Annotated in this window: 220 protein-coding genes, 7 tRNA genes and 2 riboswitches (2 of these 229 only partly in view); of the genes, 81 read left to right on the plus strand and 146 right to left on the minus strand. The window is 56.6% G+C overall.

The features are described from left to right. The 4 genes from OQ273_RS08265 to OQ273_RS08280 all read right to left on the minus strand — a co-directional run. A protein-coding gene (locus OQ273_RS08265) for a septal ring lytic transglycosylase RlpA family protein (protein ID WP_267989975.1) crosses the window boundary here: on the minus strand, positions 1-557 show its 5' portion. The gene continues 514 nt to the left of window position 1, outside the view; 557 of the gene's 1,071 nt are visible here — the first part of the coding sequence; it begins with the start codon at positions 555-557; its stop codon lies off the left edge, out of view. Between the two features lie 275 nt (positions 558-832). After that, positions 833-1,732: a universal stress protein gene (locus OQ273_RS08270; protein ID WP_267989976.1), complete on the minus strand. Its 900-nt coding sequence runs from the start codon at positions 1,730-1,732 to the stop codon at positions 833-835. A 36-nt stretch (positions 1,733-1,768) separates the two neighbouring features. Next, a complete protein-coding gene (locus tag OQ273_RS08275; protein WP_267989977.1) occupies positions 1,769-3,487 on the minus strand; it encodes a cation:proton antiporter in 1,719 nt (572 codons plus the stop codon). Then, entirely contained in the window at positions 3,487-6,270 is a 2,784-nt protein-coding gene (locus OQ273_RS08280) for a cation-transporting P-type ATPase (RefSeq protein ID WP_267989978.1), read from the minus strand. The genes OQ273_RS08275 and OQ273_RS08280 overlap by 1 nt, the downstream gene beginning before the upstream one ends. 420 nt (positions 6,271-6,690) lie before the next feature. Here OQ273_RS08280 and OQ273_RS08285 point away from each other — a divergent pair, with 420 nt between their 5' ends. Continuing rightward, positions 6,691-7,767: an NAD(P)-dependent alcohol dehydrogenase gene (locus OQ273_RS08285; protein WP_267989979.1), complete on the plus strand. Its 1,077-nt coding sequence runs from the start codon at positions 6,691-6,693 to the stop codon at positions 7,765-7,767. Positions 7,768-8,066: 299 nt separating this feature from the next. Next, positions 8,067-8,156, plus strand: a tRNA-Ser gene (locus OQ273_RS08290). Positions 8,157-8,235: 79 nt separating this feature from the next. Here OQ273_RS08290 and OQ273_RS08295 read toward each other — a convergent pair. Continuing rightward, positions 8,236-8,733, minus strand: a complete 498-nt coding sequence (locus OQ273_RS08295) for a GNAT family N-acetyltransferase (protein ID WP_267989980.1) — start codon at positions 8,731-8,733, stop codon at positions 8,236-8,238. Between the two features lie 816 nt (positions 8,734-9,549). Here OQ273_RS08295 and OQ273_RS08300 point away from each other — a divergent pair. After that, on the plus strand, positions 9,550-10,026 hold the full coding sequence (locus tag OQ273_RS08300) for a DUF3788 domain-containing protein (protein ID WP_267989981.1): 477 nt from the start codon (positions 9,550-9,552) through the stop codon (positions 10,024-10,026). Between the two features lie 11 nt (positions 10,027-10,037). Here the strand turns inward: OQ273_RS08300 and OQ273_RS08305 are convergent, their stop codons facing one another. The 4 genes from OQ273_RS08305 to OQ273_RS08320 all read right to left on the minus strand — a co-directional run bounded on the left by OQ273_RS08305 (position 10,038) and on the right by OQ273_RS08320 (position 12,143). Further along, positions 10,038-10,532: a thioredoxin domain-containing protein gene (locus OQ273_RS08305; RefSeq protein WP_267989982.1), complete on the minus strand. Its 495-nt coding sequence runs from the start codon at positions 10,530-10,532 to the stop codon at positions 10,038-10,040. Between the two features lie 9 nt (positions 10,533-10,541). Next, positions 10,542-10,811: a hypothetical protein gene (locus OQ273_RS08310; protein WP_267989983.1), complete on the minus strand. Its 270-nt coding sequence runs from the start codon at positions 10,809-10,811 to the stop codon at positions 10,542-10,544. A gap of 23 nt (positions 10,812-10,834) precedes the next feature. Beyond that, positions 10,835-11,518 (minus strand): L,D-transpeptidase, encoded by a 684-nt coding sequence (locus tag OQ273_RS08315; protein WP_267989984.1) that lies wholly within the window; start codon positions 11,516-11,518, stop codon positions 10,835-10,837. 262 nt (positions 11,519-11,780) lie between these two features. Next, positions 11,781-12,143 carry a hypothetical protein gene (locus OQ273_RS08320; RefSeq protein WP_267989985.1) on the minus strand — a complete coding sequence of 121 codons (363 nt, stop codon included), beginning with the start codon at positions 12,141-12,143 and terminating at the stop codon, positions 11,781-11,783. Positions 12,144-12,358: 215 nt separating this feature from the next. Between OQ273_RS08320 and OQ273_RS08325 the strand changes: the two genes are divergently transcribed. After that, on the plus strand, positions 12,359-12,754 hold the full coding sequence (locus OQ273_RS08325; RefSeq protein ID WP_267989986.1) for an acyl-CoA thioesterase: 396 nt from the start codon (positions 12,359-12,361) through the stop codon (positions 12,752-12,754). Between the two features lie 85 nt (positions 12,755-12,839). Here the strand turns inward: OQ273_RS08325 and OQ273_RS08330 are convergent, their stop codons facing one another. The 5 genes from OQ273_RS08330 to OQ273_RS08350 form a co-directional block, all read right to left on the minus strand. Further along, a complete protein-coding gene (locus OQ273_RS08330; RefSeq protein ID WP_267989987.1) occupies positions 12,840-14,378 on the minus strand; it encodes a S41 family peptidase in 1,539 nt (512 codons plus the stop codon). 255 nt (positions 14,379-14,633) lie between these two features. Continuing rightward, positions 14,634-15,698 carry a BMP family ABC transporter substrate-binding protein gene (locus tag OQ273_RS08335; protein ID WP_267989988.1) on the minus strand — a complete coding sequence of 355 codons (1,065 nt, stop codon included), beginning with the start codon at positions 15,696-15,698 and terminating at the stop codon, positions 14,634-14,636. Between the two features lie 34 nt (positions 15,699-15,732). Then, a complete protein-coding gene (locus OQ273_RS08340) occupies positions 15,733-16,653 on the minus strand; it encodes an ABC transporter permease (protein ID WP_267989989.1) in 921 nt (306 codons plus the stop codon). A 1-nt stretch (position 16,654) separates the two neighbouring features. Continuing rightward, positions 16,655-17,749 (minus strand): ABC transporter permease, encoded by a 1,095-nt coding sequence (locus OQ273_RS08345; protein ID WP_267989990.1) that lies wholly within the window; start codon positions 17,747-17,749, stop codon positions 16,655-16,657. Next, positions 17,739-19,328 (minus strand): ABC transporter ATP-binding protein, encoded by a 1,590-nt coding sequence (locus OQ273_RS08350; protein WP_267989991.1) that lies wholly within the window; start codon positions 19,326-19,328, stop codon positions 17,739-17,741. Before OQ273_RS08350 ends, OQ273_RS08345 begins: the two co-directional genes overlap by 11 nt. A gap of 310 nt (positions 19,329-19,638) precedes the next feature. On the opposite strand from OQ273_RS08350, the gene OQ273_RS08355 reads away from it, so the two are divergent. Further along, positions 19,639-20,859 carry a UbiH/UbiF family hydroxylase gene (locus OQ273_RS08355; RefSeq protein WP_267989992.1) on the plus strand — a complete coding sequence of 407 codons (1,221 nt, stop codon included), beginning with the start codon at positions 19,639-19,641 and terminating at the stop codon, positions 20,857-20,859. On the opposite strand, the gene OQ273_RS08360 is transcribed toward OQ273_RS08355, so the two are convergent. Next, entirely contained in the window at positions 20,810-21,784 is a 975-nt protein-coding gene (locus tag OQ273_RS08360; protein ID WP_267989993.1) for an AEC family transporter, read from the minus strand. The genes OQ273_RS08355 and OQ273_RS08360 overlap by 50 nt on opposite strands. Before the next feature lie 191 nt (positions 21,785-21,975). On the opposite strand from OQ273_RS08360, the gene hspQ reads away from it, so the two are divergent. After that, positions 21,976-22,308, plus strand: coding sequence for a heat shock protein HspQ (gene hspQ, locus OQ273_RS08365; RefSeq protein WP_267989994.1), 333 nt, complete (start codon positions 21,976-21,978; stop codon positions 22,306-22,308). A 116-nt stretch (positions 22,309-22,424) separates the two neighbouring features. On the opposite strand, the gene OQ273_RS08370 is transcribed toward hspQ, so the two are convergent. Continuing rightward, the gene (locus OQ273_RS08370) at positions 22,425-23,045 is read right to left on the minus strand and encodes an invasion associated locus B family protein (RefSeq protein WP_425493363.1); all 621 of its coding nucleotides are present in this window, start codon (positions 23,043-23,045) and stop codon (positions 22,425-22,427) included. Positions 23,046-23,376: 331 nt separating this feature from the next. Here OQ273_RS08370 and OQ273_RS08375 point away from each other — a divergent pair, with 331 nt between their 5' ends. Beyond that, positions 23,377-25,206: an extracellular solute-binding protein gene (locus OQ273_RS08375; RefSeq protein WP_267989995.1), complete on the plus strand. Its 1,830-nt coding sequence runs from the start codon at positions 23,377-23,379 to the stop codon at positions 25,204-25,206. A 28-nt stretch (positions 25,207-25,234) separates the two neighbouring features. Next, entirely contained in the window at positions 25,235-25,924 is a 690-nt protein-coding gene (locus OQ273_RS08380; protein WP_267989996.1) for a DsbA family oxidoreductase, read from the plus strand. Here the strand turns inward: OQ273_RS08380 and mfd are convergent. Together mfd and OQ273_RS08390 are read right to left on the minus strand one after the other, a co-directional pair. Further along, the gene (gene mfd / locus OQ273_RS08385; protein WP_425493364.1) at positions 25,921-29,424 is read right to left on the minus strand and encodes a transcription-repair coupling factor; all 3,504 of its coding nucleotides are present in this window, start codon (positions 29,422-29,424) and stop codon (positions 25,921-25,923) included. The genes OQ273_RS08380 and mfd overlap by 4 nt on opposite strands. Beyond that, complete coding sequence (locus tag OQ273_RS08390; protein WP_267989997.1) at positions 29,418-29,708, minus strand: FAD assembly factor SdhE; 291 nt, start codon at positions 29,706-29,708, stop codon at positions 29,418-29,420. Before OQ273_RS08390 ends, mfd begins: the two co-directional genes overlap by 7 nt. Positions 29,709-29,911: 203 nt before the next feature. Between OQ273_RS08390 and recG the strand changes: the two genes are divergently transcribed. From recG to OQ273_RS08405, 3 genes are all read left to right on the plus strand, one after another. Continuing rightward, a complete protein-coding gene (gene recG / locus OQ273_RS08395) occupies positions 29,912-32,017 on the plus strand; it encodes an ATP-dependent DNA helicase RecG (RefSeq protein ID WP_267989998.1) in 2,106 nt (701 codons plus the stop codon). A 12-nt stretch (positions 32,018-32,029) separates the two neighbouring features. Continuing rightward, the gene (locus OQ273_RS08400) at positions 32,030-32,446 is read left to right on the plus strand and encodes a DUF1801 domain-containing protein (RefSeq protein ID WP_267989999.1); all 417 of its coding nucleotides are present in this window, start codon (positions 32,030-32,032) and stop codon (positions 32,444-32,446) included. 95 nt (positions 32,447-32,541) lie between these two features. Further along, positions 32,542-33,384, plus strand: coding sequence for a hypothetical protein (locus OQ273_RS08405; RefSeq protein WP_267990000.1), 843 nt, complete (start codon positions 32,542-32,544; stop codon positions 33,382-33,384). Positions 33,385-33,395: 11 nt separating this feature from the next. On the opposite strand, the gene OQ273_RS08410 is transcribed toward OQ273_RS08405, so the two are convergent. The 4 genes from OQ273_RS08410 to OQ273_RS08425 form a co-directional block, all read right to left on the minus strand. Beyond that, positions 33,396-34,112: a DUF502 domain-containing protein gene (locus OQ273_RS08410; protein WP_267990001.1), complete on the minus strand. Its 717-nt coding sequence runs from the start codon at positions 34,110-34,112 to the stop codon at positions 33,396-33,398. A 140-nt stretch (positions 34,113-34,252) separates the two neighbouring features. Further along, a complete protein-coding gene (gene glmS, locus OQ273_RS08415) occupies positions 34,253-36,079 on the minus strand; it encodes a glutamine--fructose-6-phosphate transaminase (isomerizing) (RefSeq protein ID WP_267990002.1) in 1,827 nt (608 codons plus the stop codon). Between the two features lie 120 nt (positions 36,080-36,199). Further along, complete coding sequence (gene glmU / locus OQ273_RS08420) at positions 36,200-37,561, minus strand: bifunctional UDP-N-acetylglucosamine diphosphorylase/glucosamine-1-phosphate N-acetyltransferase GlmU (RefSeq protein WP_267990003.1); 1,362 nt, start codon at positions 37,559-37,561, stop codon at positions 36,200-36,202. Between the two features lie 94 nt (positions 37,562-37,655). Next, on the minus strand, positions 37,656-38,399 hold the full coding sequence (locus OQ273_RS08425; RefSeq protein ID WP_267990004.1) for a cytochrome c biogenesis CcdA family protein: 744 nt from the start codon (positions 38,397-38,399) through the stop codon (positions 37,656-37,658). 184 nt (positions 38,400-38,583) lie between these two features. Between OQ273_RS08425 and OQ273_RS08430 the strand changes: the two genes are divergently transcribed. Continuing rightward, positions 38,584-38,659: transfer RNA gene (locus OQ273_RS08430), tRNA-Lys, on the plus strand. A 52-nt stretch (positions 38,660-38,711) separates the two neighbouring features. Here OQ273_RS08430 and OQ273_RS08435 read toward each other — a convergent pair. Continuing rightward, on the minus strand, positions 38,712-39,101 hold the full coding sequence (locus OQ273_RS08435) for a DUF2147 domain-containing protein (RefSeq protein WP_267990005.1): 390 nt from the start codon (positions 39,099-39,101) through the stop codon (positions 38,712-38,714). A gap of 202 nt (positions 39,102-39,303) precedes the next feature. On the opposite strand from OQ273_RS08435, the gene OQ273_RS08440 reads away from it, so the two are divergent. Next, positions 39,304-40,032: a GntR family transcriptional regulator gene (locus OQ273_RS08440; RefSeq protein ID WP_267990006.1), complete on the plus strand. Its 729-nt coding sequence runs from the start codon at positions 39,304-39,306 to the stop codon at positions 40,030-40,032. Here OQ273_RS08440 and OQ273_RS08445 read toward each other — a convergent pair. After that, positions 40,029-41,012 (minus strand): helix-turn-helix domain-containing protein, encoded by a 984-nt coding sequence (locus OQ273_RS08445; RefSeq protein WP_271292098.1) that lies wholly within the window; start codon positions 41,010-41,012, stop codon positions 40,029-40,031. The genes OQ273_RS08440 and OQ273_RS08445 overlap by 4 nt on opposite strands. A 28-nt stretch (positions 41,013-41,040) precedes the next feature. On the opposite strand from OQ273_RS08445, the gene OQ273_RS08450 reads away from it, so the two are divergent. The 3 genes from OQ273_RS08450 to OQ273_RS08460 all read left to right on the plus strand — a co-directional run bounded on the left by OQ273_RS08450 (position 41,041) and on the right by OQ273_RS08460 (position 44,086). Continuing rightward, entirely contained in the window at positions 41,041-41,943 is a 903-nt protein-coding gene (locus tag OQ273_RS08450) for a fatty acid desaturase (protein WP_267990008.1), read from the plus strand. Between the two features lie 200 nt (positions 41,944-42,143). Beyond that, positions 42,144-42,737, plus strand: a complete 594-nt coding sequence (locus OQ273_RS08455; protein WP_267990009.1) for a phosphate/phosphite/phosphonate ABC transporter substrate-binding protein — start codon at positions 42,144-42,146, stop codon at positions 42,735-42,737. A gap of 35 nt (positions 42,738-42,772) precedes the next feature. Continuing rightward, complete coding sequence (locus tag OQ273_RS08460) at positions 42,773-44,086, plus strand: NAD(P)/FAD-dependent oxidoreductase (RefSeq protein ID WP_267990010.1); 1,314 nt, start codon at positions 42,773-42,775, stop codon at positions 44,084-44,086. Here the strand turns inward: OQ273_RS08460 and OQ273_RS08465 are convergent. Beyond that, positions 44,056-44,910, minus strand: coding sequence for an FkbM family methyltransferase (locus OQ273_RS08465; protein ID WP_271292099.1), 855 nt, complete (start codon positions 44,908-44,910; stop codon positions 44,056-44,058). The two genes, OQ273_RS08460 and OQ273_RS08465, sit on opposite strands and share 31 nt — an antisense overlap. An 83-nt stretch (positions 44,911-44,993) precedes the next feature. Continuing rightward, positions 44,994-47,423, minus strand: coding sequence for a mechanosensitive ion channel family protein (locus tag OQ273_RS08470; RefSeq protein WP_267990012.1), 2,430 nt, complete (start codon positions 47,421-47,423; stop codon positions 44,994-44,996). A 379-nt stretch (positions 47,424-47,802) separates the two neighbouring features. Here OQ273_RS08470 and OQ273_RS08475 point away from each other — a divergent pair, with 379 nt between their 5' ends. The 4 genes from OQ273_RS08475 to OQ273_RS08490 are packed head-to-tail and all read left to right on the plus strand — an operon-like array spanning position 47,803 to position 52,464. After that, entirely contained in the window at positions 47,803-48,918 is a 1,116-nt protein-coding gene (locus OQ273_RS08475) for a glycosyltransferase family protein (protein WP_267990013.1), read from the plus strand. Next, complete coding sequence (locus OQ273_RS08480; protein ID WP_267990014.1) at positions 48,918-50,177, plus strand: glycosyltransferase family 4 protein; 1,260 nt, start codon at positions 48,918-48,920, stop codon at positions 50,175-50,177. Before OQ273_RS08475 ends, OQ273_RS08480 begins: the two co-directional genes overlap by 1 nt. After that, positions 50,174-51,340 (plus strand): glycosyltransferase family protein, encoded by a 1,167-nt coding sequence (locus tag OQ273_RS08485; protein WP_267990015.1) that lies wholly within the window; start codon positions 50,174-50,176, stop codon positions 51,338-51,340. The genes OQ273_RS08480 and OQ273_RS08485 overlap by 4 nt, the downstream gene beginning before the upstream one ends. After that, the gene (locus tag OQ273_RS08490) at positions 51,337-52,464 is read left to right on the plus strand and encodes a glycosyltransferase family 4 protein (protein WP_267990016.1); all 1,128 of its coding nucleotides are present in this window, start codon (positions 51,337-51,339) and stop codon (positions 52,462-52,464) included. Before OQ273_RS08485 ends, OQ273_RS08490 begins: the two co-directional genes overlap by 4 nt. Before the next feature lie 28 nt (positions 52,465-52,492). Here OQ273_RS08490 and OQ273_RS08495 read toward each other — a convergent pair whose 3' ends face one another. The 6 genes from OQ273_RS08495 to OQ273_RS08520 form a co-directional block, all read right to left on the minus strand. Then, the gene (locus OQ273_RS08495; RefSeq protein ID WP_267990017.1) at positions 52,493-53,671 is read right to left on the minus strand and encodes an ABC transporter permease; all 1,179 of its coding nucleotides are present in this window, start codon (positions 53,669-53,671) and stop codon (positions 52,493-52,495) included. Further along, positions 53,668-54,666, minus strand: coding sequence for an ABC transporter permease (locus tag OQ273_RS08500; RefSeq protein ID WP_267990018.1), 999 nt, complete (start codon positions 54,664-54,666; stop codon positions 53,668-53,670). The genes OQ273_RS08495 and OQ273_RS08500 overlap by 4 nt, the downstream gene beginning before the upstream one ends. Before the next feature lie 7 nt (positions 54,667-54,673). Further along, entirely contained in the window at positions 54,674-56,446 is a 1,773-nt protein-coding gene (locus OQ273_RS08505; RefSeq protein ID WP_267990019.1) for an ABC transporter substrate-binding protein, read from the minus strand. Positions 56,447-56,583: 137 nt separating this feature from the next. After that, positions 56,584-58,485: an ABC transporter ATP-binding protein gene (locus OQ273_RS08510; RefSeq protein ID WP_267990020.1), complete on the minus strand. Its 1,902-nt coding sequence runs from the start codon at positions 58,483-58,485 to the stop codon at positions 56,584-56,586. A gap of 84 nt (positions 58,486-58,569) precedes the next feature. Next, complete coding sequence (locus OQ273_RS08515) at positions 58,570-59,181, minus strand: histidine phosphatase family protein (protein ID WP_267990021.1); 612 nt, start codon at positions 59,179-59,181, stop codon at positions 58,570-58,572. Next, positions 59,171-60,202: an NAD-dependent epimerase/dehydratase family protein gene (locus OQ273_RS08520; RefSeq protein WP_267990022.1), complete on the minus strand. Its 1,032-nt coding sequence runs from the start codon at positions 60,200-60,202 to the stop codon at positions 59,171-59,173. The genes OQ273_RS08515 and OQ273_RS08520 overlap by 11 nt, the downstream gene beginning before the upstream one ends. A 162-nt stretch (positions 60,203-60,364) precedes the next feature. Between OQ273_RS08520 and OQ273_RS08525 the strand changes: the two genes are divergently transcribed. Then, a complete protein-coding gene (locus OQ273_RS08525; RefSeq protein ID WP_267990023.1) occupies positions 60,365-61,684 on the plus strand; it encodes a UDP-glucose dehydrogenase family protein in 1,320 nt (439 codons plus the stop codon). A 30-nt stretch (positions 61,685-61,714) separates the two neighbouring features. Here the strand turns inward: OQ273_RS08525 and OQ273_RS08530 are convergent, their stop codons facing one another. Together OQ273_RS08530 and OQ273_RS08535 are read right to left on the minus strand one after the other, a co-directional pair. Beyond that, positions 61,715-62,395 (minus strand): SDR family oxidoreductase, encoded by a 681-nt coding sequence (locus OQ273_RS08530; protein ID WP_267990024.1) that lies wholly within the window; start codon positions 62,393-62,395, stop codon positions 61,715-61,717. Positions 62,396-62,439: 44 nt separating this feature from the next. Further along, a complete protein-coding gene (locus OQ273_RS08535) occupies positions 62,440-63,474 on the minus strand; it encodes a hypothetical protein (RefSeq protein ID WP_267990025.1) in 1,035 nt (344 codons plus the stop codon). Between the two features lie 207 nt (positions 63,475-63,681). Here OQ273_RS08535 and OQ273_RS08540 point away from each other — a divergent pair, with 207 nt between their 5' ends. From OQ273_RS08540 to OQ273_RS08630, 19 genes are all read left to right on the plus strand, one after another. Then, positions 63,682-64,620, plus strand: coding sequence for a UDP-glucuronic acid decarboxylase family protein (locus OQ273_RS08540; RefSeq protein WP_267990026.1), 939 nt, complete (start codon positions 63,682-63,684; stop codon positions 64,618-64,620). Positions 64,621-64,661: 41 nt separating this feature from the next. Further along, on the plus strand, positions 64,662-65,420 hold the full coding sequence (locus tag OQ273_RS08545) for a TetR/AcrR family transcriptional regulator (RefSeq protein WP_267990027.1): 759 nt from the start codon (positions 64,662-64,664) through the stop codon (positions 65,418-65,420). After that, positions 65,413-66,651, plus strand: a complete 1,239-nt coding sequence (locus OQ273_RS08550; protein WP_267990028.1) for an acyl-CoA dehydrogenase family protein — start codon at positions 65,413-65,415, stop codon at positions 66,649-66,651. The genes OQ273_RS08545 and OQ273_RS08550 overlap by 8 nt, the downstream gene beginning before the upstream one ends. Before the next feature lie 2 nt (positions 66,652-66,653). After that, the gene (locus OQ273_RS08555; protein ID WP_267990029.1) at positions 66,654-67,631 is read left to right on the plus strand and encodes an NADPH:quinone oxidoreductase family protein; all 978 of its coding nucleotides are present in this window, start codon (positions 66,654-66,656) and stop codon (positions 67,629-67,631) included. Positions 67,632-67,633: 2 nt separating this feature from the next. Beyond that, the gene (locus OQ273_RS08560; RefSeq protein WP_267990030.1) at positions 67,634-68,671 is read left to right on the plus strand and encodes an alcohol dehydrogenase catalytic domain-containing protein; all 1,038 of its coding nucleotides are present in this window, start codon (positions 67,634-67,636) and stop codon (positions 68,669-68,671) included. Between the two features lie 78 nt (positions 68,672-68,749). Further along, positions 68,750-69,625, plus strand: coding sequence for a branched-chain amino acid ABC transporter permease (locus OQ273_RS08565; RefSeq protein ID WP_267990031.1), 876 nt, complete (start codon positions 68,750-68,752; stop codon positions 69,623-69,625). Positions 69,626-69,634: 9 nt separating this feature from the next. After that, entirely contained in the window at positions 69,635-70,735 is a 1,101-nt protein-coding gene (locus OQ273_RS08570; protein WP_267990032.1) for a branched-chain amino acid ABC transporter permease, read from the plus strand. Next, positions 70,732-71,517, plus strand: coding sequence for an ABC transporter ATP-binding protein (locus OQ273_RS08575; protein WP_267990033.1), 786 nt, complete (start codon positions 70,732-70,734; stop codon positions 71,515-71,517). Before OQ273_RS08570 ends, OQ273_RS08575 begins: the two co-directional genes overlap by 4 nt. Further along, positions 71,514-72,299 carry an ABC transporter ATP-binding protein gene (locus OQ273_RS08580; RefSeq protein WP_267990034.1) on the plus strand — a complete coding sequence of 262 codons (786 nt, stop codon included), beginning with the start codon at positions 71,514-71,516 and terminating at the stop codon, positions 72,297-72,299. The genes OQ273_RS08575 and OQ273_RS08580 overlap by 4 nt, the downstream gene beginning before the upstream one ends. Before the next feature lie 20 nt (positions 72,300-72,319). After that, on the plus strand, positions 72,320-74,209 hold the full coding sequence (locus OQ273_RS08585) for an AMP-dependent synthetase/ligase (protein ID WP_425493365.1): 1,890 nt from the start codon (positions 72,320-72,322) through the stop codon (positions 74,207-74,209). Between the two features lie 23 nt (positions 74,210-74,232). Then, on the plus strand, positions 74,233-75,393 hold the full coding sequence (locus OQ273_RS08590; RefSeq protein ID WP_267990035.1) for an ABC transporter substrate-binding protein: 1,161 nt from the start codon (positions 74,233-74,235) through the stop codon (positions 75,391-75,393). Positions 75,394-75,498: 105 nt separating this feature from the next. Further along, the gene (locus OQ273_RS08595) at positions 75,499-77,625 is read left to right on the plus strand and encodes a 3-hydroxyacyl-CoA dehydrogenase NAD-binding domain-containing protein (protein ID WP_267990036.1); all 2,127 of its coding nucleotides are present in this window, start codon (positions 75,499-75,501) and stop codon (positions 77,623-77,625) included. A gap of 10 nt (positions 77,626-77,635) precedes the next feature. Next, positions 77,636-78,817, plus strand: coding sequence for an acetyl-CoA C-acyltransferase (locus tag OQ273_RS08600; protein WP_267990037.1), 1,182 nt, complete (start codon positions 77,636-77,638; stop codon positions 78,815-78,817). A gap of 14 nt (positions 78,818-78,831) precedes the next feature. Beyond that, the gene (locus OQ273_RS08605) at positions 78,832-80,028 is read left to right on the plus strand and encodes an acyl-CoA dehydrogenase family protein (RefSeq protein ID WP_267990038.1); all 1,197 of its coding nucleotides are present in this window, start codon (positions 78,832-78,834) and stop codon (positions 80,026-80,028) included. Positions 80,029-80,034: 6 nt separating this feature from the next. Continuing rightward, the gene (locus tag OQ273_RS08610; RefSeq protein ID WP_267990039.1) at positions 80,035-81,174 is read left to right on the plus strand and encodes an acyl-CoA dehydrogenase family protein; all 1,140 of its coding nucleotides are present in this window, start codon (positions 80,035-80,037) and stop codon (positions 81,172-81,174) included. A 19-nt stretch (positions 81,175-81,193) separates the two neighbouring features. Continuing rightward, on the plus strand, positions 81,194-81,595 hold the full coding sequence (locus tag OQ273_RS08615) for a PaaI family thioesterase (RefSeq protein WP_267990040.1): 402 nt from the start codon (positions 81,194-81,196) through the stop codon (positions 81,593-81,595). A 158-nt stretch (positions 81,596-81,753) separates the two neighbouring features. Beyond that, on the plus strand, positions 81,754-82,536 hold the full coding sequence (locus OQ273_RS08620) for a 3-hydroxybutyrate dehydrogenase (protein WP_267990041.1): 783 nt from the start codon (positions 81,754-81,756) through the stop codon (positions 82,534-82,536). Between the two features lie 34 nt (positions 82,537-82,570). Next, entirely contained in the window at positions 82,571-83,614 is a 1,044-nt protein-coding gene (locus tag OQ273_RS08625) for a patatin-like phospholipase family protein (protein ID WP_267990042.1), read from the plus strand. A 170-nt stretch (positions 83,615-83,784) separates the two neighbouring features. After that, positions 83,785-84,207 carry a DUF4864 domain-containing protein gene (locus OQ273_RS08630; RefSeq protein WP_267990043.1) on the plus strand — a complete coding sequence of 141 codons (423 nt, stop codon included), beginning with the start codon at positions 83,785-83,787 and terminating at the stop codon, positions 84,205-84,207. Between the two features lie 20 nt (positions 84,208-84,227). Here the strand turns inward: OQ273_RS08630 and OQ273_RS08635 are convergent, their stop codons facing one another. From OQ273_RS08635 to rpsL, 38 genes are all read right to left on the minus strand, one after another. Then, a complete protein-coding gene (locus OQ273_RS08635) occupies positions 84,228-85,010 on the minus strand; it encodes an ATP12 family chaperone protein (protein ID WP_267990044.1) in 783 nt (260 codons plus the stop codon). Further along, positions 85,007-85,672, minus strand: a complete 666-nt coding sequence (locus OQ273_RS08640) for an HAD-IA family hydrolase (RefSeq protein ID WP_267990045.1) — start codon at positions 85,670-85,672, stop codon at positions 85,007-85,009. Before OQ273_RS08640 ends, OQ273_RS08635 begins: the two co-directional genes overlap by 4 nt. Further along, positions 85,669-86,652 (minus strand): RluA family pseudouridine synthase, encoded by a 984-nt coding sequence (locus tag OQ273_RS08645; protein WP_267990046.1) that lies wholly within the window; start codon positions 86,650-86,652, stop codon positions 85,669-85,671. Before OQ273_RS08645 ends, OQ273_RS08640 begins: the two co-directional genes overlap by 4 nt. A gap of 12 nt (positions 86,653-86,664) precedes the next feature. Continuing rightward, positions 86,665-87,042 (minus strand): fluoride efflux transporter CrcB, encoded by a 378-nt coding sequence (gene crcB, locus OQ273_RS08650; protein ID WP_267990047.1) that lies wholly within the window; start codon positions 87,040-87,042, stop codon positions 86,665-86,667. 62 nt (positions 87,043-87,104) lie between these two features. Next, a complete protein-coding gene (locus OQ273_RS08655) occupies positions 87,105-88,124 on the minus strand; it encodes a 2-dehydropantoate 2-reductase (RefSeq protein ID WP_267990048.1) in 1,020 nt (339 codons plus the stop codon). Then, positions 88,121-89,434: a replication-associated recombination protein A gene (locus tag OQ273_RS08660; RefSeq protein WP_267990049.1), complete on the minus strand. Its 1,314-nt coding sequence runs from the start codon at positions 89,432-89,434 to the stop codon at positions 88,121-88,123. Before OQ273_RS08660 ends, OQ273_RS08655 begins: the two co-directional genes overlap by 4 nt. Next, positions 89,434-90,915 carry a DegQ family serine endoprotease gene (locus OQ273_RS08665; protein WP_267990050.1) on the minus strand — a complete coding sequence of 494 codons (1,482 nt, stop codon included), beginning with the start codon at positions 90,913-90,915 and terminating at the stop codon, positions 89,434-89,436. The genes OQ273_RS08660 and OQ273_RS08665 overlap by 1 nt, the downstream gene beginning before the upstream one ends. A 141-nt stretch (positions 90,916-91,056) precedes the next feature. Then, on the minus strand, positions 91,057-91,488 hold the full coding sequence (gene rplQ / locus OQ273_RS08670) for a 50S ribosomal protein L17 (RefSeq protein WP_267990051.1): 432 nt from the start codon (positions 91,486-91,488) through the stop codon (positions 91,057-91,059). A gap of 40 nt (positions 91,489-91,528) precedes the next feature. Next, entirely contained in the window at positions 91,529-92,539 is a 1,011-nt protein-coding gene (locus OQ273_RS08675; RefSeq protein WP_267990052.1) for a DNA-directed RNA polymerase subunit alpha, read from the minus strand. Positions 92,540-92,636: 97 nt separating this feature from the next. Continuing rightward, entirely contained in the window at positions 92,637-93,026 is a 390-nt protein-coding gene (gene rpsK, locus OQ273_RS08680; RefSeq protein WP_136657421.1) for a 30S ribosomal protein S11, read from the minus strand. Between the two features lie 137 nt (positions 93,027-93,163). Then, positions 93,164-93,532 carry a 30S ribosomal protein S13 gene (rpsM, locus tag OQ273_RS08685; protein ID WP_267990053.1) on the minus strand — a complete coding sequence of 123 codons (369 nt, stop codon included), beginning with the start codon at positions 93,530-93,532 and terminating at the stop codon, positions 93,164-93,166. Positions 93,533-93,781: 249 nt separating this feature from the next. After that, positions 93,782-94,432, minus strand: a complete 651-nt coding sequence (locus tag OQ273_RS08690; RefSeq protein WP_267990054.1) for an adenylate kinase — start codon at positions 94,430-94,432, stop codon at positions 93,782-93,784. Continuing rightward, the gene (secY, locus tag OQ273_RS08695; RefSeq protein WP_267990055.1) at positions 94,429-95,769 is read right to left on the minus strand and encodes a preprotein translocase subunit SecY; all 1,341 of its coding nucleotides are present in this window, start codon (positions 95,767-95,769) and stop codon (positions 94,429-94,431) included. The genes OQ273_RS08690 and secY overlap by 4 nt, the downstream gene beginning before the upstream one ends. 206 nt (positions 95,770-95,975) lie before the next feature. Next, entirely contained in the window at positions 95,976-96,455 is a 480-nt protein-coding gene (gene rplO / locus OQ273_RS08700; RefSeq protein WP_267990056.1) for a 50S ribosomal protein L15, read from the minus strand. A 14-nt stretch (positions 96,456-96,469) separates the two neighbouring features. Then, positions 96,470-96,670 carry a 50S ribosomal protein L30 gene (rpmD, locus tag OQ273_RS08705; RefSeq protein ID WP_267990057.1) on the minus strand — a complete coding sequence of 67 codons (201 nt, stop codon included), beginning with the start codon at positions 96,668-96,670 and terminating at the stop codon, positions 96,470-96,472. A gap of 14 nt (positions 96,671-96,684) precedes the next feature. Next, positions 96,685-97,245: a 30S ribosomal protein S5 gene (rpsE, locus tag OQ273_RS08710; protein WP_267990058.1), complete on the minus strand. Its 561-nt coding sequence runs from the start codon at positions 97,243-97,245 to the stop codon at positions 96,685-96,687. Positions 97,246-97,288: 43 nt separating this feature from the next. Next, positions 97,289-97,651, minus strand: coding sequence for a 50S ribosomal protein L18 (rplR, locus tag OQ273_RS08715; RefSeq protein ID WP_267990059.1), 363 nt, complete (start codon positions 97,649-97,651; stop codon positions 97,289-97,291). A gap of 12 nt (positions 97,652-97,663) precedes the next feature. Further along, positions 97,664-98,197: a 50S ribosomal protein L6 gene (rplF, locus tag OQ273_RS08720; RefSeq protein WP_267990060.1), complete on the minus strand. Its 534-nt coding sequence runs from the start codon at positions 98,195-98,197 to the stop codon at positions 97,664-97,666. Between the two features lie 39 nt (positions 98,198-98,236). Continuing rightward, the gene (rpsH, locus tag OQ273_RS08725) at positions 98,237-98,635 is read right to left on the minus strand and encodes a 30S ribosomal protein S8 (RefSeq protein WP_267990061.1); all 399 of its coding nucleotides are present in this window, start codon (positions 98,633-98,635) and stop codon (positions 98,237-98,239) included. A gap of 12 nt (positions 98,636-98,647) precedes the next feature. Further along, entirely contained in the window at positions 98,648-98,953 is a 306-nt protein-coding gene (gene rpsN / locus OQ273_RS08730; RefSeq protein ID WP_267990062.1) for a 30S ribosomal protein S14, read from the minus strand. A 26-nt stretch (positions 98,954-98,979) separates the two neighbouring features. Then, positions 98,980-99,537, minus strand: coding sequence for a 50S ribosomal protein L5 (gene rplE, locus OQ273_RS08735; protein ID WP_267990063.1), 558 nt, complete (start codon positions 99,535-99,537; stop codon positions 98,980-98,982). Next, a complete protein-coding gene (gene rplX / locus OQ273_RS08740; RefSeq protein ID WP_267990064.1) occupies positions 99,530-99,841 on the minus strand; it encodes a 50S ribosomal protein L24 in 312 nt (103 codons plus the stop codon). The genes rplE and rplX overlap by 8 nt, the downstream gene beginning before the upstream one ends. Positions 99,842-99,851: 10 nt before the next feature. Then, positions 99,852-100,220, minus strand: a complete 369-nt coding sequence (gene rplN, locus OQ273_RS08745; RefSeq protein WP_267990065.1) for a 50S ribosomal protein L14 — start codon at positions 100,218-100,220, stop codon at positions 99,852-99,854. A 79-nt stretch (positions 100,221-100,299) separates the two neighbouring features. Continuing rightward, a complete protein-coding gene (rpsQ, locus tag OQ273_RS08750; protein ID WP_267990066.1) occupies positions 100,300-100,530 on the minus strand; it encodes a 30S ribosomal protein S17 in 231 nt (76 codons plus the stop codon). A 14-nt stretch (positions 100,531-100,544) separates the two neighbouring features. Then, positions 100,545-100,745: a 50S ribosomal protein L29 gene (gene rpmC, locus OQ273_RS08755; protein WP_267990067.1), complete on the minus strand. Its 201-nt coding sequence runs from the start codon at positions 100,743-100,745 to the stop codon at positions 100,545-100,547. Between the two features lie 9 nt (positions 100,746-100,754). Then, positions 100,755-101,168 (minus strand): 50S ribosomal protein L16, encoded by a 414-nt coding sequence (rplP, locus tag OQ273_RS08760; RefSeq protein ID WP_267990068.1) that lies wholly within the window; start codon positions 101,166-101,168, stop codon positions 100,755-100,757. A 35-nt stretch (positions 101,169-101,203) separates the two neighbouring features. Further along, complete coding sequence (gene rpsC, locus OQ273_RS08765; protein ID WP_267990069.1) at positions 101,204-101,911, minus strand: 30S ribosomal protein S3; 708 nt, start codon at positions 101,909-101,911, stop codon at positions 101,204-101,206. Beyond that, a complete protein-coding gene (rplV, locus tag OQ273_RS08770; RefSeq protein ID WP_267990070.1) occupies positions 101,911-102,300 on the minus strand; it encodes a 50S ribosomal protein L22 in 390 nt (129 codons plus the stop codon). Before rplV ends, rpsC begins: the two co-directional genes overlap by 1 nt. 2 nt (positions 102,301-102,302) lie before the next feature. Continuing rightward, positions 102,303-102,581 carry a 30S ribosomal protein S19 gene (gene rpsS / locus OQ273_RS08775; protein WP_267990071.1) on the minus strand — a complete coding sequence of 93 codons (279 nt, stop codon included), beginning with the start codon at positions 102,579-102,581 and terminating at the stop codon, positions 102,303-102,305. 15 nt (positions 102,582-102,596) lie between these two features. After that, on the minus strand, positions 102,597-103,433 hold the full coding sequence (rplB, locus tag OQ273_RS08780; RefSeq protein ID WP_267990072.1) for a 50S ribosomal protein L2: 837 nt from the start codon (positions 103,431-103,433) through the stop codon (positions 102,597-102,599). Positions 103,434-103,462: 29 nt separating this feature from the next. Beyond that, positions 103,463-103,756 (minus strand): 50S ribosomal protein L23, encoded by a 294-nt coding sequence (locus tag OQ273_RS08785; protein WP_267990073.1) that lies wholly within the window; start codon positions 103,754-103,756, stop codon positions 103,463-103,465. Next, positions 103,753-104,373 carry a 50S ribosomal protein L4 gene (gene rplD / locus OQ273_RS08790; RefSeq protein ID WP_267990074.1) on the minus strand — a complete coding sequence of 207 codons (621 nt, stop codon included), beginning with the start codon at positions 104,371-104,373 and terminating at the stop codon, positions 103,753-103,755. The genes OQ273_RS08785 and rplD overlap by 4 nt, the downstream gene beginning before the upstream one ends. Next, on the minus strand, positions 104,373-105,101 hold the full coding sequence (gene rplC / locus OQ273_RS08795) for a 50S ribosomal protein L3 (RefSeq protein ID WP_267990075.1): 729 nt from the start codon (positions 105,099-105,101) through the stop codon (positions 104,373-104,375). The genes rplD and rplC overlap by 1 nt, the downstream gene beginning before the upstream one ends. An 83-nt stretch (positions 105,102-105,184) precedes the next feature. Further along, a complete protein-coding gene (gene rpsJ, locus OQ273_RS08800) occupies positions 105,185-105,493 on the minus strand; it encodes a 30S ribosomal protein S10 (protein WP_003547547.1) in 309 nt (102 codons plus the stop codon). 118 nt (positions 105,494-105,611) lie between these two features. Further along, the gene (gene tuf / locus OQ273_RS08805; RefSeq protein ID WP_267990076.1) at positions 105,612-106,787 is read right to left on the minus strand and encodes an elongation factor Tu; all 1,176 of its coding nucleotides are present in this window, start codon (positions 106,785-106,787) and stop codon (positions 105,612-105,614) included. A gap of 65 nt (positions 106,788-106,852) precedes the next feature. Continuing rightward, positions 106,853-108,943, minus strand: coding sequence for an elongation factor G (gene fusA / locus OQ273_RS08810; RefSeq protein ID WP_267990077.1), 2,091 nt, complete (start codon positions 108,941-108,943; stop codon positions 106,853-106,855). Between the two features lie 36 nt (positions 108,944-108,979). Beyond that, positions 108,980-109,450, minus strand: coding sequence for a 30S ribosomal protein S7 (rpsG, locus tag OQ273_RS08815; RefSeq protein ID WP_267990078.1), 471 nt, complete (start codon positions 109,448-109,450; stop codon positions 108,980-108,982). Positions 109,451-109,513: 63 nt separating this feature from the next. Beyond that, positions 109,514-109,885, minus strand: a complete 372-nt coding sequence (gene rpsL, locus OQ273_RS08820; protein WP_267990079.1) for a 30S ribosomal protein S12 — start codon at positions 109,883-109,885, stop codon at positions 109,514-109,516. 466 nt (positions 109,886-110,351) lie between these two features. Here rpsL and OQ273_RS08825 point away from each other — a divergent pair, with 466 nt between their 5' ends. Next, positions 110,352-110,636, plus strand: a complete 285-nt coding sequence (locus tag OQ273_RS08825; RefSeq protein ID WP_267990080.1) for a transcriptional regulator — start codon at positions 110,352-110,354, stop codon at positions 110,634-110,636. 68 nt (positions 110,637-110,704) lie between these two features. Here the strand turns inward: OQ273_RS08825 and rpoC are convergent, their stop codons facing one another. The 12 genes from rpoC to OQ273_RS08885 form a co-directional block, all read right to left on the minus strand. After that, positions 110,705-114,919: a DNA-directed RNA polymerase subunit beta' gene (gene rpoC, locus OQ273_RS08830; RefSeq protein ID WP_267990081.1), complete on the minus strand. Its 4,215-nt coding sequence runs from the start codon at positions 114,917-114,919 to the stop codon at positions 110,705-110,707. 155 nt (positions 114,920-115,074) lie between these two features. Then, entirely contained in the window at positions 115,075-119,223 is a 4,149-nt protein-coding gene (rpoB, locus tag OQ273_RS08835) for a DNA-directed RNA polymerase subunit beta (protein ID WP_267990082.1), read from the minus strand. A gap of 189 nt (positions 119,224-119,412) precedes the next feature. Then, the gene (gene rplL, locus OQ273_RS08840; RefSeq protein ID WP_267990083.1) at positions 119,413-119,790 is read right to left on the minus strand and encodes a 50S ribosomal protein L7/L12; all 378 of its coding nucleotides are present in this window, start codon (positions 119,788-119,790) and stop codon (positions 119,413-119,415) included. Between the two features lie 53 nt (positions 119,791-119,843). Then, entirely contained in the window at positions 119,844-120,362 is a 519-nt protein-coding gene (gene rplJ / locus OQ273_RS08845) for a 50S ribosomal protein L10 (protein WP_267990084.1), read from the minus strand. 329 nt (positions 120,363-120,691) lie between these two features. Beyond that, the gene (gene rplA / locus OQ273_RS08850; protein WP_267990085.1) at positions 120,692-121,390 is read right to left on the minus strand and encodes a 50S ribosomal protein L1; all 699 of its coding nucleotides are present in this window, start codon (positions 121,388-121,390) and stop codon (positions 120,692-120,694) included. Between the two features lie 4 nt (positions 121,391-121,394). Further along, positions 121,395-121,823, minus strand: coding sequence for a 50S ribosomal protein L11 (rplK, locus tag OQ273_RS08855; RefSeq protein ID WP_267990086.1), 429 nt, complete (start codon positions 121,821-121,823; stop codon positions 121,395-121,397). Between the two features lie 189 nt (positions 121,824-122,012). Beyond that, positions 122,013-122,543 carry a transcription termination/antitermination protein NusG gene (nusG, locus tag OQ273_RS08860; RefSeq protein WP_267990087.1) on the minus strand — a complete coding sequence of 177 codons (531 nt, stop codon included), beginning with the start codon at positions 122,541-122,543 and terminating at the stop codon, positions 122,013-122,015. A gap of 18 nt (positions 122,544-122,561) precedes the next feature. Beyond that, positions 122,562-122,762 carry a preprotein translocase subunit SecE gene (secE, locus tag OQ273_RS08865; RefSeq protein ID WP_267990088.1) on the minus strand — a complete coding sequence of 67 codons (201 nt, stop codon included), beginning with the start codon at positions 122,760-122,762 and terminating at the stop codon, positions 122,562-122,564. A 177-nt stretch (positions 122,763-122,939) separates the two neighbouring features. Beyond that, a tRNA-Trp gene (locus OQ273_RS08870) sits at positions 122,940-123,015 on the minus strand. 273 nt (positions 123,016-123,288) lie between these two features. Next, complete coding sequence (gene tuf, locus OQ273_RS08875; protein ID WP_267990076.1) at positions 123,289-124,464, minus strand: elongation factor Tu; 1,176 nt, start codon at positions 124,462-124,464, stop codon at positions 123,289-123,291. A gap of 178 nt (positions 124,465-124,642) precedes the next feature. Next, a tRNA-Gly gene (locus tag OQ273_RS08880) sits at positions 124,643-124,716 on the minus strand. A gap of 16 nt (positions 124,717-124,732) precedes the next feature. After that, positions 124,733-124,817: transfer RNA gene (locus OQ273_RS08885), tRNA-Tyr, on the minus strand. Between the two features lie 209 nt (positions 124,818-125,026). Between OQ273_RS08885 and OQ273_RS08890 the strand changes: the two genes are divergently transcribed. Beyond that, positions 125,027-125,863: a TrmH family RNA methyltransferase gene (locus tag OQ273_RS08890; protein WP_267990089.1), complete on the plus strand. Its 837-nt coding sequence runs from the start codon at positions 125,027-125,029 to the stop codon at positions 125,861-125,863. 103 nt (positions 125,864-125,966) lie between these two features. Here the strand turns inward: OQ273_RS08890 and OQ273_RS08895 are convergent, their stop codons facing one another. The 4 genes from OQ273_RS08895 to OQ273_RS08910 all read right to left on the minus strand — a co-directional run bounded on the left by OQ273_RS08895 (position 125,967) and on the right by OQ273_RS08910 (position 130,081). Further along, entirely contained in the window at positions 125,967-127,319 is a 1,353-nt protein-coding gene (locus tag OQ273_RS08895) for an alpha/beta hydrolase (RefSeq protein WP_267990090.1), read from the minus strand. A 182-nt stretch (positions 127,320-127,501) separates the two neighbouring features. Beyond that, entirely contained in the window at positions 127,502-128,311 is an 810-nt protein-coding gene (locus OQ273_RS08900; protein WP_267990091.1) for a 3-hydroxybutyrate dehydrogenase, read from the minus strand. Between the two features lie 6 nt (positions 128,312-128,317). Beyond that, a complete protein-coding gene (locus OQ273_RS08905) occupies positions 128,318-129,844 on the minus strand; it encodes an AMP-binding protein (RefSeq protein ID WP_267990092.1) in 1,527 nt (508 codons plus the stop codon). Between the two features lie 161 nt (positions 129,845-130,005). Next, positions 130,006-130,081 (minus strand) — tRNA-Thr (locus tag OQ273_RS08910). A gap of 149 nt (positions 130,082-130,230) precedes the next feature. Between OQ273_RS08910 and OQ273_RS08915 the strand changes: the two genes are divergently transcribed. Together OQ273_RS08915 and OQ273_RS08920 are read left to right on the plus strand one after the other, a co-directional pair. After that, the gene (locus OQ273_RS08915) at positions 130,231-131,004 is read left to right on the plus strand and encodes an NAD kinase (protein WP_267990093.1); all 774 of its coding nucleotides are present in this window, start codon (positions 130,231-130,233) and stop codon (positions 131,002-131,004) included. Between the two features lie 39 nt (positions 131,005-131,043). Continuing rightward, a complete protein-coding gene (locus OQ273_RS08920) occupies positions 131,044-131,574 on the plus strand; it encodes a hypothetical protein (RefSeq protein WP_267990094.1) in 531 nt (176 codons plus the stop codon). Between the two features lie 15 nt (positions 131,575-131,589). Here the strand turns inward: OQ273_RS08920 and prfB are convergent. The 3 genes from prfB to OQ273_RS08935 form a co-directional block, all read right to left on the minus strand. Next, a protein-coding gene (gene prfB / locus OQ273_RS08925) for a peptide chain release factor 2 (protein ID WP_267990095.1) occupies positions 131,590-132,718 on the minus strand; the annotation gives its coding sequence in 2 pieces (ribosomal slippage) (positions 131,590-132,648 and positions 132,650-132,718; 1,128 coding nt in all). A gap of 126 nt (positions 132,719-132,844) precedes the next feature. Further along, positions 132,845-135,307, minus strand: coding sequence for a penicillin-binding protein 1A (locus OQ273_RS08930; RefSeq protein WP_267990096.1), 2,463 nt, complete (start codon positions 135,305-135,307; stop codon positions 132,845-132,847). A gap of 190 nt (positions 135,308-135,497) precedes the next feature. After that, a complete protein-coding gene (locus OQ273_RS08935; RefSeq protein WP_425602979.1) occupies positions 135,498-136,736 on the minus strand; it encodes an N-acetylmuramoyl-L-alanine amidase in 1,239 nt (412 codons plus the stop codon). 691 nt (positions 136,737-137,427) lie between these two features. Here OQ273_RS08935 and OQ273_RS08940 point away from each other — a divergent pair. After that, a complete protein-coding gene (locus tag OQ273_RS08940; RefSeq protein ID WP_267990098.1) occupies positions 137,428-140,253 on the plus strand; it encodes an Rne/Rng family ribonuclease in 2,826 nt (941 codons plus the stop codon). Between the two features lie 21 nt (positions 140,254-140,274). Here OQ273_RS08940 and OQ273_RS08945 read toward each other — a convergent pair whose 3' ends face one another. After that, positions 140,275-141,432, minus strand: coding sequence for a pyridoxal phosphate-dependent aminotransferase (locus OQ273_RS08945; RefSeq protein ID WP_267990099.1), 1,158 nt, complete (start codon positions 141,430-141,432; stop codon positions 140,275-140,277). 153 nt (positions 141,433-141,585) lie between these two features. On the opposite strand from OQ273_RS08945, the gene OQ273_RS08950 reads away from it, so the two are divergent. The 6 genes from OQ273_RS08950 (at position 141,586) to aat (ending at position 146,878) form a co-directional block, all read left to right on the plus strand. Beyond that, positions 141,586-142,989, plus strand: a complete 1,404-nt coding sequence (locus tag OQ273_RS08950; protein ID WP_271292101.1) for a M48 family metalloprotease — start codon at positions 141,586-141,588, stop codon at positions 142,987-142,989. A 35-nt stretch (positions 142,990-143,024) separates the two neighbouring features. Continuing rightward, positions 143,025-143,786, plus strand: a complete 762-nt coding sequence (locus OQ273_RS08955) for a DsbA family protein (protein ID WP_267990101.1) — start codon at positions 143,025-143,027, stop codon at positions 143,784-143,786. Between the two features lie 168 nt (positions 143,787-143,954). Next, complete coding sequence (gene aroQ, locus OQ273_RS08960) at positions 143,955-144,395, plus strand: type II 3-dehydroquinate dehydratase (RefSeq protein WP_267990102.1); 441 nt, start codon at positions 143,955-143,957, stop codon at positions 144,393-144,395. Positions 144,396-144,422: 27 nt separating this feature from the next. Beyond that, the gene (accB, locus tag OQ273_RS08965; RefSeq protein WP_267990103.1) at positions 144,423-144,908 is read left to right on the plus strand and encodes an acetyl-CoA carboxylase biotin carboxyl carrier protein; all 486 of its coding nucleotides are present in this window, start codon (positions 144,423-144,425) and stop codon (positions 144,906-144,908) included. Between the two features lie 8 nt (positions 144,909-144,916). Next, the gene (accC, locus tag OQ273_RS08970; protein WP_267990104.1) at positions 144,917-146,257 is read left to right on the plus strand and encodes an acetyl-CoA carboxylase biotin carboxylase subunit; all 1,341 of its coding nucleotides are present in this window, start codon (positions 144,917-144,919) and stop codon (positions 146,255-146,257) included. Between the two features lie 9 nt (positions 146,258-146,266). After that, positions 146,267-146,878, plus strand: coding sequence for a leucyl/phenylalanyl-tRNA--protein transferase (gene aat, locus OQ273_RS08975; RefSeq protein WP_267990105.1), 612 nt, complete (start codon positions 146,267-146,269; stop codon positions 146,876-146,878). Between the two features lie 12 nt (positions 146,879-146,890). Here the strand turns inward: aat and OQ273_RS08980 are convergent, their stop codons facing one another. From OQ273_RS08980 to gatB, 4 genes are all read right to left on the minus strand, one after another. Beyond that, the gene (locus OQ273_RS08980; RefSeq protein ID WP_425493366.1) at positions 146,891-147,355 is read right to left on the minus strand and encodes a DUF2155 domain-containing protein; all 465 of its coding nucleotides are present in this window, start codon (positions 147,353-147,355) and stop codon (positions 146,891-146,893) included. Positions 147,356-147,367: 12 nt separating this feature from the next. Next, positions 147,368-147,766, minus strand: coding sequence for an NADH:ubiquinone oxidoreductase subunit NDUFA12 (locus OQ273_RS08985; RefSeq protein ID WP_267990106.1), 399 nt, complete (start codon positions 147,764-147,766; stop codon positions 147,368-147,370). 121 nt (positions 147,767-147,887) lie between these two features. Further along, positions 147,888-148,376, minus strand: coding sequence for a GNAT family N-acetyltransferase (locus OQ273_RS08990; RefSeq protein ID WP_267990107.1), 489 nt, complete (start codon positions 148,374-148,376; stop codon positions 147,888-147,890). A gap of 12 nt (positions 148,377-148,388) precedes the next feature. Continuing rightward, complete coding sequence (gatB, locus tag OQ273_RS08995; RefSeq protein WP_267990108.1) at positions 148,389-149,888, minus strand: Asp-tRNA(Asn)/Glu-tRNA(Gln) amidotransferase subunit GatB; 1,500 nt, start codon at positions 149,886-149,888, stop codon at positions 148,389-148,391. Between the two features lie 217 nt (positions 149,889-150,105). Here gatB and OQ273_RS09000 point away from each other — a divergent pair, with 217 nt between their 5' ends. The 7 genes from OQ273_RS09000 (at position 150,106) to lipB (ending at position 155,622) form a co-directional block, all read left to right on the plus strand. Next, entirely contained in the window at positions 150,106-150,381 is a 276-nt protein-coding gene (locus OQ273_RS09000) for a DUF6455 family protein (protein WP_267990109.1), read from the plus strand. A 317-nt stretch (positions 150,382-150,698) separates the two neighbouring features. Continuing rightward, the gene (cyoA, locus tag OQ273_RS09005; RefSeq protein ID WP_267990110.1) at positions 150,699-151,586 is read left to right on the plus strand and encodes a ubiquinol oxidase subunit II; all 888 of its coding nucleotides are present in this window, start codon (positions 150,699-150,701) and stop codon (positions 151,584-151,586) included. A gap of 12 nt (positions 151,587-151,598) precedes the next feature. Next, positions 151,599-153,629: a cytochrome o ubiquinol oxidase subunit I gene (cyoB, locus tag OQ273_RS09010; protein ID WP_267990111.1), complete on the plus strand. Its 2,031-nt coding sequence runs from the start codon at positions 151,599-151,601 to the stop codon at positions 153,627-153,629. Between the two features lies 1 nt (position 153,630). Next, the gene (gene cyoC, locus OQ273_RS09015; RefSeq protein ID WP_267990112.1) at positions 153,631-154,248 is read left to right on the plus strand and encodes a cytochrome o ubiquinol oxidase subunit III; all 618 of its coding nucleotides are present in this window, start codon (positions 153,631-153,633) and stop codon (positions 154,246-154,248) included. Beyond that, complete coding sequence (cyoD, locus tag OQ273_RS09020) at positions 154,245-154,556, plus strand: cytochrome o ubiquinol oxidase subunit IV (protein ID WP_267990113.1); 312 nt, start codon at positions 154,245-154,247, stop codon at positions 154,554-154,556. Before cyoC ends, cyoD begins: the two co-directional genes overlap by 4 nt. A 144-nt stretch (positions 154,557-154,700) precedes the next feature. Next, positions 154,701-154,785: transfer RNA gene (locus OQ273_RS09025), tRNA-Leu, on the plus strand. A gap of 117 nt (positions 154,786-154,902) precedes the next feature. Beyond that, the gene (lipB, locus tag OQ273_RS09030; RefSeq protein WP_267990114.1) at positions 154,903-155,622 is read left to right on the plus strand and encodes a lipoyl(octanoyl) transferase LipB; all 720 of its coding nucleotides are present in this window, start codon (positions 154,903-154,905) and stop codon (positions 155,620-155,622) included. Between the two features lie 32 nt (positions 155,623-155,654). Here the strand turns inward: lipB and OQ273_RS09035 are convergent, their stop codons facing one another. Continuing rightward, positions 155,655-156,086: a potassium channel family protein gene (locus OQ273_RS09035; RefSeq protein WP_267990115.1), complete on the minus strand. Its 432-nt coding sequence runs from the start codon at positions 156,084-156,086 to the stop codon at positions 155,655-155,657. Between the two features lie 272 nt (positions 156,087-156,358). On the opposite strand from OQ273_RS09035, the gene OQ273_RS09040 reads away from it, so the two are divergent. The 5 genes from OQ273_RS09040 (at position 156,359) to fghA (ending at position 160,381) form a co-directional block, all read left to right on the plus strand. Next, positions 156,359-156,748 (plus strand): helix-turn-helix domain-containing protein, encoded by a 390-nt coding sequence (locus OQ273_RS09040; RefSeq protein WP_267990116.1) that lies wholly within the window; start codon positions 156,359-156,361, stop codon positions 156,746-156,748. 108 nt (positions 156,749-156,856) lie between these two features. Then, positions 156,857-157,966, plus strand: coding sequence for an S-(hydroxymethyl)glutathione dehydrogenase/class III alcohol dehydrogenase (locus OQ273_RS09045; RefSeq protein WP_267990117.1), 1,110 nt, complete (start codon positions 156,857-156,859; stop codon positions 157,964-157,966). Between the two features lie 7 nt (positions 157,967-157,973). Further along, positions 157,974-158,441 carry a YaiI/YqxD family protein gene (locus tag OQ273_RS09050; protein WP_267990118.1) on the plus strand — a complete coding sequence of 156 codons (468 nt, stop codon included), beginning with the start codon at positions 157,974-157,976 and terminating at the stop codon, positions 158,439-158,441. Next, entirely contained in the window at positions 158,438-159,520 is a 1,083-nt protein-coding gene (locus OQ273_RS09055; RefSeq protein ID WP_267990119.1) for a glutathione S-transferase family protein, read from the plus strand. Before OQ273_RS09050 ends, OQ273_RS09055 begins: the two co-directional genes overlap by 4 nt. 24 nt (positions 159,521-159,544) lie before the next feature. Then, a complete protein-coding gene (fghA, locus tag OQ273_RS09060; protein WP_267990120.1) occupies positions 159,545-160,381 on the plus strand; it encodes an S-formylglutathione hydrolase in 837 nt (278 codons plus the stop codon). Here the strand turns inward: fghA and tgt are convergent. From tgt to coaD, 5 genes are all read right to left on the minus strand, one after another. Beyond that, positions 160,378-161,511, minus strand: coding sequence for a tRNA guanosine(34) transglycosylase Tgt (tgt, locus tag OQ273_RS09065; protein WP_267990121.1), 1,134 nt, complete (start codon positions 161,509-161,511; stop codon positions 160,378-160,380). The two genes, fghA and tgt, sit on opposite strands and share 4 nt — an antisense overlap. Then, the gene (queA, locus tag OQ273_RS09070; protein ID WP_267990122.1) at positions 161,508-162,599 is read right to left on the minus strand and encodes a tRNA preQ1(34) S-adenosylmethionine ribosyltransferase-isomerase QueA; all 1,092 of its coding nucleotides are present in this window, start codon (positions 162,597-162,599) and stop codon (positions 161,508-161,510) included. Before queA ends, tgt begins: the two co-directional genes overlap by 4 nt. Before the next feature lie 74 nt (positions 162,600-162,673). Continuing rightward, positions 162,674-163,147 (minus strand): peptidylprolyl isomerase, encoded by a 474-nt coding sequence (locus OQ273_RS09075; protein ID WP_267990123.1) that lies wholly within the window; start codon positions 163,145-163,147, stop codon positions 162,674-162,676. An 18-nt stretch (positions 163,148-163,165) separates the two neighbouring features. Beyond that, the gene (locus OQ273_RS09080) at positions 163,166-163,669 is read right to left on the minus strand and encodes a peptidylprolyl isomerase (protein WP_425493411.1); all 504 of its coding nucleotides are present in this window, start codon (positions 163,667-163,669) and stop codon (positions 163,166-163,168) included. Between the two features lie 119 nt (positions 163,670-163,788). Next, on the minus strand, positions 163,789-164,280 hold the full coding sequence (coaD, locus tag OQ273_RS09085) for a pantetheine-phosphate adenylyltransferase (protein ID WP_267990125.1): 492 nt from the start codon (positions 164,278-164,280) through the stop codon (positions 163,789-163,791). 505 nt (positions 164,281-164,785) lie between these two features. Between coaD and OQ273_RS09090 the strand changes: the two genes are divergently transcribed. Further along, positions 164,786-164,920: a hypothetical protein gene (locus OQ273_RS09090; RefSeq protein ID WP_267990126.1), complete on the plus strand. Its 135-nt coding sequence runs from the start codon at positions 164,786-164,788 to the stop codon at positions 164,918-164,920. A gap of 91 nt (positions 164,921-165,011) precedes the next feature. Here the strand turns inward: OQ273_RS09090 and gyrA are convergent, their stop codons facing one another. The 3 genes from gyrA to OQ273_RS09105 all read right to left on the minus strand — a co-directional run bounded on the left by gyrA (position 165,012) and on the right by OQ273_RS09105 (position 169,030). Next, positions 165,012-167,744 carry a DNA gyrase subunit A gene (gene gyrA, locus OQ273_RS09095; protein ID WP_267993065.1) on the minus strand — a complete coding sequence of 911 codons (2,733 nt, stop codon included), beginning with the start codon at positions 167,742-167,744 and terminating at the stop codon, positions 165,012-165,014. 330 nt (positions 167,745-168,074) lie between these two features. Beyond that, a complete protein-coding gene (locus OQ273_RS09100; protein WP_267990127.1) occupies positions 168,075-168,461 on the minus strand; it encodes a hypothetical protein in 387 nt (128 codons plus the stop codon). Positions 168,462-168,553: 92 nt separating this feature from the next. Further along, positions 168,554-169,030 carry a single-stranded DNA-binding protein gene (locus OQ273_RS09105; protein ID WP_267990128.1) on the minus strand — a complete coding sequence of 159 codons (477 nt, stop codon included), beginning with the start codon at positions 169,028-169,030 and terminating at the stop codon, positions 168,554-168,556. 317 nt (positions 169,031-169,347) lie between these two features. Between OQ273_RS09105 and uvrA the strand changes: the two genes are divergently transcribed. Further along, the gene (gene uvrA / locus OQ273_RS09110) at positions 169,348-172,269 is read left to right on the plus strand and encodes an excinuclease ABC subunit UvrA (RefSeq protein WP_267990129.1); all 2,922 of its coding nucleotides are present in this window, start codon (positions 169,348-169,350) and stop codon (positions 172,267-172,269) included. A 20-nt stretch (positions 172,270-172,289) separates the two neighbouring features. Next, positions 172,290-173,102, plus strand: coding sequence for a DUF72 domain-containing protein (locus OQ273_RS09115; protein ID WP_267990130.1), 813 nt, complete (start codon positions 172,290-172,292; stop codon positions 173,100-173,102). Here the strand turns inward: OQ273_RS09115 and OQ273_RS09120 are convergent. Then, positions 173,099-173,458 (minus strand): cupin domain-containing protein, encoded by a 360-nt coding sequence (locus OQ273_RS09120; RefSeq protein WP_267990131.1) that lies wholly within the window; start codon positions 173,456-173,458, stop codon positions 173,099-173,101. The two genes, OQ273_RS09115 and OQ273_RS09120, sit on opposite strands and share 4 nt — an antisense overlap. A gap of 4 nt (positions 173,459-173,462) precedes the next feature. Continuing rightward, a complete protein-coding gene (locus OQ273_RS09125) occupies positions 173,463-174,983 on the minus strand; it encodes an NAD(P)H-hydrate dehydratase (protein ID WP_267990132.1) in 1,521 nt (506 codons plus the stop codon). 368 nt (positions 174,984-175,351) lie between these two features. Here OQ273_RS09125 and OQ273_RS09130 point away from each other — a divergent pair, with 368 nt between their 5' ends. After that, on the plus strand, positions 175,352-175,690 hold the full coding sequence (locus OQ273_RS09130; RefSeq protein ID WP_267990133.1) for a P-II family nitrogen regulator: 339 nt from the start codon (positions 175,352-175,354) through the stop codon (positions 175,688-175,690). Positions 175,691-175,746: 56 nt separating this feature from the next. Continuing rightward, positions 175,747-177,156, plus strand: a complete 1,410-nt coding sequence (gene glnA / locus OQ273_RS09135; protein ID WP_267990134.1) for a type I glutamate--ammonia ligase — start codon at positions 175,747-175,749, stop codon at positions 177,154-177,156. 47 nt (positions 177,157-177,203) lie between these two features. Here glnA and OQ273_RS09140 read toward each other — a convergent pair whose 3' ends face one another. After that, positions 177,204-178,100, minus strand: a complete 897-nt coding sequence (locus OQ273_RS09140; protein WP_267990135.1) for an alpha/beta hydrolase — start codon at positions 178,098-178,100, stop codon at positions 177,204-177,206. Positions 178,101-178,233: 133 nt separating this feature from the next. Next, a riboswitch (glycine riboswitch) is annotated at positions 178,234-178,329 on the plus strand. A 1-nt stretch (position 178,330) separates the two neighbouring features. After that, positions 178,331-178,426: riboswitch (glycine riboswitch) on the plus strand. Positions 178,427-178,463: 37 nt separating this feature from the next. On the opposite strand from OQ273_RS09140, the gene gcvT reads away from it, so the two are divergent. Genes gcvT through gcvP form a run of 3 tightly spaced genes read left to right on the plus strand, consistent with a single transcriptional unit; the run spans position 178,464 to position 182,809 of the window. Next, the gene (gcvT, locus tag OQ273_RS09145; protein ID WP_425493367.1) at positions 178,464-179,582 is read left to right on the plus strand and encodes a glycine cleavage system aminomethyltransferase GcvT; all 1,119 of its coding nucleotides are present in this window, start codon (positions 178,464-178,466) and stop codon (positions 179,580-179,582) included. Beyond that, positions 179,582-179,950 (plus strand): glycine cleavage system protein GcvH, encoded by a 369-nt coding sequence (gcvH, locus tag OQ273_RS09150; protein WP_267990137.1) that lies wholly within the window; start codon positions 179,582-179,584, stop codon positions 179,948-179,950. Before gcvT ends, gcvH begins: the two co-directional genes overlap by 1 nt. A 27-nt stretch (positions 179,951-179,977) precedes the next feature. Then, positions 179,978-182,809 (plus strand): aminomethyl-transferring glycine dehydrogenase, encoded by a 2,832-nt coding sequence (gcvP, locus tag OQ273_RS09155; RefSeq protein ID WP_267990138.1) that lies wholly within the window; start codon positions 179,978-179,980, stop codon positions 182,807-182,809. A 26-nt stretch (positions 182,810-182,835) separates the two neighbouring features. Here gcvP and lpxB read toward each other — a convergent pair whose 3' ends face one another. The 16 genes from lpxB to OQ273_RS09235 all read right to left on the minus strand — a co-directional run bounded on the left by lpxB (position 182,836) and on the right by OQ273_RS09235 (position 199,357). Then, complete coding sequence (gene lpxB, locus OQ273_RS09160; RefSeq protein ID WP_267990139.1) at positions 182,836-184,032, minus strand: lipid-A-disaccharide synthase; 1,197 nt, start codon at positions 184,030-184,032, stop codon at positions 182,836-182,838. Between the two features lie 13 nt (positions 184,033-184,045). Continuing rightward, entirely contained in the window at positions 184,046-184,930 is an 885-nt protein-coding gene (locus OQ273_RS09165) for an LpxI family protein (protein ID WP_267990140.1), read from the minus strand. Positions 184,931-184,936: 6 nt separating this feature from the next. After that, complete coding sequence (lpxA, locus tag OQ273_RS09170) at positions 184,937-185,749, minus strand: acyl-ACP--UDP-N-acetylglucosamine O-acyltransferase (RefSeq protein ID WP_267990141.1); 813 nt, start codon at positions 185,747-185,749, stop codon at positions 184,937-184,939. Beyond that, positions 185,746-186,225, minus strand: a complete 480-nt coding sequence (gene fabZ, locus OQ273_RS09175) for a 3-hydroxyacyl-ACP dehydratase FabZ (protein ID WP_267990142.1) — start codon at positions 186,223-186,225, stop codon at positions 185,746-185,748. The genes lpxA and fabZ overlap by 4 nt, the downstream gene beginning before the upstream one ends. A gap of 49 nt (positions 186,226-186,274) precedes the next feature. Then, a complete protein-coding gene (locus tag OQ273_RS09180; RefSeq protein ID WP_267990143.1) occupies positions 186,275-187,228 on the minus strand; it encodes a UDP-3-O-(3-hydroxymyristoyl)glucosamine N-acyltransferase in 954 nt (317 codons plus the stop codon). Between the two features lie 83 nt (positions 187,229-187,311). Then, on the minus strand, positions 187,312-189,636 hold the full coding sequence (bamA, locus tag OQ273_RS09185; RefSeq protein ID WP_267990144.1) for an outer membrane protein assembly factor BamA: 2,325 nt from the start codon (positions 189,634-189,636) through the stop codon (positions 187,312-187,314). A 241-nt stretch (positions 189,637-189,877) separates the two neighbouring features. Then, on the minus strand, positions 189,878-191,011 hold the full coding sequence (rseP, locus tag OQ273_RS09190) for an RIP metalloprotease RseP (RefSeq protein ID WP_267990145.1): 1,134 nt from the start codon (positions 191,009-191,011) through the stop codon (positions 189,878-189,880). Positions 191,012-191,033: 22 nt separating this feature from the next. Then, entirely contained in the window at positions 191,034-191,873 is an 840-nt protein-coding gene (locus tag OQ273_RS09195) for a phosphatidate cytidylyltransferase (protein WP_267990146.1), read from the minus strand. Then, complete coding sequence (locus tag OQ273_RS09200) at positions 191,873-192,568, minus strand: isoprenyl transferase (RefSeq protein ID WP_425493412.1); 696 nt, start codon at positions 192,566-192,568, stop codon at positions 191,873-191,875. Before OQ273_RS09200 ends, OQ273_RS09195 begins: the two co-directional genes overlap by 1 nt. Positions 192,569-192,655: 87 nt before the next feature. After that, positions 192,656-193,216, minus strand: a complete 561-nt coding sequence (gene frr / locus OQ273_RS09205) for a ribosome recycling factor (RefSeq protein WP_267990148.1) — start codon at positions 193,214-193,216, stop codon at positions 192,656-192,658. A 127-nt stretch (positions 193,217-193,343) separates the two neighbouring features. Beyond that, positions 193,344-194,066, minus strand: a complete 723-nt coding sequence (gene pyrH / locus OQ273_RS09210; protein WP_267990149.1) for a UMP kinase — start codon at positions 194,064-194,066, stop codon at positions 193,344-193,346. 94 nt (positions 194,067-194,160) lie between these two features. Continuing rightward, complete coding sequence (tsf, locus tag OQ273_RS09215) at positions 194,161-195,084, minus strand: translation elongation factor Ts (protein WP_267990150.1); 924 nt, start codon at positions 195,082-195,084, stop codon at positions 194,161-194,163. 108 nt (positions 195,085-195,192) lie between these two features. After that, the gene (gene rpsB / locus OQ273_RS09220) at positions 195,193-196,080 is read right to left on the minus strand and encodes a 30S ribosomal protein S2 (RefSeq protein ID WP_267990151.1); all 888 of its coding nucleotides are present in this window, start codon (positions 196,078-196,080) and stop codon (positions 195,193-195,195) included. 220 nt (positions 196,081-196,300) lie between these two features. Then, complete coding sequence (locus OQ273_RS09225) at positions 196,301-197,800, minus strand: inorganic phosphate transporter (protein WP_267990152.1); 1,500 nt, start codon at positions 197,798-197,800, stop codon at positions 196,301-196,303. Positions 197,801-197,916: 116 nt separating this feature from the next. Next, positions 197,917-198,381, minus strand: coding sequence for an NUDIX hydrolase (locus tag OQ273_RS09230; RefSeq protein ID WP_267990153.1), 465 nt, complete (start codon positions 198,379-198,381; stop codon positions 197,917-197,919). 160 nt (positions 198,382-198,541) lie between these two features. Continuing rightward, entirely contained in the window at positions 198,542-199,357 is an 816-nt protein-coding gene (locus OQ273_RS09235) for a cell envelope integrity EipB family protein (protein ID WP_425493368.1), read from the minus strand. Positions 199,358-199,487: 130 nt separating this feature from the next. Here OQ273_RS09235 and OQ273_RS09240 point away from each other — a divergent pair, with 130 nt between their 5' ends. Genes OQ273_RS09240 through OQ273_RS09250 form a run of 3 tightly spaced genes read left to right on the plus strand, consistent with a single transcriptional unit; the run spans position 199,488 to position 201,933 of the window. Beyond that, positions 199,488-199,961 carry a RidA family protein gene (locus tag OQ273_RS09240; protein ID WP_267990154.1) on the plus strand — a complete coding sequence of 158 codons (474 nt, stop codon included), beginning with the start codon at positions 199,488-199,490 and terminating at the stop codon, positions 199,959-199,961. Positions 199,962-199,967: 6 nt separating this feature from the next. Continuing rightward, a complete protein-coding gene (locus OQ273_RS09245) occupies positions 199,968-200,690 on the plus strand; it encodes a glycerophosphodiester phosphodiesterase family protein (RefSeq protein ID WP_267990155.1) in 723 nt (240 codons plus the stop codon). Positions 200,691-200,712: 22 nt separating this feature from the next. Further along, the gene (locus OQ273_RS09250) at positions 200,713-201,933 is read left to right on the plus strand and encodes a GNAT family N-acetyltransferase (protein ID WP_267990156.1); all 1,221 of its coding nucleotides are present in this window, start codon (positions 200,713-200,715) and stop codon (positions 201,931-201,933) included. A gap of 18 nt (positions 201,934-201,951) precedes the next feature. On the opposite strand, the gene OQ273_RS09255 is transcribed toward OQ273_RS09250, so the two are convergent. Then, on the minus strand, positions 201,952-202,308 hold the full coding sequence (locus tag OQ273_RS09255) for a MerR family transcriptional regulator (protein ID WP_267990157.1): 357 nt from the start codon (positions 202,306-202,308) through the stop codon (positions 201,952-201,954). A 123-nt stretch (positions 202,309-202,431) separates the two neighbouring features. On the opposite strand from OQ273_RS09255, the gene OQ273_RS09260 reads away from it, so the two are divergent. Both OQ273_RS09260 and OQ273_RS09265 read left to right on the plus strand, forming a co-directional pair. Beyond that, on the plus strand, positions 202,432-202,695 hold the full coding sequence (locus tag OQ273_RS09260; protein WP_267990158.1) for a zinc ribbon domain-containing protein: 264 nt from the start codon (positions 202,432-202,434) through the stop codon (positions 202,693-202,695). 116 nt (positions 202,696-202,811) lie between these two features. Continuing rightward, positions 202,812-203,579: a YHYH protein gene (locus tag OQ273_RS09265; protein WP_267990159.1), complete on the plus strand. Its 768-nt coding sequence runs from the start codon at positions 202,812-202,814 to the stop codon at positions 203,577-203,579. A 44-nt stretch (positions 203,580-203,623) separates the two neighbouring features. Here the strand turns inward: OQ273_RS09265 and OQ273_RS09270 are convergent, their stop codons facing one another. From OQ273_RS09270 to OQ273_RS09290, 5 genes are read right to left on the minus strand one after another with little or no spacing between them, the layout of a single operon-like run. Further along, positions 203,624-203,887, minus strand: coding sequence for a hypothetical protein (locus OQ273_RS09270; protein WP_267990160.1), 264 nt, complete (start codon positions 203,885-203,887; stop codon positions 203,624-203,626). After that, the gene (locus OQ273_RS09275; protein ID WP_267990161.1) at positions 203,887-204,231 is read right to left on the minus strand and encodes a hypothetical protein; all 345 of its coding nucleotides are present in this window, start codon (positions 204,229-204,231) and stop codon (positions 203,887-203,889) included. Before OQ273_RS09275 ends, OQ273_RS09270 begins: the two co-directional genes overlap by 1 nt. Further along, positions 204,228-204,623: a hypothetical protein gene (locus tag OQ273_RS09280; protein WP_267990162.1), complete on the minus strand. Its 396-nt coding sequence runs from the start codon at positions 204,621-204,623 to the stop codon at positions 204,228-204,230. The genes OQ273_RS09275 and OQ273_RS09280 overlap by 4 nt, the downstream gene beginning before the upstream one ends. Next, a complete protein-coding gene (locus OQ273_RS09285; protein ID WP_267990163.1) occupies positions 204,623-204,829 on the minus strand; it encodes a hypothetical protein in 207 nt (68 codons plus the stop codon). The genes OQ273_RS09280 and OQ273_RS09285 overlap by 1 nt, the downstream gene beginning before the upstream one ends. Continuing rightward, positions 204,826-205,611, minus strand: coding sequence for a glycoside hydrolase family 19 protein (locus tag OQ273_RS09290; RefSeq protein ID WP_267990164.1), 786 nt, complete (start codon positions 205,609-205,611; stop codon positions 204,826-204,828). Before OQ273_RS09290 ends, OQ273_RS09285 begins: the two co-directional genes overlap by 4 nt. Positions 205,612-205,898: 287 nt before the next feature. Between OQ273_RS09290 and OQ273_RS09295 the strand changes: the two genes are divergently transcribed. Together OQ273_RS09295 and OQ273_RS09300 are read left to right on the plus strand one after the other, a co-directional pair. Then, positions 205,899-206,051, plus strand: coding sequence for a hypothetical protein (locus OQ273_RS09295; protein WP_267990165.1), 153 nt, complete (start codon positions 205,899-205,901; stop codon positions 206,049-206,051). Positions 206,052-207,131: 1,080 nt separating this feature from the next. After that, positions 207,132-207,932 carry a glycosyltransferase family 2 protein gene (locus OQ273_RS09300; RefSeq protein ID WP_267990166.1) on the plus strand — a complete coding sequence of 267 codons (801 nt, stop codon included), beginning with the start codon at positions 207,132-207,134 and terminating at the stop codon, positions 207,930-207,932. Between the two features lie 40 nt (positions 207,933-207,972). On the opposite strand, the gene OQ273_RS09305 is transcribed toward OQ273_RS09300, so the two are convergent. The 13 genes from OQ273_RS09305 to OQ273_RS09365 all read right to left on the minus strand — a co-directional run bounded on the left by OQ273_RS09305 (position 207,973) and on the right by OQ273_RS09365 (position 222,848). Beyond that, positions 207,973-208,848: a hypothetical protein gene (locus OQ273_RS09305; protein WP_267990167.1), complete on the minus strand. Its 876-nt coding sequence runs from the start codon at positions 208,846-208,848 to the stop codon at positions 207,973-207,975. An 84-nt stretch (positions 208,849-208,932) separates the two neighbouring features. Then, positions 208,933-209,346 carry a hypothetical protein gene (locus tag OQ273_RS09310; RefSeq protein ID WP_267990168.1) on the minus strand — a complete coding sequence of 138 codons (414 nt, stop codon included), beginning with the start codon at positions 209,344-209,346 and terminating at the stop codon, positions 208,933-208,935. A gap of 1 nt (position 209,347) precedes the next feature. Beyond that, on the minus strand, positions 209,348-211,549 hold the full coding sequence (locus OQ273_RS09315) for a hypothetical protein (RefSeq protein ID WP_267990169.1): 2,202 nt from the start codon (positions 211,547-211,549) through the stop codon (positions 209,348-209,350). A 1,543-nt stretch (positions 211,550-213,092) separates the two neighbouring features. After that, complete coding sequence (locus OQ273_RS09320) at positions 213,093-214,052, minus strand: hypothetical protein (RefSeq protein ID WP_267990170.1); 960 nt, start codon at positions 214,050-214,052, stop codon at positions 213,093-213,095. After that, positions 214,052-215,446 carry a hypothetical protein gene (locus OQ273_RS09325; protein ID WP_267990171.1) on the minus strand — a complete coding sequence of 465 codons (1,395 nt, stop codon included), beginning with the start codon at positions 215,444-215,446 and terminating at the stop codon, positions 214,052-214,054. The genes OQ273_RS09320 and OQ273_RS09325 overlap by 1 nt, the downstream gene beginning before the upstream one ends. 2 nt (positions 215,447-215,448) lie before the next feature. Then, positions 215,449-215,883 carry a hypothetical protein gene (locus tag OQ273_RS09330; RefSeq protein ID WP_267990172.1) on the minus strand — a complete coding sequence of 145 codons (435 nt, stop codon included), beginning with the start codon at positions 215,881-215,883 and terminating at the stop codon, positions 215,449-215,451. Between the two features lies 1 nt (position 215,884). After that, positions 215,885-218,365: a phage tail protein gene (locus OQ273_RS09335; RefSeq protein WP_267990173.1), complete on the minus strand. Its 2,481-nt coding sequence runs from the start codon at positions 218,363-218,365 to the stop codon at positions 215,885-215,887. Positions 218,366-218,371: 6 nt separating this feature from the next. Continuing rightward, on the minus strand, positions 218,372-218,959 hold the full coding sequence (locus OQ273_RS09340) for a phage connector family protein (RefSeq protein WP_267990174.1): 588 nt from the start codon (positions 218,957-218,959) through the stop codon (positions 218,372-218,374). Positions 218,960-218,968: 9 nt separating this feature from the next. After that, complete coding sequence (locus OQ273_RS09345; RefSeq protein ID WP_267990175.1) at positions 218,969-219,235, minus strand: spike base protein, RCAP_Rcc01079 family; 267 nt, start codon at positions 219,233-219,235, stop codon at positions 218,969-218,971. Next, entirely contained in the window at positions 219,232-219,459 is a 228-nt protein-coding gene (locus OQ273_RS09350; RefSeq protein ID WP_267990176.1) for a hypothetical protein, read from the minus strand. The genes OQ273_RS09345 and OQ273_RS09350 overlap by 4 nt, the downstream gene beginning before the upstream one ends. 50 nt (positions 219,460-219,509) lie before the next feature. Further along, positions 219,510-220,535, minus strand: a complete 1,026-nt coding sequence (locus OQ273_RS09355) for a major capsid protein (protein WP_267990177.1) — start codon at positions 220,533-220,535, stop codon at positions 219,510-219,512. 41 nt (positions 220,536-220,576) lie between these two features. Further along, on the minus strand, positions 220,577-221,470 hold the full coding sequence (locus tag OQ273_RS09360) for a hypothetical protein (protein ID WP_271292102.1): 894 nt from the start codon (positions 221,468-221,470) through the stop codon (positions 220,577-220,579). Positions 221,471-221,807: 337 nt separating this feature from the next. Further along, on the minus strand, positions 221,808-222,848 hold the full coding sequence (locus OQ273_RS09365; protein WP_267990179.1) for a cell wall hydrolase: 1,041 nt from the start codon (positions 222,846-222,848) through the stop codon (positions 221,808-221,810). A 429-nt stretch (positions 222,849-223,277) separates the two neighbouring features. Here OQ273_RS09365 and OQ273_RS09370 point away from each other — a divergent pair, with 429 nt between their 5' ends. The 3 genes from OQ273_RS09370 to OQ273_RS09380 all read left to right on the plus strand — a co-directional run bounded on the left by OQ273_RS09370 (position 223,278) and on the right by OQ273_RS09380 (position 224,615). After that, positions 223,278-223,601, plus strand: a complete 324-nt coding sequence (locus OQ273_RS09370) for a hypothetical protein (protein ID WP_267990180.1) — start codon at positions 223,278-223,280, stop codon at positions 223,599-223,601. A gap of 51 nt (positions 223,602-223,652) precedes the next feature. Then, positions 223,653-223,955, plus strand: a complete 303-nt coding sequence (locus OQ273_RS09375) for a hypothetical protein (protein WP_267990181.1) — start codon at positions 223,653-223,655, stop codon at positions 223,953-223,955. Positions 223,956-224,081: 126 nt separating this feature from the next. Beyond that, positions 224,082-224,615: a hypothetical protein gene (locus tag OQ273_RS09380; protein ID WP_267990182.1), complete on the plus strand. Its 534-nt coding sequence runs from the start codon at positions 224,082-224,084 to the stop codon at positions 224,613-224,615. A 130-nt stretch (positions 224,616-224,745) separates the two neighbouring features. Here OQ273_RS09380 and OQ273_RS09385 read toward each other — a convergent pair whose 3' ends face one another. From OQ273_RS09385 to OQ273_RS09395, 3 genes are all read right to left on the minus strand, one after another. Further along, a complete protein-coding gene (locus OQ273_RS09385) occupies positions 224,746-225,270 on the minus strand; it encodes a hypothetical protein (protein WP_267990183.1) in 525 nt (174 codons plus the stop codon). 15 nt (positions 225,271-225,285) lie between these two features. After that, on the minus strand, positions 225,286-225,756 hold the full coding sequence (locus OQ273_RS09390; RefSeq protein ID WP_267990184.1) for a hypothetical protein: 471 nt from the start codon (positions 225,754-225,756) through the stop codon (positions 225,286-225,288). Positions 225,757-226,228: 472 nt separating this feature from the next. Next, positions 226,229-227,889: the 3' portion of an autotransporter outer membrane beta-barrel domain-containing protein gene (locus tag OQ273_RS09395; protein ID WP_267990185.1), read on the minus strand. The gene runs 313 nt beyond the window's last position; 1,661 of the gene's 1,974 nt are visible here — the last part of the coding sequence; its start codon lies off the right edge, out of view; its stop codon occupies positions 226,229-226,231.

Below are 227,889 nucleotides of genomic sequence, written 5' to 3' on the forward strand. Positions count from 1 at the left end.
TTCATATCCAGTACATCAGCGGTCTTGCTGGAGACGTCGATAATCCGCCCTTTTGCAAAGGGCCCGCGGTCATTTACGCGCACCACAACGGAATGTCCGTTTTTCAGATTTGTGACCCTTGCGTAGCTGGGCAGCGGAAACGTCGGATGTGCGGCGGACAAATGATACTGATCATAAACCTCGCCATTGGCCGTCAGACGACCGTGAAAATTCGGGCCGTACCACGAGGCGTAGCCGCGCTTGTCGTAGTCCTTCTCTTCCTTGGGATGGAACCACCGACCTTTAACCTTGTAGGGTTTCCCGATCTTGTACGTGCCGCCGCCCTTCGGAACGTTCTTTGAAACCGTCACGCGTTTGCTGGCTGAAACGCCATAGTCTTTCGACTTGAATTTGGTCTTTGTGTTGATGTCCGCTCGGTTCTCGGGGCTGCCACCGCAAGCCGAGAGCGCGATGCCTCCAGCGATCAAAATACCGATGTGAAAAAGTTTCTTCGAGATGCCGCCATGAGCGCAGCCACTCGTCTGCCCGCACCTGGTTTTTACAAAACCGTTTTGCATCGATTTTATCATTCCGATATCGCTGAACGTCGAACTGAAGGACTGGATTACGACATTTGGCTTATTTCCCAATGCCTTGATAGCAGAGAAGGCATTGTGAGCCAAGCCCGACTGCCACAATGCCAGAAATTCCCGGCGCTGGCATTAAATGCGGCGCATTTGAATCGAATTGCTCGGACTGTGGTTAACCGCACCTTAAGGATGGCGCTCCCGCCATTCAGCGTATGTATTTCCAACGCTTCCCGCTGGATTTTCAATTCAATATCCGTTGGTGCCTATTGCGAACCGCCGCTGTCATCACCAACGGCCTGTTGGACGGCGTTGCCTGGCGGCACAGCAAGAATATCGCGGTCTGCAGACCGGAGCACTTCTTCCGCAACGCTTCCCAGAAAGAACTTTGCAATACCGCCTTTGCCGCTGGTTCCGACCACGATCAGGTCGCTTTCCTGAGATTGCGCCACGGTCAGAATTTCTTGCGCCGGTTTCTGTTTCGCAAGGCGTAATATCTGATCGAAGATTTCTCCTCCCAGGGTCGACGTGAAGTCAGCCAGATCCTTTGCAGCATTCTCCTTTTCATCCGCAATGTAAGCTTCCTTCTCGTCAATTCCTATCGTGTGGCTCATCGCAAGGTGAAGTGCCGGTGCATCGAATACATAAAGCAGCTCGCAGTCTGCCTTCTGAGGTATTCCCAAGGCCAGAAAACGCTCAATTGTAGCGCGTGCGCTCTCCGACAGATCGGTTGTCAAGAGCACGCGGCGGTAATGTCCGAGCGGCGGTGCATTCACCATAAGGACGGGGCACTGGACAGCCCGGATGGTTCGCTCGGCTGTGGTGCCGACAAATACGTCATGCAATGCCTGTCGGCGGTGCGGTCCTACAACAAGCAAATCGGGACTGGCATTGTTCGTTGCCTGGGCGATCCCGTCATGAGGTGCGCCAAAGATTACCTCGGATGTACAGGTCACGCCGTCCATCTTCGTGACTGTCTTTTCCAATTGATGCAGGTAGTTCTCCGCAATCTGCTTCTCCCGTTCAACCAGGCGCTTGGGTTGATCATCATCGACGATATGAATGATCGACAAAGAGGCATTGAATTGCTCTGCCAGCAGCGTGGCGCGCCGCAAGGCGCGGTCGGAGCGTTCAGAGAAGTCTGTCGCCAACATAATCGTTTTCATCTGTAGCTCCTTAATAGATTGCTGGAGTAGGCCGGATCACGACAATTCCTTTTGATCTTGCGGTTCGATCACTTCAAATCGCGGAGGATGCCGCGATCCGGTCAGGAGATCTGCGGCTTGATCGGCAGCGTCCTGGAACGGTTCAAGGATCAGATTGGCGCCGTTTGACCGCAAATGTTCCCACTCCTCATCCCGGTGTGAGGTAACGGCGATCTTGCCCTGAAAATCCTGTTCCCGCAGGGCGTGAATGAGTGCAACTCTTGAATCATCCCCGGTTATCCCCGTTTCGCTTTCCGGCACGGCGGAGATGGCCCAGGTCACACCGGAAAGCTTTAAATTGGCGATAAATTCCGGATCTGATGCGTCGCCATAAATCACCTCGAAGTCTTCTTCCTGCCAACGCCGCACTGCGACTGGATTGAAATCGATACCGAGAACGCGGAGACCTCGAGCCCTGAGACGTTGCGCAATCGCGCCGCCATAGCGGCCAAGCCCGAACAACAGGACATCGTACTGAACCTTGTCCGGCATCTCCTGTTCGTCAGCTTCACGCGGCGTTCCGGCTCGCTCGAACGGACTGAGCAATGGATCGAGCCAACCATAAAGCCAATGGGAGTTCATGATCATGTAGGTCGACAGAGATATGGTGATGATGCCTACCAGGGTCACAAGCCCCAGCGAGTCGGTTCCGACATGACCCAGCGAGACCCCCATCGCCATGAATATCAGGGAGAATTCACTGATCTGCGCAACCGTGAGACCGGCGAGAAAACCGGTCCGCTTTCGATATCCCATGGCACCCATAATGGCGAGCACAATGAGAGGATTGCCGATCAACACGAACATAGAAAAGATGATCGCGGCCGGCGCCTGTTCGCCGACGATCGAGAGATCAAGATGCGTTCCCAGCGCGATGAAAAAGAAAAGCAGAAGAAAGTCTCTTAGCGGTGCCAGCCGGGCAGCCATGGCTTCGCGCAATCGGGTGGAAGCCAACGAAACACCCGACAACAGGCCTCCGAGTTCCATGCTGAATCCCAGAAAGTCGCCGGCAGCGGCAAACAGCGCAGCCCAGCCTATCGCAAAGCAGACGAGGAGTTCCGGCGCGCGCGCCAGACGCTCGACCAGTGGCTCCGCGATATAACGGATAAAGATACCGACAACGACCAACATGGCTATGCCTGACAGGAAGATCAGCAAGATATCGCCTGCTGCAGTGTTGCTCTGGGTCCCAACCCCGATGGCCGACAGCACGATCATCGCCAAGACGACCACCAGATCCTGTACGATCAGGAAACCGAGCGCTATGCGACCATGCAAGGAGTCGATTTCGCGTTTGTCCGAGAGCAATTTGACGATGATGATGGTGCTGGAGAATGTCAGCGCAACCGCGACATAGAGGCTTGTTGTGATGTCGAAACCAAGTGCCAGTCCGATGCCGAAACCGATAATCGAGGTGAACGCCACCTGTCCCAGGCCGGTCATCAGCGCAACCAGCCCGAGGGTGCGCACCAGTCTTATGTCGAGCTTAAGCCCCACCAGAAACAAGAGAATGGAGATGCCGAGTTCGGCAAGCAGGCCGATGTGCTCTTCCGACTGGGCAAGCCCAAACACGGACGGTCCGGCCAGGATGCCAACGGCAATGAAACTGACAATCAGCGGCTGGCGCAGCAGGACGCCGATAAGCCCCACGCCTGCGGCGAGTACGAGCAGGGCTGCCACTTCATAGAAAACCGAGGTGGAGACAATCTCCAGCATCACTGGCCCCTCTCCCTTATGGGCGTCTTCATGCCACCGGGGCTCACAGTCCGCCCATCAGAGGAACGCCGATGGCGGATTATCCGGATACGTATCCATTTTTCGATTTCGAGAATCGCGAACAAGACAACTCCAACGCCGATAATCTCGACTGCATGTATGAAGTCGACCGGGCGTGTTTCGAAGAAGGCCTCCATGAACGGGGCATAAGTGAAGACGAGTTGAAGAACCACCACAACGGCAACGGCGATAAGCACTGCACGCGTTCCGCGTATACCGATCAGGGTCAAAGACGGCGCCCGCAGATATCTCACACTGAAAAGATAAAAAACTTCCATTACCACCAGCGTGTTGACGGCATAGGTGCGGGCTTCTTCAAGGGTCGAACCGTTCGCAAGCGTCCACGAAAAGATCCCGTATATGCCAAGCACAAACAAAGCCGAAACGAAGGCAATGCGCCACAAAAGAAATGCCGACAGCATTGGTTCGTCAGCAGGCCTTGGAGGGCGTTTCATAATGTCCGCCTCGGCCGGCTCGAAAGCCAGTGCCATGGCCAGTCCCACAGAACTCACCATGTTGACCCAGAGGATTTGCAAAGGCGTGATCGGCATGGCGGAACCCATGAGGATTGCCGCGATGATGGCAAAGGCCTCGCCACCATTGACAGGTAACAGAAAGACAATCGCCTTTTTCAGATTGTCATAAACGGTCCGGCCTTCCCTGACTGCTGCATCGATCGACGCGAAATTGTCGTCCGTCAGCACCATCTCCGCTGCTTCCTTGGCTGCCTCGGTGCCGTTACGCCCCATGGCGATACCAACATTGGCCTGCTTTAGTGCCGGGGCATCGTTCACACCATCGCCGGTCATCGCGATGACGTGGCCATTGGTCTGGAAGGCCTGTACGAGGCGGAGTTTGTGTTCCGGGCTCGTGCGCGCGAAGATATCGACATCGGGAGCCCGTTCAGCCAGGATTTCGTCACTCAGCGCATCGATGTCCCTGCCCGTCAGAACGTCTGTCTTGTTGATGAGACCAAGTTGCCTGGCGATCGCCTGTGCCGTGCCGCCATGGTCGCCCGTGATCATCTTTATGCGGATGCCGGCCGACTGGCATTCGGAAACCGCGGCTATGGCCTCCTCACGTGGCGGATCAATGAGACCGAAAAGCCCGAGGATCGTCAGGTCGGTTTCGACATCAGAAAATCGAAGTTCCTGGCTTGTTGTTACCTTTGTGGCAACGGCCAATACGCGCTGTCCCTGCGCCGCCATCTCTTCCGTCCTGGCATTCCAGTATTTTCTGTCAATCGGCTGGTCGTTTTCGCCATTACGTTGGCGGGCGCACATGTCGATGACCTGCTCGGGCGCACCTTTCAAATAGATTACGCGTTCCCCTGACGGTCTCTCGTGCAGTGTCGCCATAAAGCGGTGCGCCGCGTCGAAGGGTATCACATCAATTCGCGGGACGAGCCCGGCCTCCACTGTCGGGTCGAGGCCAGCCTTCACGGCCGCAGTCAGTAGAGCCCCCTCCATGGGATCGCCTTCGACCGTCCAATGCCCTGCCTTGTTGGAAAGGGCTGAATCGTTGCACAAAGCGGCGGCCCGCGTTGCTTCCAGCAATAATGGGTTGTGCCCCGGGGTGATTGGTCTGCCTTCGACGCTGAATTTGCCTCGGGGTTCATAGCCCGTGCCGCTGACAAGGAATGAATGGTCGGCCGTTGCAACCGACCCGACCATCATTTCATTGCGCGTAAGCGTACCGGTTTTGTCTGAACAGATTATCGAGACCGATCCAAGCGTGTCGACGGCAGGCAAACGCCTGGTAATCGCATTGCGCGCCGCCATGCGTTGAACGCCGATGGCAAGCGTCACGGTGAGGATGGCTGGCAATCCCTCCGGAATTGCAGCGACGGCAAGTCCGACAACAACCATGAACATGTCCGCAGGCTCGAAGCCGCGTAAAACCAGTCCGAAAACGAATACGACACACGCCAGCAGGAGTATCGCCACGGTCAGCCAGCGGGCAAATATGTTAATCTGGTGCAGCAGCGGAGTGGCGAGTTTCTCAACCTCTGTCAACATGCTGCTAATTCGGCCGACTTCCATCGATGGACCGGTCTCGACAACGATTCCGGCCCCCTGTCCCGCAGCGACAAGAGAACCAGCGTAAGCCATGCTGGTGCGGTCTGCCAATGGTGTCGAAGCCGGAACCGGGTCGACGGTTTTGTCGACGGGAACGGATTCACCTGTTAAGGCGGCTTCCTGTATTCTCACGCCCCTGACCTGCGTGAGGCGAATATCCGCCGGGACCTTGTCACCGGGCTCCAGCAGAACCAGATCACCGGGTACCAAATCCTCGGCAGGTACAGATTTGCGCTGTGCATCGCGCAAAACCGTGGCGTGGGGTGACAGCATCTGCTTGATGGCCTGCAGCGCCTTTTCCGCTTTGCCTTCCTGCACAAAGCCGATGACCGCATTGACGACAGCAACCGCCAGGATCACAACGGTATCTGCCCAATGGGCAAGCGCCGCTGTCAGAATTGCCGCGCTCAACAACACGTAAATCAGGAGATTGTTGAACTGGACGAGGAAACGGACCAACGGGCTGCGGGCCTTGCGTTGCGGCAATTGGTTGGGTCCGAACTGTCCGAGACGTTTCCTGGCTTCCTGGTCGCTCAGGCCATGGCGCGTAGCATTGCGTGACGCGAGGACATCGTCGGCCGAGAGTGCGTGCCACGGCTGCAGGTTGGTCGGCTGACCCGGCTTTCTTGGCTGAAATATCGCCATTACTCGAGTCCTCGCTGAACCGGGAATTCGCCGGAAATCGAACATTCAAGAAGATTGGGTATCGTCAGCCTCAATCAATTTCAGAAACGATTGCCAAAGACCGGACTTACTACATGAGCGAGCGCTCTCTAGTGTCTGATTTCGATGTATAATTCACCGTTGGAAATTATCGCTTCAGTATCTCCATCATCAATTCAGGCTCAGGCAATCATGTCACTGGTCGTCAGAAGCTTCGAAATATTGCGAAGCGCCCCATACGGTTGGCGCAACAGCGATATGTCAACTGAATTTCCAGTCGGGTTTTGCAATCTACCTACAACTATAAGAACTATTTTTGACGTGGATCAAGAAGATTGAGCCGCGCTTGGTCATGATGTGTCAAATTGACCCGATGTCGCGATAAAGGAGCTACCGTCAATCATGGCCCAGAAGATGAAAGCAGCTGTATTTGTGGAGCCTGGGAGAATCGTTCTGGAAGACAAAACCATTCCGGATATTGGTTCAAACGACGCCCTGATCCGGCTGACAACCACCACAATCTGCGGAACCGACGTTCACATTCTCAAGGGTGAATATCCAGTCGCCAAAGGACTGACAATTGGCCATGAGCCGGTCGGCGTGATCGAGAAGCTCGGCAAGAATGTTCACGGCTATCACGAGGGACAGAGGATTATCGCCGGCGCTATCTGCCCCAGTGGCTATTCGAACGCATGCCTGGACGGGCTTTGTGCACAGGACGGCCAGAGCGCCGCACACGGACTGAAGCCGATGGGTGGTTGGCGTTTCGGCAATACGATTGATGGTTCCCAGGCAGAGTATCTTCGGGTGCCGGACGCCATGGCAAATCTGGCGCCGGTCCCTGACGGTCTGACCGACGAACAGGTGCTTATGTGCCCGGACATCATGTCGACGGGTTTTGCCGGAGCCGAGTCGGGCAATATCAAGATCGGCGACACCGTCGCGGTATTTGCGCAGGGTCCGATCGGACTTTGCGCAACAGCAGGTGCCAAACTTCGCGGTGCGTCAACGATCATCGCCGTGGAGACGGTTCCCGAGCGGATCGAAATGGCAAAACGTGTCGGGGCCGATGTCGTGATCGACTTCAACAAGACAGATCCGGTCGACGAAGTCTTGCGGCTCACGAACGGTCGCGGGGTTGATGTGGCAATCGAAGCACTGGGATTGCAGTCGACTTTTGAGGCCAGTCTCAAGGTCCTGAAACCGGGCGGAACGCTGTCAAGCCTTGGTGTCTACGCTGAGGACCTGTCGATCCCGCTGTCTGCTTTTCATGCGGGACTGGGAGACCACAAGATCGTCACGTCGTTGTGCCCTGGCGGAAAGGAGCGGATGCGCCGATTGATGAATGTCATCGAGTCGGACCGTATCGACCTTACGCCACTGGTGACGCACCACTACAAACTGGAGCAGATCGAGGAGGCTTACGAGCTGTTTGCGAACCAGCGCGACGGCGTGCTCAAAATCGCCATTACTCCATAGAACCGCCGCTGATCGATGAGGTGCGATAGGAATGATCCTTTTGCACCTTTTCCCTGCGTCCGGATTTCTGCGATAGTCCAAGGAACGCGTGGCTGTGTGAAGATCTCTATGATCCGCCATGCGCCCTGCAATTTGCAGCATATGTATGTGGATTTCAGGCGGATGCTGCGGAACGAGTTGACGCGGCCATAAAACACGCTAAGAAGGCACCCGGACAAGAGATTGGGTCGCAATCCGGGCTTAACCGTTACAAACGGCCGGTCCCGGAAGCAAGTAAAAGCTAATGCCCTCAATATCTTGGAGGAGTGGCCGAGTGGTTGAAGGCACCGGTCTTGAAAACCGGCAGGCGGGAGACCGTCTCGTGGGTTCGAATCCCACCTCCTCCGCCAGTCTGGAGCATAAATGCGAACATCGTTCGCCGCCGGTTCTGCGACGCTTGTTAAAGGTGGCCTTAGCAGACTGCCGAACTTATAGCTTTTTGAGCAGCCAGATGGATGGAATGCCCCGTTCAAAGCCCGCTTTATAGTAGGCTCGTCGAGCGGGTTCATGGCTTGGGTCGAGGCCTGTACTCACCGTTGCAACCGCCATGCCTTCCTTTTTCATCTTTGCCAGAACATAACTGTACATGGCGGTTCCGATACCTGCGCCAGCAAGGTCTGGATGAACGGCATTTAGACCAACCTCTCCGACTTTGCTTCCGAGGTTTGCCGTGTAACCACAAAACCCCACGACCTGACTGGCGACAGTTGCAACGTAAACCTTGTGATCGGAGCCTTGACGGCACATCTCATCAAGGTGTGCGCCCTGATCAATTTCGGCGTCGGCATAGGCAAATCGGGCAATGTCTTTGCCCATGATTGACCGGAAAGACTGAAACACGGGCGCGAAAGCCGCTTTACGCACCTCTTGCAACGTTGGTAGATCGGTTTCGGTAAAGGGGCGAATTTCAAAATCCAGTTTGCTCATGGGATCCTCATATGGGGAATTTGGCCGCTGACGGGCATTGCCGCAGCCAAAATGTTGGAGAGTTGAGCAAATGTCTCTTAACTTGCCATACCGGTTGGACAAAGCACCAAACGGCTAGTCCTTGGCTGGGAAGCATCATAAGCTGAAGTTGGACGCCTCCACACAAGTGGGGCATTCATTAGCTTTCACCTAGCTTGAGGCATGCAAATTAAAGATCAAATGCTCCAATTGATCTTTAAATCGGGCAAGCAGCTAAACCAACATTTTTGCATCCTTCAGAGGTAAGCTAAGTACCCTACAGGGGTCAGAAAAAAGATCAAATAGAAACGCGCCTGAAAGCGTGGCCTGAGTGAGGATGTTCGCCTTGCGGCGACCGACAGAACGAGTGATCCGGCGACGACAAAGCCAGACCGGTTAGGGCATGCAGTTCAGCAACGTAGAGTGTGTCAGTGTTTCGAAGCTTAAGGTTGCGCTATCGTAGGGCTATAGAGAAGATTTAGTTTGCCTTTTTGACCCGCAAGGTCCGCCACTCTCTGCCTATCATGCGGTGTTGGGCCGTGCCCTCTGATCGGTCTTGCGGTCCGAACCGCCGCTGGTGAAGCAACCGGCCAATTAAGGTGAGGATCGCCTTCGTTATAGCGCGTGCTCTTGCGCGCATCCAAAAATGAGCTTTGACCCACCGTTATTGTGTACCGGTAAGGACGTGCCGTCATTTTGATGAGGATCAAAAACTGGCGATCGGCTTTCTTCCAGAGTTTCATTCATTCGATGAGCAGACATCACATCGCCAACAGAACTCCAAGCGAGACGACCTTGATGAACAAGAGTGAAGATCAGAGAAACTCCGAGGCTGCTGTAAGGATCGTCAGTCCGGATGCCCCGCCGGACGCCCGCACCGTCAAAAGCTGGATTGGGGCATCTGCTTACGACTACTGGCGCCGGCTTGGTGAGATGATTGACGCGCTTTATCCGGGCGTCTTCGTGCCCGAATGGCTGAATGGCGGGAAGAAGCACGGCTGGTCCTTACGATACAAAAAGAGCCGGTCGTTCTGTACCTTCATACCGGAGCGGAACGCTTTCAAACTCCAGATCACCTTCGGATCCAAGGAACGTTCGAAGGTGGCGCTTGTGAGAGACCAAATCTCGCCCGGGACATTGGAAGCCTATGACAATGCTACGACATATCATGACGGCAAGTGGTTGCTTCTTACGGTCGACGATGACGTCATCTTGCACGACACCAAGGTGCTTTTGAGCATCAAGCGGAAACCCAAGGCGAATTCAAACAGCTGAGGCCGTCGTGGCTACCCGGAGACAAGCAGGCGAAACGCTGTCGCCAGTTCCCTGCTCTGGCGCTGACCTCGTAAGGTCGACTTGTGTTCGCCCTTCTCGTCAAACAGCAGAAGCGTGACATGCGGAACGCCATACTGATCGGCGAGCGCTCTGCCCTCGTTCGTTCTGATGTTTGCGACGACATAATCGATCTCGTTGTCATCGAACTGGTTCAGCGCCCGGCGGGCCTGTTTTTGCAAGGCAAGGCACATGGTGCATTGCGGATCGTGGATCTGCACGACTGTCGGCTTGCCATTGGTTATGCGCGACAGGTCATGCTCATGCATCGAACTTCTGACGTTTTGAACGAAAAACACACCAACGCCACCGACTGCGACAACACCGATGGCACCGTTACGCGCCAGGCGAAGAAAGTTGCGGCGGCCCTTGTCGGGCGTCTGGCCGGTTTTTTTCTGTTCTTTCGATTTACCTCTCGAGGAGCGGTTTGAATTTCCGTGCTTTTTCATAGGGATTGCTCATTTTACTGATGAATCGTCGCGGCCTGGATTGCTGTCCTGACGTTCATCTTGATTGTGTTTTGGGGCGATAAGATAGAGCCTCTCGATTTCGAGAACCTCGCTGCTCGAAAATCCGAGCGATCGCGCCATGCCCGCAATGTCTCGTGTGGATTCGTCGTCCCTGGAGACGTCACGTTTCCCCCAAAGTTCACCAACGTCTTTGCCCGATTGATAACCGGAATGCTTCGACGCGCGGTCTTTTCGGCGGCGTTTCGTATATGCGTTCATGCCACTGTCCCGGACAGTTTGTCTCAGATCACCACGATGGCCGAACCGGGTTTCACACGGTCGTAGAGGTGGATGACATCATGATTGACGAGGCGCACGCAGCCGCTTGAAACGGCGCGTCCGATGGACGCGATTTCGGGTGTTCCGTGAAGCCGGTAAAGCGTGTCCCGGTTGCCCTGAAAGATATAGAGCGCACGTGACCCCAGTGGATTGTTGAGCCCTGGCGGCATGCCGCCATTCTCTGCGCTCCATTTGACCAGATGCGGCTCGCGCCTGATCATTGAGGCCGGCGGGGTCCACGTTGGCCATTTGCGTTTCCAGGCAATGCGTGCACGTCCGGACCAGGCAAATCCTGCCCTGCCGAGGCCCACTCCGTAACGCATGGCCTGCCCGTTCGGCTCGACGTGATAAAGGTAGAAGTTGCGCGTGTCGACGACAACGGTTCCGGGTTTCTCAGAGGTTTTATAGTTGACGCGCTGGCGTTGATATTTGGGTTTAAGTTCTCCCGGCTTAACAGCCGGAATGGGGAACTTTTCGTTTGGCAAGGCCGGATAAAGTGCCCTGCCTGTTAGCGGACCGAACCTCGAATTGGCTGGCGCTTTATTCGGATCGGCCGTAACCGTGCATCCGGCGGCGGTCAGCAGGCCAAAGCTGCCGCAAGCGCCCAAAAAGGCCCGGCGGGTGCTGCCCGTAGGTGTTTTTTTCATCATCTTTGTTCCCGTCTGCGGCTAGTGAACTCGGCGACGCGGCTGCCGTACCACTAAAGGCAGCAACACGGCGTTGTCCGGAAACAAGAAGCGAGGCGCCATATTTGGCTTCAAGAGCCTGTGGCTGTGTCTTCGGGTGATGTTGATTGCATATGCAATCTGGTTGGAGGCGATTGCCCCAAACGTCATTAGAAATCTGTCCAGCATGAAACCGGTCCCTCAAAGCATTGATGATCACGCCGTGCGTGTTCGAAAGTCAGCTTTAGAGATGGGTTCGAGGCGGTCGCTTCAGACGATACGTCATGTCCATATTGGGGTCGGCCTGGCCGAAGACGAACCAGACCTGCTGCGTGTCGAAAAGATACGTACCGGGATCGTCACCGGAAAGGGCTAGCGTTACGCCGCACGTGAAGGTGAGCGAATCGGCGCTCTTCTTGCACGGGCACGCGTCATCCTTGTTGCCGCCTTGCGGAAAACCAGCCGTCTGCGCCTCAAAACCGGCTTGGTTGCCGTCAAGAACAATCTGCGCCTCGACCGCAGATGGTTCGGGGCTGGCCTTGGCTTTGTCATAGCCGGCGAGTGCCGAAATCGACACGAAACACAAAGCCAGCAAAATAAGAGCCATCGAACGCATCTGCCGATAATACAATGGGAGTCTATCTCGAAAAAGTTTCCGTTCGAACACGCTTTTGTGATGAGAAAGTGAGGTCGGGGAACCTCGTTGGCTGCTCGGTCGTCTTTGTCGGTCGAACTGCCCACAGGGTTCGCGGGATTTCATTGGCTTTGCAGTGCCGATAGCGGCATGCTGGCTTTTTAGTTGTTTACATGGGGAACTTGAAAATGAGCCAGGAGCGACCCCGCGGGGAACTTACCATCCGAACGATGGCCATGCCGGCAGATACCAACGCGGCCGGTGATATATTCGGCGGCTGGGTCGTGTCGCAGATGGATTTTGCCGCCGGCATTGCAGCGGGACAACGCGCCCATGGACGTGTCGTGACAATTGCCATTGATGCGATGAAGTTCATCCGGCCTGTGAAGGTCGGCGATGTGGTCTGCGTTTATACCTTTATTGAAAAGATTGGACGGACATCAATGCAGATCCATGTCGAGGCCTGGGTCCTGCGCGATCGCTACGGTGAGCACGAGAAGGTCACAGATGCCTTGTTCACCTTCGTGGCAGTGAATGCTGATGGGCATCCGGTCCCCGTTTCCAAAGACAACGGAGAAAACTAGGATGAAGTGGGGTTTTGGACAGCTATTGCCAAGAATTGTAACTGGTCGAGCTTGGGAGAAACGAAGTCGAGGAAGCAAATAGCACTCAATTTCTTTCCTTATGCCCTGTCTCATTGTCATAATGATCGAGGGCTGCACGAAAAGCAGATGCTCGGAAGTTGGCAAGTTCAACACCCAACGGATCGATTTCTATGTCGGGTGACAGACGACCCTCCTTGGCAAATTTTGCCTCCGGATTTTCAAAGCAAACGTCAGGAACCTGAAGAATAAATCCGCTATTCTTTAAGGTAAAGCCGCCGCTTGCCCGGGCGCAGAATACGGTTGCATGCGCTGCGGAAACAGCACCTACAATTTTTGCATCTCGCAATAACTTCAGCACAGTGGTTAGCCTAATCGAGGCAGAACGTGTTTTGGGATTGACCAGAATATATATCGGTCCTTTATAGTCCGGTTTGCCGAGGGATCGTTTGGGTGTGCGTTCAATGCGCACGCCGTTTTTCGGCCTTATCCTTCTGAAGTATTTGAGATTGTGCTGCCGCCAGTTCTCAGCCGTCTCATCGAGAAATTCAAAGTTCACTGGTAGTTGCCGCGAGACATCCCGCATAATCTTCCTGCTGAAAAGGCGATGAGATGTCGGGAGAAGAAACGCGGCGATCAATTGCGTCGTAGAAATTGCGCCGCCGCTGTTGTCCACCAGGTCGATAAAGAGTGCGTCCGGTTTTTTGTTTATGATGTCGCGCATAACGAGTTCGACCCCCCGCGTGGCGACTTCGGTGTCTCCAAAGGAGTTTATGTTCAAATACGCAAGGTTTCTTTTTACAGAATACCGATAATCGAGTTCCCTGGGGCGTACAGAAGGGTCATCTATCGGACGAACAAAACCTTCCTCTTGTAGGAGCTTGCCCAGACTGCGCAGCTCAGCGCTCCTAAACTTGCCCTTATCAACTCTGGATTTCCAATGGCTGTTGGCTTCCAACTTGCTCTTGGAGATGTCGTTGGCGCCGGGGGATTTGGTTAGGATATCAAATGGCCCGCGCGCACCGATAATTGCGCTGACTAACTGACCAGAGACATTCAGGTTGTCTGAAACAAAAAAATATTCGTCATTCAGACAGCCGTCATGGCCAACCTTTTTGGTCAGCGCTTTTACGATGTCTGATGCATTGATACCATTGATTGAAACGATTTCGTCTTTAGCATTCGTGTCAGGGTTTTCGGAAAAGAGTTTTTCGTGCGCAACGATCAGGTGATATCGAAACCACGGCCAGCCTTCATAGCTCGGAAGCAGATGTGGTTTATCGGGAAGCAGAAGCGTGTGCTCGTCACACACGGCGCCAACAAGCTCATAAATGGAGAGATATGCTTCATTAATCGAAACTATCCCGGATACGGAACTCATTAACTCCGCGTGGAGCTTGTCCAATTCCTCAGGAGATGTGTGTGCATAGAGGTGCGGGTGAAAACGCTTAAGGGTATTGTATGTTTCGAATAAATCGTCTTTGAACTTTTGCGCTGACATGTATTTCTTGGGTTCGGCTGCGACAGGCATGCCAAGCACCAAACAAATCAAGATTGCAAAGATGTATCGATAAAAGGTGCCGGTGCCCCATGGGAAAGGTTTCATTTGTGTCGTGCTCTCCGATGACGTCTCTTGTGACGACATTGGACTATAACACGGAGCTCCTGCCGGAGAGGAGAGGCAACACGACTACAATGAGGGTGGATTTGTCCGCTTAACTTTGAACAAAACCGCATCGGGTTAGGTTCTGTAGTCAACGCTGGTGGTTGAACGTTGTCTGTGTCCAAATGAATTGCGCACGTTGTGCCGGGACTATGAAGGGCGCCACTGGGGCGCCCTTGCTCGTCCTGACGTGACCACTTATTGCGGAAGCTGATCGTCAACACCCTTGATATAGAAGTTCATGCTTAGAAGCGATCCGTCATCAGCAACCTCGCCTTCTTTCAGCCACTCCGAACCATCCTGCTTGGTGATCGGACCGGTGAATGGTTCAAACTCGCCGTTGGTGATCTTGGCTTCAGTTTCCATCGCCATCTTCATAACGTCGTCAGGCATGTTCGTGTAAGGCGCCATGGTCAGGATGCCGTCTACGAGACCGTCCCAAGTCGACTGGCTTTCCCAGGTTCCGTCCATGACGGCCTGTGTCCGCTTGATATAGTACGGACCCCAGCTGTCGATAATGGCCGTAAGCTGCGTTTCAGGACCCGCCTCGATCATATCGAGAGCCTGGCCGAAAGCCTTGATCCCGCGTTCTGCGGCGATCTGCATGGGCGCAGTCGTGTCGGTATGCTGGGTCAGGATATCGACGCCCTGGTCAATCAGAGCCTTGGCGGCATCGGCTTCCTTACCCGCATCGGCCCATGTGTTGACCCAGACAACCTTGAGCTGGAAATCCGGATTGACCGACTGAGCGCCCAGCAGGAAGGAGTTGATACCCATGACAACTTCAGGGATCGGGAAAGATGCAATGTATCCGGCAACACCTACTTCCGACATCTTGCCGGCAATCTGGCCCTGAATGTAACGGCCCTGATAGAAACGGGAATTGTAGTTCGTTACATTCGGTGCGGTCTTGTAGCCGGTCGCGTGTTCGAACTTCACATCCGGGAACTTCTTTGCGACTTTCAATGTCGGCTCCATGAAGCCGAAGGATGTGGTGAAGATCAGGTTGCAGCCGGATCTGGCAAGGCGTTCAATGGCGCGTTCCGCGTCCGGACCCTCGGAGACATTCTCCAGAAAGACCGTCTCGACCTTATCGCCGAAATGGTTCTCAATCTCCTGGCGGCCGATATCGTGCGCCTCACTCCAGCCGCCGTCATTTTTCGGGCCGACATAGACAAAGCAGACTTTGGTCGCTGCCTGAGCAGCCGAGGCCGCAAAACTGAATGCTGCGACGGCTGCGAGAGCCAATAGTGTTTTTTTCATTGTGTTCACCTCTTTTGTTGCGATTGCTAGTGAATTAACGGTCGGGAACAAATGGCTGGCCAAGTGAGGCCGGTGTGTTCATCAGCGTCAGTCGCCGATTGCGAGAGATTATAACCAGCACAACGATCGTCGCCAGGTAAGGCAGCGCCGACAGGAACTGCGATGGAATAGCGATGCCCAGGGCCTGCGCATGCAGTTGGCCGATGGTTACCGCACCGAAGAGATACGCGCCGGCAAGGACGCGCAGCGGACGCCAGCTTGCGAACACGACCAGGGCAAGCGCAATCCATCCACGCCCGGCAGACATGTTCTCAACCCATTGCGGCGTGTAAACCAGGGACAACTGCGCTCCCGCAAGCCCGGCACACAACCCGCCAAACATAACCGCACAATACCGCGTCTTGATGACTGAGATGCCGAGCGCATGCGCCGAACCATGGCTGTCGCCTATGGCGCGGAGCTGGAGGCCGAGGCGTGATCTGAAAAGGAACCAGCTCACTCCGATCACTGCGGCAATAGACAGGTAGAAAATGATGTCCTGCGCGAACAGCAGCGGGCCGACCAGGGGAAGTTCGCTCAGGAACGGAAAGCTGATCGGCTCGAGTTGAACACCGGGTTCTCCGACATAGCTTTCGCCGATCATTCCGGACAGACCAAGCCCGAGGATTGTCAGGGCCAGACCTGTTGCAACCTGGTTCGTGACGAGCGTCAAGGTCAGGAACCCGAACAACAGAGAAAACGCGCAGCCGGCCAATGCGCCGAGTAGTGCACCAAAATACGGATTTCCGGTCATTTTTGCCGCTACGAATGCAATGGCTGCACCCATGACGATCATGCCTTCAACGCCGAGATTCAGGACACCGGACCGCTCGACGACAAGTTCGCCAAGGGCCGCAAGAAGCAACGGTGTAGCGGCCGTCGTGACTGTGAGGAGAACAGCTTCAATCAGGGTCATGTCAAGCGCCCTCCCCGGCCACATTGGCTCGCTCCGCCGTATGGATCTTGATCCGATAGTGGATCAGTGTGTCACAGGCCAGGACGAAGAAGAGAAGCAGGCCCTGGAAGACACGGGCGATCTTGTCGGGCAGACCGATTGAAATCTGAGCGGCTTCGCCTCCGAGATAGGTCAGAGCGAGGATCAGGCCGGCTGCGAAAATGCCGAGCGGGTTCAGCCTGCCAAGGAATGCAACGATGATGGCCGTAAAGCCGTAACCGGGCGAAATGACCGGCTGCAACTGCTCAATTGAGCCCGACACCTCCGAGATGCCGGCGAGCCCCGCCAAAGCCCCTGAAAATATGAAAGCGAAAAATACCATTTTGGTGGTGGAAAACCCGGCAAAGCGCCCTGCCCGGGCGGACTGACCGAGGACGGACACCTCGAAACCCTTGAGCATGTAGCGCATCATGAACCAGGTCAGAATGGTTGCGACAACAGCGAACATAATGCCCCAATCCGCGCGGCCCGATGTCGGCAGGATTTCCGGCAGAATGGCGTTTACGTGAAACTCGCGGCTTTCGGGAAAGTTGAACCCTTCCGGGTTGCGCCATGGACCGCGAACAATCCAGTCAAGGAACAGCTGCGCCACATAGACCAGCATGAGGCTGGAGAGGATTTCGTTGGTATTGAACCGGGTCTTCAGAAATGCGGGAATCGATGCATAGAGCGCGCCGCCGATCATACCCATGATCATCATGATCGGAAGGACTAGAACCGAGTTCCATTCGTGGAACATGATGGGCAGGACCGAACCGAAAACGCCACCGATAATGAACTGCCCTTCGGCGCCGATATTCCAGTTATTGGAGCGGAAACAGACCGAAAGCCCGACCGCGATAAGGATAAGCGGTGCTGCCTTGATGGCAAGCTCGTGCAGGGACCAGACTTCGGTAAGCGGTTCAATGAAGAAGCTATAGAGCGCGTGTACCGGGTTCTTGCCCATTGCCGAGAAGATGATCGCCCCGGCGATAACCGTCAGGGCCAGGGCGATGAAAGGCGACAGGACCGAAAAGAGCGCGGAGTGGGATGGTCGGCGTTCAAGCTCAATGCGCATGGGCTGGCTCCAATCCCGTTTCCGCGACCGGTGTGTCTTCTCCATGGATGCCACCCATCAGGAGGCCGATGCGTTCAAGCGTCATCTGCGAGGCGGGTTCGGCAGCAGACAACCGCCCCTCATTGATCACGGCGATGCTGGTCGCCACCTCGAATATCTCGTCGAGATCCTGGCTGATGACAACCACGGCGGATCCGGCTTCCGCCAGATCGATCAGCGCCTGTCTGATGCGGCTGGCCGCACCGGCATCGACACCCCAGGTGGGCTGGTTGACCACGATGGCAGCCGGTTTGCGGTCGAGTTCCCTGCCGACGATGTATTTTTGCAGATTGCCGCCGGACAGTGACGATGCATCCGGGTCTTCGCCCGACATGCGTACGTCCATCTCCTTGATGATGCGCTCGGACGCGTCGAGCACGGCGTTATACCGTATGATTTTCAAGGGACCGCCAGTCAGGAAGGCATCCGAATCTGACTTGTGCCGGGCGAGCACCATGTTTTCGGACAGCGTCATCGACGAGACTGCAGCGTGACCGTGGCGTTCTTCGGGAACGAAGCCCGCGCCAAGGAGCCGTCTTGCCGAGATGCCAAGGCGGCCGGCGTCCGTGCCGCAAATGCGTATATCGGCGCGGTTCTGCGCCAGTTCCTCACCGGACAAAACGTCAAACAGCTCGCTTTGCCCGTTACCCGCGACGCCGGCGATCCCGATGACCTCACCGCCTCGGACAACCAGGTTGATATCCTTGAGCGCCACGGCGAAGGGCGTGCGTGCCGGTGCGGAAAGGTTTTTGGCCTCGATGAGAATGTCATCGGACACTTTTCCGCCGGTGTTGGAGACGGTTTTCACCTCTGAGCCGACCATCATGCGCGCCAGCGAGGCCGGGGTCTCTGTGCGGGGGTCGCAGTCACCGGTCAGCTCGCCATGGCGCAGCACCGTTGCCCGGTCGCAGATCCGCTGCACCTCTTCCAGGCGGTGACTAATATAAAGAACCGACCGGCCCTCGGATTTGATTTTCTCAAGCGTCTCGAACAGCCTGTCTGCCTCCTGAGGCGTCAAAACCGACGTAGGCTCATCGAGGATAATGAGTTCGGGGTTCTGCAAAAGTGTGCGGACAATCTCGATGCGTTGCCGTTCTCCCACTGACAGGTCCGCGACATGAGCGTGCGGATCAAGCGGCAAGCCATATTCCCGCGAAAGCGTCGCCGCCTGCTCCGAAATGTTCTCAATGGAAACATTGCCGTCCATGGAGAGTGCGATGTTCTCGGCGACTGTCAGCGCTTCAAAAAGGGAGAAATGCTGAAACACCATGCCGATGCCAAGACGGCGCGCCTGACCCGGACTCGAGATCCGAACCCTATTACCCTTCCACAGAATCTGCCCGGATGTCGGCTCAAGCGAACCAAAAAGCATTTTGACGAGTGTTGATTTTCCGGCGCCGTTTTCGCCCAGCAGGGCATGTATTTCGCTCGATCTGATTTCCAGGTCGATCCCGTCATTGGCACGAAGCTCACCAAATATCTTGGTCAAGCCACGTACTTCCAGCAGGCACTCATCGCGCCCAACTTCGTTGTCAGCCAACATTTCCTCCCCCGCATTGCGCGGATCCAACCCGAATTGATCCTAGGCGCAGAGGCCGCGGAGCAAAAAGATCGAACGCCGAGAAAGAGCTTCAAAATTTTGACATATAATTGCAGCCCCGTTTCAACCTGTCATCCCCGCGCTTTCAGCGTGGTCGATTTCATCCACATGCAATTGCTGCAGTGCGGAATTTTTGTGCATGAAGCACAGGATTTGTGCTGCGTCACATCGTCCGCTGCACAGCCTTCATTCATTGGCTCAAGAGTTGTAGTAATGGCGGATCAACAATGCCCCGACTGGATCGGTTCAGATGAGTGACTCCTGTGAAATTGCTGTTGTCGGTGGCGGTCTGGCCGGCATGACGGCGGCGTTGGCGGCCGCATCGCGCGGCTATAGAACGTCTCTGATTGCCCCAGCTGTAAGGCGCGCAGACGGCCGCACTACGGCCTTGATGATGCCGTCCATCGATATGCTTGCAGAACTTGATGTCTGGCCAAAAGTCAGCGATACGGCGGCGCCTCTTCGCAGCATGCGGATTATCGACAGTACTCGACGCCTGATCAGGGCGCCGACCGTTACGTTTCATGCCAGCGAACTGGATATCGATGCGTTCGGCTACAATATCCCCAACAGTCCGTTGCTGAAGGCCCTGCTCGACCGTGCCATGTCGCATCCGGGAGTAAGGATTGTTGAGGCTTCCTTGGACGCCGCCGTGGAAACCGACCAGGGTGTTGAGCTCTTGCTGGATAGTGGAGAAACCATTCTATGCAGGCTGGCCGTTGGAGCGGATGGACGCAACTCCACAATCAGATCTGCCGCAGGGATCGGCGTGCATGACTGGCGCTATCCGCAAACCGCACTGGTTCTGAACTTTTCTCATCAGTTTCCACACGCCAATACATCGAACGAGTTTCATACGGAACAGGGTCCGTTTACGCAGGTTCCCCTGCCCGGGTTGAACTCAAGCCTGGTGTGGGCGCGAGAACCCTCCGAAGCCGATGCGATGCGTGCGCTCAGTCCGGAAGTGCTGGCTGAAAAGATTGAAATGCAGATGCAGTCAATGCTCGGTCGTGTGACAGTTGAAAGCGAAGTTCAGTGCTTTCCCTTTAGTGGAATGATTGCCCGCAGCTTTGGTCGCGGCCGGATGCCGCTCGTCGGGGAAGCCGGGCATGTCTTCCCTCCCATCGGTGCACAGGGCCTGAACCTTGGCTTGCGCGACGTTTTGGACCTGGTCTCCGCCCTTGAGCAAGCCGGTGGACCGGATAATGCCCATGACGTAGTGCAACGCTATGACAAATCGCGCCGAAACGATGTTGTTTCGCGTACAGCCAGCGTCGATATGCTCAACCGTAGCCTGCTGCACTCGTTTCTTCCGGTCCAGCTCTTGCGTTCAACCGGTCTTGCAGCCCTTTCAGCCATCCCGCCGCTGCGCAATTTTGCCATGCGTGAGGGAATGGAACCTGGAAGCGGATTTGGATTGCTTAAGGATTGGCGGCCGGAAAAATATCGGCGGGAAGCATCCCGGTCGTAATGGCGTAAAGCAGCGCCGTCACACTGAGTACCGACAAGGACGTTGTGACCAGTATGGTCGCCGAAGCTCGCTCAACCCACTCCCCGTATTGCTGCGCCAGCACGAAAACGTTCGTGGCTGTGGGCAGTGAGGCCAGAAGCACGGCAGTGAAAACCCAAACCCTGTCGAAATCTCCGACGAGACCCATCGCCAGATAAACAAGCAGTGGGTGAATGAGGAGTTTTGCCGGCACGATATAGGTCAGCTCAACGGGAACACGTTTGAGCGGGCGCAAAGCCAGCGTCACTCCCATTGCAAAGAGTGCACAGGGTGCGGCGGCCTGAGCGAGATAGTCGATCAGGCGCTCCGGTGCTGCAGGAACCGGGATATCCAGCCATGCGACCAGAATGCCGGCAGCGGTCGCCAGAATGAACGGATGGAGCAGAATGCGCCGTGCGATCAGCAGTATCAGGGACGGCCACGGCCGCTTTTCACTGCCTGAAATGGCCATCATGCAGGGCGCAATGGCAAAGTGCATGATGTTTTCAAAGCAGAAGATCAGCGCAACCGGGATAGCGGCCTTTTCACCGAATGCAAGGATTGCAAGGCTGGGGCCCATATAGCCTATGTTTCCGTATGCCGCCGCCAATCCCTGGATTGTTGCCGTAGCGATCGTTGCGCGCGCGACAACAATGGCAAGCGCAAAAATCAGAGCAAACACGGAATAGGTCGACAAAAGGCTCGCAAAAATAAAATCCATGCGCGCCAGCTCTTCAATCGGCGTACGCGACAAGAGCTTGAAAAAAAGAGCCGGCAGCGCCAGGTAGATGACGAATATATTGAGCCAGCCGAGAGCTTCGGCCGGCTGATGAACCAGCCTGGCGGTCAGGAATCCAAGGAAAATGAGCCCGAAAAGGGGCAGGATGAGCGCTGCGATATCCGACATAGGCCGTTCTTGCGGTTGCTACACAGCTTGTATTCAAAAACGCTTGGTAATCAAGAAGCTAAAGTCGTCTGATCAGAATTGAGCCCTGACCGGACCAAGCCAGCGCTAACAATTTGTTACTGAATTCGACGGAAAGTCATTGAAATTACAGGGGCCTTGCCCCTAATAGTGTCCGCAGGAGACAATAAAATATGTTCAAAGCGCGCACAGCGAAATTTCAAATCGGACAGATGGTTAAACACCGTGTTTATCCATTTCGCGGCGTTATCTTCGACGTCGATCCTGTCTTCAACAACACCGAGGAGTGGTACCAGTCCATCCCGGAAGACGTTCGCCCGCATAAAGAGCAGCCCTTCTATCATCTCTTTGCGGAAAACGAAGACACTGACTACATCGCCTACGTATCCGAACAGAATCTCCTGCCTGACGACAGTGGCCAGCCGGTTCAGCATCCCCAGATCGCAGAGATTTTTGATGGGCCCGATGACGGGCTCTATAAGCTGCGCGGCCCGGTCGGGCACTGAGCCCTATCAGGAAGGCCGCCTGAGCAGCAATGTTTCAGTACTCCGTCGGGACAACTGACTTCCTGCCGGCCAATCGATGAAAAAGGCGCGGTGTGTGCCGCGCCCTTTTAAATGAATCAGTTGGCTTCCTTGGCCTTTTGCTGGGCTTCTTCCAGCTTTTGCCTTGCGGACTGTGCCTTGCGCTGCATTTCTTCCTGCAGCAGGCGCTGGCGTTCCTGCAACTCGGACTGCGCGACCGGTTCGCCGTCAAAGGCGTCGGTGAATCCTTTGAGCGAAACCTTGATCGGGTTCGGTGCGCGCTGGAAGTTGACGGATGTGAAGACCACCTCGCCGCCACGCTTAAAAGAGTCGACTATGGCGTCGGTCAGCGGAACCTGCGCTACGCATTTGTCCGGCATGCAAACGGAATATGGAACACGTTGAGCCTTGCCGCCGTCGATCTGCATGTTGACGCCAGGCTGGATGGTGCGGGCCGAAGGCACTGAAACCTGCAGGATCTTATTGCTTGCCTTTCCTTCCACCAGAATAAGGCCGACAGCGGTCAGAAGCTGGCCGGTTGGCGCTGCGGTGATGTTTTGAACCACGCAGACATCATTGTCTTCCTGTTTCGTGCAGACTTTGTACCATCCCTGCTGCGGTGCCTGCGCACTCGCGGCCCCAGCCATCGAAAAGATCGCGGCGCCTGCCACTGCGCTTGCCAGCACGGTCCTTGTGACTATTGCGGTCATGAAGGTCATTCGTCTCATTTCTCCTGGGCTTTGATATGCTGTTCGCCGGGTGTTGTACTTTCCGTTTCGTGGAAGCGAAGCAAGCCTTGACGTCGATTCGCAGCCATCCCGACCGAATTCCGCCTTGCCAATCGCGCACTCCGTGTACCTGAAATACGGCCATTGCAAGGCTTGAGAACCAAACTTTCCCCGTTCTGTAAGCGCAAAGCGGCCCTGTGTCACCCCGTTTGCTTGTTCAATGGTTTATTTGCCCGGAAATAATAGGAAAAGCCGCAATTGGGCTGCTATTTCTAGGATTGTCGAATCAGATGAGCGGATTGCCGCCTCAAGGAATCAGCAAATGTTCTTAAAAAGCACTGCTTTTCTCATCCTGTTTGCAGCGTCGATTGGCTGTATATCCTCAGCTCTGGCCACCGCTGAAGGCCCAATGCACGCCATCGCGTCTCACGGTGAACCGGCACTGCCGGCTGACTTTGAGCATTTACCCTATGCAAATCCTGATGCACCCAAGGGTGGCAGCATTTCCTACGGTGTGGTTGGTACATTCGACAATCTCAACCCTTTCATCCTGAAGAGCATGCGCACGACCGCGCGCGGCATGTGGGACCCGGAATTCGGACATCTGACCTATGAAAGCCTGATGGTGCGGTCCAGGGACGAGGCTTTCACACTTTACGGCTTGCTCGCCGAAAGCGTCGAGTTTGACGATGACAGGACATTCATCCAGTTCAACATTAATCCGCTCGCCACATGGTCTGACGGAGAGCCCGTGACGGCTGACGATGTGGTCTTCACGTTTGAACTTTTGGAGGAAAAGGGTCGCCCGCCCTTTTCAAGGCGCCTGAACCGCGTAGAAAAAATGGAAAAGACCGGTCCTCTGTCGGTCCGCTTCTGGCTGAAGGAAGACGCCGGCAGAGAGTTTCCGCTCATCCTTGGGATCAGTCCTATCCTTCCGGCACACGCAACCGATGCCGAAACGTTCGATCGCTCGACGTTCGAGCCGCCGGTTACGTCAGGTCCCTACCGAATAAAAGCCATACAGCCCGGAGAAAAAATCACATTTGAACGGCGTGAGGATTATTGGGCACGGGATCTGCCCGTTAAACGCGGACTCGACAACTATGATGAGATTTCGGTGGAGTATTTTCTGTCCGACAGTGCTCAGTTCGAGGCTTTCAAGAAGGGCGTCTATGATATCAATCCGGAGGGCAGTCCGATCAGTTGGGAACGCGCCTATGATTTTCCCGCAATAGAGCGAGGTGAAATCGTCAAGGCTGTCTTCGAGAACAAGCTGCCTGCAGGCATGTTCGGCTTTGTCTTTAATACCCGCCGTGAGAAGTTCGAGGACAAAACGCTCCGCAAAGCCCTGGCCATGCTTTTTGATTTCGAATGGGTCAATCGCAGCCTGTTCAACAACGCCTACAAGCGCACGGAAAGCTATTTTCAACATTCCGACCTGTCCTCCATCGGACGACCGGCCAGCGATCTGGAGCGCGGCTTGCTTGCCCCCTTTCCCGATGCCGTGGACAAGGCCGTTATGGACGGTACCTATCATGCAACCCGGACCAACGGCAGCGGCCGGGACCGGAAAGTTCAAAGGGAGGCGCTCAGGCTTCTGAACGAGGCCGGTTACCGGATCGAACAGGGCAAGCTTTTGGATCAGGCGGACCAGCCACTTCTTTTTGAGGTGATGACCCAGAATGAGGGCCAGGAAAAAATCGCCCTGGCCTATCAACGCAATCTGGCGGCACTTGGTATCGATCTGAGTATACACACAGTCGATGACGCACAGTATCAGCGCCGAAGCCAGAACTACGATTACGACATGATCATCAAGGCCTACCCCGCGTCGCTGTCCCCCGGCACGGAGCAGGTGTGGCGCTGGGGAAGCCAGTCGCGCGATATTGAAGGAACTTTCAATTATGCGGGTGCAGCCGAACCGGCCATCGACGCCATGATCGACGCCATGCTGGAGGCCCGTTCGCAGGAGGCATTTGTGGCTGCCGTGCGCGCGTTCGACCGCGTGCTTGTCTCAGGCTACTATGTGGTGCCGCTTTATTATCTGCCCGGACAGCGGGTCGCGTACCGGTCGAAACTTGAACATCCTGCCGTCACGCCCATCTACGGATATGTTCTGCCGACCTGGTGGGACAAAACCGCGAGCCAATAGCAGGCAATGGAATGAAAAGGACAAGCAGATGACCGCCGTTAACATCGATATTGTATCGGACGTCATGTGTCCGTGGTGCTATGTAGGCAAGAAAAGGCTCGAAGCGGCACTCAAGGAGCTGCCTCAGAATATTGAGGTCGATGTGCGCTGGAGGCCCTATCAGCTTGACGCAACGCTTCCAAAGGAAGGCAAGGACCGCAAAGAGTATCTTTCCGAAAAATTCGGCGGTTCCGAACGGGCGAAACAGATCTACGATGCCATCCTGGATGCCGGCCGCGAGGAAAATATACCCTTTGATTTCGAGGCCATCGCGGTTTCCCCGAATACGTTAGATGCGCATCGTATCATCCGCTGGGCGGCTTCAGAGGCGCCGGGAGTGCAGGACCGGCTCGTCGACATCCTGTTTCGTGCCTATTTCCTTGAGGGCAAGAATATCGGCGACAATACGATCCTTCTGGAGGCTGCGGAAAAAGCCGGGATGGACCGGGCAATTACCGAAGGCCTGCTTTCCGGGACTGCCGACTGTCTTGAGGTGGAACAGGAGATCGAAGTTGCTCGCAAGATGGGCGTAACCGGCGTTCCCTGTTTTATCATTGATAATAAATATGCCGTCATGGGCGCCCAGACGGCCGATGTGCTTTCAAATGCGATCGCAGAGGTCGCACGCCAGAAGGAAACGGAACTGGCGTCTGAAGAGCAGGTTGCTGAAGAAACCTAGTCCGCCTCGGCAATCTCTGCCAGTTGCGTCATGATGACAGCGGCGCCGTTCAGGCGGTTTTGAGCTGTTGGCAGGTCTCGTGCAAAGACCACGCTCTGGTCCGGACGAATTTTGGCCAGTGATCCTTGTTTGCCTAGGTGCGCCACCAGGCCGGCCGGGTTGGGGAACTCGGTGTTGCGAAAATGAACGACGACCCCCTTGGGGCCTGCATCGAGCTTTTCGACATTTGCACGCCGGCAAAGCGACTTCATGAAGACGATTTTGAGCAGATGCTGTACTTCGTCCGGCAACGGACCGAAGCGGTCAATCAGTTCGGCGCCGAAGCCGTCAATCTCATCGGGTGTGTTGAGATCGCCGAGCCTTCTGTAAAGACCAAGCCGCAAATGAAGGTCCGGCACATAGGCGTCCGGAATCATGACGGACGTACCGACGGTGATCTGCGGAGACCAGCCGGTGTCGATGCGCTCTTCCTCGCCCTTCAGTTCTGCGACAGCTTCCTCCAGCATGTGCTGGTAGAGTTCAAAACCGACTTCCTTGATATGGCCGGACTGTTCTTCTCCCAGCAGATTGCCGGCACCGCGAATATCGAGGTCATGGCTGGCCAGCTGGAAGCCGGCGCCGAGCGTGTCGAGGGACTGCAGGACCTTCAGCCGGCGTTCCGCGGTTGCCGTCAGTATGCGGTTCACAGGCAGGGTGAACAATGAAAAGGCCCGCACCTTGGAGCGTCCGACACGACCGCGAAGCTGATAAAGCTGGGCCAGTCCGAACATGTCGGCGCGATGGACAATCAGCGTGTTTGCCGTTGGCACATCAAGGCCGGACTCAACGATGGTCGTCGACAACAGCACATCATATTGGCCGTCATAAAACGCGTTCATGATGTCGTCGAGCTCACCGGCGGGCATCTGCCCATGGGCGACAGCGACCTTCAACTCGGGCACATCCGATTCGAGGAAAGCATGAACCTCGCCAAGGTCGGCAATGCGGGGGCAGACATAGAAACTCTGCCCGCCGCGATAATGTTCGCGTAGCAGGGTTTCGCGAATGACAAGTGGATCAAAGGGCGAAATAAAGGTGCGCACGGCCATCCGGTCAACGGGAGGCGTGGTGATCAGAGACAGCTCCCGCACGCCGGTCATGGCGAGCTGCAGCGTACGCGGGATGGGCGTTGCGGAAAGCGTCAGCACGTGGACATCGGACTTCAGCTCTTTGAGCCTTTCCTTGTGCTTGACGCCGAAATGCTGCTCTTCATCGATAATCAGAAGGCCGAGATTGGCAAACCGGATCGATTTGCCAAGCAGCGCGTGCGTGCCGATGACGATATCGGCCTTGCCTTCGGAAAGCGCCTGCTTGGTCTGCGTCAGTTCTTTTGTACCGACGAGCCTCGATGCTTGCCTGACATTGATAGGAAAACCGCGCAGGCGATCGCTGAACGTCTTGAAGTGCTGACGGGCGAGCAGCGTTGTCGGCACAACGATAGCCACCTGCACGCCATTCATCGCGGCAATAAAGGCTGCCCGCAGGGCCACCTCCGTCTTTCCGAAACCGACATCGCCGCAAACGAGGCGGTCCATGGGCACGCCGCCCGACAGGTCATCCAGAACGGCGTCAATGGCGACCGCCTGGTCTTCCGTTTCGTCATAGGGAAAACGGGCGGCAAACTCGTCGTAAAGTCCTTCCGGCATGTTGAGCTTGGGTGCATGGCGCATCTGCCGTTCGGCCGCGATCCTGATCAGGGCGTCCGCCATTTCGAGCAGCCGCTTTTTCAGCTTTGCCTTGCGCGATTGCCATGCGACCCCGCCGAGTTTGTCCAGAACGGCATCCGAGGCGTCAGAGCCATAGCGCGACAGGAGTTCGATGTTTTCCACCGGAAGAAACAGCTTGGCCTGTTCCGCATATCGCAGTTCCAGGCAGGCATGGGGCGCGCCTGCCGCCTCGATGGTGCGAAGTCCCATAAATTTACCGATACCGTGTTCGGCGTGGACCACGATATCGCCCACCTCGAGTCCGGACACTTCGGAGATATAGTCCGCGCCTTTCTTTCGTCGTCGCCCGCGCCGAACAAGGCGGTCTCCGAGGATATCCTGCTCACCGATGACAGCCAGCTCATTGATTTCGAAGCCGCTTTCCAGATTGAGAATGGCGGCGGCGGCTTCTCCGGGTGCCAGTTTGTCAAGGTCAGAGAGGGTTTTGACAGGCCGCACACGCTCAAGCCCGTGTTCGGCCAGAACCTGCAGCAAACGGTCGAGCGACCCTTCCGTCCAGGCCGTGATCAGGACCTTGGCCCCCTCACCGCGCTTTTGGCCGATATGTTTGACAACATCGTCAAACAGGTTGACGCGCTGGCCCGCATCATCCCGTTTCTCCACGCTGGCAGCCCAGCGGGGACCGGCGTGGGCATCGATATTGACGACGCGTTGCGCGCCGCCTTCCTGCTCCATGAAAGGCGAGAGGGTTATCGCGTTTTTGTCGCCAAAGATTTTGGAAATCGCGTCAGGATCGAGATAAAGCTGTTCGACTGGCACGGCGTTGTAGGGCGTCGCTCCGGCGGAAGACGCCGCTTCTGCAAAGGTGCTGCGCGCCTCGTAGTGATCGACAATCTGCTTGTGGCGCTCCGCCGCCGCTTCCGGCACGTTCCGGTCGGTATAGATCGTGAAATCCGGCAGATAATCAAACACCGTCTCCAGTTTCTCATAAAAAAGCGGAAGCCAGTGTTCCATTCCGGCGAAGCGACGGCCTTCACTGATTGCCTGATAAAGCGCATCGTCACGGGTAGCAGCGCCAAATAGAGAAAGATAATTCTGGCGAAAGCGGCTGATCGTCTGTTTGTCGAGCGTCACTTCGCTCATCGGGTTCAACAGGAATTCGCGCACCTGCCCTGTGGTGCGTTGCGTCGCCGGATCGAATCCCCGGATGCTCTCAAGTGTGTCGCCAAAAAAATCGAGCCGGAGCGGCTCTTCGTTTCCAGGCAGGAATACATCAAGAATACCACCCCGTATCGCGTATTCGCCGACCTCCCGGACGGTTGGCACGCGTTCGAAACCATCGCTGGCGAGGCGGGCTGCGAGATCGTCCATCCGAAGCTGATTGCCGGCGCGGGCCTGGAATGCCACACGGTCCAACAGATTTTGCTCGGGAACCCTTTGCATCAGGGCGTTGATGGAGACCAGAACGATCGCGGCATGGGGGTTTTGACGATGTGCGCACAGGGCGCTGAGCGTTGAGAGGCGCTGCGCTGCCGCGTCGGCGCTCGGCGATACACGGTCATAGGGCAGACAATCCCAGCCGGGAAGCTGAAGGACGGGTATGTCCGGGGCTACGAAACCCAGGTTTTGCGCTAGGTCGGCCATGCGCTGGCCATCGGAGAGCACGTAGGCAACCGGTTTTCCCCGCCGTGCAGCCTCCGCAAGGATCAGCGCTTCCGATCCCGATGGAACATTGGCGACAATTGTGGGAACCGAAACGTCGAAGATTCCTTTCACCGACATGTCAGTCAGCATGTCGGATCGTCCTGCTTGTAATCTCGGATACGTCGAAAAAGATCCGTGTCGTATTGCGCTGGCGTTGGCACTTCCCCGGTCACCCATTGAAGCAGGTTTCGGTCGTCAATCTCGAGAAGAGTTTCGTAAAAATCGAGTTCGTCGGTTGTCATCGTGTCGACATTGCTGTCTGCAAACTGCCCCAGAATCAGATCCATTTCACGGATGCCGCGATGCCAGGAACGAAACAGTATGCGCCTGCGTCTGGGATCCAGTTCAGCGCTCGTACGGGTGGTGCCGGTCATAATCGGATTTGATTCCAGATAAAGATGCGTCTCTATAGCGAAGGCCGATTGAAAAGTCAGCTTTACCGTCACAGTCGGCAGTGCCGGATGACGGTAATGCTAGTAAGATGGATCGAAGCTATTGTGGAATGAAAGTCAGGTGACAATCTGAAGATTGATGCCATTTTCCGTTATCGCGTTTGAGGGGTTGAATACACCAAGCCATGCGTCCCACCCTGCTGGACCCGTTATTTGTCCCGGTGACCTCTTTTTCCGGCGTCGGCCCGAAGATCGCGGCACTTATTGCTCGCGCGATCGGGCGCGAAAGCGCCGATGATACCCGTGCCGTTGATCTTGTTCTTCTGCCGCCAACTCGCCTTATCGACCGTCGCAACCAGCCAGGTATCGCATACGCGTCGGAACATGCCATTGTAACCTTGAAACTGTTTGTCGACCGGCATCAGCCGGCGCCACGGGGCAAGCGGAATGTACCGTACCGTGTGTTTGCACATGACGACACGGGCGACATTGCCCTCACCTTCTTTCACGCTCGTCAGAACTGGCTCGAACATGCCCTTCCGGTAGGAGAGATGGTGCTTGTCAGCGGCAAGGTGGACTGGTTCAACGGCAAGGCGTCCATGGTGCATCCCGACCGCATGGCGCGAGAGAAGGATGCCGAAAGCTTTCCGTTTGTCGAGCCGGTGTATCCCTTAACGGCCGGCCTTTCGCCGAAACATCTGTTGCGCGCCGTAGAGGGAGCCCTTGCCTCGCTTCCTGACCTGCCCGAGTGGCAAGATGCGGCTTTCATCGGCAAAAACGGATTCGCCGACTTTGGCGGCGCGGTGCGCGCGTTGCATACTCCGCGCGATGAACACGACATGGATGCAAATGCCCCGGCGCACCGGCGGCTTGCATATGATGAACTGCTTGCCGGCCAGCTCTCTCTTGCTCTTGTCCGTCAGCGTGTTCGTAAATTGCAAGGGCAACCGGTAAATGGCGACGGTACAATTCGTGAGAGTATTCTGTCCGCACTGCCGTTTGAACTCACCGCCAGCCAGAGAGTGTCCATCTCGGACATACTGTCGGATATGCAAAGCCCGGACCGCATGTTGCGACTGCTTCAGGGCGATGTTGGCTCCGGCAAGACGGTGGTTGCTCTGCTTGCCATGGCGGCCTGCGCCGAAGTTGGCGGTCAATCCGTCTTGATGGCGCCGACCGAGATACTGGCGCAACAGCATTACGCAACAATCGAGCCGCTCGCCCGCAAAGCAGGACTGGAGGTCGAACTGCTTACCGGGAAAATCAAGGGCAAGCAGCGCAAAGAGGTTCTTGAACGCATGGAAAATGGTCAAGCCCGGCTGATCGTCGGGACCCATGCGCTTTTTCAGGAGAGTGTTGCTTATGACAATCTGCTTTTGGCCGTTGTGGACGAGCAGCACCGTTTCGGTGTGCATCAGCGGCTTCGCTTGACCGCAAAGGGCACCGCCCCGCATATGCTGGTGATGACCGCGACACCGATACCGCGGACACTCGTTCTGTCTGCGTTTGGAGATATGGACGTCTCGAAATTGAGCGAAAAGCCTGCGGGCCGCCTTCCGATCAAAACCGTTACCATCGACGGCGATCGTATTCAGGATGTCGTTGCGCGTCTGCGGGAAGCTGTATCGTCCGGACGAAAAGCCTACTGGATCTGCCCGCTCGTCGAGGACTCGGAGGTTTCAGACCTGATGTCTGCCGAGCAGCGCCACGGTTCGCTTGCCCGGGAGTTCGGCGATCTCGTCGGCGTCGTGCACGGTCGCATGAACAGCGATGAAAAGGACCGGGCCATGGCAGATTTCAAATCAGGCAGGACACGGCTGCTGGTGGCGACAACGGTGATAGAAGTCGGGGTCGATGTTCCGGACGCATCGATCATGGTGATTGAACATGCCGAACGCTTCGGCCTTGCGCAGTTGCATCAGCTAAGGGGCCGTGTCGGACGGGGCTCGGAAGCATCAAGCTGTATTCTTCTCTACAAATCTCCACTCAGCGAGACCGCTCGTTCACGATTGACCATCATGCGCGAGAGCGAGGATGGGTTTCGTATCGCGGAGGAGGATCTGAAGCTGCGTGGTGAAGGCGAATTGCTCGGAACCCGGCAATCCGGTGTGCCGGGTTTTCAGCTTGTCGATCTCGAAGCACACCGGGATCTTCTCGAAATCGCCCGCAATGATGCGCGCTACATTCTGGAAACCGATGCTGACCTTTCCTCAAAAAGAGGTCACGCGCTGCGCCTGTTGCTGTATATCTGGCGCCGGGACGAGGCCATCAGACTGTTGCGAGCAGGTTAGGAGATATCTTTGATGTCAGTTTTCCAGTCGGACGATGTTGAGGCGATCTTCACGGCCTATCCGGATCATGTACGTGACAGCCTGCTTTCCTTGCGGGAACTGGTGTTTGAGACCGCCGGCGAGACGCAAGGCGTCGGCCAGATCGAAGAGACATTGAAATGGGGCGAACCGAGCTATCTGACAAGCCGGCCCAAGAGCGGGTCGACCATCAGGATCGGTTGGCACGACGACAAGCCCGACCATTGCTCGGTGTTCTTCCACTGCCAGACGGATCTGATCGCCACCTGCCGGGAGCTTTATGGTCAGGATTTCGAGTTTGAGGGCAATCGCCGCCTTTCATACCGTGCTGATGGCCCACAGCCGACCGAGGCGCTGAAGCACTGTCTGGCTTTGGCCCTGACCTACCATTCGCGAAAGCGCAAATCTTGACATCTGCCGCGTTTGCCGATGGCGACGAGAGTGCTTGCGGCGGCCGTCGGCGAATTGTAGAATCTCAATGAGATGCTCATAATGGCTGTTATTTCGTGACTGCAAAATTCAAGGTGGCTTTTGCTGGCTTGGCCCGCGACTGTGCCCACGCCCTTCCCGGAATTCTCGCACATATTGAAGATATCGCTTCTGATCTTGACGATTGGGGCTATGTCTTTTTTGAGAACAATTCCGTCGATACCACCCTCAAATTACTTGGGAGCTTCGATGCCAAACATGGCCGGGGCCTGGTGGCTTCATACGGTGACCTGCAGTCCCGGATATCTTCCCGCACCGAGCGTCTCGCGCTTTTGCGCAACCGGTGCGTCGACGAGATTTTAACCTCGGAGCGTATGCGTCACTTCGATTTCCTGATCATGATCGATCTTGATGCGGTGAACGAAACCATTGACAAGGCGAGACTACTGGAACTGATGCAAACGGACGATCCCCGGTGGGATGCGGTTTTTGCCAACCAGAGCGATCGCTACTACGACATCTGGGCCTTGCGGCACCCGACCTGGTCGCCGGATGATTGCTGGAAACGCGTGAGGGAACGACCGCCGCATATGACAAAAAAGGAAGCCGAGGCGGAGTTTGTCTTCAAGCGACAGGAACGAGTTGATCCGGCGCGCGGCTTTATCGAGGTGGAAAGCGCGTTCGGCGGGCTTGGCATGTATCGCCTTGATGCCTTGGACGGATGTCGTTATGTGGGCCTTGCGGCCGATGGTATTGAGGTTTGTGAGCATGTCGCCTTTCATCGCGACATGAGAAAAAACGGCAGCCGGCTCTATGTCGATGCGACGTTGATCAACGGAAGTGGCGGACAGCCTCACGATTCAGGAATGTCCCGGAAGACAAGGCTGCTTCGCAAACTCAATAAGAAGCTGGGACGATAGAGCCGCACCTGTCACTGGGCGGCTGATTTGCTGTCTTCGACTTCCTGCTTTGCGAGCGCTTCCATGGCCAGTTTTTCGGTCTGCGTATGGTATTCCGGCGCGACAAGACCGGCCGAAATGACCATCTTGGCCGCTTCCTCGACGGTCATATCCAGAATGATGACGTCTTTGCTTGGAACAAACAGCAGGAAGCCTGACGTCGGGTTCGGCGTTGTCGGCAGGAACACCGAAACCGTCTCGTGGCCGGCATCGTTCAGCCTGTGATCCACTTCGCCCTTGGTGGGGGTAGCTAGAAAAACCATCGACCATATGCCACGACGCGGATATTCAATGAGCCCGGCCTTGTTGAATGAGTTGTTCTGCTCTGCCAGCACGGTCTGAAATATCTGCTTAAGCCCCTTGTACAACCCGCGGATCAGGGGCATCCGGTTCAGGATCGACTCACCGTAGGCCACAATTGTCCGGCCGATCAGGTTGGCCGTCAGGAAGCCCACGAGGGTGATGAACACCAGGGCAATGAGAAGTCCAAAACCGGGGATGGAGAACGGCAGATAATTGTCGGGATTATAGACCGCCGGCAGGTAGGGTTTTACCCATCCGTCAACCCAGTTGATGAACGACCATGTCAGATAGGCGGTGATCGCAAGCGGCGCACAGATGATAAGGCCGGTCAGGAAATAGTTCCGTATCCGCGTCGATGCTGATAAGCGCGTTTGTTTTTCCGACATTCACCGAGCCGCTTTGGAGGCAGTAATATCCAATCAATATAGGGGGATCGGCATCCGGCAACAAGCGCCCCACTTGGCCATTTGCCAGTCAATCAGGCTGTTTGGTTAAAGGCTCTCGCCGCCCGAGCGATCCGCTGTCTCTATTCGACCGTAACGGACTTTGCCAGATTGCGCGGTTGGTCCACGTCGGTCCCCATGAAGACAGCCGTATAGTAGGCTATGAGCTGTATCGGCAGGCTGAATATCAGCGGCATCAACAGCTCATCGACGTCCGGCAAAACAATCGTCGCCATGGTTTCCAGATCCGATGCCGCGGCGCCCTTTTCGTCGGTCACGAATATGATGCGACCGCCGCGCGCGGCCACTTCCTGCATGTTGGACACGGTCTTCTCAAAATGCCTGTCGGACGGCGCGATCACGATGACCGGCATGTTTTCATCGATCAACGCAATCGGGCCGTGCTTGAGTTCGCCGGCCGCATAACCTTCCGCATGAATATAGGATATTTCCTTCAGCTTCAGTGCGCCTTCCATGGCCAGGGTGTAATTTGTGCCGCGCCCCAAATATAGAACGTGATGATAACGCGCGAGGTCACGCGACAGCGTTTCCAGCGGCGGCTGAATCTGGTTCAGGACTGAGGATGCAATCCGCGGAACCTCTGACAGGGCCCTGACCATATTGGTCTCTTCATCGGCGATCAGCGTACCGCGAGCGCGTCCGGCCGCGATGGTCAAAGCGGCAAAGGTTGCGAGCTGACAAGTAAACGCCTTTGTCGACGCGACGCCGATTTCGGGGCCGGCAAGGATAGGAAACACCACGTCGGATTCCCGGGCGATCGTGGATTCGGGGACATTGACGATGGAACCGATCTTAAGGCCGTGTTCCTTGCAATATCGCAACGAGGCGAGCGTGTCGGCGGTCTCTCCGGACTGTGAAACGAAAAGGGCGGCCTGATTGCCCGGCAGAGGCATTTCACGGTAACGGAATTCCGACGCCACATCGATCTCAACCGGCAAGCGGGCATATCGCTCCAGCCAGTATTTTCCAATCTGTCCGGCATAATAGGCGGTGCCGCAGGCGGCTATCTTCAGCGCCTCAACAGAGGAAAAGTCTATCTCGCTTGCGATACCGCGAACCTTGCCGGCGGTAAAATCAAGATAATGGGCGAGTGTATGGGACACCACCTCCGGCTGTTCATAGATTTCCTTTTCCATGAAGTGGCGGTGATTGCCCTTGTCGACCTGTGCGTGAACACTGGACGCCTTGATCCGCGTGCGGTGAACGATATTGCCGTCGGTGTCATGGATTTCCACACCATCGCGATTGACCACCGCCCAATCGCCGTCCTCAAGGTAGCTGATATCGTCGGTAAAGGGCGACAGCGCAATGGCGTCTGATCCCAGGAACATTTCTCCGTCGCCAAATCCGACCGCCAGCGGCGGGCCATTGCGCGCACCGATGATCTCGCCATCCAATCCTTCAAACATGACTGCGAGCGCATAGGCGCCCCGGATCAGTTTAAGGGTTGCCGCCATCGCTTCTTTCGGTGCCTTACCGTTCCGGATGAGGCTTGCAAGGAGTTGCGCAATGACTTCCGTATCCGTCTCGGTTGAAATGACGGCTCCGCGCGCTTTCAGTTGATCGCGAATCTCGGAAAAATTCTCGATTATGCCATTGTGGACCACGGCGACGCCTTCGCAAAAATGCGGATGGGCGTTGTTTTGCGTCGGCGCCCCGTGGGTCGCCCAGCGCGTGTGCCCTATCCCCACATTTCCATCCAGCGGGTGGTGGGAGAGTTCTGTTTCAAGGTTTGAGAGTTTGCCCTCGGCACGGCGGCGGTCGAGTTTGCCGTCCATCAAGGTCGCGACACCGGCCGAATCATAACCGCGATATTCCAGACGCTTCAGCGCATCCACCAGGAGCGGCGCTACCGGCTTATTGCCGATGATTCCAACGATGCCACACATAAAAATCCCCTCAGATTAAAATCTTGATAGCCAATTGCCGGAATCGTGCAAACGTTGGCCACGTCACATTCAATTACACGGTAAAATCTGCGTTTACACTGCCGCAAATGGCATAAGGAACTATGTTTCGTCCTTTTGACGTCGTTGCTTGTCAGCCTGCAAGCGTTCCCGGAGCTTCCTCCCAAGACCCTGCTTGTTGACCTGCTGCGCGCGACCGAACGCAAGAGAATCACCTTCAACGTTCCCAGTGATGACGCTTCCGGAAGCGACATAGGCCTGTGAACCGATCTCTACCGGCGCAACAAGTGAGCTGTTGGAGCCGATAAAGGCGCCTTCGCCTATGATCGTTCGGTGTTTGTTAAACCCGTCGTAATTGCAGGTAACCGTTCCGGCTCCGATGTTGGAGCCGGCGCCGATATCCGCATCGCCGACATAGGTCAGGTGATTGACCTTTGCCCCTGTGCCGAGCACTGCGTTCTTTACTTCGCAAAAATTGCCGACCTTGGCCTTGTCCTGAAGATCCGCGCCAGGCCGCAGCCTTGCAAACGGTCCAACTGTGCAGCCCTTCGCAACGGTTGCGCCTTCAAGATGGCTGAATGACTTGATAATCGCGCCGCTTGCTATCGTAACGCCCGGACCGAACACGACATTCGGTTCAATCATCGCATCGGCCTCGATCAGCGTGTCGTGGCTGAGAAAAACGGTTTCGGGAGCCGTCATGGAAACGCCGGCCGTCATCAGGTCATGTCGTTTTGCGGCCTGCCAAAGCGCCTCGACACGGGCAAGGCCCACCCGCGTGTCGACACCGAGGACCTCTTCTGCGCTGGCTTCAATCGCGATGACCCTGCCGCCCCGTGACCGGGCAATTCCGACGATATCGGTGAGATAGTATTCACCCTTTGCATTGTCGTTTTCGACCGCATCGAGCAGCTCGAGTGCCAGGCGTCCCGAAACCGCCATCATGCCGCCGTTGCAAAAGGTGATTTTACGCTCCTCTTCGGAGGCATCGCGATGCTCCCGAATGGCTAAAAGCTCTCCGTGTTCTTCAATCAGCCGGCCGTAACCGTGTGGGTTGTCGGGCCTGAAGCCGATTACCACGACATCGGCGCCGTCCGCGAGCGATGCGCGCGCCTGTTTCAGCGTTTGCGGGGATACGAGAGGCGTATCGCCAAACAGTACAAGCAAGTCGTCGTATCCCTTGGCGATGTCATCACGGGCCGCAAGCACTGCATGGGCTGTGCCCAAGCGCTCCTTTTGCATATGCGTACTCACCGGGACAGCAGAGTTGGCCGCCTCAGCGACGGCATCCGAATCGCGGCCGACTACAACCGCGAGCGCATCCACAGCGGCAGCCTGGGCGGCCCCAACCACATGAGCGATCATCGGCAGGTTACCGACAGGGTGAAGCACCTTCGATTTGGATGACTTCATCCTTGTGCCGTCACCGGCTGCAAGCACCACTGCCAGACAGCTGCGCGTCATTGCATTCTCCATTTTTTCCGCCGTACATCATACAGGGGACGTCTAAAGAAATTGTTCTGATTGGAAAAGCCCGTACTGCGGGTAGGTTCGCCGGTCAGCCGATGGTTGCGAAGACCGGGAAAGTCTCGAGCAGCCAGAAGGCCATGCGTTGCATGCCACCCGTCAGGAACAGGATGCCGGTAAGGACAAGCAATCCACCCATTATCTTTTCCACCAGTCCGAGGTGCCGGCGGAAGCGCATGAGAAAGCGCATGAACATGCCTGAAAAACCGGCGGCGATCCAGAAAGGCACTGCAAGCCCAAGCGAATAGGCCGCCAGCAGAACGGCACCGTCGCCGACTGTATCGCGTGAACCGGCAACGCCCAATATAGCGCCGAGAACCGGACCGATGCATGGCGTCCAACCGAAGGCGAAGGCAAGGCCCATGATATAGGCGCCGGTCACCGTGGCGGGTGTTCCGCCGCCCTGAAAACGGGCCTCGCGTGCAAGCAGACCAATGCGGAAAACGCCCAGGAAATGCAGACCCATAATGATGATCACAACGCCGGCGATCTGAGCAAGAACATCCATATGCGCGCGCAACAGTCCGCCAATGCTGGAAGCCCCTGCGCCAAGCGCGACAAATACGGTCGAAAAGCCGAGTGTGAAGAAGAAGGAGGCAAGCAGGATCGAGCGCCGTGCGATCACATCGCTTTTTCTCTCCGCCTGAAAATCCTCAACGCTGACACCGGCCATGTAACAAAGATATGGCGGCACCAGCGGCAGAACGCAGGGGGAAAGGAATGACAACGCGCCGGCGAATATCGCGGCAAGAAGTGAGATATCGGCAATGCTCAAGGGTCATATCCGCTTTGTGTCCGGCACCTTAATAGGACGGGTGACGATCACGCGCCAGTCACCTTTTCGCGCGGCGTGATGAAATGCCGCAAAGGACAAATTTTCATGCATTTTTTCTGTTGACCCGGTCAGGTCACATGCATATGTTCCGCGCAATTCTTGAGCCCGGTTTCCGGGACATCGGGAGCCGATAGCTCAGCTGGTAGAGCAACTGACTTTTAATCAGTAGGTCCAGGGTTCGAATCCCTGTCGGCTCACCAATTGCCCAAATAGGCAGACATTGTAACCGTTCGGACTACTAACCGGCTCCGGCTATTTGACCCTTGTCCAATCCTGTGAACGGCAGATGGGTCCCTTGCAGCCCGAAACCTCCAGTTTTTCGCCATCAAGTTCCAGTTTACCATCCGCCGTCACGTCATTTTCCGGTGACCATATTTTACCGCCATCCCATTTGCCTGGCCCGTTCGGCTTCATATCCCAGATCATCTGTTTGCCGATATCCTTGTAGCCGGAAACGGACTTATGATCGGATGTGAATGCACCGCTGATAATGCCGCACAGGTTTGCCGCGCACGGCTCTATCGTCACTTGAAGATAGTTGCCGTCCTTGGCGGGCTGCGTTTGCCATACCCCATTGATATCGGCAGCACTGGCGGCTGATGCAAACACAAGAATCAGGACCGTCGACACAAAACGTTTCATGATGCGCGTTCTCCTCGCTACGCAAATGCGAATTCCTCAAGCTATGCGCTGGTACTATGCAATGGGACCCTTTTCATGGCATTTTTGCGGGGAAAATTCCGCCGCGGACCCATTTAACCCGTAGACAATTGCCAAATGCTAGCCATGGTTGATTTTTTAAGAAGATACTCGCCAATTAGATTGCCAGACTGAGAGGAACAAGATGGGGCCCAACCCAAAACAAGCTGGGTCCAGCGGATTGCCAAAAGTTTTTCACACACGTGATGACCGCAGTCCGTGGCGGCAGCGCTTCGAGCATATTCATCACATACTCAGGAAGCGCATAACTTCACTTGAATACGAACCCGGAATGCGCCTGGATGTAGACGAACTCAGCGAGGAGTTCGGCGTCAGCAGGACGCCCGTTCGCAATGTTCTCAAGCACATGGACCATGAAGGCTTGGTCAAAACACGCCACGGTGTCGGAACCATCGTTGCGCCGCTCGAGCTTGAATACATGCGCCAAGCTGTCCAGTTTCGCATCGAAATTGTTCCGCTCATCGGGACATTGGAACCTAAACCCATCAATGCCCGCACGATAGAGGCGATGCAGGATACTCTTGAAAGCTATCGCAGCCTGTTGGGACAATCCGACCCCGGATTGTTCGCCGAAGCCGATTTACAGTGCCACGCCTCAGTCTGCATGATGATCGGCAACAGTCTGTTGCTGAAGACTTACGATGAGCTTTACTTCCGGACGGCACGGCTTTGGTTCTACCGATTGCCCGATCAGAACTGGGATGAGGAAGTTGCAATTTTCATCAAGGATATCGAATTGATGCAGCTTCAGATGGAGCGCAACGACCCCAGGGGCGTCAGCTTTGTGTTGCGAAACGCCATAGGGAACGCGTTCGCCCGAAGTAGCCTGTCACTTGCGCCCGAGGGCCGCTAGGCGTCGGGCGTTACGGCGGCCGAAAGGCCGACAATAAATTCAGACACCCTGTCCGGGCCGTAGCGGGCGATCCGTATAAGCTGATCGAAATGACCGGCGAGCGCCCGTATGTGGTCGACCGAGTTGACGACCAGGTACATGTTGCCCAAGTAAACAGCCGCACGCAGCGGCCCGAACAACGTGTATGGCGCAGCGTAGGCTTCTCGCCCGTCGTAAAGAAAAAGACGGAAGGTGGGATAAAGCTCGGTAATCAGAGCGACCATGTGATCAAGTTGTTCGCGGCGTATGTCGGCAGGAACACCGCGCCAGACGCCCTGGCCTTTTGCAAATTGTTCGAGCCTTTGCAGCGGCATGCACACTTCCATATCGGTTTCGGGGCGGCGCGAATATATCAACTGGTCCTTTGCCAATTGATCTCTCACCTCTCTGTCGTCTCGGCCATCGGTGTTGAACTCGAAACTGCGAACTGCTTCCGTACGCAGCAGATCAGGCAGGTCGCTGGGGACATAACGGATTTTGTATCCCATCGCCTCGCGATGCCATTCCGCGATCATCCGACTGCCGGTGTCGTCGGTTACGCGCTCAATCTCGAGCATCGGGGCCGTCTCTTCGCCGAAGGTGTCGACTGCAATCAGACCCATGAGCCAATCAAGGGAAACTCCGCATGTTCTGGCGATGGCGCAAAGCGTTTCGGCCCGAGGTAACCGTGTGGACCCTGGAGCGAGAAACTGGCTCAAAGCTGACCGGTCAATGCCGATACTCTTGGAGAACCGGCTCAGATTGAAACCTTTTTGAGCAATGAGCAGCGCCATACGGTCACGAAAAACTTCCGCCACATCCCGCTTATCTGTGCGTTCTGTCTCCATATGTGGTGTAATATCTCGATTTTTCATAAAATTCCATAATTCACATAATCTAATACGTATTCTCTTTTTATTTCGCACATTGCCATATTGTCCACCTTTGACCAACTGCGACATAGTCCAGGGGCAATCTGGGGACAAAGGAATGATTCTGAAAGACAAAACAGAGTGGCGTACCGCCGCTCTGATCATATTGTGCTACCTGATTTGGATCACGCTGCTTTTTGGTGTGTCCGCATATTCAATAATCGTCGCGGCCGTTTTTCTGATTCCGACAATCACACTTCACTCTTCGCTGCAGCATGAGTGCCTGCACGGCCACCCCACTCGGTTCCAGTGGTTCAACGACTCTATCATGGTTTTGCCGGTCGGCCTCTACATTCCCTATATGCGCTTCAAGGATCTCCACCTTGAGCACCACCTGAACGCAAGGATCTGCGATCCCTATGATGATCCAGAGAGCTGGTACGTGTCGCAATCCTTCTGGCAACGACTGCCGTCCCCGCTGAAAGCCATCTTTCAGCTGAACAACACGCTCACAGGGCGCGTGCTGCTCGGTCCTGTCATCAGCCTGGTGCGGATGGCGATCTCCGATGCCCGCGCCGTGTTGTCAGGCGATCGTCGCGTGCTTATTGCCTGGATCATTCACCTTGCGCTGATTGTGCCGGTCCTGGCCGCCGTCACATACTGGTCGGCTCTGCCGCTCTGGACATATGCCGTTTGCGCCTATGGCGGCTTCTCGCTGCTCATGGTGCGCACCTATCTGGAGCATCAGGCAGAGGAGAGCCTGCGCGCACGCTCCGTCATTATTGAGGATAAAGGCCCTCTCAGCCTACTGTTTCTGAACAACAACCTGCATGCGGTGCATCACGCATATCCGGCCGTGGCCTGGCATCACCTGCCATCGCTTTACCGGCGAAACCGAACGCGGTTCCTCGACATGAACAAGGGTTACCGGTTTAACAGCTATCTGGAAATAGTCAGGCGATTTGCGTTCAGGCGCAAGGAGAAGGTGGTTTACCCGCTAGAAAGCGGATCTTCTCGATGACTTCCGGCAATGACGCCGTCGCCAGCCTGCCCATGTATGATTGGCCGGAGATACGAGGAGCGCATGATTCTCTTTGGGCTTGCTTGCGAAGCAGTCTGCGTGACGCTGGGTTCCCCGCTCCTGACTCGCTGAGCCGCGATACAGGGAAGGTCAGTGCCACCTGGCAAAACCCCGCTCTTGTCATAGGGCAGACCTGCGGTATGCCGCTTGTCAGCAAACTCCGTTCACAGGTCAGGATCGTTGGAACCCCGGCTTATGACATCAATTGCGGCGCAGGGTGCTATTACAGCATGATCATCGCACGGCAGGACAATGACGCCGTCGGATTGGCGGATCTTCGCGGCAAGAGGTTTGCATATAACAGCGAGGATTCGTTCTCCGGATATGCGGCGCCTGCCCATCATCTCCGACAAATGTCGATGAAGGGTCCGTTTTTCGGAGAAAAGCTGCGCACGGGTTCGCATCGCGCTTCAATTCGTGCTGTCACGGAAGGCAAGGCAGACGTGGCCGCTATCGATGCGGTTTCCTGGCGTTTGGCGCTGCGGCATGAGAAATCGGCTGAAAGCGCTCGCATCCTTGCAATAACAGACGCGCTGCCCGGCCTGCCGTTCATAACGGCGGCGCGTCCGCAATGGCGCGTTGAACGTCTGCATCTTGCCGTTGTCGAGGCGATGGCATCACTTGACAGTGAAAGCGCCGATGCTCTGTTGTTGACAGGATTTGCCCAGACGGATGAAGCGGATTACGCCTCACTTGGGGAGCGCGTCCGGCTGGCGATGGCATACCCGATTTGAATGCTCCATGAAACAGCCGCAAGCCGGAGTTCAAAATGCCCGAACATTCCTCATATGACGCCATAATCATCGGCGCCGGCGTTATCGGCGCATGTACAGCCTATGAACTCGCGCGGCGGGGATGGAAAACCCTGTCGATCGATAAACTGCCGCAAGCCGGCTATGGGTCCACATCGGGCTCCTGCGCCATCATTCGGACCTATTATTCAACGCTTGAAGCCTGTGCCCTTGCTTATGAGGGATGGCATCACTGGAGCAATTGGGCGCAGTACCTTGGCTCTGGAGAGGATGAGGACCTGATCAGCTACCGTAATATTGGCTGTCTCGTGGTCAAAACAGAACAGAATCACCGTCTCGAACGTGTCTGCGCAATCATGGACCGGATCGGCTGTCCCTATGAGCATGTCGAGCCCGGCGATATACAGCGCTATATGCCCAACCCGGATCTGTATCAGTTCCACCCCGCCAAACTCCAGGATGATGACGGTTTCGGGTTGCCGACAGGTCCTCAAATTGACGGGGCTGTGTTTTTTCCCAAAGGCGGCTACGTCAACGACCCTAAATTGGCTGCCTTCAATGCCCAGCGCGCAGCAGAACGCCAAGGCGCGGAGTTTGCCTTTAACCGGTCGGTAACAGATATCCTTAAAACCGCAGGCCAGGTTCGGGGCGTGGTTGTAGACGGAGATCTGAGGATCGAAGCACCGGTCGTCATCAACGTCGCGGGCCCCCATTCTTCGGCAATCAACAGGCTGTGCGGCGTGGACGCCGGAATGAACATTTCAACACGCGCCCTACGCCACGAGGTCGCCCATGTTAAGGCGCCGGAAGGTGTGGATTTCGAGAAACACGGTGTTGTCTATTCCGACAGCGATATCGCAGCCTATTGCCGCCCGGAAGTCGGAAACAATGTGCTCATCGGTTCGGAAGATCCCGATTGTGACGAACAGGTCTGGGTCGATGATCCCGACCATTATGACGACAGTTTTTCAGACCAATGGAACGTCCTTGTCATGCGCATGGCACAGCGGCTTCCGGATCTGCCGATCCCTTCCAGGGCGCGCGGGACCGTGGCTTTATATGACGTGACTGAAGACTGGATGCCCATCTATGACCGGAGCGACCTTGACGGCTTTTACATGGCGGTCGGAACCAGCGGAAATCAATTCAAGAATGCTCCGGTTGCCGGGAAGATGATGGCCAGGCTGATAGAAGCTTGTGAGAATGGCCATAGCCATGACACCGACCCGGTTCAGTTTCATCTCGATCATGTCGGTCTTGATATTTCGATGGCCAGCTTCTCCCGTAACCGCGAGATTAATCAGGATTCGAGTTTTTCCGTCATCGGGTGAAGCAGCAGGAGGTTTTCGCCCGTATCGCCGGCGATCCTATAGCCGAGACTCTCGAGTTCGCTGATGCAATCCGACTGCCAGTGCTGTTTCAACACCGTCTCAATCAACACCGCGCCCGGCCAGTGGGGTCTGTTTTCCTCGGACATCAGCGGTAGGAGCGCGCGATCCTCAAAGCCTTCGATGTCGATCTTCAGGAGATCGATACGCTCGATGAGCCGGTTCTTTAAAGTGGCCGCAAGCGGTGCGATCCTGACTTCGACAAATTCATGGTCCGTTGCCGCTTCGGGCAATATCGACGCTGTACCAATATTGGTGCCGCCGCTGGAATAGAGCCTTAGCCGTTCATTCTTGACGCCAACCCCCTGGTTCACGGCCTCAATGCACCTGCCGCCATTGGCTTTAATGTTGAATGACAGCTTGGCGAAGGTTCGCGGATGCGGCTCGAAAGCAAGGATACGAGCATCTCCGCCGCACCGTTCGGCAACAAAGAGGCTGTAGGTGCCGATATTGGCGCCGATATCCACAAAGACCATTCCTGGCTTCAGATATGGACCGATCAACTGCCTTTCGGGAATTTCCGGCAGGCGGCCCCTGCCGACCGCGATCCGATCGCAATAGTTTTCCATCGGATAGGCACGGAGATGAACGCCCTCTGCCTCGACATCATATGGACCGGGGAAACCGCGAGCGAAGTTCTTGCGGATGTATTTGCGCGTCTTGCGGTTGATATTGCGGTGTGTCGCCAGCTTCCAGATCAGCCGAGGCGCAATGCCGGGCCGGCGAGCGCCGAATTCTGAAATCAGATCAAGCTCCCGCACCTTCATCCGCAATCCGCCCCGCTTACTTTTGACTAGGCCGACTGTTGCCGAAAGCGTGGCGAATTACAACAAAAACGTGGGCAGATCGCCTACTGCGCCGGCTTCGCCGCCGCTGCCTGACGTTGCGCTTCTTCCTCGTCGATCAGGCTGCGAACGGAGCCGGTGATGGCTTCCTTCTGCTGCGGCGTCAGGTTGTTCGCCTGGCTTTCTTCGGCCAGACGGACCGTGACCTCACGATGCGCAAAGGTGATACCCTCCTTCTCAAAAAGATCGCGAATGGCCCCATAGATAACTTTGCGGGTCACGAACTGGTCGCCCGGCCTTGTCATGAATTTGACCCGGATGATCATCGCTGAATCCTCCATGGCATAAACGCCCTGCGATTTCAGCGGCTGCAAAAACAGGTGACCGATCTGATCGTGTTCAAGCAATTGCTGCCCAAGCTTCTTTATCAACTTGCGCACACGTTCGACATCGGTGCCGTAGGTCAGCCTTAAAGGCAGTTTCATCATCACCCAATCACGAGAATAGTTCGTCAGCTGTTTGATTTCGCCAAAAGGGATCGTGTGAACGGCACCAAGGTGATGGCGCAGCTGGAAGGAGCGCATGGAGATCTTTTCAATGACACCCTTTACGGTGCCGACCTCGATATACTCACCCTTTCGAAAGGCATCGTCGACCAGGAAGAAAACGCCCGAGAAGATGTCGCGTATGAGCGTTTGGGCTCCAAAGCCGATGGCAAGGCCTACGACACCGGCGCCGGCAAAGAGCGGCGCAATGTTGACACCCCAGTCGGATAAAATGAATGCGACCGAGACCATGACCAGCAATACGACGAAGACGCTGCGAAAAATCGGCAGGAGCGTCGCCATACGCGATTCACCGACACCGCCCTCGCTGTCGCCTTCCCCGGGATTGGCCGGCGTGTCGTCAAGAGAGCCGCCTTCCTCGATGATCTTCTGATCGATAAAGAGATTGACGGCCTGGTAGGCCAGATAGGTATAGACGACGATCAGCACACTATCGAGAACCGTCGCCAGCGGATGGCCGCCGATCCGGTCGTAGTCAACGCCCCAAAGGCGTCCGAGCTCTCCGACGGCAAAGACAAAAATAAGTGTGACGATTGCATTTTCAATCACGCGTTTGAAAAGCGGTTTGTATTCAAGTGTGATGTGCTCGTCCGCTGGTGGCTCGACGTGGTGAACGATCATCTCTTCACCCTCGCCCACCATGGCTTCTTCGTCTGTTTCGGCCTCTGCGGCCATGCGCTCGGCAGCTTCACGGCGCCGGGCCTCCGCGCGCGCCTGGCGCAGCTTTATGATCTGCAGCCGGCGGAAGTTCTTGGCCCGCCTTTCATAGATGCGGTCAAGCACCACAATCGCGATAGCATAAACAAGCGCACCACCGATGAAGACGATCATTGGCGCCATGATGATGATGTAACCGCCGGGAAGGCCGAGGGCGAGCCTGAAGGAGCTGGCGACCCATGAAATCGCGATATACAGAAGCATCAGTGGCGTGGTTGCCTGGGCTGCAAACTTGCGCCACCGGCTATGCTCGCCATCCTTTCCGACGCCGAGGACAATGTCATATGTGTCTTTGCGATGCCGGATCGTCAGGAGGGCGATGAGGATACAGACCAGCCCGACGCCGCCGATTGCCAATAGACGGTAGCTGTTGTCTTCGATCCCCAAACCTCGGACCCAGGCGACAATGCCGAGTATGAAACTCGCCGATACTGCGACCAATATCCAGTCATTGTAGAGCTTGCGGGCGCGCTGATCGTCGAGATTGACCATACGATGGGTCGGAATGTCCGGTGCAAAGAAATTCAGCATGATCACATAACGGAAAATCCGATAGCAGGCATAGGTCGCAACAATCGTGAAGATCGTCATCCGGGAGGGTTCATGCTCGTAATCAAGAACCACCGCAACAAGGATGGTGATGGTGAACATGATGGCCGTTGAAAACAGGATCAGACCACCGCGCATCATGAGATAGGTCAACTTGTCCGCGCGCGTGAGGTTTTCGTCCTTGTAGTAGGACCGGAAATGATCCCGCATCCAGCGGGATACAAATTTGTATATCCCAAGGCCGAGCGCCATGCCGAACAAGGCGGTCCCCACCGCCCAGGCAAGCCACCAGGGCGTGCCGTCATAACTCGATTTCTCAAGCGCTTCGACGAGTTTTTCCCTGAAACTTCCAATACCCTGGATCATGCCGCGAATATTGTTTCGCGCCATCAACAGCATTTCGCTGTTCATAGCCATTTGGTCGGCGTTATCGGTTTTCTCGTCTCCAGTGGAAGGAGGTGCTATGACGATCACCGTGGAGCCGTCTGCCCTGGCGTCCTCGATCAAGGTGTTGAGAGCCTCGGAACTGGTTTTCTCAGTCTCCCGGGATCCACCGCCGAGCGAATCAAGAACTGCGGTTTGGCTCAAAGAGTCCTGCGGGAAAACCAGCAGAATCAGAAACAGCGCCGACATTTTGATGAATTCAGACAATGTCGATTTCATCACTCCCCCTTTTGCTGCTGCGCAGCTTATTATTGTCTTCAATGAACAATCGGGAGGCACACTATCAGCTTATCCCTGAGAGAAACCAGAATTAATGACCTTCCGTGCCCGCTCAACTTGTTTCACAATCGCGCAAATCTTCAGTGACATTCAAACAGCGAATACTTATCTACAATCGCGTGAATTCCGGTAATTTATCTGCTAAAGCCTTGTCAGGGCATGTTTGTTAAGCTGGAAACCGGATTGACTGTACGAGGCTTTGAACCGCAACCATGGCAAGTCGGGAACTTTCAGCATAACCACTCATCTCATCCTATATAGCCACGACACGTTCGGTCTTGGGCATATCCGGCGAAATCGCAAGATCGCGAGATCGCTCGTGGAGCGATTCCCGTCCCTTACAGCCACGATTATCACCGGATCGGGTTTGTCCGGCGAATATGCCGCCCATCCTCGTATCCGATACTTCGAAATCGATCAGGTGGAAAAGCTTCCCGACGGAAATTACCGGTCGGTGGACACAAGCCAGAGTTTTGAACAGGCAATCGCTTCCCGCAAACGCGCCATAAATGAGTTTTTGCAGCACCAGCCAGCCGATATTTTCATTGCTGACAAGGAGCCTCTCGGGCTGAGCGGCGAGCTGTCGGATGCGTTGAAGATCCTCAAGGCAAAGGGCACGACGCTCGTGCTGGGTCTGCGTGACGTGCTGGACGAAGCGGTCAAACTGGACCTTGAGTGGAAAGAGAAGGGCATTACTGACGCTATTGAAGCGTTTTACGACCATATCTGGATCTATGGATCGCCCGATTTTTATGACCCGTTGCAGGGATTGGAGCTGCCCTCCAGCGTTGTTTCCCGCTGTAGCTATACGGGTTATCTCTATCAGCCGCACCCTGAGTTTGAGCAGCTCGCGCCAGAGGGCCTGCCCGACGACTATCTGCTGGTTACGGCAGGCGGCGGCGGGGACGGCGATTTCCTGATGAATGCCGTGCTGAGCGCTTATGAAGCCGATCCGTCAATTTCCTGTCCGGCGGTTCTTTTGCTGGGGCCGTTTTCCGACAGTGCTCATGAACGGGAGATCAGGTCACGGGCCCAGCGGATTATGGGCACGGCCGTGATTGGATTCAATTCCGAACCGGAAACACTCATCCTTCATGCGCGCGCCATCATCGGTATGTGCGGTTACAATACCTTCTGCGAAGTTATTGCGCGCAACAAGGAGGTTCTGTTCGTCCCGCGGCAGACGCCACGCCTGGAACAGTCGATCCGGGCCGAGCGCGCCAAGGAACTCGGTCTTTGCGAGGTGGTAAAGGGTGAGCAGGCCGATGACCCGGCCAGCTTCGCAGATGATATCCGCTCACTTATCCAAAGCACTGAAAGACCGAAGCCTGGTCACAATCTCGATATGTCCGGCCTGCAGCGGATCGGAGAAAAGGTCGAGGCTATTCTTGCGGCGCGTAATCACCCGTCGCTGGAGGTGGAGCACGTAGGCTGATGGGCGGAACGATCGTTGTCGTCCTGAAAGGGTACCCGCGATTGTCGGAGACCTTTATCGCGCAGGAAATCCTTGAACTGCAACGTGCCGGGTTTTCACTACACCTGTTTTCCCTTCGCCATCCGACGGATAAGCAACGTCATCCAATCCATTCGGAAATCACCGCACCGGTGACATATCTGCCGGAATATCTGCATGAAGAACCGATGCGTGTACTTCGTGGATGGCTCGCGAGCAGAAAATTGCCTGGATACGGCGCTGCCCTCAGGCAGTTTCTCAAGGATCTTGTTCGCGACCGCACCCGCAATCGTATCAGGCGGTTCGGTCAGGCGCTCGTCATGGCGAATGAATTGCCGGCGGATACTGCGTGGCTTTATGTCCACTTCATCCATACTCCGGGTTCCGTTACGCGGTACACGCATCTGATAACCGGCAAGGGTTGGAGTTGTTCGGCCCATGCGAAGGACATATGGACATCTCCGGACTGGGAACTGTCGGAAAAACTTGATGACGCCACGTGGACCGTGACCTGCACAAAGGGCGGGCATGAGCACCTGCAGGCGCTGTGCCACGATCCCAGATCGGTTCATCTTGTCCATCACGGAATTGACCTGAAACGTTTTCCGCCGGCAAAACACGCGCCATCCGAACGCGATGGCGGCAACGCGGACAAGCCCGTGCGGATTGTGACGGTGGGCCGTGCCGTCAAAAAGAAGGGACTTGATACGTTGATCAGTGCCCTCGCCATGCTTCCAGCAAACCTGCACTGGCAATGGACCCATATCGGCGGCGGCGTACTATCCGATGAGCTGAAAAGGCAGGTCGCCGATCTGGGCCTTTCGGACCAGGTGCATATGCTCGGCTCCAGGTCGCAGGAGTTCATTTTGAACACCTATCGCGAAAGCGACCTGTTCGTGCTGCCGAGCCGAATAGCGCCTGATGGTGACCGCGACGGGTTGCCCAATGTGCTGGTGGAGGCCCAAAGCCAGGCCCTGGCCTGCATCTCCTCGCCCATCTCCGGCATTGTCGAACTGATCGAAGATGGCGAGAACGGGCTATTGGTCGGTCCGGATGACGACAAGGCACTGGCCGCAGCCATCGAGAAACTTGCCAAAGACCCGACGGAAAGGCGGCGTATGGGAAAAAACGGCGCTGAACGGGTGGTTTCATTGTTCGACCACCGCACCGAGATACAGCAGCTCATAAAGCTTTTTGGTGACCTGGGGCTGCAACCGACGCTCGAAGACGCGGCCCAATGAACCGAAAGGTGAAAGTACTTTATTACGTCCAGCATCTGCTGGGCGTCGGACACGTCTTTCGCACGATGCGGATTATCGACGCCTTGACGCGCAGCGGTTTTGCCGTCGAACTGATCTATGGCGGTGAGAGACTGCCGAACTTCAAGGCCGATGGTGCGAAGGTTCATTTTCTGCCGTCCCTGACATCCGACAAGGGCGATTTCTCAAACCTCATCGATGAGAACGGCTCAACCGCAAGCGACGCCTACAAGGCGGACCGGCGCGATCGTATATTGCGCGTTTTGGGAGACTGCGATCCGGAAATCCTGATCACCGAGGCTTTCCCGTTCGGCCGCAGGCAGATGCACTTTGAACTACTGCCACTCATGGAAGCGGTGTCCGAACGGCGCGAACGCACTAAGGTATTTTGCTCCGTGCGCGATATTCTTCAGGAAGGCAACAAGGTCTCCAAGGACCGGCAGACCGTTGATCTGCTGACGCGCTATTTCGATGGTGTTCTCGTCCATGGCGATCCTGATTTGATCGACCTGTCAGCGACCTTTCCGTTTGCTGCCGAAATTGCACACATGACCTACTACACGGGCATTGTCACACCACACGCGACAGGCGAATCTTTGATGGACAAAGATCGCTTCGACGTCGTGGTATCCGTTGGCGGAGGTATGCTGGGACGAGATTTGGTACGTGCTGCTGCTCAAGCAAAGGCAATGACATCTCTTTCTTCTGACCGCTGGTGCATCCTGACCGGCCCTTTCATGGAGGATGCCGACCGTGCGGGGCTTGACGCGCTCGGCGTAGAGGTCAGGCGTTTCGTGCCCGATCTTTGCGCGACTTTGAAATCAGCTCAACTGTCCATATCGCTGGCCGGATATAACACGGTCGCCGACATCATGGCGGCGGGATGCCGTGCTGTCATAGCGCCTCAGTGGAACGACAAGGAGACCGAGCAATTGAAGCGTGCCGAGCTTCTGGCGAGTCGTGGGCTTGCCGTGATGTTGACACATAAAGACAAGACACCGGGACGCATCAGCGAAGCGGTCAACCGGGCGATGTCCATGCCGCCGCCCGACTGGAGCCAAATTCGGCAAAACGGAGCCGATGATACAGCGCAATTCCTCACACGTGCTGTCGAGCAGCCATCCTCGTCGAACAAGCTGCCATGACCGGAAAGATTGCCTTTTACGCGCCGCTGAAATCGCCTGATCACCCTATCCCGTCGGGAGATCGGGAAATCGCAAGGCTGATGATGCAGGCCCTGCGGCTCGCCGGTTATTCCGTGACGCTTGTTTCCGATGTCATCAGCTACCAGAAAAGACCGTCGCGGGACCTTTACGACAAGCGCAGGTCAGACGTAGCAAAAGAAGAAGAACGCATTACGCGCCTTTGGAAGGCCGACCCTGACGCTGTTCCGGACCTGTGGTTCACTTATCATCCCTATTGCAAATCTCCTGACTGGCTCGGACCGGTTCTTTCTGAGCGATTTGGTCTTCCCTACATCACGGCCGAGGCGTGTCGCACCAACCAGGGGGCAACGGATGACTGGCTTGAAGGCCGTGCTGCGGTTCAGGATGCTGTCAGACAGGCGGATGCAAATTTTGTCTTGAAGGAAAGCGATTGGCGCTACCTTGCTACGTTTTTACCGGACATGGAAACGGCAATACGGGTTCCGCCATTCATCGACCTGGGACGACAGCCACAGCCAGACATCTCGGATTTGAAACAGGATGAGCCGCCGGTCATCCTTGCTGCCGGAATGATGCGACCAGGCGCGAAGGCGCAGAGTTATCAATGGATCGCGCGCTGTCTGGAACCTTTGATGGATCTACCGTGGAGACTGGTCATTGCCGGAGATGGCCCTGAGCGCGAGGCGATCGGTGAGCAACTGAATTTTGCCGGAGACAAACGGGTCACCTTTTGCGGCAGCGTTGCTCATGAAGATATGTTCGCTCTCATGGATCGCAGCGACCTTTTCCTCTGGCCAGGCGTCGGCGAAGCCATCGGCTTGGTCTATCTGGAAGCACAATCTCGTGGCTTGCCGGTCACGGCCTTCGAGACCGCTGGCGTTCCTTTGGTTGTGAAGCATGGGGTCGGCGGGCTGTTGAGCGATGTTGATGATGCCGTAGCACTTTCAGGATCGGTTCGCAGATTGCTGACCGACGAGGCCCTGCGCTTAGAACTTGGCAGGAACGGCCGCGCCTATGTAAGAGACCGGCACGATGTTTCGGCGGCCGCACGAACATTCAAATCGGTCATCGACGAGATCTTAAGCAAGCCGGCGACCGGCTGAGGCCGTCCAGCCTCCTCTTTTGGCCCGTCTAGTTGTATGGATCAGCTGCGTCCCTGAGACCGTCACCCATGAAATTGAATGCCAGGATCACCAGAATTACCGGCACAACCGGCAGAATGAGCCATGGGTAAAGTACAACGACATTGATGTTCTGGGCCTCGTTGAGAAGCACGCCCCAACTTGTCACCGGGGGTCGAAGTCCAAGGCCAAGGAAGCTCAGCGATGTCTCGCCGAGGATCATTGCCGGAATGGTAATCGTTGCCGAGGCGATCAGATGGCTCATGAAACCGGGTATCAGGTGACGCAGGATAATACGCCGCGGTTTGGCACCCATCAGCTGCGAGGCCAGCACGTAGTCTTCCTCTCGCAGGGATAGGAGTTTCGATCGCACCGCTCGCGCAAGGCCCGTCCAGTCCAGCAAACCCAAAATGATCGTGATGCCGAAATAGATCAGTATCGGGCTCCAGGTGACCGGCAAGATTGCCGCCAAGGCCATCCAGAGTGGAATACTGGGTATCGATTGCAACACTTCGATTATGCGCTGTACAACCACGTCGACCCAGCCGCCGTAGTAGCCGGCAAGGCCACCAATGGTGATGCCAAGGATAAAGCTGACCGCAATGCCGAGCAGGCCGATGGTGATCGATATGCGCGCGCCGTAGATGATGCGCGAGAACATGTCCCGCCCGAGCCTGTCGGTTCCCAGCAAAAACAACGATCCGCCGTCTTCTACGCAGAAGAGATGTCTGTCCCCGTCGAACAATCCCCAGAGCTTGTAGGGGTCGCCCTTGCAAAAGAAATTGATCGCGTAGCTTTTGTCGTAATTGACGGAGTATTCGCGTTTCATCACCTCCAGGTTCAACGTGCGAACACGCTGGTAAACCCTCGGCCCCACGAACTCGCCATCTTCAAAAAGGTGAATACCCTGCGGTGGCGCATAGATGTGATTGACGTGACGGTGCGCCAGATCATAGGGCGCGAAGAATTCCGCGAATGTAATGACGAAGTAGCAGAAGAGCAGGAATGCCGCCGAATAGACCGCGAGCTTATGTCGCTTGAATTTCCACCAGATCAGTTGCCGCTGCGAGGCGAAATAGAATTTCTCCTGTTCCGGCGTCAGCTTTTCTGCGGCCAGGGGATCAAACGGCTCGGAGGATACGTAATGGTTGATCTGCTCTCCGGGCTCCGGCAGGGAAGACTTGGTCATTTATGCGCCTTCCCCTGCAAACGGATACGCGGATCGAGGATCGCCAGCGCGATATCGGAAATCAACACGCCAATAACGGTCAAAACGGCCAGGAACATCAGGAATGTACCGGCCAGATACATATCCTGACTCTGCAGGGCGGAGATGAGCAGCGGACCGGTGGTTTCCAGTGAAAGGACGATAGCGACGACCTCAGCACCGGATACAATTGCCGGAAGAATGCTGCCGATATCGGCAATGAAGAAGTTCAGCGACATGCGGAACGGGTATTTTAAAACAGCCTTGACCGGCGGCACGCCCTTGGCTCGAGCGGTGATCACATATTGCTTTTTCAATTCGTCGAGCAGGTTGGCGCGGATGCGTCTGATCATTGCCGCGGTGCCTGCGGTTCCGATCACGATGACAGGAATCACCATGTGTTCCATAATGGAGCCGAATTTCGCAAGGCTCATCGGTTCGTTGATGTATTTCGGATCCATCAGACCGCCGATTGACGTCCCGAACCAGACCTTGGCGAAATACATCATGATCAGCGCCAGAAGAAAATTGGGTGTTGCCAGGCCGAGAAGACCCAGGAACGTAAAGCCGTAGTCACCCATGGAATACTTGTGGGTCGCCGAATAGATACCGATGGGAAATGCAATCACCCAGGTGAATATGATTGTCACGAAAGACAACAGCATCGTCAGGAACAACCGGCTGCCGATCAGTTCCGATACGGGACGCTCATATTCGAACGAGTAACCAAAATCACCGTGGAACATACCCCACACCCAAGTGAAGTATCGCTGCCAAACCGGTTTATCGAAACCATATTCGACCCTGAGATATTCAATCTTCTTCGGATCAATCGTCTCGCCAGAGGCCTCAAGTTCAGCGACATAACTTTCAAAGAAGTCACCCGGCGGAAGTTCGACAATCGTGTAGATCAGCACGCTGGCGATTGCCAGCGTGGGGATCATCGCGAGAAAACGAAGAAAGATGTATTTCAGCATCTACCTTCTATTCCGCAAACCAGAATGTGTCCGGCCGGTATACGCCGAAAAACGATGACGGAGCCCAGGAATAGATACCCGTCTCCGGCACATTTTGCAGCTTGCTGTTGATCACGACAGGCTGGATGACTTCCCTGGTCGTGCCGATCGAGAACACTTCCTCGGAATAAATCTCCAGCATCTCCGACCAAATGGCTTCACGTTGCGCGTCATTGGTTGATGCACGCCAGGCGTTATAGAGCTCAAGCAGGCGTTTGACGGATGGTAGGCTTGGCGGTTCGCCGGCCTTTCCACCTGTCTGGGTGTACTGGCCCCAGACCGGCCAGTTTGGTTGAGCGGGTGAAACAGGCGCCAGCTCTTCCGGGTTGAGGTCTGGTGTTGCGAGGCCGATATTGAGCCCCTTGGAGACAGTCATCATCGTCTCGCCGGTCAAAAAGCGGCGTCGGTGAATGTCACGCTGCAACGATCGGGTGAAGATGCGTATGCCCAGTTCGTCCCAGTGATAACGGATTAATTCCAGCGCGTCGGTCTGTTCCGTGCTCTCGCCGGCGCTTTCAATGATGATTTCCATCGGGCGTCCGTCCGGCAGCAGGCGCGTGCCCTCGGCATTCTTTTTGTTCAGACCAAGGTCATCCAGCATCCTGTTCGCAAGTTCGGTGTCATGCTGAACCCAGCTCGTACCAAGCGATTCCTTGTAAAGCGGCGATGCTTCAAGGACGGTGTCGGCACCCGGCTTTGCCATGCCGAAGAACAATTGTTCGTTCAGCTCGTTGCGGTTTACTCCGATCGAAAGCGCGCGGCGGAAATCGCGGTTCTGAAAAAGATCGCGCCAGGCCTCATCCTTGTAGTTCAGGTTGGGATAAAGCGAAATCTGCGAGGCAATGCCGGCACGCCAGGGAAGAACGCGATAGCCCTGCTTGCCTTCGCCCTCCTTGAGGAAGGTAAAGTTGTCGAACCGCAGATAACGTGCTTGCAGGTCGCTTTCGCCGGCGCCGGTCTTTGCCGGCACAATATCGGTTGATCCCATCAGCAGTACGACTTCGTCGATATAGGGAAGCTGCTGCCCGTCCGGGTCAACGCGGTGATAATAAGGGTTGCGCTGGAACACCATGCGCTTTGAAGGGCCGGCGGTGGTGTTGTGCCAGGGCTGCAGCGTCGGCATTTCCGGGTTTTCCGGACGGTACTGCCGCCCAAGGCCCGTATGCATTGCGGCCCAGTTCCGATAGCCGAGTTCTTCGGCTTTCTTTTCCACTTCTCCCCTGTCCGAGTAGGTGGGGTGAAACTGCTTCATGAAATGCGCGGGCTTGTAAATATATGTGGCGCGCGGATAGGCAAGACCGAGCGGAAAAGCCGGATTTGGCTCCTCCCACGTATAGCGGATCGTGTGGTCGTCAATAACCTCGAATGTCGGCGGTTTGCCGTTGGAAAGCAGTACCTGCGGCAGGCCGGCGCGTGTCAATTCCTCATTGTTGACGACATCATCCCAGTAGTAGCGGAAGTCTTCTGCAGTAAAGGGATGCCCGTCGGACCATTTATGCCCCTTACGCAGGCGAAGGGTGAATATACGCCCCTCCTCCACCTCAAAGCTTTCGAGGATATCCGGCTTGAGAGCAAATTTTTCGTCGAAACCAACCAGCCGCGCGTAACCGTAGACGGTCATCATGCGGATGTCCTTGGCTTTGCCCATCAGCATTTCCATGCTGCAGCAATATCTGCCGATGCTTCGGCCATTGGCCTCAAAATTCACCACCAGCGGCTGTTCCGGCAGACGCTCGCTCATCGGCGGCAGATCCCCGGACTGGACCATTGGTTCAAGTATGGGCGGCTCTTTTAGCGCTGCGGCCGCCGCAGCTCCCGTAAGAACCGCTGTACAGAGTACAGCCAGGAATTTGCTTACAAGTGAAATGTGCTTCAACATCATGCTACCAGCCTTGTCGTATCACAGTTTGGGCGCACAAGAACGTAATGGTCCTCGCCGACCTCAAGCATTTGCATTTCCGCCCCGGGTCCTTCCGGGATGAACCGTTCATCCCACTTCTCCGATGCGCTGGATGAGAGGATATCGGCGTGTCCCAGCGCCAGCGGGCAAGCCAAATCCGTTGTGGGAATGGATTGCAATAGACTTAGAGTATAGGGGTGTACGGGGTTTTGGAACAATACCCGGCCAGGAGCGATCTCTACGATTCGTCCTCGACGCATGACCGCGACGCGATCAGCCACGTAGTTAACAACTGCTAGGTTATGGGAAATGAAGATACTCGTCAGATTCAGCTCTTTTTGAAGACGGATCAGGAGGTTGAGGATTTGGGCCTGAACCGATACGTCGAGAGCAGAAACCGGTTCGTCGCAGATCAGAAGATCAGGATCGAGCGCAAGTGCCCGGGCAATACCGATACGCTGGCGTTGGCCGCCGGAGAAACTGTGGGGATAGCGGTTCAGGAATGTCGGCGACAATCCAACCATGCTCATCAGTTCCCGCGCCCGCTCTGCTCGCCACTGACGGTTGCCTTCGCCGTGAATTTCCAGCGGCTCCGAAAGGATATTCAATACAGTGGAACGCGGACTGAGCGATGAAAACGGATCCTGAAAGACCATCTGGATCTTCCGGCGAACATCAAAGAGTTGTCTGGCGTGGAGCGCAGCGAGATCGATTTCACCCTTGCCGTCGTTAAACAAGATTGAACCACCAGACGGCGTAATCGCACGCATGATCAGCTTGCTGATCGAGGTTTTGCCGCAACCGCTTTCGCCCACAAGCCCGAAACACTCCCCGTAGCGGACTTTGAAGCTCACATTGTCGACCGCAATGACGCGGTCGGCTTCTGAACTGACCAGCATGCTGCCCTTTTTCGACTCGAAACTTTTGGACAGGTTTCTGACCGTCAGGATGTTGTCGTCCTTGGAGTAAGATCTCTGCTGGGCCTTTTCCTTGAACGATTCAGGTAAGGGCTGGGTCACTTCACGCAATGCCACCAGTTTTTCGCCGGGTTCCATGTCCAGCTTCGGAACCGCGGCCAGGAGCGCCTTGAGATAAGGGTGCGTGGGGTTGTGAAAAATATCCTCCAGAGTTCCGGCTTCCATGATGGCGCCGTGATAAAGCACCAGGATTTCGTCAGCCATGTTGGCGACAACGCCGAGATCATGGGTGATCAAAAGCAGGGACATATCGAGCTTACGCTGTACATCCTTCAAAACGGCAAGAACCTGCGCCTGCACGGTCACGTCCAGCGCCGTTGTCGGTTCATCGGCAATCAGCAGTGCGGGATTGCAAACCAGTGCCATGGCGATCATGGCGCGCTGGCGCAAGCCGCCTGACAATTCCATCGAATACATGTCGTAGGCACGGGACGGGTCGGGAAACCCGACAAGTTCGAGCATCTGTTCCGTCAATTCACGACATTCGCCCTTGGTGACGTCCCGGTGAAGGTACAGCGCCTCGTCTATCTGATTGCCGACAGTGTGCACCGGCGACAGTGACGTCATCGGCTCCTGGAAGATGATAGAGATGCGCCCTCCCCGCAATTGCCGCATCTGCCGGCCATCGCGCGGCAGGCTGACAATGTCGACCGGCTCGTCGCCATTCAGAGGGTCGTAGAATTTAATCGACCCGCCGGTCACCTCGGCAACATCAGGAAGAATGCCCATGATAGTCTGGGCTATGATGGATTTGCCGGAGCCTGACTCTCCCACAAGCGCAACTGTCTTACCCTTTGGGATCCGAAAGCTGACACCGTTGACGACGTCTACCCTCGTCCCCTGTGATCCGATCCCAACGCGCAGATCCTCCACGCGCAGCAAATCGGAAACTCCCTCATTCATTAAGCGCCTATTCCCCTGTGAACCGGTCGAGCGTTTTTTTCTTGCCGCTTCGTCACCGTTGTTTAGGCCATATTTGCAGCATTTTTATATCAGTGCCAATGACCCTTTTGAAAACAGATAGATCTTATCCTGAGAAATCGGCTCAACAAGAGCGTTTTCAGCGTCCGTGACACCAAGAATAAACAGGCAGATCCGCAGGACTCCGGCATGGGAGACAATAACCGATGGGCGGTCGAAACCATCGAGCAGTGTTCTCAAACTGGCAAGGCGTGACGCGTGACTTTCTCCGCCGGGCGGGACGAACCGCCACCGGTCGGCTTTGCGTGCCCGGCGCAACTTGGGGAAAGACGCCTTGACCTCAAGTGTTGTCATACCCTCCCAATCGCCATACGAAATTTCGCGCAGTTCCGGAAGTTCAAGCAGATTGGCCGGTTGTGTCTGCAGGCGCCGTGCCACAATCCTCGCGGTCTGTCTTGCCCGGCGAAGCGGCGAGCTGAGGATAGGAATGCCGTCCGCATCGGGGCCGTGCGTATTCAGATATTCCAAAAGACGCTGTGCAATATGCTCGGCTTGGGCCAGGCCAACGTCATCAAGGGCAATGTCACTGGACCCCTGAAACCGGCCCAGCCGGTTCCATTCGGTCTGGCCGTGCCGTATCAGAATAATATCCGGATGATCGCCGATCTTACTTGCCACCGGTCTCGGAATGGTAGCGGTCGTACCAATCCACAAAAGCGGTAAGGCCTTCTTCCAGCGGCGTATGGACCTTGAAACCAAAGTCACGTTCCAGGTCCGACGTATCCGCATAGGTCTCGTAAACGTCTCCCGGCTGCATCGGCAGAAACTCCTTGACCGCCTTCTGCCCGGTTACCTTCTCAAGGGTTTTGATCATCGTAAGAAGTTCGACAGGCTCGCTGTTGCCGATATTATAAAGCCGGTAAAGTGGTGCGACCTCGCCATCGGACGCTTCCGAAGTCTCTGTGGCACCTTGCGGTGGAGATAGAAGGACCTTTACGACACCGTTCGCAATATCATCCACATAGGTAAAGTCGCGGCGCAAATCTCCGTTGTTGAATACTTTGATGGGATCGCCGTTACGGATCGCCTTGGTGAAGAGGTAGGCCGCCATGTCAGGCCGGCCCCAGGGTCCGTAAACGGTAAAAAACCTTAACCCCGTGACAGGAATATTCCAAAGGTGACTGTAGACATGCGCCATCAGTTCGTTTGATTTTTTGGTGGCTGCATAGAGACTTATGGGATTGTCCACATTCTGGTGGGTGCTGTAAGGCACGTCGTTGCTGTTGCCGTAAACAGAGCTTGAGCTGGCATAGGCCAGATGCGTAACGCCGCTGTCCCTGCAACCCTCGAGAATATTGAGGAAGCCGGTAATATTGCTGTCCACGTAGGCATGCGGGTTTTCAAGCGAATAACGAACGCCCGGCTGTGCGGCAAGGTGGGCGACATGTGATGGCCGAACGTTTTTGAAGATCGTGGCCACCGGATCCTTTTGTGCAAGGTCCACACGTTCGAAGCCGAAACCATTGCGACTCTGGAGTTGGGCAAGCCGTGCTTCCTTCAGGCCGACATCGTAGTAGCTGTTCATATTGTCGATGCCGACGACGCGGTAGCCGGCATCCAGTAGAAGCCTTGTGACATGAAAGCCGATGAAGCCTGCTGCCCCGGTTACAATGATCGGGGCTGATATCTGGTCTGCCATAGATGAAGTTTCCACAGTGCTGGACGGTCGAAGTGTCTTTATATGGTTTGGAATTGTTCTGCGAATTGTTTATACCGCCACACACTGGCAAAGAAAACGCCATGACCCAAGGTTCAATGCAACAGGTCGACACCCTACCGAAATTTAGCGCATGAGGCTGTTTTGATCATAACGATTATCGGAACCGGTTATGTCGGTCTCGTCACGGGCGTGTGCCTGTCCGAGTTCGGCTTCCACGTTACCTGCGTCGACAACAATCCGGACAAAGTGGCGTTGTTGAAAGATAATATCAGTCCGATCTACGAACCCGGACTGGAGCAGATGATGCGCCTGAATGCCGAGGCAGATCGGCTCAAGTTTGAAGGTGACGTATCGCAATGTGTCCCGGATTGCGATGTCGTCTTTCTTGCAGTTGGCACACCGTCCATTGCCGGCGGGGAAGACATAGACCTGAGCTACGTGTTCTCTGCCGTTGACGATATCGCTCCTCACCTGACAGACGGAACCGTTGTAATTGTAAAATGTACCGTCGTACCGGGCACATGCGAGCGCGTCAGGCAACAGATTGCAAAACTGCGCCCGGACCTTGATTTTTCCGTCGTCAGCAATCCGGAATTCCTGCGCGAGGGGTCAGCCATTCAGGATTTCATGAGGCCGGACCGGGTTGTCATCGGTGTTCACGACGAACGTGGCCGCGAAGTCGCCGAAGCGCTCTATCGGCCGCTGAAGCTTCAGGATACGCCGATCTCCACGACGTCACTCGCCGGAGCGGAACTGAGCAAATACGCCTCGAATGCGTTTCTCGCGATGAAGGTCAGCTTCATCAACAGCATTGCCGATCTGTGTGAGAAAGTGGAAGCAAACATTATCGAAGTTTCGGAAATCATTGGTCTGGACCAGCGGATCGGAGACAAGTTCCTGCGTGCAGGACCCGGCTTTGGCGGATCATGTTTTCCAAAGGATACGCGTGCCCTGGCCGCCTTTGGCAGATCCGTTGGCACCGACCAGCCGCTCGTCGAGGCAACGATCTCTTTCAATGAAGATCGAAAAAACAAGATGGCTGAACGGGTGCTCGAAACCATTGGTGACCCCGAAGGCAAAACTGTCGCGGTACTCGGCATCGCCTTCAAGCCGGATACGGATGACATCCGTGAGTCACCGGCTCTTCCGCTTGTGGAACTGCTCATCAAGAACGGTGTGGAGGTTCGCGCCTTTGATCCCAAAGCCATGGAACCGGCGGCAAAGCTTTATCCGCAGGTGGTCTGGGCCGATGATCCCTATGAAGCAGCCATCGGCGCGCATGCCGTCGTCATCATGACTGAATGGAACGTGTTGCGTGCGCTGGAACTGGAACGGTTGCGGGACGGGATGGCGGAGCCGCTGATGATCGATCTGCGGAACATTCATCGGCGGAAGGAGCCGGCGCGCTACGGCTTTACCTATGTAAGCATCGGGCGCGACCCTGCCTCACCTGCACAATAAGCGAAAGCATAATAGCCACCACGGTGAGCGCTAGCTTGCCCAGCCGCCGGCAAAGGGAATTGCCTGTCCAACGAAGAAATCGCTTTGGTCACTCGCCAGGAAGAGAGCCAGAGCGACGTCTTCTTCCGGTTTTGCGAGCCGGCCGATGGGTACTTGTTCTTTCAAATTTTTCTGAAACTTCGGATTGGCCTGCAAATCGGGGGGATAGTAAGCCGGGTTTTCCACCCAGTTCTGGGCAATCAGGTTCACCTGTACGTTATGCCGCGCGACTTCGACGCCTACTGATTTGACATATGATATCTGGGCGCCACGGGCGGCGCTGTAGGCGGCAAGTCTTCCCATGGGGCGCAGCGGCGTCGCGCTTCCGAATACAATGATTTTGCCCTTTCGGCGGGCGATCATTTCAGGCAGAGTATGCCGTACCAGCCCGTGCAGAGGATGCACCAGTAGCGAGAACGTTTCCTGCCAGGCCGGTTCATCGAGTTCGGTGACAAGCGTGCCGTAAAGGTTGGGCGCTGCCAGGTTGACAATCAACACGTCAATCAGTCCTGCGCCCTCTATCAGTCTTTGGCAATCCTCATCGCTTTTCAAATCACTGGCGTCGGCGAGTATTTCGGCGCCGTTTTTGGAAAACTCCTCTGCACATGCCGGTCCCATAAACCGGTCGGCATGTGTCACCAGCACCCGTTTGCCGTTCATATCATAGGTCATATGACTCTGCCCTTTCACGCTGACTGGCTGCCCCTGTGCGAGGATCACGGCCCCTGATGCGCCATGTCGACGAAGTCCTGAAACGATTGCCGCTTTGCATTGCGACGTGCCCGCCCCCGGAACCGGTCCAACCATGTCTCAAGATAGAGTGACGAGAAGTCGAACTGAGAACCAAGAATCCGCTCCCTCTGCTGCTGCATAAAGTTCACCGTCACCTCACTCCAGTCATCAACGACACAAACCGGCAGGTCGTCGAACAGACTGCTGATCCCTGAGCGGGGAACAATCGGCACGGACCCCAGCAGTAACGCCTCCCAGGTCCTATGGCAGTCCAATCCGGCGCCAAGCGGGCTGAGCGTGAAGAAATGGGTCGCATTGTTCTTCCAACTTGTGGAACGCTCGACGGAAAGCCTTTCCAGCGCCAACGTATCAAAGTCCACAGCGTTAATGCATCTTAACCGGTCGCCACGATCCAACGCATGATGCCAGTTGCAGTAGCCGGCAAGTTTTTTCTCTTTAAGGCGCGGTGCCGCAATCCTGATCGTATCAAGCGTCTTTTCCTGTTCTACGGGGGTATCGAAATAGCCCCAAGGATCAAAGCGCATCTGGAACGTCAGTGTGTGGTAGTCGAGACCGATCGGCAGGGGTCTCAGTTTCGGGTGATTGTCGTTGCAGTTCTGGGCGTACCAGGACACAAGATTCGGGTTGTCCAGCAGACGGGAACGCAGTTCCTGCTCAAGGTCTCTCGGTCCTGCTTCGACGTCACAGCAACCGGTTACCAGAACAAACGGCATGTCGAGACTTTCGAGAGAATTCTCGCTGAACTTGTGAAGAAATTCGGTCTTGACGTAGATGACGGGCGGCGGCGTGTCTGAACGGCTACCCTGCCCGTTTGCCGGAATAGCTTGGTGCGGGCTACCGTCCACCGTCCAGAAATCACATGTCTTCTTGATTCCATGGCTGCCGACGTAACGGCAAGCCGCCTCGGTTTTTCCGGATGCGTGAAGCCGGTACGACAACAGGGAGCCATAGGCCCCGAGATGATTTGAAATCCGACGTACCCGCCTTTTCAGTCCCATCGGCTTATCCCCAAACCTTGTCAGAAAGGTTCACTGTGCCCCCACCCATTTGCAGGCTGCTGCCGCGTTGTAATGCGCAGGTTGAGACTTGCCAAGAATGCGGTTGTATCCCATGTGATGATTCAATAAACCATTGGCAAAAAAGCGCAAACGTTCCGGCTGGTTTAGGTTGGACTTGCGATACTTTACATCTTTTTAGGAGAGATTATGCGCGAGATTCTCGTAACCGGCGGGTCAGGGTTTTTGGGTTCGCATCTGTGCGATGCCCTTCTGGAACGCGGCGGCAGCGTCTTGTGTGTGGACAATTTCTTCACTGGCCAGCGCAACAACATCAAGCACCTGCTTGGACGCACTGACTTCGAGTTGATGCGCCATGATGTGGTGGACCCGTTGAATGTTGAAGTGGAGCAGATTTTCAACCTCGCCTGCCCGGCCTCGCCGGTCCATTATCAGTTCGATCCGGTTCAGACCACCAAGACAAGCGTGCTCGGTGCTATCAATATGCTTGATCTTGCCAGGCGGCTGGACGTTCCGGTGCTTCAGGCGTCGACCTCGGAAGTCTATGGAGATCCGCGTGTGCATCCCCAAAGTGAGGACTACTGGGGACGTGTCAATCCGATCGGTCCGCGCAGTTGCTACGATGAAGGAAAACGCTGCGCTGAAACCTTGTTCTTCGACTATCACCGCGAGCACAGCGTCAAGATCAAAGTTATGCGTATTTTCAATACGTATGGCCCGCGCATGCATCCGAATGACGGACGGGTGGTGAGCAACTTCGTTGTTCAGGCTCTCCAGGGCGACCCCATCACAATCTATGGCGACGGAAATCAGACGCGCAGTTTCTGCTATGTCGACGACCTGATTGGCGGAATGCTGGCATTGATGGACAGCGCCGATGGCACAACCGGTCCGGTTAATTTCGGTAACCCCAATGAATGTTCAATGCTCGAACTGGCAGAACGGGTCTTGTCCCTTGTCGACAGTAAGTCCGAGATTGTGTTCAAACCATTGCCTCAGGACGATCCGATTCAACGTTGTCCCGATATAACTATTGCCAAACGCGACCTCGACTGGGCGCCCAAGGTCAACCTTGAAGACGGGCTTGGTGAAACCGTTTCCTGGTTCAGACACACACTCGACATCTGATGCAGAAGGTCGCAGCCGTTCTGATTTCTCTGAATGGCTGATTGACAACATACCCGGTAGTATGTTCCTCTCCTGTTAAAGAATACAGGGGTGTGAGGCCGTCATTGGCCGGTGCAATCCCGAAAGGGTTGAGGAGGAAAACACCGCCTATGTCCGCATCGGCGACACAGAGCCCGGTACGCCCGGTTCAGGAAGACATTCTCAACGCAGCCGCAAAATGTTTCATGGCGCGTGGATACGCGGCAACCAGCATAGACGACGTCGCACGCAGTCTCGGCGCAACCAAGGGACGCATATATCATCACTATCGCTCAAAGGCGGATCTTTTTTTTGATGTGTTTCGCCACGGTATGCAGATGAATTTCGATGCGATCACGCCGATTGCATCGCAATCCATGCCAACTGCCGAGAAGCTGCGGAGGATGACCAAAACCCATTGCCTGGCCATGATCCACACGCAGCCCTTCCAGCGTTGCGTGTGGGAGGGTGTCGAACTGCTGCAACGCGGCGCGACGACGCCTGAGCAGCGTGAAATTCTGATCGAACTGCAGTCTATGCGGGATAATTATGCGGAGATTTTCCGTACTGTTCTCGACAAAGCAAAACAGGAAGGAATTGCCCACTTCGAAAGCTCAAGCATTGCCTTACAACTTATGTTTATTTCACTGAATTCACCTCTTTTCTGGTTTCAGGAGCGTGAAGGTCAGGATGAGAGTACGATTGAGCACATTGCGAGCCAGTGCGCCCTGTTTGCGCTGCGTGGTCTCGGGTTGACGGAGGAACTTGCTGAAAATGTCTGACATGAATTTGGGTATTACCGACAAGGTCGCACCGCTGCTTGAAGAGGTTCGCACGATGGTGCGGGATGAGATTCTTCCGCTTGAGGAAGAATTTCTGGGCGAAGTGGACAAGGATGACCGGTGGACTTACACACCCCGACAGACCGAGATTCTCGAGGGCTTGAAGACGAAGGCCAGGGAAAGAGGCCTCTGGAACTTCTGGCTTACCGACTCAGATCGCGGTTACGGACTGACAACCGTAGAATATGCATATCTCGCGGAGGAAATGGGCAAGGCCAGCATAGGGGCGGAAGTCTTCAACTGTTCGGCTCCGGATACCGGAAATATGGAGGTGCTCGAGCGCTACTGCAGCGACAGCCAAAAAGACAGATGGCTGGCACCGCTGCTGGAAGGGAAAATCAGATCAGCCTACCTGATGACCGAGCCGGACGTTGCCTCTTCCGACGCTACGAATATCGCCATGCGTTGCGAGCGCGACGGTGACGACTACGTTCTCAACGGAGAAAAGTGGTGGTCATCCGGCGCGGGCGATCCGCGCTGTGAAATCTACATCGTTATGGTCAAGACCGGTGGCGACGATCAGCCCAAGCATCAGCGTCATTCTATGGTACTGGTCCCGGCCGATACGCCCGGCATCGAAAAACTGCGCGCAATGCAGGTTTATGGTCACGATGATGCACCGCATGGCCACCTGCATATACGCTTCACCGATGTGCGCGTACCGGCGGACAGCCTCATTCTTGGTGAGGGACGCGGTTTTGAAATCGCGCAAGGACGCCTGGGTCCAGGCCGCATTCACCATTGCATGCGAGCCATCGGACAGGCCGAGCGTGCCCTGGAAATGATGTGTCAGCGTTCGCTTCGACGCGAGGCTTTCGGAAAACCACTTGCCAAACTTGGCGCCAACTATGACATCATTGCCGAATGCCGCATGGATATCGAGATGGCGCGTCTGCTTTGCCTGAAGGCAGCCTGGATGATGGATCAGGGCGACGCGCGTGCTGCAGCGCCGTGGATCAGCCAGATCAAGGTGGTGGCTCCGAGGGTTGCACTCAAGGTAACGGATGAAGCGGTTCAGATGTATGGCGGTGAAGGCGTTTCGCAGGATACTCCCCTCGCCCGCGCATGGACAGGATTGCGGACGTTGCGGCTTGCCGACGGGCCGGATGCTGTCCATCGCATGCAGGTCGCCCGCAAGGAACTGAAGCAATACACCCAGGAGCGTGTCTGACCATGAAGGCAGTCGTTTGCGAGGCATATGGTCCGCTGGAAAACCTTGAATACAAGGATATCGATGATCCGCACGTCAAGGACCATACGGTGGTGGTCAGATCCGAGGCCATCGGTGTGAATTATCCTGATGGCCTTTTGGTCAAGGGTTTATACCAGATGAAGCCGCCAACGCCCTTTGTTCCGGGAATGGAAGTTGCCGGCATCGTTGAATCAGTCGGATCGGCGGTGGAGAAATTCAAACCGGGAGACCGTGTCGCAGCGCTCGGACAACTGGGCGGCTATGCCGAGCTGGTTGCTGTGCCCCAGGCCGCTGTCTTTCCGCTCCCACCGGACATGGATGCGGCCAATGCATGCGCCTTGCTATGTGCCTATGGAACGTCTCATCACGCGCTTAAGCAGCGGGCCGAACTCAAGCCAGGCGAGACCATTGCAATATTGGGCGCCGCCGGCTCGACCGGTATCGCCGCGATCCAGATCGCCAAGGTCATGGGGGCAAGGGTGATTGCCGTGGCATCTTCCCCGGAAAAGCAGTCCGCGGCGCGCGCTGCCGGCGCTGATGACGTCATTGGCTACGACAACCTCAAGGACGATCTGAAAGGCCTGACCGGCGGCAAGGGTGTCGATGTGCTCTTTGATCCCGTCGGCGGGGATGCATTTGATGCGGCATGCCGCGCCATGGCCCGCAAGGGGCGGCTTCTTGTGGTTGGATTTGCCTCGGGCCGCATACCGGAACTGCCTGCCAATCTGACGTTGGTGAAAGAATTCTCATTGGTTGGTGTCTTCTGGGGCTCGTTCACACAACACGAACCGCAGACCTATGCAGACAATATGAAGGAGCTGATCGGCTGGTACCTTGAAGGCAAGGTCAAACCTCATATTGAAGGTCGGTATCCGCTGCAGCAGGCTGCCGACGTGCTGACAAGGGTGCTTGACCGCGGCGCTGTCGGCAAGCTCGTTCTTGTACCTGAAGGAGCTTGACGATGACATTACCCAAAGAGACGTTCGCATTGGTGCAAAAGCATGACGGCTACTCGGGAACGTCCGAAGGTCCGCACATTGAAAGCCTGGACCTTTATCTGGAACCTGCAACCATAGCGTTGCCCGAACTTGCGGACGGTCAGGTGCTCATCCGCATGGCCATGGCATCGATCAATCCGTCCGATCTTCATTATATCAAGGGCGAGTACGGACACCCCCGGGTGAAGGGCGCTGCGGCGGGCTTTGAAGGCGTTGGCGAAGTGGTTGCCGGGAACGGTGACTATGCGACCTCACTGGTGGGCAAGCGTGTTGCGTTTACGGTCGATCCGGCAGGATCCGGAACATGGGCCGATTATGCAATCACCTCTGCCAAAGTCTGCATTCCGGTGCGTGACGACATGCGCGATGAGGATGCGGCGGGCCATGTCGTCAATCCGCTTACGGCGATGGCTATGTTCGACATTGTCCGCGCATCGCAAACCGGCAGTTTTATACTGACCGCCGCCAACAGCCAGCTGTGCAAACTGCTTACCGCGCTCGGACGCGATCATGATATTGCGCCGATCGCGATCGTGCGCAAGCAGGAGCAGGAAGAGCATTTGCGGGAACTTGGCGCGAAACATGTGCTCAACAGTTCCAGCGACGGTTTTGCAGAAGAGCTCAAGAACATCATAAGGTCCGAAAAACCAAGGGTGATGCTGGATGCGGTCGCCAATCAGACGTCTTCCGACATCTTCACCGCCATGCCGAACCGGGCACGCTGGGTGGTCTACGGCAAGCTCGACCCGACGCCGCCGGTGTTGAATGAGATGGGACAGTTCATCTTCATGGAAAAGCGTGTGGAGGGGTTCTGGCTGACGCGGTGGTTCATGAACACCCCGCTCGACGAGCAAATCCGGATTATCGGCGAAGTACAGGAACGTTTTGTGTCAGGTAAGTGGCAAACGGAAGTCGGCGCCAAGATAGGTCTCAAGGACGCCATGTCCGATCTGGCCGGCGCACTACAAAATGCCAATGGAAAGGTCATGCTGGTTCCGTAGATTTACAGTGGAAACGCAGGCATGCGCAGCAGCGCATAACGGATCGAGCGTCAACTCGGGCTTTGGGAGGGCCATTGAGTGGATATATTGCAACTGATTGTTAGCGGGTTGGCCAATGGGTGCGTTTATGGCCTGATCGCTCTTGGGTTCGTGTTGATCTACAAGGCGACAGAGTCAGTGAATTTCGCGCAGGGCGACTTCATGATGCTGGGCGCCTTTATCACACTCGGCTTTACCAACGCCCATTATATGGACCTGCCCTTCTGGCTGTCGGTTCTCCTGGCCATTTCGATCATGGGCGTGCTCGGCTATCTGCTGGACTTTGTCATATTGCGCAGAATGTTCGGCCAGTCGCAGGTTGCCGTCGTGATCCTGACCATCGCGCTGGGTTTTGTCATCCGCTTTATCGCCGGCGCCATCTGGGGCCACGAACCGCAATCGCTGGAATCGCCTATTGCCGGCAGTGAATTGCGATTTGGCGGTCTTGTACTGGGCCTCGATGAGGTATGGGTGATCATCATCACACTCCTGCTGACGGGCGTGCTCTACCTGTTCTTTGCCCGGACCAAGCTTGGCGTTGCCATGCAGGCCTCGTCGCAAAACCAGCTTGCCGCCTACTACATGGGTATTCCGGTCAAGCGCATACATTCGCTGATCTGGGGCCTTTCCGGCATTGTCGCGACAATTGCCGGCATCCTCTTTGCGTCCAAGGGATCGATTGATCCGGCTGCCGGCCTTCTGGGCATCAAAGCGTTTGCGGCCGCAGTGATTGGCGGCTTCGGCAGCCTGCCCGGTGCGCTTCTTGGAGGCATTATTATCGGTCTGGTTGAACCGTTTGCCGCCAGATACATGCCTGCCGGCTATTCGCAGATTTTCCCTTATCTGATCCTGATTGTGATGCTGGTGGTAAGGCCGCATGGCATCCTCTCCCAGATCCAGACAAAAAAAGTGTGAGGGCTGGCGATGCGCACCGTTTTCAAGACCTCATACGACGCCGATATCCGGCTGTTCAAACACAATGCCCAAGCCTTCTGGTATCTGTTGCTGTTTGCGATTGCGATAGGCCTGCCGTTCCTCGTGAATGATTTCTTGATCGGGGAAGCCACACTTGTCCTGATCTGGGCGATCTGTGGCATGGGGCTTATGATCCTCGTGGGACAGACAGGACAGGCAAGCCTCGGCCATGCCGCATTTATGGCCATTGGCGCCTATTCCAACGTGCTCTATCAGGAGCATTTTTCGATGCCGTTCCTGTTGTCGTTTCCCCTCTCGGGGCTGACAGCGGGCGTGGCTGGAGCCCTGATCGCACTGCCCACGACACGCCTGCACGGTATCTATCTGGCCATTGCAACACTCGCCATCTCGGTTCTGGCCGAGGATTTGATCGTCATTCTGGAACCCATTACCGGTGGTGTGGCAGGTCTTTTTGCTCCGGATATTCAGATCTTCGGTTTCACCTTCAACCGCTATGGCAATCCGGTGGAGCTCTATTGGCTTGTGCTGGCGATCACATTTGTCATCGTCTATCTCTACCGCAACCTGTTACGGTCACCGCTCGGCCGGTCTTTCGCCGCCGTGCGTGATTCGGAGGTTTCGGCAAAGGCCATGGGCGTAAACGTCGCCCGCACAAAAATGCTGGCATTTGCGGTTTCCTGCACGATCACCGGGCTCGGCGGCGCGCTCATGGGGCATTTTGCAACGGTGTTCACCCATGAGACCTTCAACCTGATCATGTCGATCACCTTGCTGCTGATCATTGTCGTCGGCGGGCTTGGCACCATTCACGGTGCATTCTTCGGGGCAATCGTGTTTGTGCTGCTACCGCTTTTGATCTCTTTCACAAGGGACGGGATCGCTTCGTTGACAGGAGCCAGCTCAATTACAATTCCCGGCCTGGAACAGGGAATCTTCGGCGCTATCCTCATCGGCTTCATTCTGTTTGAGCCGATGGGCATCTACGGCCGCTGGTTCAAGATCCGCACCTATTTCGAGCTGTTTCCCTTCTATCGGAAGGACATGTTCCGCCGCCAGAAGAGTTACCTGAAGACGGAGCGCACACGATGAGCCTATTGGAACTCACCAATGTCACGCTGCGTTTCGGCGGCCTTGTCGCGGTTAATGACGTATCCTTCAATGTCGAAGAAGGCGAAGTCTTTGCTCTGGTCGGACCCAATGGGGCCGGCAAGTCGACGATCTTCAACATGATCTCACGGTTCTATACACCGGCGGAAGGCGATATCTTCTATCAGGGCAAGAGTATCCTGGACCGCGAAGCGCACGAGATTCCGCAACTTGGCATCGCGCGCACCTTCCAGAATATCGAGCTGTTCGAACAGGCTTCGGTTCTGCAAAACCTTCTGGTCGGCCGCCACACGCATCGCCGGTCCAACTTTCTCACCGACATGATTTTCACACCCTTCGTGCGCGAGGAAGAACGCAGACACCGCGAAGCGGTCGAGCATGTCATCGAGTTTCTCGACCTTCAGGCCTATCGCGAAAAGATGATTTCCGGGCTGCCTTACGGCGTGCGCAAGGTTGTGGAGATGGGCCGTGCGCTGGCCATCAAACCCAAGCTGCTGCTGCTGGATGAACCTGCTTCCGGGCTGTCCGTTGAAGAAACGCAGGACGTTGCCTTCTGGATCGAGGACATCAAGAAGGTGATGGGCATTACCGTACTCATGGTTGAGCATGACATGCATCTGGTCGGTGCGGTGTCCGACCGGGTCATGGCGCTGGCGGACGGACGCATGCTCGCCATCGGAACGCCGCAGGAAGTTCAAAACGATCCGGCTGTCATTGAGGCATATCTTGGTTCCGATGACACAGACAGTGGAGAAGCCGCATGAGTGACAACACAAATGCTCCGCTGCTCCGGGTCGACAATCTTGAGAGTTTCTATGGCCCGATCATGGCTATTCGGGGTGTGAGCCTGGAGGTCAAGGAGGGGCAGATCGTCACCGTTCTCGGAGCCAATGGTGCGGGCAAGACCACATTGCTAAAGACCATATCCGGCGTTATGGACCCGGAAAAGGGCACCGTCGCCCTGCAAGGGGACGAGATCCAGGGCAGCGCGCCGGATGCCGTGGTCCATCGGGGTGTCGTTCATGTGCCGGAAGGCCGTGAAATCTTCCCCATCCTGACCGTCGAAGAAAATCTGAAAATGGGTGCCTATACGCGTTCCGATCATGAAGCGATCGCCTCTGATATGGAACTGGTCTACACTTATTTTCCGATCCTGAGGGAGCGCCGGTTGCAAGAGGCAGGCACGCTTTCGGGCGGCCAACAGCAGATGCTCGCCATCGGCCGCGGCCTGATGGCCAAACCGCGCATCATGCTTCTGGACGAGCCGAGCCTCGGCCTCAGTCCTCTGCTCGTGAAAGAGATCTTCACCATCATTAGCAGGCTCAACCGGGAGCAGAATGTGACAATGATGCTGGTAGAACAGAATGCAAAGGTGGCGCTTGATGTGGCACACTATGGCTATGTGATGGAACTCGGACGTATCGTGATGAGCGGCGAGGCTGAAAAACTTCAACAATCGAAGGATATTCAAGAGTTCTATCTGGGTGCACAACAGGACACGCAGCGCGGACAGCGACGCTGGAAGCAACGCAAAACCTGGCGCTGACATGAAGGGAGGAGGATCACATGGGCAATATGGAAACCATTCCACCGCAGACGCGGGTCAATGGCATCAGCGTCAACAGCGACCTCCACCAAGGTCCCTATTTTATCGACGGCTGCGACACGATGGCCAAGCTCTTCCTGCAGCGGTGCAAGGCGCTGGGCGAACGCATATCGCATCGTGAGAAGGAATACGGCATCTGGCTTTCCTATTCGTGGAACGATTACCTCGAACATGCCCGTCTGATCGGACTTGGCCTGATTGCTCTGGGGCTGAAACGAGGTGAAGCGGTCTCCATTCTTTCGGAAGACAACAAGGAGTGGGTCTATACGGACCTCGCCGTACAGTGCGTCGGTGGCATCTCATCGGGCGTTTACACCACGGATTCATCCAGTCAGCTTGCCTATCTGGTCAATGATTCCGACAGTCGCTTCCTGTTCGTCGAAAATGACGAACAGCTCGACAAGTTTCTGTCGGTGCGCGACGAGATGCCGGGTCTGACCAAGGTAATCGTCTTCGACCGGGAAGGATTGCACGACTATCACGATGAGAGGGTCATCTTTATCGAGGAACTCTACGATATCGGGCGGGTGCATCTAAAGAAACACCCTGAACTGTTTGAAGAGGAAATCGCCAGATCGAAGCCGGAGGATATCTCGATCCTGGTTTACACGTCCGGTACAACCGGACCGCCCAAAGGCGCGATGATATCAAACAGCAACATCATGTACTCGCTTTCGGTCGGCGCTTATACCCTGCCCGCCCTGGAGACGGATGAACAGGTATGCTTTTTGCCACTTTGTCATATTCTTGAACGCTTTATCTCGGTTCTCTCACCTATTGCTTCGAAATCGACCGTCAATTTTGCGGAGAGCCCGGAAACGGTGTTCGACAATGTCAGGGAGGTCAGTCCGCACATCTTCACGGCCGTTCCCCGTGTCTGGGAGAAGATCTATTCCAGAATATCGATCATGGTTGGCGATGCGACGCCGCTTGGCCGTTGGGCCTATTCGCAGGCGCTTGCGGCGGGCATTGCCCGAGCCGAATGCCTTGAGGACGAAAAACCTGTTTCGCCACTGCTTCAGGCCCGTTACCGCTTCTGGGATGCTGTGGTGCTCAGAAATATCCGGCGCATGATCGGTCTTGATCGCCTGCGTCGCGGCACCACCGGTGCGGCCCCGATTTCGCCCGACCTATTACGCTGGTTCAAGGCCATCGGCGTCGACCTCTTCGAAGGCTATGGCATGAGTGAGACCGCCGGCATTATTTCGCTCAATATGTACGGCAAGAACAAGATCGGCAGCGTCGGGCTCGTGGTGCCTGGTGGCCAGGTGCAGATCGGCGAAGGCGGGGAAATCCAGTACAAGGCCGGCAATGTGTTTGAAGGCTACTGGAAGAAGCCGGAGAAGACACAAGAGGCGATTTCCGAGGATGGATGGCTGAAGACCGGCGATGTCGGTCACGTCGACAATTCAGGTTACGTGCATATCACCGGGCGACTGAAAGACATCATCATCACCGCCGGCGGCAAGAACATCACGCCCGCGGAAATCGAGAACAAACTGAAGTTCTCGCCTTACATTTCCGACGCCGTGATCATTGGCGACAAGAGAAAGTTCCTGTCCTGTCTGATCATGATCGATCAGGAAAATGTCGAAAAATACGCGCAGGACAAACGTGTGCCGTTTGGCGATTTTGCCTCGCTATGCGCAACGGAAGAAGTCCAGGAACTCATCGGCAACGTCGTGCGGGAAGTCAATGACGAATTCGCCCGCGTTGAGCAGATCAAGGCATTCAGGCTTATCGATGTTTTGCTGACAGCCGAGGATGACGAGTTAACCGCCACCATGAAACTCAAGCGCAGTTTCGTGGAGAAAAAACATAAAGCGCTGATAGAAGAAATGTACGCCTGAACCAGCTCTAGGAGGAGTAAGTTATGAAAAATCTGGTCAAATCCATGGCCTTTGCCCTGGCCATGTCTGTGGCTCTGCCACAGGCATTTGCCGAAACACAGGGTGTAACCGATACGGAAATCCTGATCGGTTCGAACAATGACCTGTCGGGAATTTTCGCTGCATTCGGCGCACCGGCAATCGCCGCGGCAAAACAGTATTTCGACCAGGTGAATGCCGCTGGGGGCGTGCATGGAAGGCAGTTGCGGCTGATTGCCGAAGATCATGCCTACCAGATGCCCAAGGCCATGCAGAACATCAACAAGCTGATCAACTCCGACCAGGTGTTCGTCATGCTGCTTTCGCTTGGCACGCCGATGAATATCGCCAGTTTCCCGCTTCTGGAGCGCAAGGGCATTGCCAATATCGGACCGCTGAGCGCCGCAAGGCAGATGGTCGAGCCTTTGGAGCCCTACAAGTTCGCCGGTTTCTCCTCGTATTACGATCAGATGAAAGCCGGTGTGAACTACCTGAAGGAAAACAACGACGCGAAAGTCGTTTGTGCCATGTATATTCCTTCGGACTTCGGCAAGGAGATTCAAGAGGGTGCCAAGGATGCCGCAGCAGACCTTGGACTTGAGTACAAGTCCGAGACAACCCATAAGCCTGATGAGCAGGATTTCGTGGGATCGCTGACCAAGCTGAAGGATGAAGGTTGCGACACGATCGCAACGGCCTTGGGTATCCGTCAAACGATTACGGCACTTGCGACCGCCAAGAAAATCGGTTGGGACGATGTTGATTTCATCGGCTCTTCAGCCGCTTTTCACACGGCAGTGGCGAAAGTGCCGGGTGGGGTGACCGAGGGCTTTTATGCCGCGGCCGGTTGGCCTGACCTTGGCACACGGATGGATGATCCGCATGTCAAGAAATTTGTCGAGGATTATCAGGCCGAATTCGGTGAGTTCCCGGGTACGGGCGCGCTACTGGGACGCTCATCGGCCGAGGGCCTCGTCATGGCGCTTGAGGCGGCCGGCCCCGATCTGACATCTGAAAGCTTCCTGAAGGCCCAGGAAAGCCTTGATTACATCGACCCGATTACCGGCGTTCGAATCGACTACGGCCCGACCGACCACCAGGGCGGTGACGCGATCATCATATCGCGTATTGACGGCGGCGACTGGAAGGTTGTCGGCGAACAGTAAGGGCCTCAACAAACGAGCTCGCCCGGCGCCAATCCGCGCCGGGCGGCAACACCTTTGTTCTTCTCATTCATTGTCCTCACGAAAACCCACATCTGGTGAAAGTACATGTCAGAAGCCGTTTCCTATGAAGTTGTGTCCGATGAAGCCGGTGCGATCGCAGTTATCGCCATCGACAATCCACCGGTAAATGCTGCAAGTCACGCTGTTCGCGAGGGGCTGGCGGCCGCCGCGGCACGGTTTGCCGCCGATACGGCGCAGGTCGCGGTCATTTACGGCAAAGGCCGCACCTTCATAGCAGGCGCCGACATTCGCGAGTTTGGCAAGCCGATGCAGCAGCCCGGACTAACGGAGGTCATAGACGGGATCGAGAAGCTCGACAAACCGGTTGTTTGCGCAATTCATGGGACAGCTTTAGGCGGCGGGCTCGAAACCGCCCTCTCCTGCCATTACCGCGTAGCCATCAAATCGGCGCGTGTCGGATTGCCGGAAGTCAATCTCGGTCTTTGTCCGGGCGCGGGCGGCACACAACGCCTGCCCCGCCTGACCGGCGTTGAGGCTGCTGCAGATATTGTTACGTCCGGACGGCATGTCCCGGCCGCTGAAGCCTTGAAAATAGGCATCCTCGATGCTGTTGAAGACGGAGACGATCCACTTGAGGCGGGGATTGCCTTTGCACGGCGCGTACTGGCTGAGAAGCTGCCCGCGCGCAGGACATGCGATGAAAACGACAAGGTGGAAGCATCACGCGGCAACGAAGAGCTCTTCGGTGCGCTTCGCGAAAGGGTCAAGAAGAAGGCCAAGGGGCAGCTTTCCCCGCAATTGTGCCTTGAGGCGGTCATCGCGTCGGCTGAACTGCCCTTTACAGAAGGCATGGCGCGCGAGCGTGAGATATTCATGGAACTGATGAAATCGCCGCAGCGCGAAGCCCTGATCCATGCTTTTTTTGCTGAGCGTGCGGTCAGAAAGGTTCCCGAACTTGAAACCGGCAAGGCCCGCCCACTTAATTCCGCTGCCGTCATCGGCGGCGGGACCATGGGATCCGGGATCACCGTTTCGATGTTGTTTGCCGGATTGCCGGTTACGATGATCGAGCGCGACGAGGAAAGCGCTGCGCGAGGCCGGCAGAATGTCGAGAAAATCCTGGATGACGGTGTAAGGCGCGGAAAATTCGATAAAGCGCACCGCGACCACCTGGCGAACGACCTTTATTCGGTAAGCTCCGATATCGATTCCCTCAAGGATGCAGATATCGTCATCGAGGCGGCTTTTGAGAATATGGGCGTCAAGAAGGATCTTTTCCGCCAGATCGATAAGCACGCGAAGCAAGGTGCGGTTCTGGCGAGCAATACATCCTATCTCAACATCAATGAAATTGCCGCGGCCACCGACCGTCCGCAAGATGTTCTTGGCCTGCACTTTTTCTCACCTGCGCACGTGATGCGGCTGCTGGAAATCGTTGTGGCGGACAAAACCGATGTCGACGTCGCCACAACCGGATTTGCGCTGGCGGCGAAGCTGAAGAAGGTCGGCGTGCGGGCCGGCGTCTGTGACGGCTTTATCGGCAACAGGATCCTGGAACGGTATCTGTCAATCGCTTCCTACATGGTCGAAGACGGCACCAGCCCCTACGACATAGACCGCGCGGTTCTCAACTTTGGCTATCCGATGGGGCCGAACCAGATGGGCGACCTCGCAGGCCTTGATATCGGTTACGCAAACCGCACCCGCAAGCGCGAGGAAGGTTGGAAGGGCCGCTACGCGGCGGATTACATGGACCGTATCGCCGAGCTTGGACGTTACGGTCAGAAGACAGGCCGGGGTTTCTACATCTATGAAGATGGGAGCCGGGTCGGAAAGCAGGACCCCGAGGTGCTTGAGATTATCGACCAGGTGCGTTCCGAAAAGGGAATTGACCCCCGGCCACTGGACGAAGAGGCGATCATGCGTCGCTACATGGCTGCCATTATCAATGAAGGCGCGCGTGTCGTTGAGGAAGGGATCGCGTTACGCCCGCTTGATGTCGATGTCACCATGCTTTTTGGCTACGGCTTCCCGCGCTGGCGCGGCGGCCCCCTGAAATATGCCGACATGATCGGTCTCGACAAGGTTCTCGCCGATATCCGTGAATTCGAGAACGAGGACGCGGATTTCTGGAAGCCCGCCAAATTGCTCGTCGATCTCGTTGGACGCGGTGAAAATTTCGATAGCCTGAACAAAGCCACGAACGCTTAAGGAACAACAAATGCGCGAAGCAGTAATCGTATCGACCGCCCGTACCGGCATCACCAAGGCATTTCGGGGCGGCCTCAACATGACCCATGGCGCGGAGTTCGGCGGCGCTGCCGCCAGTGCCGCAGTCGAGCGTTCCGGTGTTGATCCGGAGCTTATCGAGGATGCCGTTATCGGATGCGGCCTGCCCGAGGGCGCCACCGGCGGCAATATCGCCCGCCAGATCGCCATCAGGGCCGGCCTGCCGGTCACGACAGCCGGCATGACCGTCAATCGTTTCTGTTCATCCGGCTTGCAGGCCGTTGCTCTGGCCTCTCATGCGATCACCCAGCAGGGATCGCCGGCAATGCTCGCCGGAGGGATCGAATCCATCACCCTCGCCCAGGGAAATGCCAATACCCACATGGCGCGTAGCCCGTGGATCCTTGAGAACAAGCAGGCGATCTATCTGCCGATGATCGACACGGCCGATATCGTGGCAGAGCGTTATAGTATCTCGCGCGAAGCGCAGGATGCTTACGCCTTGTCTTCACAGCAGCGCACCGCTGACGCGCAGGAAGCCGGTCGCTACGATGACGAGATTATCCCGTTTTCAACAACGATGGCCGTCAAGGACAAGGAAACCGGGGAGATTTCCCAACACGAGGTGACGATCAGCCGGGACGAGTGCAACCGGCCCGGCACGACGTTGGAAGGCCTGCAGTCGCTTGAGCCGGTACGCGGTCCGGATCAGTACATCACGGCGGGCAATGCCTCACAGCTTTCCGATGGCGCATCCGCCTGCGTACTCATGGAGGCAAAGGAAGCGGAAAAGCGGAATATCGAGCCCATGGGCGCTTTCCGCGGCTTTGTCGTCGCGGGGTGCGAGCCTGATGAAATGGGGATTGGTCCGGTCTTCGCGGTGCCACGGCTGCTTGAGCGCGCTGGTCTGACAATGGATGATATCGGCCTTTGGGAACTCAATGAAGCGTTTGCGAGCCAGGTTCTTTATTGCCGCGACAAGCTCGGCATTCCGCAGGATATTCTCAACGTCAATGGCGGTTCGATATCCATCGGCCATCCTTATGGCATGACGGGCGCGCGGCAGGTGGGCCATGTAATGTATGAAGGCAAGCGCCGTGGCGTAAAGCATGTCGTGGTGACCATGTGCATCGGCGGCGGTCAGGGCGCTGCCGGCCTGTTTGAAATCTACTGAGGAAAGTCGGGATCATGGATTTGAACTACACGGACGAGGAAATCGCTTTCAGGGACGATGTCCGTGCCTTCCTGAAGGCCGAATTGCCGGCTTCCGTCTCTGACAAGGTCAAGGGCGGCAAGCGCCTTACCAAGGAGGACATGGACAGCTGGCATGCAATCCTGAACAAACGCGGATGGCTGGCCGAAAACTGGCCGGTGGAATATGGCGGGACCGGTTGGAATGCCGTCCAGCAGCAGATTTTCGATGACGAAACCTGCGCCGCCGGCGCCCCGCGTATTGTGCCCTTCGGTCTGAAGATGCTGGCACCGGTGCTTATCAAATATGGTTCCGAGGAACAGAAGAAGCATTATCTGCCGCGTATCCTCGATGGGTCTGACTGGTGGTGCCAGGGTTACTCCGAACCGGGAGCCGGCTCGGATCTGGCATCGTTGAAAACACGCGCGGTGCGAGACGGCGACCATTTTATCGTCAACGGCCAGAAGACCTGGACGACACTTGGCCAATACGCCAACAAGATTTTCTGTCTGGTGCGTACATCAACCGAGGGCAAGCCGCAGGAAGGTATCTCCTTCCTCCTCATCGATATGGATACGCCCGGCATCACGGTGCGTCCGATCATCCTGCTTGAAGGCACCCACGAGGTGAATGAGGTCTTTTTTGACGATGTGCGGGTGCCGGTCGAAAACCTCGTTGGCGAAGAGAACAAGGGTTGGACCTATGCCAAGTATCTTCTGACCCACGAACGTACCAATATCGCCAATGTCGGCGCCAACAAGGTTTCGCTTGAACATCTCAAACATATCGGTCGGACGCAGAAGGTGCGCGGCCGGCCGTTGATTGAGGATCCGCTTTTTGCTGCGCGTCTTGCACAAATCGAGATGGAACTCGATGCCATGGCGACCACCAATCTGCGCCTGCTGTCTTCGCCGGACAGCGTTGCCAATGCCGGTCCGATGAGCTCCATGCTCAAGATCAAGGGAACGGAAATCCGTCAGGCGCTGAATGACCTGACACGCCGGGCCCTCGGCCCCTATGCGATGCCTTTCGTTTCAGAAGCGTTGGAGACCGGGTATAATGAAGAACCGATCGGGCCGGACTACGCGGCTCCGGTTTCCAAAGACTATTTCAACAACCGCAAAATCACGATCTATGGCGGATCGAACGAGATCCAGCGCGGTATCATCACAAAAATGATGATGGGGCTGTAAGGACAAATGGACTTTAACCACACTGAAGACAGAGCCATGCTGAAAGACATGGTCACACGCTTTCTTGCTGACAATTACGCGTTGGAGAAGCGAAATGAAGCAGCAGAAAGCAGCGAAGGGTTTTCCCGCGAGCAGTGGAGCCGGTTTGCCGAGCTCGGCCTGATTGGCGCCCTCTTTTCAGAAGAAGTCGGCGGCTTCGGCGGCGCGGGCTTTGATATCAGCGTCCTGTTCGAAGAGCTCGGGCGCGGCCTTGTTGTCGAACCGTTCCTTGCAAGCGCCGTCCTGGGCGGCACCATGCTGGCTGAACTCGGCAGCGACGATCAGAAGGCGATGATCGGTGATGTCATCAGCGGCGAAAAGCTCCTTGCTTTTGCCCACGGCGAACCTCAAAGCCATTATGACCTCAGTCATGTAGAGACCATGGCGCGCAAAGACACCGGCAAATGGGTGCTGAACGGCAAGAAGGCTGTGGTTTTGAACGGTGACAGCGCCGATGCGCTTATCGTCACCGCGCGAACCGCGGGCAGCAGCTGGGATGAAGACGGCCTGTCGGCATTCATCGTTCCGGCAAATACCGATGGACTCACCGTCAGGGGATATCCGACTATAGATGGCCAGCATGCCTGTGAGATTGATCTCAACGATGTTCGGCTCGAAGAAAGTGCATTACTGGGCAAGGACGGTGATGCCTATCCGGCAATTGAGCTTTCGGTTGCACGGGCTAATGTTGCACTGACGTCCGAGGCCATCGGCCTGATGGAGGTCTGCCGCGACATGACCCTGGACTATCTGCGCACGCGCAAGCAGTTCGGCGTTCCAATTGGCAAGTTTCAGGCTCTGCAGCACCGGATGGCAACGGTACTGACCGAAATCGAACAGGCGCGTTCTGCGGCGATCAACGCGGCGGGTCGCCTTGACCTGAGCCGCCGGGAACGGGAAATGGCCGTCTCATCCGCCAAGGCACTGGCCGGGCGTATCGGTCGCCTCGTTGCCGAGGAGGCAATCCAGATGCATGGCGGGATCGCCATGACCTGGGAATACGGGCTTGGACATTTCGCCAAGCGGCTGATTATGCTCGATCACCAGTTTGGCGATGTCGACTATCATACGGTCCGCTTCGCAGAGTTTTCCCGCAAGGCGACCTGATGCGTGGCGTTCGAATACGATGAAAGTCATTCGCGATCAGACCGGCACGCAGAGGACGTTGGGCTATGTGGTCGAAATCGATGCGGGCGCCGCGCGTATCTATCTCGATATAGATGAGCGGCACATCAATCGTGGCGACACACTACATGGCGGTGTTATGGCGACGATGCTCGATGCCGTCGCGGGTTATGCGGTGAGCCTGTCGGTGGATGGTGAGTCGCTTTATTACACATCGACTGTATCCCTTACCGTGAACTACCTGTCACGTGTCAGCGAAGGCCGCGTCGTGGCAACGGCAAAGGTTACAGGCGGTGGCAAGAAGATCGTTTTTGTCGACGCACTGTTGTCTACGGATGCCGGTATCCCGGTGGCGTCGGCGACGGGAACCTTCAAGCTTTACAGGGAGAATGTGCGCGACTAGTGCAACTTGATCTCCGTTGACTTGCGATGCAGCCGCTTTCCTGCCTGACATCGCCCTTCCGATCAATTCGACAAAAATTCTCGTTGGAATGCTTCATTCGACCGCATCTGACGCTATGTTGCAATGCAGCACAACAGATCGATCGACGGAGGCTATTCATGTCAGAAGTTAAAACCGCCATTGTCACCGGCTCTTCAAGCGGTATCGGTCTCGGTATCGCGGAAGGCTTCGCCGCAAAGGGCATGAACATCGTTATGAACGGTATCGAGCCTTCGGAGCAGATAGAGCCGTTGCGGAAAAATTTGCAAGACACCCACGGTGTCGATGCGATTTATATCGAGGCCAACATCATGAAGCCGGATGGCGTACGATTGCTCATGTCGACGGCGGAGGATGCATTCGGGCGGATTGACGTGCTGGTCAACAATGCGGGGATCCAGTATGTCGCGCCAGTGGAAGAGTTTCCCGAGGATAAATGGGAGGCGATCATCGCCCTCAATCTTTCAGCCGCCTTTCATACTACGCGTGCGGTTGTGCCCGGCATGAAGGCCCGGGGCTGGGGCCGTATCATCAACATCGCGTCGGCTCACGGGCTTGTCGCCTCACCTTTCAAATCAGCCTATGTCTCGGCCAAGCACGGCCTTGTGGGTTTGACGAAAACCGTGGCACTGGAAGTCGCCGAACACGGTATCACCGTCAATGCCATTTGTCCGGGATATGTCTGGACACCGTTGGTTGAAAAGCAGATCCCGGACACCGCCGCCGCACGCGGAATTACCGAGGAGGAGGTCAAGCGCGACGTGCTGCTGGCTGCACAGCCGACGAAGGAGTTCGTCAGCGTCGAACATATGGCGGCTCTGGCCAATTTCCTTTGTTCCAGCGAAGCATCGTCAATTACCGGCGCATCGCTTCCGGTTGATGGCGGATGGGTGGCGCAATGACCATTGTGAGGCAAACCGGCAGGACTGACGCGGTATGAGCGAAGGTCAAAAATCAGTCAATATTGCGCTACAGGGCGGAGGCGCTCACGGCGCCTTCACGTGGGGTGTGCTCGACAAATTGCTCGAGGACGGACGCCTCGACGTCGAAGCCATATCCGGGACATCGGCCGGTGCCATGAATGCCGTTGCCGTTGCTGACGGGCTGATGAGCGATGGCGCGGACGGTGCGCGGGCAGCGCTTGAGCATTTTTGGCGATCGATCAGCGAGCGGTCGGCTTTCAGTCCGATCCAGCGCCTGCCCTTTGACGTGTTCATGGGCAATTGGAGCCTGGATCATACGCCGAGCTACCATTTTTTCGATGCGATGACCCGTATGACGTCGCCCTATCAGTTCAACCCGCTCGATATCAATCCGCTGCTTCAGCTTCTGGAAGAATGCATCGATTTCGATCGTGTGCGCAGTTGCGATCAGTTGAAGCTCTTCATTTCCGCTACGGATGTGGAAACGGGCCGTGTCAAAATCTTCAACCGCAGCGAATTGACGGCGGAGATGGTGATGGCATCCGCCTGCCTTCCTTTCCTGTTTCAGGCAGTCGAGATTGACGGTGTCCCCTATTGGGATGGCGGCTATATGGGCAATCCGGCACTGTTTCCGTTTCATACGCAAACGGACTCCGACGATATCATTGTTGTGCAGATCAACCCGATTGAGCGTCGGGGCGCACCGCGCACGGCTCAGGAGATTCTCAATCGCATCAACGAAATCAGTTTCAACGGAAGCCTGTTGCGGGAATTTCGCGCCATCGACTTCGTTCGCCGCCTGATTGAAGAAGGCAAGCTGTCGCAGGAACACTATCGCAAAACACGGGTGCACGTGATCGAGAATCAGAACGAACTCAAGCCGCTTGGCGCTTCTTCAAAGGTCAATGCGGAGTGGCGCTTTCTCGTTCATTTGCGCGATATCGGGCGCGAGACGGCCGAACGATGGCTGGCTGCGCATGTGGATCACGTCGGCAATCAATCCACGGTCGATCTTCGGGCCATGTTTCAGGGTCTTGGGGTGGAGCATCACGGCTAGCGCAGGCTGCTTGCAACGGCTGTAATGCTTGCCCCGGCGTCGCTCACCTACAAACTGTTCAATATTAGTGATAAGCTGCAACGAATCTGTTCAGTAAAAGTATAGCGCGTAAGAGCTTCTCATCCTGAATGTGGCGCCCTAGTTAAGGGTTAAGGAAGGAGGATGAAACCATGCGTATACTCGGTTTATCCATTATTGCCGGCTTACTGATGGTCACGTCTTCCATCGCGAATGACGAAATGGACGTGGCATCGGCAAGGGGCATTGTCGAACAGCAGATCACCGCATTTCTAAGCGACGATATCGACACCGCCTATTCGTTTGCGGCACCGGCCATCAAGAGACTTTATCCGGAGCCCCAGCGCTTCCTGGAAATGGTCAAACGCAATTATCAACCGGTCTACAGGCCGGGCAACTACGCGTTCGGCCGCGCACTCTCCGACACCGACGGTGATACCATTGCACTTGAGTTGCTGATCACAGGGCCAAAGGGCAAGGACTGGCGTGCGATCTATGTGCTCAATCGGCAGGATAACGGCAAATTCCAGATTTCCGGTGTCCAGCTTACGAAGCTCAAAAGCCCGGCGATCTGATCAGGAACGCACATTTAGGCTCAGTCCAGTGCTTTGAGCGCGCGGTCTGCCGCGAGCATCTCTTTCCACCTGTAGGCCCTGCGTTGTTCCGCTTGTGCGTCTGCGCCCCATTGCTCAGCATTCCAGTCTTCATCGACATGGGCGGCTGCCCAGGCCTCTTCGACGGTGACTTCTTCCTTTGCGATGGCGAGGGCCAGGAGGCCCGATCCGGTCAGCGTGGTGAAGGTGTGCAGGCTGGCGAGAGCAATCGGGCATTTGAAGCCGACAAGGTGAATGCCGACGGCATTGATCGCTTCTCGGGGTTGTTCCACATGCATGACGCCTTCGGCGAGCATGAAACGTGCACCGAGCGCCGTGTGTGCCCAATCGATTACCGGATCCCAGATTTCATTTTGCCGGGCGACCAGTCTTTCTGGCCCGTCGGCCCGATAGCAAAGAAGGTCCGTTCCGGCAAAACGCAGGACATCTTCCATCACTGCCTGAGGGTCGGTTGCGATCCCGTCAATCGCCGTATTGACCAGCCTCGTCACCGGCATTGACACCGGGTCTATTTCATCTTGCTGCGCGTCCCACTCCGTTCGGATGAGCTCGGCCAGGTCTTTTGTCGGAGCCGCCAGAATGTTCTTGGCGGGTGTGCGAATTTTCTTCCCGTCCAGCAGGATAGAGAACTCTACTCCGTCTTCACCAATGCCCGTCTTGTCATAGAAACGTTTTGGCAAAGGTCTTTTCGACAGGATCTGCGCCCGCTTGACGGGGTCGGCGTCGCTCATCATGTCATTGAGATCGTCCAGAATATCTCTCATCGTACCTGCTCCAGCCCGACGATTGGCGCGAGTTCATCGGGCCTTTCAATAATATGATGTGCGCCAGCCTGGTGAAGGTGATCCACCGCGGCATAGCCCCAGGATACACCGACCGCGCGAGCGCCGGCATTCACTGCCATTTGCATATCGTAGATAGCGTCACCCACGACGATTGTCTGCTCCGGAGCCATGCCGGTGTCGGCGCAACACTCAAGCACCATCGCCGGATGAGGTTTGGATGGGCACTCATCCGCAGTGCGTGTCGTGACAAAACGTTTAATCAGATTGTTTCGCTCCAGCAATTTGTCCAGGTTGCGTCGTGATTTGCCTGTGACCACGCCAACCAGAACCTCGTCCCTCACGAGCAAAGCCTCCAGCAGGTCCAAAATACCATCGTAAAATGGTTCGTCGATTTCTGATGCTTCGCGCAGCGTACGGCTGTGATGCCTGTAGCGATCCGCCAGATGCCGGATTTCGTCGTCGACCGGGCGCTGCAAGAGTTTTGCAATGGCCAGATCAAGAGACAGTCCTATGACTGATTTTGTCTGGTTGAACTGTGGAAGTGGCTGCCCGCCTTCGGCAAAAGCTCTTTCCATGCCGGCATGAATAAAGGCTGCGCTGTCAATGAGCGTGCCGTCGCAGTCGAAAAGGACAAGCTTCATCCCTCGTAGTCCTTGTCGAAGCCAAGAAGGTTCCAGCTCTGGACCATGTGAGGCGGAAGCTGCGCGGTGACATTGATCCTTTTGCCACCATCGGGATGCGGAATGGAGATGTGACGGGCATGAAGATGCAGGCGCTTTTGCATCCCGCCGGGGAACTCCCAATTGTGATCAGCCTCAAAATATTTCGGATCACCAATGATGGGGCATCCGATATGCGCTGCATGGACCCTGAGCTGATGCGTGCGCCCGGTATAGGGCTCCATCTGCAGCCACGACAATTGCTGGCCGGCCTGCTCGATGATGCTGTAGTGGGAAATCGCGTGGTCCGCATCCGGCTCCCCATGATGGCACACGCGGATGCGATCGCCGTCCGGCGTCTGTTCTTTTACCAGCCAGGTCGATATGCGGCCTTCCCGTTTACGCGGAACACCCTTGACCAACGTCCAGTAGGTCTTTTGCGTATCGCGCTCCCGGAAAGCGGCCGTCAGACGCTGCGCTGCGCCACGTGTACGGGCGACGACCAGAACGCCGGACGTATCGCGGTCAAGGCGATGGACCAGCCGCGGCTTCTCTCCCTTGCGGCTGCGCCAGGCTTCCAGCATCTTGTCGATATGGCGGGAAATGCCCGATCCGCCCTGCACGGCCAACCCAGCCGGTTTATTGAAAACATAGACCTTTGGATCTTCGTAGATCAGCATGCCGGAAAGCAGGTCAGAATCTGCACCTGCGGACGCCGGTCTCTTCTGCCCGGCCTCAACACCGCCCTTTTCATCGGTGCCAAGCGGAGGGATACGGATCATCTGTCCCGGTTGAAGGCGTGTGTCGTGTTTTGCCCGGCCGCCATCAATGCGGATCTGTCCAGACCGTAAGAGTTTCTGCAGCTTGCCAAAACCCAATCCGGGAAAATGCGTCTTGAACCACCGGTCCAGGCGCATGCCTGTTTCATCCGTATCCACTTTTCGCTGCTCGACGCCGGCCATGACTTAAGCCTCCTATGCCATTGCCCGGGCGAGCGCCAGCCCGGCGAAGAGTGCTGCAATGGAAAGCAGGACACTTGCCGCGACATAGAGGGACGCAGTCATGGCGGCGCCGCGCTCCCAGAGCATCGCAACATCAAGAGAGAAGGCCGAAAAGGTCGTAAAGCCGCCTAGTAGGCCCGTTGCGACCAGTAGCCGTACTTCATTCGACACACCGCTACGCCGCACAAGCCACTCCACAAAGATGCCCATGATGAAGGACCCGACAATATTGACCGTCAATGTTCCCCACGGAAAACCGGGACCGAAAGCCCGCAAGCTTGCCACATTTACAAGATGTCTGAGCGAGGCGCCGACAGCGCCGCCGAGCGCAACAATGAGTAAGTTTGCCATGGGGAGCGTTTATTCGCTTTTACCTCTGCGGGAAAGGCCGGATTGCAATAATTCCGCGAGGATCAGACCGCTGCCATCTGTCGAAGCGCTGCCCCGCTCAAGGCCGGTGAACGACCATTGCCAAATGCGTCCTTTACGAGTTCGATGACTTTGCGGTTGACCGGCGCGGGTGTTCCCATCTCTTCGGCAAGCCTGACGATAGCGCCGTTGAGATAATCGATTTCCGGCTGGCGGTTCTTCTGCAGGTCGTCCCACATGGATGAGCGTGCCTTGTCATCCATGGCCAGCATTGATTGGGCCACGCGCATGAACAGCCAGTCCGGCAGACGCAGGATGTGGGGAATCAGCCACGGCTGAACGCGCCCGATCGCCGCCGGCCTGATGCCGGCTTTGGATGTTGCAACCAGTGCCTCCTTGACCATCGCTGCCAGCACGGTGCGATAATCGCGATCTGACAGTTGCCGGACCAGTGGAACGTCAGAGAGCACGTTCAGCGCGTTGTTGAGGTTAAGCAGGAGCTTGCCCCACAGGACAGCATCCATGTCGCTGCTTGTTTCCGCGGTGAGCCCGGCTGCCGTCAGGAACTGCGCCAACTGTCTTGTTGCCGGATCGTCGGCAAGCAGGATATTTCCGGCTGTTGCGCGATGGAAGCGGCCCTCGCCTGACGACAGCACATTGAATGGAACCATGCCGGCAAAAACCCTTTCCGCGCCCAGTGCGTCTTCAAGGGCTTTGACGTTACCGACGCCGTTCTGCAGGGAAATGACCTTTGCACTGGATTTAAGATGCGGAGCCAAATCCACGGCTGCTTCCGGGGTGGACTGCGATTTGACGCAAAACAGGATGAGGTCGCATTTGGAAATAACGGCGGGATCGGATGATATTTTCAGCTTGCTTGAGGGCACACCAGCTTGCGGCCCGTCAAACCGTGTCAGGGTGAGCCCGTGCTGCTGCAAGGTCTCAACCGCGCTTTCCCTCCCCAGGAAGTGGACTGTCAAACCGGACGCAGCCAGCATCCCGCCTACATAACAGCCAATGGCACCGGCGCCGAATACACCGATCGTATCCGCCTCATCCGTCATTTGCCTGCTTTCTCGGCCCTTAGCTTTTGCCAGTATTCCAGGCGCTTTCTGATTTCGCGCTCAAAGCCACGTTCCGGCGGATCGTAATATTGCTGTCTTCCCATTTTCTCCGGAAAATAGTCCTGCCCGGAAAAGCCGTCGGGTGTGTCGTGGTCATATTCATATCCGGTTCCATACCCTTCATCTTTCATAAGACGTGTGGGTGCGTTGAGTATGTGCTTCGGCGGTAGCAGCGATCCGTATTCCTTTGCCGAACGGATCGCCTGTTTAAAGGCGACATAGGCCGCATTCGACTTTGGCGCGGTCGCCAAATAGATACAGGCCTGCGCCAGTGCCAGCTCGCCTTCCGGTGAACCGAGAAAATCATAGGCGTCCTTGGCGGCATTGGTGATGACGAGCGCCTGCGGGTCGGCGAGCCCGATATCCTCGGAAGCCATGCGCACCAGCCGCCGCCCGATGAAACGCGGATCCTCACCGGCGTCGAACATCCGGCAAAGGTAGTAGAGCGAGGCGTCCGGGTCCGAGCCGCGAACCGCCTTGTGGAGCGCTGATATGAGATTGTAGTGCCCGTCCTGCCCCTTATCGTAAACCGGGGCACGGCGCTGTACGACCTCCTGGAGTTTGGATGCATCGAATGTCTCGCCTTCCCTGGCAGCGCGCCAGACTTCTTCTGCAAGGGTCAACACCGCACGCCCATCGCCATCTGCCATGCGCAAGAGGCTCTGTCGTGCATCCTCGTCCAGCGGCAGCTCCCTGCCCTGCTCGGCCTCAGCGCGTTCAAGCAGGAGCTGAAGGCTCTGTTCATCATGGGGCTTGAAGGTTAGAACACGCGCCCGGGACAGAAGCGCCGCGTTCAACTCGAAGGACGGATTTTCCGTTGTCGCCCCGATCAGGATCACCGTCCCGTCTTCCATGACGGGAAGAAAACTGTCGAGCTGGGCCTTGTTGAAACGGTGGATCTCATCGACGAACAACAGGGTCTGCCTGCCGGACATGCGCCGGGCGCGGGCTGCTTCAAATGCCTTTTTGAGATCCGCAACGCCCGAGAAAATCGCCGAGATCTGTTCAAATGCGAGATCGGTTTCGCCGGCCAGAAGCCGAGCGACAGTCGTCTTGCCGGTGCCAGGCGGGCCCCAGAATATCATGGAACCGAGTGTGCCGTTCGCAATCATGCGCGTCAGGGCGCCGTCATCGCCGGTCAAATGAGGCTGGCCGGTTACTTCCGCAAGCGATAGCGGGCGTAAGCGGTCGGCAAGCGGCCTTGCCTTCTGAGCCGTTTCATCCGCAACCGACGAAAAGAGATCACTCATCAGCGCACCATTTGACGAAGCCTTCGCCCGTTGCGGGTGATCTCGAATTGCCAGAATCCTGGCTCTCCGGCGATTGCTTCGGCTACATCGCTTGCCTGTCTCATGGTTTCGCCGTTGATTTCCACCAGAATGTCGCGTGGTCGCAGGCCATAGCGATTTGCAGGCGATCCGTCCTCGACTTCAAGCACCACGACTCCCTTGATATTCAGGGGCAGCCGGAGCTGTTCGGCGATGCGGGGGTCGATATCAACGACGACCGCGCCGGAAAATGGGTTTTGGCCTGTTATGCGCAGCTCGCCAGGGCGTTGCGGATCGCTGGGCTCTCCCAATCTGATACTGAGTGTACGCACGGACGAACGCGAGATGACCTCGAGTTTGACAACCTTGCCGACACCGGCGGTTGCCAGGCGGTAGCCGAGCGCATCGGGGTGCTGGACTGTCAGCCCGTCCAGACTGATGACCAGATCGCCAACCTTCAGTCCTCCCTCATGCGCGGGTCCTTCCGGCACCACGGCGGTGACAATGGCCCCAAAAGCCTGTTCCATGCCGAGCGCTTCCGCCATGTCGGCGGTCACGGGGACGAAGGATGCACCGATGAACGGGCGCGAGAACTTGTCCGCGCCGCTCCTTGCCGCGTCGACCACGGCGCGTACCATATTGGCCGGTATGGCAAAGCCGATACCGTTGGATCCGCCGGAGCGCGAAAAGATAGCCGTGTTGATCCCGACCAGTTGCCCGTTCATGTCAACAAGTGCGCCGCCGGAGTTTCCGGGATTGATCGCGGCGTCAGTCTGAATGAAAAACCCAAAATCAGAGATACCGACACCGTTTCGCGCCAGTGCCGAAACAATACCGCTGGTCACTGTCTGGCCGACACCGAACGGATTGCCAATTGCCAGCAGGATATCTCCGACTTCCAGCCGGTCTGAATCGCTGTAATCGATCGCCGAAAACGGTCCGCCGCCGTCGATCTTCAGCACAGCCAGGTCCACGCGCTTGTCTTTCAGCAGAACGCGGCTCGGATATTCCCGCCCGTCGGCAAATGCGATCTTGATCTCGTCCGCACCATCGATCACGTGATTGTTGGTGACGACAATGCCTGATGCATCGACGATGACCCCTGAACCGAGCGAAGACTGGCGCTGCGAGCGCCCGCGCGGTCCTTGACCGAAGAAGCGTTCAAAGAAGGGATCGCCGGCAAAGGGCGAACGCGTGCGGACCATGCGCTCGGCGTAAACATTGACGACGGCAGGAGCCGTCAGCTTGACGAGTGGCGCGTAGGAGAATTGCAGTTCTGCTCTTGATTGCGGAACTACGCGCTCGCCCGCCGGCTTGGTTTTCTGGGCTCTTCCCAGAATGTCCGAGATGACGCCGCGGAGTTTCTCGGTGCTGGTTGGCTCTTGCGCCCCGGTCATAGTCAGCGTCAGGCCAATGGCCGCCATAACCGCGGCGGTTAATCCGAACCATTTCAGTCGGCGCATTCAATTTCCTCCGAGCGAATCCGTTCCGTATATATATGCCGGTCGATACGGATCAAAAAGGGTATGACGGTGGCATGCTGTCACTGCCACGAAAAAAGGCCGGGCAAAGCCCGGCCTTGGAAAGTTCAAAGGGTGCAGTTCTTATGCTGCTTCAGTCTCTTCCGTCTCCGCCTCGGCTTCAACGCGCGCAAGATCCTTGGCGCCCTTGGCATCGACATCGCGGTCGACGAACTCGACAACGGCCATTGGCGCGTTGTCGCCCTTGCGGAAACCGGCCTTCATGATGCGAAGGTAACCGCCATTGCGGTCGGCATAACGGGTTGCGATCGTGTCGAACAGCTTGCGGACCATGTCGACATCCTTGATCTTCGAGATAGCCTGGCGGCGGGCATGCAGGTCGCCCCGCTTGCCGAGCGTTACCAGCTTCTCAACGACCGGTCGAATTTCCTTCGCCTTCGGCAAGGTGGTCACGATCTGCTCGTGTTCGATCAGGGATGCCGCCATGTTCGCAAACATTGCCTTGCGATGGCTGGCTGTCCGGTTCAGCTTGCGGCCTGACTTGCGGTGGCGCATGAGCCTTCTCCTTCAATGCGGGGTGCACCCGCTGGTTCGATTAGTATTGATCCTCGTAGCGCTTGGCGAGATCTTCGATGTTTTCCGGCGGCCATGCGGGAACTTCCATTCCAAGATGGAGGCCCATGGATGCCAGTACTTCCTTGATCTCGTTAAGCGACTTGCGGCCAAAGTTCGGCGTACGCAGCATTTCGGCTTCTGTCTTCTGAATGAGATCGCCGATATAGACGATGTTGTCATTCTTCAGGCAGTTTGCCGAGCGTACGGACAGTTCCAGTTCGTCGACCTTCTTGAGTAGCGCAGGATTGAAAGCAAGTTCGGTTGCCTGAACTTCCTCGACTTCCTTTTGCGGCTCATCGAAGTTGATGAAGACACCGAGCTGATCCTGCAGGATGCGGGCGGCAAATGCGATTGCGTCCTCTCCCGAGACGGAGCCGTCGGTTTCCAGCGTCATGGTCAGACGGTCATAGTCGAGAACCTGGCCTTCACGGGTGTTTTCAACCTTGTAAGACACTTTCTTGACCGGCGAATAAAGGCTGTCGACCGGGATCAGGCCGATCGGTGCATCTTCTGCCCGGTTACGGTCAGCCGGCACATAGCCCTTGCCGTTCTGTACGGTGAATTCCATGCGGATCTCCGCGCCCTCATCGAGCGTGCAGATCACGTGGTCAGGATTGAGAATCTCGATATCGCCGACAGTCTGGATATCGCCCGCAATGACGGTGCCCGGGCCCTGCTTGCGCACGACCATGCGCTTGGGCTCGTCACCTTCCATTCCGATGGCGATTTCCTTGATGTTGAGGACAATGTCCGTGACATCTTCGCGAACGCCGGGGATCGAGGAGAATTCGTGCAGAACGCCGTCGATCTGTACTGCCGTGACAGCGGCGCCACGCAGCGAGGACAGCAAGACGCGGCGAAGCGCGTTGCCGAGTGTCAGACCAAAGCCACGCTCGAGCGGTTCGGCAACCAGTGTCGCCTTTGTGCGATCGGCTGCTGAGAACTCGATCTTGTTCGGCTTGATCAGTTCCTGCCAGTTTTTCTGAATCATGTTCAATTACCTTCCGTTCCTTGCCACCATCCAATCGTGACAACAGAGCTGGAGAGCCGAGAGGAGCAAAACTGCTCTTCGGCGTGCGATTCACACGTTAGACGCGCCGCTTCTTGCGCGGACGGCAACCATTGTGCGGAATGGGTGTCACGTCGCGGATAGACGTGATCGTGAAACCGGCCGCCTGAAGGGCGCGCAATGCCGATTCCCGACCGGAGCCCGGACCGCAAACCTCAACCTCAAGAGACTTCATGCCGTGCTCCTGTGCCTTCTTGGCGCAGTCTTCGGCGGCAATCTGCGCCGCGAACGGCGTTGATTTGCGCGAGCCCTTGAAACCTTTGGCACCAGCTGACGACCAGGCAATGGCATTGCCCTGTGCGTCGGTGATGGTGATCATCGTGTTGTTAAATGTCGAATTCACATGGGCAACGCCCGATGAGATATTCTTGCGCTCGCGGCGGCGAACGCGTGTGGCTTCTTTTGCCATCACAGTCCTTTCATCGATCTCTACACCGCCGTAATTCCAGCGGCTCCACCGGAAGGGGCGCTATGGCCGCCCCGACCAATCTCTAAACAAAACCCGGCTTCCACATTGCAAACCGGCCAGTCCGGAAAAATCCGTGCTTACTTCTTCTTGCCTGCAATTGCCTTGGCAGGTCCCTTGCGGGTGCGGGCATTTGTGTGCGTGCGCTGTCCGCGAACCGGCAGGTTGCGGCGATGGCGCAGGCCACGATAGCAGCCGAGGTCCATCAGCCGCTTGATGTTCATTGCCGTCTCACGACGCAAGTCACCCTCAACCTGGTAGTCGCGGTCAATTGCTTCGCGGATCTGAATAACGTCGGCGTCAGAAAGCTCATTGACGCGGCGCTCGGCCGGGATACCGACCTTCTCGGTGATTTCCTTGGCGAAGGTTGCACCGATCCCGTGAATGTACTGCAGCGCGATGACAACGCGCTTGTTCGTTGGAATGTTGACGCCAGCGATACGGGCCACGTCTGTTCTCCTTGCCTACCGGGCCAGTTCGGCCTGGCCGGTTCGTTGTGCGGCCGGATAGCCGCCTGTTGCTCATAGCCGGGACATGTATAAGCGACCAGCCCCGGTTCTCTCTTTCGAAAACCGCGCCAATCGCTCGACAATCTCGAATTGGCGGGGTTCTAACGGACTCGAGGCACGATCGTCAACAGTCCAAATGCCCAAAATCGGGCGCAATGATGTAATTTTGGCTAAATTCGTGTCCCAAGCTCAAAGAGAGGACAGAATCTCGTTGATTTGGGCCGTCACGACATCAATGTCCGCCATACCGTCGACCTGTTTGAGCAGGCCCTTTGCATAGTAATAGCCCAACAGTGGTGAGGTTTCCTTATAGTAAGCCTGCAGGCGTGTGCGCACGGTCTCGGGGTTGTCGTCCTTGCGGCGGCTGAACTCGGTCGAGCCGCACTTGTCGCACACGCCATCCTTGGCCGGTTTCAGGTTGACGTCATGATAACCGGCACCGCAGTTGGCGCAGGTATAGCGGCCGGAAATGCGATCAACCAGCACATCATCGTCAACGCGCAATTCGACAACAGCAGACAGGCCCATATCCTTTGAGGCGAGCATTTTTTCAGTTGCATCCGCCTGGACGAGTGTGCGCGGATAACCGTCGAGTATGAAGCCGGGCTTGCAGTCCGGCTGATCGAGGCGTTCAGAGACAATCGCATTGACGATATCGTCGGACACAAGCTTGCCCGCATCCATGACGGCTTTTGCCCGCAAACCGACTTCGGTTTCACCTGCAACGGCCGCACGCAGCATGTCGCCTGTCGACAATTGCGGGATACCGTGTTTTTCAACCAGTCGCTGCGCTTGGGTCCCCTTACCCGCCCCCGGCGGTCCAAGCAGAATCAGTCTCATCGTCCCCTCTTTCCTCCACGAAGTTTCGACTTCTTGATCAGCCCCTCATATTGCTGCGCAATCAGGTGTCCTTGAACCTGCGCAACAGTGTCGAGCGTCACACTGACCACAATCAGCAGAGACGTTCCGCCAAGATAGAAGGGAATGCCCGTTTGCGCGATAAGCACTTCAGGCAGAAGACAAACGAAAATCAGGTAGATTGCGCCGACGGCCGTAATGCGCGTCAGGACGTAATCGATGTATTCCGCCGTACGTTCACCCGGACGAATGCCCGGAATGAATCCGCCATGGCTCTTCAGATTGTCAGCTGTGTCCTTCGGATTGAAAACGACAGCCGTATAGAAAAAAGCGAAAAAGCCGATCATGACCGCATAAAACAGCATGTAGAGCGGCTGACCGTGTCCGAGCGTTGCAAGGACCGCCGTTGCCCATGGCGGAAGATCGGTTGTGTTCGAAAAGCCTGCGAGCGTTGCCGGCAGCAACAAAAGCGAGGACGCAAAGATGGGCGGGATAACACCAGCCGTATTGAGCTTCAGCGGCAGGTGGGAAGAGTCGCCCTGGAACATGCGGTTGCCGACCTGACGCTTCGGATACTGAATGAGAAGCCGACGCTGTGCACGCTCCATGAAGACGATAAACGCGATCACTGCGATGGCGATAACGATCACCATGATGATCAGGCCGGTGGACAGAGCGCCGGTCCGGCCGAGCTCAAGCGTGCCAGCGATTGCGCCAGGCAGCGCGGCGACAATACCGGCAAAAATGATCAGCGAGATACCGTTACCGATGCCGCGGGCGGTAATCTGCTCGCCCAGCCACATCAGGAACATGGTACCGCCCACCAGGGTGATGACCGTGGAAATACGGAAGAACCAGCCGGGATCGGTAACGATGCCGCTGCCCGACTCCAATCCGACCGCGATACCGTAGGCCTGCATGGTGGCCAGCAGCACGGTGCCGTAACGGGTATACTGGTTGATGACCTTGCGGCCCTGCTCGCCTTCTTTCTTGAGCTGCTCAAGCGTCGGTACGACCGACGTCATCAACTGCATGATGATGGAGGCGGAAATGTACGGCATGATGCCGAGTGCGAAGATCGCCATACGCTCGACGGCACCACCGGCAAACATATTGAACAGTCCGAGAATACCGCCGGCCTGTTGCTGGAACGCCTGCGCAAACGCTTCCGGGTTCAGACCGGGAAGCGGAATATAGGTGCCCAGCCGATAGACCAGAAGCGCACCCAGGGTAAACCAGATGCGCTTCTTGAGATCCTCGGCTTTCGCAAAGGCAGAAAAATTCAGATTGGCTGCGAGTTGTTCGGCTGCAGATGCCATGCGCAATCTCCGCGAGACCCGTTCCCTGAAAGCCTATCGACGTCAATAGGATACCGGGCGGATCAGATTTTCTGTTTTCAGGCGACGGATACGTGATCCCTGACCAGATTTCCGGCCGCCTTTCAGTTCGCGTCCCCAATGACGCCTTGCGTCATCCATATGGGAACAGGCTGGCCCATTGCAAATCACAACAGGCCAACTTGAGTTTATTTCTCGGCTTGCTCCGCCGCGGCGAGCAGCTTGATGGAGCCGCCGGCCTTTTCGATTTTCTCGATGGCGGTCTTTGAAGCGCCGGCAACCTCAAGGGTGAGCTTGGCTTTCAACTCTCCATCTGAAAGGACGCGTACGCCGTCTTTTTCACGACGGATAACGCCAGCGTCCTTGAGAGCAGCAGCATCAACGGTCTTCTTTGCATCAAGCTTCTTGGCATCTACGGCCGCCTGTAGGCGCCCGACGGATACAACGTTGAAATTCTTGGCAAAAATATTCGTGAAGCCGCGCTTGGGAAGACGCCGGTAAATCGGCATCTGGCCGCCTTCAAAACCCTTGATGGCGACGCCCGAGCGGGATTTCTGACCCTTTACGCCGCGACCGCCGGTCTTGCCCTTGCCCGAGCCAATGCCGCGACCGACGCGCTTGTTGACCCTGGTGGCGCCTTCATTGTCACGAAGTTCATTCAGTTTCATCTTATCAACTCCCCTCAGCCTTCGTCGACGACGCGCACGAGGTGACTAACCTTGCGGATCATTCCGCGCACGGCCGGGGTATCTTCCAGCGTGCGGCGGCGATGCATCTTGTTGAGACCCAGACCGATGAGCGTCTGACGCTGGTCGGCCGGGCGGCGGATTGGGCTACCGGTCTGTTCGACGGTAACGGTCTTGCCTGTTTTCTTATCAGCCATATCGAACCGTGCCCTTACTCTTCATTGCCGACAATCGATGCACGGCGCGCCTGAAGCGTGGAATATTTGATGCCACGCTGGGCAGCAATATCCTTGGGGTGCATCTGGTGCTTGAGCGCATCGAACGTGGCGCGAACCATGTTGTACGGATTGGACGATCCGGTGGACTTGGCAACCACGTCCTGCATGCCGAGCGTTTCGAAAACGGCACGCATCGGTCCGCCTGCGATGATCCCGGTACCTGGCTTTGCCGAACGCAGGAGAACCTTGCCGGCGCCGTGACGGCCGCGCACATCATGGTGCAGCGTACGGCCGGAGCGCAGCGGAACAAAGATCATGTTGCGCTTGGCCGATTCTGTTGCCTTGCGGATTGCTTCCGGGACTTCACGGGCCTTGCCGTGTCCGAAACCAACTCTGCCTTTCTGATCGCCAACAACAACCAGTGCGGCAAATCCGAAACGGCGGCCGCCCTTGACGACCTTTGCCACGCGGTTGATGTGAACCAGCTTGTCGACAAATTCGCTGTCGCGTTCGTCGTCCCTACCGCGATTGTCGCGGCGCTGTTCTCTTGCCATTGTCCTTGTCCTTTTTCTTTTCCGGGTGCAACGGGCAGTTTGATTAGAAATTCAGTCCGGCTTCGCGCGCGGCATCCGCCAGCGCCTTGATCCGGCCATGATAAATGAATGCGCCGCGATCGAACACGACGTCCTTGACGCCGGCTTTCGAGGCGCGCTCTGCAACGAGCTTGCCGACGGCGGCGGCGGCATCCTTGTCAGCGCCGGTCTTCAACTTCTTGCGCAGATCGACATCGAGCGTCGAAGCGGCAACAATGGTGTTGCCGGCCACATCATCGATGATCTGTGCATAGATGTTCTTGGAAGAACGGTGAACAGAAAGGCGCGGACGGCCATTGGCCACGGCCTTGACCTGACGGCGGACACGCGCTGCACGACGCACAAGTACTTCTTTCCTGCTGGCCATTTTGCGTAATCCTTACTTCTTCTTGCCTTCTTTGCGGACAATCCGCTCTTCGGCATATTTCACACCCTTGCCCTTATAGGGTTCGGGTTTGCGGAAACCGCGGATCTTCGAGGCGACCTGGCCGACCTGTTGCTTGTCGATGCCGGTGACAACGATCTCGGTCGGCTTCGGGCAGGCAATCGAAATGCCGTCCGGAGCTTCAAAGATGACGTCATGGCTGTAACCCAGTGCAAGCTGAAGGTTCTTACCCTGCATGGCGGCACGATAACCAACACCGTTGATCTCGAGACGACGCTCGAAACCGTCAGTAACGCCTGTGATGATATTTTCGATCATCGTGCGCGACATGCCCCATTTGGAGCGCGCATCCTTGGATTGATCGACCGGAGACACCACAAGCTGGTTCTCCTCGAGTTTGACCAGAACCTCGTCATTGACGACAAAGCTCAGTTCACCCTTCGGTCCCTTGGCGGTGACCTTCTGTCCCTCGACGGTCGCAGTGACGCCGGCGGGAACGGAAACGGGCTTTTTACCGATACGAGACATTTTTCAAACCTGTCTGACCGTTATGGAGGACCGGCCACATCAGAAGATGTGACACAGAACCTCGCCACCTACATTCTGTTCGCGCGCCTCATGATCGGCCATCACACCTTTCGGGGTCGAAAGGATCGAGATGCCGAGGCCGTTCGCGACCTGCGGGATAGACTTGACCGAAACATAAACACGGCGGCCCGGCTTGGAGACACGAGAGATCTCGCGGATCACCGGTGTGCCTTCATAGTATTTGAGCTCGATGTTTATCTCGGACTTGCCGTTGTCGTAATTCACTTCCGAATATCCGCGGATGTAGCCCTCGGACTGCAGCACGTCCAGAACACGGGCGCGCAGCTTGGAAGCCGGAGTTGAAACGGTCGACTTGCGGCGGCCGTTCGCATTGCGGATACGGGTGAGCATATCGCCCAGCGGATCAGTCATTGCCATGTGCCTGTCTCCTTACCAGCTGGACTTGACGACGCCCGGAACGCGGCCGAGCGAGCCGAGCTCGCGAAGCGCGATACGGGAAAGTTTCAGCTTGCGGTAATAACCGCGCGGACGGCCGGAAACCTCACAACGGTTGCGGATGCGTGTCTTCGATCCGTCGCGGGGCAATTCGGCAAGCTTCAGCGTTGCCTTGAAACGCTCCTCGATGGGCGCTTCCTGGTCCTTGATGATCGCCTTCAGGGCCGCGCGTTTCGCGGCATGTGCCGCAACCGTGCGACGACGGCGCTTGTTCTTTTCGACTGCGCTAGCTTTAGCCATGTCAAATATCCTCTCTACGCTTGCCGTTACTGCCGAAACGGGAAGTTGAACTCTGCCAGCAGAGCCCGTGCCTCGTCGTCCGTCTTCGCAGTCGTACAAACGATGATATCCATGCCCCAGATCTGATCGACCTTGTCGTAGTCGATCTCCGGAAACACAATGTGTTCCTTGATGCCCATGGCAAAATTGCCATTGCCGTCAAAGCTTTTGGGGTTGAGGCCCCTAAAGTCACGGACGCGCGGCAGGGCAATGTTGACCAGCCTGTCCATGAATTCATACATGCGCGTCTGGCGCAGAGTCACCTTGGCGCCCAGCGGCATGGCTTCACGCACCTTAAAGCCGGCAATCGACTTGCGTGCATAGGTCACCACGGCCTTCTGGCCGGAAATCGCCGCCAGATCTTCCGCAGCCGCAGCCGGCTTCTTGGAATCATTGGTGGCTTCGCCAACACCCATGTTGATAACGATTTTCTCAACACGCGGAATTTCCATGATGTTCTTGTAGGAGAACTTCTCCAGCATCGCATCACGGATGCGCGCGCCATATTCTGTCTTGAGCCGTGGCTCGTAATTTGCCTCAGCCATCGATTACATCTCCTGAACGCTTTGCTACGCGAACCTTGCTTCCGTCGTCGTTGATCTTGAAGCCAACGCGGGTCGGTTTGCCGTCACTGCCGGCAATAGCCAGATTGGAAAGGTGCACCGAAGCTTCCTTGTTGACGATGCCGGCCTGCTGCGTCTGTGTCTGGCGCTGATGGCGCTTGACCATGTTGATGCCACTGACAAGCGCGCGGTTTTCTTTCGGCATGACCTTGATGACTTCACCGGTGCGGCCCTTGTCCTTACCGGTCAGCACAACGACACTGTCGCCTTTACGGATCTTCTGCATCGTTATCTCCTTAAAGAACTTCCGGCGCCAGCGAGATGATCTTCATGTGGCTCTTGGCGCGCAATTCGCGCGGAACCGGTCCGAAGATACGGGTGCCGATGGGCTCTTTCTTGTTATCGACCAGGACTGCCGCGTTTTTGTCGAATCGAATGACGCTGCCGTCCGCACGACGGATATCCTTGGCCGTGCGCACCACGACCGCTCTCATGACGTCACCCTTTTTAACGCGGCCGCGCGGGATCGCTTCCTTCACAGAGACGACGATGACGTCGCCTACGGATGCGTATTTCCGCTTCGAGCCGCCCAGCACCTTGATGCACATGACACGACGGGCACCGGAATTATCGGCGACGTCGAGGTTTGTTTGCATCTGAATCATGTCAGACCGCCTTCTTTAACTGATCCGGGGATTGTCTAGCGCCCCGGCGATTTCATTGTTCTTTTGCCTGGCGGAAAGCCTATTCGGTTACAACCGTCCAGCGCTTGTCCTTTGAGATCGGCGCGCATTCCTGGATGGAAACGGCATCACCGGTCTTGTATGCGTTCTTTTCATCATGCGCCTTGTACTTTTTCGAGCGGCGCACGATTTTCTGAAACATCGGGTGGGCAAAACGACGCTCGACCTTAACAACGACTGTCTTGTCGTTTTTGTCGCTGACGACGGTGCCCTGCAGAATGCGTTTTGGCATTTTCTTGTTGGTCCTCAGGCCTTGGCTTCTGCCGCCTTCTGGCGGGCAATTGTCTTGATGCGAGCGATATCGCGGCGAACTTCCTTCACGCGCGACGTCTTTTCGAGCTGCCCGGTGGCTTTCTGAAAGCGCAGGTTGAACTGCTCCTTCTTGAGCTTGGCGAGTTCATCGCTGAGTTCATCAGCGCTCATTGCACGAACATCTGCGGATTTCATGATCTCTTCCTACTCTGCAATGCGCTGTACGAAGCGGGTCTTGACCGAGAGCTTGGCAGCGCCAAGGCGCAATGCCTCGCGTGCGATTTCCTCGCTGACACCGTCAATTTCGAACATGATCCTGCCCGGCTTAACCTTGCAGGCCCAATAGTCGACGGAGCCCTTGCCCTTACCCATACGCACTTCGGTCGGCTTCGAGGTGACCGGAACGTCAGGGAAGATACGAATCCAAACGCGACCTGCACGCTTCATGTGACGGGTGATCGCACGGCGGGCAGCCTCGATCTGACGTGCATTCACACGATCGGGCTCCTGGGCTTTCAGACCGTAAGAGCCGAAATTGAGGCTCGAGCCACCTTTGGCGACGCCCTTGATACGGCCTTTGTGCTGCTTGCGAAACTTCGTACGCTTTGGCTGCAACATTTTCTTGTTCTCCGAACTGGCTTACGCGCGATTGCTTAAGCGTTTTCGCGACGACGTCCGCCACCGCCCTGATTGTCACTTTCCGTTGCCCGGCGCTCAGAGGCCATCGGATCGTGCTCAAGGATTTCTCCCTTGAAGATCCAGACCTTGATACCGCACACGCCGTAGGCCGTGTGTGCTTCGGCTGTGCCGTAATCAATGTCGGCGCGCAGTGTGTGAAGCGGCACACGACCTTCGCGGTACCATTCCGTACGGGCAATTTCCGCTCCACCGAGGCGGCCGCCACAGGTAATACGGATGCCTTCAGCGCCAAGGCGCATGGCCGACTGGACCGCGCGCTTCATCGCGCGGCGGAATGCGACACGGCGCTCAAGCTGCTGTGCGATCGACTGCGCAACAAGCGTCGCATCGGTTTCCGGCTTGCGAACCTCGACGATATTGAGGTGCGTTTCCGAATTGGTCATGACCGACAGTTTGCGGCGCAGTTTCTCAATATCCGCGCCCTTCTTGCCGATGATCAGACCCGGACGGGCCGAGTGGATCGAAACGCGGCACTTCTTGTGCGGACGCTCGATGACAACCTTCGAGATCGCGGCCTGCTTCAGTTCTTTCGTCAGGTAATCGCGGATCTGCAGGTCTTCCTGCAAAAGGTCGCCATATTCGCCCTTTTCCGCGAACCAACGGGAGTCCCAGGTACGGTTGATGCCGAGGCGAAGACCGATCGGATTGATTTTTTGGCCCATTACGCGGCCTCCTCTTTTTCCTCGACTTCGCGGACGATGATCGTCAGGTGCGAAAACGGTTTTTCAATGCGTGACGCGCGACCACGTCCACGAGCACGAAAGCGTTTCATGACGATCGACTTGCCGACATAGGCTTCGGCAACGATCAGCGAGTCGACATCGAGATCATGGTTGTTCTCGGCATTGGCAACTGCCGATTCCAACGTCTTCTTGACGGTCTCGGAGATGCGCTTGCGCGAGAATTCGAGGTCCGCAAGGGCACGCTCTACCTTCTTGCCGCGGATCATCGCCGCCACGAGATTAAGCTTCTGCGGGCTGACGCGGAGCGTTCGGGCAACCGCTTTTGCCTCGTTGTCCTTTAGCCGGCGCTCGGCCTTGGCCTTGCCCATTGCTACTTCCTCTTCGCTTTCTTGTCGGCCCCGTGGCCGTAATAGGTACGGGTCGGGGAGAATTCACCGAGTTTGTGCCCGACCATGTCTTCCGACACGGAAACGGGAATGTGCTTGCTTCCGTTGTAGACGCCAAAGGTCAAGCCAACGAACTGAGGCAGAATGGTGGAGCGACGGCTCCACGTCTTGATCACCTCATTGCGGCCGCTTTCGCGAACCTTCTCAGCTTTCTTGAGAAGATAACCGTCAACAAACGGACCTTTCCAAACTGAACGAGCCACTTGAGACTTCCTCTCTTATTTCTTGCGCTGATGACGGGAGCGCATGATGAACTTGTCGGTCTGCTTGTTCGACCGTGTACGCTTGCCCTTGGTGGGCTTACCCCATGGGGTGACCGGATGGCGGCCACCGGAGGTACGCCCTTCACCACCACCATGCGGGTGATCAATCGGGTTCATGACAACACCGCGCACGCTCGGGCGTTTGCCGAGCCAGCGGGAGCGTCCGGCCTTGCCGTCGTTGCGGTTGGCATTGTCCGGGTTGGACACAGCACCAACCGTTGCGAGGCAGCTTCCCGGAACAAGGCGCTGCTCACCGGAGTTCAACCGCAGGATCGCCATGCCCTGGTCGCGGCCAACGAGCTGAACATAGGTACCGGCGGAACGGGCGATCTGGCCGCCCTTTTCGGGCTTCATCTCGACATTGTGGACAATCGTGCCGACCGGCATGGACTGCAGCGGCATGGTGTTGCCCGGCTTCACGTCGACAGCCGACCGGGATGAGATGACCTTGTCGCCAACCGAAAGACGCTGCGGCGCCAGGATATAGGCCAGCTCATCGTCGGAATATCTGATCAAAGCGATGAAGGCCGTGCGGTTGGGATCGTATTCCAGGCGCTCAACGGTGCCTTCGACATCAAACTTGCGACGCTTGAAGTCGACCACGCGGTAGGTGCGCTTGTGACCGCCACCACGATGGCGAACCGTCATGCGGCCGGCATTGTTCCGGCCACCTTTCGAGCTCAAGCCTTCCGTCAGTGACTTGACCGGCTTACCCTTGTAAAGGCCCGAACGATCGACAATCACCAACTGACGCTGGCTCGGTGTCGTGGGCTTGAAAGATTTCAGTGCCATTTGTCTTATTCTTTCCTTTGGGCTTGCCGTCAAAGACCGGTGGTGACGTCAACGGATTCACCGTCGACCAGGGTCACAACCGCTTTCTTGACGTCGTTCTGCCGGCCCTTGGTGCCGCGGAAACGCTTGACCTTGCCCTTGCGAACGAGCGTGTTGACCGATTTGACCTTCACGCCAAAAAGCGCCTCGACAGCGGCCTTGATCTCTGGCTTTGTCGCTGTCTTTGCGACGTTGAACACAACCTGGTTCTGTTCCGACACCAGTGTGGACTTCTCAGTAATCACCGGAGAGGTGATGACATCATAGTGGCGAAGATCCGTCATTTGAACCGCTCCTCGAGAGCCTCAACTGCAGCCTTGGAAAGCACCAGCTTGCCGCGACGCAGAATGTCGTAAACATTGATGCCTTGAACCGGCAACACATCCACATTGGGAATGTTCTGTGCGGCGAGCTTGAAATTATTGTCGAGCTCAGCGCCGCCGATAAAGAGAGCGTTGGACACGCCGAGTTTTTCAAGTGAACCACTCAGTGCCTTGGTCTTCGGCTCCTTTGCCGCCAGTTCGTCAACGACGATCAGGCTTTCGTCACGAAGCTTGGCCGACAGCGCATGGCGCAGGGCAAGTGAGCGAACCTTTTTCGGAAGGCCATGCTCATGGCTGCGGACAACCGGGCCGTGGGCTTTGCCGCCGCCGCGGAACTGCGGAGCGCGGGCCGACGAATGCCGCGCGCGGCCCGTTCCCTTTTGCCGGAACATTTTTGCACCGGTACGGGAGATCTCCGAACGTCCCTTGGTCTTGTGCGTGCCCTGCTGTTTGCGGGCAAGCTGCCAGCGGACCATGCGCTGGAGAATATCCTGACGCGGCTCAAGTCCGAAAACGGTATCGGAGAGCGACACCTTACCGGCAGCCTTGCCTTCGAGGGTTGTTACCTTCAGGTCCATTATTCGGCTCCCTCAGTTGCTGCTTCAGCCGGAGCACTCTCCGCGGCCGCAACGGCGGCGCGAAGGCCTGCCGGTTTCGGCGCATCGTCCGGAATTGGAGCCTTGATGGCATCCTTGACGAGGATCCAGGCCCCCTTGGAGCCGGGTACGGCGCCCTTGACGAGGATCAAACCACGGTCGCTGTCCGTCGATACGACTTCAAGGTTCTGAGTCGTCACGCGGGTGCTACCCATGTGTCCGGCCATTCTCTTGCCCTTGAAAACCTTGCCCGGGTCCTGACACTGACCGGTCGAACCATGTGAGCGGTGAGAGATGGACACACCGTGCGTGGCGCGCAGGCCGCCAAAATTGTGGCGTTTCATGGCGCCGGCAAAACCTTTACCAACGCTGGTCCCCGTGACGTCTACCTTCTGTCCGGCAACAAAATGCTCGGCTGTGATCTCGGCACCGACGTCAAGCATATTGTCCTCAGAGACGCGGAACTCGGCAAGCTTGGCCTTCGGCTCAACCTTGGCGGCGGCAAAATGACCGCGCATCGGCTTGCTGGTGTTCTTGGCCTTGGCGATGCCGACACCGAGTTGGACGGCGGTGTAGCCGTTCTTATCTTCTGTACGCTGGGCAACAACCTGGCAGTTCTGGAGACGCAAAACGGTCACCGGAACGTGCTCACCGGCGTCATTGTAGACCCGGGTCATTCCCACTTTCTGTGCTATCACACCTGAACGCATTGGTTCGTCCTTGTCGTAGTTTGGGTCCGGTCTTGCGCGAAGTTCCATTTCGGTTTTTCGCAACCGGGCCCAGAGACTGCCCGTTAAAGCTTGATTTCCACGTCTACCCCGGCGGCCAGATCGAGCTTCATAAGAGCATCGACCGTCTGGGGTGTGGGGTCCACGATGTCGAGAAGGCGCTTGTGCGTGCGCATTTCGAACTGCTCGCGGCTTTTCTTGTCGATGTGCGGCGACCGGTTGACGGTGAACTTTTCGATCCGCGTGGGGAGCGGAACCGGTCCACGCACACTTGCACCGGTGCGCTTGGCCGTCGACACGATTTCGCGCGTGGAGGCATCGAGAATCCGATGATCAAACGCCTTGAGGCGGATACGGATATTCTGGCCGTTCATTCGACTTATCCTTAGTTCAAAGACTGATAATCAGCCCAAATCTCATTGCTTGCGGTTCACACCGCCGGTTTTGCAAAATGCGCCGGAGAGTCCGGCGCATTTTGCGTTTCATATCGGTTTATTCAGTAATGCTTGCGACGATGCCGGCGCCGACGGTACGGCCGCCTTCGCGGATGGCAAAGCGGAGCTTTTCTTCCATCGCAATCGGAACGATCAGCTCAACGTCAACCGTCACATTGTCGCCCGGCATAACCATCTCGGTGCCCTCTGGAAGCGTCACAACACCCGTCACATCCGTCGTGCGGAAGTAAAACTGAGGACGGTAGTTGGTAAAGAACGGCGTATGACGCCCACCCTCTTCCTTCGTCAGAATGTAAGCCTCAGCCTTGAACTTCGTGTGCGGCGTAACAGAACCCGGCTTGCAAAGAACCTGGCCACGCTCAACACCCTCACGGTCAACACCGCGAAGAAGTGCACCGATGTTGTCGCCGGCCTGACCCTGGTCAAGAAGCTTGCGGAACATCTCAACGCCCGTGCACGTCGTCTTCGTCGTGTCGCGGATGCCGACAATCTCAATCTCGTCACCGACATTGATGATGCCGCGCTCAACACGACCCGTCACAACCGTACCACGGCCCGAAATCGAGAACACATCCTCAATCGGCATCAGGAAAGGCTGGTCAATCGGACGCTCAGGCGTCGGAATGTACTCGTCAACCTGCGCCATCAGCTCACGAACGGCATCCTCGCCGATCTCCTTGTTGCTGTCTTCAAGAGCAGCAAGCGCAGAACCCTTGACGATCGGAATATCGTCGCCCGGGAACTCATAGGTGTCCAGAAGCTCACGCACTTCCATCTCGACAAGCTCAAGAAGCTCCTCGTCGTCAACCTGGTCAACCTTGTTGAGGAAAACAACAATCGCAGGAACACCAACCTGACGGGCAAGAAGAATGTGCTCGCGGGTCTGAGGCATCGGACCGTCGGCAGCCGATACAACCAGAATGGCGCCGTCCATCTGCGCAGCACCGGTGATCATGTTCTTCACATAGTCTGCGTGGCCAGGGCAGTCGACGTGCGCATAGTGACGGTTGTCCGTCTCATACTCAACGTGAGCCGTCGAAATCGTGATGCCGCGCGCGCGCTCTTCAGGCGCTCCGTCAATCTCATCATAAGCCTTGAAGTCGCCAAAGAACTTCGTAATCGCTGCCGTCAAAGACGTCTTGCCATGGTCAACATGACCAATCGTGCCGATGTTCACATGCGGCTTATTTCTCTCAAACTTGCCTTTCGCCATTTTCGGCTCTCCATTTCTTCAGGCCCTTGCGGGACCGATTTCCTCATTTGCTGCCCGATACGAAATCAGGCGTATTTTTCCTGAATTTCCTGCGCCACATTGTTCGGAACAGCGGCGTAGTGATCGAACTGCATTGTGTACTGGGCGCGGCCCTGCGACATCGAACGCAAATTGTCGACATATTTGAACATGTTCGCCAGCGGCACGTGGGCATTGATGACCACGGCGACACCGCGAACTTCCTGACCCTGGATCTGACCACGGCGGGAGTTCAGATCACCGATCACGTCACCCACATATTCCTCCGGCGTAACAACCTCGACCTTCATGATCGGCTCGAGAAGCTGCGCACCGGCTTTCTGAGCGCCTTCACGGAAAGCAGCGCGGGCTGCGATCTCGAAGGCCAGAACCGAGGAGTCGACATCGTGGTAGGCTCCATCGATCAGCGTTGCCTTGACGCCAAGCATCGGGAAGCCGGCGAGCGGACCGGACGACAGCACGCTCTGGATACCCTTTTGAACACCGGGAATATATTCTTTCGGCACGTTACCGCCGACAATCTTCGAAACGAATTCGAACTCTTCGCTGTCCGGGTTGGGTTCGAAGACGATCTTGACGCGTGCGAACTGACCGGAACCGCCAGACTGCTTCTTGTGCGTGTAGTCGATTTCGGCTTCGCGGGTGATTGTCTCGCGATAGGCAACCTGCGGCGCACCGATATTGGCTTCGACCTTGAACTCGCGTTTCATGCGGTCGACGAGAATATCGAGGTGAAGCTCGCCCATGCCTGCGATGATGGTCTGACCGGATTCCTCATCCGATTTGACGCGGAATGAAGGATCTTCGGCAGCAAGACGGTTGAGCGCTGTGCCCATCTTTTCCTGGTCGCCCTTAGTCTTCGGCTCGATGGCGATCTGGATAACCGGCTCCGGGAACTCCATGCGCTCAAGAATGACCGGCTTCAGCGGATCGCAAAGCGTATCGCCTGTTGTCGTCTCCTTGAGACCAGCCAAGGCAACGATGTCACCAGCATAGGCAATGTCGATGTCTTCACGGCTGTTGGAGTGCATCTGCAGCATGCGGCCTACGCGCTCACGCTTGTCCTTGACCGTGTTGAGCACGGACGAACCCTTTTCGATCTTGCCCGAATAGATGCGTGCAAAGGTGAGCGAGCCGACGAAAGGGTCATTCATCACCTTGAACGCGAGCATGGAAAGCGGCTCATCGTCGGAAGCGGCGCGGCTAATTTCCTCTTCGGTCTTTACATCGATTCCCTTGATGGCGGGGATATCGATCGGGCTCGGCAGATACTCGACAACAGCGTCGAGCAGCGGCTGGACACCCTTGTTCTTGAAGGCACTGCCGCAGAACATCGGGTAGAAATCGACGTTGATGGTGCCCTGACGAACGAGCGCGCGGATCTCGTCATTGGTCGGCATATTGCCTTCCAGGTACGATTCCATGGCTGCCTCGTCGATCTCGACAACGGTCTCGATCAGTTTCTCGCGATATTCCTCGGCCTGATCCTTCAGGTCGTCCGGAATTTCAACGACGTCCCACTGTGCACCGAGCGACTCATCACGCCAGACAAGCGCGTTCATCTCGATAAGATCAACAACGCCCTTGAAGTCGCTTTCAGCGCCGATCGGAAGCTGCATGACAACCGGGGTGGCACCGAGGCGCGAACCGACCATTTCAACAGAGCGGAAGAAGTCCGCACCGATCTTGTCCATTTTGTTGCAGAAGATCATGCGCGGGACATTGTATTTGTCCGCCTGACGCCAGACCGTTTCGGTCTGAGGCTCTACACCGGCATTGGCATCGAGCAGAGCCACCGCACCGTCAAGCACACGCAGCGAACGCTCGACCTCGATGGTGAAGTCGACGTGTCCGGGTGTGTCGATGATGTTGAAGCGGCGCATATTGCCGTCGCGACCCTTCCAGAACGTGGTCGTTGCGGCGGAGGTGATCGTAATGCCGCGCTCCTGCTCCTGCTCCATCCAGTCCATGGTGGCAGCGCCGTCGTGGACTTCACCGATTTTGTGCGACTTGCCCGTGTAGTACAGGATGCGCTCGGTGGTCGTCGTCTTGCCGGCGTCGATATGCGCCATGATGCCGAAATTGCGATAGTCTTCAATTGCGTATTCGCGGGCCATTTCAGTGCCTTTCAGTGCAAATGTCGTGTGCGACGCTTACCAGCGATAATGGGAGAAAGCGCGGTTGGCGTCGGCCATCTTGTGCGTGTCTTCGCGCTTCTTGACCGCGTTGCCACGATTGTTGGCCGCATCCATGAGTTCGCCGGACAGGCGCTCGACCATGGTGGACTCGTTACGGCTACGGGCAGCGCTGATCAGCCAGCGGATAGCAAGCGCCTGACGGCGCTCGGGACGCACATCGACGGGGACCTGATATGTGGCGCCACCAACGCGGCGGGAGCGAACCTCGACCTGGGGCGCAACATTTTCAAGAGCGGAATGGAATGTACCAACCGGCTCCTGCTTGGTCTTTTCTTCGATTGCATCGAAAGCACCGTAAACGATGCTCTCGGCTACGGATTTCTTGCCATCGAGCATGATGGCATTCATGAATTTTGTGATCACCAGATCGCCGAATTTAGGATCCGGGTTAATCTCACGTTTTTCTGCTCTGTGACGTCGGGACATGCTTTTGTCTCTCAACTACCGTCGGATGCGAGACGCCCCTGCGCCACGATCCGAACTGATTTCTTACTTCGGACGTTTGGCGCCGTATTTCGAGCGGCGTTGTTTGCGGTCTTTTACACCCTGGGTGTCGAGAACGCCGCGGATGATATGATAACGCACACCCGGAAGGTCCTTCACGCGACCGCCGCGGATCATCACCACCGAGTGCTCCTGAAGGTTGTGGCCTTCACCCGGGATATAACCAATGACCTCAAAGCCGTTGGTCAAACGGATCTTGGCAACCTTGCGCAGCGCCGAGTTCGGCTTCTTCGGCGTGGTTGTATAAACGCGCGTGCAAACGCCACGTTTTTGCGGGTTGGCCTCAAGAGCCGGAACCTTGTTTCGCTTAACCGGCACCTGGCGCGGTTTGCGGATCAACTGGTTTACGGTAGGCATTCAACCTTCCTTTTAAACAAAACCTTCAATGCTCTTTCGAGCGCTCCCACGCGCCGATTCCATGCGCAAAACGGGCAAACCCGCACCAAGGCGGCTTGCCCTAAATTCGGCAGAGGACACGATGAACCGTGTCGTGCATGCAGCATTTAATCAACGTGCTATAAGAACCGTGTCTGAGGCGAACTTCAGGACGAGTCATCCCGAACCAGCAAGCCTCACATCAGCTCTGGTGGCCGCTAGATACTTATTTGGTCCGATGCCGTCAAGTGCCTTGCGGAAAATATCTCCACCAAGGGCTTCATACCCCGTAATTTAGGAGAAATCGGGGCGTGGCGGGCGTTTCAGCAAGTCCTCATGTTGCAAAACCCAAGCCGAGGGCGCAGAAGGGATCAACATGCCCTGCCCCGCATGTCGCCTGCCGGCAACCTGCGGGGAATCACCTCACTTTATTGAAGGACACCCGGCTATGAGCGCATCGGATTACGAGGACGGCGAGACCCAGACGGTATTTGTCATTATCGGCCGCGCCTTTCAGGAAAAGGGTGGCGAGCCGATAGACCTTCATATCATGCTTTGTGCACCGGATGACGATACCGCCGTACGCAATGCCCTTAATGCGCTCGCGCAGGAAGGTTATGAGGAAGCCGAACTCGATCAGATCGGTGTGCTCGACGGTATGCCCGACGAAGAACCGCATGCTTCTGCGTTCCAGGGTGCAATGGAAGGTGAAGTCGCAATCATCACGCTTTAGCCATTTCGAGACGACAATAAAAAACCCCGGCGCAAACCGGGGTTTTTTTATTCGTTCTGCGTCCGGGACTAGTCGCCAGCCGTAACCTTCTCGGCTTCGGCCGACAGGTCGGCAAGCATTGGGCCAGCCTCTTCCAGGCCGGATGTCTTCTTGCGTTCTTCCAGGATCAGGTCGTCGCGCGAGGTGGCAATGCGGCGAATCTGGTTCATCGCTCCGCCCGTACCGGCCGGGATCAGCCGACCGACGATGACGTTTTCCTTCAGACCCTGCAACGCGTCCATCTTGCCTGCAACGGCAGCTTCGGTCAGCACCTTGGTGGTTTCCTGGAAGGAAGCCGCCGAGATGAAAGACGGTGTCTGCAGCGATGCCTTGGTAATGCCGAGCAGCACCGGATCTCCGACCGCCGGCTTCTTGCCTTCCTCGGCAAGACGTTCATTGGCGATATCGAGCTCGATACGGTCGACATTGTCGCCGACAATATAGGCCGAATCTCCAGCGTCGGTGATTTCAACCTTCTGCAGCATCTGGCGGACAATCACCTCGATGTGCTTGTCGTTGATGACAACACCCTGAAGCCTGTAGACCTCCTGGATCTCGTTGACGAGATAGGACGCAAGCGCCTCGACGCCCTTGATGGCAAGGATGTCGTGCGGGGCCGGATTGCCGTCTAGGATGTAGTCACCCTTTTCAATGGCATCACCGTCCTGAAGATGGAACGGCTTGCCTTTCGGGATCAGATACTCGGCGGGCTCGGCACCCTCTTCATGCGGTTCGATGACGATCCGGCGCTTGTTCTTGTAGTCGCGACCGAACCGGATGGTTCCATCGATCTCCGCGATGATGGCGTGATCCTTGGGGCGGCGCGCTTCGAACAGCTCGGCAACACGCGGCAGACCGCCGGTGATGTCCTTGGTCTTGGCGCTTTCCAGCGGAACACGGGCAAGAACGTCGCCCTCGGACACCTTGGAGCCTGGCTCAACGGAAAGGATCGCGTCCACGGAAAGCAGGAACCGGGCCTCGCCACCACGGCTGAGCTTGGCGACCTTGCCCTTGCTGTCCTTGATGACAATCGCAGGCTTGAGGTCTGTGCCACGCGGCGTCGAACGCCAGTCAATAACCTGACGCTTGGTAATGCCGGTTGTCTCGTCGGTTGCTTCCGAAACCGAGACGCCATCGACGACGTCTTCGAATTCAACCGTTCCGGCAACTTCCGTCATCATCGGACGGGTATAGGGATCCCACTCGGCCAGACGCTGACCGCGTTTCACCTCGTCGCCATCGTCGACGAAGATACGCGAACCGTAGGCAACACGCTGCGAAGAGCGCTCAACATCCTGTTCGTCCAGAATCTGGATCGCCATGCTGCGGCCCATGGCAACGAGGTTGCCTTCGGAGTTACGCAGGATATTGCGGTTCTTGATACGGACCTTACCCTCATAGGATGCTTCCAGGAACGACTGGTCGACCACGGTTGCGGTTCCGCCGAGGTGGAAGGTGCGCATGGTGAGCTGAGTGCCCGGCTCGCCGATCGACTGAGCGGCAATGACGCCGACGGCTTCGCCGATATTAACCGGCGTTCCGCGGGCCAGGTCGCGGCCGTAGCACGTGCCGCACACGCCGCTCTGGACTTCACAGGTCAGAGCCGAACGAATCTTCACCGACTGAACGTTGGCGGCCTCGATGGCGGCGACATCCGTTTCTTCGATCATCGTTCCGGCCGTGACCAGAACGTCGCCCGTCTGCGGATGCACAATATCTTCCAACGCTGTGCGTCCGAGGACACGCTGACCGATCGATGCAACCACCTGACCGGCGTCGACAATGGCAGTCATTGTCAGGCCACTCTCGGTTCCGCAGTCGTTCTGCGTGACGATGCAGTCCTGCGCAACATCAACCAGGCGACGGGTCAGATATCCCGAGTTGGCGGTTTTCAAGGCGGTGTCCGCAAGACCCTTACGGGCGCCGTGCGTCGAGTTGAAGTACTCGTTCACGGTCAGGCCTTCCTTGAAGTTCGACGTAATCGGCGTTTCGATGATCTCGCCGGACGGCTTGGCCATCAGGCCGCGCATGCCGCCGAGCTGACGCATCTGGTTCGGCGAACCACGGGCGCCGGAGTGGCTCATCATGTAGATGGAATTCATCGGCTTTTGACGACCGTCATCATCGAATTCCACCGCCTTGATGCGGCCCATCATTTCATCGGCGACCTTTTCGGTTGCCTTGCCCCAGGCATCGACGACCTTGTTGTACTTTTCGCCCTGGGTGATCAGGCCGTCATTGTACTGCTGCTCATATTCCTTGACGAGCATTTCGGTCTCGTTGACGATCTTGGCCTTGGCAGCCGGGATCACCATGTCGTCCTTGCCGAAGGAAATGCCGGCGCGGCAGGCGTGACCGAAGCCAAGCTGCATGATGCGGTCGCAGAAGATAACCGTCTCTTTCTGACCGCAGTGGCGATAGACCGTGTCGATCATCTTGGAGATGTTCTTCTTGGTCATTTCCTGGTTGCAGATGTCGAACGGCACATTCACATTGCGCGGCAGCAACTCGCCGATGATCATGCGACCGGGTGTCGTGTCGTGGATCATGGAGACTTCATTGCCTTCCTCATCCACGGTCTTGAACCGGCCCTTGATCTTGGCGTGCAGGGTGACGACCTTGTTTTCCAACGCGTGGTGCAATTCGCCCATATCGGCAAAGACCATGCCCTCGCCCGGCTCGTTCTCATTGACGATCGAGAGATAGTAAAGCCCGAGAACCATATCTTGAGACGGCACGATAATCGGTGCGCCGTTGGCAGGGTGCAGGATGTTGTTGGTCGACATCATCAACACGCGTGCTTCGAGCTGTGCTTCCAGCGACAGCGGCACATGGACCGCCATCTGGTCGCCGTCGAAGTCGGCATTGAAGGCTGTGCAGACCAGCGGGTGAAGCTGGATCGCCTTGCCTTCAACAAGAACCGGTTCGAACGCCTGAATGCCCAACCGGTGCAGGGTCGGCGCACGGTTCAGGAGAACCGGGTGTTCACGGATAACCTCGTCCAGAATATCCCAGACTTCCGGTTTTTCCTTCTCGACCAGCTTCTTGGCCTGTTTGACGGTGGACGAATAGCCCTTTGCGTCAAGACGCGCGTAGATGAACGGCTTGAACAGTTCGAGCGCCATCTTTTTCGGCAAGCCGCACTGGTGCAGCTTGAGCTCCGGACCAGTCACGATGACCGAACGGCCGGAATAGTCCACGCGCTTGCCGAGCAGGTTCTGACGGAACCGGCCCTGCTTGCCCTTGAGCATGTCGGACAGCGATTTCAGCGGGCGCTTGTTGGCGCCGGTGATGACACGTCCGCGGCGGCCATTGTCGAAGAGCGCATCAACCGATTCCTGCAGCATGCGCTTTTCATTTCGGATAATGATACCCGGCGCACGCAGCTCGATCAGCCGCTTGAGGCGGTTGTTCCGGTTGATCACACGGCGGTAGAGATCATTCAGATCCGAGGTTGCGAACCGGCCGCCATCCAGCGGAACCAGCGGACGCAGATCCGGCGGAATGACTGGAACGACTTTGAGGATCATCCACTCCGGGCGGTTGCCGGATTCGATGAAATTCTCAACCAGCTTCAGCCGCTTCATCAGCTTCTTGGTCTTCAGCTCCGAAGACGTCGCCGCAAGCTCGTCGCGTGTATCGACAGCGATCTTTTCAAGATCCATCGCCGCCAGAAGCTCGAAGATCGCTTCGGCGCCGATCATGGCGGTAAAGGCGTCCTCACCGAATTCATCGACGGCCAGCATGAAGTCTTCTTCCGACAGAAGCTGATTTTCCTTCAGCGACGTCAGGCCCGGCTCGGTGACAATGTAGTTCTCGAAATAAAGAACGCGCTCGATGTCCTTCAGGGTCATGTCGAGCAGTGTTCCGATGCGGCTCGGCAGCGACTTCAGGAACCAGATGTGAGCGACCGGCGCGGCCAGCTCAATGTGGCCCATGCGCTCCCGGCGCACCCGCGAAAGCGTGACTTCAACGCCGCATTTTTCGCAGATGATGCCTTTATATTTCATGCGCTTGTACTTGCCGCAAAGGCATTCGTAGTCCTTGATCGGACCGAAGATACGCGCACAGAAAAGGCCGTCACGCTCGGGCTTGAACGTACGGTAGTTGATTGTCTCCGGCTTCTTGATCTCGCCGTAGGACCAGGAGAGTATCTTCTCCGGCGATGCAATCGATATCCGGATGGAATCGAAGGTCTGCACCGGAGCCTGCGGATTGAAAAGGTTCATGACCTCTTGGTTCATGCCTGTCTCCTTCGTGGGGCGTGGCCCCTTTTTGGACGGTGTGCGGACCAGCCTGACTTACCGCTTTCCGTCTGAAATAGTCTGCCGCCTTTATTTGCGCCTCGCTCCTTCGGCCGTGGAGCGGGCAGCGCGCCGAAACCGGCGCGCCACTTCGTTTATTCCGCCGCGTCCGGCAACTGCTCCGCATCCTGATCCAGCTCGGGATCGACACGGGTGTTTTCCAGTTCGACGTTAAGGCCGAGCGAACGCATTTCCTTGACGAGAACGTTGAAGCTCTCCGGAATGCCCGCCTCGAACGTATCGTCGCCACGGACGATCGCCTCGTAGACCTTGGTGCGTCCGGCCACGTCGTCGGATTTCACCGTCAGCATTTCCTGCAAGGTGTAGGCGGCGCCATAGGCTTCCAGCGCCCAGACTTCCATCTCACCGAAGCGCTGGCCGCCGAACTGGGCCTTACCGCCCAATGGCTGCTGCGTGACAAGCGAGTACGGACCGATCGAACGGGCGTGGATCTTGTCATCGACCAGGTGGTTGAGCTTCAGCATGTAGATGTAGCCAACCGTTACCTGACGGTCGAACTCCTCACCTGTACGTCCGTCATAGAGTGTCGACTGACCGGATTCCTGCAATCCGGCTTTTACCAGCATCTCGTTGACGTCGGCCTCGACGGCACCGTCGAAAACCGGGGTTGCGATGGACACGCCGCGCTTGGTCTGCTCGGCCAGACGAACGATGGAATCGTCGTCATATTTCGAGACCGGCTCGCCTTTTGGACCCGCTCCGATGACATCGTCAATCGTCTCGCGCAGAGGCTTGATATTGCCACCGTCCTTATAGGCTTCAAGCATATCGCCGATACGCTGGCCCATGCCGGCACAGGCCCAACCCAGGTGGGTTTCAAGGATCTGTCCGACATTCATGCGCGACGGCACGCCAAGCGGGTTGAGAACGATGTCGACATGCGTGCCGTCTTCGAGGAACGGCATGTCCTCGATCGGCACGATGCGCGAAATCACGCCCTTGTTGCCGTGACGTCCGGCCATCTTGTCGCCAGGCTGTACCTTGCGCTTAACGGCAACGAAGACCTTGACCATCTTCATGACGCCCGGAGGCATTTCGTCGCCGCGCTGGACCTTTTCGACCTTGTCCATAAAGCGCTGTTCAAGGCGCTTCTTGGATTCGTCATACTGGGCGCGCAGCGCTTCGATCTCGCCCTGCAGCTTCTCGGTGTCGACAGCAAACATCCACCACTGCGAGCGGGGATATTCCTGCATGACATCGGCATCCAGCTTGGTGCCTTTCTTGAAGCCCTTGGGTCCGGCCACAGCCTTCTTTCCGGACAGCATGTCGGAAAGACGGCCATAGACGTTGCGATCGAGGATTGCCTGCTCGTCGTCACGGTCTTTCGCCAGACGCTCGATTTCCTCACGCTCGATTGCCATCGCGCGTTCGTCTTTTTCGACGCCATGACGGTTGAACACGCGCACTTCAACGACGGTACCGAAGGTTCCGGGCGGCATGCGCATTGAGGTGTCACGAACATCGGACGCCTTCTCACCGAAGATGGCGCGCAGCAGTTTTTCTTCCGGCGTCATCGGGCTTTCGCCCTTCGGCGTGATCTTGCCGACAAGAATATCGCCCGGTGACACTTCCGCACCGATATAGACGATGCCTGCTTCGTCGAGGTTTTTCAGCGCTTCTTCCGATACGTTCGGAATATCGCGTGTAATCTCTTCCGGGCCGAGCTTGGTGTCGCGCGCCATCACCTCGAACTCGTCGATATGGATCGAGGTAAAGACGTCATCACGGACGATGCGCTCGGAAAGAAGGATCGAATCCTCGTAGTTGTAACCGTTCCACGGCATGAAGGCGACAAGCACGTTGCGGCCCAATGCCAGGTCGCCCAGGTCCGTCGACGGTCCGTCGGCGATGATATCGCCCTTCTGGATCTGATCGCCGACATTGACCAGCGGACGCTGGTTGATGCAGGTGTTCTGGTTCGAACGCTGGAACTTCTGCAGGGTGTAGATGTCGACGCCGGACTTGGACGGATCAAGTTCCTCCGTCGCGCGGATAACGATACGCGTTGCATCCACCTGGTCGACAACACCGGTCCGATAGGCTGCAATGGCAGCACCCGAGTCACGGGCCACGACCGGTTCCATACCGGTTCCGACAAACGGTGCCTCGGCGCGCACCAATGGTACGGCCTGACGCTGCATGTTCGATCCCATGAGCGCGCGGTTGGCGTCATCGTTCTCAAGGAACGGGATGAGCGCAGCGGCCACGGAAACAAGCTGCTTCGGAGATACGTCCATCAGGTCGACGGAGTCGCGCGGCGCCAGCATCACATCGCCTGCATAGCGGCAGACGACGAATTCATCGGCGAAAGAGCCATCCTTGTTCAGAATCGCATTGGCCTGGGCGACATGGTATTTCGCCTCTTCCATTGCCGACAGGTACATGACGTCATTGGTCACCTTGCCGTTGACGATACGCCGGTACGGGCTTTCGATGAAACCGTATTTGTTGACGCGGGCAAAGGTGGCCAGCGAGTTGATCAGGCCGATATTCGGGCCTTCCGGCGTCTCAATCGGACAGATGCGGCCGTAATGGGTCGGGTGCACGTCGCGCACCTCGAAGCCGGCGCGCTCACGTGTCAGACCGCCCGGCCCAAGAGCCGAAAGGCGACGCTTGTGCGTGATTTCCGACAGCGGGTTCACCTGGTCCATGAACTGCGAGAGCTGCGACGAGCCAAAGAACTCGCGAACAGCGGCGGCAGCCGGTTTGGCGTTGATGAGGTCCTGCGGCATCACCGTGTCGATCTCGATGGATGACATGCGCTCCTTGATGGCGCGCTCCATCCGCAGAAGACCGAGGCGATACTGGTTTTCCATCAGTTCGCCGACGGAGCGGACACGGCGGTTGCCAAGATTGTCGATATCGTCGATCTCGCCCTTGCCGTCGCGCAGTTCAACAAGCGTTTTGACCACAGCCAGGATGTCTTCCTTGCGAAGGACGCGCACGGTGTCTTCGGCATCGAGATCAAGACGCATGTTCATCTTGACGCGGCCGACGGAAGACAGGTCGTAACGCTCCGGATCGAAGAACAGCGAGGTGAACATGGCCTCGGCCGATTCCATTGTCGGTGGCTCACCCGGCCGCATGACACGGTAGATATCGAACAGCGCATCCTGCCGGTTTTCGTTCTTGTCGGCCGACAGTGTGTTGCGGATGTAACCACCCACATTCACATGATCGATATCGAGAACCGGGATTTCGTCAAAACCAGCCTCGATCAGCACCGGCAGCGTCTTTTCGTCAAGCTCGTCACCGGCTTCGAGGTAAATCTCGCCGGTTTCCATGTTGACGACATCACGCGCCAGATAGGAGCCGTAAAGATCCTCATCCGTGCATTTAAGAGCCTTGACGCCCTTCTCGTCGAGCTGACGCAGGAAACGCGGAGTCAGCTTCTTGCCGGCCTCGGCAATCACTTCGCCGCTATCGGCGTCGATGAGATCGGCAAGAGCTTTGGTGCCTTTCAGCACGTCTGGCTGGAACGGGATGCGCCAACCCTCGCCTTCGCGTGAATATGTCGAATGGCTGTAGAACGTATCGAGGATGTCCTCCGGATCCATGCCAAGCGCCATGAGGAGCGAGGTTGCGGGGATCTTGCGGCGGCGGTCGATACGGGCATGGACGATGTCCTTGGCGTCGAACTCAATGTCCAGCCAGGAACCGCGATAAGGAATGACACGGGCAGCAAAGAGCAGCTTGCCGGAGGAATGGCTCTTGCCCTTGTCGTGATCGAAGAAAACGCCGGGCGAACGGTGCATCTGGGACACGATAACGCGTTCGGTGCCGTTGACGATAAACGTGCCGTTGTCGGTCATCAGCGGCATATCGCCCATATAGACGTTCTGCTCCTTGATGTCCTTGATGGACTTGGCGCCGGTATCTTCATCAATATCAAACACGATAAGACGAAGCGTCACCTTCAGAGGCGCCGCGTAGGTCAGATCGCGCTGACGGCATTCCTCAACATCGAATTTCGGCGGTTCGAATTCATAGGATACGAATTCGAGCATCGAGGCGCCGGAGAAATCCGAAATCGGGAAGACGGATTTGAACACCGCCTGAAGACCTTCATCCGGACGTCCGCCCTCGGGCTCGTCGATCATTAGAAACTGGTCGTAAGACGCTTTTTGAACCTCAATCAGGTTCGGCATCTCGGCGACCTCGGGGATTTTCCCAAAAAACTTGCGTACGCGCCTGCGACCGTTAAACGAAAGGGTCTGAGCCATCGTCGCTCCTTGTGTTTTGCATCCGGGCCTGCAACTGACGAAGCCTCTGGCCAGGGGGCTTCGAATAAAGGGTCTTTGAGAACCCATTACCCAAGAGCCGTTTTCGGGCTCTTGGGTAATCGGTCCAACAGTTGGACAGCACCGAAGGCGGAGCCGACTAACGGCTCCGCCCCGATACGGTCAAACCGTTTATTTGAGCTCGACTTTGGCGCCAGCCTCTTCGAGCTTCTTCTTGATCTCCTCGGCTTCGGCCTTGGCAGCGCCTTCCTTGACCGGCTTCGGAGCGCCTTCGACGAGGTCTTTGGCTTCTTTCAGGCCAAGACCCGTGATGGCACGGACTTCCTTGATGACGTTGATTTTCTTGTCGCCTGCATCGGTCAGAACAACATCAAATTCGTCCTTTTCTTCCGCAGCGGCGGCATCGCCACCGGCACCACCAGCAGCAGCAACGGCTACCGGTGCAGCAGCCGAAACGCCCCAGTGCTCTTCGAGCATCTTGGACAGTTCTGCCGCTTCCAGGACAGTCAGGTTCGAAAGGTCTTCAACGATCTTTGCAAGATCAGCCATAATTCAGTTTCCTTACACGTTCGGTTCGAACTGGTATGAACAGCGAAGTTCCGCTAGGCGGCTTCGTCCTTCTGGGCGTAAGCGTTGACAACGCGTGCAAGCTGACCGGCGGGTGCGCCGACAACCTGTGCGATGCGCGTCGCCGGCGTGTTGATCATGCCGACAATCTTCGCACGCAGCTCGTCAATGGACGGCAGCGAGGCAAGCGCCTTCACACCGTTCACGTCGAGTTCCGTTGCTCCCATCGCTCCACCGAGAACCACGAGGTTGTCATGGGTCTTGGCGAAATCGACAGCCACTTTCGGAGCTGTGACAGGATCATCGCTGTAGGCGATAACCGTCTGTCCCTGAAAGAGATGTGTAATCCCTTCCGCTTCCGTGCCCTGAAGAGCAATTTTGACCAGGCGGTTCTTCGCGACTTTGACGGTGCCTCCGGCTTCACGCATACGCGAGCGAAGATCGCTCATCTGCGCAACCGAAAGACCGGCATAGTGGGCCACGACGACGGAACCTGTGGTCTTGAAGACCTCGTTCATAGCCGTGACGAATTCGCGTTTTTCCGCTCTTTCCACTGCCACTCTCCAGTTGACAGGTCCATTTTCGGTACCTGTCGGGTTTTGCCTTGCCACCTGGGGCCATTGGCGACCCGCAAGCGACGCTTGAGGATCCTGTCCCCTCGAGCCGGACCTCAAAGGCCGACACAAGGCAAAGAAGGCTCGAACCGAATGTCTGCGCACATTGCGAGAATTTCGGATCTTACCTGTCTCATGCGGGCCGGATGATTAAGGCGAACCACCCACAATCTCGGACAGGAGTTCCAGACCGTTGGGCCCAGAATTTTCCGGCCCGAAGGCCGGAAAACGCATCAGGCCGGCCAAAGCCGACCAGTTTCCGTTCAGCGTCAGGCAGATGCCAAGCTGGACGGATCAATTTTTACGCCGGCGCCCATGGTGGACGAAATCGCAACGCGCTTGACATAGTTGCCCTTCGCGCCGCTCGGCTTGGCTTTCATGACTGCATCGGTAAAGGCGCGAACGTTTTCCTCGATCGCCTTTTCATCAAACGATGCCTTGCCTACGCCGGCATGAACGATACCGGCCTTTTCAACACGAAACTCGACTGCGCCGCCCTTTGAGGCGTTCACAGCGGCTGTGACATCCGCGGTAACCGTGCCGACCTTCGGATTCGGCATCATGCCGCGCGGGCCGAGCACCTTACCGAGACGTCCGACCAGCGGCATCATGTCGGGCGTTGCAATGCAGCGGTCAAAATCAATCTCGCCACCCTGCACCTTTTCCACCAGCTCCTCAGCGCCGACAATATCGGCGCCTGCTGCCTTGGCTTCATCGGCTTTCGCATCGCGCGCAAAGACGGCGACACGAACCGAGCGGCCCGTGCCGTTCGGAAGATTGACGACGCCGCGGACCATCTGATCGGCATGGCGCGGATCAACGCCGAGGTTCATCGCAACTTCGATTGTCTCGTCGAACTTGGCGGTGGCGCGCTCCTTGACCAACGATACGGCTTCGCTCAGATCGTAAAGTTTGGTCGGCTCGATGCCGTCGCGGACCTTCTGTGTACGTTTTGCAAGTTTGACCATTGTCTTATCCCGTCACTTCCAGCCCCATGGAGCGGGCCGAACCCTCAACCATGGCCATTGCGCCTTCAACATCAGCAGCATTCAAATCTTTCATCTTCGCTTCGGCGATGGTGCGAACCTGCGCCTTGGTGATCGATCCTGCCGTTGTGCGGCCCGGCTCGCTTGAACCGGATTTCAGCTTTGCTTCCTTTTTCAGGTAGTAGCTGACAGGCGGCTGCTTCATCGTGAAGGTGAAGGACTTGTCCTGATAATATGTGATCACGCACGGGATCGGCGCGTTCTTCTCCATCTCCTGCGTGGCCGCGTTGAAGGCCTTACAGAATTCCATAATGTTGATGCCGCGCTGACCAAGCGCAGGACCGATCGGCGGCGACGGATTAGCGGCGCCTGCCGGGACCTGCAGCTTGAGCTGACCTGCAACTTTCTTAGCCATATCTCACTCTGCCTTTACATCAGAACCGCCGAGGCGGTCCGTTTCAATGTTTCCGGTCCGGTACAGAATCACCTGCATCCAGGGCCGGTTGCCGGAATATCCGGCGGCTGCGGTTGCGTGGTTCGAATAAAAAGGCCGGCTAAGCCTCTCGCATCTCCCACGCGGGGTGCAGGTCTCCCTGCCTTTAACTCAGACCTTCTCGACCTGAGCGTATTCCAACTCGACCGGGGTCGCGCGACCGAAGATGGACACTTCCACCTTGAGCCTCGAGCGCTCCTCATCGACTTCCTGAACGGTGCCCGAGAAAGACGCAAAGGGACCGTCGGAAACGCGGATCTGTTCACCGATCTCAAAGGAGATGGACGGCTTCGGCCGATCGACACCCTCCTGGATCTGAGTGAGGATCGCCTCGGCCTCCGAATCCGGGATCGGCACAGGTTTGTTGTCCGAACCGAGGAAACCGGTGACCTTCGGCGTATTCTTGATGAGGTGATAGGCCTCATCCGTAAGATCGGCCCGCACCATCACGTAGCCCGGAAAAAACTTGCGCTCCGAATCGACCTTGCGGCCGCGCCGGACTTCGACAACCTTTTCCGTCGGCACGAGGATTTTCTCGAACAAATGCTCCAGACCCTTGGCGCGCGCCTGCTCCTCGATGGACTCAGCCACCTTCTTCTCAAAATTCGAGTATGCGTGGACGATGTACCAACGCGCTGCCATTACCGTCTCCTGCCCGCACTAACCGCCAACATTCAAGACAAGCCCTACGAGCCAGCCCAGAAGTTGATCAGCCGCAAAGAAAAACGCTGCTGCCAGGATCACCATGACAAGAACCATCAGCGTAGAGATCATCGTCTCTCGCCGAGAGGGCCAAGTTACTTTCGACGTTTCGGCGCGTACTTGCTGCAGAAACGCAAATGGATTCGTTTTTGATGCCATGAGCCGCTCACGCATTTACGGCGCGTAAACAGGGCCGGCCAGCCCCACGCGCCGCGTGTCTGTTTTTTTCCTTAATAATCATCGATTTCAAAAACCACAAGAGTTTTATGAGGAAATGTTTCAATAATTGATGATCTCCGATCCGATGTCGGCGGATCCAAACAGACTTTAAAAAGATGGCAGGGGCAGAGAGGCTCGAACTCCCGACCTACGGTTTTGGAGACCGTCGCTCTACCAACTGAGCTATACCCCTATCGGCCGTGAGGCGGTTTAACTGCATTTGCCTTGCGGTTCAAGCGTCAAGTGACGCGCCGCTCCACAAATTTGATCCACTTGAACCGAATCAAAATGCGCCGGCTTCCCGGCGCATTCTGGTGTCTCTTTGAAGCCTCCCGTCAGAGGCAGCTTACGGCTTTACGCCACATCACTCCGTGATGCTTGCGACGATGCCGGCGCCGCGGCAAAACGCGCTTGCGCGCCTTTTGCCCACGTCAGGTGCGTCGGCAGCTTTCGGCTGCGCGCCGCATCACTCCGTAATGCTTGCGACGATGCCGGCGCCGACGGTACGGCCGCCTTCGCGGATGGCAAAGCGGAGCTTTTCTTCCATCGCAATCGGAACGATCAGCTCAACGTCAACCGTCACATTGTCGCCCGGCATAACCATCTCGGTGCCCTCTGGAAGCGTCACAACACCCGTCACATCCGTCGTGCGGAAGTAAAACTGAGGACGGTAGTTGGTAAAGAACGGCGTATGACGCCCACCCTCTTCCTTCGTCAGAATGTAAGCCTCAGCCTTGAACTTCGTGTGCGGCGTAACAGAACCCGGCTTGCAAAGAACCTGGCCACGCTCAACACCCTCACGGTCAACACCGCGAAGAAGTGCACCGATGTTGTCGCCGGCCTGACCCTGGTCAAGAAGCTTGCGGAACATCTCAACGCCCGTGCACGTCGTCTTCGTCGTGTCGCGGATGCCGACAATCTCAATCTCGTCACCGACATTGATGATGCCGCGCTCAACACGACCCGTCACAACCGTACCACGGCCCGAAATCGAGAACACATCCTCAATCGGCATCAGGAAAGGCTGGTCAATCGGACGCTCAGGCGTCGGAATGTACTCGTCAACCTGCGCCATCAGCTCACGAACGGCATCCTCGCCGATCTCCTTGTTGCTGTCTTCAAGAGCAGCAAGCGCAGAACCCTTGACGATCGGAATATCGTCGCCCGGGAACTCATAGGTGTCCAGAAGCTCACGCACTTCCATCTCGACAAGCTCAAGAAGCTCCTCGTCGTCAACCTGGTCAACCTTGTTGAGGAAAACAACAATCGCAGGAACACCAACCTGACGGGCAAGAAGAATGTGCTCGCGGGTCTGAGGCATCGGACCGTCGGCAGCCGATACAACCAGAATGGCGCCGTCCATCTGCGCAGCACCGGTGATCATGTTCTTCACATAGTCTGCGTGGCCAGGGCAGTCGACGTGCGCATAGTGACGGTTGTCCGTCTCATACTCAACGTGAGCCGTCGAAATCGTGATGCCGCGCGCGCGCTCTTCAGGCGCTCCGTCAATCTCATCATAAGCCTTGAAGTCGCCAAAGAACTTCGTAATCGCTGCCGTCAAAGACGTCTTGCCATGGTCAACATGACCAATCGTGCCGATGTTCACATGCGGCTTATTTCTCTCAAACTTGCCTTTCGCCATGATAGTCTAGTCCTGTCATACTCAAAGATTGCAATTAGGCGCTCAAGATCGGGCGCTCCCGGCGAAGCAACCCAGATGATCGAAGGCGACATAAGACTTTAAGCGTCTGGAAGCAAGACCAAATTGCCAACGGGCCGGCTGCGACACATTATCCAGTGATGAAACTTTCACGGGCAGCTGGAGCGGGTAGCGGGAATCGAACCCGCATATTCAGCTTGGAAGGCTGCTGCTCTACCATTGAGCTATACCCGCATCAGCCAGTGGGAAATGGTGGAGGGGGCTGGATTCGAACCAGCGTAGGCATAGCCAACGGATTTACAGTCCGCCCCTTTTAACCGCTCAGGCACCCCTCCAATTCCACTGACGGGGTCAAGTGACAAGCAATTGACCGATCCACCCGGAAACCCGCGGTGAATCTGCGCCGGGGTTATGACGGTACGGCCAGTTTCTGTCAACACGCATCCGCGTAAATTTTCCGGTTTATACCGCACTGGTAAATCCCGCTGCCCGATGGTTCACATTGCGCCTTGCCAGAATGGTGACCGGTTCTATAAGTGCGACGATGAACAACACGGACAAAGACAAGAAAGGCGAGCGCGACAGCCACTTTGCCAAACGGCGTCGGGCTTACCGGGATGCAAAGGCGGCGCGCGTCAAAACGGCTCCGACCGACAGCGTGCTGCTTTACGGTCTGCACACCGTTCGCGCCGCGATCCAGAATCCAAAACGCTCGATCAAGCGCATGTTGGTGACGCGCAATGCGCTGACGCGGCTCGATATCGGCGACGCGGACGCCCTGCCCTTTCCGGTGGAGACCGTCGCGCCGGCCGTCCTGGACAAGATGCTCTCCGGCGACGCCATCCATCAGGGCGTTGTCGTGGAAGCAAAGCCGCTTAAGGCTCGTCGCATCTCGGATCTGGGTGACAGCCCGCTTGTGCTTGTGCTTGATCAGGTCACCGATCCCCACAATGTCGGCGCGATCATGCGCTCTGCCGTGGCAATGGGCGCCGGTGCTTTGATTACCACCATGCGACACAGCCCTCAGGAAAGCGGCGTTCTGGCGAAGTCCGCCTCCGGCGCACTTGAACTCATCCCGCATATCCAGGTCGTCAATCTGGCCGAAGCAATTGAAGAACTGAATGGCAGCGGCTTCCTGACAATCGGGCTTGATTCGGAAGGCGATGAACAGCTTGAGGCGACATTCGGCGGCGACCGGATTGCCCTGGTTCTGGGCGCAGAGGGCAAGGGTCTACGCCAGAAGACGCGGCAGACCGTCGAGCGGCTGGCGCGACTGGATGTTCCAGGCGTCATCAAGTCATTAAATGTTTCCAACGCAGCAGCCGTGTCGCTTTATGCGGCCCACCGTTATCTGGAGCAGAATCAGGCCTACGGCACGTAACCGCGCGCCAGGACCGTCTGGCATTATTTGGGACCGGAGTTGATTTTCCTGGCAACTATGCGCACTCCTGAAACGCCTCCTTTTCAGGATTCACCTTTCGACCTCACAGTTGTCTGTCCAAAAAATCCCTGACCAACAGATTTCGTTCCCGGTTCATGTGCTCGCCATCGATTGACCCGAGCAGCCTTATGTACCTTAGGCCTGGAAGCACAACGGAAGCATCTGCAAAATTAAGATGCTCAGCCCCCGAGATCGTATAATCTTCATAGGTTTCATCCGCACCAGTTTTGGCGAAATCATTCCCTCCCTCATTGCGTTCGCTGTAGAGCATCAGATAAGGGACTTGTACTGGAACCTCGATGTTCGTTCCAAAAATTCCGCCGTCCAAGTTAACCGCGGCAGCGCATCGCGGATCAGCTTTACAAAACTCTGTGGCGACGGCGCCCCCAAGCGATAGCCCCACAATGCCAATTCTTTGATTGTCGGCGCATCGGCCTTCTGTACAACCAGGTATGTCCTTTAGGATGGAATCCAGGTTGTCGAGCACAAACCCTGTGTCTTTCGCCCGTCGTTTGACTATGACGGGTAGCGTATTGTTGTCCCGATAGACCTGCAAAGACACCGCCGAGCGTTCGTCCCGCTCAAGATCCTTTCCGCCCAGCTTTTTGAAGTTTTCTACTTCTTTGGCCTTTTCCTCATCCGACAGGTCATCATGAAGCAAGGCATATTCCCCCCGCTGATCCTTATGGCGAATGGCAATAATCACGTAGCCGTGGCTCGCCAGGGACTCCATCAGCAGAAAACTGTCTGATGCTATGGAAAGAAGCGCGTGATTATAGATCAGGACCGGTCGATCTGTGCCGCCAACCGCCATCGGCGGCGACAGAAATGAGTGTGTTTTCATGTTCTTCAGGTAAGCTGTGAAGAAACGTTCGATCGCAGAAAAATACTCCGCGCTGTTAAACTCGCTCCAAACGGTCTCGCGGCCGAATTCCTTCCCATCCTCGATTGCCGCTGGATACCACACCTTCAATTGAAGCCGCCGGATCTGCGCAGGGTCTCCGTCCGCGTCGCTATCGGGAATATATTCCCGATTTATGGTTACAACACCGGCTTTACCTGGACCATCGGGCGCCGGTAAAGTACGAACAGGCAAGCCAAGTGAAAGCACGGTAGACGTTGCAAGAAACAAGATTCCGACACCTGCACCGATAAAGCCAGCGGCACGTCCTGCTTCCCAGCCCAATAGCAGTTTGACCAGTAGAAAGCCGATCACGACAAACACCGGGATCATCTGCCAACGAAAGTGAAAAGCGACCAGGTGGATGCCAACGAGACCTGCTGCGAGGCTAACAAGAAATAGCAAAGCCGCGGAGTTCGACGTCGACGGGAAAACGGCCGCGATGATTGATGCAAGCGCAAGAGCGATAATGCCGATCTCTAAAGTGAAAACCACGTAATTTCACCATCTGCCGTATGTCAAAAAAATGCGTCGCGAAGCACCATGTTTGGTGGCGCGAGTTTCGATGCAACCCCTGCGACTTTTTGTCTGGCTACAACAACCAAAGATCATGCATCTCTGAGGCGCCGCCAAAGTGTCGAGACCGGACGTAACCGTTTATGGATACGCGCCTTTGCCTATTGCGCTGTCCACCCGCCATCCACCGGGATGGCGGTGCCGGTAATGTTGTGGGCGTGGCGATGACATAGCCAGACGGCCAATGATCCGATCTCCGACGGTTCGGACATGCGCAAGGTGGGCTGCTTTTCCTTCAGCAAATCGGCGATCCCGGCATCGCGGCCGCCACCCACGATCTGCGTTCGCGCGTCGATTTGCGGCTCGATCAATTCAGTCTCCGTCCATCCGGGGCAAATACAGTTGACGGTCACGCCGCCGGACACCCTGTCGCCACGGGATGCGTATTCAAGCGCCGACACACGCGATAGACCGACAATGCCGAACTTGGATGCCACATAAGGCGCCTTATCAACAGACGCCACGAGGCCGTGAACGGAAGCAATATTGACCACGCGGCCATATCCGCGCTCACCCATTGCCGGCATGGCAAGGCGCATGGTGTGAAAGGCCGCGCTCAAATTGACGGCCAGAATGGTGTCCCAGGTTTTACGATCCGCGTCGGCGAGCGATGCCGTACGCTGTACGCCTGCATTGTTGACCAGAATGTCGACACCGCCGCAACCCGCCGTATCCGCCATCATAGCTTCGATTGCGTCGGGGCTGCGCAGATCGGCATCGAAATAACGGATGTCCTGTGCGCCGGCATCCTGCAGCCGTTGTTTTGCTGCCTCCACAGTCTGTTTATCGGCCAGCCCGTGCAGTCCGATATGACAGCCGGCAGCGGCTAACGCTTCGGCGATTGCCAATCCAATCCCTTGTGTTGATCCCGTGATGAGGGCTGTCCTGCCTTCCAAAAACCGATCTGACATTTGGTTCTATTCCTCATTTTCCAGAAGGCGGCGCAGTTCGGTTTTCAGAACCTTGCCGTAGTTGTTCTTTGGGAGTGCATCAACGAAGCGATAGGTCTTGGGGCGTTTGAAACGCGCAATATTGTCGAGGCAATGCGCATCGAGCATCTCGGCGCTGACTTCGGCATCCCCTTGGGCGACTACAAAAGCCGCGACAATTTCACCCCATTCGGCGTGCCTTTGGCCGACAACGCTGATCTCGTGCACACCCGGTACAGCAAGAAGCACCTCTTCGATCTCTCGCGGGTAGATGTTTGTACCGCCGGAGATGATAACATCCTTGGAACGGTCCTTGAGGGTCAGAAAGCCCTCCTCATCGAGCGATCCCATATCACCCGTCCAAAGCCACCCATCGCGCAGGGTTTCACCGGTCGCAGACTGATTGTTCCAGTATCCGGCCATGACGGGAGACCCTTTGACGACGATCTCTCCTGTCTCACCGGCGGGTAACGAATGCCCGCTTTCATCGACAATGTGTACATCTACACAGGATTGGGCTGTCCCGACGGAGGCAAGCCGTTCGCGCCAGCGTGGGTGCGTCCGATCAGCAATCGTTTCGCGCGGCAGTGCGGTGATCGTCATGGGCGATTCGCCCTGCCCGTAGATCTGGCAGAACCGGGACCCGAGCACATCGACGGCTTCAACGATATCTTCCAGATACATCGGCCCGCCGCCATAGACGATGGTGCGCAACCCTTGCCCTGCCCGGCCTTGAACCTTGGCCTCTTCGACCAGCCTTTTGACCATGGTCGGCGCGGCGAAGATGTGAACGCTGCCCAGGTCTTTCGCCAGGTCGAGGATTTCTGCCGGATCAAACCCGGCCGATGCGGGCACCACGTGCCGCGCGCCCTTCATGACGTGCTGGAAGTTATAGATTCCCGCACCATGAGAAATCGGTGCTGCATAGAGTGCCGCGTCATCCGGGAAGACGTTGTCGACATCGACAAAGTACGAGAACGCCATGGCATGCAGATTGCCGTTGGTCAGCATCACGCCCTTGGGTTTGCCTGTTGTCCCGGATGTGTAAAAGAGCCAGGCCAGATCGTTTGCGTCACGCGAGACGGGCTCCTGCGTCTCAGAAGCCCGATACATGGCTTCGAACTCAGGTCCGCCGAGAGTGCGGATGCGAGCAAGCCCGGCTTGTGATATCTGCACCTCACCGCTGACACCGGCGTCGGCAAAGAGCAGCGTGGCACCGGCATTTTCAACAATCCATACCGCTTCGTTGACATGCAGTTTGGCATTGATCGGAACTGCCACGGCCCCGGCGTGCCAGATAGCGTAGAGCAGTTCGAGGTAGGCGGTGCTGTTTTTGGCAAATATCGCAACGCGATCACCCGGTACGATGCCTTCCTGTGCCGATAGATATCCAGCAATGGCCCGGCTTCTTCGGGCAAATTCCCGATAATCGGCGACAAGGCGCGTGCCCTGCATCAATGCCGGCCGATCCGGAAATAGCTGGGCCGTACGTTGCAGCCAGACCGCGAGATTCATCGATGCTATCCTCCTGCGGTGGTCATAATCGCACGTGCAGGCGGCTGCCAATCCGTATTTCTACGAGAAATAACGACAAAAAGACCGTCGGGTCCGCGGCATCTTTGCGGAGCCTGGTTCCCGTCGCAAAACTGATTGGGAATGGAAATGAATGGACCTAATGGTGCCCCCGGAGAGACTCGAACTCCCGACCCCCTGATTACAAATCAGGTGCTCTACCAACTGAGCTACAAGGGCAATGCGGTGCAATTAGCATAAAGTTTGCATGAGTAAAGTAAAATAAACGCAAAGACGTGCCTTTATGCGCATCATTGACACCAAGACCTTGTGAAATGCTGTGGTTCTGGCCATGTTATGGCCGTCACAACCGATTGAAAAAACACAATATGACCCGAAACCTTTCGTCCCTGTCCTTTATTTCAAGCGATACGGACAGTGCCCAGGAGGCCGCCCGGCACCTCGCCTCGCTCTACGGGCAGACAGACCCGAACGAAGCCGACGTGATCGTGGCGCTTGGCGGCGACGGCTTCATGCTGCAAACCCTCCACGACACGATGGCTTCGGGAAAGCTGATTTACGGCATGAACCAGGGATCGGTTGGATTCCTGCTCAATGAATACCGCGAGGAAGGCTTGCGCGAGCGGATTGCGGCTGCGGTCGAACACCACATTCGCCCGCTAGAGATGGTGGCGACGGATGCAGAAGGCAATTCGATCAGCGCCTATGCGATCAACGAAGTCTCACTTCTGCGTCAATCCTATCAGGCTGCCAAACTCAAAGTGCTGGTCGATGGCCGTGTTCGCCTTGAAGAACTCATATGCGACGGCCTCATGGTCGCAACGCCCGCCGGGTCCACCGCTTATAATCTTTCGGCGCATGGCCCAATTCTACCGCTTGAAGCGCCGTTACTGGCGCTGACACCGGTCAGTCCGTTTCGTCCGCGCCGCTGGCGCGGAGCGCTGTTGCCGAACCGGGTCACTGTGGAGATCGAAGTCCTTGAGGGCGACAAACGGCCGGTCAATGCGGTAGCCGACCACACGGAAGTCAAATCGGTTGGCTCGGTGATGATCCGCGAGACGAACAAGGTCACGGCCCGCATCCTGTCGGATCCCGATCACAGTTGGGACGACCGTATTCTCGCCGAACAATTTCTCTATTAATGTGCAACCCAAGGTATGTGCCATGGGAGGAAGAGCGTCATGTTTAGCCAAAACCCCCTGCCCGTCATTTTCTGTTCCTTGTCCTGGCTGATCGCGCCAGTCATTCTGCTTGGCGCATCTGCGTCGGCGATGGAAACACCACAGACCGAAGCCGAGATCACGCCTGTTCGCGTGCTGGCCGTTGTGAGCGGCGGGTTCTGGCAGGAAGACGTGGAGACTACAAACGAAGCAGATGACAGTGAAACGGAAACGGCAAAAGAAATGCGCCGTGGTTACTTCAGGAGCATTGCTTTCCGCTCCGAAGACAACACGTCACGGCTATATCTCCAGCGCATCTGGCTTTCGCCCGATGGACCGACTGTTGTCGATACCAAGGAAATCGAGGCACTCACAGAACTCAACGCCTATATTACCGATATGCGCCCGGAGAACTCTACCGGCGTTGCGAGCCAACCCGGATTCGTCACATTCATCTATCTGAAGCAGGACCCGGCAGCCACAGAACCCGATACCTGGGAGCTCTATGTGGACGAGTTTGGCGATATGGCGTTCACACCAGCAACAAACTGATCCAACCGCCCCGGCCTATTCGATATCCTCGACCACCGCGTCACTGCCGTGAACGCGGTGCGCCAGCGCCGATTCCATAAACGTGTCGAGGTCACCGTCCAGCACATCCTGAGGGCTTGTGCTTTCTGTCCCCGTACGCAGGTCTTTCACAAGCTGGTAGGGTTGCAACACATAAGAACGGATCTGATGACCCCAGCCGATCTCGGTCTTTGAGGCCTCTTGCTCGCTGGCTTCGTCTTCACGCCTCTTGAGCTCTTCCTCATAAAGACGCGAGCGCAACATCTCCCAGGCCGTTGCACGGTTCTTATGCTGCGAGCGCTCGTTCTGGCACTGGACCACGATATTGGTCGGAATATGGGTAATGCGGACGGCGGAATCGGTTGTGTTGACGTGCTGACCACCAGCACCCGAGGCGCGGTAGGTGTCAATACGCACTTCCGATTCCGGAATCTCGATTTCGATCGTGTCGTCGATCACCGGAAAGACCCACACGGACGAGAATGACGTATGGCGGCGTGCCTGGCTGTCGAAGGGGGAAATACGCACCAGTCTGTGGACGCCCGACTCGGTCTTCAACCGGCCATAGGCGTTGTGCCCCTTGACCAGCAAGGTTGCCGATTTGATGCCCGCTTCTTCGCCATCGTGAACTTCAAGAACCTCGACCTTCATGCCACGCTTGTCGGCCCAACGGCTGTACATGCGCACAAGCATGGAGGCCCAGTCCTGGCTCTCCGTCCCGCCGGCGCCTGAGTGGATTTCGAGATAGGTGTCGTTGGCGTCGGCCTCTCCGGACAAAAGCAGATCGATCTGACGGCGATCGATGTCCGTTTTCATGGTGCGAAGGGCTTCTTCGGCCTCACGCACAACATCATCGTCGGCTTCTTCCTCTCCCAGCTCAATGAGGCCGACATTGTCGTCGAGCCTCGCCTCAAGCTCTTTTATGCTGGAGATGTTTTCTTCCAGTTGCTGGCGCTCGCGCATCAGCTTCTGAGCTTCCTGCGGGTCGTTCCAGATATCCGGGTCTTCTGCCTTGACGTTTAGAAATTCAAGCCGTTTAAGTGCCTGATCCCAGTCAAAGATGCCTCCTCAGCAGGCTTACGGCCTGCTTGATTTCATCGACAATTGCCTGAATTTCCGTACGCATAGTCGCTCGTTTTTCCTCTTTGGATAAAGACCCGGCAGAACCGCCATGGCGGGCGGACATTAGTAGCGCGCACGGGTCAAGTAAAGCCGACGTGGCGGCCTTACACATGTCAGACAATCAAATTTGTCAGTAGAGGCCGCCGGCTCCTGAGACAATGGCCCTGTTGGCCTGCGGCGATACGTTGAGAATCTCCTCGCCGGTCGCGTATTCTTCCATGCCGATGACGGAGAAGAAATCCGCGGGGCCCGTGCCGGGCTTGAACGATTCATAGATCACGTCAGGTTCGCCGGGCTGCGCTTCCATCCCCGTCTTGCGGTTGATGGGGATGAGCTGCAGACCAGGCGGCACACGGAAATCCGCCGGACGCGAATCCTCCAGCGCAGCTGTCATGAACTCATTGAAGATCGGTGCGGCGAGCTGGCCACCGGTTGAACCGCGGCCCATCGGCGTTGGTGTATCAAAGCCGATATAGACCCCGGCCACCATGTCTGCGGTATAGCCGACAAACCAGGCGTCCTTTTCGTCGTTCGTCGTTCCGGTTTTACCGGCGACTGCGCGATCCAGCTTGATCTTGCCAGCAGCAGTGCCGCGCGAGACAACGCCTTCCAGCATGGACGTCACCTGATAGGCCGTCATCGGATCAAGCACCTGTTCGCGATTGTCCTTGACGACGGGTTCTTCCTGGTTTTGCCAGTCCGCTGCCGCGCAGTCATCGCAGGTGCGTTCTTCATGCTTGAAGACCGTCTTTCCGTATCGATCCTGAATACGGTCGATCAGGGACGGCTTGATCTGCTTACCGCCATTGGCAAGAACCGCGTAGGCAGAAATCATCCTCAACACGGTGGTTTCGCCGGAGCCCAAAGACATGGCAAGCACCGGAAGCATGTCATCGTAGATACCGAACCGTTCGGCATATTCGGCAACGAGGTTCATGCCCATATCCTTGGCCAGACGAACGGTCATCAGATTTCGTGAGCGTTCGATACCAAGGCGCAGTGTCGACGGGCCCGCGGAACCGCCGCCATAATTCTTCGGCTGCCAGAGCTCACCACCGGATACAAGCTGTATCGGCGCATCGAGCACGACCGAAGCGGGGCTATACCCATTGTCCAGCGCTGCCGCATAAACAAAGGGTTTGAAAGAGGAACCGGGTTGGCGCATGGCCTGCGTGGCGCGGTTGAACTGTGATTGCGCGTAGGAAAAGCCGCCGACCAGAGCCAAAACACGCCCGGTATGCGGATCCATGGCAGCCAGGGCCCCCTGCACCTGCGGTAACTGCCGCAAAATGTGCTTGGACGTGTCTTCCTCGCCCTTGATCTCCTCAACATAGACGACGTCGCCGGGTTTGAGGATTTCGGCAACTGTCTTGACCTTCGTGGCCTTGCCGTCCGTCCTGACGCGGTATGCCCATTCCATGTCAGCACCGGCGAGCGTTACCGTCGTGCGGTCTTCAGATACTTTTCCGCCCGCGGAACTACCCGGACGCAGTCCAACGGTGGCTTTTTGATCATCGGCGTCCAGTACAACACCCAGGCGCCATTCCGGCACGTCCCGCAATGCTTCAACCGCGGCGATTGCAATTCCCCAATCGCCGCTGACCGATATATTGGTCACCGGCCCACGATAGCCCTGACGGACATCGTAACTGATCAGTCCGCGCTGCAGCGCCTTGCGGGCCTTTCGCTGGATTTCCGGATCAAGCGTGGTGCGAACCGACAATCCGCCCTCATAAAGCGCTTCCTCGCCATAGCGATCAATGATCTGGCGGCGCACTTCCTCGGCAAAATAGTCTGAAGCAAAAAGGTGTGAACTGCCGCGGCGCGGCTTGACGTCAAGCGGTTGTGCCTTTGCGTCCTCGCCGTCTGAGGCGGCGACATAGCCGTTTTCAACCATGCGGTCGATGACCCAGTTACGGCGTCCGACCGCCCGTTCCGTGTTGCGGAACGGATGATAGTTGGACGGCGCTTTCGGCAAGGCAGCAAGGTAAGCGGCCTCGTGAAGCGACAGCTCGTTGACCGATTTGTTGAAGTAAGTCAGAGCGGCGCTGGCAATGCCGTATGAGTTCAGGCCGTAGAAGATCTCGTTTAGATAAAGCTCCAGGATGCGGTCCTTGGAATAGGCCTGTTCGATACGAAAGGCGAGCACCGCCTCACGGACTTTACGCTCGAACTTCTGCTCGGATGTCAGAAGGAAGTTCTTGGCGACCTGCTGAGTGATCGTTGACGCGCCGACGAGACGTCGGCCGGAACTGAAGTTCTCAACATTGGTAATCACCGCACGCAACAGCCCGGTGTAGTCCAGACCCTTGTGCTGATAGAAATTCTTGTCCTCGGCGGACAGGAAGGCCGCTTTGACCCGATCCGGGACGGCCTGTATCGGAATATAAAGCCGACGTTCCCTTGCATGTTCGGCCATCAGTGCGCCGTCAGACGCGTGGATACGGGTCATGACCGGCGGTTCATAACTCGCCAGAACCTCATAGTCGGGCAGATCACGCGTGACGCTGCCGACATACCAGGCAACGCCAAGTGCGGCCACGAAGAAGAGGATCGTACCGACCCCGAACAAATATCCAATCAGTCTGAACATGGGTTCCTACCCGGCTGATTTCATTGCACGGCGATTCGAGCCGCACCCAACTATAACACGACACCGACTACCGTTTCGATTGTGCGGAAAATAGGGCCGGATCGATCTTTTATAAGATAATCTAAGGCTTTACTCAATCAATGTGGCAACTATCACACATTTTCGCCCTGGCCGCGCGGATCACCTGAGGCTAGTTGCTGACGCCCCCGACTTTGGCGCGATAGGCCGATATGGCTTCAACCAGCAAAGAAGCGATCTGTTCGCGCCATTTGGGGTCGGTTAACAGCTTCTCGTCCTCGACATTGGAGAGATATCCGAGTTCCACGAGCACGGAGGGTACTTCCGGCGCCTGCAAAACACGAAATCCCGCCGACCTGATCGGGTTGTTGATCAGCTTAACCGACCCGTCGAATGCATCGATCACGGCGCGCGCCAGCCCGATGGAAAACACCTGTGTTTCCCGGCGGGTCAGGTCGATCAGAATGTCGGCAACCGTGTCGGGTTCGTCCTCAAGGGACAGGCCGGCGATCAGGTCGGACCGGTTTTCCCGGGCCGCCAACTGTCGCGCCATGTCGTCTGAAGCCTTGTCAGACAGCGTATAGACGGTAGCGCCACGCACCCCGCGGACGCGGATCGAATCGGCATGGATTGAGACAAAAAGATCCGCTGCCGCCTTCCTTGCCAGCCGAACGCGCTCACCCAGAGAGATAAAACGGTCGTCATTGCGGGTCAGAACGACCTTCATATCGGTTTCACTCTCGAGCGCTGTTTTCAGCGCCTTGCTCACCGCAAGTGTAATGTCCTTTTCCTGAGTGCCTCCGCGCCCCTTGGCACCGGTGTCGATACCGCCATGACCAGGATCTATGGCGACCGTAAAAGGCTTGTCTGCGTCGGGAGCCACCTCCGGAACGTCATCGTCCCCGCTCCCGGTCCGGATTTCCCAATCCTGTTGATTGACAAGGGCTTCAAACTCCCTGTCCGAAGCCGCAGCAATGTCAAACACCAGGCGGTAGGTTCCATCGGTCTCGTTCTTGCGGATTTCGGCCATTTCGGCCTTCACCGGTCCAATCGCGGTGAAGACGACACGCGAACGACCCGGCGCCATGGCGCCATAACGAATTTCCGACAACAGACCGCGGGGCTCGACGACCTTCTCATCGAAGCCGAACACGGTTTCGGGCAGGTCGACCACCAGGCGATGGGGAGAAGCCAGTAAATGATAGGAAAATTCGGGCTTTTGCTCGAATTCCATGACGATGCGCGTACGCACCTCGTCACCGGCGGCACGAAAATCGAATGCAACCAGGCTCTCCGCCGGTTTTCGTTCAGTCGCGCTTTTGGCTAGGCCCGGAGCCGCCCATGCCACCATGATCAGCGCTGCGAGAAAAACCAGTGCGCGATAAGACATTGATCCTGAAGACATACGCATCATTCGGGCCTTGGTGATCCTCGAGACACTTGAACAGCCGGGTGCGGAACGTTCGATTCCACCGCTACTTAATGACTGAATCGGGGCCCCTTCGCAACCGGATCCGGATAAATTCCGCCCCCTCCGCCTACCTTGCAAACCATCACAAAGACCTTCTGGCGCAACGGTTCCGAATATAATGGACACGCAGAAGTCGTCAGACGCCCAATCCCTCAATTGGCTTTTTTCTTGCAAGAAGCGTTTCCAGACCATAAAAGCGGATCGAGGGTTATCATGCTGACGAGATAGAAACGGCAAATCCGGCAGCTACCTGCTTCAGGGAATCGGAGCGCCATTTGGTTGTTTCGTCTGACGTCATAGCACTTTAACTCCTCAAAATGAATCGATGGAGCCCGGCAGTCTCCGGGCATCGAATAGCGGCATCAGGCCGTATGCTTCTCCCAAGGAAGCAGCACTCATCGGTCTTTTAAAAGACCTAATGTTCAAGAGTTCCTGTCTGGAATTTGAATGGAAATGCTACCGTCAACAGTCACAAACAAGGTCATCCGGACAAGCGGTGCTCCGGGACCTCATGACTTGGTTGAGCAAATCCGGCCAGGGTCTACAAATTTCGGCAAAAAGGCGGCTTTAGACAGACGGGCGAGACCTCCGGGTCTGCACGTGCGGGCGCCTGCCGAGGAGCTTCATTTACATGGCAGACAAAATGCTGATCGACGCGTCCCACGAGGAAGAAACGCGCGTCGTCGTCGTTCGTGGAAACCGAATCGAGGAATTTGACTTTGAATCGCAGCACAAGAAACAGCTGCGCGGAAATATCTATCTTGCCAAGGTAACCAGGGTCGAACCGTCCCTGCAGGCCGCATTCGTCGAGTATGGCGGAAACCGTCACGGTTTTCTCGCCTTTTCCGAGATACATCCCGATTATTACCAGATCCCTGTCGCCGATCGTCAGGCCCTGATTGAGGCCGAGGCGGCAGAGGCGCGCGAAGAAGACGATGATGGCGAGGTTGAAAAGCCCGCCAAGAAGTCGAGGACGCGCAGAAGCAGAAGCAAATCCAGGAAGGACAAGAAGACCGCTGCGGCTAAAGAGACGCAGGACGCTTCAACGGCGGAAACGGAAGAGCCGCAAGCATCGCAAACAGACCTGTCCGAGACAGACGGCCAGCCGACGGAGGCGACGCCGAAGCAAGGCGATCTGGCAAACGAAGTCCAGGCCGGCGAGGAGCCGGCACCATCGGCTGAGGAGGCTGCGGTCGATGCGGCGAAGCCTGATGAATCCGACGTTGCAAAAGCTGAAGACGGAGACGACAAATCACCGCCGGACAGCATTGCCGCCAATATCGATGCCGATGAGGTTTCGGAGGTTGTCGCCAAGAAATCCGACAATGAAAATGGCGGGTCTGACGCTTCCAGCGGATCGTCTGATTCAAACGACGAAGATGATGACGAAAACGATTCATCGGTCGAATCAGTCGGCGCGGAGGACGCGCTTGAAGAGGTTCCCGACCGGGCCCGCAAACAGCGCCGCCAATACCGTATTCAGGAAGTTATCAAGCGCCGGCAGATCCTCCTTGTGCAGGTTGTCAAGGAAGAACGCGGCAATAAGGGCGCGGCTCTGACGACTTACCTGTCGCTCGCCGGGCGTTATTCCGTCTTGATGCCAAACACCGCCAGAGGCGGCGGCATCTCGCGCAAGATCACCAATGTCCAGGACCGCAAGCGCCTCAAAGAGGTTGCGCGCGGTCTTGAGGTGCCACAGGGTATGGGTGTCATTTTGCGCACGGCCGGCGCCAATCGAACCAAGGCGGAAATCAAACGCGATTTCGAATACCTCATGCGGCTTTGGGAAAATGTCCGCAATTTGACGCTGACCTCAACGGCGCCCTGCCTTGTCTATGAGGAAGGCAGCCTTATCAAACGGTCGATCCGCGACCTTTATAACAAGGATATCGGTGAAGTCATTGTGTCCGGTGAAGCCGGATACCGTGAAGCCAAGGACTTCATGAAAATGCTGATGCCAAGCCATGCCAAGGCGGTTCAGCCCTATCGTGACGTTCAACCGATTTTTGCCCGTTCCGGGATCGAAGCGCAGCTCGACAAGATGCTTCAGCCCCAGGTCACGCTTAAATCCGGCGGGTATATCATCATCAACCAGACCGAAGCCCTTGTCGCGATTGACGTCAACTCGGGTCGTTCCACCAAGGAGCACTCGATTGAAGATACGGCGCTGCGCACAAACCTTGAGGCAGCCGAAGAGGTTGCGCGGCAATTGCGCCTGCGGGACCTTGCCGGGCTGATCGTTATCGACTTCATCGACATGGAGGAGAAACGCAACAACCGGTCTGTAGAAAAGAAACTGAAGGAGTGTCTCAAGAGCGACCGGGCGCGCATCCAGGTCGGGCGAATTTCGCATTTTGGCCTTTTGGAGATGTCGCGCCAACGTATTCGCGCCAGTGTTCTGGAGAGCACAATGCAGGTGTGCGACGCCTGCGGCGGAACGGGTTACGTGCGGTCGATCTCATCTGTCGCACTGCACGTGCTGCGGAGCGCGGAAGAGCACCTGCTGAAGAAAACCACGCATAACATCACCATCCGGACATTGCCGGAAATTGCGCTTTATGTGCTCAATCAGAAACGCGACACCATTATCGAGCTTGAAAACCGTTTCGGTCTTTCGATTGCCGTTGAGGCTGACCCGGACGTCGGACTGCAGCATATTGCGATCGACCAAGGCACTCCGGTGGAATCTCCGGTTGTCATCGAGAATGCCGTTCAGGTGGATACAGAGTTCGCTGAAATCGAGGACGAACCCGAAACCAGTGCGAACGGTGACGAAGACGGCAGTGGCCGCAAGCGCAAAAGACGGCGCAGGCGGCGTGGCCGCAATGGCGAAGACGGCGCGGACATCCAGACATCGGGCGCAGATGACGGTGAGCGGCCGCAGGGCGAAGACGAGGCGGAGACACGCCTTGATGACGATGGCGAGCCTCGGAAAAAGCGCCGGCGGCGCGGCAAGCGTGGCGGGAAGCGTAATCGCGATCAGGCCGCGACGTCCGAGGAGACATCGCAGGATGCGTCTGATGCTGGGACTGAGTCCGACAACGGAGCCATCGCAGTTGAGGTAAAGGACAATACAGCAGAAACCGTCACACAGGATGCGGCCATAACGGAAGCAGCGCCGGACGCAGCGGATGCAGGCGACGAGCCGGCTGAAAAGCCGAAACCACGCCGCAGAAGCCGCAGCAAGAAGGCTGACGAGACTGCGGTAGCAGCCGAGACATCATCTGATGAGGGCATGGTTGCCGCCGGTGCCGAGGCCGCCATTGTGGAGCCGGAAAAGCCGGAAGATGATCAGGACGATGCAAAGCCCGCTCGCTCGCGTCGTCGACGCAACAGCGACACGGGCGCCGCAAGCGAGCCGAAACTGACATCAACGGTGGTAGAGGACGCCGACGCCGAAAACGGTGACGGCAAGCCGAAAAAAGCCGGATGGTGGCAAAGGCGCGGCTTTTTCTGACGGTTTCGGTAACCGGCTGGCCTAAGTGGCCAGCCAGTCGCTTATACGGTCAACGGCTTCTTCCATTTCCTGATACGACCCAGCATAGGAAAACCTGATGGTGCGGTGACCCTCAACCGGGTCGAAATCGCGACCCGGCGTCGCCGCGACATCGATCTGTGTGAGCATCGTCCGCGCGAATTCCATCGAATCGTTGGTAAAACGGCTGGCGTCCGCATAGGCATAAAAAGCCCCGTCCATGGGCGATGCAATGCTGAAGCCGATTTCCGGCAAACGCTTCATCAAGAGCGCCCGATTGGCCTCGTAACCCCGTTTGATGGCTTCCAGCTCGTCAGTTGCACCAAAGGCTGCGCATGCGGCGATCTGCGACAATTCCGGCGGACTGATATAAAGGCTCTGTGCGAGCCGTTCGACGGGCCTGATGGCCTGCTCCGGCAGAACCATCCAGCCGATCCGCCAGCCGGTCATGCAATAATATTTCGAGAAAGAATTGACGATCACCGCCTTGTCGGTCAGGGACAATGCCGATGTCTCGCCGCCGCTGTAGCTCAAACCGTGGTAAATCTCGTCGGAAATAAATGTGATACCGTTTGTCTCACAATAAGCGACAAGATCAGTCAGCGCCGCCCTGCCCGTCACGGTACCGGTTGGATTTGCCGGACTGGCCAGCAAAACGCCGGCAATTGTGCCATGGCGCACTGCGGCTTCCTCAAGCAGCGACGGCGTCAAGGTGAATTGCGTTTCCTCAGACACCGCGATTTCAACGGGTACAAGACCGAGTGCTTGGAGGATGTTGCGGTATGCAGGATAACCGGGCCGGGTGATCACCACCCGGTCGCCGCTGTCGAACAGGGCAAGAAAAGCCAGGTTGAAACCGGCGGACGAGCCCGTGGTAATCGCAATCCGGTCCGGGTGGATCGTCAGCCCATACCGGTCCGCATAGTGCCCTGCGATGGATTGGCGCAGATCGGACGTGCCGAGCGCATCGGTATAACCGATTGCCGCATTGGCAAGGCCCGATCGCGCGGCTGCCAGAACCGCGGCCGGCGCGCCATGTGCAGGCTGCCCAACCGCCATTGAGATAACGGGATGCCCTTCCCTTTTTCTCTTCGTGGCGGCTGCAAGCACGTCCATTGCATGAAAGGGTTCGACGCTGCTGCGCCCGGATATATTGATCACGTGGAGATCCTGATGGTCATTTGACGCCTCACAAATGCCCTATTGGCGTGGCGATCACAACCGTATCGTCACAATCACATTCGCGCGATGTCCAATACAGTGCTATGGGCAGGCCAACATATAGACTGCTAAGGTTGCCAGGAGAATCCCCTCATGTCCCTTCAATCAGCTACAGGGCAGGCAAATTTGTCGAAGATAGTCAGGTCCGCGAGAGCGGCGCTGTTTCTTGTTTTGAGCTTTGCGATGATTTCGTCACTTGTCGTGCCGGTCAACGCACAGGGACGCATCCCGATTGTCCGCGATGCCGAGATTGAGGGTCTGCTGCTTGATTATGCGCGACCGATTTTCAAGGTCGCGGGCCTGAACCGCAAGGGTATCCAGATTATCCTGGTCAACAATCCATCGTTCAACGCGTTCGTGGACGGACGACGGATTTTTATCAATACCGGCGCACTCGCTTCCGCAGCAACCCCCAATGAGATCATCGGCGTTATCGCGCATGAATCCGGCCATATCGCCGGAAATCACCAGCAAAGGCTTCGCGAGCAGATCGCTCGAAGCCGGGCGCTCGCCGTTGTCGGCGCCCTGGCCGGCATCGGCGCAGCCACCGCCGGGGGGTTGGCAGGCGTGGATGGAGCCGGCGCTGTGGGCGGTGGACTGGCACAGGCCGCGCCGTCCGTCGCTCAAAGAGCGCTGTTGAGTTACCGCCGGTCGGAAGAAATCACTGCGGACCGGGCGGCCGTGAAATATCTCAACGCCACCGGACAGTCGGCCAAGGGAATGCTGACGACCTTCCAGCGGTTTTCTCAAAGAAACGCACTGGCGGGTGTCAGGGCCAACCCTTATGAACAAAGCCATCCCTTGCCCCGCGATCGTATCGCGCTGCTGGAGGAACTGGCGCGAAAGAGCAAACACTACAACAAGAAAGACCCGGCCTCACTGCAACGCAGGCATGACATGATCCGCGGCAAGATAGCGGCTTACGCCGGAGGCGCACCGGCCGTGGGACGCGTTTTCCGCAATGATCCGAACAATGTGGGCGCCCGGTATGGCAAAGCAATTTCGTCCTTTCTGCGCGGCGATACCAGGCGCGCCCTTTCGGAAATCGACAAGCTGATTGCTGCAGACAAGAACAACGCTTACCTTCATGAAATGAAGGGCGAAATCTACCTGAAGGCCCGCCAACCCGGAAAAGCCGCTTCATCCCTCGCCAGAGCGGTAAAACTTGATCGGTACAATTCGGGCATTCTGCGCGGCCGCCTGGGTTTTGCCTATCTGTCCACGGGTGATGCATCCCAGATGAAGAAGGCGATCCGGGAGTTACGGGCAGCCATCACGTCTGATCCATATAATTTCAACGCCTACAGTTCCCTGTCCCGGGCCTATGCAGCGGCCGGAGATGTGGGCAATGCGGAGTTGACACAGGCGGAAGGGTATTTTCGTGCCGGGAACGTTCGCGAGGCCAAGCGTTTTGCCGCCCGCGCGGCACAGAAAATGCCGAAGGGCACCCCAGGATGGCAGCGGGCAAACGACATCGTGAAATACAAGACCAAGTAGTTGAAGGGCCCTGCCCGAACCAGTGAGGACGGATAATGAAAACAATATACCGACGCATTGCCGGCGTCTTAGTGGCCACATTCATCGCGGTGTCGCCGCTTCCGGCAGTGGCACTGGATGATGCGCAAAAGGAAGAGCTCGGGGAATTCATAAGGGAATATCTGATCTCAAATCCGGAGATCATGTTCGAGGTTCAGGCCGCCTATGAAGCCAAACAGGAGCAAATCCAGAAGCAGCAGGCTCAGCAGGTGATTGCGGATTCCGGGGACGCCATCTTCAACTCACCGCACAATATCGTCCTTGGCAATCCGGAAGGGAATGTGACGATCGTCGAGTTCTTCGATTACAATTGCGGGTTCTGCAAACGGGCCATGAAGGATATGGAGGAGATCCTGGCAAGCGATCCGAATGTACGGTTTATCCTCAAGGAGTTTCCGATACTGGGCGATGATTCGATTGCAGCGCACCGTGTCAGCACAGCACTGAAGAACATTGCTCCAGACGTCTATCAGGACTTCCACTTCGAGCTCTTGGGCGGAAATGAGCGGGCAACGGAAGACCGGGCCATTTCCGTCGCAGTCGCGCTTGGTGTCGAAGAGGCAGCACTTCGTGAGGCCATGAAGGATGAATCCATCACAGATGCATTTCGCGAATCCTATACAATTGCCGATGCGATCGGAATCTCGGGAACACCATCCTATATCGTCGGCGACGAGGCCGTCTTCGGAGCCGTCGGCACCCCGACGCTCATGAACAAAATCGCCAATTTGAGGGATTGCCAGAGCACAACCTGCTGATCCCATATCGGCATATCGAGCGATCAGGGCGGCTGTACTTCACGGCCGCCTTTCACGTTTGAATTAAACATCCAACAGTTTTTTGAGCCGGCGTTCATAACCGGGGCTTTTACTTCCACTTCGGGCCGTCTATATGTCTGGAACCTTACAGTTCTCAAGGTGGAGACCATGGCCCGCAAAGTGTTCGTTCTCAACGGACCCAATCTGAATGCTCTCGGTAAACGGGAGCCGGGTATTTATGGCGGAAAAACCCTTGACGGCATCGCTGATGAGTGCCGGACACTGGCTGCAGAACTCGGTTTTGAAGTAGACTTTCGCCAGAGCAATCACGAGGGTGTTCTTGTCGATTGGTTGCAGGAAGCCGATGACGGCGCTGCCGGTGTCGCAATCAATCCGGGTGCATATGGCCATACCTCCATTGCACTTCACGACGCAGTTCGCTCGATCGATGTCCCGGTTGTCGAACTTCATCTGTCCAATATCCATGCCCGCGAGACCTTCCGGCACACATCGATGCTGTCGCCGGTTGTCGCGGGAGTCATTTGCGGCTTCGGGCCCGGGAGCTATACGCTGGCTCTGCGCGCCCTCGCCGACATTCTTGAAAACTAAGAACAAGTTCGTAAAGGACCCGACCCGATGGCAACGAGAAAATCCGGTATCGATCAGGATCTGGTGCGTGACCTCGCCAATATTCTAAACGAGACAGATCTGACCGAGATCGAAGTGGAGCAGGATGATTTGCGCATTCGGGTTTCGCGCGGCGGCGCGGCGATCGCACATGCGGCGCCCGCGTTCATGCCCGCACCCGCTCCGACAGCGGCGGCGCCTGCGCCAATCGCGGCCGCTCCCTCGCAGGCCGAACCGGCCGCAGACAGCGGCGCCAACAATGCCAATGCCGTTACGTCGCCCATGGTGGGAACCGCCTACCTTGCTCCGGCCCCGGATGCCGACCCGTTCATCTCGGTCGGTCAGTCCGTCAAAGAAGGTGAGCCGGTCCTGATCATCGAGGCGATGAAGACGATGAACCAGATTCCGGCCCCGCGCTCGGGAACCGTGACGGCGATCCTCGTAGAAGATGCACAGCCAGTAGAATTCGGCGAACCGCTCCTCGTGATTGAATAGGTCGCTCAATGCTGTCCAAAATTCTCATAGCCAACCGTGGCGAGATTGCCCTGCGCGTTCTGCGGGCCTGCAAGGAACTCGGCATCAGCACAGTCGCCGTACATTCATCCGCTGATGCCGATGCAATGCATGTTCGTCTGGCGGATGAAAGCGTCTGTATCGGACCGCCGGCATCGCGCGACAGTTATCTGAACATCCACCAGATCGTGGCTGCCTGTGAGATAACTGGCTCCGACGCGGTGCACCCGGGTTACGGATTTTTATCGGAGAATGCGAAGTTCGCTGAGATCCTCGAGGCCCACGGAATCACCTTCATCGGCCCGACGGCTGAACATATCCAGGTCATGGGTGACAAAATCACCGCCAAGAAAACGGCCGAAGAGCTTGGAATACCCGTAGTCCCGGGTTCCGAGGGCGAGGTTTCCGACGAACGGGAAGCCGTCCGCATTGCTTCGGAAATCGGCTATCCCGTGATCATCAAGGCGACTGCCGGCGGTGGCGGGCGCGGTATGAAGGTGGCCAACAACGAGTCGGAACTGGCCATCGCGCTGGCAACGGCGCGCACGGAAGCCGGTGCAGCCTTCGGCAATGAATCCGTCTACATCGAGAAATATCTCGGCAAGCCACGCCATATCGAAATTCAGGTGATGGGCGACGGCATGGGCAACGCCATTCACCTGGGAGAACGTGACTGTTCCTTGCAGCGGCGCCACCAGAAGGTCTGGGAAGAAGCCAACTCGCCTGCCCTCAACGAGCATCAGCGTCAAGAGATCGGCATGATCTGTGCAAACGCCATGAAGAAGCTCAAATACCGGGGCGCGGGGACGATCGAATTCCTTTATGAAAACGGTGGCTTCTACTTCATCGAGATGAACACGCGCCTGCAGGTGGAGCATCCGGTCACGGAAGCCATCACCGGGATCGATCTCGTCAACGAACAAATCCGTATTGCGTCAGGCGGTGGGCTTTCCGTGTCACAGGAAGATGTGCGCTTCAACGGGCATGCCATCGAGTGTCGCATCAACGCAGAAGACGCGCGGACATTCACGCCCTCGCCAGGCCGTATCACACATTATCATCCGCCCGGCGGCCTGGGTGTCCGTGTCGATTCAGGCGTCTATCAGGGCTATTCGATACCGCCCTATTACGACAGCCTCATCGGCAAGCTCATTGTCCACGGACGTACGCGTGTCGAATGCATGATGCGGCTGCGCCGGGCGCTTGGTGAATTCGTGATCGACGGCATCAACACAACAATACCTCTCTTCATGGATTTGCTGGATAATCAGGATATCGCCAATGGCGACTACGACATCCACTGGCTGGAGAAGTATCTCGACGTAAAGTAAGGTCAGCGCATGCACAGGAGTGAAGACCGCCTCAAAATCACTCCGCAGCTTCTGATCAAGGCATATAGCTGCGGTTTGTTCCCAATGGCTGAGTCCGCCGACGACCCGGAGGTTTTCTGGGTCGAGCCGGAAATCAGAGGTGTCATACCGCTCGACCAGTTTCATATCCCGAAAAGTCTTGCCAAAACCTGCCGGCAGGACCGGTTTGACATCCGGTTCGATACCGCCTTCAGCGCGGTCATCGACGGCTGTGCGGAGTCTGGCCCAGGCAGGAAAAAAACCTGGATTAACAAGACGATACGGGATCTTTATACGCAGCTACATGAGCTGGGGCACGCGCATTGCGTCGAAGCCTGGCGCGACGACATGCTCGTCGGTGGGCTTTACGGCGTATCCTTGCGCGGCGCGTTCTTCGGCGAAAGCATGTTCTCGCGCGAGCGCGACGCCTCCAAGGTCTGCCTTGTTCATCTCGTCAAAAGGCTGCGCCAGAACGGCTTTGTTCTTCTCGATACCCAGTTCACGACCGATCATCTCAAACGCTTCGGCGCTTTGGATATCCCAAAGGAAACCTACGATTCACTGCTCAGCGAAGCGATGATGATCGAAGCGAGTTTTGTCTGAACAGCTCGAAGCTCAGGTCGGCGGAGGGACTTCTGATTCCATCCGGCAGTCTTTCAGCCAGACATCGTAGACTGCGTGGTCGACAGCATTGAGGCCGGGGGAATCGGCAAACATCCATCCGGTGAAAATCCGTCGTATCTTCCGGTCGAGCGTGATTTCATCGACTTCGACGAATGTGGTCGTCTTTGGCTTTTGCGTTTCATCACGGCTGTAGCAGACGCGTGGCGTCACCTGAAGCGCACCGAATTGAACCGTTTCGTCGATGTAAACATCAAAGGTTATGATGCGGCCGGTGATTTTGTCGATGCCGGAAAAGACGGCAACCTTGTTGTCGTTGCGCGGGTCCTTGGCCGGAGCCAGCTCTTCTGATTCGACCTGATCCTGCGCAAAGGCCATGACCGCCGTAATAAGCAAAGCAGACAAAGCAGCTGCGCACAGGCTCCATGGCTTCATTGCGCTATGACCAAAAATTCCCATGTTCGGCCAGACTTACGATCCCGGTGTCCAGGCGTCATAGTCGCCGGTCACGCGTGGCCGATCGGCCGGATTGAGGATAGAGCCTTTCGGCCTATATGCGCCGGCTGTCCCCGTCATATTGGGCTGATGGGCTTTTTGCCAGTCCCTTGGCTGATAGGATTCGTCCGCCGGCGAAACGTCCGTCCTGTGATGGATCCAGCCATGCCAGCCGGGCGGAATAGCCGATGCATCCGACTGGCCGTTGTAGATCACCCAGCGGCGCGTGCGGCCTTCGCTATCATGGTCGCCCTGATAGTAGACATTTCCAAATTCGTCCTCACCGACGCGGGTTCCCTTGCGCCATGTATAGAATAGCGTTCCGGGTGTCTTTCCGTTCCACCAGGTAAAAATCTGGAGCAGGAAATTCTTCATCGATATCCTCTTGCCGCCTGTGGCCCTTGACGTCTGACGCCTTATGCCGCGCCCATGCCGGCTTGTCCAGTTGCATATCCCATGTGTGCCGGCGAATGTGCCGATTCAATGACACTTGTTCTTACTGGAGGTCAAGCCGCAGGATCAGCGCGGGCATTCCTGAACCCGGATCGCCGCAATTTTCGGTCCTGCCGATTTCACGAAAACCCTTCTTCTCGTAAAACGCGATGGCGTTGACATTGCTTTCCTCGACTTCAAGCATGATCTGCCGGACCTCGGGAAAGCAATCCTTGATCTCCGCAAGCAGAAGACCTCCGGCCCCCTGCCCCTGGAATTCAGGCAGAACATAAAGCTGGTGCAGGAGAATCAGTTTGCCATCTTCCGTCGATGCAAATGCAACGGCACATATCTTCTCGCCATTGTCGGCCACAACAAACTCGCTGTGCGGCTGGGTCAGCCTCTGACGCAAAACGTTTATCGCATGCCAGTCATCGGTAATCTCGGTGACCCTCTGCGCGCCGTAGATACTGTCATAGGTATCATGCCAGGTGGCGACGAGAAGCGCGCGAATCTCGTCCAGATCCCGCTCGCTTGCCGTCCTTACCCACATGATCCGGTTTCCCTACTCGACACCCAGCTTCTTGCGCACAAGTGCATTGACCGCCTGGGGATTTGCTTTGCCCTGTGTGGCCTTCATGACCTGTCCGACGAACCAGCCGGCCATGGAGGGCTTGTCCTTGACCTGCGCGGCCTTGTCGGCGTTGGCGGCGATAACCTCGTCGACCGCGGCCTCGATGGCTCCCGTGTCGGTTACCTGCTTCATGCCGCGATCCTCGACGATGGCATTGGGATCGCCACCCTCGTTCCAGACGATCTCGAACAGGTCCTTGGCGATCTTTCCGGAAATCGTGCCTTCCTTGATCAAATCAATGACCGCACCGAGTTGTGCCGGTGAAACCGGTGTCTCGTCGATCTGTTTGCCGGCCTTGTTTAATGCGCCGAGCAGGTCGTTGATCACCCAGTTTGCCGCAGCTTTGCCGTCCCGGCCGTCCGCGACGTCCTCGAAATAGTCGGCAATGGACTTTTCAGAAACCAAGATCGACGCGTCATAGGCGGAAAGGCCCATATCGGCCATGAGCCTTGCCTTCTTGTCATCCGGCAATTCCGGCAGGTCGGCGGCGAGGCTTTTGACAAAGGCATCGTCAAATTCCAGCGGCAGCAGGTCGGGATCGGGGAAGTAACGGTAGTCATGCGCATCTTCCTTCGAGCGCATGGAGCGGGTCTCACCCTTAACCGGATCGAACAGCCGGGTCTCCTGATCGATCTGGCCGCCATCCTCAAGGATAGCGATCTGCCGGCGGGCCTCCGACTCGATCGCCTGACCGACGAAACGGATCGAGTTGACGTTCTTGATCTCGCAACGTGTTCCGAAGTCTTCCCCTTCGCGCCGCACCGAGACATTGACGTCTGCACGCATGGACCCCTCATCCATATTACCGTCGCAGGTTCCGAGGTAGCGCAGGATCGTACGCAACTTGGTTACATAGGCCTTGGCTTCCTCCGATGAGCGCAAATCCGGCTTCGACACGATTTCCATAAGCGCCACGCCCGAACGATTGAGATCGACATAGCTCATGGTCGGATGCTGGTCGTGCATCGACTTGCCGGCATCCTGTTCGAGATGCAGGCGTTCAATGCCAATCTCGATATCCTCGAAATTTCCCTTCTTGTCCGGCCCGACCGAGATAATGATCTCGCCTTCGCCGACAATCGGGTCCTTGTATTGGGATATCTGATAGCCCTGCGGCAGATCAGGATAAAAGTAATTCTTCCGGTCGAAGATCGAACGGTGGTTGATCTTGGCTTTCAGCCCCAACCCGGTTCGAACAGCCTGCCTGACGCATTCTTCATTGATGACCGGCAGCATTCCGGGCATGGCCGCATCGACCAGCGAGACGTTGTCATTCGGAGCCTTTCCGAATTCCGTGGACGCGCCGGAAAACAGTTTGGAGTTGGAAAGAACCTGCGCGTGGACCTCCAGGCCAATGATTACCTCCCAGTCGCCGGTGGCACCCGGGATGAAGCGTTTGGGATCCGGCGTACGCGTGTCGATAATCGTCATGTCAGGTTTTCTTGTGGCTTGAGTTATGCGGAAATCGGGGTCGGCGAAGGGTTAAACCAACCAACTCGAGTGTTCAAGCGTTTCCGCCTGGCCGGCTCTTTCCAGGGTCCTCATCGCCATAAATGGAAATCGCCAGAAAGTTTGACATAAATCAAACGGCCTGTCTTTTCCGACGCGTAAAATCTGCGCAACTGGCAAAGAAATATGAGGGAAAACAATGAAATTTCAGAATTTTATATCCCGCATCGATCGACACGCCGATTTGTTCAACAAAATGACAGAAAAGCTCGGTGTGCGCGAAGACCTTGCTGACATGAACAATGTCGGACCAGTGAGCCGCAGAGCCGCGTTGCGTTGCCTGAGTTGCGCGAACGCTGACGATTGCGAGAACTGGCTGGACAAGAGAACAGAACCGGAGGAAGCCCCGTCCTACTGCCGCAACCGCGGACTGTTCGCAAGACTTAAGGCAGCACATCCGCTGCACCAAGAATAGAAACAGGCCCGACTGCAAGTCTGCAGCGGGCCGGTTTCTCCACAGCTCCCTATGGGAGAGTATCCCTCAACTTGCCCCGGCGCTTTTGCGTTCGGGGCCTTTTTTTGCTGACACACAGCTTTCCACAATCGATCCGACGGGTAAAGCCCTTTAAGGTTGCGTTAGACAAAGACCTAAATCCAGACCGCTTCATTGAGGAAAACACCCGTATCGGCTTGCCAAGCCACAGGGCCATCGTAAGATACCGTTTTTGAGACTCACGGCAGACGGCCAAATCCGGCCGGCCGACATCTCAAAACTCTTTCGGAGTCGGGGACTTGGAAAAAGCCACAGGTACAGGACTGATCAGACACCTTCCGGTCCTGCTGGCGGCATTCCTACTATCAGGCTGCGGCCTCGATACCGCGCCGATCCTCAACCCCAAGGGCCCCATCGCGCAAGCGGAGCGCGATCTTCTCTTCACCGCGATCTATGTGATGATGATCGTCGTGATCCCCGTGTTCATCCTCGCCTTCCTTTTCGTGTGGCGCTACAGGGCATCGGGCGGCAAGGGAAAGTACACACCGGATTGGTCCTATTCGGCCAAGATCGACGCCCTTATCTGGCTGGTTCCGGCCCTCATTGTCGCAACGCTCGGCTATCTTCTGTGGACAACGACGCACAAGCTCGACCCCTACAAGCAACTTGCCTCATCCGAACAGGCCATTGAAGTGCATGCCATTGCCCAGGATTGGAAATGGCTGTTTCTTTATCCCGAATACGGCATCGCCAGTGTCAACGAACTGGCATTTCCAAGTGAACGCCCGCTGGCGCTGAAGATCACATCGGACACGGTCATGAACTCATTTATGATTCCGGCGCTCGGCGGGCAGATCTATGCAATGGCGGGCATGACAACGAGGCTGCATCTGATTGCCGACGAGCCGGGACAATTTACCGGACGCAATACAATGTATAGCGGCAACGGCTTTGCAGATCAGCATTTCCAGACCTTTGCGATGACCAATGAGGATTTCGACACATGGGTTCAAAAGGTGCGTTCCGGCGGAACGTCCCTTGATGCAGCCGCCTATGCGGTGCTGGCGGAGCCGAGCGTTGCTCACAGTGTCGAGTATTATGCGCAGTACAAAGCTGATCTCTTTGAAACCATCCTGGCGAAATACGCGTCGCGGCCGGCGCACACGTCCCAGATGGCCGATCAGTAGAGGGAGGACAGCATGCTTGGACGACTGACGATCGATGCCCTTCCGTTCTATAGCTGGGTCGCGATGGCGGGTGCCGGCGTGACCGTTCTTGGCGGGCTGATCGTCGTCGGCCTGCTGACCTATTTCAAAGCCTGGCGCTATTTCTGGACCGAGTGGGTGACGAGCGTCGATCACAAGAAGATCGGCATCATGTATATCGTTCTCGCTCTCGTGATGCTGCTGCGCGGGTTTATCGACGCCATCATGATGCGGGCGCAACAGGCCTTTGCACTGAACTCCGAGGGCTATCTGCCACCGGATCACTTTGAACAGATATTCAGTTCTCACGGCACGATCATGGTCTTTTTCATGGCCATGCCGTTCCTGACCGGGCTTTTCAACATTGTTGCCCCACAGCAGATCGGTGCGCGCGACGTTGCTTTTCCATTCTTGAACTCTGTCAGTTTCTGGCTGACGGCTGCCGGCGCCGGGCTGGTTCTGATTTCACTGGTTATTGGCAAATTCTCAGAGGCGGGCTGGACCGGATATCCCCCTTTCTCCGGCATCGAATACAGCCCGGGTGTGGGTGTCGACTACTGGATCTGGGCATTGGCTGTCAGCGGGGTCGGCAGCACGCTGACCGGCATCAACTTCGTCGTGACGATCCTGAAAAAGCGTGCGCCCGGCATGACGCTGATGCGCATGCCGATGTTCTCCTGGACGACGCTGGTGGTCAGCCTGTTGATGGCCTTTGCATTCCCTGCGCTGACCGTCGTCGCGATTCAGCTTGGCCTCGACCGCTATCTCGAGTTCCATTTCTTCACCAATGGCGACGGCGGAAACATGATGAACTTCGCCAACCTGCTTTGGATCTGGGGACACCCGGAGGTCTATATCCTCATCCTGCCGGCTTTCGGCGTCTATTCTGAAGTCGTCGCGACCTTCTCCGGCAAGCGTCTCTTCGGCTACGATTCGCTGGTCTATGCAACCGGCTGCATCGGCATCCTGTCGTTCACCGTCTGGCTGCACCACTTCTTCACGATGGGTTCGAGCGCCAATGTGAACGCGTTTTTCGGCATTGCAACCATGGTGATTGCCGTACCGACCGGTGTGAAAGTGTTCGATTGGCTGTTCACCATGTATCGCGGCCGGATTGTCTTTCACCCGTCCATGTACTGGACCATCGGCTTCATCGTGACCTTTGTCATCGGCGGCGTCAGCGGCGTCCTTCTGGCCCTGCCGCCTGCGGACTACCTGATGCATAACTCGACCTTCCTGGTCGCACATTTCCACAATATGCTGATCCCCGGCGCCCTGTTCGGCTATTTCGCCGGAATGAATTACTGGTTCCCCAAGGCTTTCGGCTTCAAACTCAACGAGACCTGGGGCATTCGCGCCTTCTGGTTCTGGATCATCGGCTTTTATCTGGCCTTCATGCCGCTCTACGTGCTCGGTTTCATGGGAATGGTCCGGCGGATGGAGCATTACAACGTGCCGGAGTGGCAGCCCTATCTGCAGGTCGCCGCCATCGGCGCGGTCCTGATCCTGATCGGCATCGGCTGCATCATCATGCAGCTCATCGTCAGCGTACGCGACAGGGCCCAGAATATGGATGTGACGGGCGATCCGTGGAACGGACGTACACTGGAATGGGCCACCGCCTCACCTCCGGCTCCGTACAATTTTGCCGTACTTCCCCAGGTCAAGGATCTTGACGCCTTCGCCGACATGAAACGGCGCGGCGTGGTCGCAGCGAAGCCCACGCAATACGAGGACATTCACATGCCCAAGAGCACGGGCGCCGGCGTTATCCTCGGAGGATTAGGCTTCCTTCTGGGCTTTGCTATGATCTGGCATATTTACTGGCTGGCCGCTCTCTGCCTTGTCGCAGTGCTTGCGGTTCTGATCATCCGCTGCAGCAATGACGATGACGAATATACAATCACCGCTGCAGAGGTGGAGGCGTTTGAACGCACACGAGTTTACTCCACGCTGACCATCCCCTCAGATGCCGAAGTTGCCGGCGGCACAGCCGGTAAACAACCGCAACCGGGAAATATCTGACATGACGATTGCGGACACGCCCACCACGGATCACGGAACCCTTGAGCTAGGCGGCGGCAAAGCATTCGAGGAACGTGAATTCGGCTTCTGGCTCTACCTGATGACGGATGCGATCATCTTCGCACTGATGTTTGCAACCTATGTGGTCATGAGCGGCAATATTGCGGCCGGCCCCGATGCCAAATCACTTTTCGACCTGCAGCATACGGCAGGCGAAACCTTCCTGCTGCTGCTTTCAAGCATCACATTCGGCTTCGCGACACTTTCTTCGCTTGAGAATCAGAACAACCGTGTCATTTTCTGGTTGGTGGTCACGGCATGTCTTGGCGCGGGCTTTGTTGCCATGGAAGTCAGCGAGTTCGTCGGCATGATCAATGCGGGCGCAGGCCCCGGCACAAGCGGTTTCCTGTCGGCCTTCTTCACGCTGGTCGGCACGCATGGACTGCATGTGACAGCCGGCATCGTCGGAATTCTCGTGATGGTCGGCCAGATTGCAGTCAAGGGGCTCACCAATCCCGTGCGTTCCAGGCTCTACCGGCTCGGCCTCTTTTGGCATTTCCTCGACATTGTCTGGATCGGGATCTTCTCGGTCGTCTATCTGCCGGGGATCCTGTCATGAGTCAGCGCGAAGTCACACATACCTACCGGTCTTATCTCACCGGTTTCATCCTCGCCCTGATCCTGACGGCGATCCCGTTTGCACTGGTGTGGACGGGCGCAATGGCGGTTGGAACGACGCTGGTTATCATTGCGATTGCGGCAGTCGTGCAAATGCTTGTGCATATGTACTTTTTCCTGCACCTCAATCTTCGGACCACGCCGCGTGAGAACCTGCTGGCGCTCGCCTTTGCCGCTGTCTTGATCTTCATAATGGTCGGTGGCTCGCTTTGGATCATGTTCGATCTGCACCACAGGATGATGGGTTGAGACGGCGCTAGGCACCAGTCGGCGAGTGTTTCCACCGTCGCGCATCAAACTGCTGGAAATGAACCGCAAAAAAACAATGCCGCCCCTTGTAAGGCACAGGGTGATTTGGTACATGCGGCGCGCCGGTAACGGCTTCTACCACGTGCGGTCGTGGCGGAATTGGTAGACGCGCAGCGTTGAGGTCGCTGTGGGGCAACCCGTGGAAGTTCGAGTCTTCTCGACCGCACCATTTTTCCAGGTTATCAAAACTGAACGATGGCTCTCGGCCGTATTTTACGCTGTCGACTTGCGCGATGGTCAAGGCTGCGCCACATAGTGCGCTGGTGGTTACCGGAGCACCTTGCTCATGCAAAGAAGCGACCTTGAAGCACAATTCCTTCCCACCGGCGGTTCACCGCCGGTCGAATGGCGCCTTGTGCCGGGGCTGACGGATTACGAAGACGCCGTGCGGTGCATGGAAGCCCGGGCCAAGGCCATTCGCGACGGCGACGCGAACGAGCTGGTGTGGCTGGTTGAACATCCGCCGCTCTATACAGCGGGCACCAGCGCGCGGGAGAGCGATCTGCTGGCACCCAACCGCTTCCCTGTCTATCAAACCGGACGTGGCGGTGAATACACTTATCACGGCCCCGGCCAGCGCGTGGCATATGTCATGCTCGATCTCAAACGGCGACACTGCGATGTCCGCGCCTTTGTCGCAGCGCTGGAAGCCTGGATCATCGACACGCTGGCGGGCATGAATGTCAAAGGCGAGCGGCGTGAGGACCGTGTCGGCGTCTGGGTGACCCGGCCGGAGCGCCCTGCCCTTCCCGACGGCGCACCGGCCGAGGACAAAGTTGCCGCAATTGGTATCAGGTTGCGCCGGTGGGTCAGTTTCCACGGCATATCCATCAATGTGGAACCGGATCTTGAGCATTTTTCCGGCATTGTACCCTGCGGCGTCACCGGTCACGGGGTTACCAGCCTGGTGGATCTTGGCCTTCCGGTGACGATGGAAGACACAGACGTGGTTTTGCGCCAGTCCTTTGAAGAAGTCTTTGGGCCAACGGTTGTTTCCAGGGACTGAAACAAACCCGTTTCAATCCAGCCACCTGATATCTAGAAGTGTTTGCCGGCTTCAAACGGGCCAATGCGCGTCGACGCTGCAACAAGATACGCGGTTGACCAGCCGATCAGCACGAAACCGCTCAGTCCCTCCATACCAGCAAGCATACGCCATTCCACATTGATCAGGGAGTCGCCATAGCCGAGGGTCGAGAAGGTTATTGCGGAAAAGTAGATGCCATCCGAAATGCTTTTGACTGCGCCGGTGACGCGATAGATTCCTGCCCAGATCCATATTTCGATTGTGTGGAGCGCAAGAAGCCCATGAACCAGAATCACCATTGATATGATCTTGCTGCGAAATTCATGGAGCGGGTTCCGCCCGGCAAACCGGTTCATCACATTCGCCACGCCGATCAGGCCAAACGTGTGAACAATGACCGTCAGCGATACGACGAATGAACCGAGCAACAATTCTTTGAGCATGAAGTCTCACTCCGAATGCCAGTTTTCTGCAGTTACAACCAAGCGCATGCCCGGCGCGAACTGCTTGCGAATGTGATTGGTCCGCTGCGCCGTGTCAAAGCGATTGGCAACCAAGGGTGTCAAACAAACCACCTTGCAACGGCAATCGGCATATAAATGACGGAAACGGAAAAGCCGCACCCCCTCGCCATTGCTTAACATATATAGCGACTTATAAGTCGTTGCAGCGCAATACCGATTGCAAGCAAAACACCGACATGCAGGAGAAACCCATGATGGCCGCAGCCGACCTAATTGTCGCGCCTCCCGATTACGATACACTTGGCGGCCGCATCTCCCGCGCCCGGGACGCTCTGGACCTTACGTCGTCTCAATTGGCCCGCAGGCTGGGTGTCAAGACCGAAACCGTGCAGGCATGGGAGACAGACCGGTCCGAGCCTCGCGCAAACCGTGTCACGATGCTGGCCGGCGTTCTTGGCGTCTCACCCACCTGGCTCCTGAACGGCATTGGCGAATCGCCGGCGGTTCATGTGGTCAATTCGGAACTGAAAGTTCTGAGTGAGCAATTGTCCAAGCTTAAACGAGCCCATGCGGCGATGGGGCTGATGATCGATTCGATTGCGGCTGAGACAGAACGAGTTTCAAGACAGATCGAGAAATAGATCCTGCGACTGACGTGCGGTTTTTATCAAACTGGCATGTTGATCGCCGGCCTTTGCTCTGACAGTGTGCGGTTCGATACAGGTTCAGGGACCGGCAGGAGGAAGAAGATGGACGTTCGCGCTGCATTGGCTGTAGAGGCCGGCAAACCGCTGGAGATAGCCACCGTACAGCTTGAGGGGCCGCAAGAGGGCGAGGTTCTCGTTGAAATCATGGCAACCGGCATCTGCCACACGGATGAGTTTACGCTTTCGGGCGCTGATCCGGAGGGCATTTTCCCGGCCATTCTCGGTCATGAAGGTGCGGGTATCGTTCGCGAAGTGGGGCCGGGTGTCAAATCGGTCAAACCCGGCGACCATGTCATTCCGCTCTACACGCCCGAATGCCGCGAGTGCGAATATTGCCTCAATCCGAAAACCAATCTGTGCCAGGCCATACGCACCACCCAGGGTCAGGGTCTCATGCCGGACGGGACAAGCCGGTTCTCTTTGAACGGCGAGAAGATTTTTCACTATATGGGAACGTCGACCTTCGCCAATTTTACGGTCCTGCCTGAAATCGCGTTGGCGAAAATCAACCCGGACGCCCCCTTCGACAAGGTTTGCTATATCGGTTGCGGCGTCACAACCGGGATTGGCGCCGTCATCAACACGGCGAAAGCGGAACCTGGATGTCGGGCCGTCGTTTTTGGTCTCGGCGGAATCGGCCTCAACGTTATCCAGGGTTTGCGGCTGATCGGCGCGGAGATGATCGTCGGCGTCGACCTCAACAACGACAAGAAGGAATGGGGCGAGCGGTTCGGGATGACGCATTTCGTCAATCCGAGCGAGGTTGAAGGCGATCTGGTGCCCTATCTCGTCGATCTGACCAAGGGCGGCGCCGATTACTCGTTTGAATGTATTGGCAATGTGAAAGTGATGCGCGATGCACTCGAATGCTGCCACAAGGGCTGGGGCGAATCCATCATCATCGGCGTGGCCGGGTCGGGTCAGGAGATCTCCACACGGCCCTTCCAGCTGGTCACCGGACGCTCCTGGCGGGGCACCGCTTTCGGAGGCGCGCGGGGCCGGACCGATGTTCCCAAGATCGTCGACTGGTATATGCAGGGAAAGGTCGAGATCGACCCGATGATCACCCACACGCTCAGCCTCGATGAGATCAACAAGGGTTTCGATCTGATGCATGCGGGCGAATCCATCCGCTCGGTCGTGGTCTACTGATCGAAGAATGAGCGAAATCGCGACGATCTTCGTCGATGCGGATGCCTGCCCCGTCAAGGCCGAAACGCTCAAAGTCGCCGAACGTCACGGCATGATGGTTACGCTGGTCGCCAATAGCGGCCTGCGCCCGTCCCGAGATCCGATGGTGAAAAACGTGATTGTATCGGCTGGGTTTGACGCGGCGGACGATTGGATCGTCGAGCACGCCGGCGCGAACGATATTATCGTGACGGCAGATATTCTCCTTGCCGGACGCTGCGTTGAAAAGGGCTGTGTTGCGGTCGCTCCCAATGGGCGACTGTTTGACAGTCAATCCATCGGCATGGCGACGGCGAACCGCAATCTCAACCAGTATCTTCGCGAAGCCGGCGAGATCGACGGGCGCAATGCCCCGTTCACACAACGGGACCGCTCGCAGTTCCTGCAGGTGCTTGATCAACTGGCCAGGCGAAGCCCCGGGGCAAAGACATCATGAAGATGTACGGCGCAGAGGTTTCGTACTTCTCCGGGAAGCTGCGATCCTACCTGGACTGGAAGGGTCTGGACTATGAGGAGGTCCCGGCGACACGAGATGTCTATGTTCACAAGATCCTGCCCAATATCGGATGGCTGGTCATTCCGGTCGTTGAACTTTCAGACGGAACATTCCTCCAGGACACAACGGAGATAATCCGGCGGTTCGAGGCCGCCCATCCATCGCCGCCGGCCATTCCCGGTGGTCCCAGACGCACACTCGCCTCGCTTCTTCTGGAACTTTATGCGGACGAATGGCTTGTCCTTGCGGCTATGCATTATCGGTGGAACTACAATCGGGATTTTGCGATCTCCGAGTTTGGGGCACTGTCTGCACCTGCAATGCCTGCGGGGGAGCAACTCGCAATCGGTGAACGTATTGCAAAGCCATTCGCGGAGGCTCTACCGGCGCTGGGTATCAGCGAGGCAACGATCCCGGCCATTGAACAGAGCTATCTCGGCCTGCTTCGCGAGTTGGAGCGCCATTTCAGCGTCCATGATTATGTTCTCGGCGCGGCACCCACGCTTGGCGATTTCGCCCTTTTCGGCCCGCTATATGCACACCTTTACCGCGATCCGGCATCCGGTGAACTGATGCGCCAAAGGGCGCCGGCCGTTGTGCGATGGGTTGAACGTGTGCGCAGTGCAAAGGACCGCGGTACCCATATCAGCAGCGATGAAGATGCCCTGCCAGCAACGATCTTGCCGGTCCTGCGCCGTGCCTGCAGCGAGCATTTGCCGGTCCTTCTCGACACAGTCCGCGAGATTGAGAAACACGCCGCAACACACAGGGAGCGCGAGCTGCCGCGGGCAATCGGTTTTCACGCCTTCACACTGGCCGAAGCCACCGGACGGCGGGCGGTTTTCCCATATACGCAATGGATGCTTCAGAACCTTTGCGATCGGCTGCAGAGCTATTCCGGCGATGATGAGCAGAGCGCCCTGACATTTTTGTCGGAAATCGGCGGTGGCGATCTGAGCTCGTTGCGTATTAAGTCCCGGGTCCGGCGGGAGAATTTTCAACTCATTCTCGATCGGTAACTTGCAGCAGAGGAACGACTGTTCATGGAAATCGTCAGCAAAGCCAAATCTTTCGGCGGCACACAGGGCGTCTACAGGCATGCATCGCAATGCTGCGGTTGCGACATGACGTTTGCCGTCTTTATCCCGCCCCAGGCAAAGAAAATGCCCTGCCCGGTGCTTTGGTACCTCTCCGGCCTCACCTGCACCCACGCGAATGTGATGGAAAAGGGGGAATATCGCCGCCTCGCCGCAGAGCTTGGGCTGATCATCGTTTGTCCGGATACAAGCCCGCGCGGTGATGACGTCGCCGATGTGGAGGACAACTGGCAGATCGGCAAGGGCGCCGGCTTTTATGTGGATGCGACCGAGGCACCCTGGGCGAAAAACTACCGGATGTACTCCTATGTTGTAGAGGAACTGCCGCGCATCATCGCCGATGAGTTTCCGGCCGATATGGGCAGACAAGGCGTGTTCGGCCACTCCATGGGCGGTCATGGCGCGTTGACCATGGCCCTGAAAAACCCCGATCGCTTCAAGAGTTGCTCGGCCTTTGCGCCGATCGTTCATCCGGCGACGGCGGACTGGTCAATGAATGCCTTTCGCGCCTATCTGGGTGACGACGAGGCTGTCTGGCGCCAACACGATGCCTGTTTTCTGATCGAGGACGGTGCATCCTTTCCCGAGTTCCTTGTCGATCAGGGCGGTGCCGACGGCTTTCTAGATAGCGGCCTGCGGCCATGGCTTCTGGAAGCTGCCTGCAAGGATACAGGCAGCAAGCTGACCTTGCGGATGCAGGAGGGCTATGACCACTCCTACTATTTCATTTCCACGTTCATGGACGACCATTTGCGCTGGCATGCTGAGCGACTCTCGGTTTAGACCGGGTCGAGATCGCCCTTGTCCCAGCGGGCCTGGGTTTCCGCCATGAATGCATGAAAACGACCCGCCTCGATGGCGTCGCGCGCACCCTGCATGAGCTGCTGATAATAAGCCAGATTGTTCCAGGTCAGCAGCATGCCGCCGAGGGCTTCATTCGAACGAACCAGATGGTGGAGGTAAGCGCGCGAATAGTCCCGTGCTGCCGGACAGGCGGACTGTTCATCCAGCGGCCGCGGATCCTCTGCATGGCGCGCATTGCGCAGGTTGATCTTGCCAAGGCGCGTATAGGCAAGGCCGTGACGCCCTGCCCTGGTTGGCATGACGCAGTCGAACATGTCGATGCCGCGTGCAACCGACTTCAAAATATCGTCCGGTGTGCCGACACCCATGAGATAGCGTGGCTTTTGCTGCGGCAACAACGGCGCGGTAATGTCGAGCATATCAAGCATGACATCCTGCGGCTCGCCAACGGCCAGACCACCTATGGCGTATCCCTTCAGGTCCATCGCGCTTAAGGCTTCGGCTGAACGCTCGCGTAGGGCCTTGACGTCGCCGCCCTGAACGATGCCGAACATCGCCTTTCCCGGCTGGTCGCCAAAGGCCGCCTTACATCGCTCAGCCCAGCGCAGGGACATTTCCATGGCCCGTTCTATCTCGTCGGCATCGGCGGGCAAACGTACGCACTCGTCCAGCTGCATCTGGATGTCGGAGCCGAGCAGGCCTTGTATCTCGATCGAACGCTCCGGCGACATGTCGTGGCGGGAACCGTCAACATGGGACTGGAAAGTCACGCCCTTTTCGGTGATTTTGCGCAGACCTGCCAGAGACATGACCTGGAACCCGCCGGAATCGGTAAGGATCGGGTGTTGCCAGCGGCAAAATTCATGAAGGCCGCCAAGGCGCGCCACTCTTTCCGCGCCAGGGCGCAACATCAGGTGGTAAGTGTTGCCGAGGATCACATCGGCTCCGAGCTCGCGCACCTGATCCATATACATGGCCTTGACCGTGCCGCCTGTTCCAACCGGCATGAAAGCAGGTGTGCGGATCTCGCCGCGTGGCATGGTAATGGACCCGCGACGCGCGCCGCCATCGGTTGAAAGAAGCGAAAACTGAAACGTTTCCGTGGTCATGATTCCCGCTCCGCTCTTATCAGGAGGCTGGCATCGCCATAGGAATAGAACCGGTAGCCGGTCTCGATAGCATGACGATAGGCCGCCTGCATTCTGTCGTATCCCGAAAAAGCGCAAACCAGCATGAAAAGGGTCGATCGCGGCAAGTGAAAATTTGTCATCAGCATATCGACGAAGCGGAACCGGTAACCCGGCGTGATGAAGATATCCGTCGGGCCGTGCCAGGCATGAAGTTGTCCGTCTTCATCCGCCGCGCTTTCAAGCAGGCGCATCGAGGTGGTGCCAACAGAGACGATACGGTTTCCCCGCGCCTTTACCGCATTGAGGGCATCGGCAACAGAGCTCGGTATTTCACCGACTTCGGCATGCATGACATGGTCGTCCGTGTCATCGGCCTTGACGGGCAGGAACGTGCCGGCGCCGACGTGCAGGGTCAAAAAGTGCTTCTCAATGCCCGCCTTTTCCAGCCTGTCAAAAAGTTCACCGGTAAAATGAAGACCGGCTGTTGGTGCCGCGACGGCCCCATCCTGGCGCGCATAGACGGTCTGGTAGTCGGTCCGGTCTTGCTCATCGTCTGGACGTTTGGAGGCGATGTAAGGCGGCAGCGGCACATGACCGATCGCATAGATGGCCTCATCAAGGGCAGCTCCTGAAAGATCAAATCTGAGTTCGACCTCGCCTGCCTCTCCCTTGCTCTCCACGGCTCCTTCAACGAAGCCGGCCTGACAGGCATTTCCAAAACCGAAACGGAACCGGTCGCCAGCGACAATCCTCTTTGCCGGTTTTACAAACGCCTTCCAGCGATCTGCTCCTGTGCGCATGTGCAAGGTTGCGGAAAAGTGTGAGACAGCCTCTCCGTCTTGCGTCTTACGCAATCTCTGTCCATCGAGTTGCGCCGGAATCACCCGTGTGTCGTTGAGCACCAGCGCATCGCCCGGCCGCAATACTTCGGTGAGATCGCTGACGGACCGGTCGCTCAGACCAGATTGCGGATCGACAATCAGCATTTTGGCACTGTCGCGCGGAGCCGCGGGGCGCAAGGCAATCGCGCTGTCGGGTAGTTCAAAGTCGAACAGATCTACGCGCATGGAAACCGCTGGAACTCAAAAAATGAACGCCCGCTTCCAATGAAACGGGCGTCTGTCTTTTATAGGTGAATGGTTCAGATGTCAGCAGCAACGCGCATGCTGGAAATGCTGTCGGGATCATTGACGGGCTCTCCGCGCTTGATCTGATCGATGACATCCATTCCTTCGACCACCTGACCCCAGACACTGTATTGCTTGTTCAGCCAAGGTGCCTCGTCAAAACAGATGAAGAACTGGGAATTGGCAGAATTCGGGCTTTGTGAGCGGGCCATGGAACAGGTTCCGCGCACGTGGTTCATATTGGAGAATTCAGCCTGCAGATCGGGTTTTTCCGAGCCGCCCATGCCGGTGCCGGTCGGATCGCCGGTCTGGGCCATGAAGCCGTCAATAACCCGGTGAAACACGACGCCGTCGTAGAAGTTTTCCCGCGACAGTTCCTTGATACGGTTGACATGGTTCGGCGCAAGATCCGGCAGGAGTTCGATAACGACCTTGCCCTTGCTGGTTTCCATGACGATGGTGTTTTCCGGATCCTTGTAGTCGGCCATCTTAATCTCCTTGTTTTGTTATTCGCCGACCCGCACCTTGATCATGCGGTCCGGATTTTGAACGGCCCCATTGGCCGCGGCGTCGCCACGCTTGATATTGTTTACATGTTCCATGCCGTGAACAACACGGCCAAACACCGTGTATTGGCCGTCCAGCGAGCCGGCGCGCTCGAACATGATGAAGAACTGGGAATTTGCTGAATCAGGATTGCTCGAGCGTGCCATGCCAACAATGCCGGGTTCGAATGGAACGCCGGAAAACTCCTGCTTGAGGTCCGGTTGGCTTGACCCGCCGGTTCCGACCAGGCGCGCATTGAAGCCGCCTTCCATGTCACCGTATTCAACGTCGCCGGTCTGCGCCATGAACCCTTCGATCACGCGATGAAAGGCAACATTGTCGTATTCACCCGAATTGGCGAGCTCACGAATGCGGGCGACATGCTCCGGCGCAACATCCGGCAGCAATTCGATGACAACATCACCATCCTTGAGGGTGATCGTCATCTTGTTTTGCGGATCCATATCCGCCCATGCATACGATAAGCTCGAAAACGCAAGCACAACCGCAACGGCAAAGGATTTGATGAACTTCATGATTACTCCAGGGGTTTTTCAGGAATAGCTGGGGCGGCCCGCGCAGATCAGCTCTGTCTGTTTTTAAGTGCGTTCAGGACCGGGGGCGGCACAAATGCACTGATATCTCCGCCCATGGCAGCGATCTGACGCACCAATGTGGCGGTAATAGGCCGGTTCAACGGGCTTGCGGGAAGAAACACCGTCTGGATTTCCGGCGCCATCTCGCGGTTCATCCCGGCCATCTGCATTTCATAATCAAGATCAGAGCCGTCCCGGAGACCTCGCATCAAGAGGCTTGCACCGGCTTGCCGTGCGGCGTCGACGGCCAGTTTGTCGAACGAAACGACGGAAACGCGCTTTTCATCGCCGGGCGTAACATCCGCAATGGACTGGCGTATCAGGTCTGCCCGTTCCTCAAAGCTGAACATCGGTTTTTTGGAAACCTGAATCCCGATCCCGACAACAACAGTTTCGGCAACGTTGAGCGCCTGGATCAAAACATCCAGATGACCGTTGGTGATGGGATCAAAGGATCCCGGATAAAACGCGATCGTCATGGGCTACCCGGATCAAATCGGTCCGTAGCGGACCAGTTTCCTGCTTTTGTCATTTCCGCGCCTGCCACGCAAGCAAAACGAACGCGGCAGCCATCCGCAGTAGGCACTTCCAACCGGATTCGGCACATGAACGAAGGCTGAACGGGCGCTTCAGACAGGCTTCAGCGTGAATTCGTTAACGTGATCAGGACAATTCGAGAGGAAACGCAAATGCTTATTTTAGCTTTCATCGCTACGTTATTTATCACGATCAGTTTTGCCGCTGCGGCCCTTCTGGCTTCCGAGCGCGATGAGCGCCAGACCGTCAGAAACCGCATCCGCAAGTGACCAGGATGAGGAAAAGAGCGTCGACGCCGAATTCACGAAGACGTGTGCATAAAGAGACCGAAGATCACAAGGCGCTTGATGCACATTGAATGCGGGAGAATGGAACCCCATATCTTCAACAAGGGCGTTGGAAAAACACCCTTCGTCATTCGGCTAATGACACCGAGGAGACAAAAAAATGGTTACAGCGCTGACAATACTGGCGGTACTTATAGCCTCAATGTTCCTTGCGACCATGGGCGCGGCAATGCATGCCATGCATCGCGAACAGGTCGAAGCAACTGAAAAAGCACGTCGCCGAATTAAGGGATAGTCTTACAGTTTTCTTATTTACCCTAGGGACTCTCAATGACCTCCAATCAAGTCCCCAACTAATCCGGATGGCCCCAACCATCCGGATTTTTTTATTCCGTTGCCTCAGCGCCTTCGGCGCTTTCGTCACCCTCGCCGCCGTTTTCATCCTCTTCGTCTTCCGGTTCGTTGATACGTTCGACCGAAACCACTTTTTCCTGTTTTGACGTTGAGAATATAGTCACACCCTTGGTTGCCCGGCTGGCGATGCGAATTCCATCGACCGGCACCCGGATCAGTTGCCCGCCATCGGAAACCAGCATGATCTGGTCGTCATGTTCGACCGGGAATGTTGCCACCAACTGGCCGATCTCGTCGACCTTGCTGGTATCGGTTGCACGGATCCCCTTTCCGCCGCGACCGGAAATCCGGAAATCATAGGAAGATGAGCGTTTTCCAAAACCCTTCTCACTGACAGTCAACACGAACTGCTCACGTTCCTGCAGTTCTTTTGCCCTTTCGTCCGTCAGTTCCTCTTCGCCATCGGCCGAGGTGTCCTCACCAACAAGTTCGACATCATCGGCCCGGCTGCGCTTGATATAAGCCGCCCGCTCGGCCGGCGTTGCCTCCACATGTTGCAAAATGGCCATCGAAATCACATGATCGCCGTCTGCAAGCGAAATTCCGCGCACTCCGATCGAATTGCGCCCGGCAAAGACACGCACATCGGTCACCGGGAAACGGATGCATTGTCCGAGCGCTGTGGTCAGCAAGACATCATCATTTTCGTCGCAGGTCTCGACATTGAGAATCTCATCCTTCTCATCGTCGAGTTTCATGGCGATCTTGCCGTTGCGGTTCACCTGTACGAAATCGGAAAGCTTGTTGCGCCGAACCGTACCGCGTGTCGTCGAGAACATGACGTCGAGCTGACTCCAGCTTTCCTCGTCCTCCGGCAGCGGCATGATTGAAGTGATGCGCTCACCCTGTTGCAGTGGCAGCATGTTGATGAGCGCCTTGCCGCGTGCCTGAGGCGACCCGATCGGTAGCCGCCAGACTTTCTCCTTGTAAACGATGCCACGCGAGGAGAAGAACAGAACCGGGGTATGCGTGTTAGCCACAAAAAGACGGTTGACGAAATCCTCGTCGCGCGTCGACATGCCGGAGCGACCCTTACCGCCGCGCCGTTGCGCGCGGTAGGTCGCGAGCGGCACCCGTTTGATGTAGCCGGAATGCGATACCGTAACGACCATGTCTTCACGGGCGATGAGGTCTTCATCGTCCATGTCGGCACCGCCTTCAGTGATCTCCGTTCGCCGTGGTGTCGCGAATTCGTCGCGGACATCTTTCAGTTCCTGCTTGACGATCTCCAGAATGCGAATGCGTGAGCCAAGGATTTCAAGATAGTCCTTGATCTCGGTGCCGATCTCGTTGAGTTCATCCGCAATTTCATCCCGGCCAAGCGCTGTTAGGCGCGCAAGCCGCAATTCCAGAATGGCACGCGCCTGCTCTTCCGAAAGGTTATAGGTCCCGTCTTCATTGATGCGATGGCGTGGATCGTCAATCAGGACGATAAGCGGCTCGACATCCTTTGCCGGCCAGCGGCGCTCCATCAACTGGCTCCGTGCCGTACCGGGATCCGGCGCGTTGCGGATCAGGCTGATAATCTCATCGATATTCGCAACAGCGATCGCCAGACCGACCAGGACATGCGCCCGGTCACGCGCCTTGTTCAGCAGAAATTTCGTGCGCCGGCTGATGACCTCTTCGCGGAAGGTGACAAACGCCTTCAGCATGTCCATTAAGGTCATCTGCTCAGGTTTGCCGCCGTTCAATGCGACCATGTTGCAGCCGAACGATGTCTGCAGCGGCGTAAACCGGTAAAGCTGGTTCAAGACCACGTCGGCGACGGCGTCGCGCTTCAGCTCGATGACAACGCGGTATCCGTCGCGGTCGGATTCGTCACGAATATCAGAAATGCCCTCGATGCGTTTCTCTCGCACCAGTTCGGCCATTTTCTCGATCATCGACGCCTTGTTCACCTGATACGGAATCTCGGTGATAATCAGGGCCTCGCGGTCGCCCCTGATCTGTTCGACATCGACCTTTCCACGCATCATGACCGAGCCGCGGCCCGTGTCATAGGCGGAGCGAATGCCTGAACGGCCCAGGATCAGACCTCCGGTCGGAAAATCGGGTCCCGGTATGATTTCCTGCAGTTCGGCGAGTTCAATCGAGGGATTGTCGATCAAAGCAAAACAGCCGTCGATCACCTCGCCAAGATTGTGCGGTGGAATATTCGTTGCCATTCCGACGGCGATACCGCCGGCGCCGTTGACGAGCAGGTTCGGGAATCGTGCTGGAACAACGCGCGGCTCCTTGGCCGAGGCATCATAGTTTTCCTGGAAATCGACCGTGTCCTTGTCGATATCTTCCAGCAGCTCATGCGCAACCTTTGCCAGGCGCGATTCCGTATAACGCATCGCAGCCGGAGGGTCGCCATCGATCGAACCAAAATTGCCCTGACCGTCGATCAGCGGCACACGCATGGAGAAATCCTGAGCCATGCGCACCATGGCATCATAGATCGCCTGGTCGCCATGGGGGTGGTACTTACCCATGACGTCACCGATGATGCGGGACGATTTCACATATTTGCGGTTCCAGTGAAATCCGCCCTCATGCATGGCGTACAGGATACGCCGGTGAACGGGCTTGAGACCATCGCGTACATCAGGCAGCGCACGGCTGACGATCACGCTCATGGCATAATCGAGATAGGAGCGCTGCATCTCCTCCATGATGGAGATGGGTTCAATACCTGATGGATCGGAGGGAGGCGTCAGGGAGTTATCGTGTTCCGACAAAAATAAAGTCCGTCATAAGATGCAGAATCAGTTGTGCCTTTTATAGACGATCAGCCCCTTAAAAGCCAACTTGAAGACCATCAAATATCGGCGATATTTTCCAATGTTTTCAGACGGTTATTTCAATATTTTTCGGCGAGCTCATATTCGTCCGGCACGATTCGGCGATAAACGGCATTTTCACTGTCTATTACCCGGTTCAGGCGAACGAGCCCAACTGATCTTCCGAACGCAACAGAAGCGGAATCCGGTGGGCAAAATGCGGCTCTATCCAGCGTTTCCGGGTGCTTTTTCAACGCCACAACCGGCTTATTTCAACTCCAGAACGAGTTCCTTGCCTCCCAGTCCATGAACGTTGTCATGGCCTCGAATGGTTACGGTTGTCACACCCTCGGGAATTGAGACACCCGGCAGAGAACGTGTGAACGGCTGCTCATTTTCGTGCGGGTGCGCCAGAACGCGCTCGCCGTAAACCGTACCGTCCGGACCAACCACATCCCAGCGGTCGGCATAGTGATCCCACCCTTCATCATCGTGCAGAAGCGTGACCGAGAAGCGCCACTTGCCGTCGGACTGACGTTCCGCTTCAGTCGCAACAACGTCGACCTCACCCGCAACGGCCGGCGATATCATAACGGCAAGGCAAAGAGCACTGACCAGGCGAAGGAGTTGGTGTTTATATTGCGCTGGTTTCATGGACTGTAATCTCCCTTTTTAAATCCCATCGCACAAGGAGTGGATTGAGGGAAATCACATGCACGCGAGGATCGAATGACACCCCGTGTTGGTCAGAACGGGATTTCGTCGTCCATGTCTCTTGAAAAACCGCCTTCCTGCGCGGGCGCCGGCTGACCGTAATCCTGCTGCGTATCGCCAAAACCACCGCCGCCTCCGCCGCCACCGGGGCTATCAGAACGGCCATCCAGCATCGTCAGAGCGGAATTGAACCCCTGGAGCACCACTTCCGTGGAATAGCGGTCCTGTCCGCTCTGGTCCTGCCATTTGCGCGTCTGAAGTTGACCTTCCACGTAAATCTTCGAGCCTTTTCGCAGATACTGTTCCGCAATCTTGCAAAGGCCCTCGTTGAAGATCACCACACGGTGCCACTCTGTGCGTTCACGCCGTTCGCCGGAATTGCGATCACGCCAGCTCTCCGAGGTCGCAACACGCAGATTGGCAATAGGCCGCCCATCCTGTGTGCGGCGGATTTCCGGATCTGCACCGAGATTGCCCACCAAAATAACCTTGTTGACGCTGCCTGCCATATCCAAACCTCATAAGTGTGGAAAAGGGTCTCTTGCCGTGGACCCTGCCCTTCGATTTCCGGCGACCATAGACCATCGCACAGCCCCATGGGTGTCAGGATAAAACTATCCACAGGAGCTTTTTTGTTCACATTATGTTCTAGTTCGACTATTGTGCCTTGTCAAATGATTCAGCTTGGGTCATGAACTTGAGGCAATGTGGCGTGTGTATCTCGACTTTGGGTATCCGGCTCCTAGATTCACTTCCGCATTCAATCCACGGATTTGTGTCATCACGCGCGGCGCGCAGAAGATCAGCCTGATTGCGGACGGAGACCATGAGCGAACTTAAGACCATTTCGATCCGCGGCGCGCGCGAGCATAATCTAAAGAGCGTCGATCTTGACCTTCCGCGCAATACGCTGATCGTTATGACCGGTCTTTCGGGGTCCGGTAAATCGTCCCTTGCCTTCGATACGATCTATGCGGAAGGCCAGCGGCGTTATGTCGAAAGCCTCTCGGCCTATGCGCGCCAGTTTCTGGAAATGATGCAGAAGCCGGATGTCGACCAGATCGACGGTCTGTCTCCGGCCATTTCCATCGAACAGAAGACAACGTCGCGCAATCCACGCTCGACCGTGGGCACCGTTACGGAAATCTATGACTATCTGCGCCTGCTCTTTGCACGGGTTGGCGTGCCCTATTCGCCGGCCACGGGCCTGCCGATCGAAAGCCAGACAGTCAGCCAGATGGTTGACCGCGTCATGGGGCTGGATGAGGGTACGCGTCTTTATATACTCGCGCCGCTGGTGCGGGGCCGTAAGGGCGAATACCGCAAGGAACTCGCAGAGCTGATGAAAAAGGGCTTCCAGCGGGTCAAGGTGGACGGTGTCTACTATGAGATCGCGGATGTGCCGGCGCTCGACAAAAAGTACAAACACGATATCGATGTGGTTGTCGACCGTGTCGTTGTGCGCGAGGATCTTGCCACACGCCTTGCAGACAGTCTGGAAACCTGTTTGACGTTGTCTGAGGGGCTCGCCGTAGCCGAACTTGCCGACAAGCCCCTGCCCGAAGAGGCGACCTCCGGCGGCAGCGCAAACAAATCAAAGAACGAGACCCATGAGCGGCTGGTCTTTTCGGAGAAATTCGCCTGTCCCGTCTCGGGTTTTACCATTCCCGAGATCGAGCCGAGACTGTTTTCCTTCAACAACCCGTTCGGCGCCTGCCCGACCTGTGACGGTCTTGGAACCCAACAGAAGATTGATCCGGCGCTGATCATCCCCGAACCCGGCCGGACGCTGCGCGACGGCGCGGTGGCGCCCTGGGCCAAATCAAGCTCGCCCTATTACGGACAGACGCTGGAGGCGCTTGGCCGCCATTTCGGTTTCAAGCTCGGTGACCGGTGGAACGAACTGCCCGAGGCAGCACAGGAGGCCATCCTTCGCGGAACGAAAGACAAGATCGATTTTCATTACGACGACGGTTTGCGCTCTTATAAAACCTCCAAAAATTTCGAGGGCATCATTCCCAATCTAGAGAGGCGCTGGAAGGAGACCGATTCATCCTGGGCGCGCGAGGAAATCGAGCGGTACATGGCCGCCGCCGCCTGCCCCAGTTGCAAAGGGTATCGGCTGAAGCCCGAAGCCATGGCTGTCAAAATCGACGGGTTGCATGTCGGCAAGGTCACTGAGATGTCCATTCGCGACGCCGGCGCCTGGTTTGAAGACCTGCCCGCCAGGCTGACCGACAAGCAGAACGAGATTGCCGGACGTATTTTCAAGGAAATCAGGGACCGGTTGAAATTCCTCAACGATGTCGGACTGGACTATCTGACGCTCTCGCGCAATTCGGGAACGCTGTCCGGTGGTGAGAGCCAGCGCATCCGCCTCGCCTCGCAGATCGGCTCGGGATTGACCGGTGTTCTCTACGTGCTGGACGAACCTTCGATCGGACTGCACCAGCGGGATAACGCGCGCCTGCTTGGAACGCTGAAACATCTAAGGGACATCGGCAATACGGTGATCGTTGTCGAACATGACGAGGACGCCATTCTGACGGCCGATCATGTTGTCGATATCGGACCGGCCGCCGGCATTCATGGCGGCGAAATCGTTGCTCAAGGCACGCCGCAGGAGATCATGGCATCTTCGAGTTCGCTGACCGGGCAATATCTTTGCGGTGCACAGGAAGTGGCCGTTCCGGCAGAACGGAGAAAGATCGACAAAAAACGGCAGATCACCGTCGTTGGCGCCAGCGCGAACAATCTCAAGAATATCAGCGCCAGCATTCCTCTTGGCGTGTTCACGGCCGTCACGGGCGTTTCCGGCGGAGGCAAGTCCACCTTCCTGATCGAGACCCTCTACAAGGCGGCAGCGCGACGCGTGATGGGCGCACGCGATAATCCGGCAGCCCATGAACGTATCGATGGGCTTCAGCATATCGACAAGGTAATCGACATCGATCAATCGCCGATCGGCAGGACGCCGCGATCAAACCCGGCGACCTATACCGGGGCTTTCACGCCGATCCGCGACTGGTTCTCAGGACTGCCCGAGGCCAAGGCACGCGGCTATCAACCCGGGCGCTTCTCATTCAACGTCAAGGGCGGGCGATGCGAAGCCTGTCAGGGCGACGGCGTCATCAAGATCGAGATGCACTTCCTACCGGACGTCTACGTCACCTGCGATGTATGTCACGGCAGACGATATAATCGCGAAACCCTTGAGGTGACATTCAAGGGAAAATCCATCGCCGATGTCCTGGAAATGACCGTCGAGGAAGGATGCGAGTTTTTCTCGGCCGTACCTGCGGTTCGGGATAAGCTGACAACGCTGCGCCGCGTCGGTCTTGGCTATATCAAGATCGGCCAGCAGGCGACCACACTCTCCGGCGGCGAGGCACAACGCGTCAAATTGGCAAAGGAACTGTCCAAGCGCTCAACCGGACGAACGCTCTATATTCTGGACGAGCCGACAACCGGCCTGCATTTCCATGATGTGGCGAAACTGCTCGATGTGCTGCATGAGATCGTCAACCAGGGCAATTCCGTGGTGGTGATCGAGCACAATCTCGAAGTTATCAAAACGGCCGACTATATCATCGACCTCGGCCCCGAAGGCGGAGATGGTGGCGGCGAAATCGTTGCCACCGGCACACCGGAGGACGTTGTGGAGGAGACGCGATCGTATACCGGGCACTTCCTGAAGGAACTGCTTGAAAGACGTCCCTCAACAAAGAACGTCGAAGCGGCTGAATAGGACAAACCTGGAGAACCGCAATGACTGAATCCGGCATGATCAGAGCGGGCATCGGCGGATGGACCTTCGCACCCTGGCGCGGAACGTTTTATCCTGATGATCTGCGACAGAAGGATGAACTGAACTATGCAAGCCGTCAGCTTGAAACGATCGAGATAAACGGCACCTATTACGGCTCTCAGAAGCCCGCAACCTTTGCCAAGTGGGCGGCGGATGTACCGGATGGGTTTGTTTTTTCCGTCAAGGGAAACCGGTTTGTCACGAACCGGAAGGTGCTCTCTGAAGGCGCGGAATCGTTGGAACGGTTCCTCGGTTCGGGCGTCACGGAACTCGGCGACCATCTGGGTCCGTTCTTGTGGCAGTTTGCACCGACCAAGAAGTTTGACCCGGACGACTTTGGAGCATTTCTGGAGATGCTGCCGTCCTCCCGTGACGGAATCGCGCTAAAGCATGCGGTCGAGGTGCGGCACGAGAGTTTCGGTACGCCCGAATTCATTGCACTTGCCGCGCGTCACGGGATCGCAATCGTCTATGCTGATCATCATAAATATCCGGAAATAGCCGATGTGACGGCGCCCTTCGTCTATGCCCGCCTTCAGAAGGGACAGGACGATATCCCGACGGCTTATACGGCGCAAGACCTGGACCAATGGGCACGGCGTGCGAGCCTGTGGGCACAGGGGCTTGTCCCGGATGACCTGCCTTACGCCGATGCAAATCGTCCGGTTGAACAGCAGTCCCGCGACGTTTATGTCTACTTCATTCACGAAGGCAAAGTCCGTGCGCCCCAGGCGGCCATGGCCATGCAGGAGCGGTGCGGTACGGCGCTCTAATCCTCATCCGGTCGATGATGGATTGCCAGCCAGACTGTCGGCGGTCTCTGCCGGGTCCAGGTCACCCTGTGGCGGCAATGGGCAGGTAGAAATATCCAATCCCCTTCACCGAGTTCCCGTTCGTCGCCTTCACCTTCTATTTGCAGCCTTGCCGAACCTTCGATGACGGCGACCCACTCGTCGTCGTCCTGGTCGTACCATTCGCCCTCCGGGGTCATCTGTCCTGTCGAGATGATGCGCTCGATGCGCAGGTTCGAGCGCGCATGGAGGACATCAAAAACTTCCTCCCTGAGGATCTCGGCGGGAAGTCCGGCAGTCAGATTGCCGACGACAGGCTTGCCTGTTTGCTGAACCACGGCTTTATCCCCGCCCTCGATTATCGGATTGGTAATGCGTGAGGGGCGGTATGGCGTCCGGCAGGTCATCAGCGATCAGCCCTTCCCCTGCCCTTTTCCCGGCCTCGCCATGGAGAAAGGCCGCTGCAGCGGCAGCCTCAAACGGCGGCATCTGCTGTACAAGAAGCGCTCCGACGATACCCGCCAGGCAATCACCGGATCCAGCCGTCGCCAACCAGGGCGGCGCATTGTTGTTGATGACGACCCGACCGTCCGGTCCAGCGATCACTGTGTCTGCTCCCTTGTAAAGGATGACGGCATTGGCTCTTTCCGCAGCTTTTCTTGCGCGATCGACCTTGGACAGTTCCGCATCGGCATGAAGATCAGGAAACAGACGGGCAAATTCGCCGTCATGCGGCGTCAACACCGTGTTTAAAGGGTTTTCCCGGCACAGCGCAAAAAGCATCTCGGGACCATCGCTGAAGGCGGAAATTCCGTCCGCGTCCAGCACGCAAGAGCGGCCGGCCTTCACGATGCTCAATGCGAATTGTCTCAGCTTTTCGCCTATGCCGAAACCCGGCCCGAGAACAAAGCCTCCCAAGCGCTGGTCGACGAGCAATTCGTCAAGATCAGATTGATCCTCCACCTTGCGTAGCATGACGGCGGTCAGATGGGAGGCGTTCGCCGCGACCGCGGAGGAAGGAGAAAGCACGGTGACGAGACCCGCTCCGGACCTCAACGCCGAATGGGCGGCCAGCCGGGCCGCACCCGTGTGCGAGAACGATCCGCTGAACACACACAGATGACCCCTTGTGTACTTGTGGCCGGCTGCTCCTGTCACCGGCAGGTCCGCGCCCCAGAGCGCCGGATCATTGCGCCACATGGCCTCATTATGTTCATCAATGACCCGTCGGGGAATTCCGATATCGACAAGATGTGTTTCACCGGAGCACCCGGCGCCAGGCAATAGCAGGTGCCCCGGTTTCAGGGCTGCAAAGGTAACCGTGTGCTCAGCCTGCAGTGCGGTGCCCTGGACCTGTCCCGTCCTGCCTGAAATTCCGGATGGCAGGTCGGCGGCAACAACCGGCAAAGCGGACGCTGTGATTGCCGCTATCGTTTCTTCAATCAGACCCTCAATCGGACGATCAAGACCGGCTCCAAAAAGGGCATCGACCACAACATAGCCGGGCATGCAATCCAATTCCTCCAGCGGATACACCGGCCCGCTCCAATCCGCGCGCGCGCGGCCAGCATCACCCTTCAACCGTTCCGGCTCGATACTGGAATAGAGCAGCACGGGCATACCGGCTTCGGCGAGATATCGGGCGGCAACATAGCCATCACCGCCATTATTGCCCGGTCCGCACAGCACGATGGCACCCACTGCCTCGGAATAGTACTCAAGTACACATGCGGAGATCGCCGAGCCGGCAATCAGCATCAGGCGGTAACCCTCTATGCCCGAACCGATGGCCGCTGCGTCAATGCGCCCCATTGTTTGCGGTGTCACGATTGGCAGCGGTGCATGGTAAGTGTGAGGCGGCATTGGCAGGCGTTTTCCTTACGAGTCGTCGCTGGCAAGACCATAACAATCAGCTTGAATTGGGGAATAGTCCAGCACCATCATTTCTGATTATTTTTTGTGCATTTGCACATTAATTAGACAAAGCGTGGCGGCTATTTTTTAGGCAGATCATACGCAGCCGCATCAACCTGCTAACACAAAGAGCCCATTTCCGCCCATTCGTCACTGGCATTCGATGAAATTGGTCACAACGGGACGCCTTTCTAGGAAAAAATGCCGCAGGGATTTCAAACTGGCACGGCACATGCATTTGCGTGTGTGGGTGGATATAACTCCGCAACGCCGGAATTACTTTCGCTTACGTGGATTCAGCAGCGAGACATTCTGTAATGAAAAAGATCGAAGCAATCATAAAACCATTCAAATTGGACGAGGTGAAGGAAGCCCTGCAAGAAGTCGGCCTGCAAGGTATTACCGTTACCGAGGCCAAGGGTTTCGGACGGCAAAAGGGCCATACGGAACTCTATCGCGGCGCCGAATATGTCGTCGACTTCCTGCCGAAGGTCAAAGTAGAAGTCGTACTGGCTGACGACACCGTCGAAGCGGCAATCGAAGCGATCCGCAATGCGGCGCAGACCGGCCGTATCGGAGACGGAAAGATCTTTGTATCGAGCGTCGAAGAAGTTATCCGCATCAGGACCGGTGAAACCGGCGTCGATGCAATCTGATCCGCACCGATACGTCGGTGCAAGACTACAATCACTCTGGAGACTAGGAAGAATAAATGACCAGTGCCTCTGATATCCTCAAGCAGATCAAAGACAACGACATCAAGTTTGTCGACCTGCGTTTCACCGATCCACGCGGCAAGATGCAGCACGTTACGATGGATTCCAGTGTCGTTGACGAAGACATGTTTGCCGATGGCGTCATGTTTGACGGTTCGTCGATTGCCGGTTGGAAGGCCATCAATGAATCCGACATGGTTCTGATGCCCGATACCGCATCGGTTCATACCGACCCGTTCTTCGCACAGTCCACCATGGCAATCATGTGCGACATCCTCGACCCGATCTCCGGCGAGCCCTATAACCGCGACCCGCGCGGGACAGCCAAAAAAGCTGAAGCCTACCTTCAGGCATCCGGCGTCGGCGATACGGTTTATGTCGGCCCGGAAGCCGAGTTCTTCGTCTTCGACGATGTTCGGTTCTCAACCGACCCTTACAATACGGGCTTTGCCCTCGACAGCTCCGAACTGCCGTCCAATACCGATGCGGAATATGAGGTCGGAAACCTCGGCCACCGTCCGCGGACAAAGGGCGGATATTTCCCCGTACCGCCGGTCGACAGCGCCCAGGACATGCGCTCTGAAATGCTGACCGTGATGGCCGAGATGGGCGTTACCGTTGAAAAGCACCACCATGAGGTGGCTGCCGCTCAGCATGAGCTCGGCATCATGTTCGACACGATGACCCGCAATGCCGACAAGCTGCAGATCTACAAGTATGTCGTCCACCAGGTGGCGCACGCTTACGGCAAAACGGCAACCTTCATGCCGAAGCCGGTCTATGGCGACAACGGAACCGGAATGCACGTTCACCAGTCGATCTGGAAAGGCGGCAAGCCGACATTTGCAGGCGATGAATATGCCGGCCTTTCGGAAACCTGCCTCTATTACATCGGTGGCATCATCAAGCACGCCAAAGCGCTCAACGCCTTCACCAACCCGTCCACCAACTCCTACAAGCGTCTGGTGCCGGGTTACGAGGCGCCGGTTCTTCTGGCCTATTCGGCCCGCAACCGTTCGGCGTCCTGCCGCATACCTTTCGGCTCATCGCCGAAGTCGAAGCGTGTTGAAGTTCGCTTCCCCGACCCGACGGCCAACCCGTATCTGGCCTTTGCAGCCATGCTGATGGCCGGCATGGACGGCATCAAGAACAAGCTGCATCCGGGCGATGCGATGGACAAGGACCTTTACGACCTGCCGCCGCAGGAACTGAAGGAAATTCCGACCGTTTCCGCTTCCCTGCGTGAAGCCGTCGAAAACCTCGACGCTGATCGCGAGTTCCTGACAGCCGGTGGCGTCTTCTCGGACGACCAGATCGACGCCTATGTGGAACTGAAGATGGAAGAAGTCATCCGTTTCGAACACACACCGCACCCGGTTGAGTTCGACATGTACTACTCCGTCTAACGCACATAAAAGCGAAATTTGAAACCGGGCGTTCGCGCCCGGTTTTTTTATCCTCCGACCTTGAACATCCAGTTCAGGGTGTCGCGCCAGTCAACCATCCTTATCGGGGTGCCGTGGCTGCCGCTTTGAAACAGAACAAATCGGATCGGATACGCCTGCTGCGTTGCATAGAGCACCCGCTCATACAGCGCGTGCTGGCCGCGCCAGTCATAGACACTGTCACCGCTTCCGTGGGCAAATAGAACCGGCACCCTGGCGTGATAGGCGGCGCTACGCAAGAATGACTCATCACCCGTCCCGCCTAGAATAACGATGCCGGACAATCGCGACGATATTCCCGGGTCATTGCTGCCCTGCCAGCACAAAAGGCTGCCCATTGAGCCGCAGGCCAGGACAATCGGGGCGCGCGGAGCAGTGCGCCTGATATAGGTGACAAGCGTCTTGAGGTGCTCGAGGCCTACCCTGTCAAAGCTGGGAATAGTCGGGGAATAATAGACCCCGCCATTCCTGACGGCGAGGTTCTTCAGGCGATTGAAGTTTCCGCCAAATGTCCAGTCCTTGACGCCAAGCCTGCGGTCGCCGCCACGTCCATGGATAAAGATGACCGCGAACTTGGCCTTCTTGGCCGCACCCACCTCATAGGTTTCAACCGCCGCCTCGGGTGAACGAATTGTCAAGGTACGCTGTTGCCGCTTTGGCCGCAGGGATACGTAGTCTCTGCGGGCACGCAGTTCAGGAACCTGATCGCGCTTGTTTATGTCGCGCGCGCTGCGGTAGTCGATTTTCACGAAGGCTCCGCCATCCCGGCTTTCCAGCACCTTGGGATAGGCAAACAGGCGGTCCTTATACGGGCGCACCTGTATTGATTCGCCATTGGCCGCCGTCGCGGAAACGACAATGGACATCAAAACGGCGAGGAAGATACGGAAATTCATCGGCTGCATGCCAGTTTACCGCCCGCAGGCAGGGGAATTTATGTCGTTTGATCAACCAACAGTGAATTGATCCAACAATAGATGACAGTTCAGCATTATTCTACTAAGCTTGCCACCGCCTGTTGGTGTTTGTGAACACCAAATGTCGACTGCGGGAGAGAGCGGGATTTGCAGAAATTGCCGCCGCCGAAGGGGAAAATGCCCATAATCTCTCAGGCAAAAGGACCGTAGACGATAGGCACTCTGGAAAGTCGGGACAGCCGTCCCGCGCCGAAGGTGTAAGCGTCGCCGACAGAGTTCCGGTTGCGCGAGTCTCTCAGGCTCCAGACAGAGGGGCGCTCGCTCCGCACGAGAGTGCGGACATGCGCAACTATGTTTGGAACCAGAATGGCAAAACAGCTACCGCTCAAAAATCTTCATACCGAGGCAGGCGCCCGTTTCGGGCTGTTTGCGGGCTATGACATGCCGATCACCTACCCGCTTGGCGTTATGAAGGAGCATCTTCATACCCGAGAAGCGGCGGGACTGTTCGACATTTCGCATATGGCGCATCTCGAGGTGCGGGGACCACAGGCCGCCGACCTTGTTGCCCGTGCCTGCCCCTATGCATCCGCGGCACAGGGATGCAGAACAGGTCGATACACCTTCATGCTTAACGAAAATGCCGGGATGATCGACGACTTGATTGTCAGTCGGCTGGAGAGCGACCGTTACCTGGTCGTGGCCAATGGTGCCTGCGCCGAAAAGGATCTCGCGCATCTTGAATTGCTCGCAGAAGACTTCGATGCTCAGGTTACGCAGATTCCGCGCGTCTTTCTGGCGCTGCAAGGGCCGAAGGCAGCCGCGACACTCGGGAAGATATTTCCTGAGGTCGTGAAGCTCCTGTTCATGCAGGTTAAGGAGCTTGATGACGGAACCTTTATCTCCCGCTCAGGCTATACCGGGGAAGATGGGTTTGAAATTGCCTTGTCGCTTGAGGCAGCGGAGCCGTTCGCCAGACAATTGGCGGATATGCCGGACGTCGAATGGATTGGCCTTGGCGCGCGCGACAGCCTGCGGATCGAAGCCGGCCTTCCCCTTTACGGTCAGGACATGGACGAGGAAACCGATCCGGTTACCGCCGGCTTGATCTGGGCTGTACCAAAGGACTTGAGAAATGGCGGCACCTATCTCGGCGCCGATGCCCTCCGCGAGGTGGTTTCGAACGGAGCCAGTCAAAAGCGTATTGGTCTCAAACCGGATGGCCGTGCACCGGTGCGCGCGGGATCGCACCTATACGCCGGTGAGGAGACGGAAGCCGCGGCAGTCGGCATCGTAACCTCCGGCGGGTTCGGACCATCCTGCGGGCATCCGGTAGCCATTGCCCGAATTCATTCTGACCATGGAACAGTTGGAGACCGCGTTTTCGCCGAGGTTCGCGGAAAACGGCTCGCCTGCTCTGTCGAGAAAATGCCCTTTGTGGCGCACAATTACTATCGAGGAGAACAATAATGGGAACAACCTTCTACACCGAAGATCATGAGTGGATCCGCGTCGATGGCGATCAGGCTGTTGTCGGCATAACCAACTACGCGCAGGAACAACTTGGCGACATTGTTTTCGTTGAGTTGCCCGAAGCGGGACGCAAGGTTGCGAAGGCCGAGACGGTTATTGTGGTCGAATCGGTCAAGGCGGCCTCCGACGTCTATTCCCCGGTCGGCGGTGAGGTACTGGCTGTCAACGACAAGCTCGAGGCAGAACCCGGGCTGATTAACGAGGCCGCTGAATCAGACGGCTGGCTCATGAAGCTACGGCTCGACGACAAGGCAGAACTCGAGGGCCTGATGGACAAGGCCGCCTATGACGCCACAACCGGCTAGACCGATCAACAGTTGCTGGAGAAAACGATGACAGCGCACAGCCACAAGAAGGCAAGGGAATCCACGGATCAGGTCCTGCCTTTTGCAGCCCGGCACAACGGACCGACACCTGCAGATGTCAGAACCATGTTGACGACAATCGGCGTGCCGTCGGTTGAAACGCTGATCAATCAGACGGTTCCTGAACAGATCCGCCTGTCCGGCGAACTGGACCTTCCGTCACCTTCAGATGAACATGACGCTCTCGAAGAACTCAGAAGCATCATTGAACAGAATGTGGAAGCACGCTCCTTTATCGGACAAGGCTATTATGGGTGCCGTGTTCCTGCTGTCATTCAACGCAACATGTTTGAAAATCCCGCCTGGTATACGGCCTATACGCCTTATCAGCCGGAGATCAGCCAAGGCCGTCTGGAGATGCTGTTCAATTTCCAGACGCTTGTCAGCGAATTGACGGGGTTGCCCGTTGCCAATGCCTCGCTGCTTGACGAGGCAACAGCCGTTGCGGAGGCCGCGGGCATCGCCTATCGCCATCATCGTATGAAGCGGCATACCGTCAAAATTGCGTCGCCCCTCCATTCGCAGTCGGCTGCAGTCCTTGCAACCCGAATGGAGCCGTTAGGCATCAAGATCGCCGAGGGAGAACCTGACGAGGACACTGCTGCTGTTGTTTTCTCATGGCCTGATACGTTCGGATGTTTCGAAGACCCGAGAGAACATGTGGATGCGGCAAAGAAAGCCGGCGCGCTGGTGATTGTTGTGACGGATCCGCTTGCCCTCACCTTGCTTGAACCGCCCGGTCACTGGGGTGCGGATATAGTTGTCGGCTCGGCTCAGCGCTTCGGTGTACCCATGGGATTCGGTGGCCCGCATGCCGCTTATATGGGCGTATCGCAACCGTTGACCCGCCTCATGCCCGGACGGCTCGTAGGCGAGTCGGTCGACGCGCGTGGCAATCCCGCCTACCGGCTGGCGCTTCAGACCCGGGAACAGCACATACGCCGAGACAAGGCCACATCCAATATATGCACCGCACAAGCTTTGCTGGCCAACATGTCGGCCGCCTATGCCATCTGGCACGGACCGGACGGGCTTCGCGCGATCGCACAACGTGCCGCCAGATACGCCAGCAGGTTTGCTGAAAGCCTGGTTGCAGCGGGCTTCGAACTCGTGTCCGACCGTTTCTTCGACACGCTTACCGTTCGAACCGAGGGCAAAGCGGAAGACATACACAAGCGTGCGCATGATGCCGGCTACCTTCTGCGGACAATCGACAGAGACAGGATCGGACTGTCGTTTGACGAGACCACGTCCGAGGCGGACTTCCAGGCTTTGTGCGAGGTTTTCGGAATTGAGGCTACTGACGCTGGCGATAGAGGACATCTGCCACCGCAAACACGTCATGAAGCATTCCTAACTCAACCCATATTCAACGCTATCCGTTCGGAAACGGAGATGATGCGGTATCTGCGGAAGCTGGCGGATATGGATCTGGCGCTCGATCGGGCCATGATCCCGCTTGGATCCTGCACAATGAAGCTGAATGCCGCGGCGGAACTTGCGCCGGTCAGCTGGCGCAAAATCGGCAATATCCACCCGCTGGCGCCCAAACCGCACAGCACCGGCTATCGCAAAATGATCGCCGACCTTGAAAGCTGGCTGTGCGAAATAACGGGTTTCGCGGCCGTCAGCTTGCAGCCCAATGCCGGCAGCCAAGGCGAATTCGCCGGTTTGGCCGCTATTCGTCACTATCATGCCTCTAAAGGGGATGAGCATCGCGATGTGTGCCTGATACCGTCTTCTGCACATGGCACAAACCCGGCAAGCGCGTCCATGTCGGGTATGCGCATCGTCATGGTCGCCTGCACCGAGGCCGGAGATGTAGACATCCATGATCTGAAGGCGAAAGCCAAGGAGCATGAAGATAAGCTGGCTGCACTGATGATCACCTATCCATCGACGCACGGTGTTTTCGAGACGCAAATCAAGGACATCTGCGAGGTTGTGCATGATCATGGAGGTCAGGTCTATTTCGACGGGGCGAACCTCAATGCGATGATCGGACTTGCAAAGCCCTTCGACATCGGGGCCGATGTCTGCCACATGAATCTGCACAAAACCTTCTGCATACCGCACGGCGGAGGTGGGCCGGGCATCGGACCGATCGGCGTTGCCGCACATCTGAAGCCGTTTCTTCCGGGTGATCCGCTTGATACGGACAGCAATGCCGTAGCGGCGGCGATGTTCGGCAGTGCATCAATCCTGCCGATTTCCTGGATGTATATCCGCATGATGGGCGCGGCGGGGTTAAAGAGCGCATCGCAGATAGCTGTGCTTTCCGCCAACTATCTGGCCGCTCGTCTTGAGGGGCGTTTTGACATTCTTTACCGCGGCCACAAGGATCGGGTCGCGCATGAATGCATTGTCGACACGCGCCCTTTCAAGGAAAGCGCCGGCGTCAGTGTCGAGGATATTGCGAAGCGGTTGATCGACTACGGTTTCCATGCGCCGACCATGTCATGGCCGGTTGCCGGAACCCTGATGATCGAACCGACGGAATCCGAACCGCTGGCCGAGCTCGACCGGTTTTGTGACGCAATGCTTTCGATCCGCGAAGAAATCGCCCACATCGAAACCGGCGAATGGACCCGGGAAGACAATCCCCTGGTCAACGCGCCGCATACGGCCGTTGAAGCTGTTTCCTGGGAGCACGGATATGATGCGATGACAGCCGTCGCACCAACCGGGCCGGCCCAACTGTCATCGAAATACTGGCCTCCGGTCGCCCGCGTGGACAATGTATTCGGAGATAGGAATCTTGTCTGTACGTGCCCGCCCATAGAACAGTTGGCGAGCTAGCATTCCAAGAACCGTGGATTAAACAATCAGGAACTGCCGGTGGTTGCGGGGCTTATCAGTTCAGCAACCACGGCGGCCGCTATGTCCGCCGGTGGTTTGTCCACGGTCATTTTCTCGCGCACGATGTCAAAGCCCTGCAGCATCTCGTGGCGCTCGGCCGATTCGTGAAGCAGTCTCTCAAGACGCCGGGCTATCAGGGGCGGCCTGATCATCTGGGCCATGTACTCGTTGATAAGTGGATAGTCGGCAATGAAATTCGGCAATGCGGCCGTCCAGGCCGTGATGCGATGAGCAATCAACATCGACAAGGGATCGACCCGATAGGCCGAAACACACGGAACGCCAACCAGCGCAAGCTCAAGCAAAACGGTTCCGGATGCCGCGAGTGCAACGTCTGCCTGGGCAAATGCCTCTACCTTCTCTTCCGCAGACGTCGTCACGCGGACCGGCACAGTCCATTCGGCCACGCCTGCCCTCACCTTGTCTTCAAGGCGTGGCAGGGTCGGTATCTGAAACCGCACGCCCGGCATCCGCTCGGCCAGCACATGCGCTGTTTCAGAAAAGTCGGGGAGAAGCCTCTTGAGCTCGCCGCTGCGCGAGCCGGGCATAATCAGGCATAGCGGCTCTTGGGACACGGGCTCTTCAGGGGACACCGTCAGCGCGCGCCGCGACCGCTGATGCGAGGCAGCAGCCAGCAAGGATGCATCGGTGGCAAGGCGATGACCGACATAGGTCAATGGTGGGCCACCAAGGCGTTCCACGACTTCGGCTTCAAAGGGGAAGATCGACAGAACGTGATCCACATAGGCTCTCATGCGAGGCGCACGTTCCGGCTTCCAAGCCCATACGGTGGGGCAAACATAGTTGATGATCGGCAAATCCGGCAACGTCGCCCGTGCACGCCGGGCAACCCGGTGTGTAAACTCGGGACTGTCGATGATGACAAGCACATCGGGTCGCGCGGCTATCACGGCCCTGGATGCCTTCCTTAGATGCGACAGAAGCTTTGGAAGCTGCGCCACGATCTGGCCGACGCCGACGATCGACAGGTCGTGGTAATCGAAAAGCGATTTCAGCCCCTGTGCCGCCATGGCTTCGCCGCCCACCCCGATCAACTCGACCGCGCCATAGTGTTCGTGCAGCGATGCTATCAGATCGGCGCCGAGCAAATCGCCGGACGGTTCACCGGCGATGATGGCAAGTTTGAGCGGACGGGACGACATGGGAGAATTGTCCTCAATCATTTTTTGCCGGCTGATCACGATTGACGCCGGTCACAAAGAGACCAAGGCGGTCAGCCTCACTGACAACGGCGGCGCGGTCCAGCACCAGCGCCCTGCCCGCATCCACGGCTATGCCCGAAAGTCCGGCTGCATGAGCATTGGTGACCGTGTCCGGTCCGATGGACGGAAGGTCGGCCCGCTCATCCTGCTGCGGCTTGCATAATTTCACCAGAACGCCTCGGCGTTTGGCGGAGATGCGGCCGCTTGACCTGAGCTCAGCGACCCTGGCCAGCATCGCGTCAGTGCCTTCTGCTCCCTCAAGAGCAACAATGCGCCCTCCCACGGCCACTGCACCCTGTCCGACGTCAAGGGCACCCAAAGCATTGGCGCCGGCGCAGCCTGCCTTAATATTGGTCCAATCCGACTTGTCGGGTGCGCGTTTGGTAATAGGGCCGTATTGCGCAAGAAGATCCGGTACGACTTCATGCGCACCCACGACCCGGCATCCGGCAGATTCGATGATCGATATGACAATGCGAAGAAGCTTGTCATCGCCTCCCGACGAAAGTGCGCTGATCACCCGGGGAAGAAAAGCAAGAAGATTGAACCAACCGCGAAGTTCAACGATCTCAGGACGGCGGTTCACGCCTCCTGAAAGCACAACCTTGTCGATCTTCCTTTCTTGAAGGAGCGCCTGAATACGGCCGGCATCGCCCAGCCCAACTTCGACATGGTCGAATTCAGCGGGTATGTCCGAAGCCTCACCTCTAAGTCCGATGATGAACGGGTCATCTCCATTCGCCTGCGAGGCCCGGGCAATGTCAATCGGCAATCTGCCCCGGCCGGCAATGATGGCCAACCGCGCTTTTTGAGCAGACTTTTGGCCGACCGTCTCCATCTGGTTCTAGGACCTCTTTTCCTTGGCAGCCGATGCCAGCCCGCGATGACTGTCTGCATCGATAAACGCAAACAGATCTTTCAGCGCCGGAATGTCCTCATAGTCATGTCGGATCGCATTCAGATTTTCCCGGACCGTCCCCGCACCGTGAAATATGAGTTTGAAGACCCGCCTGACCGTATGAACCTCGGTCTTGTCCATGCCCGAGCGCGACATCCCAATGACATTGAGACCGCCAAGAATTCCCGGATTGCCGTTGAGCATGCCGAACGGAATAACATCCAGTGAGCAAGCCGCCAGCCCGCCGACGAATGCGTGGTGCCCGACGCGGCAGAACTGGTGAACCGCGGCGCCACCGCCCATGATCACGCGGTCACCGACCTCAACATGGCCGCCAAGCATGACGTTGTTTGACAGGATAACATTGCTGCCGACCTGACAATCATGGGCGACATGGGAATAAGCAAGGAAGAGCGACTGATTGCCAACCGAGGTTATCCCGCCGGCATCCGGCATGCCGGTGTGCATCGTGACGCCTTCGCGTATGACACAATCGGAGCCAACCCTGAGCTCTGTTTCCTCACCACGGTAGTTGATGTTCTGAGGTTCGGCGCCGAGTGCCGCTCCGTGAAAAACCGCGGTGCGTGCGCCGATACTTGTCTTTCCGGTTACAACGACGTGGCTGATCAGGCGAACACCCTCACCCAGCACCACCTTCTTGCCGACATAACAGAAAGGACCGATCTGAACCCCCTCGCCAATTTGAGCTCCGTCCTCCACAACGGAAGACGGATGAATAACGGCGGATTCTGAGATCATCTGGTTGAACCTTCCGTGTCGCCTTCGACCAGCATCGCGCCGACATCGGCTTCTGCGACCTTGGTGCTGTCAACCATCGCCTCACAATGAAACTTCCAGATATTGCCGCGCTGTTTGAGTTTCTTGACATGATATTCAACCCGGTCGCCTGGCACCACGGGCTTGCGGAACCGCGCATTGTCGATTGTCATGAAATAGACGATATTTGCCTTGGACACCTGCGTGCGGGCACAGATGGCGCCAGCTGTCTGGGCCATTCCTTCAATCAGCAACACACCGGGCATGACAGGGTTTTCAGGAAAATGGCCTGAAAAATGCGGCTCATTTGCGGTGACGTTCTTAATCCCAATTGCTGATTCATCCGCATCTATTTCAATGATCTTATCGACAAGCAGAAACGGATAGCGATGCGGAAGCAGTTTCAGGATCTCATAGAGATCGACACTGTCCAGAACACTTTTATCACTTTCACTCATCCGCCGGATCCCCTTTCAATGCCGTCGGGCGCCACGGGCGCCTTCCGGTTCAATCTGTCTGCCGCAATGGTTGTTTCAATGTTTGCCGGGCTGCATAGTCACTGTCGGCGTTAACACTAGCGTTTACTGTTGCGCCTGCCTGAATGCTCGCATGATCTGCGATTGATACATCACTGGCGATGCCAACATGGCTTGCAATCCTGCAGGCGCGGCCAATGCGTACGTTAAAGCCGATGCTGACAAGGCTTTCGATTACCGTTGTGTCCCCAATGACCGTGTCTTGCAATGCCCCGCGGTCTATCGTTGAGTTGGCGCCTATTTCAACCTTATCCTGAATTATCACACGTCCGATTTGCGGGATCCGGACGGATTTATCCGGCGTACCGATGTACTGATCAGAACCTTCACCGATACGTACGCCGGCGTGTAATCCGACATCATCACCAATCAAAGCGTTGTGCACCGTGGCATGCGCAGAGAGCGTGCATCGTCTTCCAATCTGGCACCCTGGTCCAACAACAGCGCCCGGGCCAATGGTGGTGTTGGCTCCAATATGCGCGCCCTTAGCTATCACAGCACCCTCAGCCACCGAGACCCGACCACCTTCCAGGATGGCTTCGGTATCAACGTAAGCATGTTTAGAAACAATCGTCTGTTTCTGTGCTGCCGCACTCTCTGAAGCTTCCGGATAAAGCAGCTCCAACGCGTCGGCAAATGCTTGGAGCGGGGCTGCAGAGATCAATACCGCACAGTGGGTGGGCACTTTGGGCGCCACGGCCTGCGGACATATAATTGCCGCTGCTTGCAGCTTTACAAGCTGGTCTGTGGAGTCACCCGGCAGAAACACGCATAAATCCTGCTCACCAGCTCTGGACAAGGAAGCCACGCCAGCTATCAACCGCCTGCCCTTGACTGGATGATAGAGGCTCGCACCGATATCCTCGGCCAGTGCGGTGACATCTATTCCGAGGTGATGCGGGGGGAAGCGGGCGTCATCCATCATACACGCGTTCAGGGCCCGCCACCAAGAGACAGGCCCCTCCATCGGCTCGCCCCGCAGCACGAGGTCGAGCGGACTTTCTACAATCAGAACTTTCCGGCTGTACCGAAGCGGAATGTCTGCGTTTTATCAAACGATTCCTTGGCGATCGGGAAACCGAAGTCTATCCGGAAAGGACCGAATGGCGATGACCAGATAACACTACCGCCTACGGATGCGCGCCACTGCATGTCAAGACCGTTGACGGTTGCACCGCCAAGGTTCAAGTCAGTGCCGTAAAGCGTAGCAGCATCAGCAAAGACAGCTCCACGCAGTCCGAAGTCTCTTGGAAGAACCGGAACCGGGAAGCCAACTTCCGCAGTGGCGTTGAAATAGGTCGTGCCACCCAACGCATCACCATTTGTATCGCGCGGCCCGATACCCTGGCTTTCGAAGCCACGGATCGTCTCACCGCCAATGAACAGTTGGTCGAACACGCGCAAATCACCCGATGTGGAGGCAACATAACCACCTCCGGCACTCAGCATACCGATGATGTCTCCGTACTCCGAGATCGGGTGATAATAGCTGCCGCGAGCGGTAAATTTAACAAACTTTGCGTCGCCGCCAAGGCCGGCAAATTCCCCGGTCATACGGGCGAAGATACCCTCCCTAGGCAGCCGCTTGTCATCAATCGTGTCGAAGATCAGCGAGTTCGAGATCGACGACTTCACCCATGGACTGTTGTTGATGGCGTCCTGAATAGGTGCCGAGAACGTCGCCCCGGTTTCAGGATCATACTCCTCGCGGGAATAGTTATAGGCAACAACCGTTCTCAGTCGATCGGTGATCGGCGCGGCGACACGGAACGTTACACCGAGCGTTTCAATATCATAATCGTCCTGTGACGTATCCTCGGTCTTGGCCACATCAAAGCCCGCAGCCAGCCGATAGCCAAGGAAATATGGCTCGGTGAACGAGAAACGGTAAGTCCGCGTATCCACACCGCCGCCGACGGCAACCTTGATGAATTGACCCCTGCCAAGGAAGTTGCGCTCGGATATACCCAGTTCGGCAGTCGCACCCGACGTTCCAGTTGAGTAACCTGCACCGATGGAGAATTCACCCGTCGCCTGGTCTTTCACATCAACGATGATCACGACACGATCAGGTTCAGATCCCGGCTGTGTCGTAATGTTGACCGACTGGAAATATCCCAAACCCTCAAGCCGCCTTTTTGCACGGCGGATAAGAACCTGGTTAAAGGCATCGCCTTCACTGATATCGAACTCGCGACGAATAACGTAATCGGCTGTGCGCGTATTGCCACGGATTTCGATCCGCTCGATATAGGCCCGCTGGCCCTGGTCAATCAAATAGGTGACGGAGATCGTGCGATTGGCAAAATCACGATTGCCGCGCGGAGTGACCTGAGCAAAGGGGTAACCGTCCGCAGCAGCGGCTTCGGAGATGGAAATTATCGAATCTTCCACCTTCTCGGCGCTGTAGACGGCACCTTTCCTGCTCGCCAGATGACGGCGAACGGCCTCAGCGTCGATGCCGGCGACCGTGCTTTCCACTTCGATATCGCCGAACGAGTAGCGCTCGCCTTCATCAAGGGTGATCGTAATCACGTAGTCACCGCTGGCCGGATCAAGATCGGCAGACGAAGAAATTATGCGAAAATCAGCGAAGCCGCGATTGTAGTAGAACCGACGAAGCAATTCTTCGTCTGCACGCAGCTTGTCTGGGTCGTAGACGTCCTTGCGCGACAGGAACGACAGAATGCCTGATCTTTTCGTATTGATGACGTCTGCCAGGCGACCGTTGGAGTACGCCTTGTTTCCGACGAAGTTGATCGACGTGATCTTTGTGCGACCGCCTTCACTTATGTCAAATGCGACGTTTACGCGTCCACCGTTCAGATTAACGACCTGTGTCGTTACCGTGGCATCGCTGCGGCCGATCCTGTCATAGGCTTCGCGGATCGCGTCCGCATCGTACTCGATTGTTGTTTCACTGTAGGGTCCAAGCGGTCTGGATTGGACAATCGCCTCGAGCTGCTTGTCCTTGATCTTCTTGTTTCCGTTAAAAACAATCTGGTTAATGATCAGGTTTTCATCAACCGTAACAATGAGAACGCGACCTCTTTGATCTATTCTCACATCGGAAAACAAGCCGGTGGCAAACAGCTGCTTAATGGATTCATCGATATCCACATTGGTGAAATTCACGCCTGGCTTAATGGTCATATTGCCGCGAATGGTGTCTGCATCGACACGCTGATTGCCGCGAACGTCTATCGTATTAACGACAGCAGCCTGAGCAGTCACGGCAGAGGCCAAAAAGGCCGCACCGGCACCGCTCAAAACAACACACATGGAAAGAGCTAGCGCGGATAGCGCGCCCAGTAACTTTGAACCGGCCTTCATTGGCGTCTTTTACCCTTTTCCCAATGTCCCCAGAGCACGATCATGCGAATCCTGCTTAGCTGCCGTTTTACTATGTTTTGAGCGACACGCAAGCCATTGAGTTATTTTCTGTTTGTTAACTGTCAACAAGTGGCGAAATCGCAACGCTAGAGCGGGTTTTACTTATGACGATTTGTTAAAACCTTGAAGCAATTCGCGAGCCCGCAAGACCGGAACGGCCCAACCGGCCGGTCTATAGCAATCAACCGATCCATCTCGATATATCAATCCACGTCACAAACAGCATCAACATCAAAACCAGGCTCAATCCGATCTTGAACGCGATCTCCTGAGTTTGCTCACCAACCGGGCGGCCGCGAACAATCTCGGCAGCGTAAAAAACCAGGTGACCACCATCAAGGACCGGAATTGGCAGCAGATTAAGAAATCCAATCGAAACCGATAGCACGGCAGCCAATTGCAGAAGCGCGCCGGGCCCAAGTGTCGCCACCTGCCCGGACATTTGGGCGATACGGATGGGCCCCCCCAGCTGGTCCGGCTTTTCGCGCCCCACAATAATGTTTCCGACATACCCGACGGTGCGCGATACGATGTACCAACTTGAGTTGACACCCTCCAAAAGCGCTTGGGCAGGGTTCAAGTCAAGTGTCCTGAAGTTGCCCGTATCGGGATTGGTACTCACGCCGATAAGCCCGACTTCCAGCTTGTTGCCGAACTGGTCCTCGATCTCCGATCGGCGTGGCACGAGGGGTATCTCCAAACTGTCTCCACCGCGCTCTATGGTGACGACGATAGGCACCTCTGGCCGCGGCGAAACGTAGCGACGCACATCCTCAAACGTTGGGACCGGCGTTCCATCGATCGCAATGATGATATCACCCGGAAGCAACCCGGCCTCTTCCGCCGCGCTACCGGTCTGGATATCGGCGATCACCGGGTCAGCGACGGGCTTACCGTAAAGGCTGAACATGACGGCAAATATCAGGATCGCAAGAATGAAATTCGCAATTGGCCCGGCGGCAACAGTTGCAACGCGTTTCCAGACATTCGACCCCATGAACGTGCGGGCCCTGTCTTCTTCGCTCATGGCTTCAACGCCCTCGAAATCAGGTGCGCTTGCGGCGTTTTCATCGCCAAAAAACTTGACGTAACCCCCTAAGGGGATTGCGGAAATCTTCCATCGTGTGCCATGCCGATCATTGAAGCCGACAAGTTCGGGGCCAAAGCCGACGGAAAAGGTGACTATGCCGATGCCGCACCAGCGGCCGACCAGATAGTGACCCATCTCATGTACAAAAACGACCAGCGTCAGAACGATGAGAAAAGGAACGATATATCCGACAAGGAGGCTGTAAACCGATAACAGAAAGTCCATTGAGTTCAGTCGTCCCTCGTTTTCAAGGCCCAAGCAGTTGAAGTGCGATACCGTTGCCGCCGTCAGCCGACATTCTATGTCCTGGCAACGCGACCCCGACAAGATATGCAGAAAATGCGGCAAATATGATGCTGTCAACGCGATCCATCACACCACCATGACCGGGAATGATGGTGCCGGAATCCTTGACACCAAACTGCCGCTTGAAGCCTGACTCGAACAGGTCGCCGACTTGTCCTGATACAGAGATTAGAGTTGCAAGGACAATAATCCAGCCAACGCTTGAGCCGACCAGTACAACGGCGGCGATGGTGCCGGCAACAACACCGCCGAACAAGCCGATTGCAAATCCGGACCAGGTCTTGCCCGGCGAGATTACCGGCGCCAACTTTGGCCCGCCAAAGTGCCGGCCTCCGAAATAGGCACATATGTCGGTGGCCCACACGACAGCGAACAAGAAGATGAGAATAGCAAAACCGTATTGTCCTGAGTCACGCAGTTCGGCAAAAGCCACTCCGGCAAATCCCGCATAAACCACACCGATTGCGGGCCAGGCGTCCCGCCCTTCCAGCGCCCTGACAAGCATGCACAGGCCCGCACCGGCAGCTGAAACCGCCATGGCAAGCCCGCCCCACCTGGCGAAAATACATATGGCCACCAACAGAAGCGATACGGCCCCGATAGCCCAGACTGTCTTGCTTAGCTGCCTGGTCTGAACAATCCGGAACCACTCGTAGAACACGAGGCCCATTCCAACTACCGACAACAGCTTGAAGGCAAGACCGCCAATCCAAGTCAAGGCTAGAACCACCAGCCCAAGCGTAACGCCGGAAGCCGTTCGGACCAGAAGCTCACGAGACATCAAGAACCCAATGCCAGGTCACGTTCCGCGACACTGCCGAAACGTCGGTCGCGGCAGCTGTATTGCCGAATTGCCTCCTCGAAATCGGCACGCCCGAAATCCGGCCAAAGACAGGGAAGAAATACAAACTCCGCATAGGCTGCCTGCCAGATCAGGAAGTTGGAAATCCTCTGTTCACCACTCGTACGGATAATGAGATCGGGATCCGGGATTCCAGCCGTGTCCAGCGCATTGCTGATCGCGTCTTCATTGATTGACTGCGGATCGAGCTCTCCGCGCGCAACCTGATCGACCAGCCCCCTGGCGGCGCGCGCTATGTCATCTCGCCCGCCGTAGTTGAAAGCGATGATAAGCTCGAGCGCGCTGTTGTTGCGGGTCAGGTCCTCTGCTTCCGCCAGAAGCGAAAGAATATCCGCTTTCAACGCCCTGCGGTTGCCGATAACCCGGACACGCACACCTTCGCGGTGCAACTCCGCCAAATCGCGGCGCACAAAAAACTTGAGAAGCCCCATGAGGTCGTTCACCTCGTCTTCAGGGCGGCTCCAGTTTTCCGATGAAAATGCAAATAGCGTCAAATACCGGATGCCGAGTTCGCCGGCGGACCTGACAGCTTCACGGACAGCCTCAACGCCCATACGGTGGCCGGTTGTGCGCATCTGCCCGCGACGCTGCGCCCATCGTCCATTGCCGTCCATGATGATGGCCACGTGTTGAGGCGTATTCAACGATCGACCCCTGCTCTAGCCTTTCAAACGGTAATTCGACGCCGATTCGCGCGACAATTAAACCTGCATGATTTCGGCTTCTTTGTCACTCAGCAGCCTGTCTACTTCTGCAATCATCTCGTCGGTCAGCTTCTGCACGTCCTCAGCCTGATCGTGGCTTTCATCCTTGCTGATGTCGCTGTCCTTCTCGGCCTTCTTCAATGCGTCCATCCCGTCACGTCGCACATGCCTTATCGCGACCCGGCCGTTTTCAGCATAATTGTGCGCGACCTTTACAAGCTCTTTGCGGCGCTCTTCGTTCAACTCCGGAAGCGGAATACGCAAAGTTGCGCCATCCGTTACCGGATTGAGGCCGAGATTGGATTCACGAATTGCCTTCTCGACCGAACCGACCATCGACTTGTCCCATACGGAGACAAGGATCATGCGCGGCTCCGGAACCGAAATGTTCGCCACCTGATTAAGCGGCATTTTGGAGCCGTAAGCATCGACCGACACCGGGTCGAGCACGTTGGCCGATGCTCTGCCGGTACGCAAGGCCGCGATATCGGTCTTGAACGCGGAAATCGCACCTTCCATACGGCGCCTCAAATCAGCAAAATCTGCACCCTCAGTCATCGTCAACCAATCTCCAATTTATACCGGACTTGCCGCATTGCCCGATATCCAAACTACAAACGCTAAGAGGTCTACATCAGCATATCGTGAAACTACCGATCAGCCATGAGCTGGTCTATACCTTCCATCAGCTGTCTGTGACCACCGTCGCACGACCACCACCATTGAGAATTGCCGCAAATCCACCTTCTTCATGTATCGAGAACACAATGATGGGTATGGCATTTTCTCTCGCAAGCGCCACCGCTGCGACATCCATTACCGCAAGCCCTTTGTCCAGAACCTCGTCATGCGTCAAGGTGTCGTAACGGCTCGCTTCCGGATTGGTTTTGGGATCATCGGAGTAAATGCCGTCGACCTGCGTTCCCTTGAAAATAGCCTCTGCGCCCATCTCAGCAGCCCGCAGTGCCGCAGCCGAGTCGGTGGTGAAAAAGGGATTTCCCGTTCCGCCGGCAAATATTACGACACGTCCCTTGTCCAGGTGATGAAGAGCTGCGCGCTGTGAAAAACTCTGACAAATCTCCGGCATCGCGATGGCGGAAAGGACTTCGGTCTCAATACCGAGCTTTCGCAGCGACGTTGCCAATGCCAATGCATTGATAACTGTTGCGAGCATCCCCATGTGGTCGCCGGTCACCCGGTCGCCGCCTTTGGAAGCAACCGCAACACCGCGAAAAATATTGCCGCCGCCGACAACGACACCGACATCCACGCCCATGGTCCTGACCTTGGCGATGTCCGAAGCAATGCGGTCTGCAACAGCCACGTCGATCCCAAATCCCTGCTCGCCCATCAGGGCTTCACCGGACGCTTTGAGAAGAACGCGTTTGTATTTGGGGTTTTGTGACATGACTTGTTCCGTGCGAGAGCCTAGTGCCGGATACACGAAGGGCATCGCGTTGTCACGCAATGCCCCAGCATTTTCACTTAATTATGACGGATGCTTAACCGTTTGCGGCAGCAGCAACCTCCGCAGCGAAATCGCTCTCTTCCTTCTCGACACCTTCACCGAGCTGGAACCTTATGAAACCGGTCACTGTGATTGGCGCTCCGGCTGCGGCTTCGGCTTCCTTGATGGCTGCCTCCACAGTCAGGTCCGGATTGACCACAAAACTCTGCGACATCAGCGCTACTTCTTCAAAGAATTTGCGCATACGCCCTTCAACCATCTTCTCGATGATGTTGTCCGGCTTGCCGGACTCACGTGCCTGCTCGATGAAAATCGACCGTTCCCGTTCGGCAACCGTCGCGTCCACATCGGCAGACGTGACCGCCAGAGGATTGGTTGCGGCGACATGCATCGCGACCTGCTTGCCGATTGCGGCAAGGGCTTCGGCATTGCCGGAAGACTTCACAGCCACCAGAACTCCAAGTTTGCCCAAACCATCACCGACCGCGTTGTGCACATAGCTGGCAACGACGCCTTCATCGACGGACAGAAGAGCGCTACGGCGCAAATTCATATTCTCACCGATCGTAGCGACCGCATCGGTCACACTATCGGTAACCGATTTGCCGGTAGGCGGATAAGTTGCTGCTGAAACCGCTTCAACCGTTCCGTCCGTTCCAAGCGCCACTTCGGCAACGCCACGAACCAGATCCTGGAATGCATCGTTGCGAGCAACGAAGTCGGTTTCAGAATTGATCTCTACAACGACAGCCTTGTTACCGTCGGAGGCCACCCCAACGAGACCTTCTGCGGCGGTACGGCCGGATTTCTTGTCTGCTTTTGCAATACCCTTGGCGCGAAGCCAGTCAACAGCTGCTTCCATGTCGCCATTGGTTTCAGTCAACGCCTTCTTGCAGTCCATCATACCTGCGCCGGACTTCTCGCGCAGCTCTTTAACTTGAGATGCAGAAATGCTCATTTTCGCCTCTTATCAAGCGTAGGACGCGTTCCTTCTGGAAGCGTCTGATTGTAATTGACCCTGTGCAGATTCGCGTGACGTATCCGTGACACGCCACGCATCCGACGATCAGGAAGCCGGCGTTTCTTCGGCAGCCGCCTCAGGTTTCTCAGGCTCTGCTTCAGCTTGCTGTTCAGCAGCGGGTTCTTCCGGCGCAGCTTCTGTGGAAGCCGCTTCTTCAGCAGGCTTTTCCTCAACGGCCGCCTCTTCCAGGGCCGGTTCGACCGGCGCCTCTGCCGACGCTCCAATGTCCACACCGGCGGTTCCTTGCTGGCGCGCAATGCCGTCAAGCGCAGCTTTCGCAATGAGATCGCAATAAAGCGAAATTGCGCGCGCGGCGTCATCGTTGCCCGGGATCGGAAAATCGATCGGATCGGGATCGCAATTCGAATCCACAATGGCGACCACCGGAATATTCAGCCGCTTGGCTTCCTGAATGGCAATCGATTCCTTGTTGGTGTCGATGATGAACATCAGGTCCGGTGTTCCGCCCATGTCGCGAATACCGCCGAGCGCACGCTCCAGCTTGTCGCGTTCACGCTCCAGGTTAAGGCGTTCTTTCTTGGTAAAACCCTGTGCTTCAGCAGCAAGAAGCTCATCAAGCTTACGCAGGCGCTGAATGGAGTGAGAAATCGTCTTCCAGTTCGTCAATGTGCCGCCAAGCCAGCGTGCGTTGACATAATACTGGGCGGAACGTTTCGCAGAATCTGCAACGAGCTCGGAAGCCTGCCGCTTGGTGCCGACAAAAAGCACTCGTCCGCCTCCGGCCACGGTGTCGCTGACGACCTGAAGCGCCTGAGCGAGCATCGGGACGGTCTGACCAAGATCGATAATATGTACGTTGTTTCGGTCGCCGAAAATGTATTGTTTCATTTTCGGGTTCCAGCGGTGAGTCTGGTGACCAAAGTGGACACCAGCTTCAAGCAACTGGCGCATGCTGAAATCAGGCAATGCCATGCCTTGTCTCCTTTCCGGTTTAACCTCCGTGGTGCGTCAGCAGATTTTCTGCCACCGGCGGAAATGACCGGATTTCTCCCGGGCAGTCCCATGCACCACGTGTGGAATGGGCGCTTCCCTACAGCGGAACACCGGATATTTCAAGTGTAGAATCCGAATTCGCGAAAAGCCTTGCAACAAACGGCCTTGCAAGCCCCTAGCCCGTCGGCTGTGTTCCGGTTCAGGAGATGAGGGAAAGTACGACGTAGATTGTTGCCGAAAGAAGCGCTGCGGCCGGGACCGTGACGAGCCAGGCGGCAACAATGGTCATAAAATGCGAACGGCGAACCAGTTTGCGTCGGCGTAACTCGGATTGATTGATATTGGGTACACCGGCAGCGGAAACCGAAGCTTGTTTGCTCACATAGCGCCGGCGTCGTTTGGAATTGCCCGTATACCACTCGCGAAAGAACCCGACACCGAAAACCGCACCGACCGCGATATGCGTCGAGCTGACCGGAAGCCCTAACCAGGATGCAATTATCACTGTGATAGCCGCTGACAGAGCAACACAATAGGCCCTCATGGGATTGAGCCTCGTGATCTGTTGGCCGACCATTCGGATCAGCTTCGGACCAAACAAGAGCAGGCCAAAGGAAATTCCCAAGGCGCCAATCACCATAACCCAAAGCGGTATCGTCACCTTGGTTGCGATTTCTCCGGCGTTCACCGTATGAACGATCGCAGCCAACGGACCAACCGCATTGGCCACATCATTTGCACCATGCGCGAAGGACAAAAGTGCGGCAGAGCATATCAAAGGTATCGAAAACAGCTTGCGAAGGGACTGGTTGCGGTTTTCCAGATTGGCCGACTGGTAGGCAATCACCGGGCGCAACAACGCCCATGCGGCGATCGCGGTAACGAGACCTATCAGCAGTGCCGTCTGGATATCGATCCTGATGACCTTCTTGATACCTTTGAGAGCCAGATAGCAGGCGAAGGCACCCGCCATAATGGCAATCAGAACAGGGACCCATCGCCGGGCTGCCGCGATCTTGTCTTCCTGATAGACGATAAGCGTTTTGATCAAAGCCAGAAATAGAGCGGCTATAATACCGCCGATCAACGGCGATATCACCCAACTTGCCGCGATTCCTGCCATGGTCGGCCAATTGACAACGCTGAATCCTGCGGCGGCAATTCCAGCCCCCATAACCCCGCCCACAACGGAGTGGGTGGTCGATACGGGCGCACCGACCCATGTTGCCAGGTTGACCCACAGCGCCGATGAAATCAGCGCTGCCATCATCGCCCAGACGAAGCTGTTGCTGTCAGCGAAATTTGCCGGATCGATGATGCCCTTTGATATGGTGTTGACCACATCACCGCCAGCGATCAACGCTCCTGCACTTTCGAATACGGCCGCAATGACCAGGGCAACGCCCAAGGACATGGCATTCGATCCGACGGCCGGGCCGACATTGTTCGCAACATCATTAGCACCGATGTTCAACGCCATGTATGCGCCGACAACAGCCGCCGCTATGACAATCACTGATCCTGGAAGGCCGCTCACGAAAAAACTTGCAAATACGAGCGCCAACGCAAGGAAGGCGACGCCAATGCCAAGCCCCAACAACCGACGGGATACGAACTGAGTTGCGAGTTCGAACCGGGTCAATTTGTCCAGGTCTTTGTCGAGCGTATGTTTGCTGTAGCTCTTTTGGATTTCTGACAAGCGAACCGTTCCCAGCGAAGACGTCTTCACCTCGATTGCGGAGATGAAACGGCTTTATTGCTTTATGCAATCAGGCAGGCTGGAGCAAGTTCTCCCGGGCTTTCTGCACGAGAAAGCTATGGACAAAACGATTTTATCAGATCCTGCAGTTGAGGTTCGTCGACTTTGCCGGCGGCTTCCTCAACGCTGAACCACTTGCGCTGTCTCTGATCCTTTTCCGGATAATCGTCCTCTAAACGTTCCACTTCCAGAGGATAAACCTGTACGGTGCAGGGAACAGGCATGCCGTGCACCCATTTGTCGAACTCAAAGGTGCCGAGAGCTGTTGGGTCGATGTTCCCGACAACACCAGCCTCCTCATACGCCTCCTGGGCAGCGGTTCCCGGCTCGGACTCCTTTTTCATGGCCCATCCTTTGGGAAGAATCCAGCGTCCGGTGCCTCGTGATGTTATCAGTAGGATCTCGGCCTTATCCGCTCTGCGCCGATAACAAAGGGCAGCATACTGCAAGGGAGTCGGACGGCGCACCATCAGACTCAAGTATTCAGAAGCTGCAGTCCAGCTTTGCTTAATCGCAGACATAATAAATATCCCTGTGTAATCGGGATTCTTTTTCCCGCTTACTTTAATCTAGGTGGGCACGCGGTGGAATACACCATTGCTGCCAAGACGATATTTGAGTTCTTCACCCAACACCGTGATTCGATTTCCATTTTGCCTTTAATTGCTTACCAGGGGAAATCTAGCAACCTTCCCCTTCAAAGGTTTCAAGCGATGAAAGCGTCCCTTTGAGAGAGAATTCACCATAATCCATAATCAAATCACGGGTAATCCCGTTCTCATAAAGCTTGAATGAAACCCGATAAACAGGTGTTTCATCTTGGCTTTTCGTTTCATCGAAATAGGCAATCGTAACAGGCCAGGTTGGCTGTTCGGCTAGTTTGCCCGTTGCTTCAAGTTCTTTTTGCTGGATGTCCGAAATACGAGGCGAGCCGACGACGCTGGTGGTCAACATGACCTTGCGCCCTTCATCCGAGCCATCAAAAAGATGTGACTGAAAAAAACGATCGCCGTTTTTGGCCCGCTCAATCAGCGCAATCATCTGCGCGGTCGGGAACTGGGCCGGATCCAGTGTCAGCTTATCCCGCCTGGGGGTGGTCAGATCAACGGAGGTTCCGTCTTCGTCCGCCTTTGCGCTGCCGCGAACCTCCTGGTCCAGCCGCTGGTTCACATAGGACTTTGTGATGAACCGGAAGGTCTGCTCCTCCAGGTTCTCGTAGGTCGTTGTTTGCTGGTCGGTAAGACGCACGGAGTTGCCGGTGTCGAGCTGGGTGACAAATCGAAACCCGACGGTATATCCGGCACATTCAGACCCGTTAAACTCATACACCATCCGCCCGAACATGGATTCGATACCGGAACGCTCGGATGCATCCTCAAGCTCCAGATCATAAACTGCCCTGTGTGGCACCAGAGTTTCGGCAACTCCTGCTAAAGCCGCACCGCCCAGCGCCGCATTCAGATTGATTACAGCAATCGCACAGATTATCAGTCGCAAACGGAGATTCCTTCCTTCTTTGCGCGCCGTTTAACACGGTATTGCGACAAAATAGAGAGGCAAAACACAGTTTCATCTCTTTGTGTCAGTGAGCGCATGGTATCAACCGAGACCTTAACGGAGTCGAAAAATGTCAGAGACGATAAATGAACGCCTGATGGCGCGTGGAATTGAGCTGCCGGATGCGCCGGCACCGGCTGCGGCCTATGTCCCGTACGTCATATCCGGCGCAACACTTTATATTTCCGGCCAATTGCCCATGCGCGAGGGCCAGGTGAACATCACCGGACAACTTGCCGGCGATGAGGACATCGAAGCCGGGCAACAGGCCGCTGAACTGTGCGCCATCAATATTCTGGCGCAGGCAAATGCCGCGTTGAACGGCGACATGGACCGCATAACCAGACTTATCAAGCTGCAGGGCTTTGTCGCTTCGACCCCCGACTTTCACAAGCAACACCTCGTGATCAACGGCGCCTCCAACCTGCTGGCGGATATCCTCGGAGAACGCGGCGCCCATGCCCGCGCAGCCGTCGGCATGGCAGCGTTGCCGTTCAACGCTTCTGTCGAGATCGACGCAATCTTTGAAATTGGTTCGGAATAACGAGCCATGTCGGCTGGCTGGATCATCGACAAACCGATCGCCCATCGCGGCTATCACGACCTGAATCGGATGGTTTGGGAGAATACCCGGACTGCCTTCGACCGTGCGATGAATATGAGCATCCCGATCGAGTGCGATCTTCAGATGACTGGAGACGGTTCGGCTATCGTCTTCCATGATTACGAAACGGACAGGCTTTGTGGTGTTGAAGGCACCGTTCGGACCATGGACACAGAGGCACTTGTCCAGCTTCCAATCGGAACCGGAGCAGACACAATTCCGACCTTCCGCGATCTTCTGAACCAAGTGGACGGGCGGGTGGGCCTGGTTGTTGAACTGAAAAAACCGGCGCCTTTGGATGCCGACGCATTCGCTTCAGCAGTCCTTTCCGATTTGCAGGATTACGACGGGAAGCTTGCGCTGATGTCATTTGATCCAGTGCTGCTTGGCTGTTTGCTTGACAAGCAAGCAACGTGGCCTCTCGGCCTTGTGGCGGCGGAGTTCAATGAAGACGACAAACGCAGGAATGAAGACGCACTCTCACTGCCTCTGGATTTCGTTTCTTTTTGCGTCAAGCATCTGCCAAGCAGCTTTGTCACCAGGGTTCGAGCGGCGGGATTGCCTGTCATATCCTGGACCATCAGGGATCAGGAGACGCTGGAAACGGCACGCGCCCACACCGACCAGATTACCTTTGAGGGCTTTGACCCTCTGGTCTTGCCAGACTGAAAGCCGGCCTTAGATAGAGCCCATGCCTGACGCGAAAGCCAGCGACGACGATCAAACGAAGAGCCACGACGACGGTGAGTTCCTGATAAGGGTCGTTAATTCATTCAATGCCATAGACCCGGATCAATGGGCAAAACTCAAGGGGACAACACGCGGGTCGGAAAAGGACGCACCGTACAATCCGTTCGTCTCGCACGGTTTTTTATCGGCGCTCGAAGCAGCAGGATGCGCCACAGCCCAAACGGGTTGGCTTGGTCAACACCTTTTGTTGCAGACGACCGGCGATGAGCTCCTCGGCGCGCTCCCCTGCTATCTGAAAGGTCACAGCCAGGGCGAATATGTCTTCGATCATGCCTGGGCCGACGCTTTCGAACGCGCCGGCGGGAACTATTATCCAAAACTGCAGTCCTCAGTGCCGTTCACGCCGGCAACCGGGCCACGTTTGCTTTTCACCGACGATATGATCGCCGCCTCCACGAGGACTGCGCTGGCACAGGGCTTGACGACCCTAACCGACAAAAACGGATTATCCTCCGCGCACGCAACCTTTGTCCCGGATAACGAGATCGATATCTTTTCCAGTTGTGGCTACCTGGTCCGCACCGATCAACAGTTCCATTTTCATAATGACGGCTATGGCGCCTATGACGATTTTCTGGGCACGCTTGCATCGCGCAAACGCAAAGCGCTCAAAAAAGAGCGCCGCGTGGCTTTGGAAAACGACATATCCATTGATTGGCTTAGCGGCAGCGACCTGACAGAAGCGGTCTGGGACACATTCTTCGATTTTTACATGGATACCGGGTCACGCAAGTGGGGACGTCCCTATCTGACGCGCGAGTTCTTTTCGCTGATATCGGAAGCGATGGCCGACGACATCTTGCTGATCATGGCGAGCCGTGGATCTCGTTATATAGCCGGCGCCATCAATTTCATCGGTTCAGATACCCTTTACGGCCGGCATTGGGGATGCATCGAAGATCACCGTTTTTTGCATTTTGAAGTCTGCTACCACCAGGCCATCGACTTCGCGATCGAAAAGGGATTGAAAACCGTTGAAGCCGGTGCCCAGGGAGAACACAAGCTCTCACGAGGATATATGCCTGTGACAACGCATTCCGCGCATTACATCGCTCATCCTGGTCTAAGGCGCGCCGTCGCTGATTATCTTGGCCATGAACGGGCAGATGTTGAACGGATAAGCCAGCTTCTTCACGATCATGGCCCGTTTCGCAAAGGCTGACTGCCGCTTCGCCGCACCTTAAGTTTTTCCGGCAAGCGCGTCTCTGGTGGCGCGCAGCGTTTCCAGGAACCTGTTCGCCCGTTCTATGTTGACTTCAACCTCTTGGATCTTTCGGGACAGAAACTCGTCCATATCAAACTCTTGATCGACCGGACGCTCTATCTGTCGCAGAAAGAAACGCAGCTCCGAGATCGTAAAACCTGCCTTTTGCGCTTCATCAATCATACGTAACCGCTCAAAGATTTCCTCTTCGAAAACACGGTAAGAGTTGGTTGAATCCTGGCTCGCGCCGGAGGCAATCAGGCCGTTGCGTTCATAGAACCTGATCGTGTCTCTGCTCAAACCTGAGCGCCGGGCAACCTCGCCTATTCTCATCTGATACTCGACAAAACCATTGACAATGGTCCATTGTTAACATCAACTCGAATATCTGAAAAGCTCAAAGACAGCGGCTTCAACGTCAGGCTTGTTTGGAGAATAGATTGGGGAGAATTCGATATGGGCAGAAAATGCCAGAGTTGCGGCATGCCGCTTGCCAAGGACGAGAACGGCGGCGGTTCCAACAAGGATGGGTCCACAAGCACGCTCTATTGCTCTTTATGCTACCAAAATGGCGTATTCCTGCATCCGGACTTCAGTGCCAAGGACATGCAGGACTACTGTGTCGAACAGCTTACGAAGCGCGGGATGCCGCGTTTTATGGCCTGGATTTTTACCCGGGGAATTCCAAGTCTTGACCGTTGGAAAATCGCCGAAAGCTGAGCGGCCATATCCGGGTATTACAGGATTGTAATGCTCCCGTAAGGCACACGATATGTTGCGCCGGTAGACTTCTCTCATGGATTGCAAGCGGGACTCGCACTGCAGGGGAGAGGAACATGAACAAGAAACTTGTTGTTTTGGCCGGCGGTGTGGCAGCCGCGGCGATTGCCGGTTACGCAACGGCAGCCGGCAACTGGGTGGAAATCAGTGAGCGGGGCAATCAAATTTGCATCCGTTCGAATTCGATTCCGAACCATGCGACCGGCCAGTTTCCAAATCGCGGCAATCCTCACACAATCCGTCCGCAAAACATCAATGTGTGTGTCACTGCATCGCCAACCAAAGGAAGCCGGGCGCGCGGCACCGGCCCGGGCGCGATCGGGATAGCTCTGAACGGCGTCCTGATCCGCCCGGGAACAGCTGATTACTGGGATCCGACTTCACCACGAGGACACAGCCGCAATCGCAGTTCGGGCTGGAACCTGGAAGGAATGGGTTCCGCGAAGATGCTGGGAATGGATTCGGCCAATGCCCATGTCGACAATCGCGGCACCTATCACTATCACGGCGCGCCGATTCGTGCTGTCAGGACCCAGGGCGGAACACAAGTCGGATGGGCAGCCGACGGCTTTGAAATTCATTATGTCGGGTCAAGAGCCAAATCGGGCTACAGACTGAAGAAAGGGACGCGCCCCTCCGGCCCGGGCGGGCGCTACGACGGCAGATATGTCGAAGACTGGGTTTTCGTTGGCGGAGCCGGCAAACTCGACCAGTGCAACGGTGGAACCCTGAACGGTCAATATGTCTACTTTGCCACCGATACCTTTCCGTTCTACCCCCGTTGCTTTTGGGGCAGACCAAGCCGGAGTTTCAGAGGTCTGTAGTGTCTGCCCGAAACGGAGCCCGGTAATCTCCTGCCTCAGCGGGTTCAGCGCTCGACAGCTTCCAGTATGCGCTCAAGCGTCTGGTTTTGCTGCTGTTGAATGACCTCAATAGCCTTCAGCCTTTCTCGAACATCGCCGGACCTTTCTTCAAGTCGGTCCATGCGCCTTTCCATCTCAGCCACGTCCGAAACGTTCGCCGAGACATTGCTTCGCAAGGTGGTAAAGGCGGCAATGATGCTGGCGGCAACCACACAAAGGGCAATCAGGCTGCTCCAGGGCAAACCGGCGGGCTTGCAGGGATCCGACATCAAACCGGCCGCCCGAACCATTCGCGGCTCTGCATGCCTCGGGCTACGAGGCAGGCAAGCTTGCGGCCCTGGCGGTCCCGGGCGATATTGAACAGGAACCATGTCCCATCCCGCCCAACCAACAACTCCAGTTCTCCGGCGTGACGGTCATGAGCTCCCTTCCAGACGCGGCGCAGTTGCAGCGACACCAGCAGGGCCTCAAATCGCTCATCAGCAAGACCACAGCTCGGTATGGTATTCGTCATAAGCGGGTTTGCCGACCGCACGCTGCCCGTCGCAACGAAAAACGCACATGCCGCAATGACGGCAAGGCAAGGCAACCGCCCGAAGCGTGTTCCGATCATCGACGCAACCTTCCTGCAATGGTTTCGCCGATTTTAGCGACAAACAGAGAGCCGATGATCGCTCCGGCCCATTCGTCAAGCGGTGACGGCAGGGCTGCGACGGTCCAGTCTTGCGGAAAGGCGCAGTCCGCGCACCATAAGACGGAATAGAGACAGACCGCGGCAAACCAGAGGCCGAGCGGCACGATAAAAAACAAAGGGAACCACCACCCGCGCCCGGTTAAGACAGTGACCTGAGCTCGCATGTAATCGGCAAGAACATCTGCCCGGATCCGGTCACGTTCCGTCTTGTCGTCCACTTTGTGATCGATGGTATCGAGAATGCGATCAAGCGTTCCGCCGGTGAGCCGCCCAAACGCTGTGCCGAGCAACTTTACCAAAACAGTCACCATCAGCCGTCCTTTCCGCGCAGTCCGATCAGCCCGAGGCCGAACGAGATCATGACGGCAGGCGGCACATCGGTCATAGCGCTGAGAATATTGGCAGCAGGCTTCAGGCTCGGGATTTCTCCCCCGGCGGCAACAACCGCGCCGGCCAACAGGGCAGCGAAGCCAGTCCACCAGGTCAGTGATCGGGGTTTGAAGTATTTCCTGGTCATCGTTTTCCTCCAAATACCAGGGTGAGGATGGACAGCAGCATGGCCAGCGGACGGAAACCGGGCTTTGTATCTGAAACCACGCGCGGGGCGGCGTCGGGTTTGCTGCCGGGTGAAGTCAAACCGCACTTTCGTTCGGTGAAACCCGCTTGGGATACCGATGCCGGGTTGACCGTGTCCCTGGGCACACCGCCTGCATTGCGGATCGCCATGAGAAACGAGCGGTAGTAGCCGGCAATCACTTCCCACTTGTCGGTAATGTTGACGGTCCGCCGGGCGCCCTTGAGATCATCCTTGCGGGCATCGGGCAGGTAATGAGCAATTCCGAAACCACGGCCGTTCCAGCGCCCGTCCAGCAAACCTCGAATGAGAATGCGCGCGCCGATAACCGGATCGAGCGCCTTGTCAGGATATCTGACGAGGTCGACACCGGCGTCCTCGCTTGAACGCTCGTAATTGCGCTTCCAGGTAAGCTGCACCTGGCCACGGCCGTAATAGGCGTGGCCGTAAGGTGGTTCCGGTTGGGCATATCTGGCCTGGCGCAACCGGTGGCGAGCCGTGGCGTCATCCTTCGCGAGCGTTTCACGCACCGGAACCATGCGCCGAGCGGTCTCGTGATAGGCGGTGGCAAGTGCGTAGGCGAGCGTCTTCGCCCGCCCATCGCCATGGGAGACAAAGGCATCAAGAATACCCTCGATACCCCTCACCTGCTGCTGGGATAAGGACGTGCCAAACACGCCACTCCCACGACGCCGCAGCGCCGTAAAGAATGCTGTACGGTTCATGAAGTTTCCTCAATTCAAGACGTAGAGGTGAAGTTGACACATCTGTAGCCCGCAAGTTAAAGTTATTGTTTCTAAACATCACAAGGTTTAGGCAATGAAAAAAAGCTACGAAAAACCACAGGCTCGAGCACAAGGCAGACTCGAGAAGACTACAGCAATCGTTCCGCTGTCTCTTAAGAAGAAATAAGAACCGGATAAGCTCTTGTTCTTGAGATACCGCACGCCGTCGCGGCTATCTGAACAACTACACTCGCTTTGATTGGGGGTGTATGGCCTCGAGGAATGACATGAAGAAGAGCTATGAACGTCCTGTCATGAAAAAGACGGCCAGACCTAGCAACGACACGGCCATGACGGTGGTCTCCGGAGCAGGTACCAAGGGCGGCGGCAGCCCACCCGCTTTACCTGCCGATGGTGGTGGACTGATTTTAATTCCTTAATTTGTCGAAATTTTATTTGCGTGCCGTATCCGGTTTCTGCCGAGGCAAGTACCGCCTAGATATTGTCTGCATTTAGGTTGACGACCAACGCCACCTGTCTACAGACCGTGCGCAACACGCCACTACTACGACTCCGATTTGCCGCGAAGAATATTGTGCGGATCACGGGAATTCCTCTTTTCAAAATTCGTCAAACAGGAGTGCCAACGTTAGCACTTGTCTTGCGGCAACGAATACCAATGGCCATCGGTGACGGTTTTAAAATCAGAAATGAGAACAATGTCCGCTAACCGCCGGTGATGAACGTTAGAAACTGGCCATAGCTTTTACGGAACTCATCCCTAAAGTAGGCTTCTTGCGTATACTCACCGATCATAACCATATGTTGTGCGACTTCCTCGCGGAAAACTATCTTCAGCATCGTAGACTGTCCATGTGGCCAAATTCTTGAAGAATCCTGTCTAGTTGGGCTACCGACCCTCCTCAATTCGCAACTTGCGTCAACCAAACGGTACGACTTCCTTTTTTGGCGGAACAAGAGACGATGTTGAAGTATCGTATTTCGTTAGCTTCAGTTCACGCGCTTGAATGCCGACTGCAGGATCGACTTGAAAGATTCGTAGTCGTGTAACAATTTCCTTGTCTGGGTCGAAGACAACGTCATCTGTCGGATTATGCATATCCGCAGAATTATCGATTAAAATCTGCGCTGCAGCTTTTGGAGAAAGTGCGCGCACTGCCACGATGGTGCGATTTAGGTCATAGAACTTTCTGAGTGCCTACTTTGCAAACTGGCTGCGTTCCCAGTTAAACATTCTGCCCCAACGGCCTTCCTATTCACAATGCCCATGTCAGCGGTTTGCTAAATGGTATCATCAGAGTTGCTTGCCTTCAGAAGACAAAACTGCATCGCCTTCGGACACGTAGGCGCGTTCATCTTTACCCCGTGCTACTATCATCCAGACCCTACTGGGGCTTAGGAAGCAACCGACCATGACTCCTTAAAAGAAAAGCTGACATTTCGAAAACACTATTGCCACGCTGTTGACTTGTGGTTGCAGATGTATATCCCATATCACCATGCCGATTACCGTGGTGATCCCCTCTATCCCGTTTCATGTTCAGTATCTGCCAAGCTTGCTAAGGGCTTTTGCATCCGGTGAAACCGTCCCCAACGAGTTGATCGTCTCACTGAGCAATGCCGACCAGGTGTGGCGCCCCACAGTCAACGCCCTTGAACGTTTAGGGAAAGAGCTTTTCCCGTCATTCCATCTGCTTCGACACGTAAAAACATTGAAACATGGACCAAACCGGCAAGCCGCTGTGGCTCACTGCACAAACGACATCATTTCTTTTTTTGACAGTGACGATTTACCTTACCCAAATAGGATCAAGGTGCTTGAGGAAGTCTTCAAGGACGAGGCTGTTTCTCACGTCAGCCACGGGTGTACATCGCTAGGGTCGCCGCTTTTTTGTCACTGGCCAGACACAATTCCTATTCGTGCAAAAACTGATGACTTATTGCGCTTGCACTTCTCAAATGGACAACAATCAATCTCTGACTGCACCGGTTCAGTGTACTGCGCAGGTCTTCCTCAAAGCCGGTATAGCAACCAATACATAGGCATTCACTCCGGGCATGTGACCGTTCGAAAGAACGTGTTTGAAAAAGTGCAGTGGAAAGATTGGGGAGAGCTTTGTTTTGGCAGTGCTGAGGACTTCGAATTCGATATCGAATGTCTATTTCACTATCGACAATCAATAGTCATCGACCTTCCGCTATCACAATATCGAAAAGGACATAAACCCGCAAATCGGGTATCCCGATTGATACGTTCAACCGGTCGTGCATTAATCCGCAGAGCCAATAATTTTGTCTAAGACCCCTTGCATTCATCCACGTAGTTATGTGGCGTGCTACCTATCGAGTGATTTTCAATGTATACTTACCTTCAAAGCCTACAAAGCGTTGACTTAAAATATTGATTACTTCTTCAGGTTCGGCATTGAGTATCTGGTCAATGTCTTCATGCCATGAAAATAGTTCGGCCCGATCCGGCTTATCCCTGAAACCCTCATCATAAGCAGCGACTATGTCCTTGTCCTCGATAACCTCATTGCACTCCGATGTAAGAACAAACATTGCGTTGTTATATTGAAGGGACTCTAGCTTATACCCAAACGGTCGGATAACTTCCGCCGCGGCGACCAAGGAACACCCGTTGAATGCACCATTTCCATACTCCACATCCTCATGATAATCCACAGTGAAGAACACGGGTGGCGGGATGCTTTCATTAATTTCCAAAGTGATAATCGTCGGTCGATAACCACCCTTAAGCAACGCCTCGGCAACGGGCAAATCATAGGAATCGATATCGATATTCAGGATCGAAAACCGCTCTGGAACCTCATGTGCCTGCAGTAAGGAGCGGACATTGGTAGGTGTTACCCGGTTCATTGCCAATTGGGTGTTTGAAAACTCCGTGTAAACGAATGCCATCTGACCAAACTGCTCTGGCCTCACCTCCACCGCAAGTCCCGACCAGTCCGGGCGCTTGAAAAACCCTAGTGTGCAGGACTGATTGACGCCATCGCTCGCCCCGATATCGACTACATAGCCGGCTTCAATACCGAGCTTTTCGGCTAGTTGATTCAGGTGGGCATATTCCCCCGCGAAGGATCTATCTTCCTTCCGTGACCGGCGATGGTGTCTTACCATGCCACGTGCTTTCTTTATGACTGTCCCTGACGGAATGAGCCGTCTTATTCTTTCTTCTAATGCCTGTGAAATCATCGCGCTGCGTTTCTGGTTACATTGTGCATCGAATAATCATATTGTGCACTTATTGCTAGAGCATCTAACTCACCAATCGAATATTTATCGGAAGTCCCTAGCATGAATCCATGCTTCGTCAATTTGCGCGTCGGAGACACCAAGAATAGGCGCAAGAGAAGAAAATAGCCTATCCGTACGCTCGTATTCCAATGATTTCCGTATTTTTGATTTAGCAAAGGCGTTTTCGGCCGGATCGTTTATTACCTCATCAATAGCCATATCGATTTGCTCGACGGTTATGCGCATCAATGAAAGAGCCACATCAAACTGCGCCGGACTCAGTGGGTAGTCAACTGCCTGAGTTGATGCCGGAGACGATGGCGGAGAAAATGTCCCGTTACCGTTGTCCAAAAAGTTTGCATAGACACCATCCGAGACTTTACTCCATCCTCGCCCATACGGTTTCTGCAGTCGGATTACGTCAACAACACCGTCTATAATTTTTGCATATTTCATCTTACTGTTTCCAAAGCTTTACTCTGAGATAATGTTCCGTTTCACCGTGGTTACCCGCAGCATTTGATTGCGTGCCATGCCAATATCGAAGCTCAACGCGATAAGTTTTGTTCGGAAGAAGATCGCAAATACCGTGCACGTTGAATGTCGCATGCGACCCGCCAGCAAAGCCAGAAGTTGACGAAGCAACCACAACTCCATCAGTCACATTATAAACCCGACTTTGCATGTTGTTTGCACGTCGCACGGGGGTCATCCATTCACAATGGCAAGCCACTATTGGAGTGAACTGATTAGATGTGATCGAAACAATGTTCTTTGGGTCATGCACCTCGGTGTTAAGGTCCAGATGTCGCCAAGCACCCGCCGCAATGGACTGACCGCTTGTTCCTGGAGCCTTCTGATCTTCAAGAATGGCGTCAGGCCAACCACCTCCCCCCAAAGCCCCAATCGCCTGAGCCGTTCGTTGTGGGGTCATAAGCTTGTTGGTCACCGCACCTGCTTCCGCTTCAGCCTGGCTGGCGATGTTTGCGCTGATGGTACGATTTGCTGATAATACACCACCACCCGTCAAACCCGTTCCCGCTGTCACCGTGCGTGTTGTCGGCACCTTCGCATTTAACGCCGCCTGCTGTGCTGTACTCACCGGCTTTGCCGCGTCCGCTGTGTTGTTGACATTGCCCAGCCCCAGCGTCGCGCGGGCGTTGCTTGCTGCGGTATCGTCGATCAGTGCTGCGCCGAACGCGCTGATCGTCGTGTTCGCCGGCAGGCTGAGGGTCTTGATATCGGCGTCCACCTCGCTGTCCATCAGCGCGCCGGCCGCCGTCACGTTGGCGGTGTCGGTCACGTCCGCGCCCGCTTCCACGCTGTCGAGCTTGGTCTTGAGCGCGGTGGTGAAAGCTTGATCCGTGCTGTCGAGAACCGGTTTGTGCGCCTGCACGTCGGCTCCGATGGCAAGGCCAAGATTGGTGCGTGCCGTCGCAGCATTTGACAGATCCGAAAGATTGTTGACCGCAAGCATGTCGCCGGCGCCGATGCCGTCCGTGCCGCGCTGGGCGAGAACCTCCCAGTAGGTCGTCCAGTTTGCGCCGACGCCCGGCTGGCTGGCCGAACCGGAGGTGTGCGCCTGCATGCACACATAACTGCTGCCATTGTTGCCGACCGCCTGTCTCGGATTGACGGCGCTGTAGGCCGTTGCGGTCGCCCAGGCGCCCGTCCAGTCGATCTCCGCAACCTGCGCGGCGGTCGCACTGTTCGCGGCGGCTGTTTCGCTCGCCCCCGCGGCGGAGGCGCTGCCGGCCGCATTCGCTTCGGATGTTGCCGCATTCGCCGCGGAAGCCGCAGCGCCCGCTGCGGATCCTGACACGCTGGTCTCGGATGCTGCCGCATTGGCAGCGGAGGTTGCCGCCGCCGCTGCGCTGCCGGCCGCATTTGTCTCGGATATCGCGGCATCGCCGGCGCTCGCCGCCGCGCCCGCGGCGCTGGCCGAGGCTTCGCCCGCCTTCGTGTTGGCCGTCGTGGCGGAGCCTGCCGCGCCCGTTTCCGAAAGCCCGGCTGCCGCCGCGCTCCCCGCCGCCGCCGTTTGCGAGGCCGCCGCGTTGGCGGCGCTTGTCGAGGCCGAACTCGCACTGCCGGAGGCGGACGCAGCGCTTGAGGCTGCCGCCGTCTCGCTGGCGGCGGCGTTGATCGCAGCCGTATTGGCCGCCGCGATCTCGCCGGGCGTCACGCTGTTTTCAAGTCCGTCTCCGGCCGTATTCCAGGCAACCACCCTGCCCGCCTCCGGCTCGGGGAAATCCGGGCCGACATGAGCGGAGGATGCCTTCATTTTCACGGCCCGGTCGACCTGCTCCTGCAGGCGCTGCGCCTGGCGGGCGTGCCGGTCGAACTGGTCCTCGAAGGCCTGCTCGCGGAAGGTGCCGACATCGTCGGCGTCGGTTTCCTGTGTCAGCGGCTCGTCGCGGATGATCGTCACCGTCTGCACCGCAGACGGGGCTGTCACAAAGGTAACCGTCCCGCCCCCGGCGTTTCCCGCGCCCGAAACGGTATAGTGCACGGACAAGGTCTGCTGGCTCTCGCTGCCGCCGGCATCGGTGATAGTGACCGAAAGATGCGTTTCCTTCTCAAAGAAGTAAGGAAACGCAAACACGGTCGTGCTGCCGTCGCCCGCTGCGCGGACGCGGTTCGTCGTCGTTGAAATTGTCATGATGACCTCAGTTGAAAAAACAAGGGCCGCCATGGCGTGCGGCCCTTACATCGACGATACGGCTCCAGGGAACCGCGGTTTCATTCACCCGGCTTCAAGACATTGAGACCGGCTGGATTGTTCCGGATCGTGGCGGCTGCCCTCGCCTTCTCTTCCTTCTTCAGATATGAGAAGATACCCGCTATACTTGTATTCTCGCACGATGCGGCCTATGTCACTGTCGGCCTTCGCTCCCATTCACGCGCAGTACCGGGAGGCGTGAATGCGTAGGCCCGACGCGGGAACGAAGCCGGCCGGGTCACCGAAGGTCACAAGGGTTTGCAAACAACGTTCAAGAACGCATTGCTGATTCGCCGGCTCAATTCGACCACGGCTCCTCTCGTATCCGGGATCAAATGTACGCGAGGGGTAGCAGAGGACAGGCACCCGGGTTCTGTCGATGGGTAGGTCGTCCATCCCGGCGTTTCCCGCTCCCACATCTGCCTTCCTGAAGAAAGGAAGCTTTTGTGCGTAGGCCGCAGGGGCATAAAACTCCTGCGGTTCACCGGGGCTGCTGGCAACAAGGGTTGAACTGCCGGATGTTCACCTGACCGCTTTCTCATATAACGGGCGGGACTTCGCTCATCGTTTCGCGCACCCGTTCTCCAAAATTGCCTTTCTTGTCGATGGTTTCGCTGTTAAGTTGCACCAAGCCCCGCTCCCACTCTGGCATCCTATACCGGGAGGTCAGGGTGCGTAGCCCACAGGGAAAGGCTATTCCTGTGATGCATCGGGGCTACTTTAACTGGTATGGAACATAAGAATAAAAGGTACTGTCTTGCCTTTGGCTCCGGCTTAATCCAGCGCCGCCTTTTCGTATCCGGGACCAATGTACGGATTGGTAAAGAGGGCAGAGCACCCGGGTTCTGCTGATGGATAGCTGACCATCCCGGGGTTAAAATCTTGATTGGCTTACCTTTTATTCCTATGTACCTACTGGCCCTACCCAATTCGCTGCCAAGGGGACTTCGGTCGGTGTCGGGCGTGCGCCCAGCGCTCACCTTCCCAAACCAATCCGGTTACAATTTCCGAACTCTACTTTGAAGTGCATTGACGTTTTGCCCTGCAATTCATATTTTGTGTGCGGGACGGTGAGTACCTATGCGGGAAACGGAGTAATATCTGTTTGGACGTTCGTTGAAGCGCTGTCATACGGCGACGCAACCTAGCTCTTCCTCCGTCCCACCCCAACGAACAGGCAAGCAGAAAAAAGTTCTCCTCCTGAGCTTCATGGACCTTAGCCAATTCGCCGCGATAGGGACTTCGGTCAGTGCCGGGCGTGCACCTAGGGCTCACTCTCCAACAGGTTGATTTCTTCATTCATATGCAGCCGCATCTCATGGATTTATTGGTATGGAATATGTGCCCAAAAGGCACTATATTGCACTTGGCTCCGGCTTAATTCGGCCACGGCTCTTCTCATATCCGGGATCAAATGTATGAGCGGAGCAGCAAAGGACAGGCACCCGGGTTCTGTTGATGGGCAGGCCGACCATCCCGGAGTTCATTTATTTCTGCGCCAGATTTGTTTCCCACCCCGTTTGTGTAGCTCTTTGTGTAAATTTGTGTGTCGTTCCTTGCCAACATTTTTGCTACCCTCAATGAACGTTGTTGTGACACCGTAGAAGGCGTCCTCTCCCTCAATCAATTCGACGATTACATATCTATTGGTTCCGTTTTTTTTCACCAACATGAGACGCCCATTGGTTTGTTCAACCGCAACGTCAAAATGTCGGGCCACGTCTTCGATCATTTCTATTTCATCTCGATAGCCCAGACGCACAGCGCGCTCGCGCCTTTGTGGCCCGAGGTGCAAAGCTCCATATCCGTCTGTTCCAGTCTCTCCTAGCTCAAGGCGAATTGGTTTTTCTGATAGCCTTCCACCGCTGGCCTCAGCCATCTCCTTGCTGATCCTTCCAAAGTCGATCGTACCGTCAGACGACGTCAGGAATGATCTGCCTCCGATCTTGACGATCTGACCGGGCTTCGTTTTTCCAACTCCACCGCCTGACCTAAGCACGGAAGGGTCCAAAGCCCGTTTAGGGTCGCGCACCGCCGTAAACGCAGTGCCGGTGCCGACTGCGAATCCGCTGAGATTAAAAGCCCTGTCCAGATAGCTCTGCTGATTCAGGATGCGATTGCCGGCAAGCTTTCCATGTTGATAGACGTTTCCGGCATCATCTTCACTAACACCCGGTTGCCCCAAAGAGGGCAGGTTGTAGCGGCCGCGCGCGACATCGCCGGGAAGGGTTATGGCGTCCTTGGCCCCGGTCCACATATCGGACAACACACGGAGCACAGCCAAAGACCAGTTGCCTTGTCTATCCCGGTGCAGAGGTATGAAATGAGCTGTATGGCCATCATAGGATCGCTCATAATTTTGAAGCGCATCGAGAGCCTTTGCCTGATCCGGTGCTTCAACCTCGAATGTCCCACCCGACGTTTCGATTTCGAATGTGGGCACTAGCGGATCCTCCGAATACGTCTGCCGTCGTCCAGGACAACCCAACCGCCGTCTGCCTCGTCCTCCGACTGCTGGGGAGCATCGGAACCGGGATAGGAGGAAGGCGGCTCACGCACAAGCCGGGCCACATCGGCGATGAGGGCCAGGCGGCCGGTAAGCGACAGGCCAAGAAATCGTGGATCGGGTTCGGTTACCGTCATCGCCTCGGTCAGGCCAAACGCCATGCGGCTTGTCTCGGCCATCCGGGCAAACTCTTCCGGCGGGATTTTGGACACGCGGCGAAAATCAAGCGCCTGCCGGTCGTAGGGTTCGAGCACGGGTATGCCGTCCCGGTTCGCGGTCAGGACAAGCGAGTTGCCATCATCAGCGGCCCGGTCGAACAGGCCGACGCCGCCATTCGGAAGTACAACCAGATCGCCGCGCCGGGGCTTGGTCGTTTCCGTCGCCCAGTCGCCCAATTGATAGGGACGACCCGGAGCAAGGAATGCCGCCGTCGTCACCGCCGCTTCGCCCGCCTCTCCGGCGGACCGTGACTGTCCGAACGCCTTCATAATGAAACGCTCGACAATCCGGGCGGCCTCTTCATCGCCGCCGGTCAAGGACCTGGCGACATCGCCGGAGTTCATAAGAGTCGTCGAACCGCCCTCTCCGCCGCTTGCAGGCGATTGAAAGCCCAGCATCCCGTTCAGGAGTTGTCCCGGCTCATTGCCCGCAATGCGCGATGCGGCGGTCCATGCCAGCTCCTTGTCAAACTCGGCCGCCTTTTGCCGCGCACGCTCTTTCGGCAGTACGGAAAGGTTCATCAATTCGCCAAGCCGCTCCCGGGCATCGGTGAAGCTCTGCGGGGACGGATCGACATCGTCCAGAATACCGGCCGCCAGACGGTCCGTTTCGGCTTCATAGAAGCTTGCCGATTGCTCGCGCTCCATTTCCGCCGCCCTTTGCAGCACCGGCTCGGCCCGCCCCAATATGATGTCCCTGATCGTCGATTGTTCTTCCTGCGGGAACATCGCCACGGCCTTGGTGATTTCCGGTTCCACGATGTCTCTGCTAAAGGTATCGTAAAAATCCGCGCCGTCGGGCCTGATGGATTCCAGGTGCTTCACATAACCCTGCTTCAAGGCGGTTTGCGTATCGGCCACCGCACGAAACTTTCCGAAATTGCCCTGCGACTGCCGCCTTTGTTTCTGCCTCTGTTGCGGGCGGTTGTCATCGCTTTGCTGCGGTTGGTTGTCGTCCGATGCCTCCCGCCGGCTTCCAAACGGCAGCGCCGCAATGGACCGTCCCAGCCCTTGAAGAGCGCCGCCAAGATGATCATCGGCCTGGACGCGCGGCATCCCGCCGCGATCCGTATCGAGTGAGCGCTGCGCGGTATAGATTGGTATACGTGCCATGATCAGCGGATCTTCGATGCAAGCTCTGCCGCACCCTGAATGACCGGTGTCAGGAAGCCGATGGGCGCAGCCGACATGATCGACTTGGCTTTTCTCCGGTTCTGCTGCGCGCTGAATTGCTGGTTCGACGCCCGTGCCTCTGCGCCATAGCGGATCGCCTGCACATCCAGCGCCGCTTCTGCAGCGCTGTCATCGATCACCGAGCCGGGGCTGCCAGCAAGCTGGACGCCGGAGGCTGCGAAATTCGCCACCTGTTGGCCCTGAAGCCGGCGTGCCTTGTCCGTTGCCCGCGCGCCTTCAAACGCCCCGCGCTGGCGTTCCATCGCCGCCTGGCGGTCGTGCATACGCGCCTGCGCGCGCGCAGCCGACGCATTGCTGCGTGAGCTCATCAGGCTTCCAATGCCCGAGACGATGCCTCCGATAAGGGGTGAACACATATCAGGGTTCTCCTTCAACTGATGCGACAATGCTTCTGATGGTGGCCGGATAGGCCCTGTCCGACCGCAGCACAACAACGCCACCATTCGACCAATGGTCTTCCGACGACAGGGTCTTGAAACCGGTATGGAGTTCACGCTCGCTGCCGAGGTTCTCGTCCGTTCGGCGGAACAGATAGTCGAACTGGCGGGCCTTCGATCCGGCCTTGATGTATCCCGTTTCCATAAGATCGAGCGCAACGGATACAAGACGCGCACGACGACCGATGGATGCGCCGTCCCGATTGCCGGTCTGCGCCATGCGCAGCGTTTCGGCGTAGCTCTCATAGCGCAGACCGTAGGTAATTCTTGACGCCTCGATGCCGCCCGGCAGACTAAAAACGCCGCCGGACACGACGGCATCACCCAAATCGACGCCATCGGCGAAAACGCCGATCGTCAATCCTTCAAGATGGCCCGCGCCGTTAACCGTGGTGACCGGACCGCCGCTGTCGATGGTGACAGCGCAATCGAGGAAGATACCTTCAGACACGTCTGCACCGTCAAACGGCATTTCAAGATATTCGACGAAACGTCTGGTCTGCCCGTTGATCGTGCGGCGGACAATCATCCAGAGCCGGTCGCCATTTTCAACGGGAACAATGCAGGCGCTTTCGACGGTGCCGGTTTTACCCGCCTGCCCGCCGGCAATCCTGTGGCGCGATATGCCGACAACCTTTTGCGCCTTGTCATAGGTCGTTGCCGTCAGTGTCCCGTCGTCAAGCCCGCACCAGATGATGCCGTCCGGAAACTCCTGATAGGCCAGGAAACTGATCCCCGCCTTGAAGGCATGGGAGGACAGTACCGTGAGTTCCGGCGACAGATAGCCGTTTACATCGAACGAGAATGAAAATTCGTGCAGGGCCGATTTATGAAAGCCGCCATAGATAATCGTATTGCCGACGGTCACCGGACGGATGGGTGCAGCGCCTGTTGTCGTTTGCTGGCGCTGCTGGATATTCGTCGAAGAAAAAGCCTCTGCGGTCGATGCCGGTCCCAACGTGCGCATGGAGCCGCTCGTGCCGATCACCAGATCACCGCCTTCGCGGATGAAAGAAATCGCGTTGAGATGGCCGCCGGTCATGGTGATTGACATACCGTCCGATGCGATCACCGGCTCACTTTCTCCAAAGCTGTTGAACTGCAGTGATTTTGACAGCCAGACCGTTCGTGGCTGCGCATAGGTGCGCCCGAAGGCCAGCCGTTCCTGGTAGAAACCGACACTGTGCGGCCAGCCGCTCTCGTGGGACCACGCGCCAAGCGCCCAGGTCACGATCGGCGATGTATCCGGCAAGGCCTGGCCGTGCAGACGTATCTTGACGATGGTTGTCGAGGTCCGCCCAGTGATTTCGGCCCACCGCCAGACACCATCTCCCCCTAGAAGACGGATAAGCCTGCCGACATCGCTTGTCTGAAATCCGGTGCCGTCATTGATCCCGGCCGTTGACGATGCCGTCAGATCGAATGGTGTCTGATCGCTGGCCTTCTGGTGGATAGCGAGCTCGGCAACATTGGTGTTGACACCGTCTGCCCCGCCGCCGCCCGAGAAATTCAGGCGGTAATGCTCATAGGCGACATCGTTGTCGAACTCGTAGTAGCGGGTTTCCGAACCCGACCAGCCGGTTTCGCCATCCCGGCTGTCGAGCGTGACCCAGTTGGTTCCGTCATTCGAGCCCTGGAACTCCCACTGTGTGAAATAATCGCCATGTTGGGCGGCGTTGCTGGAGGATGTGATCCAATAGGCGTCTGCGACCTTCCGCGTGCCGCCGGGAAACTGGTACTGGACAAATCCATGCGATCCCCCGTCAATGGTGATGTTCTCGGATTTGTCCCGGTTGAAGATCCGGTAAGGTTGCGTTCCGCCGCCGCTCGTCACGGTGCCACTCGGCGTCGCCGCGCCTGTCATCTGAGGCGTGATGTGCCCGGTTTCAGCCGGTGTCAGCGTCGTGGAGGTTGTATTCTCGCTAAGATACGGCCCGTCCTGAAAATCATACTGAGAGAACGCCCAACTCGTTTCGCTGGCGCGCCGCAACTCACGCGGCGCGTAGGATCCGTGAGTCATGTAAAGCACGTCGGCGCTTTGCGTATAGTCTATCGCATCGAGATCATTCAGCGCAAAGGGCGACGGGATTTCGTAGGGCGCACCGCCGTTGAAAACCTGGCCGTCCAGCGCAAAGAACCGGCAATAGCCATTGCCATGTTCAATGGCGTAGGCTTGGCTTTCATTGAAGGCAAAGGGGAAGAGCCGGCAGGCATCATTGCTGTTTTTAACTTCCGCGACGAAGACGGTGCCGGAGCGGCGGCGAATACCGCCCTGTTTGAGAACATAGAAATTTTCGCACCTCGCCAACCCCATACGGTAATGGTCGATATCGACACGCCCGTGCAGTTCCGGCGCCAGTTCGCCGCGCGTGAAAGTCGCCTGGATCGGATAGACGGTCATCTCGCCCTAGCCTCTCACCGCGATCACGTCATTCGTGTCAGCGCGCTCGAGCGAGCCTTGCATGCCGTCGACCCGGCGGGCGCGTTTCAGCTCGTCATCGAAACGCCCTGCGGCGAAGCTCGCATAGCTCGCCTTGCCTGTCACCGCATGGGCCATATTGGCGGCGAGAAAGGACGCAAAGGCCTTTACGGCCAACGGCGACCACAGCCCCAGTGCTGGCACCCGCCGCACATAGCGGATCTTCAGCGGCGCCTTGGCGTCCGTCAGGATGTAGCCGCCCTCGACCTCATGGGCGATATGCGCACCGTTGAAGCGGCCCCCGTCCTTCAGCGGAAGGAGCCTCAGGCAATCGCCCGGCAACAGATATTTGTGATCCCAGCCGAAAAACGGCGTCTCGGCGCTCGCAGCAAGACTTGCCCGGCTCACCGCGAAGTTCCAGGGATGAGCGGCGAGGAAGGCGTCGCGCAACGCATCGAAATTGCGCTTGAAACGCCGCGCATTCGGCTCGTCGTCCTCGATGGAACTGATCGGTCCTTCATGCAGGATATCGAGCGCCATGTTGCAGACGCCGGTTTCGGTCATCGCGGATGTCATGAGCAGTTCCTAAAGCAGTGCCAGGATGTTGGAGGCGGCGATTGTGGTGCCGGCGGAGAGCACCCGCGTCGCAGCGATGGGCAGTGCCGTGCCGGCGGCAAGGCCGGTAAAGGTCGCCGTACCGCCATCGGCCAGCACGACGGATAGATTGCCCGCCGCGCCCGCATAGACAGCCCGGCTGGTGAAATCGAAATCGGCATCCAGCGTCACGCCATGGGCCGTGCGGTAGGGTGAGCGCACATCGCTGCTCTTGCTCTTGAATGGATCGATGGTCATTTCGCGCTCCCGGCCTTTGTCCGTCGTTTGGCGGCGCGCATGGCCGCGGCCCGGTTCCGGCGGCCGATCTCGGCCACGTCGTCATTCAGTTTGCGGCGCTGTTCGGCCTTGCCGTCGTCCGCCGGAACCAGATGGGCGATGCCGTCCGGTCCGTCCGCCAGGCGTTTCAGGTGGTTGCGGCGCACGACATCGTTGCCATCGAGGATGGCTTTTCTGCTTGTCATCATTGTTCTCCGAGGAAGGCGGGGGCCGAGGCCCCCGTTTGATTGGCGGATCAGCCCGCGTTCACATCAAGCTGCGCGAGCTTGATGTTCTTGCGGTCATAGACCCGGTCCCAGTTGAGCGCGTTGGCGAGTTCGCCCTCCGTCGGCGAGATGCCGGCGCAGGAGGCGTCCGTCCACTTGATGCCGCGCGGGTGCAGGATGCAGTGGCGGCGCGTGACCATATTGGTCTGTCCGCCGCCATTGCCCTTCAGAGGCGAGCGGTCATATTCCAGCGCCTGGTCGGCGTCGAGCGCCGCCGAGGCATAACCGAACGCGCCGCGCCCGAAGAGGAAGCAGGTGTATTTGCTGGCATTGGTGCCGGCCGTCACCGGCATCTGATCGTCGACGATCACCAGCCGTCCCTTGTAATAGGGAATTTCCTTTTCCAGCTTCGAATCCTGCACATAGTCGATGTCGTCATTGTCCTGGACGGCCAGGAACACCGACGAGTGCATGGCAATCGCCACCACGTCGCCGAGCCGGTCGCCCATCGTCTGGCAGGCCCGGTCGAAGGCCGAGCGCGAGAAGCGGTTGGCCGCCGTCGGCGAGGCAATGTCCTGATAGACAGAATAGATCATATCGGAACTGTCATTTGCCGCATTGTCAGCAAAGACGCCCCGGCAGGCAGCGATCAGCATGGTCTGCTCGGCGCCCATCCAGTCTTCCGACAGGTGCTTCAGGACATGGCCTTCCGGATCCTTGCGGTTGCCCGTCGCCATGACGCCGGCAATATCCATGTGCGAATAGGCTTTTGCCCAATAATGCTTGACCGCCTGGTCCTTGCTCGCGGTGATCTTGCGCGGGGTGATCTCCACCGTATCGTCGTCGGAGACAATGTCCGGCGCGCTGCGGGAAAGATAATCCCAGTAAGGCATGTTGATCAGCCGGCCGCCCGCATTGAGCTGCGACTGCACCTCCTTCGGCGGGCTTTCGAGAATGCCGGAGCGCACGAAGATGTTCCGTTCCGGAAACTCCTCTTCCATATAGGCCAGGTAGACCTCCGGCGTGATGATATCGGTTCGTTTTGTGGTCGCCATTTAAAACCCTTTCGTCATGGCTGGTTGCGCGCGGCCTGCCGTCAAAGCTTGTAGGTCTGCGGGCTCTTGCCCGCCGCCCGGATCAGGTTGCGCGCCAGTTGCGGGTCATCGCGAATGATGGCGTTCTGCTCGCCCCAGTTCTTGCTGTCGTCGGCGAATGGGTTCTTGCCCCCCGCCCCGCCCGTCACCATGTGGTCTTCCGACAGGTGGTCGCGGCCGATCCTGGAGAGAGCCATGACAAGATGCGGCGCGGCGATCTGGTCAAACTCGTCGACCAGCCCGGCCCCTTGCAGTTCCTGCATGAGGTCCTCGCCGCCGAGCGCGTTCACGGCCTTGTGGAAATACTCCTGGTTGGCCTCGAACGTCTCGCTGCCGGCCCTGCCCCAGTTCTCCTCGAGCGTACCGCTCGCCGCGCGCAGCTTGTCGTCATACTCCCGCTGGCTCTGCTGCCACTGGGCCTCTACGGCCTTTGCGGCATTCTGCATGAACCAGTCATGGGCCTTTGACGAAACCTGCGACGGCAGCTTCATCTCGTGGGAGAACTGCCTCCACGCGTCAACAAAGTCGGCATCGTAGGGCATGTCCTCTGGCATCCCCTCCGGCAACGAATATTCGTAGCCGGACGGGTCCTGCGGGCGCAGCCTTTCCGTTACCCGGTCGTAAAACCCGGCAACGTCCTCATCGGTTGCGTCCTCGCCCGGCAGGCGGACGGAACGGCCGATCAGGCTTTCCATCTCGCGGGATTTGGTGACAAGTCCGGAGAGTATCTCCTGCGTGCTTTCGCCGCCGATCCCGTTCGCGTCGATCCAGCTCCGGCTGTCTCTGTCGAGACCGGAAAGAAGATCCGAAGCCGAGGCAGCCGACCCTTCAGCCGCCCCGCCATGTCCAGCATCCAGGCTGCCCGCCTCTGCGGCGGACCCTTCAAGCATCGTCATCATTGTTTTCCTTGTGTTGGCGCGCACCGCTGCCATCGTCTTGGGAGAAGATGACGGCACGCTGAGGCCGCATGGCCGTTCCATGCGGATCGCAAAACCGCCGCGTGGCGCGGCGGCAAATGTTGAATAAGAGAAGCGCATGCAGCGGGCCGCAGAAACGGCCGGCGCGGGCGCAGTAAAGCGATGTTAGCTGTGTTGTTGCTGTTTATAGGGGATAGGCGGACAAACCGCGATCCCATTAAAGGGCTGCGGGAGGCTTATGCAGTCGAAAGACTGATAATGCGCTGATAATGCGAGGTTTTTCCGATCGATCATCATCGGCAATTTGTAAAGATTTCTACTCTCGCGGCTCAAAACGATTGGGCCGAGGGCGGGCAATGTCGTGAAGCCGCGCCGCCCCCTTCACAGGATGCGCCCTCCCGCCCATCAGCAGGCGCAGCAGGTTCGGCGAAAATGGTCTGTTCTCGGGTGCAAGCGCTGAAGGATCGCCGGACATGAGGCGCCGTATGGTGGGATTGAGTGGGAGCGGCGCTTTTCGGACTTTCAGGACGTTTAACCTGGCATCGGCCGCTGATTGCGCGTCCAGTGCCTCCTTCAAGTTCTGTGCTTGAGACTGCTGCTGGGCGGCATCTTCCTCAATAATATCCGCGATTGGGTCGTGATCTTCAGGCTTGGGCGGCTCCATTGCATCAGAATCGCCGTCGGGTCGCGTTATAGTTGTTGGTTGCTCAACAGCAACAGGATTTGGCACTGGCGCCGTTTCCAGGAGTGTCATATCGCCCGATAGCGAGCCATATTCAGGAGTAACTTTGTTGAGAACGTCGCGCGCAGTGACGCCTTTTCCCAGCGGAACGGGCACACCAAGTGCATAGGCCACCTGATTTGGGTCAACTAGAGGTTTCCTTTTATATTGCGACCGGGCAGAGGCGCGAACAATGGCCCGCGTAGCCCGATTCGTATCTTTGAAGAAATGGTGCTTTCCGACCATGCCGAGATCAGTCATCCCAGCAGCCCATTTGTCCGAGGCCGCACTATTCCCTCCGGGGTTAAAATAGTGTGTCGAACCGCCAGTTGGGTCTATTGTCCTGCCAGTCAATGCGTCAACCGCAACTTCGACCGCATTCTTCCATCCTTTGCTGTCGTTTTGCGGAGCTTTCGATATAGACGTCGCATAGGGACCCGGGTTTGCAAACGAGTATTGGCCATACTTTGCATGGGCAGAGCCATAAACAACATCTGATATCGAGACGTCTGCGATTTTTGATCTATTAATCACATTGTGTGCAACGGCATCCTGTCCAACTCGCTTTTCTCCGCGCGCCTCTCCGTAGACAGCCGCGGCCAGGGCTGATACATCTTCTGCGGTAAACTTCTTCATATTATACTACCTATTAGTGCTCTTTGATAATGGCGACAAAGACATGAGATTCGCTTTGCTATTCGTAACGGTCCTGACGCTTGTGCAGAGTTCCGCTATAGCCGGAATTTCTTGTGACGGTCCGTTTACGAGCAAAGACGGTCAAGTTGTTGCAACAGCTACAAATGAAGGGAACTTCGAGATCAACGGGACCATTTACAAAATGCGCGCATGCGGAACCGGGTACTACTGCTCCTATGACGAAGTAGGAGGGGTAAAAACCCCTACAAAATCAATGTTCCTCAATTTCGGCATCATTCCTCCTGAAATTTACTATCAGGACCCTGCGCGCGGTGAGGTTGTTCTGTTCGGAAGTTGCACGGAGGAAGTAATAGAGCAGTGATGTCAAGGGCATGGCATATTTCCGATCGGTTCGTGCGGATGAAGTTATTGACCTTGTTTCTGGTTGTCGCAGCTCAAACCGCACAGGCAGCGGATCTTTGCGACGGAAATACCTATCGCTGCTGGCAGTGGGACAACTGCTCAATCAACGGAGAGGTAGAACCTTGTGCTTATGGAAGTTCCGGCGCAGCGAACGGAACGCTGCGTTTTGCGCACGAGGATTTTCAGATTGAATGGCTGGACGCGCAAACTGCAAATGTTCGCTTTGGCAAAAACGGTGAGTTGCAATCGAAGGCAGATGTCACCAGCGACGCAAATGGCGCGTTGATGGTTCTTCAGGATGGAACAAAACTGTTTTATCCTGCGGACTGAACAAGAGACATTTGGATGAATCAACGGTCTTTTATGTCCTGCAGTCGGTGTTTGTTCCTATTTCTATTCTTTTCATTGCGACTGGTGAATGCCGGTAAAGCCTGTCAAACTGACGTCTTCGTTCACGAGGTTTGGGGCGAGGAACAGACAGTCGAGATTTCCGGCGAGACCTGGACGATAAGGCACCGGGACGGTGATACGATTGAGTACTATTCTGCAAGTATCGGCACCGGCATCCCCTACCGCGCGCTCATGCCAATCAGTGGAAATGGTCCTGCATACCCCCACCGCATGATCGGCGATTTGCTGTTGATCAACATGGAAGTTTACCGGCCGAAGTGCTTTGACGAATAGGATCGGCGCCTAGAAGCCGGCCTGGGAAATTATGAACTTCTTATGCTGACTAAATTGCCTTGCGGGGTCGTTGAATCATCCTCAACGTTTTGCTGAGCAACAACCACAGCGGGAATAACCTTGTGATTGTTTCCGGTTGTACTTAAGTTTCAGCGCATGATCTTTTCTCGCCCTCTCCTTGTGACGCTGAGCCTTGCCATCACGGCGGGGGTTTCATCCGCCAGTGATTGGATGCGATACGAAAACTCCCGGTTTGGGACCATCGCGGACGTGCCATTGTATGGTTTTTCCCCCCTGCCTCCGCCTTCGAATGGAGACGGCCAAAGATGGCTTTCGATGGACGGGAAAAGTGAAATTGGCGTCTATGGTTCTTATGTGAGTTCAATTGGCACCTGGGATGAATACAAGGCCTTTCGCCTCAACGCGCTTGAAAGCGATGGCGCGGATGTCACGTATTCTGCCAAAGGCCCAGACTGGTTTATTTATTCCGGTGTTGCCGATCACGAGATCTTCTACATAAAGGTCCTGATAAGCACAGATTGTGGCATTGAGATCGCCAACAACCTGTACGCCACTTATCCCGAAGATCAAAAGGCCGCGTTTGACCCGATCATCGCCCGCATGTCCAAGTCATTGGCTCCTGGGCATTGTAGCGACTAGCATCGAAACGATGAGTCGATTGCGTCCTATGGAAATCCAGTACCCGCCCATCCCACGGTCCGATACCCGTGCGCCCTGGCATTAGAGATTTGCCGTCCGTCGGATGGTACTATCCCAGCCATGATCAATTTCACTCGTCAAACAAATACAAACAGCGGCTATGTCTGTGTGCTTCGATTGGCAGACATCGGGCGACTGCCTTCGACGTATAACTGCACTGGCCGAACCCCTCCGGAGTGCCGCTTGATTGATAATTTGTAGAGATCTGCGGGCCGCTTACGCTGAGAACATCGGTAAGTGGGAGATGCAGTGCATTGCCGGAATGGTCATAAATCAGAGCGATGATTTCCTGGGCATCCCGACGGCAAATCTCCTTCCCCAAAAGGCCCTCCATAAATTTCAGCTGGCTGAGATCTATGACATCGTATCCGCCCGAGGAGATTGATGTGAGGCAGACCTCCCGCCACTCCTCGCCAAGTTCCGTGAAGTCGATCGTGCCTGCCGCCTTGTCCCAGTGTATTTTGTCTTTAACCAAATGAGACAAGTCCTCTTCGAAAAGATTTCCCAACCTGCAAAAGATATCAGCATGTGCCGATGGCGAGGGCATCAGCAGATGCACAAGAAGGACACCCGCAACAAGTTTGCGAATAGGCATTGGTTTTGATCCTCATCAGGCCAAGTAATAAATTTTGCTCATATCGCTCCGCAGGAAAGACAGAACTGAGCTTCGGTTCTTCGAAAAGGTCATGATCACCAGCGAGCGATAGATCATGTCGATGGACGCGTCGATCTTCTCTAGGCAGTCTTCGGCATACCCGACAACATCGAGAATTTCCTTGGTAAGTTGGTCCGGACCTGATTTTTCCTGCTCCAGAAAATGCTTGAACGAGGAAACCTCAATCCAGGTTTTTCCGAGTTCTCGGTAAGGCGCCGGAGCACTGCTCTCCAGGACTTGTTCAGCCAAAATGTCATCTTGAACGGAATAAACGCCGGCCACGCAATTGAAATCCGAGTAGAAGGCTTTGGTCGCATAGACGTTAACATCGGGCAATGCCGAGCGCACACGCTCGAGCACGTGCCATCGGGTGACGGTAAAGCAGCCGGAAAAGAATAGAATACCGGCGAACAGGAACACACGCATCACAAAAACTCGCCGCATCTCGATTGGCCTCTGTTTATCGAATCGGGCTATGTTCTACTCCAGATTGTGTTCTATTTTTGTTCCTGCAGTGCTCCATTCACGCAATGGCGCGGGCCTCGTGTCATGCAGACGCAGTAAAGTGATGTTAGCTGTGTTGTTGCTGTTTATAGGGGATAGGCGGACAAACCGCGATCCCATTAAAGGGCTGTAGGAGGCTCGTGCTGCACCGACCCCGACAATGCCCTGAAAACATGGCATAAAATCCGGCAATATCCTACGGAGTTTACGAGCTTTCAATCTCCGAATTCAACTTCATGAGACCGCTACTTACCAGCAACTACGATCCAGCACGGCTGTATAACCACCGTCTTCCAATTATGCGATCAGCCTCCTATCGACCCCAGACTGTAAGTGCTACGGAACATTGCGATTTGTGCATGCGGAATTTCAGAGCGCCAAACACGTGCTCCAACTAAAACCGCAAGAATGCGGATGCGGCGGCTGTGATTTCCGCATAGCCTTCCGTGCCAAATCGCCCCTCAAGCGATGTGTTGACTGACCAGTTGCCGATGCTCGGAGTGTGATTGAAGCCGATACCGGCAAAACCTATCGCCGACGCCTTGGCGAAGGTTGCTGGAAAACTCAGCGGCGTCCCTGCCAGTTGCACGCCGACGGCATCGCCACCAAGAAGAAAATTGCCGTCGACCCCTGCCCACGTTTCAACGGTGAGATGTCCTTTGTTCGTCTGCTGCTGGTACGCCAGATATCTGGCCTGCAACCGAACAGCCGCGATGTGAATGTCGCGGCTGGACACCGTCAGGTTGGTGGACGATCCGGTTTCATTGTAGCCGTCGATAAAGAGGCCGGCATAGTATCCGCCGATGCTCACCTCCGTGCGCTCGGTGAGTGTATGTGCGAGCGTCACCGAGGGTGAGATGACATAGCCGCTGTAGTCGGCAACGGCCGTCTCCAAGCCACCGGCGATGGTATTATTGGCGATGATACGGTCCGAATTGAATCTCGTATAGCCTCCGAGGACCGACCCGGTGATCCGGAAGGTCTCTCCAAACGGATGGGCGAAATAGAGCCCGCCAAGAAAGGATGCGGCATCGATTTCCTGGCTGCCGGCGTCCGTCTTAAGCTGTGAATAGGAACTCCCGAGGAAGGCACCAATCGACCGCTCCCCATCGTCAATGCCGCCGCCGGTGGTGATGCCCCCATAGGCCTGATTGCCGCCGGTGACTGCACCTAAACCATTTTGTGTCTGATAGCCGCCAAAGGCGGCGACCCAGCCGCTCCGGTTTTCTGCAGCCTGATCAGATCCCGCATTGTCGAAGCCAAAAACTGCAGAACCCGTGGAGCTGTCACTGGCAGAACCCGAACGCACGGTTTCATGTACTGCGCCCGCCATCGTTTGAATGAAAGACTGTGAAAGTGCAAAGCCGGTCGGGTCCACGCTGTAGATCATCATATCGCCGCTGTCGTGTATGACAGGCATTGATGTGTTCAGATTCGAGAAAGCGCCCTGGTAGCGAAGGACCAGGTTGTGACCCGGATCAAGCGTGAGCGTTTCGCTGATACCGAAAAAGGCGATGTCACCGACAAGCACCGAACCCGGCTGCAGGATGAGCTCGCTCTCCATCCCGACGAGATTGATGGCGCCATCGCCGTTGCCTGCCAGGATGGTTCCGGCATTGATAATCTTGGAACTATCTCCCTGGGAACCGATGCCCCATCCGCCCGGTTTTATGACGCCGTAATTGCTGATGACGGCGTTGTCGCCGACGTAGAAGATGCCGTCATCCTGGGAAAGGAGCGTCCCGTAATTGGCGACAACGGACGATGCGCCGCCGGACCGGATCGCGTGAATACCCACCACAACGCCCTGGGAGTCTCCGTTCACGGTGCCATAGTTGATGACCATCGCATTTTCGCCATCCGAGCGTATGCCATGGTTCAGCGCATCGATCCTTCCCGTGTTGATGATTTTTGCGTCGCCCTTCTTTGAACGTATGCCGTAATTCACGGCCGTGATTGCACCCGTATTCTCTATGTGCGCCGCATCCCCATCCGAATAAATGCCGATGCCTATGTCGTCATTGATGAGCGGCGAAATCTCCGTGGTGATTGTGC

Source organism: Hoeflea prorocentri (assembly GCF_027944115.1).
GTDB lineage: Bacteria > Pseudomonadota > Alphaproteobacteria > Rhizobiales > Rhizobiaceae > Hoeflea_A > Hoeflea_A prorocentri.

What these genes read in the sequence shown, in the direction of transcription:
- OQ273_RS08270 (WP_267989976.1), bottom strand. Translation starts at nt 1,732, where the DNA reads ATGAAAACGATTATGTTGGCGACAGACTTCTCTGAACGCTCCGACCGC.
- OQ273_RS08275 (WP_267989977.1), bottom strand. Translation starts at nt 3,487, where the DNA reads ATGCTGGAGATTGTCTCCACCTCGGTTTTCTATGAAGTGGCAGCCCTG.
- OQ273_RS08280 (WP_267989978.1), bottom strand. Translation starts at nt 6,270, where the DNA reads ATGGCGATATTTCAGCCAAGAAAGCCGGGTCAGCCGACCAACCTGCAG.
- OQ273_RS08285 (WP_267989979.1), top strand. Translation starts at nt 6,691, where the DNA reads ATGGCCCAGAAGATGAAAGCAGCTGTATTTGTGGAGCCTGGGAGAATC.
- OQ273_RS08295 (WP_267989980.1), bottom strand. Translation starts at nt 8,733, where the DNA reads ATGAGCAAACTGGATTTTGAAATTCGCCCCTTTACCGAAACCGATCTA.
- OQ273_RS08300 (WP_267989981.1), top strand. Translation starts at nt 9,550, where the DNA reads ATGAACAAGAGTGAAGATCAGAGAAACTCCGAGGCTGCTGTAAGGATC.
- OQ273_RS08305 (WP_267989982.1), bottom strand. Translation starts at nt 10,532, where the DNA reads ATGAAAAAGCACGGAAATTCAAACCGCTCCTCGAGAGGTAAATCGAAA.
- OQ273_RS08310 (WP_267989983.1), bottom strand. Translation starts at nt 10,811, where the DNA reads ATGAACGCATATACGAAACGCCGCCGAAAAGACCGCGCGTCGAAGCAT.
- OQ273_RS08315 (WP_267989984.1), bottom strand. Translation starts at nt 11,518, where the DNA reads ATGAAAAAAACACCTACGGGCAGCACCCGCCGGGCCTTTTTGGGCGCT.
- OQ273_RS08320 (WP_267989985.1), bottom strand. Translation starts at nt 12,143, where the DNA reads ATGGCTCTTATTTTGCTGGCTTTGTGTTTCGTGTCGATTTCGGCACTC.
- OQ273_RS08325 (WP_267989986.1), top strand. Translation starts at nt 12,359, where the DNA reads ATGAGCCAGGAGCGACCCCGCGGGGAACTTACCATCCGAACGATGGCC.
- OQ273_RS08330 (WP_267989987.1), bottom strand. Translation starts at nt 14,378, where the DNA reads ATGAAACCTTTCCCATGGGGCACCGGCACCTTTTATCGATACATCTTT.
- OQ273_RS08335 (WP_267989988.1), bottom strand. Translation starts at nt 15,698, where the DNA reads ATGAAAAAAACACTATTGGCTCTCGCAGCCGTCGCAGCATTCAGTTTT.
- OQ273_RS08340 (WP_267989989.1), bottom strand. Translation starts at nt 16,653, where the DNA reads ATGACCCTGATTGAAGCTGTTCTCCTCACAGTCACGACGGCCGCTACA.
- OQ273_RS08345 (WP_267989990.1), bottom strand. Translation starts at nt 17,749, where the DNA reads ATGCGCATTGAGCTTGAACGCCGACCATCCCACTCCGCGCTCTTTTCG.
- OQ273_RS08355 (WP_267989992.1), top strand. Translation starts at nt 19,639, where the DNA reads ATGAGTGACTCCTGTGAAATTGCTGTTGTCGGTGGCGGTCTGGCCGGC.
- OQ273_RS08360 (WP_267989993.1), bottom strand. Translation starts at nt 21,784, where the DNA reads ATGTCGGATATCGCAGCGCTCATCCTGCCCCTTTTCGGGCTCATTTTC.
- hspQ (WP_267989994.1), top strand. Translation starts at nt 21,976, where the DNA reads ATGTTCAAAGCGCGCACAGCGAAATTTCAAATCGGACAGATGGTTAAA.
- OQ273_RS08370 (WP_425493363.1), bottom strand. Translation starts at nt 23,045, where the DNA reads ATGACCTTCATGACCGCAATAGTCACAAGGACCGTGCTGGCAAGCGCA.
- OQ273_RS08375 (WP_267989995.1), top strand. Translation starts at nt 23,377, where the DNA reads ATGTTCTTAAAAAGCACTGCTTTTCTCATCCTGTTTGCAGCGTCGATT.
- OQ273_RS08380 (WP_267989996.1), top strand. Translation starts at nt 25,235, where the DNA reads ATGACCGCCGTTAACATCGATATTGTATCGGACGTCATGTGTCCGTGG.
- mfd (WP_425493364.1), bottom strand. Translation starts at nt 29,424, where the DNA reads ATGCTGACTGACATGTCGGTGAAAGGAATCTTCGACGTTTCGGTTCCC.
- OQ273_RS08390 (WP_267989997.1), bottom strand. Translation starts at nt 29,708, where the DNA reads ATGACCGGCACCACCCGTACGAGCGCTGAACTGGATCCCAGACGCAGG.
- recG (WP_267989998.1), top strand. Translation starts at nt 29,912, where the DNA reads ATGCGTCCCACCCTGCTGGACCCGTTATTTGTCCCGGTGACCTCTTTT.
- OQ273_RS08400 (WP_267989999.1), top strand. Translation starts at nt 32,030, where the DNA reads ATGTCAGTTTTCCAGTCGGACGATGTTGAGGCGATCTTCACGGCCTAT.
- OQ273_RS08410 (WP_267990001.1), bottom strand. Translation starts at nt 34,112, where the DNA reads ATGTCGGAAAAACAAACGCGCTTATCAGCATCGACGCGGATACGGAAC.
- glmS (WP_267990002.1), bottom strand. Translation starts at nt 36,079, where the DNA reads ATGTGTGGCATCGTTGGAATCATCGGCAATAAGCCGGTAGCGCCGCTC.
- glmU (WP_267990003.1), bottom strand. Translation starts at nt 37,561, where the DNA reads ATGACGCGCAGCTGTCTGGCAGTGGTGCTTGCAGCCGGTGACGGCACA.
- OQ273_RS08435 (WP_267990005.1), bottom strand. Translation starts at nt 39,101, where the DNA reads ATGAAACGTTTTGTGTCGACGGTCCTGATTCTTGTGTTTGCATCAGCC.
- OQ273_RS08440 (WP_267990006.1), top strand. Translation starts at nt 39,304, where the DNA reads ATGGGGCCCAACCCAAAACAAGCTGGGTCCAGCGGATTGCCAAAAGTT.
- OQ273_RS08445 (WP_271292098.1), bottom strand. Translation starts at nt 41,012, where the DNA reads ATGTCGCAGTTGGTCAAAGGTGGACAATATGGCAATGTGCGAAATAAA.
- OQ273_RS08450 (WP_267990008.1), top strand. Translation starts at nt 41,041, where the DNA reads ATGATTCTGAAAGACAAAACAGAGTGGCGTACCGCCGCTCTGATCATA.
- OQ273_RS08455 (WP_267990009.1), top strand. Translation starts at nt 42,144, where the DNA reads ATGCCGCTTGTCAGCAAACTCCGTTCACAGGTCAGGATCGTTGGAACC.
- OQ273_RS08460 (WP_267990010.1), top strand. Translation starts at nt 42,773, where the DNA reads ATGCCCGAACATTCCTCATATGACGCCATAATCATCGGCGCCGGCGTT.
- OQ273_RS08465 (WP_271292099.1), bottom strand. Translation starts at nt 44,910, where the DNA reads ATGAAGGTGCGGGAGCTTGATCTGATTTCAGAATTCGGCGCTCGCCGG.
- OQ273_RS08470 (WP_267990012.1), bottom strand. Translation starts at nt 47,423, where the DNA reads ATGAAATCGACATTGTCTGAATTCATCAAAATGTCGGCGCTGTTTCTG.
- OQ273_RS08480 (WP_267990014.1), top strand. Translation starts at nt 48,918, where the DNA reads ATGGGCGGAACGATCGTTGTCGTCCTGAAAGGGTACCCGCGATTGTCG.
- OQ273_RS08485 (WP_267990015.1), top strand. Translation starts at nt 50,174, where the DNA reads ATGAACCGAAAGGTGAAAGTACTTTATTACGTCCAGCATCTGCTGGGC.
- OQ273_RS08490 (WP_267990016.1), top strand. Translation starts at nt 51,337, where the DNA reads ATGACCGGAAAGATTGCCTTTTACGCGCCGCTGAAATCGCCTGATCAC.
- OQ273_RS08495 (WP_267990017.1), bottom strand. Translation starts at nt 53,671, where the DNA reads ATGACCAAGTCTTCCCTGCCGGAGCCCGGAGAGCAGATCAACCATTAC.
- OQ273_RS08500 (WP_267990018.1), bottom strand. Translation starts at nt 54,666, where the DNA reads ATGCTGAAATACATCTTTCTTCGTTTTCTCGCGATGATCCCCACGCTG.
- OQ273_RS08505 (WP_267990019.1), bottom strand. Translation starts at nt 56,446, where the DNA reads ATGAGCGAGCGTCTGCCGGAACAGCCGCTGGTGGTGAATTTTGAGGCC.
- OQ273_RS08510 (WP_267990020.1), bottom strand. Translation starts at nt 58,485, where the DNA reads ATGAATGAGGGAGTTTCCGATTTGCTGCGCGTGGAGGATCTGCGCGTT.
- OQ273_RS08520 (WP_267990022.1), bottom strand. Translation starts at nt 60,202, where the DNA reads ATGGCAGACCAGATATCAGCCCCGATCATTGTAACCGGGGCAGCAGGC.
- OQ273_RS08530 (WP_267990024.1), bottom strand. Translation starts at nt 62,395, where the DNA reads ATGACCTATGATATGAACGGCAAACGGGTGCTGGTGACACATGCCGAC.
- OQ273_RS08535 (WP_267990025.1), bottom strand. Translation starts at nt 63,474, where the DNA reads ATGGGACTGAAAAGGCGGGTACGTCGGATTTCAAATCATCTCGGGGCC.
- OQ273_RS08540 (WP_267990026.1), top strand. Translation starts at nt 63,682, where the DNA reads ATGCGCGAGATTCTCGTAACCGGCGGGTCAGGGTTTTTGGGTTCGCAT.
- OQ273_RS08550 (WP_267990028.1), top strand. Translation starts at nt 65,413, where the DNA reads ATGTCTGACATGAATTTGGGTATTACCGACAAGGTCGCACCGCTGCTT.
- OQ273_RS08555 (WP_267990029.1), top strand. Translation starts at nt 66,654, where the DNA reads ATGAAGGCAGTCGTTTGCGAGGCATATGGTCCGCTGGAAAACCTTGAA.
- OQ273_RS08560 (WP_267990030.1), top strand. Translation starts at nt 67,634, where the DNA reads ATGACATTACCCAAAGAGACGTTCGCATTGGTGCAAAAGCATGACGGC.
- OQ273_RS08570 (WP_267990032.1), top strand. Translation starts at nt 69,635, where the DNA reads ATGCGCACCGTTTTCAAGACCTCATACGACGCCGATATCCGGCTGTTC.
- OQ273_RS08575 (WP_267990033.1), top strand. Translation starts at nt 70,732, where the DNA reads ATGAGCCTATTGGAACTCACCAATGTCACGCTGCGTTTCGGCGGCCTT.
- OQ273_RS08580 (WP_267990034.1), top strand. Translation starts at nt 71,514, where the DNA reads ATGAGTGACAACACAAATGCTCCGCTGCTCCGGGTCGACAATCTTGAG.
- OQ273_RS08585 (WP_425493365.1), top strand. Translation starts at nt 72,320, where the DNA reads ATGGGCAATATGGAAACCATTCCACCGCAGACGCGGGTCAATGGCATC.
- OQ273_RS08590 (WP_267990035.1), top strand. Translation starts at nt 74,233, where the DNA reads ATGAAAAATCTGGTCAAATCCATGGCCTTTGCCCTGGCCATGTCTGTG.
- OQ273_RS08595 (WP_267990036.1), top strand. Translation starts at nt 75,499, where the DNA reads ATGTCAGAAGCCGTTTCCTATGAAGTTGTGTCCGATGAAGCCGGTGCG.
- OQ273_RS08600 (WP_267990037.1), top strand. Translation starts at nt 77,636, where the DNA reads ATGCGCGAAGCAGTAATCGTATCGACCGCCCGTACCGGCATCACCAAG.
- OQ273_RS08605 (WP_267990038.1), top strand. Translation starts at nt 78,832, where the DNA reads ATGGATTTGAACTACACGGACGAGGAAATCGCTTTCAGGGACGATGTC.
- OQ273_RS08610 (WP_267990039.1), top strand. Translation starts at nt 80,035, where the DNA reads ATGGACTTTAACCACACTGAAGACAGAGCCATGCTGAAAGACATGGTC.
- OQ273_RS08615 (WP_267990040.1), top strand. Translation starts at nt 81,194, where the DNA reads ATGAAAGTCATTCGCGATCAGACCGGCACGCAGAGGACGTTGGGCTAT.
- OQ273_RS08620 (WP_267990041.1), top strand. Translation starts at nt 81,754, where the DNA reads ATGTCAGAAGTTAAAACCGCCATTGTCACCGGCTCTTCAAGCGGTATC.
- OQ273_RS08625 (WP_267990042.1), top strand. Translation starts at nt 82,571, where the DNA reads ATGAGCGAAGGTCAAAAATCAGTCAATATTGCGCTACAGGGCGGAGGC.
- OQ273_RS08630 (WP_267990043.1), top strand. Translation starts at nt 83,785, where the DNA reads ATGCGTATACTCGGTTTATCCATTATTGCCGGCTTACTGATGGTCACG.
- OQ273_RS08635 (WP_267990044.1), bottom strand. Translation starts at nt 85,010, where the DNA reads ATGAGAGATATTCTGGACGATCTCAATGACATGATGAGCGACGCCGAC.
- OQ273_RS08640 (WP_267990045.1), bottom strand. Translation starts at nt 85,672, where the DNA reads ATGAAGCTTGTCCTTTTCGACTGCGACGGCACGCTCATTGACAGCGCA.
- OQ273_RS08645 (WP_267990046.1), bottom strand. Translation starts at nt 86,652, where the DNA reads ATGGCCGGCGTCGAGCAGCGAAAAGTGGATACGGATGAAACAGGCATG.
- crcB (WP_267990047.1), bottom strand. Translation starts at nt 87,042, where the DNA reads ATGGCAAACTTACTCATTGTTGCGCTCGGCGGCGCTGTCGGCGCCTCG.
- OQ273_RS08655 (WP_267990048.1), bottom strand. Translation starts at nt 88,124, where the DNA reads ATGACGGATGAGGCGGATACGATCGGTGTATTCGGCGCCGGTGCCATT.
- OQ273_RS08660 (WP_267990049.1), bottom strand. Translation starts at nt 89,434, where the DNA reads ATGAGTGATCTCTTTTCGTCGGTTGCGGATGAAACGGCTCAGAAGGCA.
- OQ273_RS08665 (WP_267990050.1), bottom strand. Translation starts at nt 90,915, where the DNA reads ATGCGCCGACTGAAATGGTTCGGATTAACCGCCGCGGTTATGGCGGCC.
- rplQ (WP_267990051.1), bottom strand. Translation starts at nt 91,488, where the DNA reads ATGCGCCACCGCAAGTCAGGCCGCAAGCTGAACCGGACAGCCAGCCAT.
- OQ273_RS08675 (WP_267990052.1), bottom strand. Translation starts at nt 92,539, where the DNA reads ATGATTCAGAAAAACTGGCAGGAACTGATCAAGCCGAACAAGATCGAG.
- rpsK (WP_136657421.1), bottom strand. Translation starts at nt 93,026, where the DNA reads ATGGCAAAAGAAGCCACACGCGTTCGCCGCCGCGAGCGCAAGAATATC.
- OQ273_RS08690 (WP_267990054.1), bottom strand. Translation starts at nt 94,432, where the DNA reads ATGAGACTGATTCTGCTTGGACCGCCGGGGGCGGGTAAGGGGACCCAA.
- secY (WP_267990055.1), bottom strand. Translation starts at nt 95,769, where the DNA reads ATGGCATCTGCAGCCGAACAACTCGCAGCCAATCTGAATTTTTCTGCC.
- rplO (WP_267990056.1), bottom strand. Translation starts at nt 96,455, where the DNA reads ATGAAACTGAATGAACTTCGTGACAATGAAGGCGCCACCAGGGTCAAC.
- rpmD (WP_267990057.1), bottom strand. Translation starts at nt 96,670, where the DNA reads ATGGCTGATAAGAAAACAGGCAAGACCGTTACCGTCGAACAGACCGGT.
- rpsE (WP_267990058.1), bottom strand. Translation starts at nt 97,245, where the DNA reads ATGGCAAGAGAACAGCGCCGCGACAATCGCGGTAGGGACGACGAACGC.
- rplR (WP_267990059.1), bottom strand. Translation starts at nt 97,651, where the DNA reads ATGGCCAGCAGGAAAGAAGTACTTGTGCGTCGTGCAGCGCGTGTCCGC.
- rplF (WP_267990060.1), bottom strand. Translation starts at nt 98,197, where the DNA reads ATGTCTCGTATCGGTAAAAAGCCCGTTTCCGTTCCCGCCGGCGTCACT.
- rpsH (WP_267990061.1), bottom strand. Translation starts at nt 98,635, where the DNA reads ATGGCAATGACTGATCCGCTGGGCGATATGCTCACCCGTATCCGCAAT.
- rpsN (WP_267990062.1), bottom strand. Translation starts at nt 98,953, where the DNA reads ATGGCTAAAGCTAGCGCAGTCGAAAAGAACAAGCGCCGTCGTCGCACG.
- rplE (WP_267990063.1), bottom strand. Translation starts at nt 99,537, where the DNA reads ATGGCTGAGGCAAATTACGAGCCACGGCTCAAGACAGAATATGGCGCG.
- rplX (WP_267990064.1), bottom strand. Translation starts at nt 99,841, where the DNA reads ATGCAGAAGATCCGTAAAGGCGACAGTGTCGTTGTGCTGACCGGTAAG.
- rplN (WP_267990065.1), bottom strand. Translation starts at nt 100,220, where the DNA reads ATGATTCAGATGCAAACAAACCTCGACGTCGCCGATAATTCCGGTGCC.
- rpsQ (WP_267990066.1), bottom strand. Translation starts at nt 100,530, where the DNA reads ATGCCAAAACGCATTCTGCAGGGCACCGTCGTCAGCGACAAAAACGAC.
- rpmC (WP_267990067.1), bottom strand. Translation starts at nt 100,745, where the DNA reads ATGAAATCCGCAGATGTTCGTGCAATGAGCGCTGATGAACTCAGCGAT.
- rplP (WP_267990068.1), bottom strand. Translation starts at nt 101,168, where the DNA reads ATGTTGCAGCCAAAGCGTACGAAGTTTCGCAAGCAGCACAAAGGCCGT.
- rpsC (WP_267990069.1), bottom strand. Translation starts at nt 101,911, where the DNA reads ATGGGCCAAAAAATCAATCCGATCGGTCTTCGCCTCGGCATCAACCGT.
- rplV (WP_267990070.1), bottom strand. Translation starts at nt 102,300, where the DNA reads ATGGGCAAGGCCAAGGCCGAGCGCCGGCTAAAGGACAACGAGGCAAAA.
- rplB (WP_267990072.1), bottom strand. Translation starts at nt 103,433, where the DNA reads ATGGCACTGAAATCTTTCAAGCCCACGACACCGAGCCAGCGTCAGTTG.
- OQ273_RS08785 (WP_267990073.1), bottom strand. Translation starts at nt 103,756, where the DNA reads ATGACGGATCTTCGCCACTATGATGTCATCACCTCTCCGGTGATTACT.
- rplD (WP_267990074.1), bottom strand. Translation starts at nt 104,373, where the DNA reads ATGGACCTGAAGGTAACAACCCTCGAAGGCAAGGCTGCCGGTAAGGTG.
- rplC (WP_267990075.1), bottom strand. Translation starts at nt 105,101, where the DNA reads ATGCGTTCAGGTGTGATAGCACAGAAAGTGGGAATGACCCGGGTCTAC.
- rpsJ (WP_003547547.1), bottom strand. Translation starts at nt 105,493, where the DNA reads ATGAACGGCCAGAATATCCGTATCCGCCTCAAGGCGTTTGATCATCGG.
- tuf (WP_267990076.1), bottom strand. Translation starts at nt 106,787, where the DNA reads ATGGCGAAAGGCAAGTTTGAGAGAAATAAGCCGCATGTGAACATCGGC.
- fusA (WP_267990077.1), bottom strand. Translation starts at nt 108,943, where the DNA reads ATGGCCCGCGAATACGCAATTGAAGACTATCGCAATTTCGGCATCATG.
- rpsG (WP_267990078.1), bottom strand. Translation starts at nt 109,450, where the DNA reads ATGTCCCGACGTCACAGAGCAGAAAAACGTGAGATTAACCCGGATCCT.
- rpsL (WP_267990079.1), bottom strand. Translation starts at nt 109,885, where the DNA reads ATGCCTACCGTAAACCAGTTGATCCGCAAACCGCGCCAGGTGCCGGTT.
- OQ273_RS08825 (WP_267990080.1), top strand. Translation starts at nt 110,352, where the DNA reads ATGAGCGCATCGGATTACGAGGACGGCGAGACCCAGACGGTATTTGTC.
- rpoC (WP_267990081.1), bottom strand. Translation starts at nt 114,919, where the DNA reads ATGAACCAAGAGGTCATGAACCTTTTCAATCCGCAGGCTCCGGTGCAG.
- rpoB (WP_267990082.1), bottom strand. Translation starts at nt 119,223, where the DNA reads ATGGCTCAGACCCTTTCGTTTAACGGTCGCAGGCGCGTACGCAAGTTT.
- rplL (WP_267990083.1), bottom strand. Translation starts at nt 119,790, where the DNA reads ATGGCTGATCTTGCAAAGATCGTTGAAGACCTTTCGAACCTGACTGTC.
- rplA (WP_267990085.1), bottom strand. Translation starts at nt 121,390, where the DNA reads ATGGTCAAACTTGCAAAACGTACACAGAAGGTCCGCGACGGCATCGAG.
- rplK (WP_267990086.1), bottom strand. Translation starts at nt 121,823, where the DNA reads ATGGCTAAGAAAGTTGCAGGTCAGCTCAAGCTGCAGGTCCCGGCAGGC.
- nusG (WP_267990087.1), bottom strand. Translation starts at nt 122,543, where the DNA reads ATGGCAGCGCGTTGGTACATCGTCCACGCATACTCGAATTTTGAGAAG.
- secE (WP_267990088.1), bottom strand. Translation starts at nt 122,762, where the DNA reads ATGGCATCAAAAACGAATCCATTTGCGTTTCTGCAGCAAGTACGCGCC.
- tuf (WP_267990076.1), bottom strand. Translation starts at nt 124,464, where the DNA reads ATGGCGAAAGGCAAGTTTGAGAGAAATAAGCCGCATGTGAACATCGGC.
- OQ273_RS08890 (WP_267990089.1), top strand. Translation starts at nt 125,027, where the DNA reads ATGAACAACACGGACAAAGACAAGAAAGGCGAGCGCGACAGCCACTTT.
- OQ273_RS08900 (WP_267990091.1), bottom strand. Translation starts at nt 128,311, where the DNA reads ATGTCAGATCGGTTTTTGGAAGGCAGGACAGCCCTCATCACGGGATCA.
- OQ273_RS08905 (WP_267990092.1), bottom strand. Translation starts at nt 129,844, where the DNA reads ATGAATCTCGCGGTCTGGCTGCAACGTACGGCCCAGCTATTTCCGGAT.
- OQ273_RS08915 (WP_267990093.1), top strand. Translation starts at nt 130,231, where the DNA reads ATGACCCGAAACCTTTCGTCCCTGTCCTTTATTTCAAGCGATACGGAC.
- OQ273_RS08920 (WP_267990094.1), top strand. Translation starts at nt 131,044, where the DNA reads ATGTTTAGCCAAAACCCCCTGCCCGTCATTTTCTGTTCCTTGTCCTGG.
- OQ273_RS08930 (WP_267990096.1), bottom strand. Translation starts at nt 135,307, where the DNA reads ATGTTCAGACTGATTGGATATTTGTTCGGGGTCGGTACGATCCTCTTC.
- OQ273_RS08935 (WP_425602979.1), bottom strand. Translation starts at nt 136,736, where the DNA reads ATGCGTATGTCTTCAGGATCAATGTCTTATCGCGCACTGGTTTTTCTC.
- OQ273_RS08940 (WP_267990098.1), top strand. Translation starts at nt 137,428, where the DNA reads ATGGCAGACAAAATGCTGATCGACGCGTCCCACGAGGAAGAAACGCGC.
- OQ273_RS08950 (WP_271292101.1), top strand. Translation starts at nt 141,586, where the DNA reads ATGTCCCTTCAATCAGCTACAGGGCAGGCAAATTTGTCGAAGATAGTC.
- OQ273_RS08955 (WP_267990101.1), top strand. Translation starts at nt 143,025, where the DNA reads ATGAAAACAATATACCGACGCATTGCCGGCGTCTTAGTGGCCACATTC.
- aroQ (WP_267990102.1), top strand. Translation starts at nt 143,955, where the DNA reads ATGGCCCGCAAAGTGTTCGTTCTCAACGGACCCAATCTGAATGCTCTC.
- accB (WP_267990103.1), top strand. Translation starts at nt 144,423, where the DNA reads ATGGCAACGAGAAAATCCGGTATCGATCAGGATCTGGTGCGTGACCTC.
- accC (WP_267990104.1), top strand. Translation starts at nt 144,917, where the DNA reads ATGCTGTCCAAAATTCTCATAGCCAACCGTGGCGAGATTGCCCTGCGC.
- aat (WP_267990105.1), top strand. Translation starts at nt 146,267, where the DNA reads ATGCACAGGAGTGAAGACCGCCTCAAAATCACTCCGCAGCTTCTGATC.
- OQ273_RS08980 (WP_425493366.1), bottom strand. Translation starts at nt 147,355, where the DNA reads ATGGGAATTTTTGGTCATAGCGCAATGAAGCCATGGAGCCTGTGCGCA.
- OQ273_RS08985 (WP_267990106.1), bottom strand. Translation starts at nt 147,766, where the DNA reads ATGAAGAATTTCCTGCTCCAGATTTTTACCTGGTGGAACGGAAAGACA.
- OQ273_RS08990 (WP_267990107.1), bottom strand. Translation starts at nt 148,376, where the DNA reads ATGTGGGTAAGGACGGCAAGCGAGCGGGATCTGGACGAGATTCGCGCG.
- gatB (WP_267990108.1), bottom strand. Translation starts at nt 149,888, where the DNA reads ATGACGATTATCGACACGCGTACGCCGGATCCCAAACGCTTCATCCCG.
- OQ273_RS09000 (WP_267990109.1), top strand. Translation starts at nt 150,106, where the DNA reads ATGAAATTTCAGAATTTTATATCCCGCATCGATCGACACGCCGATTTG.
- cyoB (WP_267990111.1), top strand. Translation starts at nt 151,599, where the DNA reads ATGCTTGGACGACTGACGATCGATGCCCTTCCGTTCTATAGCTGGGTC.
- cyoC (WP_267990112.1), top strand. Translation starts at nt 153,631, where the DNA reads ATGACGATTGCGGACACGCCCACCACGGATCACGGAACCCTTGAGCTA.
- cyoD (WP_267990113.1), top strand. Translation starts at nt 154,245, where the DNA reads ATGAGTCAGCGCGAAGTCACACATACCTACCGGTCTTATCTCACCGGT.
- lipB (WP_267990114.1), top strand. Translation starts at nt 154,903, where the DNA reads ATGCAAAGAAGCGACCTTGAAGCACAATTCCTTCCCACCGGCGGTTCA.
- OQ273_RS09035 (WP_267990115.1), bottom strand. Translation starts at nt 156,086, where the DNA reads ATGCTCAAAGAATTGTTGCTCGGTTCATTCGTCGTATCGCTGACGGTC.
- OQ273_RS09040 (WP_267990116.1), top strand. Translation starts at nt 156,359, where the DNA reads ATGATGGCCGCAGCCGACCTAATTGTCGCGCCTCCCGATTACGATACA.
- OQ273_RS09045 (WP_267990117.1), top strand. Translation starts at nt 156,857, where the DNA reads ATGGACGTTCGCGCTGCATTGGCTGTAGAGGCCGGCAAACCGCTGGAG.
- OQ273_RS09050 (WP_267990118.1), top strand. Translation starts at nt 157,974, where the DNA reads ATGAGCGAAATCGCGACGATCTTCGTCGATGCGGATGCCTGCCCCGTC.
- OQ273_RS09055 (WP_267990119.1), top strand. Translation starts at nt 158,438, where the DNA reads ATGAAGATGTACGGCGCAGAGGTTTCGTACTTCTCCGGGAAGCTGCGA.
- fghA (WP_267990120.1), top strand. Translation starts at nt 159,545, where the DNA reads ATGGAAATCGTCAGCAAAGCCAAATCTTTCGGCGGCACACAGGGCGTC.
- tgt (WP_267990121.1), bottom strand. Translation starts at nt 161,511, where the DNA reads ATGACCACGGAAACGTTTCAGTTTTCGCTTCTTTCAACCGATGGCGGC.
- queA (WP_267990122.1), bottom strand. Translation starts at nt 162,599, where the DNA reads ATGCGCGTAGATCTGTTCGACTTTGAACTACCCGACAGCGCGATTGCC.
- OQ273_RS09075 (WP_267990123.1), bottom strand. Translation starts at nt 163,147, where the DNA reads ATGGCCGACTACAAGGATCCGGAAAACACCATCGTCATGGAAACCAGC.
- OQ273_RS09080 (WP_425493411.1), bottom strand. Translation starts at nt 163,669, where the DNA reads ATGGATCCGCAAAACAAGATGACGATCACCCTCAAGGATGGTGATGTT.
- coaD (WP_267990125.1), bottom strand. Translation starts at nt 164,280, where the DNA reads ATGACGATCGCGTTTTATCCGGGATCCTTTGATCCCATCACCAACGGT.
- OQ273_RS09090 (WP_267990126.1), top strand. Translation starts at nt 164,786, where the DNA reads ATGGTTACAGCGCTGACAATACTGGCGGTACTTATAGCCTCAATGTTC.
- OQ273_RS09100 (WP_267990127.1), bottom strand. Translation starts at nt 168,461, where the DNA reads ATGAAACCAGCGCAATATAAACACCAACTCCTTCGCCTGGTCAGTGCT.
- OQ273_RS09105 (WP_267990128.1), bottom strand. Translation starts at nt 169,030, where the DNA reads ATGGCAGGCAGCGTCAACAAGGTTATTTTGGTGGGCAATCTCGGTGCA.
- uvrA (WP_267990129.1), top strand. Translation starts at nt 169,348, where the DNA reads ATGAGCGAACTTAAGACCATTTCGATCCGCGGCGCGCGCGAGCATAAT.
- OQ273_RS09115 (WP_267990130.1), top strand. Translation starts at nt 172,290, where the DNA reads ATGACTGAATCCGGCATGATCAGAGCGGGCATCGGCGGATGGACCTTC.
- OQ273_RS09125 (WP_267990132.1), bottom strand. Translation starts at nt 174,983, where the DNA reads ATGCCGCCTCACACTTACCATGCACCGCTGCCAATCGTGACACCGCAA.
- OQ273_RS09130 (WP_267990133.1), top strand. Translation starts at nt 175,352, where the DNA reads ATGAAAAAGATCGAAGCAATCATAAAACCATTCAAATTGGACGAGGTG.
- glnA (WP_267990134.1), top strand. Translation starts at nt 175,747, where the DNA reads ATGACCAGTGCCTCTGATATCCTCAAGCAGATCAAAGACAACGACATC.
- OQ273_RS09140 (WP_267990135.1), bottom strand. Translation starts at nt 178,100, where the DNA reads ATGCAGCCGATGAATTTCCGTATCTTCCTCGCCGTTTTGATGTCCATT.
- gcvT (WP_425493367.1), top strand. Translation starts at nt 178,464, where the DNA reads ATGTTTGGAACCAGAATGGCAAAACAGCTACCGCTCAAAAATCTTCAT.
- gcvH (WP_267990137.1), top strand. Translation starts at nt 179,582, where the DNA reads ATGGGAACAACCTTCTACACCGAAGATCATGAGTGGATCCGCGTCGAT.
- gcvP (WP_267990138.1), top strand. Translation starts at nt 179,978, where the DNA reads ATGACAGCGCACAGCCACAAGAAGGCAAGGGAATCCACGGATCAGGTC.
- lpxB (WP_267990139.1), bottom strand. Translation starts at nt 184,032, where the DNA reads ATGTCGTCCCGTCCGCTCAAACTTGCCATCATCGCCGGTGAACCGTCC.
- OQ273_RS09165 (WP_267990140.1), bottom strand. Translation starts at nt 184,930, where the DNA reads ATGGAGACGGTCGGCCAAAAGTCTGCTCAAAAAGCGCGGTTGGCCATC.
- lpxA (WP_267990141.1), bottom strand. Translation starts at nt 185,749, where the DNA reads ATGATCTCAGAATCCGCCGTTATTCATCCGTCTTCCGTTGTGGAGGAC.
- fabZ (WP_267990142.1), bottom strand. Translation starts at nt 186,225, where the DNA reads ATGAGTGAAAGTGATAAAAGTGTTCTGGACAGTGTCGATCTCTATGAG.
- OQ273_RS09180 (WP_267990143.1), bottom strand. Translation starts at nt 187,228, where the DNA reads ATGATGGATGACGCCCGCTTCCCCCCGCATCACCTCGGAATAGATGTC.
- bamA (WP_267990144.1), bottom strand. Translation starts at nt 189,636, where the DNA reads ATGAAGGCCGGTTCAAAGTTACTGGGCGCGCTATCCGCGCTAGCTCTT.
- rseP (WP_267990145.1), bottom strand. Translation starts at nt 191,011, where the DNA reads ATGGACTTTCTGTTATCGGTTTACAGCCTCCTTGTCGGATATATCGTT.
- OQ273_RS09195 (WP_267990146.1), bottom strand. Translation starts at nt 191,873, where the DNA reads ATGTCTCGTGAGCTTCTGGTCCGAACGGCTTCCGGCGTTACGCTTGGG.
- OQ273_RS09200 (WP_425493412.1), bottom strand. Translation starts at nt 192,568, where the DNA reads ATGGACGGCAATGGACGATGGGCGCAGCGTCGCGGGCAGATGCGCACA.
- frr (WP_267990148.1), bottom strand. Translation starts at nt 193,216, where the DNA reads ATGACTGAGGGTGCAGATTTTGCTGATTTGAGGCGCCGTATGGAAGGT.
- pyrH (WP_267990149.1), bottom strand. Translation starts at nt 194,066, where the DNA reads ATGTCACAAAACCCCAAATACAAACGCGTTCTTCTCAAAGCGTCCGGT.
- tsf (WP_267990150.1), bottom strand. Translation starts at nt 195,084, where the DNA reads ATGAGCATTTCTGCATCTCAAGTTAAAGAGCTGCGCGAGAAGTCCGGC.
- rpsB (WP_267990151.1), bottom strand. Translation starts at nt 196,080, where the DNA reads ATGGCATTGCCTGATTTCAGCATGCGCCAGTTGCTTGAAGCTGGTGTC.
- OQ273_RS09230 (WP_267990153.1), bottom strand. Translation starts at nt 198,381, where the DNA reads ATGTCTGCGATTAAGCAAAGCTGGACTGCAGCTTCTGAATACTTGAGT.
- OQ273_RS09240 (WP_267990154.1), top strand. Translation starts at nt 199,488, where the DNA reads ATGTCAGAGACGATAAATGAACGCCTGATGGCGCGTGGAATTGAGCTG.
- OQ273_RS09245 (WP_267990155.1), top strand. Translation starts at nt 199,968, where the DNA reads ATGTCGGCTGGCTGGATCATCGACAAACCGATCGCCCATCGCGGCTAT.
- OQ273_RS09250 (WP_267990156.1), top strand. Translation starts at nt 200,713, where the DNA reads ATGCCTGACGCGAAAGCCAGCGACGACGATCAAACGAAGAGCCACGAC.
- OQ273_RS09255 (WP_267990157.1), bottom strand. Translation starts at nt 202,308, where the DNA reads ATGAGAATAGGCGAGGTTGCCCGGCGCTCAGGTTTGAGCAGAGACACG.
- OQ273_RS09260 (WP_267990158.1), top strand. Translation starts at nt 202,432, where the DNA reads ATGGGCAGAAAATGCCAGAGTTGCGGCATGCCGCTTGCCAAGGACGAG.
- OQ273_RS09265 (WP_267990159.1), top strand. Translation starts at nt 202,812, where the DNA reads ATGAACAAGAAACTTGTTGTTTTGGCCGGCGGTGTGGCAGCCGCGGCG.
- OQ273_RS09270 (WP_267990160.1), bottom strand. Translation starts at nt 203,887, where the DNA reads ATGTCGGATCCCTGCAAGCCCGCCGGTTTGCCCTGGAGCAGCCTGATT.
- OQ273_RS09275 (WP_267990161.1), bottom strand. Translation starts at nt 204,231, where the DNA reads ATGATCGGAACACGCTTCGGGCGGTTGCCTTGCCTTGCCGTCATTGCG.
- OQ273_RS09280 (WP_267990162.1), bottom strand. Translation starts at nt 204,623, where the DNA reads ATGGTGACTGTTTTGGTAAAGTTGCTCGGCACAGCGTTTGGGCGGCTC.
- OQ273_RS09285 (WP_267990163.1), bottom strand. Translation starts at nt 204,829, where the DNA reads ATGACCAGGAAATACTTCAAACCCCGATCACTGACCTGGTGGACTGGC.
- OQ273_RS09290 (WP_267990164.1), bottom strand. Translation starts at nt 205,611, where the DNA reads ATGAACCGTACAGCATTCTTTACGGCGCTGCGGCGTCGTGGGAGTGGC.
- OQ273_RS09295 (WP_267990165.1), top strand. Translation starts at nt 205,899, where the DNA reads ATGAAGAAGAGCTATGAACGTCCTGTCATGAAAAAGACGGCCAGACCT.
- OQ273_RS09300 (WP_267990166.1), top strand. Translation starts at nt 207,132, where the DNA reads ATGCCGATTACCGTGGTGATCCCCTCTATCCCGTTTCATGTTCAGTAT.
- OQ273_RS09305 (WP_267990167.1), bottom strand. Translation starts at nt 208,848, where the DNA reads ATGATTTCACAGGCATTAGAAGAAAGAATAAGACGGCTCATTCCGTCA.
- OQ273_RS09310 (WP_267990168.1), bottom strand. Translation starts at nt 209,346, where the DNA reads ATGAAATATGCAAAAATTATAGACGGTGTTGTTGACGTAATCCGACTG.
- OQ273_RS09315 (WP_267990169.1), bottom strand. Translation starts at nt 211,549, where the DNA reads ATGACAATTTCAACGACGACGAACCGCGTCCGCGCAGCGGGCGACGGC.
- OQ273_RS09325 (WP_267990171.1), bottom strand. Translation starts at nt 215,446, where the DNA reads ATGGCACGTATACCAATCTATACCGCGCAGCGCTCACTCGATACGGAT.
- OQ273_RS09330 (WP_267990172.1), bottom strand. Translation starts at nt 215,883, where the DNA reads ATGTGTTCACCCCTTATCGGAGGCATCGTCTCGGGCATTGGAAGCCTG.
- OQ273_RS09335 (WP_267990173.1), bottom strand. Translation starts at nt 218,365, where the DNA reads ATGACCGTCTATCCGATCCAGGCGACTTTCACGCGCGGCGAACTGGCG.
- OQ273_RS09340 (WP_267990174.1), bottom strand. Translation starts at nt 218,959, where the DNA reads ATGACATCCGCGATGACCGAAACCGGCGTCTGCAACATGGCGCTCGAT.
- OQ273_RS09345 (WP_267990175.1), bottom strand. Translation starts at nt 219,235, where the DNA reads ATGACCATCGATCCATTCAAGAGCAAGAGCAGCGATGTGCGCTCACCC.
- OQ273_RS09350 (WP_267990176.1), bottom strand. Translation starts at nt 219,459, where the DNA reads ATGACAAGCAGAAAAGCCATCCTCGATGGCAACGATGTCGTGCGCCGC.
- OQ273_RS09355 (WP_267990177.1), bottom strand. Translation starts at nt 220,535, where the DNA reads ATGGCGACCACAAAACGAACCGATATCATCACGCCGGAGGTCTACCTG.
- OQ273_RS09360 (WP_271292102.1), bottom strand. Translation starts at nt 221,470, where the DNA reads ATGACGATGCTTGAAGGGTCCGCCGCAGAGGCGGGCAGCCTGGATGCT.
- OQ273_RS09365 (WP_267990179.1), bottom strand. Translation starts at nt 222,848, where the DNA reads ATGAAGAAGTTTACCGCAGAAGATGTATCAGCCCTGGCCGCGGCTGTC.
- OQ273_RS09385 (WP_267990183.1), bottom strand. Translation starts at nt 225,270, where the DNA reads ATGCCTATTCGCAAACTTGTTGCGGGTGTCCTTCTTGTGCATCTGCTG.
- OQ273_RS09390 (WP_267990184.1), bottom strand. Translation starts at nt 225,756, where the DNA reads ATGCGTGTGTTCCTGTTCGCCGGTATTCTATTCTTTTCCGGCTGCTTT.